This is a genomic window from Variovorax sp. (genome assembly GCF_035634955.1).
Taxonomy (GTDB): domain Bacteria; phylum Pseudomonadota; class Gammaproteobacteria; order Burkholderiales; family Burkholderiaceae_C; genus Variovorax.
Genome location: NZ_DASQBZ010000025.1, coordinates 1 through 222,473 on the forward strand (window position 1 = coordinate 1; position 222,473 = coordinate 222,473).

204 protein-coding genes, 3 tRNA genes, 1 other RNA gene and 1 pseudogene (1 of these 209 running past the window's edge) are annotated in these 222,473 nt (G+C 68.4%); 105 read left to right on the forward strand and 104 right to left on the reverse strand.

The window, feature by feature from the left end:
- Window positions 1-4 precede the first annotated feature (4 nt).
- A complete protein-coding gene (locus tag VES41_RS14285; protein ID WP_324819504.1) occupies window positions 5-559 on the forward strand; it encodes a hypothetical protein in 555 nt (184 codons plus the stop codon).
- Between the two features lie 39 nt (window positions 560-598).
- On the opposite strand, the gene VES41_RS14290 is transcribed toward VES41_RS14285, so the two are convergent.
- From VES41_RS14290 to VES41_RS14305, 4 genes are all read right to left on the reverse strand, one after another.
- Window positions 599-1,258, reverse strand: coding sequence for a CoA pyrophosphatase (locus VES41_RS14290; protein ID WP_324818104.1), 660 nt, complete (start codon window positions 1,256-1,258; stop codon window positions 599-601).
- Between the two features lie 33 nt (window positions 1,259-1,291).
- Window positions 1,292-2,833: an MDR family MFS transporter gene (locus VES41_RS14295; RefSeq protein ID WP_324818107.1), complete on the reverse strand. Its 1,542-nt coding sequence runs from the start codon at window positions 2,831-2,833 to the stop codon at window positions 1,292-1,294.
- A complete protein-coding gene (locus VES41_RS14300; protein ID WP_324818109.1) occupies window positions 2,830-3,288 on the reverse strand; it encodes a MarR family winged helix-turn-helix transcriptional regulator in 459 nt (152 codons plus the stop codon). Before VES41_RS14300 ends, VES41_RS14295 begins: the two co-directional genes overlap by 4 nt.
- Before the next feature lie 79 nt (window positions 3,289-3,367).
- Complete coding sequence (locus tag VES41_RS14305; RefSeq protein ID WP_324819506.1) at window positions 3,368-3,673, reverse strand: DciA family protein; 306 nt, start codon at window positions 3,671-3,673, stop codon at window positions 3,368-3,370.
- A 294-nt stretch (window positions 3,674-3,967) separates the two neighbouring features.
- Here VES41_RS14305 and secA point away from each other — a divergent pair, with 294 nt between their 5' ends.
- The 4 genes from secA (at window position 3,968) to VES41_RS14325 (ending at window position 9,356) form a co-directional block, all read left to right on the forward strand.
- Entirely contained in the window at window positions 3,968-6,748 is a 2,781-nt protein-coding gene (secA, locus tag VES41_RS14310) for a preprotein translocase subunit SecA (protein ID WP_324818112.1), read from the forward strand.
- 73 nt (window positions 6,749-6,821) lie between these two features.
- Window positions 6,822-8,051 (forward strand): bifunctional glutamate N-acetyltransferase/amino-acid acetyltransferase ArgJ, encoded by a 1,230-nt coding sequence (gene argJ / locus VES41_RS14315; protein ID WP_324818114.1) that lies wholly within the window; start codon window positions 6,822-6,824, stop codon window positions 8,049-8,051.
- 10 nt (window positions 8,052-8,061) lie between these two features.
- Window positions 8,062-8,937, forward strand: a complete 876-nt coding sequence (locus tag VES41_RS14320; RefSeq protein ID WP_324818117.1) for an ATP-binding protein — start codon at window positions 8,062-8,064, stop codon at window positions 8,935-8,937.
- Entirely contained in the window at window positions 8,934-9,356 is a 423-nt protein-coding gene (locus VES41_RS14325) for an NUDIX domain-containing protein (protein ID WP_324818119.1), read from the forward strand. The genes VES41_RS14320 and VES41_RS14325 overlap by 4 nt, the downstream gene beginning before the upstream one ends.
- Before the next feature lie 29 nt (window positions 9,357-9,385).
- Here VES41_RS14325 and VES41_RS14330 read toward each other — a convergent pair whose 3' ends face one another.
- The 7 genes from VES41_RS14330 to VES41_RS14360 form a co-directional block, all read right to left on the reverse strand.
- Window positions 9,386-9,598: a DNA gyrase inhibitor YacG gene (locus VES41_RS14330; RefSeq protein WP_324818122.1), complete on the reverse strand. Its 213-nt coding sequence runs from the start codon at window positions 9,596-9,598 to the stop codon at window positions 9,386-9,388.
- Between the two features lie 28 nt (window positions 9,599-9,626).
- Entirely contained in the window at window positions 9,627-10,382 is a 756-nt protein-coding gene (gene zapD, locus VES41_RS14335; RefSeq protein WP_324818125.1) for a cell division protein ZapD, read from the reverse strand.
- Between the two features lie 60 nt (window positions 10,383-10,442).
- Window positions 10,443-11,042 (reverse strand): dephospho-CoA kinase, encoded by a 600-nt coding sequence (gene coaE / locus VES41_RS14340; RefSeq protein ID WP_324818128.1) that lies wholly within the window; start codon window positions 11,040-11,042, stop codon window positions 10,443-10,445.
- 9 nt (window positions 11,043-11,051) lie between these two features.
- Window positions 11,052-12,005: an A24 family peptidase gene (locus VES41_RS14345; protein WP_324818131.1), complete on the reverse strand. Its 954-nt coding sequence runs from the start codon at window positions 12,003-12,005 to the stop codon at window positions 11,052-11,054.
- A complete protein-coding gene (locus VES41_RS14350) occupies window positions 12,005-13,225 on the reverse strand; it encodes a type II secretion system F family protein (protein WP_324818133.1) in 1,221 nt (406 codons plus the stop codon). Before VES41_RS14350 ends, VES41_RS14345 begins: the two co-directional genes overlap by 1 nt.
- Window positions 13,226-13,246: 21 nt before the next feature.
- Window positions 13,247-14,974: a type IV-A pilus assembly ATPase PilB gene (pilB, locus tag VES41_RS14355; RefSeq protein ID WP_324818136.1), complete on the reverse strand. Its 1,728-nt coding sequence runs from the start codon at window positions 14,972-14,974 to the stop codon at window positions 13,247-13,249.
- Between the two features lie 372 nt (window positions 14,975-15,346).
- Window positions 15,347-15,422, reverse strand: a tRNA-Lys gene (locus VES41_RS14360).
- A gap of 305 nt (window positions 15,423-15,727) precedes the next feature.
- Here VES41_RS14360 and VES41_RS14365 point away from each other — a divergent pair.
- The gene (locus VES41_RS14365; protein WP_324818139.1) at window positions 15,728-16,051 is read left to right on the forward strand and encodes a DUF4124 domain-containing protein; all 324 of its coding nucleotides are present in this window, start codon (window positions 15,728-15,730) and stop codon (window positions 16,049-16,051) included.
- Between the two features lie 30 nt (window positions 16,052-16,081).
- Here the strand turns inward: VES41_RS14365 and VES41_RS14370 are convergent, their stop codons facing one another.
- Entirely contained in the window at window positions 16,082-16,525 is a 444-nt protein-coding gene (locus tag VES41_RS14370; protein WP_324818141.1) for a MarR family winged helix-turn-helix transcriptional regulator, read from the reverse strand.
- Between the two features lie 275 nt (window positions 16,526-16,800).
- Here VES41_RS14370 and VES41_RS14375 point away from each other — a divergent pair, with 275 nt between their 5' ends.
- Together VES41_RS14375 and VES41_RS14380 are read left to right on the forward strand one after the other, a co-directional pair.
- The gene (locus VES41_RS14375) at window positions 16,801-17,286 is read left to right on the forward strand and encodes a tripartite tricarboxylate transporter TctB family protein (protein ID WP_324818144.1); all 486 of its coding nucleotides are present in this window, start codon (window positions 16,801-16,803) and stop codon (window positions 17,284-17,286) included.
- A 16-nt stretch (window positions 17,287-17,302) separates the two neighbouring features.
- Window positions 17,303-18,817 (forward strand): tripartite tricarboxylate transporter permease, encoded by a 1,515-nt coding sequence (locus VES41_RS14380; protein WP_324818147.1) that lies wholly within the window; start codon window positions 17,303-17,305, stop codon window positions 18,815-18,817.
- Between the two features lie 90 nt (window positions 18,818-18,907).
- On the opposite strand, the gene VES41_RS14385 is transcribed toward VES41_RS14380, so the two are convergent.
- Window positions 18,908-19,270, reverse strand: coding sequence for an HU family DNA-binding protein (locus VES41_RS14385; RefSeq protein WP_324818149.1), 363 nt, complete (start codon window positions 19,268-19,270; stop codon window positions 18,908-18,910).
- 167 nt (window positions 19,271-19,437) lie between these two features.
- A tRNA-Ala gene (locus tag VES41_RS14390) sits at window positions 19,438-19,513 on the reverse strand.
- A 56-nt stretch (window positions 19,514-19,569) separates the two neighbouring features.
- Here VES41_RS14390 and VES41_RS14395 point away from each other — a divergent pair.
- Window positions 19,570-20,469: an alpha/beta hydrolase gene (locus tag VES41_RS14395; protein WP_324818151.1), complete on the forward strand. Its 900-nt coding sequence runs from the start codon at window positions 19,570-19,572 to the stop codon at window positions 20,467-20,469.
- 16 nt (window positions 20,470-20,485) lie between these two features.
- On the opposite strand, the gene VES41_RS14400 is transcribed toward VES41_RS14395, so the two are convergent.
- Window positions 20,486-21,463: a GMP reductase gene (locus VES41_RS14400; RefSeq protein WP_324818154.1), complete on the reverse strand. Its 978-nt coding sequence runs from the start codon at window positions 21,461-21,463 to the stop codon at window positions 20,486-20,488.
- 254 nt (window positions 21,464-21,717) lie between these two features.
- Between VES41_RS14400 and VES41_RS14405 the strand changes: the two genes are divergently transcribed.
- Complete coding sequence (locus VES41_RS14405; protein WP_324818157.1) at window positions 21,718-24,120, forward strand: UvrD-helicase domain-containing protein; 2,403 nt, start codon at window positions 21,718-21,720, stop codon at window positions 24,118-24,120.
- 36 nt (window positions 24,121-24,156) lie between these two features.
- Here the strand turns inward: VES41_RS14405 and VES41_RS14410 are convergent, their stop codons facing one another.
- Genes VES41_RS14410 through VES41_RS14420 form a run of 3 tightly spaced genes read right to left on the reverse strand, consistent with a single transcriptional unit; the run spans window position 24,157 to window position 26,408 of the window.
- A complete protein-coding gene (locus tag VES41_RS14410) occupies window positions 24,157-24,960 on the reverse strand; it encodes a BPSS1780 family membrane protein (protein ID WP_324818160.1) in 804 nt (267 codons plus the stop codon).
- Window positions 24,961-24,964: 4 nt separating this feature from the next.
- Complete coding sequence (locus VES41_RS14415; RefSeq protein ID WP_324818163.1) at window positions 24,965-26,026, reverse strand: homoserine kinase; 1,062 nt, start codon at window positions 26,024-26,026, stop codon at window positions 24,965-24,967.
- A gap of 7 nt (window positions 26,027-26,033) precedes the next feature.
- Window positions 26,034-26,408, reverse strand: coding sequence for a hypothetical protein (locus tag VES41_RS14420; protein ID WP_324818166.1), 375 nt, complete (start codon window positions 26,406-26,408; stop codon window positions 26,034-26,036).
- A gap of 89 nt (window positions 26,409-26,497) precedes the next feature.
- Here VES41_RS14420 and polA point away from each other — a divergent pair, with 89 nt between their 5' ends.
- Window positions 26,498-29,299 (forward strand): DNA polymerase I, encoded by a 2,802-nt coding sequence (gene polA, locus VES41_RS14425; protein ID WP_324818168.1) that lies wholly within the window; start codon window positions 26,498-26,500, stop codon window positions 29,297-29,299.
- A gap of 12 nt (window positions 29,300-29,311) precedes the next feature.
- On the opposite strand, the gene VES41_RS14430 is transcribed toward polA, so the two are convergent.
- Window positions 29,312-30,094 carry an exodeoxyribonuclease III gene (locus tag VES41_RS14430; RefSeq protein WP_324818171.1) on the reverse strand — a complete coding sequence of 261 codons (783 nt, stop codon included), beginning with the start codon at window positions 30,092-30,094 and terminating at the stop codon, window positions 29,312-29,314.
- A gap of 97 nt (window positions 30,095-30,191) precedes the next feature.
- Here VES41_RS14430 and VES41_RS14435 point away from each other — a divergent pair, with 97 nt between their 5' ends.
- On the forward strand, window positions 30,192-30,347 hold the full coding sequence (locus VES41_RS14435; RefSeq protein WP_324818174.1) for a hypothetical protein: 156 nt from the start codon (window positions 30,192-30,194) through the stop codon (window positions 30,345-30,347).
- Here the strand turns inward: VES41_RS14435 and VES41_RS14440 are convergent.
- Complete coding sequence (locus VES41_RS14440; RefSeq protein WP_324818177.1) at window positions 30,344-31,639, reverse strand: D-amino acid dehydrogenase; 1,296 nt, start codon at window positions 31,637-31,639, stop codon at window positions 30,344-30,346. The two genes, VES41_RS14435 and VES41_RS14440, sit on opposite strands and share 4 nt — an antisense overlap.
- A 176-nt stretch (window positions 31,640-31,815) precedes the next feature.
- Here VES41_RS14440 and VES41_RS14445 point away from each other — a divergent pair, with 176 nt between their 5' ends.
- Window positions 31,816-32,724 carry a ZIP family metal transporter gene (locus VES41_RS14445; protein WP_324818180.1) on the forward strand — a complete coding sequence of 303 codons (909 nt, stop codon included), beginning with the start codon at window positions 31,816-31,818 and terminating at the stop codon, window positions 32,722-32,724.
- A gap of 84 nt (window positions 32,725-32,808) precedes the next feature.
- Window positions 32,809-33,045, forward strand: coding sequence for a hypothetical protein (locus VES41_RS14450; protein ID WP_324818182.1), 237 nt, complete (start codon window positions 32,809-32,811; stop codon window positions 33,043-33,045).
- 6 nt (window positions 33,046-33,051) lie between these two features.
- On the opposite strand, the gene VES41_RS14455 is transcribed toward VES41_RS14450, so the two are convergent.
- From VES41_RS14455 to VES41_RS14465, 3 genes are all read right to left on the reverse strand, one after another.
- Entirely contained in the window at window positions 33,052-33,972 is a 921-nt protein-coding gene (locus VES41_RS14455) for a sulfurtransferase (protein WP_324818185.1), read from the reverse strand.
- Between the two features lie 32 nt (window positions 33,973-34,004).
- Window positions 34,005-34,928 (reverse strand): DMT family transporter, encoded by a 924-nt coding sequence (locus VES41_RS14460; protein WP_324818188.1) that lies wholly within the window; start codon window positions 34,926-34,928, stop codon window positions 34,005-34,007.
- A gap of 66 nt (window positions 34,929-34,994) precedes the next feature.
- On the reverse strand, window positions 34,995-36,143 hold the full coding sequence (locus VES41_RS14465; RefSeq protein WP_324818190.1) for an aromatic ring-hydroxylating dioxygenase subunit alpha: 1,149 nt from the start codon (window positions 36,141-36,143) through the stop codon (window positions 34,995-34,997).
- Between the two features lie 188 nt (window positions 36,144-36,331).
- On the opposite strand from VES41_RS14465, the gene xseB reads away from it, so the two are divergent.
- From xseB to VES41_RS14485, 4 genes are all read left to right on the forward strand, one after another.
- Window positions 36,332-36,622, forward strand: a complete 291-nt coding sequence (xseB, locus tag VES41_RS14470) for an exodeoxyribonuclease VII small subunit (protein WP_324818193.1) — start codon at window positions 36,332-36,334, stop codon at window positions 36,620-36,622.
- Window positions 36,619-37,539: a farnesyl diphosphate synthase gene (locus VES41_RS14475; protein ID WP_324818196.1), complete on the forward strand. Its 921-nt coding sequence runs from the start codon at window positions 36,619-36,621 to the stop codon at window positions 37,537-37,539. Before xseB ends, VES41_RS14475 begins: the two co-directional genes overlap by 4 nt.
- Before the next feature lie 14 nt (window positions 37,540-37,553).
- Window positions 37,554-39,449 (forward strand): 1-deoxy-D-xylulose-5-phosphate synthase, encoded by a 1,896-nt coding sequence (gene dxs / locus VES41_RS14480; protein ID WP_324818199.1) that lies wholly within the window; start codon window positions 37,554-37,556, stop codon window positions 39,447-39,449.
- A gap of 86 nt (window positions 39,450-39,535) precedes the next feature.
- Window positions 39,536-40,627: a TRAP transporter substrate-binding protein DctP gene (locus VES41_RS14485; RefSeq protein ID WP_324818201.1), complete on the forward strand. Its 1,092-nt coding sequence runs from the start codon at window positions 39,536-39,538 to the stop codon at window positions 40,625-40,627.
- Window positions 40,628-40,714: 87 nt separating this feature from the next.
- Here the strand turns inward: VES41_RS14485 and VES41_RS14490 are convergent, their stop codons facing one another.
- Window positions 40,715-42,568 carry a TRAP transporter large permease subunit gene (locus tag VES41_RS14490; RefSeq protein WP_324818204.1) on the reverse strand — a complete coding sequence of 618 codons (1,854 nt, stop codon included), beginning with the start codon at window positions 42,566-42,568 and terminating at the stop codon, window positions 40,715-40,717.
- A 16-nt stretch (window positions 42,569-42,584) separates the two neighbouring features.
- The gene (locus tag VES41_RS14495) at window positions 42,585-43,199 is read right to left on the reverse strand and encodes a TRAP transporter small permease subunit (RefSeq protein WP_324818205.1); all 615 of its coding nucleotides are present in this window, start codon (window positions 43,197-43,199) and stop codon (window positions 42,585-42,587) included.
- Between the two features lie 192 nt (window positions 43,200-43,391).
- Between VES41_RS14495 and VES41_RS14500 the strand changes: the two genes are divergently transcribed.
- Window positions 43,392-44,696, forward strand: coding sequence for an SUMF1/EgtB/PvdO family nonheme iron enzyme (locus VES41_RS14500; RefSeq protein ID WP_324818207.1), 1,305 nt, complete (start codon window positions 43,392-43,394; stop codon window positions 44,694-44,696).
- Window positions 44,697-44,720: 24 nt separating this feature from the next.
- Here VES41_RS14500 and VES41_RS14505 read toward each other — a convergent pair whose 3' ends face one another.
- On the reverse strand, window positions 44,721-45,821 hold the full coding sequence (locus VES41_RS14505; RefSeq protein WP_324818209.1) for a substrate-binding domain-containing protein: 1,101 nt from the start codon (window positions 45,819-45,821) through the stop codon (window positions 44,721-44,723).
- A gap of 109 nt (window positions 45,822-45,930) precedes the next feature.
- Here VES41_RS14505 and VES41_RS14510 point away from each other — a divergent pair, with 109 nt between their 5' ends.
- The 4 genes from VES41_RS14510 (at window position 45,931) to VES41_RS14525 (ending at window position 48,756) form a co-directional block, all read left to right on the forward strand.
- On the forward strand, window positions 45,931-46,668 hold the full coding sequence (locus tag VES41_RS14510; protein ID WP_324818211.1) for an ABC transporter permease: 738 nt from the start codon (window positions 45,931-45,933) through the stop codon (window positions 46,666-46,668).
- Window positions 46,665-47,369: an ATP-binding cassette domain-containing protein gene (locus VES41_RS14515; RefSeq protein WP_324818213.1), complete on the forward strand. Its 705-nt coding sequence runs from the start codon at window positions 46,665-46,667 to the stop codon at window positions 47,367-47,369. Before VES41_RS14510 ends, VES41_RS14515 begins: the two co-directional genes overlap by 4 nt.
- Window positions 47,366-48,235, forward strand: coding sequence for a substrate-binding domain-containing protein (locus VES41_RS14520; protein ID WP_324818215.1), 870 nt, complete (start codon window positions 47,366-47,368; stop codon window positions 48,233-48,235). The genes VES41_RS14515 and VES41_RS14520 overlap by 4 nt, the downstream gene beginning before the upstream one ends.
- Before the next feature lie 137 nt (window positions 48,236-48,372).
- The gene (locus VES41_RS14525) at window positions 48,373-48,756 is read left to right on the forward strand and encodes a nuclear transport factor 2 family protein (protein WP_324818217.1); all 384 of its coding nucleotides are present in this window, start codon (window positions 48,373-48,375) and stop codon (window positions 48,754-48,756) included.
- 30 nt (window positions 48,757-48,786) lie between these two features.
- Here VES41_RS14525 and VES41_RS14530 read toward each other — a convergent pair whose 3' ends face one another.
- From VES41_RS14530 to modA, 3 genes are read right to left on the reverse strand one after another with little or no spacing between them, the layout of a single operon-like run.
- Window positions 48,787-49,476 (reverse strand): ABC transporter ATP-binding protein, encoded by a 690-nt coding sequence (locus tag VES41_RS14530; protein WP_324818220.1) that lies wholly within the window; start codon window positions 49,474-49,476, stop codon window positions 48,787-48,789.
- 5 nt (window positions 49,477-49,481) lie between these two features.
- Entirely contained in the window at window positions 49,482-50,162 is a 681-nt protein-coding gene (modB, locus tag VES41_RS14535) for a molybdate ABC transporter permease subunit (protein ID WP_414719133.1), read from the reverse strand.
- 2 nt (window positions 50,163-50,164) lie between these two features.
- Window positions 50,165-50,917 (reverse strand): molybdate ABC transporter substrate-binding protein, encoded by a 753-nt coding sequence (gene modA, locus VES41_RS14540; protein ID WP_324818222.1) that lies wholly within the window; start codon window positions 50,915-50,917, stop codon window positions 50,165-50,167.
- 71 nt (window positions 50,918-50,988) lie between these two features.
- On the opposite strand from modA, the gene VES41_RS14545 reads away from it, so the two are divergent.
- Window positions 50,989-51,774 (forward strand): TOBE domain-containing protein, encoded by a 786-nt coding sequence (locus VES41_RS14545; protein ID WP_324818225.1) that lies wholly within the window; start codon window positions 50,989-50,991, stop codon window positions 51,772-51,774.
- A gap of 3 nt (window positions 51,775-51,777) precedes the next feature.
- On the opposite strand, the gene VES41_RS14550 is transcribed toward VES41_RS14545, so the two are convergent.
- Window positions 51,778-52,917, reverse strand: coding sequence for a helix-turn-helix domain-containing protein (locus tag VES41_RS14550; protein ID WP_324818228.1), 1,140 nt, complete (start codon window positions 52,915-52,917; stop codon window positions 51,778-51,780).
- A 206-nt stretch (window positions 52,918-53,123) separates the two neighbouring features.
- Between VES41_RS14550 and VES41_RS14555 the strand changes: the two genes are divergently transcribed.
- The 7 genes from VES41_RS14555 to VES41_RS14585 are packed head-to-tail and all read left to right on the forward strand — an operon-like array spanning window position 53,124 to window position 60,718.
- Window positions 53,124-53,594: a (2Fe-2S)-binding protein gene (locus tag VES41_RS14555; protein ID WP_324818231.1), complete on the forward strand. Its 471-nt coding sequence runs from the start codon at window positions 53,124-53,126 to the stop codon at window positions 53,592-53,594.
- Window positions 53,595-53,625: 31 nt separating this feature from the next.
- Complete coding sequence (locus VES41_RS14560; RefSeq protein ID WP_324818234.1) at window positions 53,626-56,010, forward strand: xanthine dehydrogenase family protein molybdopterin-binding subunit; 2,385 nt, start codon at window positions 53,626-53,628, stop codon at window positions 56,008-56,010.
- A 46-nt stretch (window positions 56,011-56,056) separates the two neighbouring features.
- Window positions 56,057-56,848 (forward strand): xanthine dehydrogenase family protein subunit M, encoded by a 792-nt coding sequence (locus VES41_RS14565; RefSeq protein WP_324818237.1) that lies wholly within the window; start codon window positions 56,057-56,059, stop codon window positions 56,846-56,848.
- A gap of 10 nt (window positions 56,849-56,858) precedes the next feature.
- Window positions 56,859-57,794 (forward strand): MoxR family ATPase, encoded by a 936-nt coding sequence (locus VES41_RS14570; protein ID WP_324818240.1) that lies wholly within the window; start codon window positions 56,859-56,861, stop codon window positions 57,792-57,794.
- Window positions 57,795-57,830: 36 nt separating this feature from the next.
- A complete protein-coding gene (locus VES41_RS14575) occupies window positions 57,831-59,084 on the forward strand; it encodes a vWA domain-containing protein (protein WP_414719135.1) in 1,254 nt (417 codons plus the stop codon).
- Window positions 59,085-59,125: 41 nt separating this feature from the next.
- Window positions 59,126-59,677 (forward strand): carbon monoxide dehydrogenase subunit G, encoded by a 552-nt coding sequence (locus VES41_RS14580; protein WP_324818244.1) that lies wholly within the window; start codon window positions 59,126-59,128, stop codon window positions 59,675-59,677.
- A gap of 33 nt (window positions 59,678-59,710) precedes the next feature.
- Complete coding sequence (locus tag VES41_RS14585) at window positions 59,711-60,718, forward strand: XdhC family protein (protein WP_324818246.1); 1,008 nt, start codon at window positions 59,711-59,713, stop codon at window positions 60,716-60,718.
- 41 nt (window positions 60,719-60,759) lie between these two features.
- On the opposite strand, the gene VES41_RS14590 is transcribed toward VES41_RS14585, so the two are convergent.
- The 21 genes from VES41_RS14590 to gyrA all read right to left on the reverse strand — a co-directional run bounded on the left by VES41_RS14590 (window position 60,760) and on the right by gyrA (window position 83,575).
- Complete coding sequence (locus VES41_RS14590; RefSeq protein WP_324818249.1) at window positions 60,760-61,671, reverse strand: LysR family transcriptional regulator; 912 nt, start codon at window positions 61,669-61,671, stop codon at window positions 60,760-60,762.
- 25 nt (window positions 61,672-61,696) lie between these two features.
- A complete protein-coding gene (gene mnhG, locus VES41_RS14595) occupies window positions 61,697-62,080 on the reverse strand; it encodes a monovalent cation/H(+) antiporter subunit G (protein WP_324818251.1) in 384 nt (127 codons plus the stop codon).
- The gene (locus tag VES41_RS14600) at window positions 62,077-62,355 is read right to left on the reverse strand and encodes a K+/H+ antiporter subunit F (RefSeq protein ID WP_324818253.1); all 279 of its coding nucleotides are present in this window, start codon (window positions 62,353-62,355) and stop codon (window positions 62,077-62,079) included. Before VES41_RS14600 ends, mnhG begins: the two co-directional genes overlap by 4 nt.
- Window positions 62,352-62,843, reverse strand: a complete 492-nt coding sequence (locus VES41_RS14605; RefSeq protein ID WP_324818255.1) for a Na+/H+ antiporter subunit E — start codon at window positions 62,841-62,843, stop codon at window positions 62,352-62,354. The genes VES41_RS14600 and VES41_RS14605 overlap by 4 nt, the downstream gene beginning before the upstream one ends.
- Window positions 62,840-64,528, reverse strand: coding sequence for a monovalent cation/H+ antiporter subunit D (locus VES41_RS14610; protein WP_324818258.1), 1,689 nt, complete (start codon window positions 64,526-64,528; stop codon window positions 62,840-62,842). Before VES41_RS14610 ends, VES41_RS14605 begins: the two co-directional genes overlap by 4 nt.
- The gene (locus VES41_RS14615) at window positions 64,525-64,887 is read right to left on the reverse strand and encodes a Na+/H+ antiporter subunit C (RefSeq protein WP_324818261.1); all 363 of its coding nucleotides are present in this window, start codon (window positions 64,885-64,887) and stop codon (window positions 64,525-64,527) included. The genes VES41_RS14610 and VES41_RS14615 overlap by 4 nt, the downstream gene beginning before the upstream one ends.
- Entirely contained in the window at window positions 64,887-67,841 is a 2,955-nt protein-coding gene (locus VES41_RS14620; protein ID WP_324818263.1) for a monovalent cation/H+ antiporter subunit A, read from the reverse strand. Before VES41_RS14620 ends, VES41_RS14615 begins: the two co-directional genes overlap by 1 nt.
- Window positions 67,842-67,943: 102 nt before the next feature.
- Entirely contained in the window at window positions 67,944-69,245 is a 1,302-nt protein-coding gene (locus VES41_RS14625) for a TRAP transporter large permease subunit (RefSeq protein ID WP_324818266.1), read from the reverse strand.
- Window positions 69,238-69,744 carry a TRAP transporter small permease gene (locus tag VES41_RS14630; RefSeq protein WP_324818268.1) on the reverse strand — a complete coding sequence of 169 codons (507 nt, stop codon included), beginning with the start codon at window positions 69,742-69,744 and terminating at the stop codon, window positions 69,238-69,240. Before VES41_RS14630 ends, VES41_RS14625 begins: the two co-directional genes overlap by 8 nt.
- Before the next feature lie 11 nt (window positions 69,745-69,755).
- Window positions 69,756-70,724 (reverse strand): TRAP transporter substrate-binding protein, encoded by a 969-nt coding sequence (locus VES41_RS14635; RefSeq protein ID WP_324818270.1) that lies wholly within the window; start codon window positions 70,722-70,724, stop codon window positions 69,756-69,758.
- 187 nt (window positions 70,725-70,911) lie between these two features.
- Window positions 70,912-71,247, reverse strand: a complete 336-nt coding sequence (locus VES41_RS14640) for a helix-hairpin-helix domain-containing protein (RefSeq protein WP_324818273.1) — start codon at window positions 71,245-71,247, stop codon at window positions 70,912-70,914.
- Between the two features lie 129 nt (window positions 71,248-71,376).
- Window positions 71,377-72,552: a lipopolysaccharide assembly protein LapB gene (gene lapB, locus VES41_RS14645; RefSeq protein ID WP_324818275.1), complete on the reverse strand. Its 1,176-nt coding sequence runs from the start codon at window positions 72,550-72,552 to the stop codon at window positions 71,377-71,379.
- A complete protein-coding gene (locus VES41_RS14650) occupies window positions 72,542-72,862 on the reverse strand; it encodes a LapA family protein (RefSeq protein ID WP_324818278.1) in 321 nt (106 codons plus the stop codon). Before VES41_RS14650 ends, lapB begins: the two co-directional genes overlap by 11 nt.
- A gap of 29 nt (window positions 72,863-72,891) precedes the next feature.
- Entirely contained in the window at window positions 72,892-73,203 is a 312-nt protein-coding gene (locus VES41_RS14655; RefSeq protein WP_324818281.1) for an integration host factor subunit beta, read from the reverse strand.
- Between the two features lie 100 nt (window positions 73,204-73,303).
- Entirely contained in the window at window positions 73,304-75,010 is a 1,707-nt protein-coding gene (rpsA, locus tag VES41_RS14660; protein WP_324818285.1) for a 30S ribosomal protein S1, read from the reverse strand.
- A 176-nt stretch (window positions 75,011-75,186) separates the two neighbouring features.
- Entirely contained in the window at window positions 75,187-77,199 is a 2,013-nt protein-coding gene (locus VES41_RS14665) for a bifunctional 3-phosphoshikimate 1-carboxyvinyltransferase/cytidylate kinase (RefSeq protein ID WP_324818288.1), read from the reverse strand.
- Between the two features lie 2 nt (window positions 77,200-77,201).
- Window positions 77,202-78,083, reverse strand: coding sequence for a prephenate dehydrogenase (locus VES41_RS14670; RefSeq protein WP_324818290.1), 882 nt, complete (start codon window positions 78,081-78,083; stop codon window positions 77,202-77,204).
- A 7-nt stretch (window positions 78,084-78,090) separates the two neighbouring features.
- Window positions 78,091-79,212: a prephenate dehydratase gene (pheA, locus tag VES41_RS14675; RefSeq protein WP_324818293.1), complete on the reverse strand. Its 1,122-nt coding sequence runs from the start codon at window positions 79,210-79,212 to the stop codon at window positions 78,091-78,093.
- Window positions 79,213-79,217: 5 nt separating this feature from the next.
- Entirely contained in the window at window positions 79,218-80,285 is a 1,068-nt protein-coding gene (serC, locus tag VES41_RS14680) for a 3-phosphoserine/phosphohydroxythreonine transaminase (protein WP_324819512.1), read from the reverse strand.
- Window positions 80,286-80,335: 50 nt separating this feature from the next.
- Window positions 80,336-80,932, reverse strand: coding sequence for a DUF2059 domain-containing protein (locus VES41_RS14685; protein WP_324818296.1), 597 nt, complete (start codon window positions 80,930-80,932; stop codon window positions 80,336-80,338).
- A complete protein-coding gene (gene gyrA / locus VES41_RS14690; protein WP_324818299.1) occupies window positions 80,933-83,575 on the reverse strand; it encodes a DNA gyrase subunit A in 2,643 nt (880 codons plus the stop codon).
- A gap of 229 nt (window positions 83,576-83,804) precedes the next feature.
- On the opposite strand from gyrA, the gene ompA reads away from it, so the two are divergent.
- From ompA to ssrA, 4 genes are all read left to right on the forward strand, one after another.
- Window positions 83,805-84,437: an outer membrane protein OmpA gene (gene ompA, locus VES41_RS14695; protein WP_324818302.1), complete on the forward strand. Its 633-nt coding sequence runs from the start codon at window positions 83,805-83,807 to the stop codon at window positions 84,435-84,437.
- 122 nt (window positions 84,438-84,559) lie between these two features.
- On the forward strand, window positions 84,560-85,279 hold the full coding sequence (ubiG, locus tag VES41_RS14700) for a bifunctional 2-polyprenyl-6-hydroxyphenol methylase/3-demethylubiquinol 3-O-methyltransferase UbiG (RefSeq protein ID WP_324818305.1): 720 nt from the start codon (window positions 84,560-84,562) through the stop codon (window positions 85,277-85,279).
- Window positions 85,279-85,968 carry an HAD-IA family hydrolase gene (locus VES41_RS14705; protein WP_414719163.1) on the forward strand — a complete coding sequence of 230 codons (690 nt, stop codon included), beginning with the start codon at window positions 85,279-85,281 and terminating at the stop codon, window positions 85,966-85,968. Before ubiG ends, VES41_RS14705 begins: the two co-directional genes overlap by 1 nt.
- Window positions 85,969-86,001: 33 nt before the next feature.
- Window positions 86,002-86,378, forward strand: a transfer-messenger RNA (tmRNA) gene (gene ssrA, locus VES41_RS14710).
- 43 nt (window positions 86,379-86,421) lie between these two features.
- Here ssrA and VES41_RS24240 read toward each other — a convergent pair.
- Window positions 86,422-86,850: a hypothetical protein gene (locus VES41_RS24240; RefSeq protein ID WP_414719136.1), complete on the reverse strand. Its 429-nt coding sequence runs from the start codon at window positions 86,848-86,850 to the stop codon at window positions 86,422-86,424.
- An 80-nt stretch (window positions 86,851-86,930) separates the two neighbouring features.
- Window positions 86,931-87,665, reverse strand: a pseudogene (gene istA, locus VES41_RS14720) (IS21 family transposase); the annotation flags it as partial.
- Window positions 87,666-87,930: 265 nt separating this feature from the next.
- Between istA and VES41_RS14725 the strand changes: the two are divergent.
- From VES41_RS14725 to VES41_RS14735, 3 genes are all read left to right on the forward strand, one after another.
- The gene (locus VES41_RS14725; RefSeq protein WP_324818310.1) at window positions 87,931-88,347 is read left to right on the forward strand and encodes a hypothetical protein; all 417 of its coding nucleotides are present in this window, start codon (window positions 87,931-87,933) and stop codon (window positions 88,345-88,347) included.
- A gap of 414 nt (window positions 88,348-88,761) precedes the next feature.
- On the forward strand, window positions 88,762-89,151 hold the full coding sequence (locus VES41_RS14730) for a hypothetical protein (RefSeq protein WP_324818312.1): 390 nt from the start codon (window positions 88,762-88,764) through the stop codon (window positions 89,149-89,151).
- A gap of 586 nt (window positions 89,152-89,737) precedes the next feature.
- Window positions 89,738-91,048: an APC family permease gene (locus VES41_RS14735; RefSeq protein WP_324818315.1), complete on the forward strand. Its 1,311-nt coding sequence runs from the start codon at window positions 89,738-89,740 to the stop codon at window positions 91,046-91,048.
- 316 nt (window positions 91,049-91,364) lie between these two features.
- Here VES41_RS14735 and VES41_RS14740 read toward each other — a convergent pair whose 3' ends face one another.
- A complete protein-coding gene (locus VES41_RS14740) occupies window positions 91,365-91,691 on the reverse strand; it encodes a YnfA family protein (protein WP_324818318.1) in 327 nt (108 codons plus the stop codon).
- A gap of 128 nt (window positions 91,692-91,819) precedes the next feature.
- On the opposite strand from VES41_RS14740, the gene VES41_RS14745 reads away from it, so the two are divergent.
- The 12 genes from VES41_RS14745 (at window position 91,820) to ntrC (ending at window position 105,627) form a co-directional block, all read left to right on the forward strand.
- Entirely contained in the window at window positions 91,820-93,478 is a 1,659-nt protein-coding gene (locus VES41_RS14745; RefSeq protein ID WP_324818321.1) for a class I SAM-dependent methyltransferase, read from the forward strand.
- Window positions 93,479-93,530: 52 nt separating this feature from the next.
- Window positions 93,531-95,261, forward strand: a complete 1,731-nt coding sequence (gene ggt, locus VES41_RS14750; RefSeq protein ID WP_324818323.1) for a gamma-glutamyltransferase — start codon at window positions 93,531-93,533, stop codon at window positions 95,259-95,261.
- 16 nt (window positions 95,262-95,277) lie between these two features.
- The gene (locus VES41_RS14755; RefSeq protein WP_324819514.1) at window positions 95,278-96,009 is read left to right on the forward strand and encodes a 16S rRNA pseudouridine(516) synthase; all 732 of its coding nucleotides are present in this window, start codon (window positions 95,278-95,280) and stop codon (window positions 96,007-96,009) included.
- Window positions 96,010-96,142: 133 nt separating this feature from the next.
- The gene (locus VES41_RS14760) at window positions 96,143-97,096 is read left to right on the forward strand and encodes a YncE family protein (RefSeq protein WP_324819516.1); all 954 of its coding nucleotides are present in this window, start codon (window positions 96,143-96,145) and stop codon (window positions 97,094-97,096) included.
- Window positions 97,083-97,928, forward strand: coding sequence for a polysaccharide deacetylase family protein (locus VES41_RS14765; protein WP_324818326.1), 846 nt, complete (start codon window positions 97,083-97,085; stop codon window positions 97,926-97,928). The genes VES41_RS14760 and VES41_RS14765 overlap by 14 nt, the downstream gene beginning before the upstream one ends.
- Window positions 97,929-97,962: 34 nt before the next feature.
- A complete protein-coding gene (locus VES41_RS14770; RefSeq protein WP_324819518.1) occupies window positions 97,963-98,961 on the forward strand; it encodes a sterol desaturase family protein in 999 nt (332 codons plus the stop codon).
- Between the two features lie 33 nt (window positions 98,962-98,994).
- Window positions 98,995-99,873: an EI24 domain-containing protein gene (locus VES41_RS14775; protein WP_324818329.1), complete on the forward strand. Its 879-nt coding sequence runs from the start codon at window positions 98,995-98,997 to the stop codon at window positions 99,871-99,873.
- The gene (locus VES41_RS14780; RefSeq protein WP_324818332.1) at window positions 99,870-100,670 is read left to right on the forward strand and encodes a competence/damage-inducible protein A; all 801 of its coding nucleotides are present in this window, start codon (window positions 99,870-99,872) and stop codon (window positions 100,668-100,670) included. Before VES41_RS14775 ends, VES41_RS14780 begins: the two co-directional genes overlap by 4 nt.
- A 151-nt stretch (window positions 100,671-100,821) precedes the next feature.
- Complete coding sequence (gene glnA / locus VES41_RS14785) at window positions 100,822-102,237, forward strand: type I glutamate--ammonia ligase (RefSeq protein WP_324818335.1); 1,416 nt, start codon at window positions 100,822-100,824, stop codon at window positions 102,235-102,237.
- Between the two features lie 159 nt (window positions 102,238-102,396).
- A complete protein-coding gene (locus tag VES41_RS14790; RefSeq protein ID WP_324818338.1) occupies window positions 102,397-102,921 on the forward strand; it encodes a hypothetical protein in 525 nt (174 codons plus the stop codon).
- A gap of 41 nt (window positions 102,922-102,962) precedes the next feature.
- Entirely contained in the window at window positions 102,963-104,039 is a 1,077-nt protein-coding gene (glnL, locus tag VES41_RS14795) for a nitrogen regulation protein NR(II) (RefSeq protein WP_324818340.1), read from the forward strand.
- A 22-nt stretch (window positions 104,040-104,061) separates the two neighbouring features.
- The gene (gene ntrC, locus VES41_RS14800; RefSeq protein ID WP_324818342.1) at window positions 104,062-105,627 is read left to right on the forward strand and encodes a nitrogen regulation protein NR(I); all 1,566 of its coding nucleotides are present in this window, start codon (window positions 104,062-104,064) and stop codon (window positions 105,625-105,627) included.
- A gap of 30 nt (window positions 105,628-105,657) precedes the next feature.
- Here ntrC and VES41_RS14805 read toward each other — a convergent pair whose 3' ends face one another.
- From VES41_RS14805 to VES41_RS14820, 4 genes are all read right to left on the reverse strand, one after another.
- Window positions 105,658-106,149: a hypothetical protein gene (locus VES41_RS14805; protein WP_324818345.1), complete on the reverse strand. Its 492-nt coding sequence runs from the start codon at window positions 106,147-106,149 to the stop codon at window positions 105,658-105,660.
- A 100-nt stretch (window positions 106,150-106,249) separates the two neighbouring features.
- Window positions 106,250-107,023 (reverse strand): exodeoxyribonuclease III, encoded by a 774-nt coding sequence (xth, locus tag VES41_RS14810; protein WP_324818347.1) that lies wholly within the window; start codon window positions 107,021-107,023, stop codon window positions 106,250-106,252.
- Between the two features lie 7 nt (window positions 107,024-107,030).
- On the reverse strand, window positions 107,031-108,005 hold the full coding sequence (locus VES41_RS14815; RefSeq protein WP_324818350.1) for a nitronate monooxygenase: 975 nt from the start codon (window positions 108,003-108,005) through the stop codon (window positions 107,031-107,033).
- Between the two features lie 130 nt (window positions 108,006-108,135).
- Entirely contained in the window at window positions 108,136-109,167 is a 1,032-nt protein-coding gene (locus VES41_RS14820; RefSeq protein WP_324818352.1) for a LacI family DNA-binding transcriptional regulator, read from the reverse strand.
- Window positions 109,168-109,328: 161 nt separating this feature from the next.
- Here VES41_RS14820 and VES41_RS14825 point away from each other — a divergent pair, with 161 nt between their 5' ends.
- From VES41_RS14825 to VES41_RS14840, 4 genes are all read left to right on the forward strand, one after another.
- Window positions 109,329-110,732 carry a nucleobase:cation symporter-2 family protein gene (locus tag VES41_RS14825; RefSeq protein ID WP_324818355.1) on the forward strand — a complete coding sequence of 468 codons (1,404 nt, stop codon included), beginning with the start codon at window positions 109,329-109,331 and terminating at the stop codon, window positions 110,730-110,732.
- A complete protein-coding gene (locus VES41_RS14830) occupies window positions 110,729-112,177 on the forward strand; it encodes an amidohydrolase family protein (RefSeq protein WP_324818358.1) in 1,449 nt (482 codons plus the stop codon). Before VES41_RS14825 ends, VES41_RS14830 begins: the two co-directional genes overlap by 4 nt.
- Window positions 112,174-112,887 carry a sulfite exporter TauE/SafE family protein gene (locus VES41_RS14835; protein WP_324818362.1) on the forward strand — a complete coding sequence of 238 codons (714 nt, stop codon included), beginning with the start codon at window positions 112,174-112,176 and terminating at the stop codon, window positions 112,885-112,887. The genes VES41_RS14830 and VES41_RS14835 overlap by 4 nt, the downstream gene beginning before the upstream one ends.
- A 163-nt stretch (window positions 112,888-113,050) precedes the next feature.
- Window positions 113,051-114,019, forward strand: coding sequence for a fasciclin domain-containing protein (locus tag VES41_RS14840; protein ID WP_324818365.1), 969 nt, complete (start codon window positions 113,051-113,053; stop codon window positions 114,017-114,019).
- A 143-nt stretch (window positions 114,020-114,162) separates the two neighbouring features.
- Here the strand turns inward: VES41_RS14840 and VES41_RS14845 are convergent, their stop codons facing one another.
- Window positions 114,163-115,071 (reverse strand): LysR family transcriptional regulator, encoded by a 909-nt coding sequence (locus VES41_RS14845; RefSeq protein WP_324819520.1) that lies wholly within the window; start codon window positions 115,069-115,071, stop codon window positions 114,163-114,165.
- Between the two features lie 118 nt (window positions 115,072-115,189).
- Here VES41_RS14845 and VES41_RS14850 point away from each other — a divergent pair, with 118 nt between their 5' ends.
- The 5 genes from VES41_RS14850 to VES41_RS14870 are packed head-to-tail and all read left to right on the forward strand — an operon-like array spanning window position 115,190 to window position 118,622.
- A complete protein-coding gene (locus tag VES41_RS14850) occupies window positions 115,190-116,467 on the forward strand; it encodes an aromatic ring-hydroxylating dioxygenase subunit alpha (RefSeq protein WP_414719138.1) in 1,278 nt (425 codons plus the stop codon).
- 4 nt (window positions 116,468-116,471) lie between these two features.
- Entirely contained in the window at window positions 116,472-116,945 is a 474-nt protein-coding gene (locus VES41_RS14855; RefSeq protein WP_324818367.1) for an aromatic-ring-hydroxylating dioxygenase subunit beta, read from the forward strand.
- A gap of 1 nt (window position 116,946) precedes the next feature.
- Window positions 116,947-117,315: a chorismate mutase gene (locus VES41_RS14860; protein WP_324818370.1), complete on the forward strand. Its 369-nt coding sequence runs from the start codon at window positions 116,947-116,949 to the stop codon at window positions 117,313-117,315.
- The gene (locus VES41_RS14865) at window positions 117,312-118,280 is read left to right on the forward strand and encodes a tripartite tricarboxylate transporter substrate binding protein (RefSeq protein WP_324818373.1); all 969 of its coding nucleotides are present in this window, start codon (window positions 117,312-117,314) and stop codon (window positions 118,278-118,280) included. Before VES41_RS14860 ends, VES41_RS14865 begins: the two co-directional genes overlap by 4 nt.
- Window positions 118,281-118,301: 21 nt before the next feature.
- Window positions 118,302-118,622 carry a non-heme iron oxygenase ferredoxin subunit gene (locus tag VES41_RS14870; protein WP_324818375.1) on the forward strand — a complete coding sequence of 107 codons (321 nt, stop codon included), beginning with the start codon at window positions 118,302-118,304 and terminating at the stop codon, window positions 118,620-118,622.
- A gap of 6 nt (window positions 118,623-118,628) precedes the next feature.
- On the opposite strand, the gene VES41_RS14875 is transcribed toward VES41_RS14870, so the two are convergent.
- Together VES41_RS14875 and VES41_RS14880 are read right to left on the reverse strand one after the other, a co-directional pair.
- Window positions 118,629-119,783, reverse strand: a complete 1,155-nt coding sequence (locus VES41_RS14875; RefSeq protein ID WP_324818378.1) for a phosphatidate phosphatase App1 family protein — start codon at window positions 119,781-119,783, stop codon at window positions 118,629-118,631.
- The gene (locus VES41_RS14880) at window positions 119,752-120,291 is read right to left on the reverse strand and encodes a dihydrofolate reductase (RefSeq protein ID WP_324818381.1); all 540 of its coding nucleotides are present in this window, start codon (window positions 120,289-120,291) and stop codon (window positions 119,752-119,754) included. Before VES41_RS14880 ends, VES41_RS14875 begins: the two co-directional genes overlap by 32 nt.
- 136 nt (window positions 120,292-120,427) lie before the next feature.
- Between VES41_RS14880 and crcB the strand changes: the two genes are divergently transcribed.
- From crcB to VES41_RS14895, 3 genes are all read left to right on the forward strand, one after another.
- Window positions 120,428-120,817 (forward strand): fluoride efflux transporter CrcB, encoded by a 390-nt coding sequence (crcB, locus tag VES41_RS14885; RefSeq protein ID WP_324818384.1) that lies wholly within the window; start codon window positions 120,428-120,430, stop codon window positions 120,815-120,817.
- Window positions 120,818-120,850: 33 nt separating this feature from the next.
- A complete protein-coding gene (locus VES41_RS14890; RefSeq protein ID WP_324818387.1) occupies window positions 120,851-122,095 on the forward strand; it encodes an anion transporter in 1,245 nt (414 codons plus the stop codon).
- A 117-nt stretch (window positions 122,096-122,212) separates the two neighbouring features.
- Window positions 122,213-123,199 (forward strand): thymidylate synthase, encoded by a 987-nt coding sequence (locus tag VES41_RS14895; RefSeq protein WP_324818390.1) that lies wholly within the window; start codon window positions 122,213-122,215, stop codon window positions 123,197-123,199.
- 16 nt (window positions 123,200-123,215) lie between these two features.
- Here the strand turns inward: VES41_RS14895 and VES41_RS14900 are convergent, their stop codons facing one another.
- Entirely contained in the window at window positions 123,216-123,653 is a 438-nt protein-coding gene (locus tag VES41_RS14900) for a PPC domain-containing DNA-binding protein (RefSeq protein WP_324818392.1), read from the reverse strand.
- Between the two features lie 157 nt (window positions 123,654-123,810).
- Here VES41_RS14900 and VES41_RS14905 point away from each other — a divergent pair, with 157 nt between their 5' ends.
- Window positions 123,811-124,476, forward strand: coding sequence for an NAD-dependent epimerase/dehydratase family protein (locus VES41_RS14905; protein ID WP_324818395.1), 666 nt, complete (start codon window positions 123,811-123,813; stop codon window positions 124,474-124,476).
- 10 nt (window positions 124,477-124,486) lie between these two features.
- Here VES41_RS14905 and VES41_RS14910 read toward each other — a convergent pair whose 3' ends face one another.
- Complete coding sequence (locus tag VES41_RS14910) at window positions 124,487-125,842, reverse strand: aspartate aminotransferase family protein (RefSeq protein ID WP_324818398.1); 1,356 nt, start codon at window positions 125,840-125,842, stop codon at window positions 124,487-124,489.
- A gap of 105 nt (window positions 125,843-125,947) precedes the next feature.
- Between VES41_RS14910 and VES41_RS14915 the strand changes: the two genes are divergently transcribed.
- Window positions 125,948-126,916 (forward strand): LysR family transcriptional regulator, encoded by a 969-nt coding sequence (locus VES41_RS14915; RefSeq protein ID WP_324818401.1) that lies wholly within the window; start codon window positions 125,948-125,950, stop codon window positions 126,914-126,916.
- A 47-nt stretch (window positions 126,917-126,963) separates the two neighbouring features.
- Here VES41_RS14915 and VES41_RS14920 read toward each other — a convergent pair whose 3' ends face one another.
- Window positions 126,964-128,394, reverse strand: a complete 1,431-nt coding sequence (locus VES41_RS14920) for an FAD-binding oxidoreductase (protein WP_324818404.1) — start codon at window positions 128,392-128,394, stop codon at window positions 126,964-126,966.
- Window positions 128,391-128,822, reverse strand: a complete 432-nt coding sequence (locus VES41_RS14925) for a DUF2069 domain-containing protein (protein ID WP_324818407.1) — start codon at window positions 128,820-128,822, stop codon at window positions 128,391-128,393. The genes VES41_RS14920 and VES41_RS14925 overlap by 4 nt, the downstream gene beginning before the upstream one ends.
- Before the next feature lie 34 nt (window positions 128,823-128,856).
- On the opposite strand from VES41_RS14925, the gene VES41_RS14930 reads away from it, so the two are divergent.
- Together VES41_RS14930 and VES41_RS14935 are read left to right on the forward strand one after the other, a co-directional pair.
- A complete protein-coding gene (locus VES41_RS14930; RefSeq protein WP_324818410.1) occupies window positions 128,857-130,110 on the forward strand; it encodes a YihY family inner membrane protein in 1,254 nt (417 codons plus the stop codon).
- 114 nt (window positions 130,111-130,224) lie between these two features.
- A complete protein-coding gene (locus VES41_RS14935) occupies window positions 130,225-130,614 on the forward strand; it encodes a thioredoxin family protein (protein WP_324818413.1) in 390 nt (129 codons plus the stop codon).
- Window positions 130,615-130,621: 7 nt separating this feature from the next.
- On the opposite strand, the gene VES41_RS14940 is transcribed toward VES41_RS14935, so the two are convergent.
- The 3 genes from VES41_RS14940 to VES41_RS14950 are packed head-to-tail and all read right to left on the reverse strand — an operon-like array spanning window position 130,622 to window position 133,341.
- Window positions 130,622-131,137: a DUF1697 domain-containing protein gene (locus VES41_RS14940; RefSeq protein ID WP_324818415.1), complete on the reverse strand. Its 516-nt coding sequence runs from the start codon at window positions 131,135-131,137 to the stop codon at window positions 130,622-130,624.
- Window positions 131,138-131,190: 53 nt separating this feature from the next.
- Window positions 131,191-132,000 (reverse strand): alpha/beta hydrolase, encoded by an 810-nt coding sequence (locus tag VES41_RS14945; protein WP_324818418.1) that lies wholly within the window; start codon window positions 131,998-132,000, stop codon window positions 131,191-131,193.
- Between the two features lie 24 nt (window positions 132,001-132,024).
- Window positions 132,025-133,341, reverse strand: coding sequence for an O-acetylhomoserine aminocarboxypropyltransferase (locus VES41_RS14950; protein WP_324818421.1), 1,317 nt, complete (start codon window positions 133,339-133,341; stop codon window positions 132,025-132,027).
- A 143-nt stretch (window positions 133,342-133,484) separates the two neighbouring features.
- Here VES41_RS14950 and VES41_RS14955 point away from each other — a divergent pair, with 143 nt between their 5' ends.
- Window positions 133,485-133,940 carry a CBS domain-containing protein gene (locus VES41_RS14955; RefSeq protein ID WP_324818423.1) on the forward strand — a complete coding sequence of 152 codons (456 nt, stop codon included), beginning with the start codon at window positions 133,485-133,487 and terminating at the stop codon, window positions 133,938-133,940.
- Window positions 133,941-133,959: 19 nt separating this feature from the next.
- Here VES41_RS14955 and VES41_RS14960 read toward each other — a convergent pair whose 3' ends face one another.
- The gene (locus tag VES41_RS14960) at window positions 133,960-135,246 is read right to left on the reverse strand and encodes a polyhydroxyalkanoate depolymerase (protein WP_324818425.1); all 1,287 of its coding nucleotides are present in this window, start codon (window positions 135,244-135,246) and stop codon (window positions 133,960-133,962) included.
- 116 nt (window positions 135,247-135,362) lie between these two features.
- Between VES41_RS14960 and VES41_RS14965 the strand changes: the two genes are divergently transcribed.
- Window positions 135,363-136,019, forward strand: a complete 657-nt coding sequence (locus VES41_RS14965; RefSeq protein WP_324818428.1) for a glutathione S-transferase — start codon at window positions 135,363-135,365, stop codon at window positions 136,017-136,019.
- On the opposite strand, the gene VES41_RS14970 is transcribed toward VES41_RS14965, so the two are convergent.
- Complete coding sequence (locus tag VES41_RS14970) at window positions 136,016-136,387, reverse strand: DOPA 4,5-dioxygenase family protein (RefSeq protein WP_324818430.1); 372 nt, start codon at window positions 136,385-136,387, stop codon at window positions 136,016-136,018. The genes VES41_RS14965 and VES41_RS14970 overlap by 4 nt on opposite strands.
- Window positions 136,388-136,440: 53 nt before the next feature.
- On the opposite strand from VES41_RS14970, the gene VES41_RS14975 reads away from it, so the two are divergent.
- The gene (locus VES41_RS14975) at window positions 136,441-137,538 is read left to right on the forward strand and encodes a PA0069 family radical SAM protein (protein WP_324818433.1); all 1,098 of its coding nucleotides are present in this window, start codon (window positions 136,441-136,443) and stop codon (window positions 137,536-137,538) included.
- 81 nt (window positions 137,539-137,619) lie between these two features.
- A complete protein-coding gene (locus VES41_RS14980; RefSeq protein ID WP_324818436.1) occupies window positions 137,620-139,659 on the forward strand; it encodes an OPT family oligopeptide transporter in 2,040 nt (679 codons plus the stop codon).
- A gap of 1 nt (window position 139,660) precedes the next feature.
- On the opposite strand, the gene VES41_RS14985 is transcribed toward VES41_RS14980, so the two are convergent.
- The 5 genes from VES41_RS14985 to VES41_RS15005 form a co-directional block, all read right to left on the reverse strand.
- Complete coding sequence (locus VES41_RS14985; RefSeq protein ID WP_324819526.1) at window positions 139,661-141,160, reverse strand: efflux transporter outer membrane subunit; 1,500 nt, start codon at window positions 141,158-141,160, stop codon at window positions 139,661-139,663.
- A 2-nt stretch (window positions 141,161-141,162) separates the two neighbouring features.
- Window positions 141,163-142,371, reverse strand: coding sequence for an efflux RND transporter periplasmic adaptor subunit (locus VES41_RS14990; protein WP_324818439.1), 1,209 nt, complete (start codon window positions 142,369-142,371; stop codon window positions 141,163-141,165).
- A gap of 4 nt (window positions 142,372-142,375) precedes the next feature.
- A complete protein-coding gene (locus VES41_RS14995; protein ID WP_324818442.1) occupies window positions 142,376-145,591 on the reverse strand; it encodes an efflux RND transporter permease subunit in 3,216 nt (1,071 codons plus the stop codon).
- A gap of 113 nt (window positions 145,592-145,704) precedes the next feature.
- Window positions 145,705-146,577, reverse strand: coding sequence for an S-formylglutathione hydrolase (gene fghA / locus VES41_RS15000; protein ID WP_324818445.1), 873 nt, complete (start codon window positions 146,575-146,577; stop codon window positions 145,705-145,707).
- Between the two features lie 53 nt (window positions 146,578-146,630).
- The gene (locus VES41_RS15005) at window positions 146,631-147,740 is read right to left on the reverse strand and encodes an S-(hydroxymethyl)glutathione dehydrogenase/class III alcohol dehydrogenase (RefSeq protein WP_324818448.1); all 1,110 of its coding nucleotides are present in this window, start codon (window positions 147,738-147,740) and stop codon (window positions 146,631-146,633) included.
- Window positions 147,741-148,030: 290 nt separating this feature from the next.
- Between VES41_RS15005 and VES41_RS15010 the strand changes: the two genes are divergently transcribed.
- From VES41_RS15010 to aroQ, 3 genes are all read left to right on the forward strand, one after another.
- Window positions 148,031-148,384, forward strand: a complete 354-nt coding sequence (locus VES41_RS15010; protein ID WP_324818450.1) for a hypothetical protein — start codon at window positions 148,031-148,033, stop codon at window positions 148,382-148,384.
- Window positions 148,384-149,190: a hypothetical protein gene (locus VES41_RS15015; protein WP_324818453.1), complete on the forward strand. Its 807-nt coding sequence runs from the start codon at window positions 148,384-148,386 to the stop codon at window positions 149,188-149,190. The genes VES41_RS15010 and VES41_RS15015 overlap by 1 nt, the downstream gene beginning before the upstream one ends.
- A 98-nt stretch (window positions 149,191-149,288) precedes the next feature.
- Window positions 149,289-149,744, forward strand: coding sequence for a type II 3-dehydroquinate dehydratase (gene aroQ, locus VES41_RS15020; protein WP_324818457.1), 456 nt, complete (start codon window positions 149,289-149,291; stop codon window positions 149,742-149,744).
- 20 nt (window positions 149,745-149,764) lie between these two features.
- On the opposite strand, the gene VES41_RS15025 is transcribed toward aroQ, so the two are convergent.
- The 9 genes from VES41_RS15025 to VES41_RS15065 all read right to left on the reverse strand — a co-directional run bounded on the left by VES41_RS15025 (window position 149,765) and on the right by VES41_RS15065 (window position 162,696).
- Window positions 149,765-151,297 (reverse strand): SpoVR family protein, encoded by a 1,533-nt coding sequence (locus VES41_RS15025; protein WP_324818459.1) that lies wholly within the window; start codon window positions 151,295-151,297, stop codon window positions 149,765-149,767.
- A complete protein-coding gene (locus tag VES41_RS15030; RefSeq protein WP_324818461.1) occupies window positions 151,294-152,583 on the reverse strand; it encodes a YeaH/YhbH family protein in 1,290 nt (429 codons plus the stop codon). Before VES41_RS15030 ends, VES41_RS15025 begins: the two co-directional genes overlap by 4 nt.
- Before the next feature lie 48 nt (window positions 152,584-152,631).
- Window positions 152,632-154,554 carry a PrkA family serine protein kinase gene (locus VES41_RS15035; RefSeq protein WP_324818464.1) on the reverse strand — a complete coding sequence of 641 codons (1,923 nt, stop codon included), beginning with the start codon at window positions 154,552-154,554 and terminating at the stop codon, window positions 152,632-152,634.
- Between the two features lie 584 nt (window positions 154,555-155,138).
- Window positions 155,139-156,275, reverse strand: coding sequence for an ABC transporter permease (locus VES41_RS15040; RefSeq protein ID WP_324818465.1), 1,137 nt, complete (start codon window positions 156,273-156,275; stop codon window positions 155,139-155,141).
- Complete coding sequence (locus VES41_RS15045; protein WP_324818468.1) at window positions 156,272-157,471, reverse strand: ABC transporter permease; 1,200 nt, start codon at window positions 157,469-157,471, stop codon at window positions 156,272-156,274. The genes VES41_RS15040 and VES41_RS15045 overlap by 4 nt, the downstream gene beginning before the upstream one ends.
- 37 nt (window positions 157,472-157,508) lie before the next feature.
- The gene (locus VES41_RS15050) at window positions 157,509-158,591 is read right to left on the reverse strand and encodes an HlyD family secretion protein (protein ID WP_324818470.1); all 1,083 of its coding nucleotides are present in this window, start codon (window positions 158,589-158,591) and stop codon (window positions 157,509-157,511) included.
- Window positions 158,588-160,096, reverse strand: a complete 1,509-nt coding sequence (locus tag VES41_RS15055; protein WP_324818472.1) for a TolC family protein — start codon at window positions 160,094-160,096, stop codon at window positions 158,588-158,590. The genes VES41_RS15050 and VES41_RS15055 overlap by 4 nt, the downstream gene beginning before the upstream one ends.
- 81 nt (window positions 160,097-160,177) lie before the next feature.
- Complete coding sequence (locus VES41_RS15060) at window positions 160,178-161,791, reverse strand: hypothetical protein (RefSeq protein WP_324818474.1); 1,614 nt, start codon at window positions 161,789-161,791, stop codon at window positions 160,178-160,180.
- Between the two features lie 92 nt (window positions 161,792-161,883).
- A complete protein-coding gene (locus VES41_RS15065) occupies window positions 161,884-162,696 on the reverse strand; it encodes an IclR family transcriptional regulator (protein ID WP_324818476.1) in 813 nt (270 codons plus the stop codon).
- A 100-nt stretch (window positions 162,697-162,796) separates the two neighbouring features.
- Between VES41_RS15065 and VES41_RS15070 the strand changes: the two genes are divergently transcribed.
- The 4 genes from VES41_RS15070 (at window position 162,797) to VES41_RS15085 (ending at window position 167,584) form a co-directional block, all read left to right on the forward strand.
- Window positions 162,797-164,527, forward strand: a complete 1,731-nt coding sequence (locus VES41_RS15070) for a choline dehydrogenase (RefSeq protein WP_324818479.1) — start codon at window positions 162,797-162,799, stop codon at window positions 164,525-164,527.
- Window position 164,528: 1 nt separating this feature from the next.
- Window positions 164,529-165,644, forward strand: coding sequence for a TRAP transporter substrate-binding protein (locus VES41_RS15075; protein ID WP_324818481.1), 1,116 nt, complete (start codon window positions 164,529-164,531; stop codon window positions 165,642-165,644).
- A 75-nt stretch (window positions 165,645-165,719) separates the two neighbouring features.
- A complete protein-coding gene (locus VES41_RS15080) occupies window positions 165,720-166,277 on the forward strand; it encodes a TRAP transporter small permease subunit (RefSeq protein WP_324818483.1) in 558 nt (185 codons plus the stop codon).
- On the forward strand, window positions 166,274-167,584 hold the full coding sequence (locus tag VES41_RS15085) for a TRAP transporter large permease (RefSeq protein ID WP_324818485.1): 1,311 nt from the start codon (window positions 166,274-166,276) through the stop codon (window positions 167,582-167,584). Before VES41_RS15080 ends, VES41_RS15085 begins: the two co-directional genes overlap by 4 nt.
- Before the next feature lie 51 nt (window positions 167,585-167,635).
- Here VES41_RS15085 and VES41_RS15090 read toward each other — a convergent pair.
- Window positions 167,636-167,720: transfer RNA gene (locus VES41_RS15090), tRNA-Leu, on the reverse strand.
- Window positions 167,721-167,763: 43 nt separating this feature from the next.
- Here VES41_RS15090 and cysM point away from each other — a divergent pair.
- Genes cysM through VES41_RS15110 form a run of 4 tightly spaced genes read left to right on the forward strand, consistent with a single transcriptional unit; the run spans window position 167,764 to window position 170,606 of the window.
- Window positions 167,764-168,666 (forward strand): cysteine synthase CysM, encoded by a 903-nt coding sequence (gene cysM / locus VES41_RS15095; RefSeq protein ID WP_324818488.1) that lies wholly within the window; start codon window positions 167,764-167,766, stop codon window positions 168,664-168,666.
- Window positions 168,667-168,674: 8 nt separating this feature from the next.
- Entirely contained in the window at window positions 168,675-169,223 is a 549-nt protein-coding gene (locus tag VES41_RS15100; RefSeq protein ID WP_324818490.1) for an NUDIX domain-containing protein, read from the forward strand.
- A gap of 28 nt (window positions 169,224-169,251) precedes the next feature.
- Window positions 169,252-169,479 (forward strand): sulfurtransferase TusA family protein, encoded by a 228-nt coding sequence (locus VES41_RS15105; RefSeq protein ID WP_324819528.1) that lies wholly within the window; start codon window positions 169,252-169,254, stop codon window positions 169,477-169,479.
- Window positions 169,480-169,484: 5 nt separating this feature from the next.
- Window positions 169,485-170,606, forward strand: coding sequence for an SGNH/GDSL hydrolase family protein (locus VES41_RS15110; protein WP_324818493.1), 1,122 nt, complete (start codon window positions 169,485-169,487; stop codon window positions 170,604-170,606).
- Here the strand turns inward: VES41_RS15110 and galU are convergent.
- Both galU and VES41_RS15120 read right to left on the reverse strand, forming a co-directional pair.
- The gene (gene galU, locus VES41_RS15115) at window positions 170,587-171,477 is read right to left on the reverse strand and encodes a UTP--glucose-1-phosphate uridylyltransferase GalU (protein ID WP_324818495.1); all 891 of its coding nucleotides are present in this window, start codon (window positions 171,475-171,477) and stop codon (window positions 170,587-170,589) included. The genes VES41_RS15110 and galU overlap by 20 nt on opposite strands.
- Before the next feature lie 68 nt (window positions 171,478-171,545).
- A complete protein-coding gene (locus VES41_RS15120) occupies window positions 171,546-174,416 on the reverse strand; it encodes a valine--tRNA ligase (RefSeq protein WP_324818497.1) in 2,871 nt (956 codons plus the stop codon).
- 179 nt (window positions 174,417-174,595) lie between these two features.
- On the opposite strand from VES41_RS15120, the gene yaaA reads away from it, so the two are divergent.
- From yaaA to VES41_RS15145, 5 genes are all read left to right on the forward strand, one after another.
- Complete coding sequence (yaaA, locus tag VES41_RS15125) at window positions 174,596-175,381, forward strand: peroxide stress protein YaaA (protein WP_324818500.1); 786 nt, start codon at window positions 174,596-174,598, stop codon at window positions 175,379-175,381.
- Window positions 175,378-176,277: a 2OG-Fe(II) oxygenase gene (locus VES41_RS15130; protein WP_324818502.1), complete on the forward strand. Its 900-nt coding sequence runs from the start codon at window positions 175,378-175,380 to the stop codon at window positions 176,275-176,277. Before yaaA ends, VES41_RS15130 begins: the two co-directional genes overlap by 4 nt.
- Window positions 176,274-177,182 carry an alpha/beta hydrolase gene (locus VES41_RS15135; RefSeq protein WP_324818505.1) on the forward strand — a complete coding sequence of 303 codons (909 nt, stop codon included), beginning with the start codon at window positions 176,274-176,276 and terminating at the stop codon, window positions 177,180-177,182. The genes VES41_RS15130 and VES41_RS15135 overlap by 4 nt, the downstream gene beginning before the upstream one ends.
- Window positions 177,179-178,036: an NADPH-dependent 7-cyano-7-deazaguanine reductase QueF gene (gene queF, locus VES41_RS15140; RefSeq protein WP_324818507.1), complete on the forward strand. Its 858-nt coding sequence runs from the start codon at window positions 177,179-177,181 to the stop codon at window positions 178,034-178,036. Before VES41_RS15135 ends, queF begins: the two co-directional genes overlap by 4 nt.
- 84 nt (window positions 178,037-178,120) lie before the next feature.
- Entirely contained in the window at window positions 178,121-178,798 is a 678-nt protein-coding gene (locus tag VES41_RS15145; protein WP_324818509.1) for a hypothetical protein, read from the forward strand.
- A 31-nt stretch (window positions 178,799-178,829) separates the two neighbouring features.
- Here the strand turns inward: VES41_RS15145 and VES41_RS15150 are convergent, their stop codons facing one another.
- Window positions 178,830-180,044 (reverse strand): DNA polymerase IV, encoded by a 1,215-nt coding sequence (locus tag VES41_RS15150; protein ID WP_324819530.1) that lies wholly within the window; start codon window positions 180,042-180,044, stop codon window positions 178,830-178,832.
- A 134-nt stretch (window positions 180,045-180,178) separates the two neighbouring features.
- On the opposite strand from VES41_RS15150, the gene VES41_RS15155 reads away from it, so the two are divergent.
- The gene (locus VES41_RS15155; protein WP_324818512.1) at window positions 180,179-180,739 is read left to right on the forward strand and encodes a putative glycolipid-binding domain-containing protein; all 561 of its coding nucleotides are present in this window, start codon (window positions 180,179-180,181) and stop codon (window positions 180,737-180,739) included.
- 10 nt (window positions 180,740-180,749) lie between these two features.
- Here VES41_RS15155 and VES41_RS15160 read toward each other — a convergent pair whose 3' ends face one another.
- Both VES41_RS15160 and VES41_RS15165 read right to left on the reverse strand, forming a co-directional pair.
- Entirely contained in the window at window positions 180,750-182,087 is a 1,338-nt protein-coding gene (locus tag VES41_RS15160) for a sulfatase family protein (RefSeq protein WP_324818515.1), read from the reverse strand.
- Between the two features lie 9 nt (window positions 182,088-182,096).
- On the reverse strand, window positions 182,097-183,089 hold the full coding sequence (locus VES41_RS15165; RefSeq protein ID WP_324818517.1) for a tripartite tricarboxylate transporter substrate binding protein: 993 nt from the start codon (window positions 183,087-183,089) through the stop codon (window positions 182,097-182,099).
- Window positions 183,090-183,278: 189 nt separating this feature from the next.
- Between VES41_RS15165 and VES41_RS15170 the strand changes: the two genes are divergently transcribed.
- Window positions 183,279-184,211, forward strand: coding sequence for a LysR substrate-binding domain-containing protein (locus tag VES41_RS15170; RefSeq protein ID WP_324818519.1), 933 nt, complete (start codon window positions 183,279-183,281; stop codon window positions 184,209-184,211).
- Here VES41_RS15170 and VES41_RS15175 read toward each other — a convergent pair whose 3' ends face one another.
- Window positions 184,212-185,540: an MFS family transporter gene (locus VES41_RS15175; RefSeq protein WP_324818522.1), complete on the reverse strand. Its 1,329-nt coding sequence runs from the start codon at window positions 185,538-185,540 to the stop codon at window positions 184,212-184,214.
- Between the two features lie 141 nt (window positions 185,541-185,681).
- Window positions 185,682-186,839, reverse strand: a complete 1,158-nt coding sequence (locus VES41_RS15180) for an alpha-hydroxy acid oxidase (protein ID WP_324818525.1) — start codon at window positions 186,837-186,839, stop codon at window positions 185,682-185,684.
- A gap of 133 nt (window positions 186,840-186,972) precedes the next feature.
- Here VES41_RS15180 and panE point away from each other — a divergent pair, with 133 nt between their 5' ends.
- Window positions 186,973-187,905 (forward strand): 2-dehydropantoate 2-reductase, encoded by a 933-nt coding sequence (gene panE, locus VES41_RS15185; RefSeq protein ID WP_324818527.1) that lies wholly within the window; start codon window positions 186,973-186,975, stop codon window positions 187,903-187,905.
- 2 nt (window positions 187,906-187,907) lie between these two features.
- On the opposite strand, the gene VES41_RS15190 is transcribed toward panE, so the two are convergent.
- Together VES41_RS15190 and VES41_RS15195 are read right to left on the reverse strand one after the other, a co-directional pair.
- Window positions 187,908-188,660 (reverse strand): GntR family transcriptional regulator, encoded by a 753-nt coding sequence (locus VES41_RS15190; RefSeq protein WP_414719141.1) that lies wholly within the window; start codon window positions 188,658-188,660, stop codon window positions 187,908-187,910.
- A 28-nt stretch (window positions 188,661-188,688) separates the two neighbouring features.
- Window positions 188,689-189,606, reverse strand: coding sequence for a polysaccharide deacetylase family protein (locus VES41_RS15195; protein WP_324818530.1), 918 nt, complete (start codon window positions 189,604-189,606; stop codon window positions 188,689-188,691).
- Window positions 189,607-189,806: 200 nt separating this feature from the next.
- Here VES41_RS15195 and VES41_RS15200 point away from each other — a divergent pair, with 200 nt between their 5' ends.
- The 3 genes from VES41_RS15200 (at window position 189,807) to VES41_RS15210 (ending at window position 194,518) form a co-directional block, all read left to right on the forward strand.
- Entirely contained in the window at window positions 189,807-190,985 is a 1,179-nt protein-coding gene (locus tag VES41_RS15200) for an ABC transporter substrate-binding protein (RefSeq protein ID WP_324818532.1), read from the forward strand.
- Window positions 190,986-190,998: 13 nt separating this feature from the next.
- Window positions 190,999-191,877, forward strand: coding sequence for a branched-chain amino acid ABC transporter permease (locus tag VES41_RS15205; protein WP_324818534.1), 879 nt, complete (start codon window positions 190,999-191,001; stop codon window positions 191,875-191,877).
- A 73-nt stretch (window positions 191,878-191,950) separates the two neighbouring features.
- Complete coding sequence (locus tag VES41_RS15210; RefSeq protein ID WP_324818537.1) at window positions 191,951-194,518, forward strand: branched-chain amino acid ABC transporter ATP-binding protein/permease; 2,568 nt, start codon at window positions 191,951-191,953, stop codon at window positions 194,516-194,518.
- A 12-nt stretch (window positions 194,519-194,530) separates the two neighbouring features.
- Here VES41_RS15210 and VES41_RS15215 read toward each other — a convergent pair whose 3' ends face one another.
- The 6 genes from VES41_RS15215 to argH all read right to left on the reverse strand — a co-directional run bounded on the left by VES41_RS15215 (window position 194,531) and on the right by argH (window position 201,333).
- Complete coding sequence (locus tag VES41_RS15215; RefSeq protein WP_324818540.1) at window positions 194,531-194,818, reverse strand: DUF2277 domain-containing protein; 288 nt, start codon at window positions 194,816-194,818, stop codon at window positions 194,531-194,533.
- Window positions 194,819-194,907: 89 nt separating this feature from the next.
- The gene (locus tag VES41_RS15220; RefSeq protein WP_324818543.1) at window positions 194,908-196,410 is read right to left on the reverse strand and encodes a DegQ family serine endoprotease; all 1,503 of its coding nucleotides are present in this window, start codon (window positions 196,408-196,410) and stop codon (window positions 194,908-194,910) included.
- A gap of 61 nt (window positions 196,411-196,471) precedes the next feature.
- Window positions 196,472-197,827: an ATP-binding protein gene (locus tag VES41_RS15225; RefSeq protein ID WP_324818546.1), complete on the reverse strand. Its 1,356-nt coding sequence runs from the start codon at window positions 197,825-197,827 to the stop codon at window positions 196,472-196,474.
- Window positions 197,824-198,483: a response regulator transcription factor gene (locus tag VES41_RS15230; RefSeq protein ID WP_324818549.1), complete on the reverse strand. Its 660-nt coding sequence runs from the start codon at window positions 198,481-198,483 to the stop codon at window positions 197,824-197,826. The genes VES41_RS15225 and VES41_RS15230 overlap by 4 nt, the downstream gene beginning before the upstream one ends.
- Before the next feature lie 120 nt (window positions 198,484-198,603).
- Window positions 198,604-199,866 (reverse strand): glycosyltransferase family 4 protein, encoded by a 1,263-nt coding sequence (locus VES41_RS15235; RefSeq protein WP_324818551.1) that lies wholly within the window; start codon window positions 199,864-199,866, stop codon window positions 198,604-198,606.
- A gap of 69 nt (window positions 199,867-199,935) precedes the next feature.
- Window positions 199,936-201,333, reverse strand: a complete 1,398-nt coding sequence (gene argH, locus VES41_RS15240; RefSeq protein WP_324818554.1) for an argininosuccinate lyase — start codon at window positions 201,331-201,333, stop codon at window positions 199,936-199,938.
- 102 nt (window positions 201,334-201,435) lie between these two features.
- On the opposite strand from argH, the gene VES41_RS15245 reads away from it, so the two are divergent.
- The 7 genes from VES41_RS15245 to VES41_RS15275 all read left to right on the forward strand — a co-directional run bounded on the left by VES41_RS15245 (window position 201,436) and on the right by VES41_RS15275 (window position 208,577).
- Window positions 201,436-202,512, forward strand: a complete 1,077-nt coding sequence (locus VES41_RS15245) for a sensor histidine kinase (protein ID WP_324818556.1) — start codon at window positions 201,436-201,438, stop codon at window positions 202,510-202,512.
- Between the two features lie 38 nt (window positions 202,513-202,550).
- Window positions 202,551-203,300: a LytTR family DNA-binding domain-containing protein gene (locus VES41_RS15250; RefSeq protein WP_324818559.1), complete on the forward strand. Its 750-nt coding sequence runs from the start codon at window positions 202,551-202,553 to the stop codon at window positions 203,298-203,300.
- Window positions 203,300-204,559, forward strand: a complete 1,260-nt coding sequence (locus tag VES41_RS15255) for an AI-2E family transporter (protein WP_324818562.1) — start codon at window positions 203,300-203,302, stop codon at window positions 204,557-204,559. The genes VES41_RS15250 and VES41_RS15255 overlap by 1 nt, the downstream gene beginning before the upstream one ends.
- Before the next feature lie 125 nt (window positions 204,560-204,684).
- Entirely contained in the window at window positions 204,685-205,260 is a 576-nt protein-coding gene (locus tag VES41_RS15260) for a putative colanic acid biosynthesis acetyltransferase (protein ID WP_324818565.1), read from the forward strand.
- Entirely contained in the window at window positions 205,257-206,213 is a 957-nt protein-coding gene (locus tag VES41_RS15265; protein ID WP_324818567.1) for a glycosyltransferase family 2 protein, read from the forward strand. The genes VES41_RS15260 and VES41_RS15265 overlap by 4 nt, the downstream gene beginning before the upstream one ends.
- Entirely contained in the window at window positions 206,213-207,187 is a 975-nt protein-coding gene (locus VES41_RS15270) for a UDP-glucuronic acid decarboxylase family protein (RefSeq protein WP_324818569.1), read from the forward strand. The genes VES41_RS15265 and VES41_RS15270 overlap by 1 nt, the downstream gene beginning before the upstream one ends.
- Before the next feature lie 25 nt (window positions 207,188-207,212).
- On the forward strand, window positions 207,213-208,577 hold the full coding sequence (locus tag VES41_RS15275; RefSeq protein WP_324818571.1) for a UDP-glucose/GDP-mannose dehydrogenase family protein: 1,365 nt from the start codon (window positions 207,213-207,215) through the stop codon (window positions 208,575-208,577).
- Window positions 208,578-208,610: 33 nt separating this feature from the next.
- Here VES41_RS15275 and ppc read toward each other — a convergent pair whose 3' ends face one another.
- A complete protein-coding gene (gene ppc / locus VES41_RS15280) occupies window positions 208,611-211,457 on the reverse strand; it encodes a phosphoenolpyruvate carboxylase (RefSeq protein WP_324819534.1) in 2,847 nt (948 codons plus the stop codon).
- A gap of 116 nt (window positions 211,458-211,573) precedes the next feature.
- Here ppc and hemC point away from each other — a divergent pair, with 116 nt between their 5' ends.
- From hemC to VES41_RS15310, 6 genes are all read left to right on the forward strand, one after another.
- A complete protein-coding gene (gene hemC / locus VES41_RS15285; RefSeq protein WP_324818574.1) occupies window positions 211,574-212,488 on the forward strand; it encodes a hydroxymethylbilane synthase in 915 nt (304 codons plus the stop codon).
- Window positions 212,485-213,267: a uroporphyrinogen-III synthase gene (locus VES41_RS15290; protein WP_414719144.1), complete on the forward strand. Its 783-nt coding sequence runs from the start codon at window positions 212,485-212,487 to the stop codon at window positions 213,265-213,267. Before hemC ends, VES41_RS15290 begins: the two co-directional genes overlap by 4 nt.
- Window positions 213,264-214,328, forward strand: coding sequence for a uroporphyrinogen-III C-methyltransferase (locus tag VES41_RS15295; RefSeq protein ID WP_324818579.1), 1,065 nt, complete (start codon window positions 213,264-213,266; stop codon window positions 214,326-214,328). The genes VES41_RS15290 and VES41_RS15295 overlap by 4 nt, the downstream gene beginning before the upstream one ends.
- A 9-nt stretch (window positions 214,329-214,337) precedes the next feature.
- On the forward strand, window positions 214,338-215,618 hold the full coding sequence (locus VES41_RS15300; RefSeq protein ID WP_324818582.1) for a heme biosynthesis protein HemY: 1,281 nt from the start codon (window positions 214,338-214,340) through the stop codon (window positions 215,616-215,618).
- A gap of 126 nt (window positions 215,619-215,744) precedes the next feature.
- Window positions 215,745-216,896 carry a polysaccharide biosynthesis/export family protein gene (locus VES41_RS15305; RefSeq protein ID WP_414719145.1) on the forward strand — a complete coding sequence of 384 codons (1,152 nt, stop codon included), beginning with the start codon at window positions 215,745-215,747 and terminating at the stop codon, window positions 216,894-216,896.
- A 92-nt stretch (window positions 216,897-216,988) separates the two neighbouring features.
- Window positions 216,989-219,250, forward strand: a complete 2,262-nt coding sequence (locus VES41_RS15310; RefSeq protein ID WP_324818588.1) for a polysaccharide biosynthesis tyrosine autokinase — start codon at window positions 216,989-216,991, stop codon at window positions 219,248-219,250.
- 80 nt (window positions 219,251-219,330) lie between these two features.
- Here the strand turns inward: VES41_RS15310 and VES41_RS15315 are convergent, their stop codons facing one another.
- The 3 genes in view from VES41_RS15315 to VES41_RS15325 are tightly spaced (at most 16 nt apart) and all read right to left on the reverse strand, a layout consistent with a single transcriptional unit that may run on beyond the window.
- A complete protein-coding gene (locus VES41_RS15315; RefSeq protein ID WP_414719146.1) occupies window positions 219,331-220,668 on the reverse strand; it encodes a glycosyltransferase WbuB in 1,338 nt (445 codons plus the stop codon).
- Window positions 220,661-221,863 (reverse strand): glycosyltransferase, encoded by a 1,203-nt coding sequence (locus tag VES41_RS15320; RefSeq protein ID WP_324818590.1) that lies wholly within the window; start codon window positions 221,861-221,863, stop codon window positions 220,661-220,663. Before VES41_RS15320 ends, VES41_RS15315 begins: the two co-directional genes overlap by 8 nt.
- Before the next feature lie 16 nt (window positions 221,864-221,879).
- Window positions 221,880-222,473, reverse strand: partial view of a hypothetical protein gene (locus tag VES41_RS15325; protein WP_324818592.1) — the end only. Its footprint extends 759 nt past the window's final position; 594 of the gene's 1,353 nt are visible here — the last part of the coding sequence; the start codon falls outside the window, past its right edge; it ends in the stop codon at window positions 221,880-221,882.

Sequence of the window (222,473 nt, forward strand, 5' to 3'; positions counted from 1 at the left end):
TGCCATGAAGAATTGGTCACACGGTTGTTCTCTTCTCGGCGGTGCGCTGGCGATGGTGCTCGCCGGCTTCGCCTGGTCTCCTGATGCCGATGCACGGCCGGCGCGCGGTGGTGGCGGTGGTGCGCATGCCGGCGGCGGCGGTGCCCGTGCGGCACATGCCGGCGGAGGCGCACACGCCGGCGGCGCGCGCCCGCAGGTCAACAATGCAAGGGCCGATTCGCGTACCAACAACGTGCGTTCGAACAGCGTCAACAACGTCTCGAACCGCAACGTGAGCGCCAACCGGAACACGAACATCAACAGCAACCGCAACGTCAACGTGAACGTCGACAACCACGGGGGCTGCTGCGGCTGGGACAACGACTACCACCCGGTCGCGACCGCCGCGGCGGTGACGGCCACGGTTGCCGTCACTTCCGCCGTCGTCGGGTCGATGGTCCGTACCGTGCCCGCCGGATGCTCGGCGGTGAACTACGGCGGCATGGTCTATCAACAGTGCGGCACGACCTGGTACCAGCCGCAGGGTTCGCAGTACATCGTCGTCAACCCGCCTTACTGATCGGAGCCCGGTAGCGGCGCGCCTTTGCGCGCGCCGCACTCAGCTTCGCGCGAACAGCGGCTGCTCGAAATGCGCCACGCGGGTGACGCGCCCTTCGATGCAGAGCTCGCGGAATTGATAGAGGAACGCGGCCGTCGGCGCCGCGATCCAGGTGTCCCCGACGGGCATGCGCAACACCGGCTGGTCGCTGTCGTCGATGGCGTCGAGCCATGGGGCGTCTGCGCGCAGGAACTCGGTCACGGGTATGCGGTGAATGCTCGCGACTTCCGCCTCGCGCGGCACCAATTCGCGCGCCGCGCCGGCCCAGACGACGATCGGCGTGATGGCAAAGCCCGAGCGTGTGACGAAGTCGTCCAGGCGGCCCAGGATGGCGTCGTTGCCCAACCGCAGGCCGACTTCCTCGTGCAGTTCGCGCAGGGCCGCCTGTTCCGGCGTCTCGGCGCCGTCGATCTGTCCGCCGGGCAATGCCCACTGGCCGGCATGCTTTCGCAGTTGCGATGATCGGCGGGTGAGCAGCAGCGCGGCGTTGCGGCTCCAGTGGCCGGGCGCCTGGATGCCCGGCAGCGCGGCGCCGCCACCTTCCTCGATCAGCGCGACGGCCACCGCGGCCGCGCGCAGACCGGGCGCGGTCAGGGCGTGCACCTCGAATCGGCGCAGCCGTTCGGCGATCTGGTCACGCAGGCGGTCATCGAGGAGCATGGGTTGACGCATGTTACGCCGGCGTGCAGCGCCTCAGTGCGGCACTTCCACCGCGCCGCCGACCGCCTTGCGCCGCGGGCTGCGGATGAGCAGCAGCAGCGGGATGGCCAGCAGCGTGATCATCATCATGACGGCGAAGTCGTCCAGGTAGCCGATCAGTGCGCCCTGGCGCGTGACCTCGCTGTTGAGCATCGCCAGGCCCAGCATCGAATCGGGGCTGGTGAGCCACGGCAGGTGCAGCAGGCCCTGGTTGCCGGGCCCGACCGTGGCGGCGATCTGCGCATGCGCCTGTCCGGTGCCGCGCGTGAGCAGCGACTGGACGATCGAGATGCCGACGCTGCTGCCGATGTTGCGCAACAGGCTGAACACGGGCGTGCCCTGGTGCCGCAATTCCGGCGCCAGTGTGGCGAAGGTGGCGGCCGACAGGGGCACGAAGGTGAACCCGATGCCGAGGCCCTGGATGAAGCCGGAGACGACGATCAGCGTGCTGTCCATCTGAAGCGTCAGGCGCGTCATCTGCCAGAGCGAAAACGCCGTCAGGCCAAAGCCGACCGCCATGATCGCCCGCACGTCGATGCGCTGCACCAGCCGCCCGACCACGATCATCGCGATCATGGTGCCGATGCCGCGCGGCGCCGTCACCTCGCCGGTATAGACGACCGGATAGCCCATCAAGCCCTGCAGGAAGGTCGGCAGCAGCGCCATGGTGGCGAACAGGATCATGCCGACGATGAAGGCGAACAGCAGGCCGGTGACGAAGTTGCGGTCCTTTAGGAGGCGGCGGTCGAGGAAGGAGACGCCCTGGACGGTCCAGGTGTGCACGGCGAAGAAGGCGAATGCCGCCAGCGCGGCCGCGGCTTCGAGGCGGATCTCCCAGGAATCGAACCAGTCCAGCTGTTCCCCGCGATCGAGGAAAAGCTGCAGCATGCCGATGCCCAGGCTGAGGGTTGCGAACCCGAAGATGTCCAGCTTCTCGCCCTTGGGCCGGCTTTCCGGAAGGTAGCGCGCGATGCCCCACCAGGCCACCACACCCACGGGCAGGTTGATGAAGAACACCCAGCGCCAGTCGAAATTTTCCGTGAGCCAGCCGCCCAGCAGTGGGCCCAGGATCGGGCCGACCATGATGCCGGCGCCCCAGATGGCCATGGCCTGCCCGACCTTCTCGGCCGGGTTGATGTCCAGCAGTACCGCCTGCGACAGTGGCACGAGCGCCGCGCCGAACAGCCCCTGCAACAGCCGCGCCGCGACGATCTGCGGCATGGTCGCGGCCAGGCCGCACAGCGCCGAGGCGATGGTGAAGCCCACCACCGACACGAGAAACACCTTGCGCCGCCCGAACTGGCCGCACAGCCAGCCGGTCAGCGGCAGCGCGATCGCGGAAGCGACGATGTAGGAGGTCAGGACCCAGGTGATCTGGTCCTGCGAGGCCTGCAGGCTGCCCTGCATGTGCGGCAGGGCCACGTTGGCGATGGTGGTGTCCAGCGCCTGCATGATGGTCGCCAGCATGATGGCGATGGTGATCATGCCGCGATGCTGGACGGCTCCGGCGGGGGCTTGCGCGGCGGCGGCGCTCATGCCTGTGCCTCCTTGGCGTCCGTGGCCAACAGCGTGCACCGCACGCGGCCGAGCAGGGCGGTCAACTGGGCGCGCTCCGCCACAGACAGATCGGACAGCGCATGGGCCTGGATCTCGTCGCTGATGAGCATCGCCGCCTCCAGCGCCTTCTCGGCATTGGGCGCGAGCTGGATTTCATAGGCGCGCCTGTCGGTGGCGCTGGGCCGGCGGTCGAGCCAGCCGCCGGCAACGAGCCGGTCGCACAGGCCGCCGACAGCCATCGGCGTGAGGTCCAGGCGATGCGCCAGTTCCGCCTGAGACAGCGGCTCGCCGTGCATGGCGAGCGTTCCCAGCACGCGGCATTGGGCGCGCGACAGGCCGATGCGCTCGCGCGCCTGGCGATCGAACTGGGCGCCGTAGATCCTGGCGACGTCGTTGACCAGGAATCCGAGCCGCTCGCTGAGATCCATTTTCATAACCATGTTTATTATATACATGGTTACTAAATGGCGCCGGCGCTGGCGTTCGCCTCCATGCGGCGCAGGTCCGCCGGCCTCAGCGGCGCGATCGCACCTTGATCCGCAGGGTCGTGACCGGCCAGCCGCGCTGCCGCAGGCGCGTCAGCAGGGTCGGCGTCAGCTGGCGCAGCTTTGCCGCGGCGGCGTTGCCTTGCACCAGCAGGCACCATTCGTCGCCTTCGGCCGGGCCGGGCAGCAGGCCGGCGCGCAGGGGGGGAGGTACCAGGTCCTCGATGGCCTGCAGCCGGGCCGCCGAATCGCGCGCGCGCTCGGCCAGTCCGGCCAGCGTGGGCGAGGCCTGGGCTGCCTGCTCCAGCGTGAAGGAAGTGTTCCGGCGGTTGATCGAGGACAAGGTGCGTAGAATCAGAGAGTTTGCCGGCATTCGGGGCGGTCCGGACCACTGGACGGCCTGTCGCATGCCTGCCTTGGCGCTGGGGCTGGCCGTCTGGCCTGCGCTTGCCCTGCGGCATCGGAGCCTGGCCGCGCCGGTCCACTCGAATCGAGATGGCGGTGTGGTGTTCGGTTCCGCTGCGCAGGACTTGCAATGGTACGCGGCGCGCCCAAGTGTCGATATTGTCAATCCAAGGATCCCGGTCCGGGCCGTCGCCTTCCCAGGCGGCGTTGCCGACCACCACGCATGGCCACCAACTTCCTGACCCAGATCTTCGGCAGTCGCAACGACCGTCTCCTGAAGCAATACCGCAAGACGGTGACGCGCGTCAACGCGCTCGAGGCGCAGTTCGAGAAGCTCGACGACGACGCACTGCGTGCAAAGACCGGCGAATTCAGGGAGCGCCTGGCCAAGGGCGAAACGCTGGATGACCTGCTGCCCGAGGCCTTTGCCGTCGTGCGCGAGGGCTCCAAGCGCGTCATGAAGATGCGCCACTTCGACGTCCAGATGCTCGGCGGGATGGCGCTGCACGACGGCAAGATCGCCGAGATGCGAACCGGCGAGGGCAAGACGCTCACGGCCACGCTGCCGGTCTACCTGAACGCGCTCACCGGCAAGGGCGTGCACGTGGTCACCGTCAACGACTACCTGGCCAACCGCGATGCGCAGTGGATGGGGCGGCTGTACAACTTCCTGGGTCTGACGGTCGGCGTGAACCTGCCGAACATGCCTCGCGAGGAAAAGCAGGCCGCCTACGGTGCCGACATCACCTACGGCACGAACAACGAGTACGGCTTCGACTACCTGCGCGACAACATGGTCTACGAGACCCGCGACCGGGTCCAGCGCAAGCTCAACTACGCCATCGTCGACGAGGTCGATTCGATCCTCATCGACGAGGCCCGCACCCCGCTGATCATCAGCGGCCAGGCCGAAGACCATACCGAGCTGTACCTGGCCATGCGCAAGGTGGTGCCGCTGCTGACCCGCCAGGAAGGCGAGGCCGACCCGCGCACTGGCGAGGGGGTCACCAAGCCCGGCGATTTCACGGTCGACGAGAAGACGCACCAGGTCTATCTCACCGAGGACGGCCACGAGAAGGCCGAGCAACTGCTTTCGCAGTTCCAGCTGCTGCCCGACGGCGCGTCGCTGTACGACCCGGCCAACATCACGCTGATGCACCACCTGAACGCGGCGCTGCGGGCCCAGCACCTGTATCACCGCGACCAGCACTACGTCGTGCAGCAGGGCGAAGTCATCATCGTCGACGAATTCACCGGCCGCCTGATGACCGGCCGCCGCTGGAGCGACGGCCTGCACCAGGCGGTGGAAGCCAAGGAAGGCGTCGAAATCCAGGCCGAGAACCAGACGCTGGCATCGATCACGTTCCAGAACTACTTCCGCCTCTACGCCAAGCTCGCCGGCATGACCGGCACGGCCGACACCGAGGCGTACGAGTTCCAGGAGATCTACGGGCTCGAGACGGTCATCATCCCACCCAACCGCCCGAGCAAGCGCGACGACCAGCTCGACCGTGTCTACAAGACCACGCCCGAGAAGTACCAGGCCGCCATCGACGACATCCGCGAGTGCTACGAGCGCGGCCAGCCGGTGCTGGTGGGTACCTCGTCCATCGAGAACTCGGAGGTCATCTCCGGCCTGCTGAACCAGGCCCAACTGCCGCACCAGGTGCTCAACGCCAAGCAGCACGCGCGCGAAGCCGACATCGTCGCGCAGGCGGGCCGCCCGAAGATGATCACCATCGCCACCAACATGGCCGGCCGCGGGACCGACATCGTGCTGGGCGGCAACGTGGAGAAGCTCATCGAGGCGCTCGAGCAGAACCCCGAGCTCGACGACGCCTCGCGCCGCCAGCAGATCGCCGAACTGCGCGCCCAGTGGGAAAAGGACCACGCCTTCGTCACCGAACAGGGCGGCCTGCGCATCATCGCCACCGAGCGTCACGAGTCGCGCCGCATCGACAACCAGCTGCGTGGCCGCTCCGGACGCCAGGGCGACAAGGGCTCCTCGCGCTTCTACCTGAGCCTGGACGACCAGCTGATGCGCATCTTCGCGGGCGACCGCGTGCGCGCGATCATGGACCGCCTGAAGATGCCCGAGGGCGAGGCGATCGAGGCCGGCATCGTTACCCGCAGCATCGAAAGCGCGCAGCGCAAGGTCGAGGCACGCAACTTCGACGTGCGCAAGCAGCTGCTGGAATACGACGACGTGTCGAACGACCAGCGCAAGGTGATCTACCAGCAGCGCAACGACATCCTCGATGCCACGGACCTGGACGCGCAGATCCGCGGCCTGCGCGAAGGCTGCTTCACCGACCTGGTACGCCAGTACGTGCCGGCCGAATCGGTGGAAGAGCAGTGGGACCTGGAGGGTCTCGAGAAGGCGCTGGCCAACGACTGGGACATCGCGCTGCCGTTGCGGCAGATCGTCGAGCAGGCCAGCGCGATCGGCGACGACGACATCGCCGAGAAGGTGCTGGAGGCCGCCAATGCCGCCTTCGACGCCAAGGTCGCGTTGATCGGGCAGGAGAACTTCACCCAGTTCGAGCGCATGGTGCTGCTGCAAAGCATCGACGTGCACTGGCGCGAACACCTGGCCGCGCTCGACTACCTGCGCCAGGGCATCCACCTGCGCGGCTATGCGCAAAAGCAGCCCAAGCAGGAATACAAGCGCGAAGCCTTCGAACTGTTCGGCCAGTTGCTCGACGCGGTCAAGAACGAAGTCACGCGCCAGCTGATGACGGTGCGGGTGCAATCGGGCGACCAGCTCGACGAGGCCGCGCAGGCCCTGGAAAGCCGCGGCGAGAGCATCTCCAACATCACCTACACCGCGCCGTCGGAGTCGGGCGAGCCCGAATCGCGCCTCGACGAGGACAGCATCCGCCGCGGCGCGGCCGGCGCCGGCCTGTCGGCGGGCGCGTCGGCCTTTGCGCGGGTCGGCCGCAACGACCCCTGCCCCTGCGGCAGCGGCAAGAAGTTCAAGCACTGCCACGGCAAGCTGAGCTGAAAGGCGCGGGGCGGCGGCGCCCTGCCGTCCGGCCCCGAGCACAAGATCCATCGACCTTCAGGAGAGTCGCTCCATGCCTGTGAATCTTTCCGCCCCCGATCCGGCCGCGCTGCACGCCGTGGAGGGCGTTCGTATCGGCGTGGCCGAGGCCGGCATCCGCAAGGCGGGCCGCAAGGACCTGTCCGTGATCCTGCTGGACGAGGGCGCTGCCGTCGGAGGCGTGTTCACCCAGAACCGCTTCTGCGCCGCGCCGGTTCAGGTCTGCCGCGATCACCTCGCGGCCAACTTCGGCATCCGCGCGCTGGTGATCAACACCGGCAACGCCAATGCCGGCACCGGCGAGGACGGCCTGGCGCGCGCCCGCGCCACCTGCATCGCCGCGGCCCAGGCGCTGGACCTGGCGCCCGAGCAGGTCCTGCCGTTTTCCACCGGCGTGATCATGGAGCCGCTTCCGGTCGAGCGCATCCAGGCCGGCCTGCCCGCCGCCCTGGCCGACGCGAGCGCGACGCATTGGGGCCGCCTGGCAGAAGGGATCATGACCACCGACACCGTGCCGAAGGCATTCAGTGCGCAGGTGCAGATCGGCGGGGCCACGGTCAACATCACCGGTGTGAGCAAAGGTGCCGGCATGATCCGGCCCAACATGGCCACGATGCTGGGCTTCCTGGCCACCGACGCCGCGATCGCGCCCGAGCTGATGCAGCCGTTGGCGCGCCAGCTGGCCGAGGGCTCGTTCAACCGCGTCACCGTGGACGGCGACACGTCCACCAACGACTCCTTCATCGTCATCGCCACCGGAAAGGCCGCCCACGGCGTGATCCGCACGCTCGATTCCGAGGAGGGCCAGGCCCTGGTGGACGCGATGCAGCAGGTGGCGCGCTCGCTGGCGCAGGCCATCGTGCGGGACGGCGAGGGCGCCACCAAGTTCATCACGGTGCGGGTCGAGGGCGGCCGCGACGCTGCCGAATGCCGCCAGGTGGCCTACGCGATCGCGCATTCGCCGCTGGTCAAGACGGCCTTCTTCGCGAGCGACCCGAACCTCGGCCGCATCCTGGCGGCCGTCGGGTACGCCGGCATCGCGGACCTGGACCAGACAGGGATCGACCTGTACCTGGACGACGTGCACGTGGCCGTCAATGGCGGGCGCAACCCGGCCTACCGCGAAGAGGACGGCCAGCGCGTCATGGCCGGCAGCGAGATCACCGTGCGCGTGGTCCTGGGCCGTGGCCAGGCCGCCGACACGGTCTGGACCTGTGACTTCAGCCACGAGTACGTGTCCATCAACGCCGACTACAGAAGCTGATGGATCCACGATGAACGAGAAATTCGAGCGACTGATCGAGCGCGCCGAGCAACTCATCGACCGCATCGAGGCGGTGCTGCCCCGGCCTCTGGCCGCGCCGGCCAACTGGGACGCCTCCATCGCCTGGCGTTATCGCCGCCGCAGTTCCGGCCACGGCACGCTCGAGCCGGTGCGCCACGTGGCCGCCATGGCGCTCGACGACCTCAAGGAAATCGACGCGCAGAAGGAAAAGATCGAGCGCAACACCCGGCAGTTCGTGCAGGGCAAGCCGGCCAACAACGTGCTGCTGACCGGCGCTCGCGGCACCGGCAAGTCCTCCCTGATACGCGCCTGCCTGCATGCCTACGCACCGCAGGGCCTGCGCCTGATCGAGGTGGACAAGGCCGAGCTGACCGACCTGCCGGACATCGTCGAGGTGGTCTCCGGGCGGCCCGAGAAGTTCATCATCTTCAGCGACGATCTGAGCTTCGACGAAGGCGAGCCCGGCTACAAGGCGCTCAAGAGCATTCTCGACGGCTCGGTGGCTGCGGCCACGCCCAACGTGCTGATCTACGCGACCAGCAACCGGCGCCACCTGCTGCCCGAGTACATGAAGGAGAACCTCACCTACACCCACACCGAGGACGGCGAGGTGCATCCGGGCGAGGTGATCGAGGAGAAGATCTCGCTGTCCGAGCGATTCGGCCTGTGGGTGAGCTTCTATCCCTTCACCCAGGGCGAGTACCTGGCCATCGTGTCGCAGTGGCTGTCGCACTTCGGCGCCGACGCCAAGACGATCGAGGCCGCCCGTCCCGAGGCACTGGTGTGGGCCCTCGAGCGTGGCTCGAGAAGCGGCCGCGTGGCCTACCAGTTCGCCCGCGACTTCACGGGCCGGGCCGGCGCATGACCGACGCGCCGCGCAAGCACACCGAGGTGGCGGTGGGCATTCTCATCCGCGCTGCAGATGGGGCGCTGCTGCTGTCGACGCGGCCGGAAGGCAAGCCCTACGCCGGCTACTGGGAGTTTCCGGGCGGCAAGATCGAGGCCGGCGAAAGCGTGGAACAGGCGCTGCGGCGCGAGCTGCACGAGGAACTGGGCATCGTCATCGGCGCCGCGCAAGTCTGCAAGACCACCGAGCACGACTATCCCCATGCGCTGGTGCGCCTGCACTGGTGCAAGGTGTACGAGTGGCAGGGCGAGTTCGAGATGCGCGAGGGGCAGGCCATGTGCTGGCAGCAATTGCCGCTGACCGTCTCCCCGGTGCTGCCGGGCGCCGTGCCGGTGCTCGAGTGGATGGCGCAGGAGCGCGGGGACGCCGGCGCGTAGGCGCGGATCTGGCCTGGCGCTGCCCGGCGCTATTGCAGCCGCGGATCGCCGAACGGCTCGTCGTCCGGCGGCGCCTCGGCCGGCAGCTTGAACTCTTCGCTTGCCCACGCACCCAGGTCCACGCCCTTGCAACGGGCGCTGCAGAAGGGCCGGTAGGGGTTCTGCGGGCTGTACAGACTGTCGTTCCCGCAGGCCGGGCAGCGAACCGTGCGGGCGGGAAAATCCTGCTTCTTGTCGGTCATGCGGACGGCCGGGCGAAGGTCGCGCCGCTCAGGCGCACAACGTCAATTCGAAGCTGGCCTCGTCGCTGCTGGCGTGCAGGCGATCGTCGGCACCGTGACGCATCAGGCGCACCGAGACCATCAGGCGATTGCCGCTGATCTCAGGCACGAGGCCCAGGGCGGGATCGATGCTCAGGCGCAACAGCTGGAAGCTGCGGCCTTGCGGCAGCGTCTGCTGGTACTGGCCGTTGGACGCCATCACCTTGTAGGGCACATCGGCTTCGCGCAGCAGCTTGAGCAGCAGGTAGATCGCCTCGGCCATCGGCGCCAGCGTCGAGGCCCAGCGCTCGATGTCCGCGCGGCGTGCGGCCGCCGGGCGTTGCTGCCAGGCGTAGTAGGCCGGCAGGTCGAATTCGCAAGTGCCGCCCGGGATGTTGGCCCGGCTGCGCACGCTCATGAGCCACTCGTTCTCCGTGAGCGACTGGCCGGCCTTGCCGGTGGCGCCGTTGAGCGTGTTGAAGTTGCGCTCGAGCTGGCCGATGACCTGCTCGAGGACCTGCTCGGAAATGGCCGGATTGCCGCGGTAGCTCGTGAACACGCCTTTCTGCTTGTCCAGGTCTCGCATCACGTCGGACTTGAGATCGGCGCGCGCGGACACGTCCATGATCTCGAAGATGGTCACCAGCGCATAGTGGTGCAGCAAGGGCGAGTCGCTCGGCACCAGTTCGCCCAGGCGTCGGAACAGGTGTTCCAGGCGCAGGTAGGTCCGGATGCGCTCGTTGAAGGGGTATTCGTAGAGGATCACGCGGGGGTAGCTTCCTGTCGGGATCGTCGGGTTGCAGGCTCGACCGGGGCCGATGCGTCGTCAGGCGGCCGAGGCCGTCCATTGTTGCCACAAGCCGCGAACTTCGTCTTCGAGTTGTGCAAGGGTCAGATTCTCGTTGCAAATCACCGCGTCGGCTGCGGCGCGCCGCATTGGCCTGGAAGCCTGCTGGGCGATGACGGCACGCACTGCCTCTGGGGCCCAGCCGGATCGTTCGACGACTCGTTGCACTTGATGCGTTTCGCTTGCATCCACGACCAGCACGTAGTCGACTATTTTGCGCCAGCGCTGCGATTCCACAAGCAGGGGCACGTCGAAGATTACGGCCTCCTCGCCGGCGGCGGCGGCCTGGCGCTCGCATTCCTGGCCGATCAGCGGGTGGAGGATGGCCTCCAGCCGGCGCTTGGCCTGCACGTCGGCAAACACGAGTTCGCGCATGCGCGCGCGGTCGAGGCTGCCGTCCGCCGCCACCATGTGCGATCCGAACTCGGCGGAAATACCGGGCATGGCGCCGCCGCCGGGCAGCGTCATGGCGCGCGCAATGGCGTCGGTGTCGACCAGCGTGGCGCCCAGGCCCACCAACATGCGCGCCACGGTGCTCTTGCCGCTTCCGATGCCGCCGGTCAGGCCGATGCGCCGCATGCCGTGTCCTTATCCGAGCGGGAAGGCGAACGGAATCCACTGGCGCACGGTTTCCGGGCCGAGGACCAGGCACACGAGGCCGGCGCCGGCCAGGAACGGGCCGAACGAGATGGGAATGTCTTTGTGCGCCAGTCGGCCGGCCAGCAGCAGTATCGAGCCGAGCAGCGCGCCGACCAGGGACGAGACCAGCACGATGGCGATCAGATAGCCCGAGCCGAGCCACGCGCCCAGCGCGGCGAGCAGCTTGAAGTCGCCGTAGCCCATGCCCTGCTTGCCGGTGGCCAGGCGGTAGGCGTGATAGATCAGCCACAGGCCGAGGTAGCCGAACACGGCGCCCCACACGGCCGAGGCGAGCGGCACGGCGGTGAGGCCGGACGCGGCGCCGATCAGGCCCAGCCAGAGCAATGCGTAGTTGAGCGAGTCCGGCAGGTACTGCGTGTCCAGGTCGATCAGGAACTGGCACACCAGCAGCGCGGCGAAGGCGGCCCACAGCGCGCCGGTCGCGGTCAGGCCGAAGCGCCAGGCGCACAGTGCGAACAGGGCGCCGGTGACGAGTTCGACGATCGGATAGCGCACGCTGATGCGCGTCTTGCAGGCGCCGCAGCGGCCGGCCAGGAACACGTAGCTGAGCACCGGCACGTTCTGGTAGAAGCGGATCGGCGCGCCGCAATGGCCGCAGCGCGAGGCCGGCCGCATCAGGTCGAAGCGCGGCAGCGCATCGACCGCCTCGGCCGCCTCGCCGGCCGCCTTTTCGAGTGCGGGCGGCGTGTTCGTCCCCGCGCCGAAGACCAGGCTCCAGAGCGAGGGAACGCCGTCGACCTTCATCAGGTTGCTGACGGCGTCATTGAGCCACTGGCGATACATCATCACCGGCGTACGGTAGATCACCACGTTCAGGAAGCTGCCGACGAGCAGCCCCAGCACGCCGCCGAGCGCGGCGTCCAGACCCTGCGAACCGAGCATCAGACGACCTGGCCGAGCTTGAAGATGGGCAGGTACATCGACACCACGATGCCGCCGATGATCACGCCCAGGAACACGATGATGATGGGCTCCATCAGGCTGGACAGGCCGGCCACCATGTCGTCGACCTCCTGCTCGTAGAAGTCGGCCGCCTTGCCCAGCATGTGATCGATCGAGCCCGACTCCTCGCCGATGGCGGTCATCTGCACCACCATCGAAGGGAACAGGTTGGCGTTGTTCATGGCGCTGGTCAGGCTGGTGTCGGTCGACACTTCCTGCTGGATCTTGACGGTGGCGTCGGCATACACCGAGTTGCCCGAGGCGCCGCCGACCGAGTCGAGCGCCTCCACCAGCGGCACGCCGGCTGCGAACATGGTGGCCAGCGTGCGCGTCCACCGCGCGATGCACGACTTCTCGATCAGCGCGCCGAAGATCGGCATGCGCAGCAGCAGGCGGTCCATCACCTGCTGCACCCGCTCGTTGCGCTTCCACGCCTGCAGGAAGAAGTACAGGCCGCCGCCGACGACGCCGAAGATCAGCCACCAGTACGAGACGAAGAATTCGCTCATGCCCATGACGAACAGCGTGGGGGCGGGCAGGTCGGCGCCGAACGACGTGAACACCTGCTTGAACGCCGGGATCACGAAGATCATGATGATCGAGACCACCACGAAGGCGACCACCACCACCGACGTCGGGTACATCAGCGCCGACTTGATCTTGCCCTTGATCGCCTCGGTCTTCTCCATGTAGGTGGCCAGGCGATCCAGCAGATCTTCCAGGATACCGGCGGCCTCGCCGGCCTCGACCAGGTTGCAGTAGAGGCTGTCGAAATACTTCGGGTACTTGCGGAACGCCGACGACAGCGAGGTGCCGGTCTCGACGTCGGCGCGGATGTCGTTGAGCAGCTTGCTCACGCTGGCGTTTGCGTTGCCGCGGCCGACGATGTCGAAGGCCTGCAGCAGCGGCACGCCGGCCTTCATCATGGTGGCCAGCTGGCGCGTGAAGATCGCGATGTCCTTGGGCTTGATGGCCTTGCCCGAGTTCATCCGCTTCTTCTTGATCTTGGTCGTCAGCACGCCCTGGCGGCGCAGCGAAGCCATGACCTGGTTCTCGCCGGACGCGCGCATTTCGCCGCGCACGACCTTGCCGTTGCGGTCCTTGCCCTCCCAGTCGTAGATGAATTCCTTGTGGGTGCGGGTCGATGTGGCGGTGGCCATGGGTTCTCCGAAGATCGGCTGTTATTCGTTGGTGACTGCCACCACTTCCTCGAGCGATGTCAGTCCCTGCATCACCTTCTGCAGGCCGGACTGGCGCAGCGTGCGCACGCCCTCGGCCTCGGCCTGCTTCGAGATATCGAGTGCGCTGCCATCGCGCAGGATGATCTCCTGGATCGCCTCGCTGATCGGCATCACCTGGTAGATGCCGACGCGCCCCTTGTAGCCGCCGTTGCAGGCATTGCAGCCGACCGGGCGGTAGGGTTTCCAGTTGCCCAGCTCGCTGGGCTTGAAGCCTGCCTCGAGCAGTGCCTCGCGCGGCACCTCGTGCGGCTCCCGGCACACCATGCACAGGCGCCGCGCCAGCCGCTGCGCGGTGATGAGGATGACGCTCGAGGCGATGTTGAAGGGCGCGATGCCCATGTTGCGCATCCGCGTGAGCGTGGTCGGCGCGTCGTTGGTGTGCAGCGTCGACAGCACCAGGTGGCCGGTCTGGGCCGCCTTGATGGCGATGTCCGCCGTCTCCAGGTCGCGAATTTCGCCGACCATGATGATGTCCGGGTCCTGGCGCAGGAAGGCGCGCAACGCGGTGGCGAAGGTCAGCCCCGCCTTGTCGTTCACGTTGACCTGGTTGACCCCGGGCAGGTTGATTTCGGACGGGTCTTCCGCCGTCGCGATGTTCACGCCCGGCTTGTTCAGCAGGTTCAGGCACGTGTAGAGCGACACCGTCTTGCCCGAGCCGGTCGGGCCCGTGACCAGGACCATGCCATACGGGCGGCCGATGGCGCTGAGCAGCCGCTCCTTCTCCTGCGCGTCGTAGCCCAGCGCGTCGATACCCAGCCGGGCGCTGCTCGGATCCAGGATACGGATCACGATCTTCTCGCCGAACAGCGTGGGCAGGGTGCTGACGCGGAAGTCGATCACGCGCTCCGGCCCCACCTTGAGCTTCATCCGGCCGTCTTGCGGGACGCGCTTTTCCGAGATGTCCAGGCGCGAGATGACCTTGATGCGCGAGGCCAGCTTCTCCTTGATGACCACCGGCGGCGTGGCGACTTCGCGCAATTCGCCGTCGACGCGGAAGCGCACGCGATAGGTGTGCTCGTACGGTTCGAAGTGGATGTCCGAGGCCCGCATGCTGAAGGCGTCCAGCAGCATCTTGTGCAGAAAGCGCACGACCGGCGCGTCCTCGACTTCGGCGGCGACGGCCTGTTCGTTCGATTCGCTCGACTCGGACGGCTCGTCGAACTCGAACTCCACGCCGACGATGCTGTCGATCGTCTCGGACGCGGTGACCGCGGCGGCCTCGACCATCCGGGTGAGCTTGTCGTATTCGGCGATGACCAGGTCCACCCCCAACTGGGAGGCGAACTTGATCTTCTCGACCGCCTGCTGGTCGGACGGATCGGCCGTCGCGACGATCAGGCGGTTGTTGCGCTTGCTCAGGACGACGATGCGGTAGTCCGCACACATCTTCGGATCGAGCAGGTCCTTGGGCAAGCGTTGCTGATCGACGGCGTCGAGGTCGAGAAGCGGGGCGCCGAAGGCGCTGGACAGCGTGTGCGCCAGGTCGGCCGGGGAGACGGCACCGGTGCCGGTCAATTCGGCGATGAAACTGTTGCGCGAAGCCTTCGACTTGCGGTAGATCTCTTCGGCCGTTCTGGCCTGCAACTTGCCGGCCGCAATCAGGGCGCGCGCCAGCCCCGGCAATGCCACCGGCGTGCTGTCTTTCGCGAGCGGTTCAGCAGCAGCCATTCAAAGGTCGTTGAAAGTCGTCACAAATTGATACTTCATCATCGCCGATCGCTGTGGCGCTGTAAATCGCGGCGAACCGTGCGGCCGCGCAGCAATTGGCATTACACGGCAAAAGGCGCTGATGGTCGGAGGTGTCGTTTCCCCTGGGAGAGCCGGCCCGGGGAGGTGCCGCGAAAGGATAGCGCATGGCGCTGGAGCGGGTACTTACGATCATGGCCGCAGACGGCCGGTGTCGATTCCGCGCCACGCCAGCCCTTGCCGGTAATGCCAAGAGATTAGCGCTGGAGTTCTCTGTCGCCAGGCACGGAAAGGGCGCGCGCAAGAAAAAAGCACCTAGGCTTGTGACCTAGGTGCTTGTTTCTTCTTAAATGGTGGTGGGCCCTGAGTGACTCGAACACTCGACCTACGGATTAAGAGTCCGCTGCTCTACCAACTGAGCTAAGAGCCCTGCATCGCCAATCTGGCTCTGGGTGCCCTGACCGACCCGGCGTTTGGCACCGTGCGATTTCAGGCAATCCGAAGATTATAGCCCACTTTTTTGCGACATTTCAAGACGCTGCAGCGGCGAACCGCGGACGCCACCAGGAGCCCGGGTTGTGTAGCCCGAAGGTTCCTGTCCGTCGCGGCATCTGTTGTTACGTTTTGACGCAAAGCTTGCGAAAGCGGGAATAGTTCCGCTTGGCGCGCTGCGCAATCCAGGATCGATGCCGAGCACGGCTAGCATCGTACGCAGACCCAGTGCCTGGAAGCCTCATGCCGCAATCGTCCGCCGCGCGCCACTCGCGCATCGTTGTTCTTCATGCCGCCATGCTGCTGTTTGCCGGGTTGGCACTCGACGCCCATGCGCAGATTCATCGGTGCAAGGACGAGAACGGACAGACGGTGATTTCCGACCGCCCGTGCGAAGGCAATGCGCCGGGACTGGAGCCGCGCCAGGGGTCGGCCGATCGGGTCGCCGCGCGTATCGCGGCGCCTGACATGATCAGCATTCGCGCGGGCCAATCCGAGGCTGCCTACGCATTCATACCGGAGCGCGACCCCCAGTCGGCGCACCGGGACAGGCCCGCCACCAAGTAGGCCGGGGTCCCGTCCGCCTTCCGCCGCCGATCAGGCGTCGTCGGCAATCAGGCTGGCCAGGCGGACTGCCTCGGCAAGTTCCGACAACTGGCTCGCATGCTGCGTCGCAAGGCGCGAGAGCGTCCGCCGACCCTTGGCGGTGAGATGAACTTCGACCGAGCGCCGGTCCGTCTGGCTCGGTCGCCGGCAGACCAGTTGCAGGTCTTCGCAGCGCGTCACCAGCGCCACCACGCCATGCACCTGCGCCTGCAGCCGCTGGGCCAGTTCACTGACCGTCGCCCAGTTGCGGCCTGGAAAGCCCTGGGTGTGGAGCAAGAGTTGGTACTGCAGCGCCGTCACGCCCTGCAGGCGCGCCGCGTCTTCGCTGAAGCGAAGGAATTCTCGCAAGCGGTAGCGAAACTGGGATAGCGCCTCCAGGCGTTGCTTCTCGCTCATGTCGTCCGCCTCGCGCATCTTGGATTCTCTTGCTTCCATGGGGTGCGAACTGTATCAGCGGCGCCGAAAACGAAGAGTCTGTGAACTTTGCGGAGAAAAGTTCCTTTCAAGTTGCGTTCGTTTCTCAGGGATTTTCCTCAAGACGTGACTCAATTTGCTGCATAGCATGATGTAGTTCATTCGCGCCCGCCAGCCGTGGCCGCTCTGGCCTGCACCGGCTCCCGTTCATCTGCTTTCTCGCGCCAGCGCTGCTGCGCAACGCCGAGGAGGAGGGCGCGTTTTCGTTTTCAGCGTCATTCAGTACTGCCTTGCCAATGAAGATCAAAAGACAGAGAGATTTCTACTCGGGACTCATGTTCGCCGTCGCCGGCGCGGCTTTCGCGATCGGTGCGACCAACTACAACATTGGCGACGCTGCCCGCATGGGACCGGGGTACTTCCCGATGCTGCTGGGCGGGATCCTGTGCGTGCTGGGCCTGGTCGTCGCTGCGATCGCGCTGCGCCCTTCCGGCGAGCCGAACCCCGTGGGTTCCATCGCCTGGAAGCCCCTGCTGCTGATCATCGGCGCCAACCTGGTGTTCGGCATCCTGCTGGGCGGCATGCCCACGGTCGGCCTGCCGGCGCTGGGCCTGGTCGTGGCGATCTATGCGTTGGTCGTGGTCGCGGCGATGGCGGGTACCAAGTTCTCGCTCAAGTCGGCACTCGTGTTGGCCACCGTGCTGGCCATCGGCAGCTACCTGACCTTCATCATCGGCCTGAGCCTGCAGTTCCAGGTATGGCCAACCTTCATTTCGGGCTGAACCAGCGAGTGAGCACATGGAACTGATCGAACACCTCGCCCTCGGCTTCGAGCACGCGTTCACGCTGCAGAACCTCATGTACGCCTTCGTCGGCTGCCTTCTGGGCACGCTGATCGGCGTCCTGCCCGGCATCGGGCCCGTGGCCACCATCGCCATGCTGTTGCCGGCCACTTACGCACTGCCGCCCGTGGCGGCGCTCATTGCGCTGGCCGGCATCTACTACGGCTCTCAGTACGGGGGCTCCACCACGGCCATCCTGGTGAACCTGCCGGGAGAGTCGGCCTCGGTGGTCACTACATTGGACGGCCACCAGATGGCCAAGCAGGGCCGCGGCGGCCCGGCGCTGGCGGCGGCGGGCCTCGGCTCGTTCTTCGCCGGTTGCGTCGGCACGCTGATCCTGGCCGCGTTCGCCCCGCCGCTGACCGAACTGGCCTTCAAGTTCGGCCCGGCCGAGTACTTCTCGCTGATGGTGCTGGGCCTCATCGGTGCGGTCGTGCTCGCCTCGGGCTCGTTGCTTAAGGCCATCTGCATGATCTTCCTGGGCCTGCTGATCGGCCTGATCGGCACCGACGTCAACTCCGGCGTGGCCCGCTATTCCTTCGACATTCCTGAACTGACCGACGGCATCAGCTTCATCGCGATCGCCATGGGCATCTTCGGCTACGGGGAGATCATCGCGAACCTGTCCAAGCCCGAAGACGAGCGAGACGTGAGCGTGGCCGCGGTGCACCACCTGTGGCCGACGGCGAAGGACTTCCGTGACATGACGCCGGCGGTCCTGCGCGGCACTGCGCTCGGTTGCACGCTGGGCATCCTGCCCGGCGGCGGATCGCTGCTGTCTTCCTTCGCGTCCTACACGCTCGAGAAGAAGCTGCCGCTGCGTCCGGGCGAGAAGCCGCTTGGAACCGGCAACATCCGCGGCGTGGCCGGCCCGGAGTCGGCCAACAACGCCGGCGCCCAGACATCGTTCATCCCGCTGCTGACCCTTGGCATTCCCGGCAACCCGGTGATGGCGCTGATGGTGGGCGCGATGACCATCCACAACATCCAGCCCGGCCCGCAGGTGATGACCAGCAATCCCGACCTGTTCTGGGGGCTGATCGCGTCGATGTGGATCGGCAACCTGATGCTGATCATCCTGAACCTGCCGTTGATCGGCATCTGGATCAAGCTGCTGACCATTCCGTACCGCTGGCTGTTCCCCGCCATCGTGCTGTTCTGTGCCATCGGCGTCTACTCGACCAACAACAACACCTTCGACGTCTGGATGGTCGGCCTGTTCGGCATCGTCGGCTACATCTTCCACAAGCTGGACTGCGAGCCGGCGCCACTTCTGCTGGGGCTGATCCTCGGCCCGATGATGGAGGAGAACCTGCGGCGGGCACTGCTGCTGTCGCGCGGGGACTGGGGCGTGCTCGTGACGCGGCCGATCTCCGCCGGCCTGCTGGTCGCGGCCGTCCTGCTGCTGATCATCGTGCTCAGCCCGACCGTGCGCTCGAAGCGCGAAGAGGCTTTCGTCGAGGAAGGCTGACCGGCCTGGCCGGTTGCACCGGCCGTGGCCCAAACAAAAAAGGCGAGCCCATGGGCTCGCCTTTCTTCTTGTCGCGAAAGCGGCGTCAGGTCACTTCTTCTTGGCAGGCGCCTTCTTGGCGGCAGCCTTCTTGGCCACGGGCTTGGCCGCAGCCTTCTCGGCCTTGCGCTTGGCAGCCTTCGGGTCGACGGCTGCCTTGAACGCTGCGCCCGGCACGAACTTCGGCACCTTCGCCGCGGCAATCTTGATCTTGGTGCCCGCTTGCGGGTTGAAGCCCGAGCGTGCTGCGCGCGCCACCTGCTTGAAGGTACCGAACCCGATCAGTTGGACCGCGTCGCCCTTCTTCACTGCGTTGACGATGCTCGAAGTCAGCGTTTCCAGGATGCGCGCGGCCTCGGCCTTGCTCACGTTGTGGGTGGTGGCGATCTTCTCGACCAGCTCGATTCGGTTCATTCGGATTCCTTGATGTGATTGAAATTGCGCCGCGTTGCCTGCGGCGTTCCCACGTGCGGGGGCGGCGCGGAGTTTACCGGGTCCGCTGGTGACGCCTGTGCGACGCAACGCGCCATGCGTCGCGCCCAAAGAAAAAGGCCTTGAAGACAAGGCCTTTTCAGATTGGTTGGTGGAGAGGAGGAGGATCGAACTCCCGACCTCCGCATTGCGAACGCGGCGCTCTCCCAGCTGAGCTACCCCCCCAACGCAGGGCGCGAGTGTACTCCGAAATCCGCCGGGGCGCGTGCCATCATTGCGGCATGGACAGACGCAAGAAGAGCCTTCCCAAGCCCCGCCTGCACGACGCCGACTGGCTCGAGCGCATGTACAACAACCGGGCGCTGGTGCCGGACTTCAACGACTACTTCACCCGCTGGACCGAGGAGTCCGAGCGCGTGCGCCAAGCCCAGCCTTGCACCATCGACCTGCCCTACGGCACCGGCGGGGAGGGTGAGCGGCTGGATGTCTTTCCGGCGGACGTCGCGGGCGCGCCGGTGCTGGTATTCATCCATGGTGGCTACTGGCGCGCGCTGGACAAGCACCAGCATTCGTTCATCGCCCCGGCCTTCACGCGGCAGCAGGTCTGCGTGGTGATACCCAACTACGCGCTGTGTCCCGGCACGGACGAGTCGCCGGTGACCATCGCCCATATTGCGATGCAGATGACGCGTGCGCTCGAATGGACTTGGCGGCATGTGGCGGCCTATGGTGGCGATCCCCGCCGCATCACGGTGGCGGGCCATTCCGCCGGCGGGCACCTCGCGGCGATGTTGCTGGCTTGCGACTGGCGCTCGGTGGCACCGGACTTGCCGGAGCGCCTGGTGCGCAACGCGCTGTCGATTTCCGGGCTGTTCGATCTCGAGCCGCTGCGGCGCGCGCCGTCGTTCCAGTCTTCGCTGCATCTGACGCCTGACGAGGTGCCGCGCATCAGCCCGGCACTGTGGCCAGCGCCGGCCGACGGCGTACTGTTCAGCACGGTCGGAGGCGACGAGAGCCCCGAATTCCTGCGCCAGAACCGGCTGATCCGCCGCGCCTGGGGCAAGCGGGCGGTGCCGGTATGTGAAGCGATGCCCGGCCGGCAGCACTTCAGCGTGCTCGACGCGCTGGTCGACCCGGCCCACGCGCTGAATGCGCGGGCGATGGATCTGCTGCGCGCCTGAGCGGCGCGCGCGGGCGCTACATCAACAGGTGTTCGCCGGCGTTGTCGCCGCCCAGGGTCACGTAGTTGACCTTGCGGATGTCCATCAGCTTGAGGCCGCCGGCGTAGCTGATGGAGCTCTGCACGTCCTGCTCCATCTCCACCAGGGTGTCGGCAAGCTTGCCCTTGACCGGCTCCAGGATGCGCTTGCCTTCGACGTGGCGGTACTCGCCCTTGTTGAAGTCGCTGGCCGAGCCGTAGTATTCCTTGAACAACTGCCCGTCCACTTCGACGGTGTTGCCCGGCGATTCCTCGTGGCCGGCGAACAGCGAGCCGATCATCACCATCGACGCGCCGAAGCGGATGCTCTTGGCAATGTCGCCGTGATCGCGGATGCCGCCGTCGGCAATGATCGGCTTGGTCGCCACCCGCGAGCACCACTTCAGGGCCGACAGTTGCCAGCCGCCGGTGCCGAAGCCGGTCTTCAGCCGCGTGATGCACACCTTGCCCGGGCCAATGCCGACCTTGGTCGCGTCGGCACCCCAGTTTTCCAGGTCGATCACGGCCTCGGGCGTGCCCACGTTGCCGGCGATCACGAACGAGGCGGGCAGCTTCTTCTTGATGTAGCCGATCATGTTCTTCACGCTGTCGGCGTGGCCGTGCGCGATGTCGATCGTGATGTACTCGGGCACCAGGCCGGCCTCGGCGAGCTGGTCCACGGTCTGGTAGTCGGGCTGCTTGACGCCCAGCGAAATCGACGCGAACACGCCGTGCGCGTGCATCTCGCGAACGAATTTCACATTGTCGATGTCGAACCGGTGCATCACGTAGAAGTAGCCATTCTTGGCCATCCAGGTGCAGATGTCCTGGTTGACGACGGTCTTCATGTTGGCCGGCACCACCGGAATGCGGAAGCTGCGGCCGCCGAACTCGACGCTGGCGTCGCATTCGGAACGGCTCTCCACGCGGCACTTGCGCGGCAGCAAAAGGATGTTTTCGTAGTCGAAGATCTGCATGACCAGGCTCCTGGAGAGGAAGTCGTTTAAAGCACAAACGGATGAGCGCTTGGCCTGGCCGGTCTTGTGGCGCCGCCGGTTGCTGGAGCCGCTGCTGGAGCGGTAGCACCCGGGTACATCCTTGGTGGATGGGCCACGAAAAACCGGGCGCAAGAATCTTGGGCCCGGTGATTGATTCTACGCCAAGGCCCCGTCCGGCGCAGTCGGCGGGATTTGTATGAGCCTCATACGCCGCGCTTTCTACAATCGAGCCAATGTCCCCCGAATTCCCGCCCGCCGCTGCCGCCACTTCTCCGCTGCTTGCGAACCTCAACCCGGAACAGCGTGCTGCCGTCACCTTGCCCGAAGGGCACGCGCTGATCCTCGCCGGCGCCGGCTCGGGCAAGACGCGCGTGCTGACCACGCGCATCGCATGGTTGCTCCAGACCGGGCAGGTCAGCTCGGGCGGCGTGCTGGCCGTCACCTTCACCAACAAGGCGGCCAAGGAGATGCTCACCCGCCTGCAGGCCATGCTGCCGATCAACGTGCGAGGCATGTGGATCGGCACATTCCACGGCCTGTGCAATCGCTTCCTGCGTGCCCACTGGAAATTGGCCGGCCTGCCGGCGGCCTTCCAGATCCTCGATACCCAGGACCAGCTGTCGGCGATCAAGCGCCTCATGAAGCAGTTCAACGTCGACGACGAGCGCTACCCGGCCAAGGAGACGCAGTGGTTCATCGCCGGCGCCAAGGAAGACGGACTGCGCCCGCGCGACATCGAAATCCGGCGTGAGGAAGACCGCAAGCGGGTGGAGCTCTACCAGCTGTACGAAGAGCAGTGCCAGCGCGAGGGCGTGGTCGACTTCGGCGAGCTGATGCTGCGCAGCTACGAGCTGCTGCGCGACAACGACGCCGTGCGCGAGCACTACCAGCGGCGCTTCCGCTACATCCTGATCGACGAGTTCCAGGACACCAACCGCCTGCAGTACGCCTGGATCAAGATGCTGGCCGGCAACACGGTGGGCGGCCGCTTCGTTTCCGGCCACGGCAGCGTGCTCGCGGTGGGCGACGACGACCAGAGCATCTACGCCTTCCGCGGCGCACGCGTGGGCAACATGGCCGACTTCGTGCGCGAGTTCGAGGTCGAGCACCAGATCAAGCTCGAGCAGAACTACCGCAGCTTCAGCAACATCCTCGATTCGGCCAACCATCTCATCAACCACAACACCCAGCGGCTGGGCAAGAACCTGCGCACCGACCAGGGGCCTGGCGAGCCGGTGCGCGTCTACGAGTCGCCGACCGACTTCGCCGAGGCGCAATGGCTGGTCGAGGAGATGCGCCAGCTGGTGCGCGAAAACGGCATCGAGCGCAAGGAGATCGCGGTGCTCTACCGCAGCAACGCGCAAAGCCGCGTGCTGGAAACCGCGCTGTTCAACGCCGGCGTGCCCTATCGCGTGTATGGCGGCCTGCGCTTCTTCGAGCGGGCCGAGATCAAGCATGCGCTGGCCTACCTGCGGCTGCTCGAGAACAAGGATGACGACACGAGCTTCCTGCGCGTGGTCAATTTTCCGCCGCGCGGCATCGGCGCGCGCACCATCGAGCAGTTGCAGGACGCCGCCCGCGCCGCCGGCAGTTCGCTGCATGCGGCTGTCGGCGCGGTGGCCGGCAAGGCGGGCGCCAACCTCGCGGCCTTCGTCGCCAAGCTGGACGTGCTGCGCGAGCAGACCCAGGGCATCAGCCTGCGCGAGATCATCGACCTGGTGCTGCAGCACAGCGGCCTGATCGAGCACTACCGGGCCGAGCGCGAGGGTGCCGACCGCATCGAGAACCTGGAGGAACTGGTCAACGCCGCCGAGAGCTTCGTCACGCAGGAGGGCTTCGGCCGCGATGCGGTCGCACTGCCCGTCGACGAACTGCGCCAATCCGCCGCCAGCCAGGGCATCGACACCAGCCGCCCGCTGATCGACGAGGCGCTGCCGGCGCCCGATGCCGAAACCGGCGAGACGCTCAGTCCGCTGGCCGCGTTCCTGACCCATGCGGCGCTGGAGTCGGGCGACAACCAGGCCCAGCCGGGGCAGGATGCCGTGCAGCTGATGACGGTGCACGCCGCCAAGGGCCTGGAGTTCGACTGCGTGTTCATCACCGGCCTGGAAGACGGCATCTTCCCGCACGAGAACTCCATGAGCGATCGCGAAAGCCTCGAGGAAGAGCGGCGCCTGATGTACGTGGCCATCACCCGCGCCCGCCAGCGCTTGTACCTGAGCCATTCGCAGACGCGCATGCTGCACGGGCAGACCCGCTACAACCTGCGCAGCCGCTTCTTCGAGGAGCTGCCCGAATCGGCGCTCAAGTGGCTCACACCCAAGCGCCACGGCTTCGGCGCGCCGTCTTCATCGTCGTTCGACCGGGGCAGCTGGGGCGGGCGCGGCGCGAGCGGCGGCGGTGGCTGGACCAACTACGACCGCGACAGCCTGGCCGGCGCCCCGGTGCCGCCGCAGAAGGCCCCCCCAGCGCACGGCTTGCGCTCGGGCATGCAGGTGTTCCACAACAAGTTCGGCGAAGGCACGGTGCTGGCGCTGGAAGGAGCGGGCGACGACGCGCGGGCGCAGGTGAAATTCGCGCGGCACGGCGTCAAGTGGCTGGCGCTGGCCGTGGCCAAGCTCACGCCCATCCCCTGACCGCCCGGCGCGGACGCCGCCGCCCGCGGGCAGCGCTCAGTCGGCGCTGAAGCTGTCGCGAAAGCTGAACCAGACCGAGCTGAAGAACATCGCGGCCAGCACGAGCGCGCCGCCGATCATCACCACGCTGCCGATGGCGCCGACGCCGTCGCCGCCGCCCATCGCGCCCACCGCCATCAACAGCCCGGTGAGCAGGCTGATGCCGATGCCTACCGCGATGAACACGCCCAGCCAGACGACGCCAAATACGGTCAGGGCGCCGATGTTGCGCATGCAGGCCACCAGGCTGAAGAAGATGCTCTTGACCGGCGGTACGCCATGCCAGTGCATCAGGGCCGGTGCATGCCAGAACGCCAGCGACAGCGGGATGTACAGCGCCATCGCGATCCACACCGCCAGCTGGAAGCCGGGTTGCTCGGCAACCTCCTGGGTCAGCGGGCTGCCGAGGAGGTAGACGGCAGCAAACTGACCGCCGTCGGCCAGGGCCGAGATGGCCATCACGACGAGGAAGCCGACTGCGTACATGGCGCCGAGCACCAGCAGCGGGCCGATGTCGCGCTTGACTGCCGCCAGCGCTGCCAGAAACACGCTGCCGGCCGGCGGCTTGCCCTGCGGCGCCTGGGCGGAGTGGGCGGCAGCGGCCATCAATGCCAGCGTCATGGATGGCAGCAGTACCAGCGCCAGCGTGCCGCCGACCATCGGAACCTGCGAGGCGATCGACACCACGGCCATGAAGACGAAGAACAGCGCCACGAACGCCATCGGTTGGCGCATGAAGGTCGACAGCCCCTGTCTGACCCAGAGCGTGCCGGTGCGGGCGGGGACGATTTGCAGCTTCATGGAATCAGGCCGCGCAACTCGCCGCGTTGTCGCGGGCGATCACGTCGTAGGGGTGCAGGGCGAGGGCGCGATGCCGCAGCACGCGCTCGAAGTGGCCTGGGTCGTGCGGCTTGAGCATGGAGGCCTCGCGCGGCAGGTGATAGTCCCACAGCCGCGAGATCCAGAAGCGCAGTGCCGCCGCGCGCAGCATCGCCGGCAGCAGTGCGCGCTCGGCGGCCAGCAGGGGCCGCACGGATTCGTAGGCCTGCAGCAGCGCGGCCGCGCGCTGGGGATGGTCGACGCCGGTGGCCAGGTCGATCGCCCAGTCGTTCAGGCACACGGCCAGGTCGAACAGCCAGTGGTCGGTGCCGGCGAAGTAGAAGTCGAACACGCCGCTCAGGTGGGGCGGGTGGCCGGGCTCGTCCTCGCGAAAGGCGAACATGGCGTTGTCGCGGAAAAGGTCGGCATGCACCGGCCCGCGCGGCAGCGCCGCGTAGGCGGCCGTTTCGGCCACGTGATTCTGGTATGCAAGCTCGCCCGCCAGCAGCGCGGCCTGCCGGTCGTCCAGGTGGGGCATCACGACCGGGGCGGTTTCGTTCCACCAGGCCAGCCCGCGCAGGTTGGGCTGGATGCGCGGGAAGTCGCGGGCCGCCAGGTGCATTCGCGCCACCAGGCGCCCCACCTCGGCGCAGTGCGCCTCGGTCGGCGCGAGTTCGCTGCGGCCGGACAGGCGCTGCACCACGGCCGACGGCTTGCCGGCAACGGTGTGGAGCAGTTCGCACGGAGCATTGGCGGGAATTTCCAGCGCGTGGCCTTCGGCGGGAGCGATGGCCGGATCGGCGAACGGTGCCGGCACCGGGATGCCCTTGTCCGCCAGATGCTTCATCAGGCAAAGGTAGTAAGGGAGCTGCTCGGCGTGAAGACGCTCGAACAGCGTGAGCACGAATTCGCCACGGTCGGTGGTGGCGAAATAGTTCGTGTTCTCGATCCCGCCCTCGATGCCCTTGAGCGCGCACAATTCACCCAGACCCAGGCGCGCCATCAGCGCGCCGGCTTCGTCGAACCCGACTTCGGTAAAGACAGCCACCGGGAAACTAGAACTTCAGGACGTTCCAGAGCGCGGGTCCGGTGCCGCCGCCGGCGTCGCCCTCGCCCTGGTTGTTGGTGCGGGTCTTGTTGCGCGGCACGACCTCGTACTGGGGCATGTTGCCCCTGGGCGTGACGGTGATGTCCTTGGTCTCGCCGCCGACGCGCAGTTCGTCCACCTTGGTGCCGCCGTCGTCGATGTGGATGCGCTCGATCTTCTGGTTGTGGCGGCCGTCCGTGCCCTGCAGGTCCCGGCCGGCCGGCAGGTTCGCATCAGGCGCGGGGGCGGGCGCGGGTGCCTGGGCCAGGACGTAGCCGGCCGATGCCGCACAGGCGAGCGCGATGGCAACGGCGGGGAAGGATGGGAGGGTCGGGCGGGCCATGATTGGGCTATTGTAGGTGTCGCCGTGGCCGCGTGCGCGCCTGTCGAACGCATTGCCGGCGCCCTGTTGGCGGCAGGCACAATGCCCGGATGAGCGACAACAAGACCCTGCTGCTGGTAGATGGATCGAGCTACCTGTACCGCGCCTTCCACGCCATGCCGGACCTGCGCGCCGTGCCCGGCGACCCCAACAGCGCGGCCACCGGCGCCATCCGCGGCATGATCAACATGATGACGGCGCTGCGCCGCGAGGTGCGCGCCGATTTCGCCGCCTGCGTGTTCGACGCGCCGGGCAAGACCTTCCGGGACGAGTGGTATCCGCAGTACAAGGCCAACCGCTCGCCCATGCCCGACGACCTGCGCAGCCAGATCGCGCCGATTCACGAGGTTGTGCGCCTGCTCGGCTGGCCCGTGCTGTGCGTGCCGGACGTCGAGGCGGACGACGTCATCGGCACGATGGCCCACCTGGGCGAGGCGCAGGGTCTGCAGGTGATCGTCTCCAGCGGAGACAAGGACCTGAGCCAGCTGGTGACCGATCGCATCACCATCATCGACACCATGAACGGCAAGAAGCGCGACGTCGCCGGCGTCACCGCGGAGTTCGGCGTGCCGCCTTCGCTCATGGTCGACTATCAGACCCTGGTGGGCGACTCGGTGGACAACGTCCCCGGCGTCGAGAAGGTGGGACCGAAGACGGCGGCGAAGTGGCTGACGCAGTACGGTTCGCTCGACGCGCTGCTGGCGCATGCGGCGGACATCAAGGGTGCCGCCGGCGAGAACCTGCGCAAGGCGCTCGACTGGCTGCCGCAGGGCCGGCGCCTGGTCACCATCCGCACCGATTGCGACCTGGCGCAGCACGTGGCCGGCCTGCCGACGCTGGATGCCATCGCCATCGGGCCGCAGCAGGTCGAGCCGCTCAAGGCGTTCTACGACCGATTCGGGTTCAAGTCGCTGGTCAAGGCGCTGGAGGCGCAGGAGGTGTCGCCGGAGCTGGTCGAAGGCCTGGGCGCCAAGCCTGCGCGAGGCCAGGCGCCGGACGCGCCGGGCCTGTTCGACTCCGTCAGCGACGCGGCCGCCTCGGTCGCGAGCAACCTGCGCTACGACACCATCCTCGATTGGGCCCTGTTCGACCGCTGGCTGGCGCGCGTGCAGTCGGCCGACCTGGTGGCGCTGGACACCGAGACCGACTCGCTCGACGAGATGGTGGCGCAGATCGTGGGCATCTCGTTCTCCGTCGAGCCCGGCGAAGCCGCCTACATTCCGCTGGCGCACAACTATCCCGACGCGCCCGACCAGTTGCCGCGCGACGAGGTGCTTGCGCGCCTCAAGCCGTGGCTGGAGGACGAGAGCCGCAAGAAGCTCGGGCAGCACGTCAAGTACGACCGCCATGTGCTGGCCAACCATGGCATCGAGGTGCGCGGCTTCGCGCACGACACCATGCTGCAGAGCTACGTTCTGGAGGCGCACCGCCCGCACGGCCTGGCGAGCCTGGCCGAGCGCCATGTGGGCCGCAGCGGTATCGATTACGAAGATCTGTGCGGCAAGGGCGCGCACCAGATCCCGTTCTCGCAGGTGGACATTGCCCGCGCCGCCGAATACTCCTGCGAGGATTCCGACCTCACGCTGGACGTGCATCGCGTGCTCTGGCCGCAGATCGAGGCCGACGACAAGCTGCGGTTCGTCTACCAGCTGGAGATGGACAGCAGCGAGGCTCTGTACCGCATGGAGCGCAACGGCGTGCTGATCGACGCCGCGGTGCTGGCGCAGCAGAGCCAGGAGCTGGGCACGCGCATGCTGGCGCTCGAGAAAGAGGCGCACGAACTGGCAGGCCAGCCCTTCAATCTCGGCAGTCCCAAGCAGATCGGCGAGATCTTCTTCGGCAAGCTCGGGCTGCCGGTGGTCAAGAAGACGCCCAGCGGCGTGCCCAGCACCGACGAGGAAGTGCTCGAGAAGCTGGCGCAGGACTATCCGCTGCCGGCGCGCATTCTGGAGCACCGCGGCTTGTCCAAGCTCAAGGGCACCTACACCGACAAGCTGGGCCAGCTGGCATTGCCGCGCACGGGCCGCGTGCACACGCACTATGCGCAGGCGGTGGCCGTGACGGGCCGCCTGTCGAGCAACGACCCCAATCTGCAGAACATCCCGATCCGCACACCCGAGGGGCGCCGCGTGCGCGAGGCCTTCGTCGCCCCGCCGGGCAGCGTGATCGCCAGCGCCGACTACTCGCAGATCGAGTTGCGCATCATGGCCCACATCAGCGGCGACGAGGCCCTGCTGCGCGCCTTCACGGAAGGCATGGACGTGCACCGCGCCACGGCCGGCGAAGTGTTCGGCGTGGCGCCCGAGGCGGTCAGCAGCGAGCAGCGCCGCTACGCCAAGGTGATCAACTTCGGCCTGATCTACGGCATGAGCAGCTTCGGCCTGGCGCGCAACCTGGGCATCGAGAACGCGGCCGCCAGGAACTACATCGACCGCTACTTCGCGCGCTACCCGGGGGTCAAGGCGTACATGGACAACACGCGCCTGTCGGCCAAGTCGAAGGGCTACGTGGAGACCGTGTTCGGCCGCCGGCTTTACCTGCCGGAGATCAATTCGCCGAACGGGCCGCGCCGGGGCGGGGCCGAGCGCGCCGCCATCAATGCGCCCATGCAGGGCACCGCGGCCGACCTGATCAAGCTGAGCATGGTCAAGGTCCAGCAGGTGCTGGACGAGCAGCGCCGCGGCACGCGGATGCTGCTGCAGGTGCATGACGAACTGGTGTTCGAAGTGCCCGAGGACGAGGTCGAATGGGTGCGCGCGGAGGTGCCCCGCCTCATGGCCGGCGTGGCCGACCTCAAGGTCCCGCTGCTGGCCGAGGTGGGCTTCGGCCCCAACTGGGACAAGGCGCACTGAGCTGCGGCCCGGTCAGCCATCGGGCATCGCCAGTTCGATCCAGGCCGGTGCGTGGTCGCTGGCGCCCGGCCTGCCGCGCACGTCGCGGTCCACGCCGGCGCCGCGCAGCATCGGCGCCGCCTCGGCGTTCAGGAGCAGATGGTCGATACGAAGCCCGGCGTCGCGGGCATAGCGGTTGCGCCAGTAGGTCCAGAAGGTGTAGGGCACGCGGTGCGGGTGGCAGGCACGAATGGCGTCGGTCCATCCCTGGTCCAGCAGGTCCGCGAAGGCCGCGCGGCTTTGCGGCTGCAGCAGCGCGTCGTCGCGCCAGGAGGCGGGGTTGTAGATGTCGGCATCCGTCGGCACCACGTTGTAGTCGCCGGCCAGCACGACCGGCAGGCCGCACGCGGCCAGCTCGCGCGCATGCGCGTTGAAGCGCCGGAACCAGTCGAGCTTGTAGTCGAACTTGGGCCCGGGCTGCGGATTGCCGTTGGGCAGGTACAGGCAGCCGATGACCACGCCATCGACCACCGCCTCGATGTAGCGGCTCTGGGGGTCCGCCTCCAGGCCAGGCACGCCGCGTCCTGTCTCGATCGGTTCGCGCCCGCGCGCCAGGATGGCGACGCCGTTCCACGACGGCTGCCCGAAGGCGACGACACCGTAGCCGGCCTTGCGGACTGCATCCAGCGGCAGCCTGGCCTGCGGCGATTTGAGCTCCTGCAGGCAGGCGACGTCCGGCTTCGACTCAGCCAGCCATTCGAGCAGCCGGTCGAGCCTGCTGCCGATGCCATTGATATTGAAGGTGGCGATCTTCATCTTGGCGCGGAGGACGAGAATAGGGGGCGAGGCTGCACCTTACATTGTCCCGGCGCAGCCAGGATGAGCAGCCGCTGCATAAGCAAAGGAGCGTTCCATGCCCAATACCAGGATTCCGTCCGAGGACGATCCGGCGCAGCATCCGGTCGAACCCGAGTTTCCGACCGATCCCGACAAGGACAATCCGCATTCGGACGAGGGCAAGCCCGGCGCCGACGAGAATGCCGCCGGCTTCGTGAAGGAAAAGAACTAGCCCCGGGCGGCAATGCGGCCATGCGGCGAACTGCTGCCTCCGGGTGAGCGGATGCCGTCTCCGGGGGCCTCCAGCAGCTTTGCGATGCGAGTGGCGGAGCCGAAAGCCAGCGTCAGGCCGAGCGCCCCGTGGCCGGTGTTGAAGAGCAGGTTGCCCGGTGCGCCCGGCACCTGCCCGACGATGGGCTGGCCGGTCGGCGTGGCGGGCCGCAAGCCGGCCCACGGGTTCAGGTGCTCGAAACGGCTCGCGCGTGGAAACAGCGCCCGTGCGGCCAGTTCCAGCGTGCGGATGCGGTCGGGTGCGACGCTGCGCTCGTGCCCGACGAGTTCCACCATGCCCGCCACCCGCAGGCGCTGGCCCAGGCGCGCGAACACCACCTTGCGCGCGCTGTCGGTCACGTTCACGCGCGGCGCCGCGTGCGGGCCCGCGCCTTGGTCAACGTCCAGCGTGATGCTGTAGCCCTTGAGGGGGTAGATCGGCAGGTCCACGCCGACCGTTCGGGCCAGCCGTGGCGAATCGCTGCCCAGCGCGAGCACGAATGCGTCGGCCGCGATCTCGCCGGCGCGGGTGCGCAGGGCGGCGACGTCGTGGCGGTCGCGCCGGAAACCGAGCACCTCGTGGTCCAGGTACATGGCCGCTCCATTCTTCGCGAGCGCTGCCGACAGCGCCCGGCACAGCTTCAGGCCGTCGATGGCGCATTCGCTCGGCGTGTGCACGGCGCCGGCGAAGTGATCGCGGTAGCCGGCCAGCGCCGGCTCGACGGCCAGGCACTGTTCGACGTCCAGGACCGCCTGGGCGGCGCCGCCGAACCGATGCTGGAGTTCCACCTGGCGCCGCGCCGCGTCCATTGCCTGCGGGCCCGGCTGCAGTACCAGCTTGCCGGTGCTCGAGAAGTCGCAGTCGGCCTTCAGGTCGGCCAGTGCCAGTTCCAGGGCGGCGCGGCTTTGCGCGGCCAATGCCAGCAACTGTGCCGTCGTCTCGTGCGACTGCGCGCTGTTGCAGGCGCGCAGGAAAGCCAGCGCCCAGCGCCATTGGCGGGGGTCGAGCCGGGGGCGCAGCTTGAGCGGCGAATCCGGTGCCAGCAGCAGCTTGGGCAACTGTGCCCAGATCGACGGATCAGCCAGCGGCTGCACGTAGGAATAGCTCAGCTGTGCGCCATTGCCGCTGCTGGTGCCGCTGCCCGGGGCGGCGCGGTCGACCACGGTGACGCGGTGGCCGGCGCGCTGCAACTGCCAGGCGGTGGCCAGGCCGGCGATGCCGGCGCCGAGCACGCAGACGTGGGATGGAGACATGGCCGGAGCATCGCATGAAGCGGACCATCGGCGCCGGCGCACGCGTCCGATCGGCCTGATGGGGTTGACGTCGTTGCTAAGATCAAAAAAAGCACTGGCCGGGGTCGCCGTGGAGGGCGAATCGCTGCCCGCCACGTCTCTGCGGCCCGGCGTCACGGCCTCTTCCTTCTTCAATCATGCAATTGATCGCAATTCTGCTGGCGACGCTCATCGCCGGCATCGGCAGCGTCTGGATCGCGGCCTTTCTCATCCGCCTGCGCCGCCCCGGCTCGCCCGGTGATGCCGGCGCGCAGTCGCTGCTGAGCCTGGCCGCGGGCGCCCTGCTGGCAACCGCCTTCATGCACCTGCTGCCCGAAGCGTTCGAAGCCGGGGTCGAGCCAGGGGTGCTGTTCGGCGTGCTCCTGGGAGGGCTGGTGCTGTTCTTTCTGCTCGACAAGGCGGAGTTGTGGCATCACGGGCACGAGCACCACCACGGAGGCGATGCCGGCGGCCACGGCCATGCGGGTGACCACGGCGCCGGTCACGACCATCATGGCCACGGCCATCCGGGGCACGGGCACGGCCGGTCCGCCGGCGGCTGGGCGGTGCTGGCCGGCGACAGCGTCCATTGCTTCGGCGACGGCGTGCTCATCGCCTCGGCCTTCATGGCGGACCTGCGGCTGGGGGCGGTGGCGGCGCTGGCGGTGCTGGCGCACGAAGTGCCGCATCACATCGGCGACCTGGTGGTGCTGCGCCAGACCTCGACCGATGCACGGGCGGCCTTGCTGAAGGTATCGCTCGCCGGGACCGTGACGGCGCTGGGCGGGCTGCTCGGGTGGTGGCTGGTCGAGCGCCTGCAGGGCCTGCTGCCGTACTTCCTGGTGCTGGCCGGCAGCAGCTTCATCTACGTGGCGCTGGCCGACCTGATTCCCCAGTTGCAGCGCCGCCTAAGCGCCCGGCAGACGGGCGCCCAGGTGGCGTGGCTGCTTGCCGGCATCGTGCTGGTCACCGTGGTCAGCCGGCTGGTGCATCACGGCGAACACGAGCATGCCCACGGCGACCATGCGCACGAGGCGCACGAAGAGCACGACGGCCACCGCCACTGACGAAAGCGCCGAGGGGGCTGGCGCCGGGCGCCGATCGCGCGCACCATCGGGGGCCGACATTTGAGCGTCGTCAGGAACCCGATCATGAAGCGCCAGCCACGCAAGACCCAGCCACCCGCGGCTGCCAAGGCCGCGCCGGGCAAACAGCTGCCCGAGGCCCATCTTTTCGAGCCGCCGGAAAGCGAGGACGAGGACGAATCCGACGTGCCGGACGAACTGGCCGAGGAGACCGGCCTCGACCTGCATGATGCGAGCGATCTCGACGCCGACAACGTGACGGCCGACGAGGAGTCGGAGCGCGTCCTGCGCGCCCCGGACTGACGCTGGCTAGGGCTGCGGGCCTTGCCGCGTGGGCAGCCCCGGGTTGTTGCTCCACTCGCTCCAGCTGCCGGCGTACAGCGCCGTAGGCGCGAAGCCGGCAATGCGCATGGCCAGAACGTTGGGCACGGCGCTGACGCCGCTGCCGCAGTGGTGCACGACCGTGTCCGGCGCGCGGTCGGCGAGCAGGGCCTCGAACTCCGCGCGCAACTGCTCGGCCGGCTTGAAGCGGCCGTCCGGCCCGATGTTCTCGCCGAACGGGCGGTTGAGCGCGCCGGGAATGTGTCCGGCCACCGGGTCGAGTGGCTCGACCTCGCCGCGGTATCGCGGCGCCGCGCGCGCATCCACCAGCGTCTGTCCCGGCGTGCCGAGCGACGCGGCCACCTGTGCTGTATCCACAAGCCGCTCGAGCGGTGTGCCGGGCACGAAGTTCGACTGGAAGTGCGCCGGCTCGTCGCGGCCCGTGACCGGGTTGCCTGCCGCCTGCCAGGCCTGCAGGCCGCCGTCGAGCACGGCCACCGCCTCGTGGCCCATCCAGCGCAGCATCCACCACAGCCGGCCGCAGTAGTTGCAGCCGTTGCGGTCGTACACCACCGCCTGCATCGCGTTGGTGAAGCCCACGCTGCTGAGCCAGGCGGCAAACCGCTCGCGGCTCGGCAAGGGGTGGCGACCACCCGAGGCGGGCACGCCGGCCTCCTTCTGGGTGATGACGTTGCCGTCCTTGCCCGGCACGCCATGCCTGGCGCTCAAGGCGTTGTCCAGGTCGGCGTGGACGGCGCCGGGAATGTGCGCTTCGCGGTAGGCACGCTCGCCGGCCTCGGGCTGCATCAGGTCGAAGCTGCAGTCGAACACCATCAGTGCGGTGGCATTGTCCGGCCGGGCCTGGAGCTGGCGCAGTTCCTCGGGAGAGATCAGGGTGGTGTAGGCCATGGGACCATTCTCGCGCTTCGCGGGCTCTCCGCTCAATGTTCCTCGGCGGGCGCCTTCGGCACGGTGCGCTGGCGCAGCACGGTGGCGCCGATGCCGCTGGCGATGATCAGGCCGATGCCGGCCCAGGCCGGGCCGTCGATCGGGTCCTTGAATAGCAGCAGGCTGTAGATGGCGGCGAAGACGATGCCCGAATACTGCAGGTTGGCCACCAGGAGCGTCGCTGCGGGCGTGTGCGCGCTCGAATAGGCGCGCGTCATGCACAGCTGCCCTCCCGCTGCCAGCAGGCCGACCGGCAGCAGCCACAGCGCATGCCCCCAATGCCACGGCGACATGCCCGTCAACAGCATGCCCAGGCCGCCGAACACGGCCGAACCCATGGCGAAATAGAACACGGTGCGCGTCTCGGGTTCGCCGATGCGCGCCAGCGCGATCACCTGCATGTAGGCGAAGGCGGCGGTCATGCCCGAGAGCAGGCCCATCAGGCCGGCAAAGGCCTGTTCGCCGCCGATGCTCGGGCGCAGCACCAGCACCACGCCGCCGAAGCCGACCAGCACGGTGAGCACCAGCGGAACCTGCAGCGGCGGCGCCGCCACGCGGCCGTCGCGCCCGCGCAGGGGCACCCAGGCCAGCAAGGCGCCGCCGACCAGGAAGGCGGCGATCCACACGCTGCTCATGTAGTTGAGCGTCATCGCGGTGGCCAGCGGCATGCCTGCGATGGCGTAGAACCAGGCACCGAGCGACGCCACGCCGATCGCGCTGCGCCAGGCGTGCATGCCGGGGTACCGGGTGCGCAGCGTCACGCCCTGGCGGCGCGCCAGCAGCCACAGGAAGAGCATTCCGATCACGCCGCGCCAGAACACCAGTTCGCTCATCGAGAACCAGGCCGATGCGATCTTGACGCACACGCCCATCGAGGCGAACAGCAGTGCGGCCAATATCATCCAGAGCGCTTGCATGCGTGTCCTTGGACAGTAAAAAGCCCCGGCACTGCAAGCAGCTGCCGGGGCGAGGTTGTCGGGGATTCAGTTCAAAGGGGTTGGCCCGAGGGGGGCGATCTGTTCGCGGTACCACTCGTGGAAGTGCTGCATGCCGTCTTCCATGGGGCTCTGGTAGGGGCCGCGTTCGTCATCGCCGCGCTGCATCAGGGCGCGGCGGCCGGCGTCCATGCGCAAGGCGATCTCGTCGTCCTCCACGCAGGTTTCCATGTAGGCGGCGCGTTGCGATTCGACGAAGTCGCGCTCGAAGGCGGCGATCTCCTCCGGGTAATAGAACTCCACCATGTTGAGCGTCTTCTGCGGCGAGATCGGGTGAAGCGTCGACACCGTGAGCACGTGCGGATACCACTCGACCATGATGTGCGGGTAGTAGGTCAGCCAGATCGCGCCGTGCTTGGGCGGCTTGCCCTGGCGGTAGGCCAGCAATTGCTCGTGCCAGCGCTCGTACACGGGGCTGCCGGGCCGGCCCAGCCGGTTGGCGACGCCGACCGTCTGCACCGAGTAGTTGCTGCCGAATTCCCAGCGAAGGTCGTCGCAGGTGACGAAATTGCCCAGCCCGGGGTGGAACGGCCCGACGTGGTAGTCCTCCAGGTAGACCTCGATGAAGGTCTTCCAGTTGTAGTCGCACTCGTGCATCTCGATGTGGTCGAGCACGTAGCCGTCGAAGTCGAGCTCGGCCCGCGGGCCCAGGCGCGCCAGGTCCGCGGCGATGTTGCGCCCGTTGTCCTCGAACAACATCCCGTTCCATTCCGTGAGCGGGTAGTTGCGCAGGTTCAGGCACGGGTCCTGTGCGAAGTGCGGCGCGCCGATGAGCGTGCCGGACGGCCGGGACGGATCGCTCGCCGCGTAGGTCCAGCGGTGGAGCGGACAGATGATGTTGCCCCCCGACTGCGCCGGCAGCGTGCCGCGGCCGCGCAACATGACGGCCTGGCGGTGCCGGCAGACGTTGGACACCAGTTCGACGCCGTTGGGCGTGTTCAGGAGCGCGCGCCCTTCGTTCTCCTGGGGCAGGGCGAAGTAGTCGCCACGCTCGGGCACCGCCAGCCGATGGCCCACGTAGCGGGGGCCCCGGGCAAAGAGAAGCGCCATTTCCTGCGCGAAGAGGGCTTCGTCGAAGTAGGCGGAAACGTGGAGTTGGCTCGTGGCCTGCTGCAGTTGAAGACTTAAATCAGACATGGGTGACCTGACCAAGCTCCCCACAGGGAGGTAGAAACGGGAATTGAAAACAGAAACGCAAAAAAGCACACGACCCAGCCAAGCGCGTGCACGCTTGCTGAGTCGTTGTCGGAGAGCGGCCAATTGTACCCCGGGTACGTGCTGCGGGGGCGCAGCCTAAAATGTCAGGTTTGACGCAACCAAGAGCAATGCCCAAGGCCGCCCCCGCTTCCCCTACCGAAACCCTGTTCCAGGCGGCCGCAGAAGGCGCAGGGGACACGGCTGCCGCGGCCTTGCCCGCCACCTACGAGGCTGCCTTGCAGGAGCTCGAGCAGCTGGTCGCCGCGCTCGAATCCGGCCAGCTTCCGCTCGACGAGCTGCTGGGCAGCTACCGGCGCGGCGCCGAACTGCTGACGTTCTGCCGCGGCAAGCTGCAGGCCGTCGAGGACCAGATCAAGGTGCTGGACGCGGGCAGCCTCAAGGCATGGGCGGTCGAATGACGCACGCCGGGATCGACTGCGAATGGGACGCGGCGCGTCTGGCCGCCTGGAGCCAGCCGCGGCTGGCGCGTGTCGAGGCGGCGCTGTCGCGCTGGGTCGGCGTGGAAGCCCCGGTGCTGCTCGGCGACGCCATGCGCTATGCGGTGCTCGACGGCGGCAAGCGCCTGCGTCCGCTGCTGGTGCTGGCCGCCAGCGAGGCGGTGGGCGGGAACGAGGACGCGGCATTGCGCGCAGCCTGCGCCGCCGAGTTGATCCACGCGTATTCGCTGGTGCATGACGACCTGCCGTGCATGGACAACGACGTGCTGCGCCGCGGCAAGCCCACGGTTCACGTGCAGTACGGCGAAGCCGATGCATTGCTCGCGGGTGACGCGCTGCAGGCATTGGCGTTCGAGCTGCTCACGCCGGAAGGCGCCGGCATCGCACCCGCCGTGCAGGCCCGCCTGTGCCGGCTCCTGGCGCGTGCAGCCGGCAGCGAGGGCATGGCCGGCGGCCAGGCGATCGACCTGGCCAGCGTCGGCCAGGCGCTCGACGAAGCCAGCCTGCGCCAGATGCACCGCCTCAAGACGGGCGCCCTGCTGCAGGGCAGCGTCGAGATGGGCGCAGCCTGCGCCGAGCAGGTGCCGGCCGAGGCGCTGGCCGCGCTGCGAGACTACGGCGCGGCGATGGGGCTGGCCTTCCAGGTGGTGGACGACATCCTCGACGTCACGGCCGATTCCGAGACGCTCGGCAAGACCGCCGGCAAGGACGCCGCCAGCGACAAGCCCACCTACGTTTCGCTGCTCGGGTTGCAGGGCGCGCAGGCCGAGGCCGTGCAACTGCTGCGCGAGGCGCTGGCGGCGCTGGACCGTTGCCCGCTGCCGGAGACCGGTGCGCTGCGCGCGCTGGCCCGCATGGTCGTCGAGCGCGACCGATGAACACAAGGCCCACGATGGTTCCGATTCTCCCTTCCATCTCCGATCCGGCAGACCTGCGCCGGCTCGACCGCGAACAGCTCAAGCAACTGGCCGACGAGGTCCGCGCCTGCGTGCTCGACAACGTCTCGCGCACCGGCGGCCACCTGAGCTCCAACCTTGGCACGGTGGAGCTGACGGTGGCGCTGCACTACGTGTTCAACACGCCTGAGGACCGCATCGTCTGGGACGTCGGCCACCAGACGTACCCGCACAAGATTCTCACCGGGCGGCGCGAACGCATGCCGTCGCTGCGCCAGCTCGGCGGCCTGTCGGGCTTCCCGCAGCGCACCGAAAGCGAATACGACACGTTCGGCACCGCGCATTCGTCGACCAGCATTTCGGCGGCACTCGGCATGGCGCTGGCGGCCCGGCAAAAGGGCGAGGACCGGCGCTGCGTCGCCGTCATCGGCGACGGCGCCCTGACCGCCGGCATGGCCTTCGAGGCACTCAACAACGCGGGCGTGGCCGACTGCAATCTGCTGGTCATCCTGAACGACAACGACATGTCGATCAGCCCGCCAGTGGGTGCGCTCAACCGCTACCTGGCCCAACTGATGAGCGGCAACTTCTACGCCGCGGCCAAGCAGGTCGGCAAGAGCGTGCTGCGCAAGGCGCCGCCGCTTTTCGAACTGGCCAAGCGCCTGGAGGAGCATGCCAAGGGCATGGTGGTGCCGGCCACGCTGTTCGAGCAGTTCGGCTTCAACTACGTCGGCCCGATCGACGGGCACGACCTCGAGTCGCTCGTTCCCACGCTCGAGAACCTCAAGCACCTGGAAGGCCCGCAGTTCCTGCACGTGGTCACCAAGAAGGGCCAGGGCTACAAGCTGGCAGAGGCCGATCCGGTGGCCTATCACGGCCCGGGCAAGTTCGACCCGCTGATCGGCTTGGTCAAGCCCGCCACGGCGCCCAAGACCACCTTCACGCAGGTCTTCGGCCAATGGCTGTGCGACATGGCGGCACAGGATGGGCGGCTGGTCGGCATCACGCCGGCCATGCGGGAAGGCTCCGGGCTGGTGGAATTCGAGCAGCGCTTTCCAGACCGCTACTACGACGTCGGCATCGCCGAGCAGCACGCGGTGACCTTCGCGGCCGGCATGGCTTGCGAGGGACTCAAGCCGGTGGTGGCCATCTACTCGACGTTCCTGCAGCGCGCCTACGACCAGCTGGTACATGACGTCGCCATCCAGAATCTGCCGGTGGTGTTCGCACTCGACCGTGCCGGACTGGTCGGCGCGGACGGTGCCACGCATGCCGGGGCGTATGACATCGTCTACCTGCGCTGCATTCCGAACATGAGCATCGCCTGCCCGGCCGACGAGGCCGAATGCCGGCAGTTGCTGACCACCGCCTACGAGCAGGACCACCCCGTGGCGGTGCGCTATCCGCGCGGTGCCGGCGTGGGCAAGGTGCCCCGGCAGACGCTTGACGCCCTGCCGTTCGGCAAGGGAGAGATCCGCAGCCAGGGCGCCCGCATCGCCATCCTCGCCTTCGGCACGCTGCTCTATCCGGCCTTGGCCGCGGGCGAGGCGGTCGGCGCGACGGTGGCCAACATGCGCTGGGCCAAGCCCCTCGACCGCGACCTGCTCATGGAGATCGCGCGCGGCCACGAGGCGATCGTCACGCTGGAAGAGGGCGCCGTCATGGGCGGCGCCGGCAGCGCCGTGCTGGAGGCGCTGCAGGACGCCGGGCTGGTGCGCCCGGTCCTGCAACTGGGCCTGCCGGATCGCTTCATCGAGCATGGCGATCCGGGCAAGCTGCTGTCCTCCGTCGGCCTGGATGCGCGCGGGATCGAGCAATCGATTCGCGAGCGCTTCGCGGCGCTGCTCGATCAGGGTTTGCCCGCAGGGAAAACCCGGGCCGGCGTTGTGTAAGTGCTTTTTACAATCGTGCGGCTAATCTGCGTCTGATGCGCGGCCACGAGCCGCGCATTTTTTTCCATGCATACGGAGTCAATTTGATGGATCGTCGTTCCCTTATCAAAAATGCCGGCATCGCCGGCATCGCCGGCGTGCTGGCCACCGGCCTCGCCCCTGCCGTCCATGCGCAGGCGGCGGTTCGCTGGCGCCTGGCCTCGAGTTTCCCCAAGTCGCTCGACACCATCTTCGGCAGCGCCGAAATGCTCTCCAAGACGGTCAAGGCCCTGTCGGGCGGCAAGTTCGAGATCTCGGTGCACCCCGCCGGCGAATTGATGCCTGCCTTCGGCGTGGTCGATGCGCTGCAGAACGACAGCCTGGAGATGGCGCAGACGGCTGCGTACTACTTCACCGGCAAGGATCCGATCTTCGCGTTCAGCTGCGCCGTGCCGTTCGGACTGACCGCACGCCAGAACACGTCGTGGAAGGACTACGGCAACGGCCGCAAGCTGCTCGACGCCTTCTTCGAGCAGTACAACTTCCGCACCGCCAGCGCCGGCAACACCGGCACCCAGATGGGCGGCTGGTATCGCAAGGAAATCAAGTCCGCCGAAGACCTCAAGGGCCTGAAGATGCGCATGGGCGGCGGCGTGTTCGGCGAGTCGATGGCCAAGCTCGGCGTCATCTCGCAGAACATGCCCGCCGGTGACGTCTACCAGGCGCTGGAAAAGGGTACGCTGGACGCGGCCGAATTCGTCGGCCCGCACGACGACCTGAAGCTGGGCTTCAACAAGGTCGCGCCCTACTACTACTACCCCGGCTGGTGGGAAGGCGGCGCCGACCTCGAGTTCTTCATCAACAACAAGGCATTCGCCAAGCTGTCGGACGAGAACAAGGCCATCCTGGATGCGGCCTGCAAGGTCGCCGCGACCGACATGACGGCGAAGTACGACGCCTACAACCCGGTGGCGCTGAAGAAGCTGGTCGCCGACAAGACGCAGCTCAAGCCGTTCCCGAAGTCGGTGATGGACGCGGGCTTCAAGTCCGCCATGGAAGTGTTCGCCGAACACGAAGCGAAGTCGCCGGACTTCAAGAAGATCCACCAGGACATGCGCGCCTTCCAGCGCGACCAGATCCTGTGGAACCGCTTCTCGGAGTTCCCGTTCAACCAGTACATGAACGGTGTGAAGATCTGACGCATGCGGCCGCCTCTGGCGGCTGTCCAATGAAAAAGCCGCGCATTGCGCGGCTTTTTCATTGTTGCGGCGCTGCGGCGCGCCGGGCTACTTCTGCTGCGGCTGCATCGAGTTCTGCAGGTCCTTGAGCGGGTCGTCGGCCGGCGCCTCCGGCGCGGCCTCCGGCGTCGCGCCCGGTGCGGGCGCCGCCGGCGCGGCCTCCGGCGCCGCGGGTTCGGCTGGCGCGGCCGGCGCGGGCTCGGTGCCGGCACCATAGCCGCCGTCGGAGCCGTAGCCGCCGCCACTGCCGCCGCCTTGCAACTGGTCGCGCAACTGGTCGCCGATCTGTTGCAGGTCGACCTTCTGGGCCTTGTCCAGGTTGCCCGTGACCAGGCCCGGGAAGGCAATCAGCACGCCCACCATGAATATCTGGATCAACACGAACGGAACCACGCCGCGGTAGATCTGCATGCTCGTCACCGGCTGCGTCAGCTTCTGCGTCACCCGGTCGATGTAGGGCTTCTCGGGCGCGACCGAGCGCAGATAGAACAGCGCGAAGCCGAACGGCGGGTGCATGAACGAGGTCTGCATGTTCACCGCCAGCAGGACGCCGAACCAGATCAGGTCGATGCCCAGCTTGTCGGCCACCGGCCCGAGCAGCGGCACGACGATGAACGACAGCTCGAAGTAGTCCAGGAAGAACGCCAGGAAGAAGATCAGCACGTTCACCAGCACCAGGAAGCCGACCTGGCCCCCCGGCAGGTCGGTGAGCAGGTGCTCCACCCAGATCGGGCCGGCCGCGGCCTGGAACACCAGGCTGAACATGGTCGCGCCGATCAGGATGAACATCACGAAGCTGCTGAGCTTGGTGGTGGTGGCCAGCGCCTGGCGCAGCAGATTCATGTCGAGCCGGCGGCGCACCACGCCCATGATCAGCGCCCCCATGGCGCCCATGGCGCCGCCCTCGGTGGGCGAGGCCACGCCCAGGAAGATGGTGCCCAGCACCAGGAAGATCAGCAGCAGCGGCGGGATCAGCACGAAGGTGACCCGCTCCGCCAGGCGCGACAGCAGGTTCAGTCCGCTGAACTTGTTGATGACCGCGATCAGGAACGCGACGAACGTGCCGCCGCACATGGACACCACCACCTTCTCGTCGGTGGCCACGAAGGTGACCGGGTGGCCCTTCCACCAGCTGTGGATGTCGTTCATGTGGTGCGCCATGAACAGCCCCACCGCCGTCGAGATGGCCATGACCACCACCAGCGAGGCATAGCCGCCGCTGCCGTTGGGCTCGCGGTAGATGCGTGCTTCGGTCGGCAGCGCCGGCACCATGGTCGGGCGGAAGATCGCCAGGAAGATCACGTAGAGGGTGTAGATGCCCACCAGCACGAAGGCCGGAATGAACGCGCCCTTGTACATGTCGCCCACGCTGCGGCCGAGCTGGTCGGCCATGATGATCAGCACCAGCGATGGCGGGATGATCTGGGCCAGCGTGCCGGATGCGGCAATCACGCCCGAAGCCAGCCGCCGGTCGTAGCCGTAGCGCAGCATGATGGGCAGCGAGATCAGGCCCATCGAGATCACGGAGGCGGCGACCACGCCGGTGGTGGCTGCCAGCAGCGCGCCGACGAACACCACCGCAAGGGCCAGGCCGCCGCGCATCGGGCCGAACACCTGCCCGACGGTGTCGAGCAGATCCTCGGCCATGCCGCTGCGCTCGAGTATGAGCCCCATCAACGTGAAGAACGGCACCGCGAGCAGCGTGTCGTTGGCCATGATGCCGATCAGCCGCTGCGACAGCCAGGACATCACCGAGGCCTGGAACACGCCGAGCTCGACGCCGAGGAAGGCAAAGAACAGCCCGGCGGCGCCGAGGCTGAATGCCACCGGGAAGCCCAGCAGCAGGAAAAGGATCAGCCCCGCGAACATGATCGGGGCGAAGTTGGTGACAATGAAGTCCATGATGGCTAGCGAGTGATCAGCGGTTCTGCGCCAGCGGCGAGGCGGGCGTGGCATCGGCGCGCAGCGCCAGTTCCTCGGCCAGTAGCTCTTCGGCGGACTTCTCGCCGCCCTTGATGGTCGGGTCCGGCCCCTCGCCACGCAGGAACGCGACGCGCTTGATCAGTTCGGACCAGCCCTGCAGCATCAGCAGCGTGATGCCGGCCGGCAGTGCCACCCACACCGGCCAGCGCACCAGGCCCCCGGTGTTGCCGGACATCTCGCCGGACTGGTATTTCTGAATGAGCTCCGGGATGCTGAAGTACAGGATGACCAGGCACATCGGCGTGAGGAAGAGCGCGAAGCCGAAGATGTCGATCCAGATCTGCTTGCGCTTGGACAGGCGGCTGCTGAGCACGTCGATGCGCACGTGCTCGCGGTGCAGCAGCGTCACGCCCGCGGCAATCAGGAAGGACCAGGCGAAGAGATACCACTGGATCTCGAGATAGGCATTGGAGCTGGTGTCGAAGATCTTCCGGACAACCGCGTTGATGGCACTGATCGCGGTGGACGCGAAGATGAGCCATATCGCGTATTTGCCCACCTGGGTATTGAGCCAGTCGATGGCGCGAGACAGGGAGAGTAGGAAACGCATGTCTGTTCCAGTTTTTTGAATGGATGCCCGTCCCGATGTCATCGACGAATAGGCGCGGCGCAGCGCGAGCCGCATCGTGAGCGGCCCGCGCGCGTGCGTTGGGCAACCGCGCATTTTATCTGGGCCAGGGCCGTCGACCCGGCGCCAGCGGCAGGTGTAATCCCTGAGAGACCCCCGTCGCCATAATCGCCCATGGCCGCAGACTCCGGATTTCCCGCCTCCCAGGCGCGCGCCGATGCGCTTCCGACTTCGATCGATTCGCCGGACATGCGGCGCGCCGGGCGCGACCTGTTGTCACTGGCGCTGATCGACGCGCGCAACCACACGCTGCACCTGCTCAACCTGTATGGCCAGGCCCTGGAAAAGGCGGGCCTGGAGGGCCTGCCGCAGGTGCCGCAGGTGGTGCCGCCGGGCTGGCTGGCCGGACACATCGGCTGGTTCGCCGAATGGTGGATCGCGCGCAACACGCAGCGGGCCTACGGCATCGCATGTCCGGTCCGGCCGACGCGGCTGGCCTCGATCGAGCCGCGCGCCGACGCCTGGTGGAACCCCGCCCAGCGGCCCGAAGCCCAGTACTGGGCGGCCGACCTGCCCGATCTGGACCTGACCCGGTCCTACCTGCTCGAAACGCTGGAATGCACGCTCGAGCTGCTGGAGCGGGCCGCGCCGACGGATGCCGGCCTGTACTTCTATCGCCTCGCGCTGTTCCACGAGGACCTGCGCGGCGAGCAGCTGGTGGTCATGGCGCAGACGCTGGGCTTGCCCATCGGCGCCGAACTGCCGCCGCCGGCGACCTCGCTGGCCCCCGTGCTGTTGCCGGCCACGCGCTGGCGCCTGGGCCTGGGCGATGCCGAAGGCTGCGGCTTTGCGTTCGCGCAGGAGTGCGGGAGCGAGCCCTTGTCGGTGCCCGAGTTCGAGATCGACGCGCAGCCGGTCACGTGGCAGCAGTTCGTCGAGTTCGTCGACGACGGCGGCTATGACCGGCAGGAATGCTGGTCGCCGCAAGGCTGGGCCTGGGTACAGGCGAACGGCCGGCGTGCGCCGCGCCATGTCGAGCAGATCGGAGCGGCGCGCGGGCACGGCGGCGGTGGATCGGTGCTTCAGCGCCGATTCGGGGCCACCGTGCGCGTATCGGGGCATCAGAGCGCCATGCACGTCAGCTGGTGGGAAGCCGATGCCTGGGCGCGCTGGGCCGGCCGGCGCCTGGCGACGGAGGCGGAGTGGGAGATCGCCGCGCTCGGCGCCGGGCGACGCGGCTTTCGATGGGGCGAGGTGCAGGAGTGGACGGCGGGCACCTTGCGTCCCTGGCCGGGCTTTCGCGCCGACCCATGGAGCGCCGGCTCCGAGTTCGAAGCGCAGCCGGCCTTCGGCCATGCCCGCGTGCTGCGTGGCGCCTCCTTTGCCACGCGGGCGCGCCTGCGGGCACCGCGCTGGCGCGGCTTCGCGCTGCCAGGGCGCGACGATTTCTTCGCCGGCTTCCGCACCTGCGCGCAATAGCGGGCAAGCAGGTGTGCGCGGGTCTCAGGCGCCCTTGGCGCTCTTGAAGGTCCACCAAGGCAGCAGCGCGCGAAGCGACTGCACCTGCCCGCTGTCGGCGCCTTCGTAGCCCACCAGCGTGCCCAGCTGGTGCCGCCAGGCCGCGCTGCGAAGGACTTTCAGCAACGCCTGCGTGGCCGGCTGGTCGAGATAGGAGCGCAGGCACACCAGGTGATAGCGCTCCTGCACCAGTGCAACGAAATCCAGCCCGGCGCCGCGCGCCGCCGATTCCAGCCCCAGTCCGGCGTCGGCCTGGCCCGCCCGGATGGCATGCGCCACGGCCGCATGCGACGGCTCGGCGCGGTCGTGACCATCGATGGCCTGTGGCGCCAGCCCGGCCTCGGCAAGCAGCTCCTCGTACAGGACGCGGGTGCCGGTGCCCAGACCCCGGTTGACGTAGCGCGCCCTGGTTCGGGCGACCGCGGCCAGCGAGTCCAGCCCCAGCGGATTGCCCGGCGCCACCATCAATCCTTGCGTGCGCCGTGCAAAACCGATCACCTTGTGCTGGCCCGGCTTGAGCAGCGGCTTGTAGGTGCGTTGCGACAGCGAACCGGCGGGCGGCCGCTCGCGCGTGTGGAAGCCGGCCATGACGCAGCGGCCCTGGTTCAAGGCCTGGATGGCATCCACGCTGCCGCTGAACTGGATGTCCAGATGCACCTGCGCCGTGGCCGCCGCGTGCGCGCGCAGCGCCACCAGCGCGTCGTCATGGCTGGCATGCAGGCTCAGCACATGGGTGCTGTCGTCGAAGGCGAGCGCGAACACGCGCTCCAGATCGGCATGCAGCGCCTCGATCTGCGCGGCCAGACGCGCCTGGGCCTGCCGCTCGGCCCACAGCAGCTTGTCGCCGAACTCCGACAACTGCGCCGCACGCCCGGCGTCGCCGGTCACCAGCCGATGGCCCAGCAGGCCTTCCCAGCGCTTGATCTCGCCCCAGACGTGCCGGTACGACAGGTCGAGCGCGCGCGCCGCACCGGAGATCGAGCCGCTGTCGCGCACGGCTTGCAGCAGTTCCATCAGCGCATTGCGGATGCGCCGCGAACCGGTGCCGCCGGCGGCAATGGCGTAGGAGAGTTCGATCTGTTGCACGCGCCGGATTATGGCCGGCGTGCCGGACCTATGAACTGCATTGCATAGGTAGTCAGTTGCATGGGTTACATACTCGCCACCTTTCGTTCGCCGCCATTCGACGATCGCAATGAACACGTTTTCCGAGAGTGCCCTGGCCGCCGGCCGGATGCTGGTGTCGGCCGACCCGGTCCTGTGGGCCATCGTGGGTCGCTCGCTCTGGGTGAGCGCCTGTTCCTGCGTGGCGGCCTGCGGTTTCGGCCTGCTGGCGGGCGCCTGGATCGGTGTCTCTCGCTTTCCCGGCCGGTCGGTGGTGCTGACGTTGCTCAACACCTTGCTGGCATTGCCCTCGGTGGTGGTCGGGCTGGTCGTCTACCTGCTGCTGTCGAATTCCGGGCCGCTCGGATTCCTCGGCTGGCTCTTTTCCTTCAAGGCCATGGTCATCGCGCAGGCGCTGCTGGTGCTGCCGGTGGTGACCGCCCTGACGCGGCAGGTGGTGGAGGATGCCGAGCGCGCCCATGGCGAGCAGTTGCGCTCGCTCGGCGCCACGCCGTTGCGGCGCGCGCTGCTGCTGATGTGGGACGAGCGCTATTCGCTCTTCACCGTCCTCATCGCGGCCTTCGGTCGCGCCGTGTCGGAAGTCGGCGCCGTGATGGTGGTGGGCGGCAACATCGACGGCTTCACCCGCGTCATGACCACCGCCATTGCGCTGGAGACCAGCAAGGGCGACCTGCCGCTGGCGCTGGCGCTCGGTGGGCTGCTGCTGCTGGTGGTGCTCGCGCTGAACCTGGCAATCGCGCTGCTGCGCGGCTGGCGCGAGCGCGTCGACGGCGCTGCCACGCCGGCCCTGGCCTCCAGGCTTGCATGACGCGCCGCAACGACACGCCGCTGTTTCGCCTGCACGACGCCGGCGTGCGCTTCGGCGACGTGCAGGCCCTGCGGGACGTCACGCTCGACATCCACGCGGGCGAGCGCGTCGCGCTGGTGGGCGCCAACGGCAGCGGCAAGAGCACGCTGCTGCGCCTGCTGCACGGGTTGCTGCCGGCGGCGCAGGGCAGCCTCACCAGCCTGGCGCCCGCGCGGACGCAGGCAATGCTGTTCCAGCGTCCGCACATGATCCGCGCCAGTGCGTTGTCGAACGTGGCGCTGGGCCTGTGGCTGCGCGGCATGCGCTGGCGCGACGCGAAGGCCCACGCGCTGGACGCGCTGGCACGGGTCGGCCTGGACCAGGTGGCCCGCCGCAACGCGCGCACGCTGTCGGGCGGCCAGCAGCAGCGCCTGGCGCTGGCGCGCGCCTGGGCCCTGTCGCCCGCCGTGCTGCTGCTGGACGAACCCACCGCCAGCCTGGATCCGCATGCCAAGCGCGACGTCGAGGCGCTGATCGGCGACGTGGCCGACGGGCGCACGCTGGTGTTCGCCAGCCACAACCTGGGCCAGGTCAAGCGCCTGGCCACCCGCGTGATCTACCTGGAATACGGCCGCGTGCTGGCCGACCTGCCGGTGCGCGACTTTTTTGAGGGGGCCTTGCCCAAGGAGGCCATGTTGTTCGTGAAAGGAGAACTCGCATGACGATGAAGACAATCCAATCGGCCTGGCGCGCGAAGCGCCGGGCTCCCGCGCTGCTTCTGGCTGGCGCATTGTTGGCGGTGCCGGCGCTGCAGGCCCGGGCCGAGACCATCACCATGGCCTCTACCACTTCGACCGAGCAGTCCGGGCTGTTCTCGGCGCTGCTGCCGGACTTCAAGAAGGCGACCGACATCGACGTCAAGGTGGTCGCCGTCGGCACCGGCCAGGCCATCGACATGGGCCGTCGTGGCGACGCGGACGTGCTGTTCGTGCACGACACCAAGGCAGAGGAAAAGTTCGTGGCCGACGGTTTCGCCACCCGGCGCGATCCGGTCATGTACAACGACTTCGTGCTGATCGGCCCCAAGGCCGACCCGGCCGGCGTCAAGGGCGGCGACATCGTGGCGGCGCTCAAGAAGATCGCCGCGGGCAATGCGGCCTTCGTCTCGCGCGGCGACAAGAGCGGCACCGATGCGGCCGAGCGGCGCCTGTGGGCGCAGACCGGCCTGGGCGGCGCGGGCGAGCCGTTGCCCAACGAGAAGAAGGGCTCGGGTTACAAGGAATGCGGCTGCGGCATGGGGCCGGCGCTCAACATCGCGGCGTCGAGCAACGCCTATGTTCTGTCCGACCGCGGCACCTGGCTGAGCTTCAAGAACAAGGCCGACCTGGCGGTGGTCGTCGAAGGCGACAAGCGCCTGTTCAACCAGTACGGCGTGATGGTGGTGAACCCGGCCAAGTTCCCGCAGCGCAACACGGCGGGTGCGCAGAAGTTCGTCGACTGGGTGATCTCGCCGGCGGGCCAGGCCAGCATCGCGGCCTACAAGATCGACGGCCAGCAATTGTTCTTCCCCAACGCCGGCAGCAAGTAGCGCCGGACGTCCTTTCCGTTTCGGGCCGCGCGGCTGCATGACCTGCGGGGTCATGGCCGCGCGGCTTGCATTTGGCGACCATGCGTCCACGCCTTCCAACCGGCAGGCGGTTCGAAACGCCAGGAAAGGACTTCATCATGAACACCGCAAATTCCATCGATGCCGGCCGCGTCGCCGCCGGCTACATTGCCTTGTGGAACGAGCCCGATCCGCAACGCCGCCTGTCGCTGCTCGACGCGGGCTGGACCGCCGACGCGCACTACGTCGACCCGCTTGCCCAGGCCAGCGGCCATGAAGGCATCAGCACGCTGATCGGCGCCGTGCAGTCCCGCTTTCCCGGCTTCCGGTTCAGGCTGCTCGGCCGTCCGGATGCGCACGGCGAGCACCTGCGGTTCTCGTGGACGCTCGGCCCCGAGGCGACGCACGACATGATCCAGGGCACCGACTTCGCCAGGCTGGCCGATGGCCGGTTGAGCGTGGTCACGGGCTTCCTGGACAAGGTGCCGGCGGCGGCTGCCTGACGCCGGGCGGCGCGCGCCGTCCGCGGCTTGTCAGGCCGGCGCCGGCGCGGTCGCGCTGCCGACCACGCGGCCGTGCTCGATGCGGATCACCGATTGCGCGAGCGCGCGCACGTCGGCCAGGTCGTGGCTGACCAGCAGGGTCGGCATCTGCACGCGGTCGAGCATCTGCGCCAGTTCGTCGCGCAGGCGGGTGCGCAATTCGGGGTCGAGTGCGGACAAGGGTTCGTCGAGCAACAACAGGCGCGGCTGCGGCGCCAGGGCGCGGGCCAGCGCCACGCGCTGGCGCTGGCCGCCCGACAGGTGGCGCGGCAGCGCTTTGCGTACTCCGTCCAGGCCGAACTGCGCCAGCAGCGCGTCGACCCGTTCCTGCGCCTGGGCCGGCAGCGGCCGCCCCAGCCGGCGCAGGCCGTACTGCAGGTTCTGCTCGACGCTCAGATGCGGGAACAACGCGTAGTCCTGGAACACCAGGCCCACACGCCGCTCGCGCGCCGGCAGGTCGATGCCGCGTGCGCTGTCGAGCAAGGTGGTGCCGTCCACGCGCACGTGGCCGTGCACGCCGGGCAGCAATCCGGCAATGGCCTGAAGCACGGTCGACTTGCCGGCGCCGGAAGGGCCGAGCAGGGCAGTGCGCGCGCTGCTCGACCGCAGCGCCACGTCAACCTCGAAACGCCGGTCGGGCGAGTTCAGCGCCAGGGCCACCTGGATGTCGATGGTGCTCATCGCGCTCATCCCTGTCGGTGTCGCAGCAGCCGGTTGGCCATGACCAGCAGCAGGATGCACAGCGCCGAGACGATCAGCGTGAGCGTCAGCGCCAGCGGGTCGTCGCCGGCCTGCACCGCGCTGTAGATCGCGACCGAGAGCGTCTGGGTGCGGCCGGGCAGGTTGCCCGCCACCATCAGCGTCGCGCCGAACTCGCCCATGCAGCGGGCGAAGGTCAATGCCAGCCCGGCGCCGATGCCGCGCCGCGCCAGCGGCAGCGACAGGCGCCAGAACACCTCGCGCTCGCTCGACCCCAGCGTGCGGGCGGCCTGCGCGAAGCGCGGATCGACGTCCTCGAACGCGGCGCGCGCAGCCTTGTAGACCAGCGGAAAGCCCACCACGGTGGACGCGAGCACCGCGCCTTGCCAGGTGAACAGCAGGCGGATGCCGAACACGGCCTCGAGCCAGGGGCCCAGCGGGCCATTGCGACCGACCAGCACGATCAGGTAGTAGCCCAGCACGGTGGGCGGCAAGACCATCGGCAGCACCAGCACCGCGTCGAGAACGTCCTGGCCGGCAAAGCGGCGCCGCGCCATCCAGTGCCCCATGCCGATGCCGAACACGCCGGCGATCAGCGTGGCCAGCAGCGCCACCTGCAGCGTCAGCAGGAGCGGCTGCAGCATGGCCGGCGTCAGCGGACCGGGCATGTTCAGGGCGACGAGAATCCGAACCGCTGCAGGATCGCCTGGCCCTGCGCGCCGCGCACGAAGGCGACGAAGCTGGCACCGGCGGCGGCGTTGCGGCTGCCCGCCACCTGGGCGATCGGGTAGCTTACCGGCGCGGTCGTCGGCACGGTGAACGCGATGCGGACCTTGTCGGGTTCGATCAGTGCGTCGGTACGGTAGACGAAGCCGGCATCGACCTCGCCGCGCGCCACGTAGTTGAGCACCTGGCGCACGCTTTCCCCGAAGATCCAGCGCGCCTGCAGCGCGTCCGCCAGGCCGGCGTGGGCGACGGCATCGGCGGTGTACTTGCCGGCGGGCACCGACGCCGGGGTTCCGGCCGCGATGCGTGCGAACGCCGGGTCCGCCAGGTCGGCCAGGCTTTGCGGCTTGTGCGCGCTGGCGGCCGGCAACACAGCCACCAGGGTATTGCGGGCGAAGTCGGCGCGCGAGCCCGCGGCCAGCACCTTCGCTGCGGCTGCGCGGTCCATGGTGGCCTGGTCGGCGGAGGCGAAGACGTCCACCGGCGCGCCCTGCTGCAACTGCGACAGCAGCGCGCCCGAGGCCGCGAAGTTGAATGTCACCTTCTGGCCGGGGTGTGCCGTCTCGTAGGCCTTGCCGACCGCCTGGAAGGCCTGCGTCAGGCTGGCAGCGGCCGAGACCACCAGCTCCTGCGCATGCGCGGGCAGGCTCAAGGCCAGGGCGGCCAGGGGTGCAAGAAGCAGGCGCGGGATTTTCATGCAGGATCCTTTCGCTATTCATGAATGGAATAGCGCAAGTGTAGCGCCCGGCCCGCCTCACAATCGCGTCCATGGTTCAACCTCGCTACAGCGACGCTCTCGGCCACAGCCTGAGCGACAAGCGCATCGACATCCTGCGCGGCATCGGGCGCACCGGCAGCATCTCGCAGGCCGCGCGCGATGCGGCGGTGAGCTACAAGGCCGCCTGGCAGGCCATCGACACGCTGAGCAACCTGGCCGGGGTGGCGCTGGTCGAGCGCGCCGTCGGCGGTGCAGGCGGCGGCGGTGCGCGGCTGACCGCGCAGGGGAGCGAGCTGTTGGCGCTGGCCGACGAGCTGGAAGCGGCGCGGCGGCAGGTCCATGCGCGGCGCGCCGGCGCAGGTTCTGCCGCGGGCTCCGCGGCGGCGCTCGGCCATGCCCTGGCCGGGCTGTTCGGCCTGGCGCTGCGCACCAGCATGCGCAATCAGCTGCCGGCGCGCGTGCTGTCGCTCGAAGGCAGCGGCCACATCGTGCGGGTTGCGCTGGCGGTCGGCGAGGGCCGCATGGCGGCCCGCATCACCCGCGAGAGTGCCCAGTTGCTCGGGCTGGCGCCGGACATGCCGGTGATTGCGCTGTGCAAGGCCACCGCGGTACGGGTGATCCGCGACGGCGCCGGCGCGCCAGCCAGCCAGGGCAACTGGCTGGCCGGCAGCGTGAGCCGGGTGGCGCGCGGCGACAGCGGCGACGAGGTGAGCATGTCGCTGGCCCCGGGCCTGCAACTGGTGGGCTTCGCCGAGGGTGCCAGCGGCTTGCGAACCCGCCAGCGCGTGACGGCGGCGGTCGACGAATCTGCCGTCGTGGTGGCGCTGGGCGCCTGAGCGTCAGGCCGGCGGCGTCCGCCGCGTGTGCCACAGCTTCCGGTAGACGGTCGCCCGGCTGATGCCCAAGGCGCGCGCGGCCTGGGCCACGTTGCCGCGCGCCTCATCCACGGCGCGCCGGATCATCTCGCCCTCCATTTCGCGCAGGCGGGGCTTGACGCCTTCGGCGCCGGGCGCGGGCGCGCCACGGCCGCCGTGCTGCACGCGGGCACGCACGCGCAGGCCGGACCACAGCGGCACCTCGATCGACACGTCATCGCGCCGGGCTGCGTCGAACAGCATCGACAAGGGCAGGGCGAACAGATCGCCCGCATGCAGCGGCCCCTGTCCGCCCAGCAGCGGGCGATGCAGCATCTGGCGCGCGCAGGCGTTGCTGCCGGTCACGTAGCCCTGCGGGTCCAGGCCGAGCAGACCCATGGCCTCGGGGCCGACGCTGTAGCCCGGCCAGGCCAGATGCACGAGCAGGGCGCAGGCATGCTGCTGAACCAGTGTGTTCTCGATGGCGCGTGCGGACATGGACGCCAGGTGGACCAGTTCCGGCCGCTCCTGCTCGTTCACCCCGGTCAGGTCGAGCATGCCCACGCAGTCGCCTTGAGGGCTGAACAACGGAGCGCCGGCGCAGCTGTAGACGCCGGTGGCGTCGAAGAAGTGCTCGCCGCGATGCAGCCACACCGGCTGCTGGTCGGCCAGCGCGGCACCGATGGCGGATGTGCCGACCGCCGGCTCGGACAGGTCGACGCCGATGCGCGCCAGGTCGAGCGCGCGCCGCTCCTTGTTCTCGCTCAGGCTGGGCATGCTGCCCACCTCGACCACCACGCCCCGGGCGTCGGTCAGGATCGGGAAGTAGCGGGTATCGGCCAGGGCGCGCGAGAGGTGCGCCAGCACCGGGCGCGCCGCCATCACCAGTTGCCGGTTGCGCTCGGACACCTCGCTCAACCGCGCGCGGGAAACCGGCTCGAAGCTGACCGCCTGGTGCGGGCGCTGGCCGGCCTCCAGGCAACGTCGCCAGGATCGCGTGATCCACGGCTCGATCGGCGCGGCCGATGTGCCGCGCGGGCGCTCGCCGTCGATCCATTCGCGGCGCGCTTGTGCGATGAGTGCGCCGCGCTCTTCGCGCGGCGTGGGCAGGACGGAGGTGAGCATTTGCTTTGAAGGAGGCCGGGCGGCACGTCGTCAGGGGCGGGTTGCGACGCCGCGAACGCCGGGCGCCGTGTCCGCACGCCCATGTTTCATTTTGAGAATTTCCGGTTGGGGCTGCAATCCGTCTAGGGTTTTGCCTAGCACCTGCCAAGAGTACCGCGTCCAATATGCCTTCGCCCATCAGCCATCCCCCTCATGGAGAGAGCCACATGCAGGTATCCCTGAAAGTCAACGGTCAGGCGACCACGGTCGACGCCCCCCCCAACACGCTGCTGGTCCAGGCCATTCGCGAGCACCTTCGCCTCACCGGCACGCACGTGGGTTGCGACACGGCCCAGTGCGGCGCCTGTACCGTGCACGTGAACGGCCGGGCCGTGAAGTCCTGCAACATGCTGCTGGCGCAGGCCGAGGGCGCCGAGGTCACCACCATCGAAGGCATCGCCGCCCAGGACGGCACGCTGCATCCGATGCAGGCGGCCTTCAAGGAGTGCCATGGCCTGCAGTGCGGCTTCTGCACGCCGGGCATGGTCATGAGTGCCATCGACCTGTGCAAGACCCACCCCGGCGCGAGCGAAGCCGAGGTGCGCGAGCTGCTCGACGGCAACCTGTGCCGCTGCACCGGCTACCAGAACATCGTCAAGGCGGTGATGCTGGGCGGCAAGAACATGGCTTCGGCCTGAAGCGCCCAGGCGCGGCACAAGGAGACAGCAAATGGGTGCATCCGATTTCGCCAGCCTGCCGCACATCGGCGAGGCCTACAAGCGCAAGGAAGACTACCGGTTCGTCACCGGCAGCGGGCAGTACACCGCCGACGTGGTGCTGGAGCGGCAGGCGCATGCCGTGTTCGTGCGCTCGCCCCACGCGCACGCCAGGATCAATTCGGTGGATGTCGCCGCCGCCCGGGCCATGCCGGGCGTGATCGGCGTGTTCTCCGGCAAGGACATCGAGGGCAAGATGGGCGGGCTGCCTTGCGGCTGGCTGATCAACAACCCCGACGGCACGCCCATGAAGGAGCCGCCGCACCCGATCCTGGCCATCTCCAAGGCACGCTACGTGGGCGACCACGTCGCGATGGTGGTGGCCGAGACGCTGGAGCAGGCGCGCGACGCGGCCGAGGCCGTGCAGGTCGACTACGAAGTGCTGCCGGCGCTGGTCAGTGTCGCTGACGCCGCGAAGAAGCAGGGCACCATCACCCTTCATGACGAGGCACCGGACAACCAGTGCTACAAGTGGGCGCTGGGCGACAAGGCGGCTGTGGACGCCGCCTTCGCCGGCGCCGCCCACGTCACCCGGCTCGACCTGGTCAACAACCGGCTGGTGCCCAATGCCATCGAGCCGCGCGTGGCCGTGGCCAGCTACAGCCGGGCGACCGAGGACTACGTGCTCTACGTGGCCAACCAGAATCCGCACGTCGAGCGGCTGCTGATGACCGCCTTCGTGCTGGGCCTGCCCGAGCACAAGGTGCGCGTGATCGCGCCGGACGTGGGCGGCGGCTTCGGCTCGAAGATCTTCCTGTACGCGGAAGACGTGGCGCTCACCTGGGCCAGCAAGCAGCTCAACCGCAACATCAAGTGGGTGGCGGACCGGTCCGAGGCATTCCTGTCGGATGCGCACGGCCGCGACCACGTCAGCCACGCCGAGATGGCGATGGACAAGGACGGCAAGTTCCTGGCGCTGCGCGTGCACACCGACGCCAATCTCGGGGCCTACCTGTCGACCTTCTCCACTGCAGTGCCGACCATCCTGTACGCCACCCTGCTGGCCGGCCAGTACACCACGCCGCAGATCTACGTCGAAGTCGATGCCTGGTTCACCAACACCGCGCCGGTGGACGCCTACCGCGGCGCTGGCCGGCCCGAGGCCACCTACCTGCTGGAGCGGCTGGTGACGCGCTGCGCGTGGGACATGAAGCTCGGCCAGGACGAGATCCGCAAGCGCAATTTCATCACCCAGTTCCCCTACCAGACGCCGGTGGCGCTGCAGTACGACACGGGCGACTTCCACGCCGTAATGGACAAGGCCCGCGCGCTCGCCGAGGTCGACAGCTTCGCAGCGCGAAAGGCCGAGAGCGAGAAGAACGGCAAGCTGCGCGGGATCGGCTACTCCAGCTACATCGAGGCCTGCGGACTCGCGCCTTCGAACATCGCCGGTGCCCTGGGCGCGCGCGCCGGCCTGTTCGAGTGCGGCGAGATCCGGGTGCATCCCACCGGCAGCGTGACCGTGTTCACCGGCTCGCACAGCCATGGGCAAGGGCACGAGACCACCTTCGCGCAGGTGGTGGCGGCGCGCCTGGGCATTCCGGTCGAGAACGTCGACGTGGTGCACGGCGACACCGGCCGCGTGCCCTTCGGCATGGGCACCTACGGATCGCGTTCGATCTCGGTGGGCGGCGCCGCCATCATGAAGGCGCTGGACAAGATCGAGACCAAGGCCAAGAAGATTGCGGCGCACCTGATGGAGGCGAGCGACGCCGACGTCGACTTCGCCAACGGCGAGTTCAGCGTCAAGGGCACCGACAAGAAGATCCCCTTCGGCCAGGTGGCGTTGACGGCCTACGTGCCGCACAACTACCCGCTCGACAAGCTCGAGCCCGGCCTGAACGAGACCGCGTTCTACGACCCGACCAACTTCACCTTCCCCGGGGGCACCTACATCTGCGAGGTGGAGGTGGACACCGCCACCGGCGAGGTCAAGGTCGACCGGTTCACCGCGGTGGACGACTTCGGCACCCTCATCAATCCGATGATCGTGGAGGGGCAGGTGCAGGGCGGCATCGTGCAGGGCATCGGCCAGGCGCTGCTGGAGAACTGCGTGTACGACAACGAGAGCGGTCAGTTGCTCACCGGCAGCTTCATGGACTACGCCATGCCGCGCGCCCGCGACTTCCCGCAGTTCAAGCTCGACACGGTCTGCACGCCGTGCACGCACAATCCGCTGGGCACCAAGGGCTGCGGCGAGGCCGGCGCGATCGGGTCGCCGCCGGCGGTGATCAATGCCGTGCTCGACGCGCTGGCGCCGCTGGGCGTGCGCGACATCGACATGCCCGTCACGCCCAACCGCGTCTGGGACGCGCTGCACGGCGCCGGCAAGGCCTGAACCCGGCCCTTGCCCGGGCTCGCACATTTCGCGTTGAGGACACACCATGTACGCATTCACCTACGAACGTCCCGCCTCCCTGGCCGATGCCGTCAAGCTGGCGGGTGCCGGCGGCAAGCCGCTGGCGGGCGGCCAGACGCTGCTGGCATCCATGAAGCTGCGCCTGTCGGCGCCCGAGCAACTGGTGGACCTGGGGGCCGTCAAGGAGCTCACCGGCATCCGCCGGGAGGGTGACCGGCTCGTCATTGGCGCGATGTCGCGCCATGCCGAGGTGGCCACCCACGCGGACGTCAAGGACGCCTTTCCGGCGCTGGCCTGGCTGGCCGCGCACATCGGCGACCGGCAGGTGCGGGCCATGGGCACCATCGGCGGGTCCCTGGCCAACAACGACCCGGCAGCCTGCTATCCGAGCGCGGTGCTTGCCACCGGCGCCACGGTGGTGACCAGCAAGCGCGAGATCGCGGCCGACGACTTCTTCCAGGGCCTGTTCGCCACGGCGCTGGACGAGGACGAGCTGATCACTGCCGTGCGGTTCCCGGTGCCCAGGCAGGCGGCCTACGAAAAGCTGATCCAGCGCGCCTCCCACTTCCCGCTGGTCGGCGTGTTCGTCGCGAAGTACGACAGCGGCGTACGCGTGGCGGTCACCGGCGCGGGCAATGGCGTCTTCCGCCATGCGGGCCTGGAGGAGGCGTTCACGAAAAGCTTCACGCCCCAGGCTGCCAGCGGCGTGAAGATCGACGCGGCCGACCTCAACAGCGACCTGCATGGCTCGGCCGCCTACCGTGCCCACCTGATCGGTGTCCTGGCGCAGCGTGCAGTGGCAAAGGCCATCGGCTAACCTCCGGCAAATGACCGCCACGCCTGACACCGCCGCATCCTTGTCTTCGATCGACGCGGTGGGGCAGGCGCTCCAGGGGGTCGGCTACTTTGCCGACCGGCGCCTGGCCACGGCAGTGTTCCTGGCGCTGCGCCTGCAGCGGCCGTTGCTGCTCGAGGGCGAGCCCGGCGTCGGCAAGACCGAACTGGCCAAGGCGTTGGCCCACGCCCTGGGGCGGCAGATGTTGCGGCTGCAGTGCTACGACGGGCTCGAGCAGCGCGAGGCGCTGTACGAATGGAACTACGCGGCGCAACTGCTGCACATGCGCGCGGCCGAGGCGCAGGGCGCGGCCACCGACGTCGAATCCGAGGTCTACCAGCCCCGCTACCTGGTGCGGCGGCCGCTCCTGCAGGCGCTGGAGACCCCGCCGCCGGGCGCGGTGCTGCTGATCGACGAGGTCGATCGCGCGGACGAGCCGTTCGAGGCCTTCCTGCTCGAATACCTGGGCGAGTACCAGGTCAGCATTCCCGAGCTCGGCACGATCAGCGCCTTCGCGCCGCCGGTCACCATCCTGACCAGTAACCGGACGCGCGACCTGAACGATGCCGTCAAGCGACGTTGTCTCTACCACTGGCTCGACTACCCGGAGCGCGAGCGCGAGCTGGCCATCGTGCGGGCCCAGGTGCCGCAGGCGGGCGAGCAACTGTCGCAGCAGGTGGCCGACTTCGTCGCCCGCCTGCGCGGCCTGCCCCAGCCCAGCGCGTTCCAGCGCGTGCCCGGCATCGCCGAAAGCGTGGAATGGGCGCGCGCGCTGGTGGCGCTGGACACGCTGGCGCTCGACCCCGAAGTGGTCGTCGACACCGCAGGCATCCTGTTCAAGCAGCGCGACGACGTCGCCGCGCTGACGCAAACCCTGGCCGACGAGTTGCTGCAGCCGCCCGCCGCGCCAGTCGCCGGCAGTGCCTGACCGGCGCCCGACGGTGCGTCTGGCAGTCTTCATCCCATGCATTCGCCCGACAAGCCGGCCGACGCAGCGCCCCATGCTGCACCGGGCGCGGCGCGCGTGCAGCAGCTGGGCGATGCCCGGCGCGGCAAGATGGCCGGCAACATCGCGGCATTCGGGCGGGCGTTGCGCCGGGCCGGTGTGCGCACCGACGCGGCCCGCATCGCCCTGGCGACTCAGGCCGCCATGCTGGTGAGTGTCGAGCGCAAGCTGGACCTCGGCGCCGCGATCGAGGCGGTGATGGTCAGTCGCGAGCAGGACCGTCTGGTCTTTCGCGAATTGTTCGACGCCTGGTTCCAGGACCCCGACCTGGCGCACAAGATGCTCGCGCAGATGCTGCCCAGCGCCGAAGGCAAGCCGCAGCCCGCGCGCCGGCGCCCGCGCGTGCGCGAGGCACTGATGGCGCCGCGCGTGCCGGCGCCCGACAAGCCGGGCGAACAGGAAGTGCAGTTCGACGCCGCCATGACGGCCAGCGAGCGGCAACGCCTGCACCATGCCGACTTCAATGCCCTGGGCGCCTCCGAATACCGCCTGGTGGAGCGCCTGGCGCGAGACATCGCGCTGCCGGTGCCCACGCTGCCGGCTCGCCGCATGCGCGCCGCCGCCGGCCTGCCCCACTCGCGCATGCATTGGGCCGGGGTCCTGCACGAAGCCGGTCGCACGGGTGGCGAGCTGGTGCGGCTGCCGCGGCTGTCGCGGCGCGAGCAGCCGTTGCCTCTGTTGGTGCTGGTGGATGTCTCCGGTTCGATGGAGCGCTACGCGCGCCTGCTGCTGGCGTTCCTGCATGCCGCCACGCGCCGGGCCGGTCGGCGCGACGTGTTTGCCTTCGGCACCCACCTGACCGACCTCACGCCCGCGTTCCGCCTGGCCGACACCGACGAGATGCTGCTGCGCGCGGGCGCCGCCATCGACGACTTTGCCGGCGGCACCCGCCTGGGCGAATCGCTGGCGCAGCTGCGCCTGCAGCATGCGCGGCGCCTGACCGGGCGCCGCACGCTGGTGCTGCTGGTCAGCGACGGACTGGACACCGGCGAGCCGCGGCAGCTGGAGGACGAGTTGCAATGGCTCCATCGGCATGCGCGCCGGGTGCTGTGGCTCAATCCGCTGCTGCGCTTCGCTGGCTATTCACCCCTGGCGCGTGGGGCGGCGATGCTGCACCGCCATGCAGACGCGATGCTGGCGGTCCACAATCTCGATGCGCTCGAGCAACTCGCGCGCAGCCTGGCTGCACTGATGCGCAGCGCGCGCCGCTGAGAACGGCGGCGGCTCCTCCCACGAACAAGCGAGAAACCACCATGGACATGCAAGGCACAAGGCAACTCGGCATTTCCCAGCAACAGGCTTGGGAAGCCCTGAACGACCCCGAGGTGCTGAAGAAATGCCTGCCCGGCTGCGACCGGTTCGAGAGCACGGGCGAAGGCCAGTACGCCGTGGCGATGGCCGTGAAGGTGGGGCCCGTGTCGGCCAAGTTCACCGGCAAGGTGCTGCTCAGCGACATCCAGCCGCCGTCGAGCTACACCTTGTCGTTCGAAGGGCAGGGCGGGGTGGCCGGCTTCGGCAAGGGGGCCTCCAGCGTCAACCTCACGCCCAACGATGCAGGCTGCGAGCTGGGCTACACGGTGCAGGCGCAGGTGGGCGGCAAGATCGCCCAGCTCGGGCAGCGGCTGATCGACGGCGCCGCCAAGTCGATCGCGGACGACTTCTTCAAGCGCTTCGACAACGAGATGCAGCAGCGCCAGGTGCCGGCGGTGCCGGCTGCCGAAGACGCGGCGGGCGAAGACGGCGCGCCGGCCGACGCCTCCAAGCCGGGCTGGCTGTCGCGCCTGGGCATCGGCCGCAAGGACTGACAAGCTTCGAACGCGACACGGAAGGTTGACGACATGGAAAATCTCGACGTCATGGTGCTGCGGACCCTGCGCGACTGGCGCCTGGCCGGCGAGCGCGCCATGCTGGCGACGGTCGTGCGCACCTGGGGTTCGTCGCCGCGGCCGGTCGGCTCGATCATGGCGCTGGCCGAGAAGGGCGCGGTGGTTGGGTCGGTGTCGGGCGGCTGCATCGAGGACGACCTGATCGCCCGCTACACACGGGCGCATGGGGCGGCGCAGGCCATGCCCGAGGGCACGCCGGCCTTCGTCAAGTACGGCATCACTGCCGACGAGGCGCATCGTTTCGGATTGCCGTGCGGCGGTACGCTGGAGCTGCTGCTGGAGTGGGACCCGGACACCGCATCGCTGCAGGCGCTGGTGTCGCAGCTCGAGCAGGGCCAGCTCATGCAGCGCACCGTGCGACTGGCCGATGGCAGCGTGAGCCTGGCGCCCGCGCAGTCGCCCGCGGCGCTGGTGCTGAACGACCGTGACCTGGTCAACACCTTCGGCCCCGAGTACCGCATGCTGCTCATCGGCGCCGGCCAGATCACCGAGTACCTGGCCACCATGGCCCGGTTCTCCGGCTTTGCCGTCACGGTGTGCGACCCGCGCGCCGAATACCGCACGGCCAGCGACCTGCCTGGCGTGACGCTGAGCACCGAGATGCCCGATGACGCCGTGCTGGCCTTCCGGCCGGACCGGCGCAGCTGTGTGGTCGCGCTCACGCACGATCCCAAGCTGGACGACCTGGCGCTGCTCGAGGCGCTGGGCACGGATGCCTTCTACGTCGGCGCCATCGGGTCGCGCCGCAACGCGCAGGCGCGGCGCGAACGCATGATCGAGCACTTCGAGCAGACCGAGCAGTCGCTCGCGCGGTTGCGCGGGCCGATCGGCATCTACATCGGCAGCAAGACGCCGCCCGAGATCGCGGTCAGCGTGATGGCCGAGATTTTGGCGGTCAAGAACGCGGTGCAGCTGCCGCCGGAGATCGAGGTCGCCCGGGCCAAGTCCAGCCTGGAGTGACCGGCCCGGCACGGGCTGCCGCGCCGCGGGCGCGGGAGACTTCAGGCCAACGCCTCGCCCTGCTCGACGAAGTGGCCGATGAAGGCCACGAAGCTCTGCGCCGCCGGCGACAGCGACCGCGTGCGCGTGCTGTAGATGCAGACTTCCCGATAGAACACCGGCGCCACCAGCGGGCGCAGGGTCAGGCCGTGACCGCGCGCGAGTGGGGCGGCGTACGAGGGAACGGCGGTCACGCCGAGCCCGGCCGCGACCAGTCCCAACGCGGTGGTCATGTATGACACCAGGTGCACCGACGCGATCGCCGGCACGCCGGCGGCCGCCAGTTCGGGTTGCAGGCGTTGCATGAAGTCCAGCGTGGGCGCGATGAACGGCAGGCCGGCCAGTTCCTGCCACCGGACCTGGCGCCGCCGTGCGAGCGCATGGTCCGGCGGACAGACCAGATGGTGCCGGTCCCGCAGCAGCGCGCGGCGCGTCAGCTCGGGCATTGCCGCATCGTCGGCGACATCCGGACCGATGGCCAGTTCGACCTCGGCCGACAGCACCCGCGCCTGCATCTGCTCGGGCAGGGTGTCCACCAGGCGCACCTCGACATCCGGGAACTGCGCGCGATAGGCGGCGATCACGCGCGGCATCAGCGTGCAGGCCATCATCTGCGGGGCGGCCACGCGCAGCAGGCCGCGCTTCTTGTCGCGCAGCTCGCCCACGCTCAGTACCGCGTCCTCCAGTTCGCGCAGCACGCGCTGGGCGTACGGCAGGAAGTCGCGCCCGGCGTCGGACAGTTCCACGCGGCGCGTGTTGCGGTCGAGCAGGCGCACGCCGAGTTCGGCCTCGAGCTCGCGAATCAGCACGCTGACGGCCGCCTGCGTCAGGTGTATCTGGCGCGCCGCCTCGGTGAAGCTGCCGCAGGCGGCGACCGCGGCGAAGGCGCGCAACTGGCGCAGGCTGAGGTTCATGGCTCCCCGGGGCCGGGCAACGTGCTCAGCGCCCGCGTGGAGGGCTGGCGGGCCCGGCGCCCGTGACGTGCGCCTCGGGCCCGGGGCCGCCGCGCGTGCGGAACAGTGCGGCGCGCATCAGGAAGATGGTGGTGACCGGCGCCGTCAGCGCCACGAAGACCGCTATGAGCACCGCGTGCAGGAACAGGCTGTTGCCCTGCACCGAAAAGTACGTGATGGTGGCCAGCATCATCGACCACACACCGACCGTGGCGCCCAGGGTCGGCGCGTGGATGCGCCGGAAGAACGTGGGCAGTCGCACCAGCCCGAACGAGCCGATGGCCGCGAAGGCCGCGCCCACCACCACCAGCAGCGCGGTGACCAGCTCGGCCCACAGCGGCAGCGGCCCGAAGATGAAGTCGTCGGTCACTCGATGACCTCGCCGCGCAGCAGGAACTTGGCCAGTGCCGTGGAGCCGACGAAGCCGAACAGCGCGATCAGCATCGCCGCCTCGAAGTACACGGCGCTGGCGTAGTTGATGCCCAGCACCAGCATCATCAGCATGCCGTTGATGTAGAGGCAGTCGAGCGCCATGATGCGGTCCTGCGCGGCCGGCCCGATCAGCAGGCGCGCCAGCGAACACAGCATGGCCACGGCCAGCAGGAACAGCGCCACCTTCAGCGCCCAGAAGAGCACGGGGGTCATGATTCGAAGATCTCCATCAAGGGCCTCTCGTAGCGCGTCTTCACCATCTCGATGAAGGCCACGTCGTCGGTCAGGTCGAACATGTGCACGCTCAGCTGGCTGCCGTCGCGCGAGAGTTCGGCCCACGCGGTGCCGGGGGTCAGGCAGAAGATCATGGCAAGCACCGCCAGCCCGTTTGGATCGCGCATGTCCAGAGGAACCTGCACGAAATGCGAGTTGATGTCGCGGGTTCGGCGCGTGAGCAGAAGGCGCGAGACGTCGCGCGCGGAAACCAGCAGGTCGTGAAGCACCAGGCCGGTCAGGCGAAGCGCCATCAGGGGCCGGCGCGCGGCCACGTGCGCCGGGCGCAGGCTGCGCGTGAGCAAGGGCACGCCCACCGCGAGCAGCGCTGCCAGCAGCAGCGTACCGGCATGCAGCGACTGGTTGAGCAGCACCCACACGACGAACAGCGCGAGCGAGAGCGTGGGCGACGGCAACCAGCGCTTCATGGCTTCACCTCGATGGCGCTGTCCAGCGCCGGGCGCTGCCGGGCGTTCATCACTGCCTCGCGATAGGCGAAAGGATTGCGCAGGTCCTTCGCGGTGGCGCCGGCATGCGACATCGCCTGGCCGGCTCCGATGGTCAGCGCCAGGCTGGCGCCAAGCAGCATCAGCACCGGAAACACCTCGACCGCGCGCAGCGCCGGCTTGCCACCGTCGGGCGCCGTCCAGAAATGGCGGATGCCGGCGCGGCTGAAGGCCACCAGCATGAAGAAACCGGCCACCAGCATGAGTGCCAGGAAGATCCAGCCCGATGGGTAGACGGCCGGCGCCGCCAGCAGGGCGGACAACATGGCGAACTTTCCGATGAACCCGGACAGCGGCGGCAGGCCGGCCAGCAGCACCGCGCTGGTGAGGAACGCCAGGCCGAGAAACGCCACGCCTGCCGGGATCGCGCGGCCGTAGAGCGCCTGTTCGTCGTCGTCCAGGTTGACGTCGTCCATGGGGCGAAGGTCTTCCGCCAGGAAAGGCGCCGCGTCGGCCGACTCGTAGGCGGCAATGCTGGCGCCCGCGTTGCGCCAGCGCTCGAGCATGTCGATCAGCAGGAAGAACGCCGCCGCGGCCAGCGTGGAACTGAGCATGTAGTACAGCGCGCCGGCCCAGATGCCGGGCTGGCCCAGGCCGATCGCGGCGAGCAGGGTGCCGGCCGAGATCAGCACGCTGAAGCCGGCCAGGTGGGACAGGCGCTGCGTGCCGATCAGGCCCAGCGCCGCGGTGAACAGCGTCGCCAGGCCGAAGGCGGTAAGGACATATTCGCCGAAGCCGTCGGGCGCAAAGAACAGCGACCACAGGCGCAGCACCGTGTAGATGCCCAGCTTGGTCAGCAGCGTGAACACCGCACCCACGGGCGACACCGCCGCGCTGTAGGCGGGCACCAGCCAGAAGTTGAGCGGCCAGGCGCCGGCTTTGGCGAAGAAGGCAACGCCCAGGATGGCGCCGGCCGCCCGCACAAGGCCGCGGTCGCCCGGGCCGAGTTCGGCGATCCGGGTGCTCAGGTCGGCCATGTTGAGGGTGCCGGTCACGCCGTACATGAGCGCCGCGCCGACCAGGAACAGCGCCGACGCCGCCAGGTTGATGGCCACGTAGTGCAGCCCCGCGCGCACCCGATGCTTGCCCGAGCCGTGCAGAAGGAGCCCGTACGAGGCCGCGAGCATGACCTCGAAGAAGACGAACAGGTTGAACAGGTCGCCGGTGAGGAAGGCGCCGTTGAGCCCCATGAGCTGCAACTGCAGCAGCGGATGGAAGTGCACGCCGGCCCGGTCCCAGCGCGAGGTGGAGTAGATGGAGGCGGCGAACGCCACCACGCCGGTGAGCGCCACCATCATGCTGGACAGCCGGTCGGCGACCAGGACGATGCCGAAGGGCGCCGGCCAGTTGCCCGGAAGGTAGACGCCGACCGAGCCGGGGCCGGTGCCGGTGGCCGGGGCGTTGACCCAGCGCAGCAGCGCCAGCGCGACGAGCAGGCCGGCCAGGCCGGACACGACGCTGAGCACCGACTTGAGCCTGCGGTGCCGCTCCTCGAGCATCAGCATGAGCGCCGCCGTGAGCAGCGGCAGCAGGATCGGCGCCGCAATCAGGTGCGGCATGGTGGCCTCGAGGAGGCGGTCGAGCAGTGCCGACAGCTGCGCGATCATCGCTCGTCGTCCTCGCCGTCGGGGCCGTCTTCGCCGTCCACGTGGTCGGTGCCGTGCAAGCCGCGCGAGGCCAGCATGATGACCAGGAAGAGGGCGGTCATGGCAAAGCCGATCACGATCGCCGTGAGCACCAGCGCCTGCGGCATCGGGTCCGCCGTGTTGGCCAGTGTCGCGTTGATCCCCTGGATCAGGACGGGCTCGCTGTCCACCTTCAGCCGCCCCATGCTGAAGATGAACATGTTGACCGCGTAGGACAGCAGCGTCAGGCCGATGATCACCTGGAACGTGCGGGGCCGCAGCAGCAGGTACACGCCGGAAGCGGTGAGCACGCCGATGGCAATGGCGAGCACGGCCTGCATCAGGCGGGCCCTCCCTGTGCCGCTGTCTCCGCCTGGGCCGCCGCTTCGCGCTCGGCGCGTTCGACCTGCTCCTCGGCCCAGCGGTGGCTGCGGATCGACTGGTGGGCCAGCGCGGTCAGGATCAGCATGGTCGAGCCGAGCACCAGCGAGAAAACGCCCAGGTCGAAGAAAAGGGCGCTGGGCACGTGGACTTCGCCGATCACCGGCAGGTCGAGGTGTGCCGTGTGCGTGGTCATGAAGGGAAAGTCCAGCACGATGGCGCCGCCGCCCGTGGCGATGGCCAGCAGCAGGCCGACGGCGATCCAGCGGCGCGGGAAGATGCGCAGGTGCTCTTCGACCCACTCGGCGCCGGACACGATGTACTGCAGCAGCAGCGCGACGGACATCACCAGCCCGGCGACGAAGCCGCCGCCGGGCTGGTTGTGTCCGCGCATGAAGAAGTAGACCGACACCAGCACCGACAGCGGCAGCAAAAGGCGCACCAGCACCGCCGGCACCATGAGGTAGCCCACGGCGGTGTCGCGGGCCAGCCGAGGGCTGACCAGGTCGGTGATGCCGTCGTCCTGCCCGGCGAGCTGTTGGGGCGGCAGGGCCATCGACTCGGCCGCAGGACGGAAGCGGCGCAGCAGGGCGTAGACCGTCAGCGCGACCACGCCCAGCACGCAGATCTCGCCGAACGTGTCGAAGCCGCGGAAGTCCACCAGCATCACGTTGACCACATTGGTGCCGCCGCCTTGCGTCAGAGCGTGCTCCAGGAAGAAGCCCGAGATGCTCTGGGGGAACGGGCGGGACATGACCGTCCATGCCAGCGCCGCCATGCCGGTGCCGGCAGCCAGTGCGATCACCAGGTCGCGCACGCGGCGCCCCAGGCGCCGCCAGGCCGGACCGACCGGCGGCGCAGTCTGCCGCCGCAGCGGCAGCCAGCGCAGGCCGAGCAGGATCAGCACCGTGGTGACGGTCTCTGCGATGAGCTGCGTCAAGGCCAGGTCCGGCGCCGAGAACCAGATGAAGGTGACGCAGCAGACCAGGCCCGCGCCCGACGTGAGCATCACTGCCGCAAGCCGGTGGAACTTGGCCTGCAGCGCCGCCGCCACCGCGCAGGTGCAGCCGATCAGCCACAGCATGGCGAACATGGGCGAGAAGGGCAGCGCGCCGCCTTTCTCGCCGTAGCTCGGCAGGAAGTACAGCGCGGCGACCGGGCCGGCCACGGCCAGCACCGCCATGAGCATGAGCTGCGCCTGCAGTCGCCGCGTGCCGAGCAGCCGGCGGCCGTGCCGGCCGGCCTGGCTCAATCGGGCCAGCGAATTCTCGAAGATGCGCTGGCCGTCGAAGCGGTGCAGCAGCGGTGTCTGTGTCAGACGCCCGCGCGCGCGCAGGGCGCGCTGGGCGAGATACATCAGCGTGCCGCCGATCAGGGCGACGACGCTCATCGCCAGCGGCACGTTCAGCCCGTGCCAGATCGCCAGCGTGTAGTACGGAAGCGTGCCGCCGACGACAGGTGCAGCAGCAGCGGCCAACAGCGGGCGAACCGACCAGGCCGGCGCGGTGCCCACTACCAGACACAGCAGCACCAGCACCTCGACGGGCACGCGCATCCAGTGGGGCGGCTCGTGCGGCGGCCGCGGCACCTGGCCGTCGCAGGGCGGCCCGAAGAATACGTCGACCACCAGCCGCAGCGAGTAGGCCACGCTGAACATGCCGGCCAGCGTGGCCGCCAGCGGCAGGCCCAGCTCGACCCAGCGCGAGGCCTGCACGAACACGGTTTCCGCGAAGAACATCTCCTTGGACAGAAAGCCGTTGAGCAACGGCACGCCCGCCATCGCGGCGCTGGCGATGATCGCCAGCGTGGCGGTGATCGGCATCGCCCGCGCGAGGCCGCTGAGCTTGTCGATGTCCCGCGTGCCGGTCTCGTGGTCGATGATGCCGGCGGCCATGAACAGCGAGGCCTTGAACGTTGCATGGTTCATCACGTGGAACACCGCGGCGACCGCGGCCAGGTCGCTGTTGAGCCCCAGCAGCAGCACGATCAGCCCGAGATGCGATAACGTCGAATACGCCAGGAGCGCCTTGAGGTCGCGCTGGAACATGGCCGCGAAGCCGCCCAGCAGCAGCGTGGCGAGGCCGGCGCCGCTGACCGCCCAGAACCAGGCTTCGGTACCCGACAGTGCCGGCCACAGGCGGGCCAGCAGGAACACGCCGAGCTTCACCATGGTGGCCGAGTGCAGGTAGGCCGACACCGGCGTCGGGGCCGCCATCGCGCGCGGCAGCCAGAAATGGAACGGAAACTGCGCGCTCTTGGTGAAGGCGCCCAGCAGCACCAGCGCCAGCGCCGGCAGGTAGAGCGCGTCGGCTCGGATCTTGTAGCCGGCGCCGAGCACTGCGTCGAGGTCGTAGCTGCCGACGATGCGCCCGATCAGGAGCACGCCGCCCAGAAGGCAGAGGCCGCCGGCGCCGGTCACCGTGAGCGCCATGCGCGCGCCGCGGCGCGCGTCGCGCCGATGGTGCCAATAGCCGATCAGCAGGAACGAGAACAGGCTGGTGAGTTCCCAGAACACCACCAGCTGGATGAGGTTGCCGGAGAGCACCACGCCCAGCATCGAACCCATGAACGCCAGGAAGAAGCTGAAGAAGCGCGGAACCGGGTCCGACGCCGACATGTAGTAGCGCGCATAGAGCACGACCAGCGCGCCGATGCCCAGCACCAGCACCGAGAACAGCCAGGCGAATCCGTCGAGGCGCAGGTGCAGTCCCAGGCCGAGCGCGGGCACCCAGTCGAACCGCACGTCGATCACCTGGCCGGCCGACACGGCGGGAAAGAGCCATGCCATCTGTATCGTGAGGCCCAGCGCCACCAACCCTGCCAGCGTCGACTCGCGATTGCGCGCGTCGTGCGGCATCAGCGCCGCCAGCACGCTGGCGACGAAGGGAAGGACTATGGTGAGGACCAGCGGCATCGCGACCGATTCTATCGATCGCCCTGCGCACCGATGACCCGCGCCGCGCAGGTTTCCAGGGCTTTTCCCGGCGACCGGTGAACGCCGCTGCCGCCGAAGCGCCTACAGCTTCATGTTCTGCGGCAGCCAGGTGACGATGGCCGGCACGAAATAGATGATGAGCACGGCGGCGACCATCAGCAGGAACATGGGCAAGGTGGCGCGAGCGATGTAGGTCAGTTCGCGCCCGGTCATGCCCTGCAGCACGAACAGGTTGAAGCCCACCGGCGGCGTGATCTGGGCCATCTCAACGACCAGCACGATGAAGATGCCGAACCACAGCGGATCGATGCCGGCCGAGGTGACCGTGGGCATGATCACGCCCATCGTGAGCACCACCATCGAGATGCCGTCGAGGAAGCAGCCGAGCACGACGTAGAACACGGCCAGCATGACGATCAGCTGGAACCGGCTCAGGCCGAGCGAGCCGATCCATTCGGCCAGGTGGCGCGGCAGGCCGATGTAGCCCATGGCCAGCGTGAGGAACGCAGCGCCGGCCAGAATGAGCGCCATCATGCAGTACAGCCGCGTGGCGCCCAGCAGCGATTCCCTGAAGGTCTGCCAGTTGAGCGAGCCCTGGGCCGCCGAGATGACCAGCGCGCCGACGACGCCGACGGCAGCCGCTTCGGTGGCGGTGGCGACGCCGGCGTAGATCGAGCCGAGCACCGCCAGGATGAGCAGCGTGACCGGGATGAGGCTGCGCGAGTCGGCCAGCTTCTGGCCGAAGCTGCGGCGCGCATCGGCCGGGGGCACGAGTTCGGGGTGGCGCAGCGCCCACAGCGCGATGTAGCCGGAGAACAGCAGTGCCAGCAGAATGCCCGGCAGGATGCCGGCGATGAACAGCCGCGCGATCGAGACGTCGGCGCTCACACCGTAGACGATCATGATGATCGATGGCGGAATGAGCAGCCCCAGCGTGCCGGCCCCGGCAAGAGTGCCCACCACCATCTTCTCGGGATAGCCGCGGCCGGTCAGCTCCGGCAGCGTCATCTTGCCGATGGTGGCGCAGGTGGCTGCGCTCGAGCCCGACACCGCCGCGAAGATGGCGCACCCGACCACATTGGTGTGCAGCAGCCGCCCGGGCAGTGCCTGCATCCACGGCGCGAGGCCCTTGAACATGTCCTGCGACAGCCGCGTGCGAAAGAGGATCTCGCCCATCCAGACGAACAGCGGCAAGGCGGTGAGCGTCCAGCTCGATGCCGAGCCCCAGATGGTCACGGCCATGGCGTCACCGGCCGGCCGCGACGAGAACAGCTCCATGCCGATCCAGGCGACGCCCGAGAGGGTCAGCCCGATCCAGACGCCGCTGCCGAGCATCAGGAACAGCACCAGGATCAGCATGCCGGCAACGGCCAGGTCACTCATGGCGCGCTGCCTCCGACGGGCGGGCCTCGGCCCGGCCGCGCCATTCGAGCACGAATTCGTCGACGGTCGCGATCGCCAGCACCACCGTGCCGACGGCCATCGCCAGTTGCGGGATCCACAGCGGCGTCGCGTCGTTGCCGGTGGAGATGTCGTGGTATTCGAGCGACTGGAACACGAGCCGCACGCTGAACCAGGCGAACAGCAGCGCCAGCAGCATGGCGGCCCCGGTTGCCCAGCGCTCGAGCCAGCGCCTTCCGCCGGCGGGCAGGCGCGAGAGGATCAGCGTGACGCGGATGTGCTCGCCGCGCTTGAGCGTGTGCGCCAGCGCCAGGAACCCGGCGCCTGCCATGAGGTATCCGGCATAGGCGTCGGTGCCTGGAACGTTGAAATGCAATTGCCGCCCGGCGATCGACAGCAGCACCATCACCAGCAGGCCGACCATGCAAAGCGCCGCCAGGGCGGCGGCGCTGCCGTAGATCGCGTCGAGAAGCCTTCGCATCCGTGCCGGCCCTACATCTTGCGGTAGGCGTCGACCACGGCCTGACCCTCGGGGCCGGCCTTCTCGAGGTATTCCTTGAGCATGGTGTCGCCGATCTTCTTCATGTCGGCCTTGAGTTGCGTTGACGGCACGTGGACGGTCATGCCGTTCTTCTTGAGCAGTTCAAGGTACTCGGCGGTCTTCTTGCGCGAGACTTCCCAGCCGCGCTTCTCGGCTTCGGCGCCGGCCTTCAGCAGCGCGTCCTGCTCCGGCTTGGACAGCGCGTCGAATGCCTTCTTGTTGACCAGCACCGCGTTCTTCGGCAGCCAGGCCTGGGTGTCGTAGAAGTTCTTGATGTACTCGTACGTCTTGGTGTCGTAGCCGGTGGAGCCGGAAGACATGTACGACTCGATCACGCCGGTGGCCATGGCCTGCGACAACTCGGCCTGCTGCACGGTGACCGGCTGCGCGCCCACCAGTTCGCCGATGCGGGCGGTGGCCGGGCTGTAGGCGCGCCACTTGACGCCCTTGAGGTCGGCGGCGGAGTTGATCTCCTTCTTGACGAAGATGCCCTGCGGCGGCCAGGCCACGGTGTAGAGCAGCATCATGCCCTGCTCGGCGAGCTTCTTCTCGAGTGCCGGCTTCTGGGCTTGGTAGAGCTTCCAGGCGCTGTCGTAGCTGTCGGCCAGGAAGGGCTGGCCATCGAGGCCGAACAGCGGCCATTCGTTCTGGAAGTTGACCAGCAGCACCTCGCCGGCCTGCGCCTGCCCGCCTTGCACGGCGCGCTTGATCTCGGGCGCCTTGAAGAGCGAGGCGTTCGAGTGCACGGTGATCTTGAGCTTGCCGCCCGTGGCCTTGTCGACATCTGCCGCGAACTGGGTGATGTTCTCGGTGTGGAAGTTGCTGGGCGGGTATGCGGTGGGGAGGTCCCATTTGGTCTGGGCCGCCGCGGCCGCACTGAATGCCAGGACGGCGAGAGCAACGCTGAGCTTGCGGTTCATGTGTTCTCCGGGATTCGACAATGAAGATGAACAGGCGAGCTTACGTGCAAATATTGGACCAGCCGTGAGGATTTCCCTGCATGCGCCGCATGGTCCGGGCATTCCCGGGGGCCGAGTTCGTCTGCGTGCGACAGCGCGGCGGCGCGTCGCGCGCCGCCGCCCTGTGGTCATTCCCCGTGGCGGGGCTCTACTTGGCTGCGTTGGCGGGCTTGGCCGCCTTCATGTCCTTGGCCGCGGTCGCACCGGCCGCCGCGGCAGGCTTGAACGGCTGGCCGTTGATCGTCAGGCCTTCGGCCGAGAGACGCTCGGCCATCTTTTCCTTGACGCCCTTGACGCGCGCGATGAAGTCGTCCCAGCTCTTGAACTCACCTTGCTTGCGCGCCTCGAGGATGCTTTCGGACATCGAGGGTCCCACACCCTTGATCGCATCGAGCTCGGCCGGCGTTGCCTTGTTGACGTCCACGGCGGCGAAGCAGGTGGCAGCCGCCAGCATGGCCCAGCTGGCCACAATTTTCTTGAACATAGTTTTCTCCCTGTGATGCTTGAATCAGACGTCGCCTTGCGCGACGCTGCCGACGCTTGATGTGCGTCGGGAATCATTAGACAACAGGGGAACGGCCGCAATGCGCGCGTGCGGCGCACAGTTGTGAATTCAGAGTTCCTCGACGCGGCGCGGTGGGTAGCTGTCCCATGCCTGGCAGCCGGGGCAGTGCCAGAAGTACTGGTGCGCCTCGAAGCCGCATGCCGCGCACCGATAGCGCATCAGGGGACGAACGGCCTGGTCGACGGCGCGCTGGACGGGCGGATGCAGCGCCTCGCGTTCGAAGCGTTCGCCGGCCAGCCAGCGGCTGGCCGCGATCAGCGAGGGCTGGTGCTGGAGGTGGGCGATGTAGCTGTCGCGCGGACAGGCCGGGGCGGCCTGGTTTTCGTCGTCGAGTTGCGTGGTACCGCCCAACGCCACGATGGCGTCGAGCACGTCGATGGATGGCGACGCGGCGTAGCGGCGCTGCAGCAGGGCCAGCGCCTCGCCGGAGTGCTGCGAAGCGGCCGCGGCCTGCTGCATCAGCGAGGCATACAGCGGCAGCGCCAGCGGCGCGGTGTCGGCCAGCGCGACCAGTGTCGCGAAGGCTTGCGCCGGATTGCCCTGGCGCAGTTCGAGCGTGGCCATGTCGATCGCGGGCCGCGGCGCGGCGGGGGCGACCTGCGCGGCCTGCTGCAGCAGGGGCAGCGCGCCGTCGACATCCCCGCGCATCGCCAGCTCGGCCGCCTGTTCCGCAAGGTAGTGTGCGCGCCGGGTGCCGTAGCTGGCCTGGTCGGACTCGTCGAGCTTGCGGGCGACGCCTTCGGCCTGGGCCCATTCGCGCGAGCGTTCGTAGATCGCCAGCAGCGACAGGCGGGCCTCGTTCTCGTAGCGGGTGCCTTCGAGCTTTTGCAAGGCGGCCTCGGCGCGATCGAGCAGGCCGGCGCGCAGGAAGTCCTGCGCCAGTGCGTGCTGCGCCCGGTCGCGGTCGGCGCGGCTGAGGTCGCCGCGCGAGAGCAGGTGTTCGTGCACCCGCACGGCGCGTTGATACTCGCCGCGCCGGCGGAACAGGTTGCCCAGGGCGAAGTGCAGTTCCTGGGTGTCGGGGTCGTTCTGGACCGCCTCGATGAAGGCGTCGATGGCCTGGTCCTGCTGCTCGTTGAGCAGGAAGTTCAGCCCGCGAAAGTAGGCCTTCGGAGCCTGGCGGTTCTCCAGTCGAAGCTGCCGCAGGTCGAAGCGCGACGCGAGCCAGCCGAGGACGAAAGCCAGTGGCAGGCCCAACAGGACCCAGCTGAGATCAAAGTCCATGGTGGCGGGCGATCGGCAGGTCGTTGCTGGACGGCGATGCGGCCGGGCCGAGCGACGGCACGACGGGCGCGGCGGATTCGGGCGGCGGCGGGGCCGTGGCCTTCTGGCGGTGGCGCCACCAGCCCGGCAGCATGCCCAGGGCGCCGACGACCATGCCACCGGCGAAGGCCACCAGCACCACCAGCACCAGTGGCGCGCGCCAGTAGGTGCCGAAGAAGAAGTTGACGGTAGCGTCGTGCTGATTGTTCAGCGCGAAGGCGAAGAGCGTAAAAAAAATGGCTGCCTTGAGCAGCCACAGGAGGTATTTCATGTTCGCTTTCCGACTGGGCCGGAAAGATTCTACGTTTGGGACGCGGCGTTGCCGTCGGCGCCTCGCTCATCCACGGCTTCGCGCAAGGCCTTGCCCGGCTTGAAGTGCGGCACGCGCTTCTCCGGCACCTGCACCCGTTCGCCCGAGCGCGGATTGCGCCCGATGCGCGGCGGCCGGCGACTGACCGAGAAGCTGCCGAAGCCGCGGATCTCGATGCGGTTGCCGCGCACCAGCGCGTCGCTCATCGCGTCCAGGATGGTCTTGACGGCGGATTCCGCGTCGCGATGCGTGAGCTGCGCGAATCGGGCGGCGAGTTCTTCGACGATGTCGGAGCGGGTCATGTCACGAAGTGATGAACGTGGAGGTCCATGTCGTCAGCATACAAAGAAAAGCGGGACAGGGCGCCCCCCGTGGGCCGACCCTGTCCCGCGTCCTGGCGGCTTACTTGTCGCTGCTGCCGTCCAGCTTGGCGCGCAGCAGGGCGCCCAGGCTGGTGGTGCCGGCGTTCTCGCGGGCCGATTGCTGGGCCAGGTTGGCCATGGCGCCTTGCTCGTCGACCATGTCCTTCTGCTTGACGGACAGCTGGATGTTGCGGCTCTTGCGGTCGACGTTGATCACGACGGCGGTGACTTCGTCGCCTTCCTTGAGCACGTTGCGGGCGTCCTCCACGCGGTCACGCGAGATCTCGCTGGCGCGCAGGTAGCCGATCACGTCGTTGCCCAGGTCGATCTCGGCGCCACGCGCATCGACGGTCTTGACCTTGCCGGTCACGATCTGGCCCTTGTCGTTCACCGTCGTGAAGGTGGTGAACGGGTCGCCGTCGAGCTGCTTGATGCCCAGGCTGATGCGCTCGCGGTCGACGTCGACGGCCAGCACGAGTGCCTCGACTTCCTGGCCCTTCTTGTAGCTGCGCACGGCAGTTTCGCCGGGCTCGGACCACGACAGGTCGGACAGGTGCACCAGGCCGTCGATGCCGGCGGCCAGGCCGACGAACACGCCGAAGTCGGTGATCGACTTGATCGGGCCCTTGACGCGGTCGCCGCGCTTGGTGTTCTGCGCGAATTCCTGCCACGGGTTGGCCTTGCACTGCTTCATGCCCAGGCTGATGCGGCGCTTGTCTTCGTCGATCTCGAGGACCATGACTTCGACTTCGTCACCCAGCGAGACGATCTTGTTGGGCGCGACGTTCTTGTTGGTCCAGTCCATCTCGGACACGTGCACCAGGCCTTCGATGCCCGGCTCGAGCTCGACGAAGGCGCCGTAGTCGGCGATGTTGGTGACGCGGCCGAACAGGCGCGTGCCTTGCGGGTAGCGGCGCGAGACGCCGAGCCACGGGTCGTCGCCCATCTGCTTGAGACCCAGCGAGACGCGGTTCTTCTCGGTGTCGAACTTGAGGATCTTGGCGGTGATTTCCTGGCCGGCCTGAACGACTTCGCTCGGGTGGCGGACACGGCGCCAGGCCATGTCGGTGATGTGCAGCAGGCCGTCGATGCCGCCGAGGTCGACGAACGCACCGTACTCGGTGATGTTCTTGACCACGCCGCGCACGATGGCGCCTTCCTTCAGGGTCTCCATCAGCTTGGCGCGCTCTTCGCCCATGCTGGCCTCGACCACGGCGCGGCGGCTCAGCACCACGTTGTTGCGCTTGCGGTCGAGCTTGATGACCTTGAATTCCAGGGTCTTGTTCTCGTACGGGGCCAGGTCCTTGACCGGGCGCGTGTCGATCAGCGAGCCGGGCAGGAAGGCGCGGATGCCGTTGACCAGCACCGTCAGGCCACCCTTGACCTTGCCGCTGGTGGTGCCGGTGACGAATTCGCCGGACTCGAGGGCCTTTTCCAGGGCCATCCAGGAGGCCAGGCGCTTGGCGGTGTCGCGCGAGAGGATGGTGTCGCCGTAGCCGTTCTCGACGGAACCGATGGCCACGGAGACGAAATCGCCGGCCTCGACTTCGATTTCACCCTTGTCGTTCTTGAACTCCTCGATCGGCACGTAGGCTTCGGACTTGAGGCCTGCGTTGACCACCACGTGGTTGTGTTCGACGCGCACGACTTCGGCGGTGATGACCTCACCGGCACGCATTTCGGAGCGCTTCAGGGATTCTTCAAAGAGGGCGGCAAAAGATTCGGACATTGAATTTCCTTCCGTCACGCAGGTTTCCAGCCGCAAATGCAATATCGCGCGCGGCTGTTTCTAGGACTGGAGACGGTGGTTGCTGTTGGGCCAGGGGCCCGGGTTGGTTGAACATCCCACCTGGGCCGATGCGCTGACGCGCGGCGGGGACCCGGTGGACGGTATGTCCCAGGATGGTGCCCGGGACCAGTCTTTCAAGGGGACTCGAAAGGCTGCACTTGCCGCCACCAGTTCAACACCTGATCGACCGACTGCGCGATCGATTGCTCGGAATTGTCCAGGAGGCGGGCGTCGTTCGCTGGCTTCAAGGGCGCCGCGCTGCGCGACGTGTCGCGGGCATCGCGCGCCTCGAGATCCTGGCGAAGACTGTCGAGTGTAACCGAAATCCCCTTTGAAATCAATTGCTTATATCGGCGCTCGGCGCGGTGGGCGGCGCTGGCGGTGAGGAACACCTTGAGGGCGGCGTCGGGGAAGATCACGGTGCCCATGTCGCGTCCGTCGGCGACCAGTCCCGGCAGGCGGCGGAAGGCCTTCTGCAGCTCCACCAGGGCCAGCCGAACGGACGGCAGCGCCGACACGCGCGACGCGTCCATGCCTGCGGCTTCGGTGCGGATGGCGTCGCTGACGTCTTCGCCGGCGAGCAGCACCTTGCCGGGGGCGAAGGACAGGGGCAGCGTGCGGGCGAGAGCGGCAATGGCCGCCTCGTGGGCGGCGGTGGCCTCCAGGCCGGCCCGGCGCATGGCCAGACCGGTCACGCGGTAGAGCGCGCCTGAGTCCAGGTAGTGGTAGCCCAGGATGCGGGCCACCTCGGCGGCCAGCGTGCCCTTGCCGGAGGCGGTCGGCCCGTCGACGCAGACGACCGGCACCTGCCCGGCCTGGCTGACCGAGAACAGGGTCTCGAAGTAGTCCGGGAAGGTCTTGGCCACGCACTTCGGGTCGAGGATGCGCACAGGCACGTGGTCCGGGTTGAAGGCCGCCAGCGAGAAGCACATGGCGACGCGGTGGTCGTCATAGGTGTGGATCGCCGCCGGGCGCCAGCCGCCGGCCGGCAGCGGATGGATGCGGATGAAGTCCGGTCCAGCCTCCACCTGCGCACCCAGCTTGCGCAGTTCGGCGGCCATGGCGTCGATGCGGTCGGTTTCCTTGACGCGCCAGCTGGCGATATTGCGCAAGGTGCTGGGCCCGTCCGCGTACAGCGCCATCACCGCCAGCGTCATGGCGGCATCGGGAATGTGGTTGGCGTCCAGGTCGATGGCGGCCAGCGGCCAGGCGCCGCGCCGGATGTGCAGCCAGTTCGGCCCGCTGTCGATGCGCGCGCCCATGGCCCGGGCCGCGTCGATGAAGCGGATGTCGCCCTGGATGGAGTCGGCGCCGACGCCTTCGATGCGGATGCCATCGGTGCCCTGCGCCGCCGGGGCGATGGCGCCAAGGGCGACGAAATAGCTGGCCGAGGACGCGTCGGCCTCGACATGGATGCTGCCCGGCGAGCGATAGCGACTGCCGGCCGGAATGGTGAATCGGCTCCAGCCGTCTCGCTCGACGGTCACGCCGAACCGAGCCAGCAGGTTGAGCGTGATCTCGACGTACGGCTTGGAGATCAGTTCGCCCATCACCTCGATCGTCACTGCCTGCTGCCGGGCCGCCAGCGGCAGGGCGAGCAGAAGTGCGGTGAGGAACTGGCTGGACACGTCGCCGCGGACCCGGATCGGGGCGCCAAGGCGCAAGCCTTCGTGCGCCACCGGGTGGATGCGCAGCGGGGGGTAGCCGGGGTTGCCCAGGTAATCGATCTCGCAGCCCAGTTGCAGCAGCGCGTCGACCAGGTCGCCGATGGGGCGTTCGTGCATGCGCGGCACGCCGCGCAGTTCGAAGTCGCCGCCCAGCAGGCTGAGGGCTGCCGTGAGCGGGCGCATGGCCGTCCCGGCATTGCCGAGGAACAGCTCGGCGGACCGGGTGCCTGCCAGCGCGCCGCCCAGGCCGGTGATGCGGGTGACGCCGGCGTCCTGCCGGATCCCGCAGCCCAGTTGCGCCAGCGCAGCGAGCATGACGTGCGTGTCGTCCGACGCCAGCAGATCGTGCAGTTCGGTCTCGCCCTCGGCCAGCGCGGCGAGCAGCAGGACGCGGTTGGAAATGCTCTTGGAGCCCGGCAGGGCGGTCGTGCCGCCCGCGGCAACCAGCGCGGGCAGGTCGAGGAACTCGGTGTCGAACATGCTCAGGCGTCCGATTCGGTGCTGCTGCCCAGTTGCCAGCCTGCGCGGGCGCGGCTGACAGTGGCGATGGATTGCTCCAGCGCCTGCGCGTCGCCCTTGATCATCAGCGACTCGAACCGGGCGAGAGCCTGGCGGAACGCGTGCGACTGGCGCAGCACCTGCTCGCTGTTGGCCATGAGCACGTCGCGCCACATCGTCGGATCGGCGGCGGCGATGCGGGTGAAATCGCGAAAGCCGGGCCCGGCCAGCTCGAGGAAGGCCTTGCCTTCGGGCTGGTCGGCCAGGCCGCTCATGAAGGCGAAGGCCAGCAGGTGCGGCAGATGGCTGACTGCCGCGAAGGCGCTGTCGTGCGCCTCGTGCGTCATGGTCGTGACGCGCGCGCCGATGCCGCTCCACACCTGCGAGGCGCGCTGCACGTTCGAGCGCAGCGTCGGCTTGATCGGTGTCAGCACGACCTGGCGGTCGTCGAACAGGCTGGCCTCGGCATGCTCGACACCGGCCACCTCCTTGCCGGCGATCGGGTGCGCCGGCACGAAGCAGCCCAGCTTGCCCTGCAGGCCCATGCGGGCGGCGGCGATCACGTCGCCCTTGGTGGAGCCGACGTCCATCACCAGCGTCGCGGCGCCGATGCCATGGCGGATCGCCTTGAAGGTGGCCTCCGAGGCGGCCACCGGCACGGCCAGCAGTACCAGGTCGGCACCCGAGACGGCCAGCAGGGCTGAAGGCGCGGCAACGTCGATCACCCCCAGTTGCCTGGCGCGCTCGGTGGTCGAAGGCGACTTGCTGTAGCCGACCACGCGCTTGACCAGGCGGGCGCGCTTGAGCGCCAGGGCGAACGACCCTCCGATCAGTCCGCAGCCGATCAGTCCGAGTTGCTCGAACATGACGGGATTAGGCCTTGACCGGGTATGCGCCCAGCACCTTGTAGAAGGCGCACAGCTGGCGCAGCTCGACCAGCGCTGCAGCGACGTTGGGCTGCGACGGGTGGCCGTCCAGGTCGATGTAGAAGTAGTAGTCCCACTGGCCGGTGCGCGCCGGCCGCGATTCGAACCGCGTCATGGACACCTTGTTTGTCTTGAGCGGCACCAGCAGGTCGTGCACCGCCCCGGGCCGGTTGGGTACCGAGACGACCAGGCTGGTGCAGTCGTGGCCTGACGGCGGCGGCATTTCCATCGTCTGCGGCAGCGAGATGATGGCGAAGCGGGTGCGGTTGTAGGCATCGTCCTGGACCGCATGGGCCACGATGTGCAGGCCCCATTGCGACGCCGCGCGCTCGCTGGCCAGGGCGGCCCAGGTGGGGTGTTCGGCCGCCAGCCGGGCGCCTTCCGCATTGCTCGAGACCGCACGCCGCTCGGCATTGGGCAAGTGCTTGGCCAGCCAGGCCTGGCATTGGGCCAGCGCCTGGGGGTGGGCCAGCACGGCTTCGATGCCGGCCAGCGAATTCTCCCGGCGCAGCAGGTTGTGGCGGATGAGCATGCTCACCTCGCCGACCACGTGGGTGGGGGTGTGCAGGAACATGTCCAGCGAACGGGTGACCACGCCCTCGTTGGAATTCTCGACACCGACGACGCCGTACTGGGCGCTGCCGCTGGCGGTGGCGTGGAAGACCTCGTCGAAACTGGCGCAGTAGATCAGGTCGGCGGCCCCGCCGAAGTACTCGATGGCCGCCTGCTCGCAGAAAGTGCCTTCCGGACCGAGTACCGCCACCCTCTGGGTCGACTCGAGCGACAGGCAGGCCGAGGTGATCTCGCGCCAGATGGCGGCGACATGCCCGTCCTTGAGGGGCCCGCCATTGGCCTGCTGCATCTTGGCGATGACCTGGGCGACCCGGTCAGGGCGGAAGAACGGCGACCCCTCGCGCTTCTTGATCTCGCCGACGTGCTCGGCCACGCGCGCGCGCTGGTTGAGCAGTTGCAGCAGTTGCGCGTCCAGCCCGTCGATCTGCGTGCGCAGGTCGGCCAGGCTGGCGGAGGATTCGGATGAAGGTGGGGTGGGGGAGGCGGGAGCGGTCATGCGGTTCAAGCGGAAGAGCGCTCGAATTCTCGCATGTAGTCCACCAGGGCCTGCACACCGGCCAATGGCATCGCGTTGTAGATGCTGGCGCGCATGCCGCCGACGGACTTGTGGCCCTTGAGCTGCAGCAGCCCGGCTTCGCGCGCGCCGGCCAGGAATGCCTCGTTGCGGCTCTCGTCTGCCAGGAAGAACGGCACGTTCATTCGCGAGCGGCAGTCCGGCGCCACCTTGTTGGCATAGAAGGCGGAGTCGTCGATGAAGCCGTACAGCAGCTTCGCCTTGGCAACGTTGCGCGCCTCGATCGCGGCGATGCCGCGCAGGTCGCCCTCGGTCTGGTCGAGCAGCCAGCGGAAGGTCAACCCGGCCATGTAGATGCCCCAGGTGGGGGGCGTGTTGTACATGGAATGGTTGTCTGCCACGGTCTTGTAGTTGAACGCGCTGGGACAGATCTCGAGAGCGTGGCCCAGGAGTTCGTCGCGAACGACCACCAACGTCAGGCCGGCCGGCCCCAGGTTCTTCTGTGCCCCGCCGAAGGCCAGGCCAACGCGCGACCAGTCGACCGGACGCGAAGCCACGTGCGAGGAAAAGTCGATCACCAGCGGCGCGCGGCTGCCCAGCGCAGCCAGATCGGGCAACTGCTGGAACTCGACGCCGTGGATGGTCTCGTTGCTGCACACGTGGACGTAGGCCGCATCGCCGCTGAGCTGCCAGCTGGCAGGGTCGGGCAGGCGGGTGTGGCCGTCGTCGGCGTTGCTGGCAGCCAGGTGGGCGTTGCAGTAGCGCTGCGCCTCCTTGAGCGACTTCTGGCTCCAGCTGCCGCTGACCACGAAATCGACCGTGCCGCCGCGCGAGAGGTTGAGCGGCACGATGGCGTTCTCACCGATGCCGCCGCCCTGCATGAACAGCACGTGGAAGGCCGCGGGAATCTGGAGCAGCTGGCGCAGATCGGCCTCGGCCTGCGCAAGGATGACGCCGAATTCCTTGCCGCGATGGCTCATCTCCATCACGCCCATGCCGCAGCCCTGCCAGTTAAGCATGTCGGCGGCGGCGCGCGCGAGCACCGCTTCCGGCATGGCCGCCGGGCCGGCCGAGAAGTTGTAGGGGCGCTCGCCCGCGGAGGAGCTCACTTCTTCTGCGACTTGCTGCCGGAAGAGGACTTGCCGCTGCCGCCGCTGTTGCCACCCGAGCCGCCGGCCGGGGCGCCCAGCGCCTTGGCCACGTTGGCGTCCAGTGCGCGGATCTTCGGCTCGATGCTCGATCGGGTGTCGGCGACCACCTGCTTCATCAGGGCGCCCTGCATCTGCGGATTGAGTTCCTGGTACTTCTTGGCCAGCGGCGAGCTGATCCAGGCAAGCAGCTGGCGCAACTCTTCCTCGCTGAAGTTGTTTTCCAGGATGGGGCCGATGGCGCCGGGCGCGGCCGAGACGGCCTTGTCGCGTACGTAGGGATAGGCGTCGTCGAAGTACTTCTTGAGTTCGGCGTCGGCCGCCTTGGCCAGCGTTTCGCGCTTTTCCTGCGGCACCTGGGTGCGCAGGTACTCGGAGCCGGCCATGGCGATGGGATCGCTGGCCTGCGTGACCAGACCGCGGGCGAGTGCTTCGATGCCCGGGCGCTGGAAGTCTAGGAACTGCTTGATCAGCGCCTGCTTGCCGTCTTGCGCCCAGACCAGGGAGGTGGCCGCCATGGCCGCGGCGAGCACGGCAAGTTTGATTCGTTTCACTTAGGAGTTCTCCGTTGAGGGTGTTGAGTCGTCGGCATTGCCGTCTTCGGCATCGCCGTTTGCGTCATTTTCGACGATGCGCTGCAGCCCGCTGAGCTTGGCATCGTCGTCCAGTCCGATCAGTGTCACGCCTTGCGTGGCACGACCCAGTTCGCGGATCTCGGACACACGGGTACGCACCAGTACGCCGGTGTCGGTGATCAGCATGATCTCGTCATCGGCATGGACCAGCGTTGCGGCCACGACCTTGCCGTTGCGCTCGCTCTGCTGAATGGCGATCATGCCCTTGGTCCCGCGCCCGTGCCGCGTGTATTCGGTAATCGGAGTGCGTTTTCCGTAACCATTTTCGGTGGCCGTGAGCACGCTCTGCTGCTCGTCCTCGGCCACCAGCATGGCAATCACGCGCTGGCCTTCCTCGAGCGACATGCCCCGCACGCCGCGGGCGTTGCGGCCCATCGGGCGCACGTCGTTCTCGTCGAAGCGCACCGCCTTGCCGCCATCGGAGAACAACATGACGTCGTGCTCGCCGTCGGTCAGCGCCGCGCCGATGAGGTAGTCGCCGGCGTCCAGGTCGACTGCGATGATGCCGGCCTTGCGCGGGTTGCTGAACTCGTCGAGCGCGGTCTTCTTCACCGTGCCCATCGAGGTGCCCATGAAGACGTAGCGGTTGGCCGGGAAGGTGCGCGCCTCGCCGGTGAGCGCCAGCACCACGTTGATCTTCTCGCCTTCCTGCAGCGGGAACATGTTGACGATCGGGCGTCCGCGCGAGTTGCGCGAGCCCGCGGGCACTTCCCAGACCTTGAGCCAGTACAGGCGGCCGCGGTTGGAGAAGCACAGGATGTAGTCGTGCGTGTTGGCAATGAAGAGCTGGTCGATCCAGTCGTCTTCCTTGGTCGCCGTGGCCTGCTTGCCCCGGCCCCCGCGGCGCTGCGCCCGGTACTCGCCCAGCGGCTGGCTCTTGATGTAGCCGCTGTGCGACAGCGTGACCACCATGTCGGTGGGCGTGATCAGGTCCTCGGTGGACAGGTCGAACGCGCTGTGCTCGACCTGGCTGCGGCGCGCGCCGACCTTGCTCTGGCCGAACTCCAGCTTCACCGCCTTCAGTTCGTCCCCGATGATGACCGACACGCGCGCCGGCTTGGCCAGGATGTCGAGCAGGTCCTCGATGTCGGCCATCACTTCCTTGTATTCGGCGACGATCTTGTCCTGTTCCAGGCCGGTCAGGCGTTGCAGGCGCATCTGCAGGATTTCCTGCGCCTGCGTGTCGGACAGGCGGTAGAGCCCGTCGTTGCCCATTCCGTAGGCGCGGTCGAGGCCTTCCGGGCGGTAGTCGTCGGCGTTGACGACGCCGCCGTCGGCGCGGGTGCGCGTGAGCATCTCGCGCACCATCTTGCTGTCCCAGCTGCGCGCCATCAGTTCGGCCTTGGCGACCGGCGGCGTGGGCGCATTGCGGATGATGGCGATGAAGTCGTCGATGTTGGCCAGCGCCACGGCCAGGCCTTCGAGGACGTGGCCGCGGTCGCGGGCCTTGCGCAGGTTGAACACCGTGCGGCGGGTGACCACTTCGCGGCGGTGCTGCAGGAAGACGCGCACCAGGTCCTTGAGGTTGCACAGCTTCGGCTGGCCGTCCACCAGGGCAACCATGTTGATGCCGAAGGTGTCCTGCATCTGCGTCTGCTTGTACAGGTTGTTGAGCACCACCTCCGGCACTTCGCCGCGCTTGAGCTCGATCACCAGGCGCATGCCGGACTTGTCGGATTCGTCCTGGATGTGGCTGATGCCCTCGAGCTTCTTCTCGCGCCACAACTCGGCCATGCGCTCCTGCAGCGTCTTCTTGTTGACCTGGTAGGGCAGTTCGTCGACGACGATGGCCTGGCGCTGTCCGCGGTCGATGTCCTCGAAGTGGACCTTGGCGCGCATGACGACCTTGCCGCGGCCGGTGCGGTAGCCCTCGCGGATGCCGTCGATGCCGTAGATGATTCCGGCGGTGGGGAAGTCCGGCGCCGGCACGATCTCCATGAGTTCGTCGATGGTGGCCTCGGGGTGGGCCAGCAGGTGCAGGCAGGCGTCGATCACCTCGTTGAGGTTGTGCGGCGGGATGTTGGTCGCCATGCCCACCGCAATGCCGCCCGAGCCATTGACCAGCAAATTGGGCAGGCGGCTGGGCAATACCAGGGGTTCTTTTTCGCTGCCGTCGTAATTCGGGCCGAAATCGACTGTTTCCTTGTCGATATCCGCCAGCATTTCGTGCGCGATCTTGGCCAGCCGGATTTCGGTATATCGCATCGCCGCCGCGCTATCGCCGTCGACCGATCCGAAATTGCCCTGGCCGTCGACCAGCATATGGCGCATGGAAAAATCCTGCGCCATGCGAACGATGGTGTCGTAGACCGACTGATCGCCGTGCGGGTGGTATTTACCGATGACGTCGCCGACGATACGCGCCGACTTCTTGTAGGCGCGATTCCAGTCGTTGTTGAGTTCGTGCATCGCGTAGAGCACGCGCCGGTGCACCGGCTTGAGGCCGTCGCGGGCGTCCGGCAGGGCGCGCCCGACGATCACGCTCATGGCGTAATCCAGGTAGCTGCGCCGCATCTCCTCTTCGAGACTGATGGGTAGTGTTTCTTTGGCGAACGAGGTCATGCAGGGGGCCGGCCGGGAGCGAAGCGGTCAATTTTACGCCCTTGGCGGTGTCGCAATGCCGCAACACATAGGGCGGATTCGAGGCTTTGACGGGTGTTTGGGGGGGCGGTTCCGACCTGTTTGCCAAAGTCCCTATGGCACAATCGTCTTCAGCGTTTTGGGTGGTGGTCACTTGAAGCGTCCCCTTGTTTCGCAGCGCGGCTGCGGCTTTTTCCCCAAGAGGAGAACCATGAAGAAACTGAATAAAGTGGCGATGGTGTTTGCGGTCGCTGCGCTCGCCACTGCCGCTGGCGCCCAGACCCGTGTTACCGCTGCCGACGGCGGCCCCGTGATCGACAACTGGCAAAACGGCACCGGCGAACTGGTTTGGAAGAACGGTACGAACGAACTGTGCTGGCGCGATGCCAACTGGACCCCGGCAACCGCAGCAGCTGGTTGCGACGGCGCCCTGGTTCCCGCCGCTGCTCCCACCCCGGCACCCCCGGCTCCGCGTCCCGCTCCCGTCGCTTCGAAGGTGACCTTCGCCGCTGACGCCTTCTTCGACTTCGACAAGTCCGTCCTCAAGCCGGAAGGCCGCGCCAAGCTGGACGACCTGGTCCAGAAGATCCGTGGCATCAACCTCGAAGTGATCATCGCCGTGGGCCACACCGACTCGATCGGTACCGACGCCTACAACCAGAAGCTGTCGGTGCGTCGTGCTGAAGCCGTGAAGGCCTACCTGGTCAGCAAGGGCATCGAGCGCAACCGCGTCTACACCGAAGGCAAGGGCGAGAAGCAGCCTGTGGCTGACAACCGCACCAAGGAAGGCCGCGCCAAGAACCGCCGCGTGGAAATCGAGGTGGTCGGCACCCAAGGCCGCTAATCCTCCCGGATTGCGCCAACACCAACCCCGCTTCGGCGGGGTTTTTTCTTTTCCGGGCCGGGCGTTCGACAAGTTGCGGGCCCCGTCGGCATGCCTGCGCCGGCCCATCGGATAATGTCCGGATGACCGAGCATCTGAATGCGGACGAGGCCGAACTGGCCAAGTTCTCCGAATTGGCCCACCGCTGGTGGGACATGGACAGCGAGTTCCGCCCGCTGCACGAAATCAACCCGTTGCGCCTGGAATGGATCGACGGACTGGCTGCGCTGGCCGGCAAGCGGGCGCTCGATGTCGGCTGCGGCGGCGGCATCCTGGCCGATTCCATGGCACGCAAGGGCGCCGAGGTGATGGGCATCGACCTCGCCGACAAGGCGCTCAAGGTGGCCCAACTCCATGCACTGGAGGCCGGCACGCGCAACATCAGCTACCGCCACGTCAGCGCGGAAGCGCTGGCGGCCGAGCAGCCCGGCAGCTTCGACGTCGTTACCTGCATGGAGATGCTCGAGCACGTGCCCGATCCAGGCTCCGTGGTCCAGGCCTGCGCGACGCTGGCCAAGCCGGGCGGCTGGGTGTTCTTCTCGACCATCCACCGGAACCTCAAGGCCTTCATGCTGGCCATCGTCGGAGCCGAGTACGTGCTGGGCATGCTGCCCAAGGGCACTCACGAATACCGCAAGCTGATCCGGCCGAGCGAACTGGCCGGCTTCTGCCGCGCCGCCGGGCTCGACCTGCAGCAGACGCGCGGGCTCGAATACAACCCGTGGACCCGGCGCTACCGGCTCAGTGACGACACCAGCGTGAACTACCTGTTCGCAACCCGCAAGCCGCAAGCGCAGGCATGATGAGCCGTGACAGCTTCGACGCCGTGCTGTTCGACCTGGACGGCACCCTGATAGACAGCGCGCCCGACCTGGGCGCCGCGGCCGACAAGATGCGAACCGACCGCGGGCTGCCGTCGCTGCCCCTGGAAGACTACCGCTCGATGGCAGGTGCCGGCGCGCGCGGGATGCTCGGCGTGGCTTTCGGCATGCAGCCGGACCATCCCGACTTTCCCGCCTTGCGCGAAGAGTTCTTCATCAACTACGAGCAGGCGATGACGGTGCGCACGGTCGCCTTCGACGGCGTGCCCGAGCTGCTGTCCGAACTGGTACGACTGGAGCTGCCCTGGGGCGTGGTGACCAACAAGTCGGTGCGCTTCGCGGCACCGCTGACGGCCGCGCTCCCGCTGTTTGCCGGTCTGGGCGTGCTCGTGTGCGGCGATACGACGCCGTACTCCAAACCCCATCCCGAGCCGTTGCTCGAGGCCGCGCGCCGCCTGGGCGTGCCTCCGGGCCGCTGCGTCTACGTGGGCGACGACGAGCGCGACATCATCGCCGGCCGGGCGGCGGGCATGCGCACCGTGGCGGCTACTTATGGCTACCTGGGCGCACAGGCCGACACCGTACGTTGGGCCGCCGACGGCAACATCGCGAGCCCGGGAGCGCTGTTGCCCCTGCTGGGGGTGTCGAATATTTCGGGTGCGGCCCTTTAAATCCGGCGCGAGCGCCTAAAATACGCACTCCAAGGGGCTGCATTGGTTTCGACGTGGGTTCGGAATCGCAGTGGGGCATGTCGAGCTGAATGCGCTCGTAAAACAGATTCAAACAAACTAACTGCAAACGACGAACGTTTCGCACTCGCCGCTTAAACACCGGTGAGCCTCGCAACAGTTGGCCGATGGGCTGGGCAAGGGTGCCGTAAGGCGTCCAGGCTGCGAGGGAATTCACATTGGCTGGCTTCGGTCCGGGTGCCTTGGATCGGGGCGAGAAAATAGGGCACTGGCTTCCGGTGTAGCGTGCGACTGCGCGACATCGGCGGCGAGATCCAAATCAGACCGCTAAACATGTAGATCTGCGCGACGAAGGCTTGCGGACGGGGGTTCGAATCCCCCCAGCTCCACCACACAACTTGCAAAGACACTCTCTTTGCATGTCGATCAACCCCGTCAGGCCCCAAGCCTGGCGGGGTTTTTCACTTCTGCTTGCGGACTTCGCCACCCGCCGCGACGCCTGCTTTTGGCGTTCCTGGCCCGTTTTCCTCTCTCTTTCTCTGCTCCCTGCGGACGCGCAACGGCCAAGTCCGCAAGGCTGACTTCTGCAAAATCAACAACTTTCGCACCACGCTGACCACAGATGTTTTTTCGAGCATCGGGCGGCATCTCAAAAACAGCGAGAGAAAGAACCCCGCCAAGTCTGCGCAGCAGGCTATGTTTTGCCCGCACGCACCTTGGAGACGACATCGGTAACACGCTGACGCTGCGCCTGCCAACACAGCGGCGTGTCGATGGCCAGATCGAAGAGCACCACTTCTCGGGCAAAGTCTCGTCGAGGATCGCCGCCTGAATGTCCGGAGCCAAGGTTGTCAGGTTGACCATGCGAGTGACGTAGCTGCGGTCGATCTTTTCTCGATCGGCGATTTCAGCGAGGTTACGGGCTCGCACACCCTCGATCTGACCTGCACGTTCTTCTCCACGCGCGCCTTTCTCCCAGCCCGAGGCCACGTTGCAGAAGTCCGGGTCGTACAGGTAGTGCGCGCACGTCACTGCAAAGCGCGCGTTGACGGTACGGCCTTGCCCTTGTGGGCCTTGTCCACGGCGGTGCGCATGTTGTCGTAAATCCCGCGGCGGGCCACGCCGCCCAGCGCCGCGAACGATCGGGTGTGCGCATCGAACAGCATCTCATGGCCCTGGCTCGGATAGCCCACCAGCCAGAACGCGCGGCTCGCGCACAGCTTCAAATGAGCCACCTGCACGCGGTAGTAGATGCCGCCGACCACCAGGCCTTCCTCGCTCCAGTCGAATTGGACGGCCTCGCCCAGTTGGAAGGTCAGCGGGACATAGGCCGTGACATTGGCCGCCTGACCCTCACCCAGCCGCCAGGCTCGAACGAAGTCGGTGACGGCCGAGTAGCCGCCATAGCCTGCGGCCTTGATTTCGGCATGCAGCGCACGTGCCGTGCGCCGCTCGTGCTTGGGCCGCCTGGCGTCGGCCGTCAGCGCCTGCTTGAGCGCGTCCTCGAAAGGGCTGAGCTTGTTGGGGCGTGGATCTCGCCGGTACTTCGGTGCCTCAGCCAGTGGCGCGTGCAGCCACTTGGAAACCGTGTTGCGAGACAGCCCCGTTCTGCGCGCTATCTCGCGCTCCGACAGCTTGTCCCTCGCGTGCAGCCGTCGGATCTTGCCAATCATGTCCATGGTGATCACTCCTCGAACCCTGCCGCTTAAAAAAGCAGCAGGGTAGGTTGAACACCTGGCTCCGTTTTACTTCGGCACTACCCGCAAAACTGGCTCAAATTTCGGTCGGCGCCAACACAGGATATGCGCAGAGAAGATCAACTACTGTCATGAGAGGCCTTCGTGCGGCAGGTGGCTTGCAGGTGAAAATGTTGTGCGGTGATCGGCCACAATAGAGCCAATTTTGGCTCAACGTCGGCGACGACAGGCATTTGGAGGATATCTGATGGTGACATCTTTGTTAATTGGGTTTGGTTGTGTATTTTTCATATTAGGACATTCAACATTGCTTTTTTTTAAAAGCAAAGAGCTGTCTGTAATGCCAATACAAAAGGCGATTTTCCCGTGGCCAAAGAAAGGAAAGTTCGTTTCTGTTCTTTGTTTGGGTTTGTCCGCTGCAAGCATTTTCTTGATATTTTCACTGCCACCAGACAATCAGTATTTGACACCGTCTTCGGCTTGGAAGATATTGTCCATACTTGCTGTTTTCCCAAGTGTAATTTACATCAGTTATCTGGTTAAGCGAATTCGTAAGCAGCCGGAAGGTTTGTTGTATTTTCCGTCTGATGCAGCCCGTCACGAGTGGTCGCTGCCAATCATTGTTTCGGTATTTATTTCTTTTCTTCTCTGGATTTTTAAATAAATGGAGGCCGTATGGCTGGTGTTAATTGGGGTGGGATCGCGAATTCTGGTTTCGATGCTTTTGGTAACTTCCAAGGAGGCTGGGAGGTTGGGTCTTCCTCTGGGACTGGGTATGAGACATTCACAAATATCTTGAATCTTGCTGGACAGGTTGCGCCAACACTCGGCCTCGCTGGCACTGCATTCGATATCGGACTCAATCAAGCAGCAGCGGTCAATAACACTGTCTCCGCTATTGATATGTACAACAATGGGACTATTCAGCCATCAGATGTGCTGCTTGGCGGCTTGGCCGCTGCGGCAGTCATTCTTGGTGGAAGTGTCCCGATTGGAATCGCCGCAACAATCGCAGCCATCGGGTTGGCGGGCGGCCCATTTGCAAAGGATGCTGTGAATGAAGCCATCAATGCGCTAAATGACCGCGTTAATGGAGGCGGTGGTACCGGTGGCGGTAGTGGTGGGGGAGCCGGAGGCGGAGCGGGTGGCGGTGCCGGGGGCTCAGGTGGTGGCGGTGGTGCTGCTGGTGGCACGGGCGGCGCTGGTTGTGGTGCAGGCGCAGGGAACCACGCCCCCTCGCCGCGACCCGTTGGTTCTTGACCTGGATGGCGACGGCATCGAAACCACTAGCACCCGCGACGGCACAGTCATCCTGTTCGACCACGATGCCGATGGTGTAAAGACGGGCACAGGCTGGGTCAAGTCAGATGACGGCTGGCTGGTGTTGGATCGCAATGGCAACGGCACCATCGCCTCGGGGCGCGAGCTCTTCGGTGTTGACACCCTCAAGGCCACCGGACGGTTTTGACGCAATCAAAGACCTGGATGCCAACAAAGACGACAAGATCGACTCGGCCGACAGCGTCTTTGCTGCGCGATACATGAACTGCTTCGACAACGCGGCGATTGAGAGCAGCGCCGCCGCCTGATCGGCGGCATGTGACCGCCCGACTTCTGGGGGTCAGTTTAAACCCGAGCATGAAGTCACTCCGAAGGCTACTTTGAATCGCCCAAAGTTTCCGCAGTGTATGGACAGCGACCATCAATTGGAGGGCATTTGTTGCAAGAGCGGGCTTAGGTTCACATTTCACCACCATAATGTGAAATCCCAACACTTATCCAGTTGGGATTTTTTTGCCCGCTCCCCCGTGTTGGCGCGGTTTCCAGCCCGTGCCTCTTGAGCACTGCCCTCCGGAAGTCGCCGTTCTAGGCGCGCATTCCGCCGTTATTCTCTCTCTGGTCTCTGCTACCCCCCCTTGAAGCAGGCGGTTTGCTTCTTCGCTTGCCCTAGTAGGGCACGTTCTCGGAAATCAATAGACAACTGAACGCGTATCCGTCGTCGTCACGCCGTCCGACGCGGCGACGAAGTCCGCGCTTGAGGAAAAACTGCGTGAATGCGAGTTCATCCAGCTTTCACCGGCACCCAAAACAGGCAAGCTTACCTTATGCTAAAGAAGAAAATCACACTGATAAGTGGCATAGCCATTGCCATCTCCATGGTTGTTGGCTCTGGTTTGTTCGGTTTGCCGGGGCTGGCCATTAGCGCAACGAATCCGTTGACTGCATTGCTCGGCTGGGGACTAGTCGTACTACTGATGCCTCCATTGATCTATGTTTTCTCTTGGCTCGGAAGGCAACATCCCTCTTCTGAAGGAGTTTCCCTATACGCCAGTATGGGACTCGGACAGTGGAGCCGCCCCGGGATCATGATGATCACATGCGGAACTTTGGCGGTGGGCATGCCGGCATTTTTCCTGGTCGGCGGAAACTATATTGCCGCGCTCCTAGAACTGGATTCGACCCGCTGGTCCATCCCTTGTGCATTGCTGCTCGCTTGCGTGACAACAGCCATCAACTTGCGAGGAGTTGAAAATCTGGGTTTCGTAAACAAACTCGTCGTCGCCCTCGTTCTTGGCGTAGTCGCTTACATCTCGATCCGGACGATGCCATCCATTCCGGCTGCCTTTGCCGGGGTGACCACGAACTCGATTTCAACCATTCCGCTTGCTCAAATCTGGCTGGCGATGTCCATCGTATTCTGGGCGTTTCAGGGTTGGGAAAACATGACCTTCGGTTTTGCGGAGATCGAGAATCCGAAGGTCAATATCCCATTGATCTACTGGATCAGCTTTGCCTTGGTGTCGGTCATCTACGTCGTTTTCGCCTTGGCTATTTTCGCGGGTGCAGAGCAGGGGCTGAACGTTTCTGGCTTAAGCGGTGTTGCGGCCTTGCTGCCCAGTAGCATATGGGGGCGGGTTGCACTAATCGTGATGGTGTTTATCTTGGTTGCCAACGCCAATTCGTGGGTTTTCGGAAGCTCTCGTGCTTTTTTCTCCGCATCGGAGTTGCGTCTGCTGCCCAGCGCTTTGGGTGTTCTAAATAGCAAGGGTATTCCAGCTCGGATGCTCATCGCAGCATTTGTCATGTATTCGCTCATTATCATAGCGATGTGGTATTTCAACATCGACGAACACTATGCCTTCCTGCTGACCACCCAGGGATTCATTATTCTCTACGGGGGCGCAGTATTAGCCTTTATGCGCGGGACAAAACGGTGGTGGCAGTGGCTCATCGGCTTGGTGGCTGGTGCTAGCTGGGTTTTTCTAATGCAGGGTTTCGGCTGGATGATCCTGTATCCAATCGGTTTGATGCTGGCGGGTGTCTTGCTGAGGTCCAGGCACACGCCTGTCGAAAAAGTAGCTTAACAATTTCTAAATTCAAGAAGAGGCATCAACACAAGGTGCGCGAGGAAGGCATCAAACGCTACATCCGATTCCCACATCACATCTGCCTGATCTTCTTTTCTGGCTACATGCGAATCTGTCGTTGAAGAGTGAAACCCTCGTAGTTACCGTTCACCGAGAAAATCACAGCGGGAGTTGATTCGCTTGTGCTTGCGGCCCTCGTTGGCCGTGGTTGCCCTTGATTTCGGCCTTGTTGACCCGTTTTTCTCTCCCTAAATCGTTGCTGGCTATCGCGTGACCCGCAAGTGCCCTTTGGGGCGCGGGCATTCGAGAACATTCAACGCGGCTGCAGCGCGATGATCGCCATGCCGGACAGGGCCACGGCAGCGCCGGCGACATCCCAGCGCGTCAGCGCCACGCCCTCGACGAAGCGCAGCCACAGCAGCGCCACCGCGATGTACATGCCGCCGTAGGCCGCGTAGGTGCGGCCGGCGGCGCTCGGATGCAGCGTCAGCAGCCAAGCGAACGCGGCCAGCGCGGCGGCGGCTGGCAACAGCAGCCAGGCGGTACGCCCTTGCCGCAGCACCAGCCAGGGGACATAGCAGCCGACGATCTCGGCCAGCGCCGTGAGCGCGAACAGCGCTGCGACTTTCACTATTTCCATTCGATCAAAGCCTTTCGGTTGCCTTTGCCCGCGCCGCCGCCAGCGGCGGCGAGAAGATGCGGATACAAGTCGGCGCTGCACAGGGGCGTGCCGGCGCGGGACCACACCTTATAGTGACAGGCCGTCGAATGCTCGCGGCCGAGTCCAGGCAGGCCGGCCGTGCGGGCGACACGCCCACCATCCTGCGCCGCCGCCCCATGCCGGAATCCGTCAACCGCCAGATCAGCCAGTACTACGATGCCAAGCCCTACGACGCGCACCCGTTCGCGCAGACGGCGCCGGAGCACCTCGAGGCGGTGGCCTACGTGTTCGGCATCGACGCCCCAGCGTCCTCCACGGCGCGCGTGCTTGAACTGGGTTGTGCCGGCGGCGGCAACCTGATTCCATTTGCCGCCCGCCATCCGGCGGCGGCCGCCCTCGGCGTGGACATCTCGCCGGTGCATGTGCAGCAGGCGGTGCAGGCGATCCGGCAGGCTGGCCTGGACAACGTCCAGGTGCGCGCGCTCGACATCGCCGAGATCGACGAGAACCTGGGCGAGTTCGACTACATCGTCTGCCACGGCGTCTACAGCTGGGTGCCGGCGGCCGTGCAGGCCGCCATCCTGCGCGTGTGCGCGCGGCACCTGTCGCCGCAGGGCCTGGCCTACATCAGCTACAACGTTCACCCAGGCTGGAAGTCGCGCGAGATCGTGCGCGACGCCATGATGCTGCGCGGCGGCCCGCACGACGCGCCCGACGACAAACTGGCCTATGCGCGCGGCATGCTCGAGTTCCTCGACCAGTCGGCGCGTCCGGATAGCGTGCTCAAGGCAACGCTCGACGAGATGATGCCGATCGTGCGCGGCGCCAGCCCCACGTATCTCCTTCACGAGTTCCTCGAGCCGTGCAACTCGCCGTGCCACTTCAAGGAATTCGTCGAGCGGGCGCAGGCGGCCGGCCTGGCCTACTTGGCGGACGCCGATGCGGCGACCATGTTCGTCCAGAACTACGGCGAGCAGGTCTACCTGCCGCTGCTGCGTGAATGCGGCGGCAGCCAGGTGATGATGGAGCAGTACCTGGACTTCCTGGTCAACCGCAGCTTCCGCCAGACCTTGCTGGTGCACCAGGCGCGCGCGCAGCACATCCGCTACCGGCTCGATCCGGCTCGCCTGCGCCAGCTGTCGTTCGCAGGCGCCTTTCGGGCCGAGGACGGCGGCACCTTCACGCTCGACGCGAACGAGCAACCTTGCGTCGCGCTGCGCAACATCAAGATCGCGCTGCGGCTGCCGGTCCACAAGGCCGTGGTACAGGTGCTCGACGAGCACTATCCGGCCATGTTGACGGTCGACGCGCTGGTGGCAGCCGTTGCGGCGCGGGTGAGCACTTCTCCGGTCGATGCATTCGTGATGGCCATGCTCGAGGAAATGCTGATCCTCGGCGCGGTGCGCGTGCGGCGCACGCCGGTCGGCGCGGCGGCGCACCCGGCCGAGCGGCCGCGCGCCCTGCCGTCGGTGCGCCGGCTGCCCACGCTGGCGCTCAGCGAAGGGCCGCAGGCGCATGCCTGCAACCTGTGGCACGAGTCGGTGGCGCTGTCGCCGCTCGAGCGTTGCCTGCTGCCGCTGCTCGACGGCGAGCATGGGCACGAGGCGCTGGCGCAGTTCCTGGTGGACGAGGCGCGCGCGCAACGTATCCGCTTCATCAAGGATGACGAGCCCCTGACCGACGACGAAGCCCTGCGGGATTTCTCGCGCCAGCAGGTGGCGCTTGCGTTGCGCGACCTGCGGCGCAAGGGCCTGCTCCTGGCCTGAGCGCGGTGCCGGCTCGAACAGATTGCCCACAGAGGAGACGACAATGCGATCGATGCAATTTCTGAGAATCGGACACCTCGGCGGTGCGATCGGCCTGGCATTCGCCTTGTCCGCGCCTGCCGCACATGCCGCGTCTGCTGCGCCGGCGGCTGGTGAAAACGGCATGGTGGTCACCGCCCAGCACCTGGCCACGCAGGTGGGCGTCGACGTGCTCAAGCGCGGCGGCAACGCGGTAGACGCCGCGGTGGCGGTCGGCTATGCGCTGGCGGTCGTCTATCCGGCTGCCGGAAACCTGGGCGGCGGCGGCTTCATGACGCTGCAGCTGGCCGACGGCCGCAAGACCTTCCTGGACTTTCGCGAGAAGGCGCCGCTGGCGGCCACCGCCGACATGTACCTGGACAAGGACGGCAATGTCGTCAAGGGGCTGAGCACGCGCAGCTTCCTGGCGGTGGGCGTGCCGGGCACTGTCTCCGGCCTGGAATACGCCCGCGAGAAATACGGCACCATGAAGCGCGCCGACCTGATCGGGCCGGCGATTTCCCTGGCCGACAAGGGGTTCGCGCTGCAGCAGGGCGATGTCGAACTGCTCAACACCGCCACCGACGACTTCCGCAAGGACCCGGCGTCGGCCGCGATTTTCCTCAGCAAGGACGCGCCCTACGTCGCCGGCCAGCGCCTGGTCCAGAAGGACCTGGCGAAAACCCTGCGCGCCATCGGCCGCAACGGCACCGACGGGTTCTACAAGGGGCCGGTGGCCGCGGCGCTGGTCAAGGCCAGCCAGACGGGCAAGGGCATCATCGTCCAGGCGGACCTCGACCAGTACCGCACGCGCGAGATGGCGCCGGTGGAGTGCGACTACCGGGGCTATCGCATCGTCTCGGCGCCGCCGCCGAGCTCGGGTGGCGTGATCATCTGCGAGATGCTCAACATCCTGGAGGGCTACCCGCTCAAGGACCTTGGCTTCCGCTCGGCGCAATCGGTCCACTACCAGATCGAGGCCATGCGCCATGCGTACGTGGACCGCAACAGCTACCTGGGTGACCCGGACTTCGTCAAGAACCCGGTCGAGCGGCTGACGGACAAGGCGTATGCCGCCCGGATCCGCGCCGCGATCGACCCGAACAAGGCCGGCGTGTCGAAGGACCTCAAGCCCGGCGTGCCGCCGCACGAGGGCATCAACACCACGCACTATTCGATCGTCGACAAGTGGGGCAACGCTGCATCGGTCACCTACACGCTGAACGACTGGTTCGGGGTGCGCCTGACCGTGCCGGGCACCGGCGTGCTGCTGAACAACGAAATGGACGACTTCACCGCCAAGGTCGGCGTGCCGAACCTGTACGGCCTGGTGCAGGGCGAGGCGAACGCGGTGGCGCCGGGCAAGCGGCCGCTGTCCTCCATGAGCCCGACCATCGTGACCCGGGACGGCAAGCCGGTGCTGGTGGTCGGCACGCCCGGCGGCAGCCGCATCATCACGGCGGTGCTGCACACCATCCTGAACGTCGTCGACTACGGCATGACCGTGCAGGAGGCGGTGGATGCCCCGCGCTTCCACCAGCAGTGGCTGCCCGACGTGACCAACGTCGAGGCCTTCGCCCTGAGCCCCGACACGCGCAAGATCCTCGAAGGCATGGGCCACAACCTGGGCGTGCCGCAGCCGGCCAACCACATGGCGGCAATCCTGGTCGGCGCGCCGTCGCTCGGTGGCAAGCCGGTCGGCAAGAACCGGTTCTACGGCGCCAACGACCCGCGCCGCGACACCGGGCTGGCGCTGGGCTACTGAACCGCTCATGGCTTTGCTGCAACTCCAGGACATCCTGTTCAGCCAGGGCTTCGGTACCCGGCGCGTCTGCGCCGGGCTCGTCCAGCAGGGACACGTGCGGGTCAACGGCGAGCCGGTCGACGACGCCGCGGCCGAGTTCGAGGCCGACGGCGACCTGGTCTTCACCGTCCAGGGCCAGGACTGGAGCTACCACCCCAAGGCATATCTCATGCTCAACAAGCCGGCCGGCACCGAATGCTCGCAGAAGCCGTCGGCCTACCCGAGCATCTACACCCTGCTGCCGGCGCCGTTGCGCCAGCGCCCGCAAAAAGGCGGCACGACCGGCGTGCAGGCCATCGGCCGGCTCGACCAGGACACCACCGGCATGCTGTTGCTCACGGACGACGGGCCATTCATCCACCGGATGAATTCCCCCCGCCACCACGTCCCCAAGGTCTACGAAGTCGGCACGCGGCATCCGGTCGATGCGCGCCAGGTCGAGCGGTTGCTCGCCGGCGTGGTGCTCGACGACGACCCGCGCCCGGTACGCGCCGCCGCCTGCGAGGCGACCGGCGAATGCGCACTGCGGCTGACCCTCACCGAAGGCAAATACCACCAGGTCAAGCGGATGGTCGCGGCCGTGGGCAACCGCGTGGAGACGCTGCACCGCTCCCGGATCGGAGGGCTGGCGCTTCCGCCCGACCTGGCGCCGGGGCAATGGCGCTGGCTCACCCAGGACGAGATGGCGGCGTTGCGCGACCCTTCCTAGATAGAAAAATCGCCTGCGCATGTCAGCGCAACGAAGGCCTGGCTCGTTAAGCTTGCTGACCCTCAGGAGCCGCGCGTTGCCTTCCGTTTTCCGTCCAAGCCGCCTTGCGGCATTCTTCCTCTGCACGGCGGCCATGCTGTCCGGCGGTGCCGCCCTTGCCGTGGCGGCCGACGGGCACCTGTCCACGCCCATCTTCGTGCTCAATTCGCTCGACGCCTCGGTCAGCGTGATCGATCCGCACACCTGGGAAGAAAAGGAGCGCATTGCCACCGGCAAGGAGCCGCACCACATCTACCTGACGCCGGACCAGCGGTCGGTCATCGTGGCCAACTCTGCCAGCGACTCGCTCACCTTCCTCGATCCGCGCACCGCCCAGGTCCAGCGGGTGGTCGGCGGCATCATCGACCCGTACCACCTGCGTTTCTCGCCGGACATGAAGTGGTTCGTCACGGCCGGAAACCGGCTCAACCACATCGACATCTATCGCTGGGACGGCCGCGACCTGACGCTGGCCAAGCGCATCGCCTCCGGCAAGACGCCGAGCCACATCTGGATCGACGGCAAGAGCACCACCGCCTACGTCACCATGCAGGACAGCGATGAACTGGTCGCCGTCGACCTGGCCAGCCAGAGCATCCGCTGGCGCATCCCGACCGGGTCCATGCCGGCCGACATCTTCGGCGTCCACCAGGACCGCACGCTTCTGGTCGGCCTGACCGGGGGCGAGGGCGTGCAGGTGTTCGACGTCGCCGGCCCAACGCCGCACGCGGTCGGCATCATCCCCACCGGCAAGGGCGCGCACGCCTTCCGCTCCATGGGCGACGGGCAATCGGTACTGATCAGCAACCGCGTGGCCAACACCATCAGCCGCATCGACGTGAACACGCTCAAGGTGCTGGCCACCTTCCCGGTGCCGGGCGGTCCGGACTGCATGGACGTGTCGGCCGACGGCAAGACCCTGCTGGTGACCTCGCGCTGGGCCAAGAAGCTCAGCGTGGTCGACGTGGCCAGCCTGCAACTGGTGCGGCAGGTCAAGGTGGGCCGCTCCCCGCACGGCGTCTGGACGCTCGACCATGTCACGCGTTAAGCCCGCGCTCACCAGTTGGCTCGGCGGCCTGGCCCTCTTGGCGCTGAGCGTGGCGGCGCCCCTGGCAGGCGCCGAGGAGGCCTGCAACAAGCCGGTCTACCTGACGTTCGACACCGGCACGATGAGCGTGGCGCCGCTGGTGGCGCAGGTGCTCGACCGGCAGCACGTGCGGGTGACCTTCTTCGCCGCGGCCGAGCGCACCATCGAAGGCGGCGACAGCCTGGACAACCACTGGCGCGACTGGTGGCGCGCCCGCGCCGACGCCGGCGACGAGTTCGCCTCGCACACCTACGACCACGTCTACTGGCGCGGCGACGAGAAGAGCGTCGAGCCGCGGTTCCGGGTGCGTCCCAGCGCCGGCGCCCTGGCCGACCGCGAGTTCACCTGGACGGCCGCGCAGTACTGCGCCAACATCGCACAGTCCGAGCAGCGCCTGCTCGACCTGACCGGCAAGAAGCCGCTGCCCCTGTTCCGGGCGCCGGGCGGCAAGATCTCCAACAAGCTCCTGGCCGCGGCCCGCAAGTGCGGCTACGCGCACGTGGGCTGGTCGGCGGCCGGCTTCCTGGGCGACGAACTGCCCAGCGACAAGTACCCGAATGACAAGCTGCTGGCGCAGGCGCTGCGCGACATCCGCCCGGGCGATATCCTGCTGGCCCACCTGGGCATCCGGTCGCGCCAGGACCCGTGGGCGCCGGCGGTGCTGGAGCCCCTGATCACCGGGCTCAAGGAACGGGGCTTCTGCTTCCGCACAATGCGCGAGCACCCCGACTACCAGGGCTGGTTCGCCGCCCGCGCCGACGCGGCGGCAGCGCCGGGCGCGACCGCGCGCTAGGGCGGGCCGACGACCGACCAGGACGCGCGCGATGCTGCTCGACACCCTGTCAGACGCCTTTTCCGCCGGGCAGCTGTGGCTGTTCGAGACCGTCGTCCAGCCGCTGGTGTTCTCGGCCGGGCTCGGCGGCTGGGGCGAGGACGCCTTCGACGCCACCGGCTGGCTGCTGGTCGGCCTGGTTCAACTGGCGGTGCTGCTGGCCGTCATAGGGCCGCTGGAGCGCTGGCGGCCGGTCTTCGCCGTGACCGACCGTTCGGCCGTGCGCACCGACATCTTCTATACCGTGATTCATCGGCTGGGGCTGTTCCGCCTGCTGATGTTCTTCGTGCTGCAGCCTTTCTTCGACGGCGTGGTCGGCCCGCTGCACACCGCCGGCTGGGCCGGCTGGCAGCTCGACGCCATCTGGCCCGGCGTGACCGACCTGGCCTGGGTGTCCTTCGTGCTCTACCTGGTGGTGCTGGATTTCGTCGACTACTGGATCCACCGGGGCCAGCACGGCCTGCGGTGGTGGTGGAGCCTGCACGCCCTGCACCATTCCCAGCAGCAGATGACGATGTGGTCCGACAACCGCAACCACCTGCTGGACGATGCGCTGCGCGACGTGCTGATCGTGCTGGTGGCCCAGGTCATCGGTGTCGCGCCCGGCCAGTTCATCGCGCTGGTGGCGCTGACCCAGCTGAGCGAGAGCCTGCAGCATGCGAACCTGCGGCTCCATTTCGGGCGCGTGGGCGAGCGCCTGTGGGTCAGTCCGCGCTTCCATCGCCTGCACCACAGCGTGGGAAGAGGGCACGAGGCCCCCAAGCGGGCGGGCGCGCCCGCGCCGGCCCGGCCTCTCCTGGGCGGTCACAACTTCGGCGTGCTGCTGCCCTGGTGGGACGTGTTGTTCGGCACCGCCGACTTTTCCAGCCGCTACGACCCGACCGGCATCCGCGACCAGGTCGAGCCCGACGCGAGCGGCCGGCTGCGCGACTACGGCCGGGGCTTCTGGGCGCAGCAGTGGATGGGGCTGAAAAGGCTGGCCGGCCAGGGCTGAGCGGGCCGCCCGGCGCGCTATGCTCGGGGCCCGATGCGACTTCTACTCGATTCCTTCTGGCGCGCCGTCGCCTACTGCCTGCATCCGCGCGTGATCGTGTTGTCGTTGGCGCCGCTGGCGCTGATGGCCATCGGTGGAATCGGTCTGGGCTACTTCTACTGGACGCCGGCGGTGGCCTGGATGCGCGAGGCGCTTGACGCCTGGCCGATCCTGTCGAGCCTGTGGGGCTGGATCGAGAGTGCCGGCGCCGCCGACTTCAAGTCGGTGCTCGCACCGATGCTGGTGATCTTCCTCGCCACGCCGGTGATCGTGGTGATCTCGCTGCTCATCGTCTCCGGCCTGATGGCGCCGGCTCTCACCAGGCTGGTCGCCCAGCGACGCTTCCCGGCATTGCAGCAAAAGCACGGCGCTTCGTTCTTCCTGAGCATGTTCCGTTCGCTCGGCATGACCTTGCTGGCGCTGCTGGCGCTGATCGTCTCGGTGCCGCTGTGGCTGGTGCCGCCCCTGGTGCTGGTGCTGCCGCCCCTGATCTGGGGTTGGCTGACCTACCAGGTGATGAGCTTCGACGCCCTGTCCGAGCACGCGAGCGCCGATGAGCGCCGCGAACTGCTGCGCGCGCACCGCTGGCCGCTGTTCGCCATCGGCGTGCTGTGCGGCTACCTCGGGGCGGCGCCGAGCATCGTCTGGGCCTCGGCCGTAGTCTTTGCTGCGGCGTTCTTCGTGCTCATACCGATCGCCATCTGGATCTACACGCTGGTCTTCGCCTTCTCGGCGCTGTGGTTCGCACACTATTGCCTCGAAGCCCTGACGCAGCAGCGGGCCGTGCGCGCAGCCGCGGCAGCCATACCGGGGCCCGACGCGCCCGCGGTCGAACTGTCGGCCGCGACCAGCCGGCAATGGGAAGCACCATGAGTCAAGACTTCGGCCTCATCGTCATCGGCGACGAGATCCTGTCCGGCAAGCGGCTGGACAAGCACATGCCCAAGGTGATCGAGCTGCTGGCCGCGCGCGGCCTGTCGCTGGCCTGGGCGCAGTACGTCGGCGACGACCCGGTGCGCATCACCGCCGCCTTGCGGCAGGCGTTCGCCAGCGGCGACGTGGTGTTCTCCACCGGCGGCATCGGGGCCACGCCGGACGACCACACCCGGCAATGCGCCGGCGCAGCGCTGGGCGTCCCGCTGGCCCTGCATCCCGAGGCCGAGGCGCTGATCCGCGAGCGCATGCAGGACACGGCGCGCGAGCAGAGCGTTCCCTACGAACCCGACCGCCCCGACAACGTGCACCGCCTCAACATGGGCGTCTTTCCCGAAGGCGCGCGCATCATCGCCAACCCGTACAACAAGATCCCCGGCTTCAGCGTGGGCGACGTCCATTTCGTGCCCGGCTTTCCGGTCATGGCCTGGCCCATGATCGAGAGCGTGCTGGACCGCCAGTACGCGCACCTGTTCGCGACGCGGTCCGTGCGCGAGAAGTCCGTGATCGTGTTCGGCGCCATGGAAGCGACCCTGACGCCAATGATGCTGGCGGTCGAGGCGCGCTTCCCTGGCATCAAGGTGTTCAGCCTGCCCAGCGTCGACCATCCTCAGTACGGGCGCCATATCGAGCTGGGCGTCAAGGGGGCCGCCGACGTGATCGACGCGGCATTCGCCGCGCTGACCGAGGGCCTGCACGAATTTGATGCACGATTGGGCCCTGAATTGGTGCGTTGAACAACTCGTAGCGAAAAAGCGGCGGATTCGCCCAATAATGGTGCAATCCGCCATGCCGATGGCAAGGCGCGGATGCACCCTTGAGTGGCACAGAACCTGCATCCGTGCACCACATACCTTCACAACCACCCCGTCCAAACAGGAGAATTTGATGGCAAAGTCCGTCGCCGATGTACTCAAACTCGTCAAGGAAAACGAGGTCAAGTTCGTCGACTTCCGCTTCACCGACACCCGCGGCAAGGAGCAGCACGTCACGGTGCCCGTCTCGCATTTCGATGAAGACAAGTTCACCGCCGGCCACGCCTTCGATGGCTCCTCGATCGCCGGCTGGAAGGGCATCGAGGCATCGGACATGCTGCTGATGCCGGACCCGAACACGGCCGTCATCGACCCGTTCTACGAGGAAAGCACCCTCAACCTGACCTGCGACGTGCTGGAGCCGGCCGACGGCAAGCCGTACGACCGCGACCCGCGCTCGATCGCCAAGAAGGCCGAGGCCTACCTGAAGGCGTCCGGCCTGGGCGACACCGCCTTCTTCGGTCCCGAGCCCGAATTCTTCATCTTCGACGACGTGCGCTGGAAGAGCGACATGTCGGGCAGCTTCGTCGAGATCGACGTCGACGAAGCCCCCTGGAACACCGGCAAGAAGTACGAGAGCGGCAACTCCGGCCACCGTCCCACCGTCAAGGGCGGCTACTTCCCGGTGCCCCCGGTCGACAGCACGCAGGACATCCGCGCCGAGATCTCGCTGGTGCTGGAAAGCCTGGGCATCCCGGTCGAGGTGTTCCACCACGAAGTCGCCGGCGCCGGCCAGAACGAGATCGGCACCAAGTTCAGCACGCTGGTCGAGCGCGCCGACTGGACGCAGAAGCTCAAGTACGTGATCTGGAACGTCTGCCACGCCTACGGCAAGACCGCCACCTTCATGCCCAAGCCGATCCAGGGCGACAACGGCTCGGGCATGCACGTGCACCAGTCGATCTGGAAGGACGGCAAGAACCTGTTCGCCGGTGACGGCTACGCCGGCCTGTCCGACACCGCCCTGTACTACATCGGCGGCATCATCAAGCACGCCCGCGCGCTCAACGCCATCACCAACCCCGGCACCAACAGCTACAAGCGCCTGGTGCCCGGCTTCGAAGCCCCGGTGAAGCTGGCCTACTCGGCCAAGAACCGCTCGGCCTCGATCCGCATCCCGTTCGTGAGCAACCCGAAGGGGCGCCGCATCGAAGCGCGCTTCCCGGACCCGCTGGCCAACCCGTACCTGTGCTTCTCGGCGCTGCTGATGGCCGGCCTGGACGGCATCGAGAACAAGATCCACCCGGGCGAAGCCGCCACCAAGGACCTGTACCACCTGCCGCCGGAAGAAGACGCGAAGATCCCGACCGTCTGCCACAGCCTGGACCAGGCGCTGGAGTACCTGGACAAGGGCCGCGGCTTCCTGACCAAGGGCGGCGTGTTCACCGACGCCTTCATCGATGCCTACATCGAGCTGAAGATGCAGGAAGTCACCCGCTTCCGCATGGCGCCGCACCCGGTCGAATTCGACATGTACTACTCGCTGTAAGCACGCCTTCGGCCTCACGGTCCTGCGACTTGAGGCCTTTGGTTGCAAATGCGAAGGGACGGCAGGGCCGTCCCTTTTCGTTCGTGGGGAGATGCTGATGGCGTTGACGGCGAATTGCTTCAAAATGCGTCAATCGCCAGCCACTGCCCTTCCATCACCATGAAGCCACGCCACCTCACATGCCTGCTGGCCGTTACCCTGACCGCCTTCGCCCTGCCGGCCGCTGCGCAGCAGCGGGTCTGGCGTTGTGGCAACGAATACACGAACGACGCGGCGTCCGCGCAGAAGCGCAACTGCAAGCCGGTCGAAGGCGGCAACGTGACGGTGGTGCAGTCGCCGCGCTTTGGCGGCGGCTCGTCGACGTCGACGGCCAGTGCCGCGCGCTCGCCGGCCGGCAGTCCGCGCGTGGACGACACGCTGCAGCGCCAGCGCGACAGCGAGGCCCGCACGGTCCTCGAGTCGGAATTGCGCAAGGCCCAGGCGCGGCAGGCCGAGCTGCTCAAGGAATACAACAACGGCGAGCCCGAGAAGCAGGGTTCGGAGGCGCGCAACTACCAGAAATACCTGGACCGCACCGCCGAGATGAAGGCGCAGATCGACCGCAACCAGAGCGACATCGCGGGCATCCAGCGCGAAATCGATCGGCTGCCGCCTGCGGGCGCGGCGGCGCCGGCCGCCAACTGATCACGGCGCGCGCACTTTGTGCGCCGGCCGGGGGTTGAGCCATGGCGTTCGGCAAACCCGCGGTACTCGCCCGTCGATTCCAGGCTTTCGACCTGCTGGCCACTCTCATCGCCATCGTCAAGGCCGACGGAACATTGCTGTTCGCGAACGCGGCGCTCGAGGATGCCCTGGGCAGCTCGCGCCGAACGCTCGAGGGCGTGGACTTCGCCAACGTCTTCTTGGAGCCGCAGGTACTGCACACCGCCATCGACGGTGCGCGAGCCAACGACTTCGCCACCTTGCGCTACGAAGCGCAACTGCGCCGCGCCAGCCACGAGCCGATGCCCGTCCAGGTCACGCTCGCGCTGGCCGACCGGCAGGCGGAGCTGGTCATCGAGATGGTGCCGCTCGAGCAGCAGGTGCGGGCGGACCGGGAAGAGCGCCTGCTCGAGCAGGCACGCGCAAACAAGGAGCTGATCCGCAACCTGGCGCACGAGATCAAGAACCCGCTGGGCGGCATCCGCGGCGCGGCGCAGCTGCTGCAGATGGAAGTGGAATCGCGCGACCTGATCGAATACACGCAGGTCATCATCCACGAGGCCGACCGGCTGCAGACGCTGGTCGACCGGCTGCTGGCGCCGCACCGCCGTCCGCACGTGGTGGGCGACGTCAACATCCATGAAGTGTGCGAGCGCGTGCGGTCGGTGCTGATGGCCGAGTTCCCGCAGGGCCTGAACATCGAGCGCGACTTCGATCCCTCCATCCCCGAGTTTCGAGGCGATCGCGAACAGCTCATCCAGGCGACGCTCAACATCGCGCACAACGCGGCGCAGGCGCTGACCGAGCGCCGGGCCGCGGGCGATGCGTGCATCACCTTCAAGACACGCGTGGTGCGCCAGGTCATCTTCAACAAGCAGTGGTATCGATTGGCACTGGAATTGCATGTCATCGACAATGGACCGGGCGTGCCGGACGCGATCAAGGACCGCATCTTCCTGCCCCTCGTTTCGGGGCGCGAGAGCGGGACCGGACTCGGACTCACGCTGGCGCAGACCTTCGTACAACAGCACCATGGCGTGATCGAGTGCGAAAGCAGACCGGGCCGGACCGATTTCAAGATTTTGATACCGCTGCCCTGAGCAGCAAGCCACAAGGAACTGCATGAAGCCGATCTGGATAGTTGACGACGACCAATCGATCCGCTTCGTACTCGAGAAGGCGCTGCTGCGCGAAGAACTGCCCACGCGCAGCTTCACCAACACCCGCGAGGTACTGACGGCACTCGAGGACGCCGCCGACGACGAAAGCCAGGGCCCGCAGGTGCTGGTGAGCGACATCCGGATGCCCGGTGGCTCGGGCCTGGATCTGCTCGAGAAGATCAAGGAAAAGCTGCCCGGACTGCCGGTCATCATCATGACCGCGTACTCGGACCTGGACAGCGCCGTTTCCGCCTTCCAGGGCGGCGCCTTCGAGTACCTGCCCAAGCCTTTCGACCTGCCGCGCGCGGTCGAGCTCATCCGCCGCGCCGTCGACGAGAGCCAGCGCGAGGAAGTGGCCGAGGAACGCATGGTGGCCGCGCCCGAGATGCTCGGCCAGGCGCCGGCGATGCAGGACGTGTTCCGCGCCATCGGCCGCCTGTCGCAGAGCAACGTCACGGTGCTGATCACCGGCGAGTCGGGCTCCGGCAAGGAGCTGGTGGCACGCGCGCTGCACAAGCATTCGCCGCGCGCCAACGGCCCCTTCGTGGCCATCAACACGGCGGCGATCCCGAAGGACCTGCTCGAGAGCGAACTGTTCGGCCACGAGCGCGGCGCCTTCACCGGCGCGCAGACGATGCGGCGCGGCCGCTTCGAGCAGGCCGAAGGCGGCACGCTGTTCCTCGACGAGATCGGCGACATGCCGTTCGACCTGCAGACGCGGCTGCTGCGCGTGCTCAGCGATGGTCACTTCTACCGCGTGGGTGGGCACAACGCGGTCAAGGCAAACGTGCGCGTGATCGCCGCCACCCACCAGGACCTGGAGCAGCGCGTCAAGCAGGGCAACTTCCGCGAAGACCTGTTCCACCGCCTCAACGTCATCCGCTTGCGGCTGCCGGCGCTGCGCGAACGCCGCGAGGACGTGCCGGCACTGACCCGGCACTTCCTGCAGCAAAGCGCCAAGCAGCTGGGCGTGGATCCCAAGCGCATCTCGGACGCGGCGCTGGGGCAGCTTTCGGCATTCGGCTTTCCGGGCAACGTGCGCCAGCTGGAGAACATCTGCCACTGGCTCACGGTGATGGCACCGGCCCAGCTCATCGAGCCCAAGGACCTGCCGCCCGAAGTGCTGGTTGGCAACGCTGGCGAGTCGGCGCTGCCGGCCTCTGCAGCCGTGCCGCTGACGTCGGCCCTTGGCGAGATGCCGGCCGACCCGTTCGCTGCCGTGCCGGCGCCCGCCGTCTCGGCGATGCCCGATTCGACCGCCGCGCTGGCCGTCCCGTCGCCGGCGTCGAATGCAGGCGGTTCCTGGGAGAGCGGCCTCGAGCAGGAAGCGCAGGCGTTGCTCGCCGCGGGCCGTCATGACGTGTGGGACGCGCTGACCCGTCGCTTCGAGTCGCGCCTGATTCTCACCGCACTGGCCAACACCCGCGGACGCCGCATCGAGGCTGCGCAGAAGCTCGGCATCGGCCGCAACACCATCACGCGCAAGATTGCCGAACTGCACCTCGACCGCGGCGACGGCGAGGAGTAGGCCGCGCGGGCCGCGCCGCCGTGCGGCGGGCTACCTGCTCAGCTGCCCCTTGGTCAGCGTGTCGAGCTGGAAGCGCTCGCTTTTGTCCCACAGCCAGGTGTCGACGTACGTGTGCGCGCCGACATTGCCCGGGTCGGGAAAGGGCGAAGCCTCGCGGATCATCTCGGCGATCTGCGGCGGCACTTCGGGGGCGTGCCCGGGCGTGCGGCTGAAGGCGACGCGCGTCACGTTGCCGTGTGCGTCCAGGTGCGTCTCGACGACCACGACGGCGTACACCAGCGGCGGGATCTTCTTCGGATAGATGCGCTTGGGGTACTTCGCGTAGATGTGCCGCGCCGCTACCTTGCGGTAGGCCTTTATCTGCGGCGTCTGCACGGAGATGGTGTCGAGGGCGGGTTCGTCCGCCTTGGCGGCTTCATCGGGCTTGGACCCGAACGGAGCCTGCGCGCAGGCGCCGAGAAGCAGCGCCAATGCCAGCGGGGCGAGCCGCCAGCCGGGAAGTCGGGGTGAGCTGATGAGCATTCGCGAGGATTCTGCCTGCGCGGGGCTTCAACCGCGCATCGGCCGGTGTCAGCCGAGACCCCGCTGCACCGTCAGCCGGCGCCCTGTTTCACCGCGCCGATCAGATTTCCAGCACCACCGGCGCATGGTCGCTGGGCTTGGGCCACTTGCGCGGTGCGCGGTCGATGATGCAGGCCTTGGCCTCGGGCACGAGGGCCTGGCTGACCAGGATATGGTCGATCCGCAAGCCGCGATTCTTCTGGTAGCCCAGCATGCGATAGTCCCACCACGAATAGCTCTTGTCGGGCTGGTCGAACAGGCGGAAGCTGTCGACCAGGCCCAGCGCCAGCAAGGCCTTGAAGTGGTTGCGCTCCTCGGTCGTGTGGTGGATGGTCTCGCGCAGACCCTCAGGGTCGAAGCTGTCGCGGTCTTCCGGCGTGATGTTGAAGTCGCCCAGCAGCACCAGGCGGGGATTGGTTTCCAGCTCCTTCTGCAGCCAGTCGCGCAGGGCTTCCAGCCAGCGCATCTTGTAGGCGAACTTGTCGGTGCCGGGCGCCTGCCCGTTCACGAAGTAGCCATTGACCAGCCGCAGCGGCCCGGTCGCCGTCTCCAGCGTGGCGCTGATCACGCGCGAATGCTCGTCGGTGAAGCCGACGATGTTGCGCCCCACGTCGCGCACCGGCGCGCGGCTGAGAATCGCCACGCCGTTGTAGGTCTTCTGGCCGAACACCGCCGCCTCGTAGCCGGCCGCGGCCAGCACCTCCAGCGGGAACTTGTCGTCGGTCAGCTTCAGTTCCTGCACGCACAGCACGTCGACCGGATTGGCCGCGAGCCAGTCCAGCACGTGCTGCAGGCGTGCGGTGAGGGAGTTGACGTTCCAGGTGGCGATTTTCATGCGGCTCTCAACCCAGCATTGCGCCCATCCGCTTGCGGATGATCGTCTCGGCCTGCGCCATGATGCCGTCGATCAGTTCCTTGACGGTCGGCACGTCGTGGATCAGGCCCGCGACCATGCCGCAGGACCAGGCGCCGGCTTCCATCTCGCCCTTTTGCATGATGCGCGGATAGACCCCGGCCACTTCGTCGATGATGTCCTCGAACTTGATCGAGGCGCCGAGCTCGCGTTCCTTCTTCAGCAGCCGCTCGACCGCGTCGTTGGTCAGCACGCGCTCGGTGTTGCGCAGCGGACGCATCACCAGCCGCGTGTCGAGCTCGCTGGCGGCGACGATGGCCTTCTTCACGTTCTCGTGCACCGGCGCCTCTCGCGTGGCGATGAAACGCGTGCCCATGTTCATGCCTTCGGCGCCCAGCGCCAGCGCGGCCACGAGGGAGCGGCCGTCGGCCATGCCGCCGGAGGCGACGAAGGGGATCTTGAGCTCTTCGGCGGCGCGCGGCAGCAGGATGAAATTGGGCACGTCGTCCTCGCCGGGGTGGCCGCCGCATTCGAAGCCGTCGACGCTGACGGCGTCGCAGCCGATGGCCTCGGCCTTGAGCGCATGACGCACCGACGTGCACTTGTGGATCACCTTGATGCCGGCTTCCTTGAGCATGGGCATCCACTTCTGAGGGTTGTTGCCGGCCGTCTCGACCGCCTTGACGCCGCCGTCGATGATGGCCTTGATGTAGCCGGGGTAGTCGGGCGAAGTCACTGTCGGCAGGAAGGTGAGGTTCACGCCGAACGGCTTGTCCGTCATCTCGCGGCAGCGCGCGATTTCCCTGGCCAGCAGCTCTGGCGTCTTCTGCGTCAACCCGGTGATGATGCCCAGCCCGCCCGCATTCGAGACGGCCGCGGCCAGGTCGGCCAGGCCGACGAAATGCATGCCGCCCTGGATGATGGGATGTTCGATGCCGAAGAGTTCGGTGATGCGTGTCTTCATGTCGTTGGGTACCTTGTGCAATGCGGGGAGCCCGAAGGCTGCGGGATCTGGCGGCCGGGCGATGCGCGAGCGGGCGAGGGCGCCGCAGCGCGGTCTTGCCGGCCGGCCCCAAGCATAGCGGCGGTCCCGCTCAGCCGAGTCGCGCTGATGACGCGCGCACCACCAGCTGCGCGATCGGGCCGGCCACCTCGCGCGGCGCATCCTCGCCGCGCAGGTGGGCGAAAAGCAGGTCGATCGCCTGGCGCGCCACCTCGTCCAGGTGCAGGTCCACAGCCGTCAGCGGCGGCTCGCACGTGCGCGCGCGGATGCCGTCGTAGCGGGTGACGACCATCACGTCCTGCGGGATGCGCCGCCCGGCGGCGTGCAGGGCGCGCACGGCGCCGACGGCGAAAGCGTCCACCGGCACGCACAGGGCGTCGATGTCCGGATGCGCCGCCAGCAGGGCGGCGGCTGCGGCCTGTCCGGCCGCCTCGCCCAGCGCCTCGTCGGCCTGAACCAGCAGCGGTGCCTGGCCTTGTGCGGCCGCGAAGCGCTCGTACGCGGCGCGCGACTCGACATACGAGTTGCGTGCCTGCGCGCCCAGGATCATGGCCACCCGGCGCGCGCCCTGGGCCTGCAGATGCTCCAGTAGCAATTGCGTGGTGTGTCCGGAGTGGATGTCGACGTGGGGCAGGTCGCCCGGATTGCCGTAGGGTTTGCCGATCGTGACGACGGGCAGCCCGCGCCGCTGCAGGTCCTGCAGATTGGCGTCGCCCGCCGAGGGCTCGATCACCAGGGCGCCATCCACCTCCAGTGTCTCGATCGGCATGCGCCCGGATTCCTTCGGCGGCGCCAGCACCAGCGCCAGTCCCCGGTCCAGGGCGGCCGCCGCGGCCACGGCGGCGATTTCCATCATGAAGCCCAGCCGTGACGGGCCGCCCGCAACGGCGAATGGCATGGACGAGAGCAGCACGATCATGTGCGCCTCGTGCGTGCGAAGGCGCTGCGCGTGCCGGTTGGGCCGGTAGCCCAGGCTGCGGGCGGCCTGCTCGACGCGGGCGCGGGTCTGCGGGTCGACCTGGCCGCGGTCGTTCAGGGCGTGGGACACGGTGGTGGGCGAGACGCCCGCTTCGCGGGCGACGTCCTTGATCGTCGCCTTGCGCCCGCCGCTGTCCGTCGTCATGAACTGTTGACCTTCGCCAAAAACAGTGATTCAATCGCCCAAATCGTTTTGGGCCCCAGGGCTTGGAATGTACTTCACCCGCCTTCCGGCGACGCCGAGGCGGCTTTTTCGGCCCCATGCCCAAATCGATTTGGGCGATCGTCCGGTAGAGGAATCGACCCATGTTCCGTGCCTCCGACGCTTCCGCCGCCACCGCGGCGCCTGCCACTGCCGCCGCCGACCCCGAGTGCGCCGTCGACGCCCTGCTGCCTTGGCCGCAGTTGCTGCTGTTCGGCCTGCAGCACGTGCTGGTAATGGCGGCCGTTCCGATTACCTCGGTCTTCCTCGTTGCCAAGGCGCTGGGACTGTCGGCCGACCTGACGGTGAACCTGATCAGCGCGACCTTCCTGATGTGCGGCCTGGGCACCTTGCTGCAGTCGTTCGGCCCCTGGAAGTTCGGTGCCCGGCTGCCGTTCGTCATGGTGCCCGGCGGCGCCCCGATCGTGATGTTCCTGACCATCGCGCAGCAGCGCGACCTGCAGACCGCGGCCGGCGCGGTGATCATCACGGCGGTGTTCTACTTCCTGGTGCTGCCGGTGTTCTCGCGCTGCCTGCGCTTCTTCCCGAAGATCGTCATCGGTACGCTGCTGATGCTGGTGTCGATCAACCTGGTGAAGGTGTACGGCGGCATCATCGCGGGCAAGCCGGGCACGCCGACCTTCGGCGACCCGGTCAACATCGGCCTGGCGCTGGCCACGATCGCCTTTACCGTCCTGTTCGCGCGCGTGTTCCGCGGCATGCTGGGCCAGTTGTCGGTGCTGCTGGGCCTGGTGGCAGGCACGCTGCTCGCGGCCGCCTGCGGTCTCATGGATTTGGGCGCCGTGGCGCAGGGCCCGGCCTGGAGCGCCCCCACGCTGCTGCCGTTCGGCATGCCGCACTTCGACCTCGTCGCCGCACTGCCGCTGCTCATCTTCAGCGTGATCTCCATGGTCGAGGCCACCGGCCAGACGATCGCGGTGGCCGAGGTCGTGGGCAGGAAGATCGATCCGCGGGACGTGGTGCCGCGCACCATCCGCGGCGATGCCATCGTCTCGCTGGCCGGCGGTCTGTTCGGCACGTCGATGATCATCACCAGCGGCGAGAACATCGGCATCGTGCGTGCCACCAACGTGCGCTCGCGCTACGTCACCGCCGCCGCGGGCGTCATCCTGGTGCTGATCGCGCTGTCGGCGCCGCTGGGCCGCCTGGCCAATGCGATTCCGGCCGCCGTGGTCGGCGGTACGGCGATGGTGGTGTTCGCCATCATCGGCACCATCGGCATCGACATCCTGCGCAAGGTGGACCTGCACGAGCGCAGCAACATGTTCATCCTGGCGTCCGCGTTGACCATGGGCCTGCTGCCCATCGTCGTGCCGGGGCTATACGTCAAGTTCCCGCCCACCCTGCAACTCGTGCTGGGCAACGGGCTCGCGATGGGCGCCCTGACCGCCATCGTCCTCAACATCCTGTTCAACCATCTTTCCCCGGCGCGCAAGGACGTCCGCGGCGACGCCGCCGCGACCGAGCACGCGCCGCTTGCCCGATGACTTCTCCCGCGACTTCTTCCCGACGCCGGCACGATGTGCAGGCCGACGACCTCCAGGCCGGCACGCTCCTGCTGGCCCCCGAACACGTGCTGCTGCCGCAAGGCCCGGTGCGCGGCCATGCAGTGCTGGTGCAGGACGGACGCTTCGCCGACGTCGGTCCGCTCGAGCTGCTGCAGGCGCGCCATCTGCAGCACGCGCCGATCGAATTGCCGGGCCGCCTGCTCATGCCCGGCATGATCGATGCGCACCATCACCTGACGCAGTCGTTCGGCAAGTCGCTCGCCTACGGCGAGCCGTCCGAGATCTTCCGCCGCGTCTGGGTGCCGCTGGAGGCGAGCCTTGACGAGGAGTTCGTCTACATGGTCTCCAAGCTGGCGGCGCTGGAATCCTTGCGCGGCGGCTTCACCACCGTGTGCGACGCCGGCACGCGTGCCAAGGGCGAGATCGGCGCGCTGGCCAGCGCCACCCAGGAAGCGGGCCTGCGCTGCGTGCTGGGGCTGATCTGCAACGACGGCGGCAACGACAGTGCGCCCGATCAGCGGCGCGCCCTCAAGGCCGGCGCCGAGCGGTTCATCGCCCAATGGCAGGGGACGCCGCTGGTGCATCCCTCGCTCGCCATCTCGGTGCCGGAGGCGGCGTCGGACGACATGCTGGCGGCTGTTTCGGCCCAATGCGCCGAGGCGGGCATCATCTTCCAGACGCACGTGAACGAGCACCTGGCGTCGGTCGAGCGCTCCGTCGTGCAACGCGGCCTGCGCCCGCTCGAGCTGCTGGACAGTCTGGGCGCGCTCGGGCCGCAGGTGCTCATCGCGCATGGCACGCTGGTCACGCCGTCCGAGTTGATGGTGCTGCAGCGCACCGACACCGCCGTGAGCTACAACCCGGTGGCCAGCCAGTGGAAGGGCAACGCGGTGGCGCCGGCCACGCTGATGGCGGCCATGGGCATCCGCTTCGGGCTCGGCACGGACGCCACCCGCGCCGACGCCTTCCGTCTGGTGGACGCGGCCGAGGCGGCGCAGAAGCTGGCCTTCGCGCTGGCCATCGGCGACGCTTCAAGCGGCGGCGGGTGGACCTGGATGGACCACGCCACGCATGAAGGCGCGCGCGCCGTGGGCCTGTCGCATCTCGTCGGCGAGATCGCCGTCGGCAAGGCGGCCGACTTCCTGCTGGTCGACGTGGACACGCCCGAGATGTGCACCTCGGTCGACCTGCTGTGGGACCTCGTGCGCCTGGGCAACCGCGACCAGATCGACGCCGTGTTCGTCGACGGCCGCATGCGCCTGTGGCACGGCTGGCCCACCGACTGGGATGCCCGCGCGCTGATGCGCGAAGTGGCGCGCGTGGCCGGCGCCGCCATCGAGCGCGCGCCCATCCAGCGCCTGCACCCGGTGGCGGCTGCGCATCGTCGCCAGGTGCTGGCCGCGCGGGACGGCGCAGCGCGATGAGTGTCGAACAACTGCTGGCAATCTCGGCGGTCGTGCTGTTCGCCGCCTTCGTGCAGGGTTCGACGGGGGTGGGTTTCGCACTGATCGCCGCGCCGGTGATCGGCCTCGTCAAGCCGGAGCTGCTGCCCGTTTGCGTGCTGGTGCTGATGCTGCCGCTCAACCTGTACGTGATCTGGCGCGAACGCAGCGCGGTCGACCGCTTCGGTGCCAGCTGGATCACCGGCGGGCGAGTGCTCGGCACCGCGGGCGGGCTGTGGGTGCTGACCGCGCTCAGCGCCACGCAGCTGGCCTGGTTCGTCGGCCTGTCGACCATCGCGGCCGCGGTGGTCACGCTGATGATGCCGGCCTTCTCGCCGGGACGGCAGGCATTCGTGGCCGCCGGCGTCATCACCGGCGTCACGGAAACCGCCACCGGCATCGGCGGCCCGCCGCTTGCGCTTGTGTACCAGCACCAGCCGCCGGCCACGATGCGTTCGACCATCGCGTTGTGCTTCCTGATCGGGCAACTGATGTCGCTCGCCACGCTCTGGGGCACCGGCCACATCGGACCGGCGCAGATGAAGGCTGCGGGCAGCCTGCTGCCGGCGCTGGTGCTCGGCGCGCTGCTCAGCCGACTGGTGCATCACCGCATCAACGGGCGCTTTCTGCGCATCTTCGTGCAGGTCTTCGCCATCGTCTCCGGCCTGGTGCTGCTCGTCCACGCGAGCTGAGCCGCGCGCACTCGTACCTTCGTGTGCGCCTGTCGGACAAGACCTGCGCCCTCCTTCACGTTGTGGCCCGCGCGTCCTACGCGCGGCCGCGCCACCGGCTTGCCGGTGGACGGCCGGTCGACGATGAAACTTCGGCCACTCATACACAAGAAGGAGCTACCCGATGTCCAGACAAGCCGCACCGCTCAAGCGCCGCCAACTGATCCTGTCCTTTGCCGCCTTCGGCGGCGCCATGCTGCTGCATGGATGCGGCGGTGGCAGCGACGGAGGCACAGACCTCAACGACCGCAGCGACCTGCTGGAACTGGCGGAATCCAAGCCCGAACTGAGCCTTTTCGTCGAGGCGATCGGCGCAGCCGGCCTGCGCGACCGCCTGTCGCAGTCCGGCACCAACACCGCGTTCGCACCGACCAACGACGCCTTCAATGCGCTGTTCGGCGAACTCGGTGTCAGCAAGGACCAGTTGTTCGCCGACACGACGACGCTCAAGGCCACGCTGGAATATCACCTGCTGGGCAAGGTCATGCCGCGCGACGCCATCCCGGAAGGCGAGGCGATCGAGCCGGTCAGCGGTGGCTTCTTCAAGATCGACGACGCCAATGGCGGCCTGCAGTTCAAGGACGGCCGCAACCGCACCGGCAATGTCGTCAGCACCGATTCGGTGGCGGCCAATGGCGTGCTTCATACGCTCGACCGCGTGATGCTGCCGGCCAACAAGAACATCTCGCAGACCATCGCCGTCACGCCCGAACTGACGGTGCTGGGCGCCGCGCTGCTCGCTGCCAACCTGTCGACGACGCTGGAAGGCTCCGGCCCGTTCACCCTGTTTGCCCCGAGCAACGACGCCTTCGCGGCCTTGCTGGTCGAACTCAACACCACCGAGGCCGCGCTGCTGGCCGACACCGCGCAGCTCAACAAGATCCTCAGCTATCACGTGCTGCAATCGCGCCAGCTGAAGAAGGAACTGCTGCACGACAAGGCAAGGGTGACGCTGCAAGGCGGCGTGGTGCGCATCGACGACAACTACGTCCTGACCGACACGCAGGGACGCTCGGCCAACATCACGCAGCCGGATGTGTTCAACACCAATGGTGTGATCCACATCATCGACAAGGTTCTCCTGCCGGCGTAACTGGGCCCACCCCAGGCTACCCTGCTTCGCAGGTCCGCCAACCCCTCAAGGGGCGCCAGCTGCGGCCCGGCAAAGCCGGTTCCGCGCTGGCCACGAAGGGGCTTCGCTTCGCTTGCCGCGATGCCGCCGCTGGAGCGCGGTGATCAGCCTTCCGCGAAGGTGGTGATGAGCAGGTCGCGCAGCCAGCGGTTGCCGGGGTCGCGGTGGAAGCGGGCGTGCCAGAAGGCGTTGATGGCGACCTGCGGGAGTTCGGCCGGGTGCGGGCGCCAGACCAGGTCGAAGGGTTCGGCCAGCGCCTGTGCCAGTTTCTCGGGCACGGTGGCGATCATGGGCTGGGTCTGCAGGATGTGGCCGACGGCCACGAAGTGCGGCACCACGAGCCGCACGCGCCGCACCACACCCTGCGCGGCCAGCAGGTCGTCCACCTGGCCATGGCCAGTACCGGCGGCCTGGATCAGCACGTGGTCGGCGGCGGCGAAATCCTTTCGCGTCAACCGGGACTTGCGCGCCAGCGCATGGCCTGCGCCGAACAGGCAGACGTAGCGCTGCATGAACAGCCGCCGCTGGTAGAAGCCGGCCTTGAGTTGCGGCAGCAGTCCGATCGCAATGTCCACCTGGCCGGCTTCCATCTCGTCACGCAGGTTCACGGCGGTGTTGCGCACGGTGCTGATGCGAACGCCCGGCGCCACCTGCGACAGACGTTCCATCAGGCGCGGGGTGAAATAGACCTCGCCGATATCGGTCATCGCCAGCGTGAAGCTGCGCATGCTGGCGGCCGGCTCGAAGGCGGTGTGCTGGTTCAGCGCGCCGTGCAGGCCGCTCATGGCGGCGGACACCGGCTCGGCCAGCTGCATCGCGAAGGGCGTGGGCTCCATGCCGCGCGCGGTGCGAAGGAACAGCTCGTCACCCAGGATGCGCCGCAACCGCGACAACGCGTTGCTCACCGCCGGTTGCGAAAGGCCCAGGCTCTGCGCGGCGGCCGACACGCGCTTTTCGGCCAGCATGCGGTCGAACACCAGCAGCAGGTTCAGGTCGATGTCGCGCAGTTCCATGACATTCACGTCGGTGATTTTGTGAATTCATAAAATTCTATTGGCAAATGTGTTCGTTCTCCTGATCATCCGCATTGACCCGTCCCACGGGGTCCACCGAAGAACAGGAGACGTCATCATGATGAGCCCGCCGGACACATCGTCCGTGTTTCCGCTCGTGCCGCATTGGGAATCCGACAAGACCAGCCGCATTCCTTTCAAGGTCTACCAGGGCGAGGAGCAGCACCGCAAGGAACTGGAGCGCTTCTTCTACAAGGGGCACTGGTGCTACGTCGGCCTGGAAGCAGAGATTCCCAACCCGGGCGACTTCCAGCGTTCCGCCGTCGGCGAGCGCTCGGTCATCATGGTGCGCGACATGGAAGGGCGGATCCACGTGGTGGAGAACGTCTGCGCGCATCGCGGCATGCGCTTTTGCCGCGAGCGCAGCGGCAACCGCAAGGACTTCACCTGCCCCTATCACCAGTGGAACTACTCGCTGTCGGGCGATCTGCAAGGCGTGCCGTTCCGGCGGGGCGTGAAGCAGGACGGGCAGGTGCACGGTGGCATGCCGGCCGACTTCAAGCTCGAGGAGAACGGCCTGAACAAGCTGAAGGTGGCCTGCCGCGGCGGCGTGGTGTTCGCCTCGTTCGATCATGACGTCGAGCCGCTGGAGGATTTCATCGGGCCGCAGGTGCTGCACTACTTCGACCGCCTGTTCAACGGCCGACGCCTGAAGATCCTGGGCTACAACCGCCAGCGCATCCCGGGCAACTGGAAGCTGATGCAGGAGAACATCAAGGACCCGTACCACCCGGGGCTGCTGCACACCTGGTTCGTCACCTTCGGGCTCTGGCGGGCCGACAACAAGTCGCAGCTGCGCATGGACGCGCATGGCCGCCACGCCGCCATGATTTCCACCCGCGGCACCGGCGGCGGCGCGGCGCAGGCGCAGGCGGTCACGCAGGTGTCCAGCTTCAAGCAGAGCATGCAGCTCAAGGACCCGCGCTTCCTGGACATCGTGCCCGAGCCGTGGTGGGGCGGGCCGACGGCGGTGATGACCACGCTGTTTCCCAGCGTCATCCTGCAGCAGCAGGTCAACAGCGTGTCGACACGGCACATCCAGCCGGTCGGGCCTGACGCGTTCGACTTCGTCTGGACCCACTTCGGCTTCGAGGACGACACCGAAGAGATGACCGAGCGCCGCCTGCGCCAGGCCAACCTGTTCGGCCCGGCAGGCTTCGTCTCGGCCGACGACGGCGAGGTGATCGAGTTCTCTCAGCAGGGCTTCGAGCAGAAGCCGTTTCACCGCGCCATGGCTGAACTGGGCGGGCGCGAGGTGGAGAACACCGAGCACATGGTCACCGAGACGCTGATCCGGGGCATGTACCGCTACTGGCGCCAGGTGATGGAGGACTGACCGCATGCGCTCGGACGAATATCACGAACTGGCGCGCCTGTACGCCGACTACGCACGCGCGGTCGACTCGGGCCATTGGGACGAGTGGCCCGGCTTCTTCACAGAGAAGTGCAGCTACCGGCTGCAGCCGCGCGAGAACCACGAGCGCGGCCTGCCCCTGGCCACCTTGTCGTTCGAAAGCCGCGGCATGCTGGAGGACCGCGTCTACGGCATCCGCGAGACGCTGTTCCATGACCCCTACTACCAGCGCCACGTGGTCGGCCTGCCGCTGGTGCATGGCGTCGACGGCGACGGGACCATTCGCAGCGAGGCCAACTACGCCGTGTTCCGCACCAAGCTGAGCGAGCCCAGCACCGTGTTCAACGTCGGCCGCTACATCGACACCGTGGTGCGCACCGATGCCGGGCTGAAGTTCTCCGCGCGGCTGGCGGTGTACGACACCGAGCTGGTGCCCAACTCCATCATCTATCCCATCTGACATGAGCCGAGAACCCGATCCCCACGGCCCGGCGCTGCGGCGTTTTGCCGACCCGGACTACGTGCCGCTGTTCGACACGCTGGCGCAACTGCGCGATCGCATCGACGCGATCGACCGCGAAGTCGTGGCCCTGCTGGCCGAGCGCGGGCGCTGCGTGAAGGATGCGGCGCGCTTCAAGCGCGACGCCTTCCAGGTCTCGGCGCCGCAGCGCCAGCAGGAGGTGTTCGACAAGGTGCGCCGCCTGGCCGAGGAGAAGGGCGCCTACCCGGAGGTGGTCGAAGCGGCCTACCGCGCGCTGGTGGCCGGATTCATCGCGCGCGAGCAGCAGGACCACCACGACATGATCGACATCGAGGAGACACCGGAATGAAACTGAATCGACTGGGCGTTGCGCTGGGACTGGCCGCCGCGGCCTGCATGGCGGCGGCGCAGCAATGGCCGCAGGGGCCGGTGCGCATCGTCGTGCCGTTCGGCGCGGGCTCGTCGCCCGACATCCTGGCGCGCATCGTCAACGAGAAGCTCGCGCCGCGGCTGGGCCAGCCGGTCATCGTCGAGAACCGCCCGGGGGCCGGCGGCAACAGCGGCACCGACTACGTGTCCAAGGCCGCGCCGGACGGCCGCACCTTCCTGCTGTCGGTCAACGCGCCGCTGGTCTACAACACGGTGCTCTACAACAACCTGCCTTACGACCCGTTCCGAGACTTGGTCCCGGTATCGCTCGCGGCGACCACGCCCAACCTGTGCGTGGCGACGCCGTCGATGAACGTGAAGTCGGTCAAGGCGTGGCTGGACGCTTTGCGCCGGGAGCCGGGCAAGTTCAACTTCGCCTCGACCGGCAACGGGTCCATCTCCCACCTGGGGGTGGAGCTGATCAAGGCGCGCACACAGTCCTATGCCGTGCACATTCCTTTTGCCTCGTCCTCGCAGGCCACGGTCGCGCTGGTGCAGGGCGAGGTGCAGTTCGCCTGCCTGCCACCGGTCTCGGTGATGCCGCAAGTCAAGGCAGGCCGCCTGGTGGCGCTGGCCGTCACCTCGGCCGAGCGCTCGCCGCTGATGCCCGATGTTCCAACCCTGCGCGAATCCGGATTTGCGGACGTCCAGGCGGTGCCCTGGTTCGCCTACATGGCACCCAAGGGCACACCGCCGGACGTGGTGCAGCGCATGAGCCGCGAGATCGCCTCGGTGCTGCAGGATCCGCAGACGCGCGAGCGGCTGCAGACGGCCTATTTCGATCCGGTGGGCAGCACGCCGGCCGAACTCGCGAAGTTCATGACGCAGGAGCTGCAGCTGTGGAAGCCGGTCATCGAGCGCGCCGGTCTGAAGCCGACCGATTGAACCGCACGGAAAGCACGCCACATGAGCAACCACGATTTCTGGGTCGACGCCGCGGCCCTCGACGAACTGCCGGCCGAGGACGTCAAGGGCGTCAACCTCGAAGGGCTGGAACTGGCCCTGTACCGCGTGGGCGGCGAGGTGTTCGCCACCGACGACCTGTGCACCCATGCGCACGCGAGGCTGTGCGAAGGCTTCCTGGAGGGCTACGAGATCGAATGCCCGCTGCACCAGGGCCGCTTCGACGTGCGCAACGGCAAGGCGATGTGCGCGCCGCTGACCGAGGACGTGCGCAGCTATCCGGTGAAGATCGAGAACGGCCGGGTGTTCGTGGCGCTCGACTGAGGCCGCTCACGGCAGCGGCCAGTCGGTGCCGTCGGTGAACAGGTGCCAGCGCGACGGCTCGACGTCGGCAAAGGCCTGCAGGTAGCGTTGCGCATTGCGGTCGGCCCCGCCGACGTCTCGGATCAGTATGGCCTCGACGCGCTGCGGATGGCTGCGTGCCACTTCGCCGTAGATCTCCGGATCGAGCTCGCCGGCGTCGCCGACCAGCAGGAAGCGACGCTCCGGGAAGTCCGCCAGCAGGCGTTGCAGAACGCCTTGCTTGTGCGCGCGCGATTCGCCCTTGTTCGGGATCCAGTTGCGGACCAGCGTGCTCTCGCGCAGGTGCATGCTCCCCGCCGGGAACCGCGCGCGGTTGAGAAACCCCTTGAGAGAGGGCAGCAGTTGCAGCGGGCTGGACGACAGGTAGTGAAAGCGGGCATGCGGCTGACGTGCCAGCTCGCGATAGCGTCGCGCCATGCCCGGCACTGCCTCGAAGGTGCGGGCGAAGGTGTTGAGCATCATGCGGTGCGTGTCCCGCACCTCGGTCTTCTTGATCGTGTCGTCGATGTCGGTGACCACCGACAGGCCCTGGCCCGGCACCAGCAGCGCGCGGCCCTCGACACGCCGCTGCGGTGCATCGGTGACGACCGCATGGAAGCGCAGCCACGGCCTTGCCTGCTCGGCTGCAGCCGCATGCGGCGGCAGCGCCACCACGGTGCGCAGGCCGGTGCGCCCGGCCCTGTCGCTCGGCGGCATGGTCACCGGCGGGCCGTCGGCATCGAACTCGACCAAGAGCACCGTGCCCTGCTCGGACTTCGCGTGGAACAGCTCCGTGCGCCGCCTGAAGCGAAGCTGATCGGTGGGCGACATTTCGCCGGGCTTGAGGCCGAGGTAGCGGGCCAGCCCCGCGTCGAGCAGCCGGCGCCGACCCTTCTCGTGGATCCAGGCCTGCAGGTCGACCTCGACACGCGCGTCGTCGAGTTGGCGCGCGATGCCGGGCAGGAAGAGCACATCTTCGTCGTCCTCGAGTGCCTCCCCGTCATCGGCGCGGGCCGCGCGCGGGATGAAGGCCATGGACGAGAGCAGGCTCGATAGCCCGAAGCCGAGCGGCAGCCGTGCCAGCAGGCGCCGCCGCGGGTGAGGCGGCGAATCAGGCGGCGGGCGACCGGTCGGCACGCTCATAGGTGACGAACGCGAAGGGCAGGCCATTGGCGCCGGCCTGCTGTGCGCTGCGTTGGGTTTCCTGCCAGCCCGCGTCCAGGACCGGGGCGAAGGTGTCGCCTTCGAAGTCGCGCCCGATCTCGGTGACCACGACGCGCCGCGCCAGGGGCAGGGCTTGTGCATAGATCTCGCCGCCGCCGATCACCCACAGGTGTGGCGTGCCGGTGCACAGCGCGATGGCCTGGTCCAGGCCGGATGCGCGCTCGGCCCCGTCGGCGGACCAGTCGGCCTGCCGCGTGATGACGATGTTGCGCCGGCCGGGCAGGGGGCGGAAGCGCGCGGGCAGGGATTCCCAGGTCTTGCGGCCCATCAGAACCGGCGCGCCCTGGGTCTGCCGCTTGAAGTGCGCCAGGTCCTCGGGCAGGTGCCACGGCATCTGCCCGCCCTTGCCGATCACCCCGTTGCGGGCACGCGCGAAGATCAGGTGGACGGCGGGAGCGGCGGTCGAGGGAGCAGACGGGACGGACATGGGCGTTGCGGCAGGAGGGTTCCCCAGTCTAACGAAACGCCCGCCATCGGCCCGCCTCGGACGGCAGGGGTCGCTACACTGGCGCGCCATCGGCCGGCGGCATGCCGCTTGCTTCGACCGGCTCGCCAATACACCCATGAGCGTACTTCCCATTCTTGCCGTCTTTGCAGGCGCCGGCTTCGGTGCCTTGCTCCGCTGGGGGCTCGGCGCCTGGCTCAACCCGGTGTTCCCGTTCATCCCGCTGGGCACCGTGGCCGCCAATCTCGGCGGCGGCTTCCTGATCGGCGTAGCCAGCGGGGTCTTTCTTCAGCAGGCCGGCGTGGCGCCGGAATGGCGCCTGTTCGTGATCACCGGCTTCCTCGGCGGGCTGACCACCTTCTCGACCTTCTCGCTCGAAGTGTTCGGGCTGATCGAACGCCAGCAATACGCCTGGGCGGCGGGTGCTGCCGCGCTGCACCTGGCGGGGTCGCTGTCGCTCACCGCCGTGGGCTTCTTCCTGGCGCGATCGCTGGTCTCGCGCGGCTGAGGCGCCGGGGCGCCGCCGTCACAATCACGGGCCATGAGCGTCACGGTCCTCGTCATCTTCGGGCTGGTCTACCTGGGCATGATCCTGGGCGGCTTGCCCTTCCTGCAACTCGACCGCACCGGCATCGCGCTGCTGGGCGCGATCGCCATGATCGCGACCGAGGCCGTGTCGGTGGAGCAGGCGGCGCAGTCCATCCACCTGCCCACGGTGCTGCTGCTGTTTTCGTTCATGGTGGTGTCCGCGCAGATCCGGCTCGGCGGCTTCTACGACTGGGTGACGCTGCGCCTGGCCAACCTGGGCGTCGGGCCGGCGTGGCTGCTGGGCACGCTGATCCTGGCCGCCGCGCTGCTGTCGGCCGTGTTCTCCAACGACATCGTCTGCCTGGCGATGACGCCGCTGCTGGTGGACGCCTGCCTGCGTCGCCGGCTCGACCCGGTGCCGTTCCTGCTCGGCCTGGCCTGTGCGGCCAACATCGGCTCGGCGGCCACGCTGATCGGCAATCCGCAGAACATGCTGATCGGCCAGACCCTGCGCCTTCCGTTCGCGGGCTACGCGCTGGAAGCTGCGCTGCCGGTGCTCGCCGGGCTGCTGCTCACGTGGGGCATCATCGTGCTCGGATCGCGCGGGCGCTGGCAATTGCCCGATCTGGGCGCGCGGGTGGCGCCGCCGCAACCGGCGCCGATTGCGCTGGATCGCTGGCAGACGGTCAAGGGCCTGGGGGTCGCGCTGCTGATCCTCATGGCCTTCCTGTTCGCGCCGTGGCCGCATGAAGTGGTGGCGCTGACCGGCGCCGGCGTGCTGCTGATGAGCCGCAAGCTCCAGTCCAGCCGCATGCTGGGGCTGGTCGACTGGGAACTCCTGGTGCTGTTCATGGGCCTGTTCGTCGTCAATGCCGCGCTGCAGCGCACCGGGTTGCCGGCGCGCGCGGTACAGGAGATGGCAGCGCTCGGCCTGCACCTGGAGCATCCGGCCACGTTGTTCGGGGCCGCCTTCGTGCTGTCGAACATCGTGTCGAACGTGCCGGCGGTGATGCTGCTGCTGCCTGTCGCCAAGGATCCGCTGGCGGGACCGGTGCTGGCGCTGGCGAGCACGTTCGCCGGCAACCTGTTCATCGTCGGCAGCATCGCGAACCTGATCGTGGTGGATGCCGCCGGCCGGCGCGGCGTGGTGATCGACTGGCGCCGGCACGCCCGCGTCGGCATTCCGGTCACGCTGGCGACGATGGCCGCGACCGGCGTCTACCTGGCCTGGCGCGCGGGCATGCCGGCCGGCGCCTGACGGGTCCCTGGGGTCTGCCGGCGGCCGTCCGGCGGCTGTGCGGCCAGGGTGAGACAATGCCGGCTCGCCTGGCGCCCGCCGCCGCGTCCCGACTCCTTGCCCAGCGTTCTTCCCGCCATGCAGCAATATCTCGACCTCGTCCGCAACGTTTTCGACAACGGCAGCTGGCAGGACAACCGTACCGGCATCCGCACACTGAGCATTCCCGGCGCCATGCTGCGCTTCGACCTGCAGCAGGGCTTTCCGGCGGTGACGACCAAGAAGCTGGCCTTCAAGTCGGCGGTCGGCGAGATGGTGGGGTTCCTGCGCGCCTCGCGCAGCGCCGCCGATTTTCGCGCCCTGGGCTGCAAGGTCTGGGACCAGAACGCCAATGAGAACGCGCAGTGGCTGGCCAACCCCTACCGGCTGCAGGCGGACGACCTGGGTCCGGTGTACGGCGTTCAGTGGCGCGAATGGCCGGCCTACAAGCTGGTCGACCTGGCGGACGGCCAGGCGCAGCGCCAGGTCGAGGATGCGCTGGAGCGCGGCTACCGCCGCATCGGCGAACTGGCCGACGAGCAGGGCGGTGCACCCAAGCTGCTGCTGTACAAGGCGGTCGACCAGCTGCGCCAGTGCCTGGACACCATCATCCGCAACCCGGCCGACCGGCGGATCCTGTTCCACGGCTGGAACTGGGCCCAACTGGAAGAAATGGCGCTGCCTCCGTGCCACCTGCTCTACCAGTTTCTGGTCAACCCCGGCAAGCGCGAGATCTCGCTGTGCCTGTACGTGCGCAGCAACGACATCGGCCTGGGCACGCCCTTCAACCTCACCGAGGGCGCCGCGCTGCTGCACCTGGTGGGCCGCCTGACCGGCTACGCGCCCAGGTGGTTCACCTACTTCATCGGCGATGCCCACATCTACGAGAACCACGTCGACATGCTGCGCGAGCAGCTCACGCGCAAGCCGTTGGCGGCGCCGCGGCTGAAGCTGTCCGACCGCATCCCGGACTACGCCGTCACCGGCCGCTACGAGCCCGAGTGGCTGGAGCAGGTCGAGCCGGGCGACTTCTCGCTCGAAGGCTACGAGCACCATCCGCCGCTGACGGCGCCGATGGCCGTATAGGCAGGCAGGCGTCGGCTCAGGCGCCGATGTCGATCAGGGCCAGGCCGGTCTCGCGATCGCAAGTCTTGCGCAGGTAGCCGGGCGACTCGACCAGCAGCACTTCGAGGGTCGGCCGCACGGTGGCCTCCAGGAGGTGGCCGCCGACGGTGCTGCCGTCGCGCCGTCCCAGTACCGCGTGCGCATGCACCTTGGGCTCGTCTCCGTCCAGGGCGATGTCTCCATTGAGGGAAAGCACTTCGACCTGTTCGTCGACCGGAATGCGCAGATAGTCCTTGCGTTCCCAGTCGAAGTAGCCGAGCACCGCACCGCTCAACGCGCCGATCGCGCTGAATCGGCTTGCGTTCAGGCCTTGCGCCTTGGCGAACTGCTGCAGCAGGGGCACGACGTCGTCGTCCTTGTCGAATATGAGCGCGATGGTGCGCTCCGGGGCTTCGTTGAGAGTCTTCGCTTTCATGGGCTGCTCCATTGCGGATCGGTCCCGGCACGGCCGTTCCGGACAGCGCAGGACGCGCTGACAACCCGACTGTCCGGCCAGCGCGGCCCGGCTGCTGTAGGCGCCTGTCTCACGTGGCCGCAGGGCGCGCGCTTCCGACTCCTGCTAAAAGGGCGCCATGAACATCCTCATCTTCGGCGCCACCGGCATGGTGGGCCAGGGCGTCCTGCGCGAATGCCTGCTGGCGTCCGACGTGGAGCGCGTGGTGGCGGTCGGCCGCAACCCGACCGGGCAGCGCCACCCGAAGCTGCACGACCTGGTGCACAAGGACATGTTCGACTTCGGCGCTATCGAGCCGCAGCTGCAGGGCTTCGACGCCTGCTTCTTCTGCCTGGGCGTGTCCTCGGTGGGCATGAAGGAGCCCGACTACAGGCGCATCACGTACGACATCACGTTGGCGGCGGCAACGGTGTTGGCGCGCCTCAATCCGGGCATGACCTTCACCTACATCACCGGCGCCGGCACCGACAGCACCGAGAAGGGTCCGAGCATGTGGGCGCGGGTCAAGGGTGCGACAGAGAATGCGCTGCTGCGTCTGCCGTTCAAGGCCGCCTACATGTTCCGGCCGGGCATGATCGAGCCGATGCACGGCATCCGCTCGAAGACGGCGCTCTATCAGGCCGGCATCGTGATCCTCGGTCCGCTGCTCGGGCTCGCGCGCCGCATCTGGCCGGACAAGATCACCACCACCGAGAAGGTCGGCCGCGCCATGCTGGCGGTGGCGCGCCACGGCGCGCCCAAGGCCGTGCTGGATCCGGTGGACATCAACGCGCTCGGCGCCTGACGCCTGCGGCTCAGGCCGTTTCCGCGAGCGCGTCGCCGAGCGCGTTGACCAGGCGATCGATCTCGGCCTCCTCCGCGACGAACGGCGGTGCCAGCTGGATGGTGTCGCCGCCGTAGCGCACGTAGAAGCCCTTCTTCCAGCAGTTCATCGCGATCTCGTACGGGCGGCGCGCCGGCTCGCCAGGAAGCGCGGCAATGGTGATGCCGGCTGCCAGGCCGTAGTTGCGGATGTCTGCGACGTGCCTGGCGCCCTTGAGGCTGTGCACGGCGTTCTCGAAATGCGGAGCCAGCGCCTGCACGCGGGCGACCATGCCTTCGTTCTGCAGCACGTCGAGCGCGGCGATGCCGGCCGCGCAGGCCACCGGGTGCGCGCCGTAGGTGTAGCCGTGCGGGAACTCCAGCATGTACTCCGGGCCGCCGGCGGCCATGAATGTGTCGTAGATGTCCTTGCACGCCACCACGGCGCCCAGCGGCTGCGCACCGTTGGTCACCTGCTTGGCGATGTTCATGATGTCGGGGGTGACGCCGAAGGCCTCGGCGCCGGTGAGCGCGCCGCAGCGGCCGAAGCCCGTGATCACCTCGTCGAAGATCAGCAGGATGTTGTTGGCGGTGCAGATGTCGCGCAGCCGCTTGAGATAGCCCTTGGGCGGGATCACCACGCCGGCCGATCCCGAGAAGGGCTCGACGATCACGGCTGCGATGGTCGAGGCGTCGTGCAGGGCGATCAGGTCGAGCAGCCGGTCTGCCAGTTCGGCGCCGGTCTCGGGCATGCCGCGCGTGAAGGCGTTGGCGGCGAGTTGCGTGTGCGGCAGGTGGTCGGCCTCGACGCCCTGGCCGAACACCTTGCGGTTGGCCGCGATGCCGCCGACCGAGATGCCGCCGAAGTTGACGCCGTGGTAGCCCTTCTCGCGGCCGATCAGCCGGGTCTTGCCGGCCTGGCCCTTGGCGCGCCAGTAGGCGCGCGCCATCTTCAGCGAGGTGTCGGCCGCTTCCGAGCCCGACCCGGTGAAGAAGACATAGTCGAGCCCGGCGGGCGTGAGGTCCTTGATCCGGTTGGCCAGCTCGAACGAAAGCGGGTGGCCGAACTGGAAGGCCGGCGAGTAGTCGAGCCTGGCGATCTGCCGGCCCACCGCCTCGGTGATCTCCGGGCGGCCGTGGCCCAGGCCCGAACACCACAGGCCCGACAGGCCGTCGAAGATCTTGCGACCGTCGCTGTCGGTGAAATAGGCGCCCCGGGCCTCCACGATGATCCGCGGATCGGACTTGAAGTTGCGGTTGCCGGTGTAGGGCATCCAGTGCGCTTCGAGCCAGGCGGCGTCGGTACGCGCGGCGGGCGCGGGTTCGATGGCGGGTGCGGCAAGGGTCATGGCGTTTCCCGCACGCTGCGGGCTCCGGGTTGATGGGATTGCGCGATTGTTCGCTGTGGCTTCAGTGTGGAGAATGGCGCGATATCAATGTTCACTTGGCAATTCATGCAAGTAGATCCTCCGGTCCCGCAACGCCCGCCGAATGCCGTCAAAGGCACGCGCAACCGCGCGGTCCTGGGGCAGCTGAGCGACATGGACCTGCGCCTGCTCAAGGTGTTCAAGAGCGTGGCCGACTGCGGCGGCATGGCGGCGGCCGAACTCGAGCTGAACATCGGCACCTCGACCGTGAGCCGTCACGTGAAGGACCTGGAGACGCGGCTCGGGCTGGTGCTTTGCCGGCGCGGCCGGGCGGGATTCGCGCTCACGGCCGAAGGCCAGCGGGTATACGACGAGACGCTGCGGCTGCTGGCCTCGGTCGATGCGTTTCGCGGCAGCATCGACGACATCCACAACCGCATGGGCGGGCAACTCGACGTGGCGCTGTTCGACAAGACCGCGACCAATCCGAAGGCGCACATCGGCGAGGCCATCGCCCGCTTCGCCGAGATCGCACCCGAGATGAACCTGGCGGTGCACGTGGGCTCGATCAACGCCATCGAACAGGGCGTGCTGGACGGGCAATTCCAGATCGGGATCATTCCGTCGCACCGCGTCTCCCGGAGCCTGGTCTACGCCGACCTGTTCGACGAATCGATGCTGCTGTATTGCGGCCGCAAGCACCCGTTGTTCGATCGCCCGCATGCCAGGCTCACCTGGGCGAAACTGCGCGAGCACCATTTCGCGGGACTGGGCTACCACTCGCCCAACATGGAACTGAGCCATCGCGCGCGCCTGTCGCGCAAGGCGACCGGTTTCGACCAGGAGGCCATCGCAACCCTGGTTCTCTCGGGGCGCTTCCTGGGCTTCCTGCCCGACCACTATGCGCAGGTGTTCGAGCAGCGCGGGCTGATGAAGGCGGTGCTGCCCGCGCGCTTCAACTACACATGCCGCTTCGTCAGCCTGCTGCGCCGGTCGCCGAAGCCTTCACGGGCGGTGCTGGCGTTCCAGGCGTGCCTGGAAGGCGCCCATGCCTGAGCGTGTGCATATCCAGTCGCAGCTGCGCCATGGACCGGCTGCAGCAACTAGCGCGGCAGATCGCCCAGCACCCGCCCGGGATTGAGCGTGCCGCGCGGGTCAAGCGCCTGCTTGATGGCGCGCATCATGCCCAGGGCGACCGGCGACTTGTGTTTTTGCAGCTTGTGCGCCTTGAGCGAGCCGATCCCGTGTTCGGCCGAGAATGAGCCGCCGAAGCGTTCCACCTGGTCATAGACCAGCGTGTTGACGCGTTCCTCCTGCTCCTCCAGGAAGCGCCGCGCGTCGCCGCCCTCGGGCGCCTGGACGTTGTAGTGCAGGTTGCCGTCGCCCAGGTGGCCGAAGTTGACCAGCCGCACGCCGTCGATTTCCCTTTGCAGCAGTGCGTCGGTCTCGGCCACGAAGGCGGGGATGCGCGAGACGGCCACCGAGATGTCGTGCTTGATGTTCAGGCCTTCCTCGGCCTGGGCCATCGGGATGCTCTCGCGCACGTGCCACAGCGCCTTGGCCTGGCCGAGGTTCTCGGCCACGACCGCGTCGGTGACGCAGCCTTGCTCGACGGCCTGCTCCAGCAGTGCCTCGAAGCGCTCGCGTGCATGGCTTTCGGATTCGCTGTCGGAGTTCTCCAGCAGCACGCACCAGGGCGTGCCGCCGTCGTCCAGGAACGGCACGCGCTGCTGCGGGAAATGCCGGGCCACCAGCCCGAGGGCAAAACGCCCCATCACCTCGAAGCCGGTCAGTCCGGCGCCCAGGTGGCGGTGCGCCAGGCCGAGCAGCCGGACCGCGTGATCCAGCGACGGAACCGCCGCCCAGGCGGTCAGCTGCGCCGCCGGCAGCGGATACAGCTTCATCGTCGCGGCCGTGATGATGCCCAGCGTGCCTTCGCTGCCGACCAGCAGGTCGCGCAGGTCGTAGCCGGTGTTGTCCTTGCGCAGGCCGCTGGTGCCCTCCCAGATGTCGCCGGCGGCGGTGACCACTTCCACGCCCAGGCACAGCTCCCGCGCATTGCCGTAGCGCAGCACCTGCGTGCCGCCGGCGTTGGTGGCCAGGTTGCCGCCGATGGTGCAACTTCCTTCGGCGGCCAGGCTCAGCGGAAACAGGAAGCCGGCCTGCTCGGCCGCCTCCTGCAGCGTCTGCAGCACGCAGCCGGCCTCCACGGTCATGGTCAGGTTGTCGGGGTCGATCGCGCGGATGGCGTTCATGCGGGCCATGTTGAGCACCACCTGGGTGCCGCTTTCGTCGGGCACCGAGCCGACCGCCAGGCCGGTGTTGCCGCCCTGCGGGACGATCGAGACGCCGGCCGCCGCGCAGGCCTTGACCACTTCGGCCACCTGGCCGGCATCGGCCGGCCGCACGACCGCCAGCGCCTTGCCGCGCGAACGCTTGCGCCAATCCAGCTCGTAGGCAGTGAGGTCGCCCTGGTCCAGCACCTGGGCGTCGCCGACGATGCGGCGCAGTTGGGCGATCAGTGCTTCCTTCATGGCGCGTCGGGGGCTTCCGGTTCGGGCTGGCCGGACCGCGCCAGGCGCGTTCGCACGTGCCAGGCGCAGGCGATGAACAGCAGAAGGCACAGCACGATCTCGAGCCAGGCGCACACGCGGCCGGCCGGCTGCGTGTCGCTCCAGGCGCGCACCACGCCCTCGGTGAAATAGAGCCAGACCAACAGGCTGACCCAGCGGTAGGTGTACATGCGGCGCTTGAGCAGGCCGGCCAGCGGCAGCACCAGCGGCAGCACCTTCAGCGCCATCAGCGAGCCGCCCGGGCGCAGCGGCGCCAGCCACATCTCCCAGGCCAGCCCGAGCACGATCAGGCCTCCGAGGCTGAACACGGCCAGGGCGCGCGTGGCGGCCACCGGATCGGGCGAACGGGAGGCGGTTGCGGGGGGCTGGAGCGGGGAGGTGTTGGACATGGCGCGGGGCGACCCGATGGCATGATAGCGGCCCATGAATCGCCATCCGCTGTGGAGGGAGCTTTCCCATTTTCCCTGGCGCGACACGGCAGCCGTGCTGGGCGAGCGCTTTCGCGAAGACAAGCTCGGCCTGTCGGCCGCAAGCCTGACCTTCACCACGTCGATCGCGCTGGTGCCGCTGGTCACGGTCGCGCTGGCGCTGTTCACCGCGTTTCCCATCTTCTCGCGCATGCAGGCGCGCGTTCAGGGCTGGCTCATCGAGAGCCTGATACCGATGAACATCTCGCGCCAGGTGCTCGGCTACCTGAACCAGTTCGCCAGCAAGGCCAGCGGCCTGGGCGCGCTGGGCCTGCTGGTGGTGCTGCTGACGGCCATCGCGCTGATTCTCACCATCGACCGCACCCTCAACGACATCTGGCGGGTGCGCACCAAGCGCCCGCTGGCGCAGCGCATCCTGATCTACTGGGCCAGCGCCACGCTGGGGCCGCTGCTGCTGGCGCTGAGCCTGAGCACGACTTCCTACGTGTTCTCGAGTTCATCCGGCCTGATCCGTGCCGAAGGGCTCAAGACGTTGTTCGACCTGGTGGAATTCACGTTGCTGGCCGGTGGCATGGCGCTGCTCTACCACTACGTGCCCAATACCGAGGTCAAGTGGCTCCATGCGTGGACCGGCGGGCTGTTCGTCGCCGTCGTGCTGGAGGCGGCCAAGCGCCTGCTGGCGGTGTATTTCAGCCTGGTGCCCACCTACTCGGTGCTGTATGGCGCCTTCGCGACGCTGCCGATCCTGCTGGTGTGGACCTACGTCGCGTGGCTGATCGTGCTGTTCGGCGCGGTGATCGCCGCGTACCTGCCGAGCCTCCTGGCCGGCGTCGCGCGGCGCGGCGGGGCGCCGGGCTGGTCGTTCCAGCTTGCCGTCGAGGTGTTGCAGCACCTGGCCGAGGCCCGCGGCACGCCGTCCAAGGGCCTGGGCCAGGCGGCGCTGGTCGCGCGCATGCGGGTCGACGCGCTGCAGCTGGTGCCGGTCGTCGAGGCGCTGCAGGCGCTGGACTGGGTCGGCCGCCTTTCCGAGGACCGGGACGACGAGGATCCGCGCCTGGTGCTGCTGGCCGACCCGGCGACCACCCTGCTCGAACCGCTGGTGCGGCAACTGCTGCTGCCGCGCGTGCAGGCCCTGGCGGGCGTGTGGTCCAAGGCGCCGCTGCAGTCGCTGTGCCTGGTGGACGTGCTGGCGCCCCCGCAGAAAGCGCGAACACCCGCGCAGGATGTCGCACGGCGCCGGCCCGCGTAGTGCCGCAGTCAAGGGCCCGCGCCGGCGCGGGCCGGGTGTCTTGGCCATAATGGAAACCGCCCGGGCGCAGCCTTGCGCCATCTTCTTCGACCGCTCCTGCCGCCCGACAGACACGTGAGTGCCGTGCCCCGACCCCTGACAAGCCAGAACGCCGACGCCGACGACACGCCGTGGGTGGTGTGCCTGTGCGCCCAGTGGTGCGGCACCTGCCGCGACTACCGTCCGCTGTTCGAGGAGGTTGCGCGGGCCCATCCCGCGCTGCGCTTCGCCTGGGTGGACATCGAGGACCATGCCGACATTGCCGACGACTTCGACGTCGAGACCTTCCCGACGATCCTGGTCGCGTCGCGCGGGCAGGGCACGCGCTTCCTCGGGCCGCTGCTGCCCAATACCCAGACCTTGACCCGCGTCCTGACCGCGCTGGCACCGGGTCATGACGCCGCGCCGGAAGTCGACACGCTGCTGGCGGCGATCGAGCGCGCGCCGGACCAGTTCCAGGTCTGAAGGCCCTTCAGGCGCGGGCGCACCTGGCCACGGTGGCCCAGGTGCGCGTCGTGACCTCGTTGCCGAAGGCCTTTTCGATCAGCTTCATGAACACCGGGCCCTCGGCGCCGGGCAGGTAGGCGCTGTACGCCTCGCGACCCACGGCGCACATCACGGCCGCGCCATCGGTCGCGAGTGGCAGGGGCAATCGCGCCACCAGGTCATGGCGCGCGAAGGTCACCACCCGTTTGGCCTCGGCCGGCACGCCCAGCGGCGTGAGCAGGTCGTTGGCCAGCAGTTCGTGCAGGTGGGACGCACTGCGCACGATGGCCTGGAAGTGGCGGCCCAGCGCGTCCCGCATCGCGGCCTCGGCGCGGCGCTCGATGGCGGCCTCGCTGCCGCTGCGCGCGTCGAACGCCACGTTGCCGCTGGACAGCAGCGTGCGCACCTGCGTGAAGCCAGCCGCCTCGAAGGCGCCCTTGAGCGCCGGCATCTTGCAGTTGAGCGGGCTGACGCCGCGCAGGAAGGCCACATAGCGGGGCATGCGGCCTCCTCAGGCGGCGCCGGGGCGCGCGCGGGTCCCGGTCATGGCCTGCGTCATCGTGCGCCCAGGAACTGCCCGAGGGCGGCGAGCACCGCGTCCGGCGCCTCGGACATGAGCGCGTGGCCGGCGTCGACCGTCACCACCTGGGCGCCCTTGGCGCGCGCGGCCAGGGAGCGGGTGGCGGCCGGCGGCGTCATCTGGTCGGCGCTGCCGAGCAGGAACAGCACCGGGCAGCGCACCGCGTCCATCGCAGCTTCGCCGCCGGCATAGCTGTCGCAGGCCTTGAAGCCGACGTGGAACACGTTCGCCTTCGGGTTGCTCGCCAGCACGCGGCGCATCAGGGCGCGCGAGCTGCCGTGCAGCCAGGTGCCTGGACCGAGCGACGACGGCGGCGGCGCCAGCTTGGAATGCGAGAACACGTTGACCATGTCGATGGCCTTCCGGGGCGCCGCCAGCGACGCCTCGAGCAGTGCCGCCGACACTTTCATCGGGTAGGCCGTGCCCACCAGCGCCAGATGAGAGACGCGCGCCGGAAAGCGCGCCGCCGCCTCCAGCGCGATCAGCGAGCCGAAGCTGTGCCCCACCAGCGCGGCCTGCGCCACGCCCAGGGCATCGAGCAGCGCGGGAACCAGCGCCGCGGCGTCTTCCACGCTCGCCGGCGGCTCGCCGCCGCTACGGCAGTGGCCGGGCAGGTCGATGGCCAGCACGTTCCAGCCATGGTGCGCGAACCAGCGGCTCTGCAGAATCCACACGCTGTGGTCGTTGAGTACGCCGTGGATGAAGACGACGGTGGGCTTGGCTGCGTCGAAGGGCTTGCCGCCGGTGTAGGCGAACAGCGGCTGTCCGTTGACCTGGATGTCCATGTGCATGCGCTCCTGTGTTCGCCTTCAGGCCTTGTCCGCGGCCTTTTCGGCGGCGCGCAGCGCGCGCTTGAGGTCGTCGATCAGGTCGTCGGGGTCTTCCAGGCCGATCGACAGGCGGATCGTGCCGGGCCCGATGCCGGCGCCGGCCAGCGCCTCGTCGCTCATCCGGAAGTGCGTGGTCGAGGCCGGGTGGATGACCAGCGAGCGGCAGTCGCCCACGTTGGCCAGGTGGCTGAACAGGCGCAGCGTCTCGATGAACTTCTTGCCCTGCGCCCGGCTGCCGCGCAGGTCGAAGCTGAACACCGCGCCGGCGCCGCGCGCGCCCAGCCGCAGCAGCCGGTTGGCCAGCGCATGGCTGGGGTGCGTCTCCAGCAGCGGGTGGCCCACGCGCGAGACGAACGGCTGCTCGGCCAGGAAGCGCACCACGCGCTCGGTATTGGCGATGTGGCGCTCCATGCGCAGCGGCAGCGTCTCGATGCCCTGCAGGATCAGCCAGGCGCTGTGCGGGCTCATGCTGGCGCCGAAGTCGCGCAGCCCCTCGCGCCGCGCCCGCAGCATGAAGGCGCCGACGGTGCTTTCTTCCGAGAACACCATGTTGTGGAAGCCGTCGTAGGGCTGCGTCAGTTCGGCGAAGCGGCCGGACGCCTCCCAGTCGAAACTGCCGCCGTCGACCAGCACGCCGCCGATCACCGTGCCGTGGCCGGACAGGAACTTGGTGGCCGAGTGGTAGATGAGATCCGCGCCGTGGTCGAACGGCTTGAGCAGGTACGGCGTGGTGAAGGTGGAGTCGACCAGCAGCGGCACCCCGGCGTCATGCGCGATCTGCGCGACCGCCGGAATGTCCAGCACTTCCAGCCCCGGGTTGCCCAGCGTCTCGCCGAAGAGCAGGCGGGTCTCGGGCCGGATGGCGGCGCGCCAGCCGTCCATGTCGCCCGGCTTGACGAAGGTGGTGTCGATGCCGAAGCGGCGCATCGTGTAGTGAAGAAGGTTCTGCGAACCGCCGTAGAGCGCCGTGCTCGCCACGATGTGGCTGCCCGCGCCCATCAACGTCGCCACCGCCAGGTGCAGCGCCGCCTGGCCGCTGGCGGTGGCGATGGCGCCGATGCCGCCCTCGAGCGCCGCCACCCGCTGCTCCAGCACGGCGTTGGTCGGGTTGCTGATGCGCGAATAGACATGCCCGGCGCGCTCCAGGTTGAACAGCGCCGCGGCGTGGTCGCTCGACTCGAAGACGAAGGACGTGGTCAGGTGGATCGGCACCGCGCGGGCGCCGGTGGCGGGGTCGGGCGCCGCGCCCGCGTGCAGCGCGAGCGTGTCGAAACCGGGGTCGGAATAGCCGGGCATGTAGGCCTTTCGAGTGTTTGGCAAAGACCCGTTACGTCTGCAAGACCGGACGCGTCTCGTGGCCGTGACGGAAGGCGGCCATTGTGTGGGATTTGTGGGCTATATTTGAATCGGCATCAGCCACGACAAGAGAGGAGCCCCCCATGAAAGTCAGCGACATCCTGCGAGTCAAGGGCAATGCGCTCTTCACCATCACGCCCGACCATCCCCTGGCGGATGCGGTCAACGTCATGGCGGAGAAGGACATCGGCTCGCTGGTGGTGATGGAGCATGGCGACCTGGTGGGGATGCTCACTTTCCGCGAGGTCATCGTCGCCATCGTGGCCAATGGCGGCACGGTGGGCAGCACCCTGGTGCGCAAGGCGATGGACGATTCGCCGGTCACCTGCACCCTCGAGACCGACCTGGACGAGATCCGGCGCATCATGCTCGACCGGCATGCCCGCTACATGCCGGTCATGGACAAGCGCATGCTCATGGGCGTCGTGAGCTTCTACGACGTCGCCAAGGCGGTGGTCGACAGCCAGAACTTCGAGAACCGCATGCTCAAGGCATACATCCGGGACTGGCCGGCCGAGGAAGAGGAAGAAAAGCGCTGACCCAGCGCCCGGCGCCCGCTCAGGCCGCCGCCAGCCCCTGCGACGCGACCTCTGCCCGCTGCAGCGGCGTCGGGTCGGCGCGTGTTCCACCGAGCAGTTCGGCCGCCGTATGGATGGTCTCGCGCACGCGCGGGTAGATCTGCTGGTTCCAACGGCTGCCGCTGAACACCCCGTAGTGCCCGACGCCGGGCTGAAGGTGATGGGTCTTCAGGTAAGGGCGGATGCCGGTGCACAGGTCCTGCGCCGCGACGGTCTGTCCGACGGAGCAGATGTCGTCGCGCTCGCCCTCCACGGTCAGCAGCACGGTGCGCCGGATGGCGGCGGGATCGACCCGGCGCCCGCCCACGTCCAGCACGCCGCGCGGCAGGTCGTAGGTCTGGAACACACGCTCGACGGTTTCCAGGTAGAACTCCGCGGGCAGGTCGTTGACCGCGAAGTACTCGTCATAGAAGGTGCGTATGGCCTCGGCCTGCTGCATCTCGCCGTCGACCAGGTGCTGGAACAGCAGCTCGAACTGCTTGCGGTGGCGCTGCGCGTTCATGCTCATGAAGGCGCTCAGCTGCACGAAGCCGGGGTATACCTTGCGCATCATGCCGGCATGCGGCCAGGGCACGCTGCTGATCAGGTTGCGCCGGAACCATTCGATCGGCCGATCGGTCGCCAGCTGGTTGACCAGCGTGGGGTTGACCCGGCAGTCCACCGGTCCGGCCATGAGCGTCAGGCTCAAGGGCGCGGCCGGATCGTCGTCCTCGGCCATCAGCGCCGTGGCCGCCAGCGCCGATACGCATGGCTGGCAGACCGCGACCAGGTGCACGCCGGGGCCGATGGCAGACAGGAACGCTCGCAACTGGTGCGTGTAGTCGTCGAGCCCGAAGGCGCCGTGCCACAGTGGCACGTCGCGGGCGTTGTGCCAGTCGGTGATGTAGACGTCGTGGTCGCTCAGCAGGGTACGCACGGTTTCGCGCAGCAAGGTGGCGAAATGGCCCGATAGTGGTGCGGCCAGCAGGACCGGCGGCTGTATCGCCCGGGTTTCCTTGCGAAAGTGAAGCAGCGTTCCGAACGGGGCGACCAGCGCAGCTTCCTCGTGCACCGCGACTTCCTCGCCCTCGCACATCACGCGGCCTATGCCGTAGGCCGGACGAGAATGGGTCAGGCGCAGGCGCGAGAACACGTCGCACCAGGCCGCCATGCGGCGCGCGGCGCTGCCCTCGGATTTCTCGAACCACAGGGCGTGGCCGAGGAACTGGGCGGCCAGCCGCATCGGCGAGGTGGCATCCATGGAGGATTGGTAGGCCCGATACAGCATTGCAGCGGTGCAGGCAAGTTGCGGGCCAGCATGCGGCGCCGGCGCGGCTCTGGCACAGCGCTTGCAGCGCCCGCAGCGTGTGCCGGCGACCGGCCGGCCTTCTTCTGGAGCAGCGCATGGCCAAACCCGTCCTGACGATCAGCAGCAAGAACTACGGCGCCTGGGCGCTGCGCGGCTGGCTCATGTGCAAGCTGGCCGGGCTGGACTTCAACGAAAAGGTGATCCCGTCCGACGATCCGGCGATGAAGGCCGAGATGCTGCTGCTGTCGTCGTCGCTGCTGGTGCCTTCGCTTCAGCACGGCGGCATCAAGGTATGGGACACGCTCGCCATCGGCGAGTACCTGCACGAGATTTATCCCAAGGCGGGCCTGCTGCCGGCGGACGCCAGGGCAAGGGCCCATTGCCGCGCCATCTGCGGCGAGATGCACTCGGGGTTCTCGGCCCTGCGCAGCTCGCTGCCGATGAACATCAAGGCGCACCTGCGCGGCTTCAAGGTCTGGTCGCGGGCGCAGGCGGACATCGACCGCATCGTCGCCATCTGGCGCGAGTGCCTGGCCGGCTATGGCGGGCCCTACCTCTTCGGCAAGGCGCCCTGCATGGCCGACGCGATGTATGCGCCGGTGGTCACCCGGTTCATGAGCTACGACGTGGCGGTCGACAAGGTCTGCGCCGCGTACTGCAAGCGCATCATGGAACTGCCGGCAATGCAGGAGTGGGTGGCCGCTGCCAAGGAAGAGCCCGACGAGATCGACGAGCTCGACGCGGAGTTCTAGCCCGCCTGCCGACCGGCCGGGGTGAACATGCTCAGGTCGAGCTCGGCGGGGTCGCCCAGCCACATGGCGTGCGCGCTGTGGTCGGCGTAGTCGTCGCCGGTTTCGCCGTGGACCAGGACGTCGAGGCCTTTGCGCTGCGAGGCCAGCCAGCCGACGACGGCGTCGAACCGGGCTGCGTCGAAGGCGACCTGGAAGCTCCAGTGCGGATGCGGGCCGACCGCCTTTTCGTGGAAGCGGCCGACGGCGGTGTCTTCGGGCAGTTCCTCGATCGCCCGCTCGCGCAGAAGGCGTGCCTGGCGGACGGTCTCGGGACCGAAGTACACGTGGGCGTGGTATTGGGCGTAGACGTTCTCGGGACGGCGGACCATGCTGCCATTGTGGCCGGCTAGCAAGACTTCGAATACTGTATGAAAATACAGTCATGTCAGATGACGCGTTCGTCCCCCTGCAGGCCATCAAGGGCCGCGGCGCCGCCAGCCGCCTGGCGCACCGCTTCTCGAAGGACGAGCGCAGCGCCTTCGACGACGGCTGGGGCAGCCTTCAGGCCAAGCAGGGCGAGGACGACGACCTGCCGCCGCTGGCCACCGAGGTGCGCTTCGAGGACGTCAAGTCGGCCCTCACCGGCAACGAATCGCCGGACGTGTATTTCGAGCGCTCTCTCAATCCGTACCGGGGCTGCGAACACGGCTGCATCTATTGCTTTGCGCGGCCCACGCACAGCTATCTGAACCTGTCGCCGGGACTCGATTTCGAGACCCGCCTGATTGCCAAACGCAACATCGCGCAGGTGTTGCGCGCCGAACTGGGCCGGCGCGGCTACCGGCCGGCCGGCTTGGCCATCGGCACCGCCACCGACGCCTACCAGCCGGTCGAACGCGACCTGCGCCTGACGCGTGGCGTGCTCGAGGTGCTGCAGGAATGCCGGCACCCCTTTGGCCTGGTCACCAAGTCGAGCGCGGTCGAGCACGACCTGGACATCATCGCGCCCATGGCGGCGCAGCAGCTGGCCGCGGTGTACGTCACCCTGACCACGCTCGACGGCGAACTGGCCCGCAAGTTGGAGCCGCGTGCCGCCTCGCCCCGGCGCAGGCTGCGCACCATCGCCACGCTGGCGGCGGCCGGCGTGCCGGTGGGCGTGAGCGTTGCACCGCAGATTCCGTTCGTCACCGAAGACATGGAACGGGTGCTCGAGGCCGCCTGGGCGGCCGGTGCGCGCTCTGCCTTCTACACGGTGATCCGCCTGCCCTGGGAGGTGGCGCCGCTGTTCCACCAATGGCTCGAAGTGCACTACCCGCAGCGCGCGGGCCGGGTGATGGCGCGGATCCGCGACATGCGCGGCGGCAAGGACTACGACGCCGACTTCGCCTCGCGCATGAAGGGCAGCGGCCCATGGGCCGACCTGATCGCGCAGCGCTTTGCCAAGGCCACCCAGCGCCTGGGCTTCAACCGGGAGCGACACGTGATGGACCTGGAGGCCTTCAGGCCGCCGGCAGCGCACGGGCAGGGCAGTCTCTTCTAGCGCCGCGCCGCCGCGCGGATTTGGCGCCGGGGCCGCCCCCGTGTACGCTGTCCCGACGAGTCGCCACAAGATCGGGAACCGATGCAAGACCGCATTTCCGACCGGACCAGCCTGCCGGAGCTGACCCTTCGCGGGCTGATCCTCGGCGCCCTCATCACCGTCGTCTTCACCGCGTCCAACGTATACCTGGGACTCAAGGTCGGCCTGACCTTCGCGTCGTCGATTCCGGCGGCGGTCATCTCGATGGCGGTGTTGCGCTACTTCAGCGGGTCCAACATCCTGGAGAACAACATGGTGCAGACGCAGGCTTCGGCCGCCGGCACCCTGTCGTCGATCATCTTCATCCTGCCCGGCCTGCTGATGATCGGCCACTGGAGCGGCTTCCCGTTCTGGCAGACGGCGGCCATCTGCGCCATCGGCGGCATTCTCGGCGTGCTCTACACCATTCCTCTGCGGCGCGTGATGGTGGTGCAGAGCAGCCTGCCCTATCCGGAAGGCGTGGCGGCCGCCGAGATCCTGCGCGTGGGCAGCCACGACGAGGAGGGCGGCCAGCCCGCCGCGGGCGGCGGCAGCAGCCAGGGCCTGCGGGACATCCTCGCAGGCGGTGTAGCCGCTGCGGCATTCAGCCTGCTGAGCAGCGGCTTCAAGCTGCTGGCCGAAGACTTCAACGCCTGGTTGCCGGTGGGCCAGGTGGCGTTCCGGCTGACGACCGGCTTTTCGCTGGCGCTGCTCGGCGCCGGCTACCTCATGGGCATGACGGCCGGCGTCGCCATTCTCGTGGGCGTGGTCATCGCCTGGGGCGCGGTCGTACCGTGGCTGACCGCGCACAGCGTGCTCGCGGCGGGGCAGAGCGTGCCCGAACTCGCCCATGCCCTGTGGCGCGACGACGTGCGCTTCCTCGGCGCCGGCACCATCGGCATCGCCGCGGTCTGGACGCTGGCCACGCTGTTCAAGCCCATGGTCGACGGTGTGCGGCTGTCGCTTGGCGCGGTGCGCCGCGCCGGCGACGCGCCGCAGCGGCGGACCGAGCAGGACTTGCCGCCGGGCGCGATCATCGCCATTGCGCTGGCACTGATGCTCTGCCTGTTCGCGGTGTTCGCCCGCTTTCTCGGCGCGGCGGCGCCGGTGCTGCAGGGGCTGCCGTTCTGGGGCCTGGTGGCCGCGTGCGTGCTGTTCGCCTTCGTCTTCGGCTTCCTGGTCGCGGCTGCCTGCGGCTACATGGCGGGGCTGGTGGGTTCTTCGAGCAGCCCGATATCGGGCATCGGCATCATCGCGGTGATCCTTGTATCGCTGCTGATCCTGGGGGTCGGCGCATTGGAAGCCGGCTTCCTGGACCTGGGCGGCGGCCGCATCGCGATCGCGCTGGCGCTGTTCACCACTTCGGTGGTGCTGGCCATCGCGGCGATCTCCAACGACAACCTGCAGGATCTCAAGACCGGCTACCTGGTGGGCGCCACGCCCTGGCGCCAGCAGGTGGCGCTGATCGTCGGCTGCGCGGTCGGCGCGCTGGTCATTCCGCCAGTGCTCGACTTGCTGTTCCATGCGTACGGGTTCGCCGGCGCCATGCCGCGCGAGGGCATGGACCCGGCTCATGCCCTTGCGGCGCCGCAGGCCACGCTGATGACGGCCATCGCCAGCGGCATTTTCCGCCACACGCTCAACTGGGACATGATCTTCCTCGGCGTCGCCCTTGGCGTCGTGCTGATCCTGGCCGACGTGCTCCTGCGCCGTTCCGGCCGTGGCAGCCTGCCGCCGCTGGCGGTCGGCCTGGGCATCTACCTGCCGCCGGCGGTGAACATGACGCTGGTGTTCGGGGCGCTGCTGTCCTGGGGCGTGGCGCGGGCGCTGCGCCGGCGCACGCCTGCTGCCGGCGCGGACCGGGCCGCCTTCGCCGAAGCTGCACAGCGGCGCGGCGTGCTGCTGGCCTCCGGCCTGATCGTCGGCGAAAGCCTGATGGGCATCGGGCTGGCCGCGCTGATCGGCGCCACCGGCAACGACGCGCCACTGGCACAGGTGGATGAATCCTTTGCGCAGCCGGCGCAATGGCTCGGCCTGCTGGTGTTCGTGGTGTTGTGCGCGCTGTTCTGGCGGCGCGTGCTGTCTCCGGGCGCGCCCGGCTGAATCAGCGCGGGCCCTCGTTGCCGGCCACGCGCTCGGCGCCGCCCGGACAGCCGCCGGACTGCGTCCCGCTGGCGCCCGGCGTGCCGCACCAGTCCCCGCCCAGCGCCTTGACCAGGAACACCGACACGAGCAGTTGCTGGCCGCGCAACTGCGCCGCCTGCCGCTCGGTGTTGAGCAGCGCCTGCTGCGCCGTGATCACGTCCAGGAAATTGGCGGCGCCGCCTTCGTAGCGCGCCGCGGCCATGTCGAGCACGCGGCGCGAGGCCGCCACGGCGCTGTCGGACTGGGCGGTCGCGCGCTGCAGCGCGGCCAGGCCGGAGATGCCGTCCTGTGCCTCCTGCATGGCGCCGAGCACCACGCGCCGGTAGCTGGCCACGGTCGCCTCGTAGCCGGCCTGGGCGAAATCGACGCCGGCGCGCACGCGGCCGCCGTCGAACAGCACCTGCGTGGCCGACACCCCCACCGACCACAGCACGCTGGGCGCGTCGAACAGCAGGGCCATGCGGTTGCTGTCCACGCCGAACGCCACCGGCGACAGCGAGATGCTCGGATAGAAGGCAGCAGTGGCGACGCCGATCTGCGCGTTCGCTGCCGCCATGGCGCGCTCGGCGGCCGCCACGTCGGGCCGGCGCTCCAGCAGGTCGGACGGCACGCCCAGCGGAATCGGCGGCGGCTCGATCGGTCGCAGGTCGACGGCCAGTTCGAACGCCGGCGCCGGCGTGCCCACCAGCGTGGCGATGGCGTCCTGGTACTGGGCGCGCTGGCGCTTGAGCAGGTCGACCTGGGTCAGCGTGTTCTCGACCAGCGCCTGCTGCTGCGCCACATCCAGGCCGGACACGGCGCCCAGGTCGTGACGCGCGGTGACCAGCTCCAGCGCCCGCCGCTGCAGGGCGATGGAACGGTTGACCACGTCCAGCTCGATGTCGGTGGCGCGCAGGTTGAAGTAGGCGTTGGCCAGCTCGGCGGTGACCAGCAGGCGCGTGTTCGCCAGGTCCGCAGCCGACTGTTCGGCCGAGGCGCTGGCGGCTTCCACGCCGCGGCGGACGCGGCCGGCCAGGTCGATCTCGTAGCTGGCATTGAGCGTCAGCTGCATGTCGTTCTGCACGGTCGACTGGTTGACGCTGTTGTAGTTGGTCAGCGGCCGGTTGGCCGAGATGCGCAGTCGCGAGCCTCGTGCCCCCAGGCCCAGTTGCGGGTATTGCGCGGCACCGGCCGAGTCCAGCGTGGCGCGCGCCTGCGCCAGACGCGCGGCGGCCACTGCCAGCGTGGCGTTGTCGGTCATCGCCTTGCGCATCAACGCGTCGAGCTGCGTGTCGCCGTAGCGCTGCCACCAGGCGCCCTTGGCGTCCGTGTCGCGCGGCGTGCCGGTGCGCCAGGGCGCCTCGAGCCGCCAGCTCACCGGCAGTTCGGGCGGTGCCGGCCGCTGGTAGTCCGGCCCGGCGGCGCAGGCCGCCAGCAGCATGCAGGCCGCCAGTGCGCCGGCGGCGCCCGGGCGCAGCATCCTCACGCGGCCCCCTTGACCACCGACACGATGTCGCCGTCGGCCAGCGAATCGGGCGGGTTCAGCACCACGCGGTCACTGGTGCTCACGCCGTCCACGATTTCCACCGATTCGCCCAGGTAGCGGCCGAGCGTGACGCCCTGCAGGCGCACCTTGCCCTGTGCGTCGACCAGCGCCACGCGCGTGCCCTCGGCGCGGAAGATCAGCGCGTTGCCCGGCACGGTCAGGGTACCGCTGGCCGGCAGCGGCAGTTCGACCTGGACGTAGGCGCCGGGCAGCAGCGTGCCGTCCGGATTGGGCAGATTGACTTCGACCTGCATCTGGCGGGACGCAGTGTCGATCGCACCGGCGGTGCGCGCCACCTTGCCTTCGAAGCGCCGGCCGCGCAGTTCGGCCTGCGTGACCGACACGGCCTGGCCCGTGCGGACCAGTTGCGCATAGCTCTGCGGCACGTTGACGTACACGCGCAGCGGATCGGTCTGCGCGAGCGTGAACAGGGCGCGGCCACCGCCGGAGCCGGCATCGATCAGGTCGCCGACGTCCACGTTGCGCCGGGTGATGACGCCCGAGAAGGGCGCCACGATGCGCTTGAAGGCCTCGGTCTGGCGCAGTCGCTGCATGTTGGCGTCGGCGGCGGCCAGGTTGGCGGTGGCGGCGGCCACGGCGCTGCGCCGCTCGTCCAGGTCCTGCTGCGAGACCACGTCCTTCTGGCGCAGCGCTTCCCAGCGCGACGCGGTGCTGCGGGCCAGGGCCAGCGTGGCCTCCGCCTGGCCGCGGGCGGCAATGGCCTGCGACAGCTGCTGGTCGATCTCGGGCGTCTCGATCTCCGCCAGCAGTTCGCCCTTTTGCACCCGGGCGCCGATGTCGTGCGTCCAGCGCTTGAGGTAGCCGCTGGCGCGCGCGGCGATGGGCGATTGGACGAAGCCCTGGAGCGTGCCCGGCAGGGTGAGCGTCTGGGCGCCCTTGGCGGCTTGCGGCGAGGCCACCCGCACGTGCAGCACGGCATGGACGACCGCGTCTTCCTTCAGTGCCTGGGCGTTGGCCATGCGCATCCAGACGATGCGCGCCGACCCCAGTGCGAGCAGCACCAGTGCCACCACCGTGACGATGCGGGCGCGCCGCAGCACCTGGCGGCGCCGCAACAGCTCGACGCCGTCCTCGCCGTCTGCGGCGATCGGGTGGATGCCCAGGGCCTCGTGCCGTTGCGACATGGAATCAACTCTCCTGCGGATGGGGCGTGGCCGGCCCGGACGTGGACTGCGCCGCGCGGCGCCGGGCCAGGGCGCTGTGGATGCCGGCGAACACCGCCGGGACGAACAACAGCGTGGAAAGGGTGGCGAAGATCAGGCCGCCGATGACGGCACGGCCCAGCGGCGCATTCTGCTCCCCGCCTTCGCCCAATCCGAGCGCCATGGGAATCATGCCGATGATCATCGCCAGCGCGGTCATGAGCACCGGGCGGATGCGGGTGGCGCCGGCTTCGAGCGCGGCCGACAGCGGCGGCGCGCCTTCGTGCAGGCGCTCGCGGGCGAACGACACCAGCAGGATGCTGTTGGCCGTGGCCACGCCCATGGTCATGATCGCGCCGGTGAGCGCCGGCACGCTCAGCGTGGTGCCGGTCAGGAACAGCAGCCAGGCGATGCCCGCGAGCGCCGCCGGCAGGGCGGTGATGATGATGGCGGCATCCAGCCACGACTGGTAGGTGACGACGATCAGCAGGTACACCAGCACGATCGCCATCGCCAGGCCGATGCCCAGGCCGACGAACGAGTCCTGCATGGTCTGCACCTGTCCGCGGATGTTCACCTGGTTGCCGCGGGCCAGCTCGGGGCGGATCTCGTCGACGGCCTTGCGCACGCCCGCCGCCACGCTGGCCAGGTCGGTGCCGTGCACGCTCACGTAGACGTCGACGACCGGCTGGATGTTGTAGCGCGAGACGACGGACGGCAGGCGGCCCGCGCTGGCCTCGACCAGGTTGCCCAGCAATTGCGGCTCCCGCCCGCCGGCGCTGGCCGCCGGCGCGCCCACCGGGATGCCGAGCAGCGAATCGAGCGAATCGATGTCGTACTGGGGCGCCTGGATCTGCACGCTGTAGACCACGCCGTTGCGCGGGTTGAGCCAGAAGGCCGGCTGCGTCTGCGAACTGCCCGACAGCGCGATGAGCACGTTCTGCCCGACGTTCTGCGCCGTCAGGCCCATCTGCTGCAGCCGGGTGCGGTCCATCTGCAGATCGACGGCCGGGCCGTCCAGCCGCTGGTGCACATGCACGTCCACCGCGCCGGGAATCTGCTGGATCTTCTTGACCAGCCGGGCGGCCAGCGCCGCGTTGCCTTCCAGGTTGTTGCCCGCGAACTGGACGTCGATCGCTGCGGGCAGGCCGAAATTGAGGATCTGGGTGACGATGTCGGCCGGCTGGAAGAAGAATTCGACGCCCGGAAAGCGCTGCGGCAGTTCGCGCCGCAGCATGGCCACCAGCTCCTCGGTCGGCCGGTGCCCTTCCTTGAGCGACATCAGGAGCTCGCCGTCCAGCGTGCCGATGGTGCCCGCGTTGCTGTACGACAGGTTGATACCGCTGTTGGGCACGCCCAGGTTGTCGAGGATGGTCTCGAGCTCTTCCTTCGGAATCAGCTTGCGGATGGTGGCTTCCACCGCGTCGGCGATGCGCGCGGTTTCCTCGATCCGCGTGCCGGTGGGCGCGCGCATGTGCAGGCGGATCTGGCCGGCGTCGACGGTGGGAAAGAAGTCGCGCCCGAGCACCGGGTAGAGCAGGCACGACAGCAGGCAGAACGCCAGGAAGCCGATGACGAACGGCCCGCGGTGCGCCAGCAGCGAGGACAGCACCAGCGTATAGGCGCGCCGCACGCGCTCGAAGCGCCGGTCGAAGCTGCGGTAGAGGCGCTGCAGCGCGCTCGGCCGCGCATCGGCGGCCGCCGCCTGCGCGCCTTCGCCGTGGCTGCGCCGCATCATCAGCATGACCAGCGTGGGCACCAGCGTGCGCGACAGGATGTACGACGCGATCATGGCGAAGATCACCGCCTCGGCCATCGGCACGAACAGGAAGCGCGCCACGCCCGACAGCAGCAGCATCGGCACGAACACGATGCAGATGCACAGCGTGGCGACGAAGGCGGCCGGGCCGATCTCGCCGGCGCCCACGAGGATGGCATCTTCCAGCGGCTTGCCCATGTGCATGTGCCGCTCGATGTTCTCGATGGTCACGATCGCCTGGTCCACCAGGATGCCCACGGACAGCGCCAGCCCGCCCAGCGTCATCAGGTTGAGCGTCTGCCCCAGCGAGTAGAGCACCAGGATCGAGGCCAGGATCGACAGCGGAATGGTCAGGCCGATGATCAGCGTGCTGCGCCAGTTGCCCAGGAACAGCAGCACCATCGCGGCCGTCAGCGCGGCGGCGATGACGGCTTCCAGCACCACGCCCTTGACGGCCGCCTTGACGAACAGCGATTGGTCGAACAAGGGCGTGATCTTGATGTCCTCCGGCATCGACTGCGCCGCGCGCGGCAACAGGTCGCGGATGTTCGAGACGATGTCCAGCGTCGAGGCACCGCCGTTCTTGAGCACCGAGATCAGCACGCCGCGCACGCCGTCCTGGCGCACGATGTTGGTCTGCGGCGAGAAGCCGTCGCGCACGAAGGCGACGTCGCGCACGTACGTGGTGGCGCCGTTGACCGTGCGGACCGGCAGGTCGTTCAGGGCGCCCAGCTCGTCCGGCGAGCCGTTCATGCGCACGCCGTATTCGAGCCCGCCCAGCTTGGCCGTGCCGGACGGCAGGATCAGGTTCTGCGCGTTGATGGCGTTGACCACGTCGGCCGGAGACAGGCCGCGCGCCTGCATCGCCGGCATGTCGAGGTCGACCGAGATCAGCCGGTTCTTGCCGCCGTAAGGGAAGGGCACCGCCGCGCCGGGCACCGTGATGAGCTGTGGCCGCAACTGGTTGACGGCGGCGTCGAACAGCGAGTTCTCGGCGCGCGTCGGGCTCGACAGGCCCAGCTGGATCACCGGGATGCTCGAGGCCGAATACTTGATGACCAGCGGCGGCGTGATGCCCGGCGGCAGCTGGCGCGTCTGCGTCTGCATGGACGAGACCACCTGAGCCAGTGCCGTCTGGATGTTGGCATTCGGCTGGAAGAAGACCTTGATGATGCTGATGCCCGCCAGCGATTGCGACTCGATGTGCTCGATGTCGCTGACCGTGGTGGTCAGCCCGCGCTCCGACTGGCCGGCGATGCGCTGGCCCATTTCCTGTGCCGGCAGGCCGCCGTAGTTCCAGATGATGCTGATCACCGGAATGTCGATTTCCGGGAAGATGTCGGTCGCCATTCGCATCAGCACGAATGGCGTCGCCAGGACGATCAACATCGCCATGACGATGAAGGTGTACGGACGCCGCAGCGCCAGCTGGACCATGGACACGAAATGTTACCTATCGACTGAGCGCGCCATCATAGGAACAGATGGGCAAGCAAAGTCGATGCCCGTGCAACCTTTACTTATCTTTGTAAAGAATGCCCGGAGAGCCGGGCGAATCACCCGGGCAGCAAACTGCGCGCGTGGTGCGCCAGGTGGTCCCCGACGAAGCTCTGGATGAAGTAATAACCGTGGTCGTAGCCGGCGTGGCGGCGCAGCGTCAGTGGCTGGCCGACCGCCTTGCAGGCGGCTTCCAGTTGCTCCGGAAGCAGCTGGTCGGCCAGGAATTTGTCGGCCAGGCCCTGGTCCACCAGGATGCCCGCCGGGTACGGCGCCGTCTTCTGCGAACGCATCAATGCGCTGGCGTCGTGTGCGAGCCAGGTGACGCGATCGGGTCCCAGGTAGCCGCCGAACGCCTTCTCGCCCCACGCGCACTGGCTGGGCGCGCTGATCGGGGCGAGCGCCGAGAGCGAAGCGAAGCGGCCCGGATGGCGCAGCGCCAGCGTCAGCGCGCCGTGCCCGCCCATGGAGTGGCCGAAGATGCCCATCCGCGTGCCATCGATCGGCATCTGCGCGGTCGCCGCCGGCAGCAGTTCGTTCATCAGCCAGCTCTCCATGCGCCAGTGGGTGGCCCAGGGGGCCTCGGTGGCATCGAGGTAGAAGCCGGCGCCGATGCCGAAGTCCCAACTCGCGGTGGCCCCGGGTACGCCCTCGGCCTCCGGCCCGCGCGGGCTGGTGTCCGGCGCGATGAGGGCCAGCCCCAGTTCGGCGGCCACGCGCTGCGCGCCGGCCTTGATGGGGAAGGTTTCCTCGTTGCAGGTCAGGCCGGCCAGGTAGAGCAGGGCCGGCACCGGGCCCTTTTGCGCCTGCGGCGGCAGGTAGACGGCCGCGCGCATCGGCAGGCCGATCTCGCGGGATTGCTGCTCGAAGAAGCCCTGGACGCCGCCGAAGCAGGCGTGTTCGGACAAGGAACGTAGGGGCGAATGGCTCACGTGCGAAGGCTTTCGGAAAGGACGGGGCATGCCGGCGCGCGCGCCGGCCGGTATCAGTAGTGGACGACGCTGCGGATCGACTTGCCCTCGTGCATCAAGTCGAAGGCTTCGTTGATGTCGGTCAGGCCCATGGTGTGGGTGACGAAGGGGGCGAGCTGGATGCGCCCGGCCATGGCGTCCTCGACCATGCCCGGCAGCTGCGAGCGGCCCTTGACGCCGCCGAAGGCGGTGCCCAGCCAGCGGCGGCCGGTGACCAGCTGGAACGGGCGGGTGGAGATCTCCTGCCCCGCGCCGGCCACGCCGATGATGACCGACTGTCCCCACCCGCGGTGTGCGCACTCGAGCGCGGCGCGCATCACCTGCACGTTGCCGATGCATTCGAAGGAGTGGTCCACGCCCCAGGTCGTCATCTCGACGATGACCTGCTGGATCGGCTTGTCATGGTCCTTCGGGTTGACGCAGTCGGTGGCGCCGAAGGTGCGCGCCAGGTCGAACTTTCCGGGGTTGGTGTCGACGGCGATGATGCGGCCGGCCTTGGCCAGCTTGGCTCCCTGGATCACCGCCAGCCCGATGCCGCCGAGGCCGAACACGGCGACGCTGTCGCCTTCTTGCACCTTTGCCGTGTTCTTGACCGCGCCAAGGCCGGTCGTCACGCCGCAGCCGAGCAGGCAGACCTGTTCCGGGTTGGCCTGCGGGCTCACCTTGGCCAGCGAGACTTCGGCCACCACGGTGTATTCGCTGAAGGTCGAGCAGCCCATGTAGTGGTAGATCGGCTTGCCCTCGTAGGAAAAGCGCGTGGTGCCGTCGGGCATTACGCCCTTGCCCTGTGTGGCGCGCACGGCCACGCACAGGTTGGTCTTGCCCGACTTGCAGAACAGGCACTCGCCGCATTCGGCCGTGTACAGCGGAATGACGTGGTCGCCGGGCTTGACGCTGGTCACGCCTTCGCCGACTTCGACCACCACGCCGGCGCCCTCGTGGCCGAGCACGGCCGGGAAGATGCCTTCCGGGTCGTCCCCGCTGAGCGTGAAGGCGTCGGTGTGGCACACGCCGGTGTGCGTGATCCTGACCAGCACTTCGCCCTTGCGGGGCGGTTCGACATCGATTTCGACGATCTGGAGGGGCTTGCCTGCCTCGAAGGCAACGGCGGCTCTGGATTTCATGGACGGATCCCGGGAACGTTCAGAAGAAAAAGCCGGCGCGCCGGCGGCCACGTGGGGCACCGGCGCGGCGGCATGACGCAATGGTGGGCGTGATCCTGCCACAGGCGGACGGCGCCGCAGCCGCCTCGCCGCTGACCGGCTGGCCGCGCCGGCCGGTTAGCGCATCCTCAAATGTGACGGTTATGCTAATTTGGTTTCCAATTGTGTCGTATTGCACATGGAGTTTCGGGCCGCGCTGGCACCATCAGGAAACGAAATCCTGCACGCGCAGGCGGGCGACTTTGGTGACAATGACTTCTTCTTCCGATCTGGTTTTGCTCGAGCGTGCCCTGATCGCGCTCGACGCGGTGATGGGAAAACGCGACGCGACATTGGGGTGGGGCGTGCCCGTGGGCACCGCCGCCCACGAAAGCGCAACACTGTGCCTGTCGGCGGCCGTCACGCTCGTCGACGTCGCGCAGGCCCTGCTGTCAGAGCCGCAGCACGAGGATCAGGAGGCCTTGATGGGCCATTGGCAGACCATCATCGCCCACACCAAGAACGCCGGCCGGCTGGCGCACCAGGCGGCGCTGCAACTGGCCGGCGAGAGCCACCTGGTGACCGCGCAGGGCGGCATCATCGTCAGGCAGGGCGACCCCTACTGATGGCACTGGTCTGCTCGTCCTGCGGCACGGAAAACCGCCTGGCCGCCAAGTTCTGCATCGAGTGCGTGGCGCCGCTGCCGGTGGTGTTTGCGCCGACCCAGCAGATGCCCTTGCGAGGCGCGGCCGCGCCCGCGGCAGCCGACACCCTGCCGTCGGCCCTGGCGGCATTCGCATCCGGTCCTCCGAGCACGCCCTCGGCACCGACGGCATTCGCGCCCAGGGAAGAAGTGCCCGAACCGGCGCCACCGCGGCGACGCATGCTCACCCACTTCCTCCTGCTGGTTGCCGGGTTCTCGCTGGCCGCGGCCGCCGGCTGGATCGTGGCGTCGAGCGACGGCGATGCGGAGGCCGCGCCAGTTGCCGCTGCGCCGCAGGAGACGCCCGCCCCGGCGCCATTGCCGATCGCCGCAGCGAGCGAGGCGCCGGCGCGCACGGAGGCACCTGCCGGCGACGTGGCGGCCGCGCATCCGGCGGCGCCGCCTGTCGAGCAGACCGTCGCGCCGCCCGCCACGCCCGCTACGCCCGCGATACCGCCACCGCGGCCTGCGCCAGCAGTCGTGTCGCCGGCCCCGGCCGCGCGGACTGCTGCAGCCAGGCCGAAGCCCACCGCCACGCCGGAGGTGCACGCGCCGACGCGGCAGGCCGGATTGCTCGATGCGTGCGAGCCCCTGGGCTTCATCGCGCGCGAGCGCTGCAAGGTCGACCTGTGCAACAACGCGGCCAACCGGCGGCGCGCCGAATGCGCGCCCGTGCTGGCCCAGCAGCGCCTGATTCAGGAAAAGATCAATCCGCAGTTGGCCAACTGAGCGCGGGGACCGGCATCGCGGCGGGGATACAGTACGTTGCCGAGGTTGCCACGCGGCAGCCCGCACGCCCTGTCCCGAACCCATTACCGACGGCAATCATGCAGAAGATCCTCGTCCTCAACGGCCCCAATCTCAACCTCCTCGGCACCCGCGAGCCTGCCACCTATGGCCACGAAACGCTGGCCGACGTCGAGCGCATGTGCCGAGAAACCGGCACCCAGCTCGGGCTGGAGGTGGATTGCCGCCAGTCCAACCACGAAGGCCAGCTGATCGACTGGATCCACGAGGCGGGCCGCGAGCAGGCGGCCGGCAAGCTGCTTGGCGTGGTGATGAATCCGGGCGCCTACACGCACACGTCGATCGCGCTGCACGATGCGATCAAGGGCGCCAGCGTCACCCTGATCGAACTGCACATCTCCAACGTGCATGCGCGCGAGTCGTTCCGCCACCATTCGTACATCTCGCCGGCGGCGCGCGGCATCATCGTCGGCTTCGGCGTCAAGGGCTACCCGTTGGCCATCGAGGCGCTGCTGCGGGTCGGCGGCGGCAACTGAGTCGCCGCCGCGGCGTGGCGTCAGGGGTGTGGCGCCGCCGCCTTGAAATGGGTGGCGTGCCCGCGGCTGTCGACGCTTTCGAGGTGCACGTCGAAACCCCATAGCCGCGCCACGTGCTTGAGCACCTCGGCGGCGGAGTCGTCCAGCGGGCGGTCGTTGTGCTGCGTGTGGCGCAGCGTGAGCGAGCGATCGCCGCGCAGGTTGACGCTCCAGACCTGGATGTTCGGCTCGCGGTGGTTCAGGTCGTACTGGCGCGACAGCGATTCGCGCAATTGCCGGTAGCCGCTGTCGTCGTGGATGGCGGCCACTTCGAGTTCCGGCTCGTCCTCCTCGTCGCGGATGGCGAAGAAGCGGAAGTCGCGCATCAGCTTGGGACTGAGGAACTGGCCGATGAAGCTCTCGTCCTTGAAGTTGCGCATCGCGTAGTCGAGCGTGGTCAGCCAGTCGCTGCCGGCGATGTCGGGGAACCAGCGGCGGTCTTCGTCGGTCGGCTTCTCGCAGATGCGGCGCAGGTCGGTGTACATCGCGAAGCCCAGGGCATAGGGGTTGATGCCGCTGTAGGCGCGGTGCTCGATCGGCGGCTGGAACACCACGTTGGTGTGCGACTGCAGCCACTCCATCATGAAGCCGTCGGCCAGCAGTCCCTTGTCGTACAGCGTGTTGAGCAACGTGTAGTGCCAGAAGGTGGCCCAGCCCTCGTTCATCACCTGGGTCTGGCGCTGCGGATAGAAGTACTGCGCTACCTTGCGCACGATGCGCACGACCTCGCGCTGCCAGGGTTCGAGCAGCGGCGCGTTCTTCTCGATGAAGTAGAGCAGGTTCTCCTGCGGCTCGGGCGGAAAGCGGCGCGCGACCTCTTCGCTGGCGTCCTGGCCGGCGCGGCGGGGCAGGGTCCGCCACAGGTCGTTGACCTGCTGCTGCATGTACGACTCGCGTTCTTCGCGGCGGGCCTGTTCCTGGGCCAGCGACAGCTTCTGCGGCCGGCGGTAGCGGTCGACGCCGTGGTTCATCAGCGCGTGGCACGAATCGAGCACGTCCTCCACCGCCGGCAGGCCATGCTTTTCCTCGCACTCGGCGATGTAGTTGCGGGCGTACACCAGGTAGTCGATGATGGACGAGGCGTCGGTCCACATCTTGAACAGGTAGTTGCCCTTGAAGAAGCTGTTGTGGCCGTAGGCCGCGTGGGCGATCACCAGGGCCTGCATCGCCATGGTGTTCTCTTCCATGAGATAGGAGATGCAGGGGTCCGAGTTGATGACGATCTCGTACGCCAGGCCCATGTGGCCGCGACGATAGTTCTTCTCGGTGGAGATGAACTGCTTGCCGTACGACCAGTGCCGGTAGATGACCGGCATGCCGACCGAGGCGTAGGCGTCCATCATCTGCTCGGCGGTGATGATTTCGAGCTGGTTGGCATAGGTGTCGAGCTTGTAGCCCGCGGCCACCTTGGCGATCTCGGCGTCGTATTGCTGGATCAGCTCGAAGGTCCAGTCGGATGGGCTCGGCAGCGGCTCGCGAGCGCGCTCCGGCACAGGGGTCACGTCCTTTGTCATGCCGGCGTACCCTCCTTCTTGAACAGGTCGCGGAACACCGGGTAGATGTCCGCCGCGTCGGATACCTTGCGCATGGCGAAGTTGGGGTGGTCCTCGCCCAGCTGCGTGTATTCCTCCCACAGGTTCTGCTCCGCCTCGGCCACCTGGACGTAGGCGTAGTAGCGCACCAGCGGCAGGATCTGCTCGTCCAGCATCTTGCGGCACTGGCCGCTGTCCTGGTGCCAGTTGTCGCCGTCGCTGGCCTGCGCCCCGTAGATGTTCCACTCGTTGCTCGGGTAGCGCGCCCGGACGATCTCGTGCATGAGCTTGAGTGCGCTCGAGACGACGGTGCCGCCGGTCTCGGTGGTGTGGAAGAACTCGTCCTCGGTCACCTCGGTGGCCTGGGTGTGGTGGCGGATGAAGACCAGCTCGATCTTCTCGTAGTGCCGCGTCAGGAACAGGTACAGCAGCATGAAGAAGCGCTTGGCCATGTCCTTGCGGCCCTCGTCCATCGAGCCGGAAACGTCCATCAGGCAGAACATCACCGCCTTGGCCGACGGCACCGGCACACGCACGCGGTTGCGGTAGCGCAGGTCGATCGGATCGATGAACGGGATGTGCTTGGCATGCCGGCGCAGCTCCTCGATGCGCAGCTCGGTCTCCTTGATCTCGCGCTGGATGAGCGCATCGCCGGCACGCGGGCTGCGTTGGAGGCGCAGCAGGTGTTCCTCGAGTTCGTGCAACTCGCGACGCGGCGCGCCGCCCAGCGCGATGCGGCGCGCCAGGGCGCCGCGCATCGAGCGCACCACGTGCAGGTTGGCCGGCATACCGTCGGTGACGAAGCCGGCTCGGTGGCTCTTCCATTCGGGCACTTCCGCGAGCTGCGTGCGGATGAGATGGGGCAGGGCGAGGTCCTCGAAGAAGACCCGCATGAACTCTTCCTTGGTCAGGCGGAAGACGAAATCGTCCTCGCCCTCGCCGCTGTCGGAGGCCTGCGACCCGCCGCTGCCCCCGCCGCCGCCCTGGGGCCGCTCGATGCGATCACCCTTGACGTATTCGCGGTTGCCAGGGTGCACGTATTCGCGATTGCCGCCGCTGCCATGGCCGAAGACCGGCTCGGAGACGTCGCGCTTGGGCAGGATGACGTCCTCGCCGCGCTCGAGGTCGCGGATGCCGCGGCCGCTGACGGCGCGCTTGACCGCGTCGCCGATCTGCTCGCGATAGCGGCGCAGGAACCGCTCGCGGTTGCCGATCGACTTGTTCTTTCCCGACAGGCGGCGATCGATGATCTGCTGCAGCACGGACAAGAATCACACTCCTTCGCGGCCTGGCGCGGGCCGCATCACGTTGCGAACTCAGGAACTCTTGCGCACCCTCAGGTACCACTCGCACAGCAGCCGCACCTGCTTGGCGGTGTAGCCCTTCTTGACCATCCGGTTGACGAAGTCCTCGTGCTTCTTCATTTCGTCGGCACTGCTCTTGGCATTGAAGCTGATCACCGGCAGGAGTTCCTCGGTGTTCGAGAACATCTTCTTCTCGATCACCGTGCGCAGCTTCTCGTAGCTGGTCCACTGCGGGTTCTTGCCGTTGTTGCCTGCACGCGCGCGCAGCACGAAGTTGACGATCTCGTTGCGGAAGTCCTTGGGATTGCTGATGCCAGCCGGCTTCTCGATCTTCTCGAGCTCGGTGTTGAGCGAGCCGCGGTCGAACACCTCGCCGGTGTCGGGGTCGCGGTACTCCTGGTCCTGGATCCAGTAGTCGGCGTAGGTCACGTAGCGGTCGAAGATGTTCTGGCCGTACTCCGAGTAGCTCTCGAGATAGGCGGTCTGGATCTCCTTGCCGATGAACTCCGCATAGCGCGGCGCGATCAACTCCTTGATGTAGGAGAGGTACTTCTGCTCCGTCTCCGGCGGGAACTGCTCGCGCTCGATCTGCTGCTCGAGCACGTACATCAGGTGGACCGGATTGGCCGCCACCTCGGAGCTGTCGAAGTTGAAGACCTTCGAGATGATCTTGAAGGCAAAGCGCGTCGACACGCCGGCCATGCCCTCGTCCACCCCCGCGTAGTCGCGGTACTCCTGGATCGACTTGGCCTTGGGGTCGGTGTCCTTGAGGTTCTCGCCGTCGTAGACCTGCATCTTGCTGAAGATGCTGGAGTTCTCCGGCTCCTTCAGGCGGGTGAGCACCGAGAACTGGGACATCATGCGCAGCGTGCCGGGCGCGCAGGGCGCATGCGCCAGCGACGAGTTGCGCACCAGCTTCTCGTAGATCTTGATCTCCTCGGACACGCGCAGGCAGTAGGGCACCTTGACGATGTAGATGCGGTCGAGGAAAGCCTCGTTGTTCTTGTTGTTGCGAAACGCCTTCCACTCGCTCTCGTTGCTGTGCGCCAGCACGATGCCGTCGAACGGAATGGCGCCGAAGCCCTCGGTGCCCTTGTAGTTGCCTTCCTGCGTGGCTGTCAGCAGCGGGTGAAGCACCTTGATCGGCGCCTTGAACATCTCGACGAATTCCAGCAGGCCCTGGTTGGCCAGGCACAGGCCGCCGGAGTAGGCGTAGGCGTCCGGGTCGTTCTGCGCGAAGGTCTCGAGCTTGCGGATGTCGATCTTGCCGACCAGGGACGAGATGTCCTGGTTGTTCTCGTCTCCCGGCTCGGTCTTGGCCACCGCGATCTGCTTGAGTTGCGACGGGTAGCGCTTGACCACCTGGAACTGCCGGATGTCCCCGCCGAACTCCTCCAGGCGCTTGACCGCCCAGGGCGACAGGATGCGCTGCAGGTAGCGCCGCGGAATGCCGTATTCCTTCTCGAGGATCTCGCTGTCCTCCTCGGCGCTGAACAGGCCCAGCGGCGACTCGTTCACGGGCGAATCCTTGATCGCGTAGAACGGCACGTGCTCCATGAGCTGCTTGAGCCGCTCGGCAATGGAACTCTTGCCGCCGCCGACAGGGCCGAGCAGGTAGAGGATCTGCTTCTTCTCTTCCAGGCCCTGCGCCGCGTGGCGGAAGTAAGACACCACCTGCTCGATGGCGTCCTCCATGCCATAGAACTCCTTGAAGGCCGGATACAGCTTGATGACCTTGTTGGAGAAGATGCGCGACAACTGCGGATCGTTGCGCGTGTCGATCAGCGACGGCTCACCGATGGCGGCAAGCATGCGCTCGGCCGCGGTGGCATAGGCCATGGGTTCGCGCTTGCAGACGTCGAGGTACTCCTGCAGCGAAAGGACCTCTTCCCGGGTGCGCTCGAAACGCGCGGCGAAGTTGCTGATGACATCCATATTCACACCTCCTACGACAGTCGATGGCGGGCGGCGCCCGGAGCTTCCGTGTCGCACGCGGGAACAACTGCCGCAAGAACTGTGCTCAGCGTCGTTTGCATGCCTTCGGTAAACCCCTTTTAAGGCTGAAAACCCCTTGTCTGCATCGTAATCAACAAAAGGAAACCATGGAATTGATTTTTCAATTCGGTTGCGGAACTGTTGCTCAAGTTCCCGACAAATGCTCGCGGCCTTATCCTACGATCCGGCAGTAAATGCGAGGCGGCGCGGGCCTTTTCGGGATGTTCCACCGCGTCGGGGCGCTCTTCGCCACAGTTGCCGCCACGCCACGCCCCGGCAACCCGCCTCCCCACCCGGTAGCGCTGCTCATTTCCACAATCTATAAGCAATTGCGGAAACGTTAGGAAAAGCTATTTCCATGGCGTTGAAGGGGAAATAAAGTTCCCGTGTTTGATGCTTTGTTGCATCGAGTTACACCCCGGCGATATCGACACATTCCGAGTATCGATTTGAAGTCGTTGGCGGTAGTTTTGCCGGTTTGATCGGGCATTTGCCGATATGGTGCGGCGCGCCGGCGTGGTGCGTCACCGGGCGGGATTTGCCGACGGGTGCGGCTGCCGCGTCCAGCGCCACCATGCCAGCAGGCCGTAGCCAAGCAGCAATGCCGCCAACTCCAGCAGCTGCGGGGCGACGTCCGCGAGCGCCGCATCCATCTGGTTGACCTTGACCAGCCCTTGAACGCCGGCGGTCGAAGGCAGCAGATGCGTCAGCATGGCCAGCGTGGGCGGCATGGCGTCGAGAGGCCACGGCACGCCGCTGAGGAAGAAGACGAGTGCCGACGAAGCCGCCAGCACCTGTGCCGACCGCTCGCCGCGATCGAAGAAGCTGCCGACGAAAAGCGCAAAGGCCACCGTCGCCCCGACGAAGAGCAGGCTGCTCAGCAGCATGGCTGCGACGCTGCCGCCGCGTGGATAGTCCTGGAACCAGAAGACGAAGCCGAAGTAGAAGAAGGCCGTCATCAGGCCGATGGATGCGAAGGCAAGGCCGGCGCCGGCCAGTTCGGCGCCGCTGCCGAAGCGCAGGCCGCGGCGCCGCCGCTCGCCCATGAGAAGGACCACGCCCATCAGCAGCGTCTGGTGCACGATGACCACCGCCACGCCGGGCACGACGTAGCTGCCGTAGCCTTCGCGCGTGTTGAACAGTGGGTGCACGACCGCCTTCACCGGCACCAGCGTTTGCAGGCCCAAAGCGCGGGCCGGTCCTTCGAGCGCTTCCTGCAGCGCAGCTTGCAGCACCGCTTGCAGGGCGCCGCCGATCGCGCTGGCGCGCACGAGGTAGGCGCCATTGAGGTAGAAGGCCAGTGCATCGGGCCGGCTGCCCGAGAGCAGGCCCCGCTCGAAATCCGGCGGCACCAGCACGATGGCGTCCACCTCGCGCCGCTGCAGCAGGCGGCGCGCCGCCTCGAAGTCGCGCGACACGCCCAGCACATTCACCTGCGGCGCCGCGAGCAGGAACTCGGTGAGGCGGCGGCTCGCGGGGCTCTGGTCGAGGTCGACCACCGCGACCGGCAGCCGCGTGGCGACCTGGTGCTGGTAGGCGGCCGGGTAGTAGAAGCCGTAGAGAAATCCGGCCAGCACCAGGATCATCAGCGCCGGCCGCGTGCGCAGCACCGCCAGCAGCGTCTCGCGCGCGCCGGACCATGCCGCGTCGATGATCTTCACGGCGACCCTGTCACCGGCCTGGAGGCGGGCTGGCGCGCGGGTCGCGTCAACAGTGCGAGGAGCAGCGCGGCCAGCCAGAACATGACGAGCGCCACCGCGGCCATGATGCCGAGCCATGGCAGCGAGACCGCCGCACTCGCGCCCATGAACATCTGCTCCATCTGCAGCTTGACGTAGTGCGAGAAGGGCAGCGCCTGGCTCCAGATGCGCGTGAACAGCGGCGCCCCGATCACCGGGAGCGTTGCATCGGAAAACGTCATGGCCGGTCCCCCGTACAGGGCGACGGCCGACAGGGCCGTGTAGGTGTCGCGCACCACCAGCGCCACCACCGCGGCGACGGCGGCGTAGCTGGCGTACAGCGCCAGCTGGCCGGCCAACAGCATGGCCAGGCTGCCGTGCACGCCCCAGCCGCGCCACCCGCACAGCCAGGCCGTGCCGGCCGCCTGCCACGCCGTGAAGACGATGACGTAGGGGAACAGCTTGCCGGCCAGGGCGCCGGCGGCGCCGGCGAGGCCCGTACCGCGGCACTCGTCAAGCCAGCCGGCCGCGCCCTCGCGGGCCGTCGCGCCGAGCTCCCGGCCCAACGCCACGACCACCGCGCAACTGAGCAGCACGTGCAGGATGCCCGGCTGCAGCAATGCCTCGAGGAACCACTCGTAGCTCAACTGCGGGTTGAACAGCATGGTGGCCTGGATTCGCGGCACCTGGATGCGCAGCGCCGCCGGCAGGTTGCGGGCCCGGGCCAGGTCGGGCAGCACCTGCTGCTGCAGGGCCGACACCGCGGCATCGACGCCGCGCCCTGCCAGCGCACCGACCGAATAGAAGGCGGCGTTCTGGTAGACCAGCACCTGGCCCTGGCGCCCGGCCAGCACCTCGCGCTGCAGGCCTTCGGGAATCAACACCACCGCCCAGACGGTGGTGCGCCGCGCCAGCGTCCAGGCCTCGTCGAGCTGCGCCGGTTCGGCCGCCACCTGCACCTGGGCCGAGGCGCGCAGGTTGCGCGCCAACTGTCGGCTCAGCGGCGAGTGGTCGGCATCGACCACCGCAATGGGCAGTTCGCGCGCGCTGCCTTCGATGAAGATGGCGCCCAGCGCGAGCAAGGCGAGCAAAGGCGCGAGCGTGAGCAGCGCCAGGTCCCAGCGGCTGCGGCTGAGCCAGGCCAGTTCGCGCCGCAGCGCCGCGGTGAAGGGGGTCATCGCGCCGCTCGGCTCGTCGGGCCGCTTTCGCCCGGCATCATGGCTGCGGCCAGTCGAACAGCACGCTCATGCCGGGCCGCAGCTGGGCCACCGGCTCCGCCGGCTTGAGCCTCACCTCGAAGCTGCGTACGTCGAATCCGCTGGACTGGCGGGTGGCGCGCCACGTGGCGAACTCGCCCTGGGCGCCGATGGTGTGCACCTTGAAGCGCACCGCCCGGCCATCCAGCGCCGGCAGGTGGCCGACGAGTTCCTGGCCGGCTTCCAGGCCGTGCAGTTGGTTCTCGCGGACATTGAGCGACACCCAGGGCTCGTCCACCGCGACCAAGGTCAGGATCGGAAAGCCAAGCGCCACCACTTCGCCCGGCCGAACCAGGGCATGGCCGACCTCGCCGGCAGCCGGCGCGTCGAGCCGGGTTTCGCGCTGCAAGGCTTCCACGGCCTTGAGCCCCGCGGCGGCCACTTCCACCTGGGCCGCGGCCGCGTCCTTGTCTTCCTGCGGCAGGCCGCGCGCGGCTCGCAGGTATTGCTGCTGGGTGGCACGGGCCTGGCCCGCCGCGGCGTCACGCGCGGCCAGGGCTTCGTCCAGCCGCTGGGTGGAGACCACGCCTTCACGGTGCAGGTTGCGCGTGCGAACGTAGGTCTTGTCGGCCAGGGCCAGTGCGGCCTGTGCGCTGCCGGCGGTGGCGCGCAGGCTTTCGATGTTCTCGGCCCGCGAGCCGGCAAGGGCGCGTGCCTGCACCGCCTGCGCGCCGGCCAGCGCGCTGGCGGCCTGTTCGCGGCGCGCGTCCAGCTCCGGGCTGCTCAGCACCACCAGCGGCTGCCCTGCCTTGACCCGATCGCCGGCGCCCACGAGGAGGCGTTCGACCCGTGAGATGGGCACTTGGGTGGCCACGGTGTATTCCTCGGCGTCGACCATTCCCTGCAACTGCAGCGGCGCCGGCTTGTAGGCCAGCCACAGGCCGATGGCGATGAAGACGACGAGGGCGACCGCGGCCAGGCCCAGCGCCAGGCGCATGGTCGGCGCCAGGCCCGGTGCAACCTGGGGCGCTGTCTCGGCAAGGGCTGGCGGGGGTGGCGCTGCCGCGTCGCGGCCCGCACTGGGGTGCTCGGGAGTGCTCATGGGAGGGGCATCCGCTGGTCGGCGCGGGCCACGTGCTGGGCGTATTCCTGCATGCGGCCGCTGGCGGCCAGCAACTGGGCCAGCGCGAGGTCGTACTCGTAGGCCGCCGCGGCCCGCTGCGTCCTGGCCACGCTCAGTGCGACCTGTGCGTCGATCAGTTCGGTGGCGTTGGCCTGGCCTTCGCGAAAGCCCAGGTCGTGCACCCGGACGTTTTCCTCGGCGGCCGTCATGTTGGTGGCCAGCAGCATGAATTGCTGGCGGGCGATTTCCACGCCCTGCCAGCTGCGCTCGATGAGCGTGGCCACGTCATCGCCGGCCTGCGACCAGGCCGCTTCGGCCTGCTGCTCGCGCGCACGCGCGGCGCTTTCGGTCGCCTGCCGGTCGACGTTGGAAAACAGCGTGTAGTGCACACCGACTCCGACGATCCAGTCGGGGTCCGGCAGCACGGCGTTGTCGGCGTTGAAGTTGTAAGAGCCGAAGCCGTAGACGCGTGGCAGCGCCAGCGAGCGGGCGGCCTTCACGCCGCTGCTGCTGATGTCGCGCAATGCCGCCAGGCGCATCAGCGCGGGCGAGTTGGCGCGGCCTTCGTCGATGAAGGTCTGCACCGGCGCCAGCGGCTGGGACTGCGCGAACAGCGGCGTGGCCGGCGCGACGGTGCCCTCCTCGCGCAGCAGGCGGGTCAGCACGGCCTGTGCGGTCTGGTACTCGTTGCGGGCGCGCAGCAACTGGCGTTCGGCGGCATTGCGCGCCACCTCGACCTGCAGCCGCTGGGCCCGGCTCAGCATGCCCTGGCGTTCCAGCTTCAGCGCGTTGTCCAGGTGGCGGGCGAAGCGATCGAGGTTCTGCCCGCTGGTGCTGACCACCTGGGCGGCCAGTTGCTGGCCGAAGTACGCGGCGACGAGTTGCAGGCCCAGTGCGTCCGCGGCGGACAACAGCTCTGCCTCGGCCTGGCGCGCCCCGGCCTGTGCCGCGTCTTGCGTGGCGTCCGACATGCCGCCGGTGTAGATCGGCCACAGCAGCGTGAGGGTGGGGCGCCAGATGTTCTGCCGCACCGTGGTGGACAGCGAATCCGGGATGCGGTCGAGCGCGCCGGACACCAGGCCGCCCAGCGCCGGCGGCACGGCGGGCGCGCCCGGCAACGAGGCCAGGAAGCCGTTGATGGAGGACTCGACCAGGTTGCGCGCGGCGCTCAGGGAGACTTCCAGCGTCTTCTGGTAGCGGAAGTACTGTGCGTCGATCGAGAGTACCGGCAGATTCAGGCCGGAAACCGCGCTGGCGGAGCTCTGGGAGGCGTCCACTCCGGCGCGCGCCGCCGTCATGGCGCTGGACGTGGCCATGACCCGGTCCTGCGCCGCGCCGAAGGTGTACGTGCGCTCCGGGCCCGGGACCTGGGCTTGCGCCGGCACCGCCGCCAGCAGCAGGAGCAGCAGGCCCAGCGGGCTGCTCAGCCGCGCCCGGCGGCGATGGCGGGCGGGAAAGAGCAACGGGGAGGGGGCGAACCGCATCGGCCCCCATTCTTCCCCAGGGTCCGCTCGGCGCGCAATCCCGCCAGGCGCGCGACGCAGGGCCAGGCGCCCGGCAATGCGTCAGTCGGCGACGACCTGGAAACCCGCGCGCCGGAACTGCTCGATGACCATTGCCCGGTATTGCGGGGCCAGCATGTAGTCGCGGCCCCTCTCACCGGGGTTGATCATGTGGTGCTTGACGAGAAAGTCCGCGTGCTGCGGGTTCAGCGTGCGCGACGCCCACTTCAGCCTCACGACGTCGTCGGAGCGCTTGATGCCCGAGAAGCCGACATAGTCGTCCGGCCTGCCGCCGAGCATGTCGACCATCAATGCGTGGCCGGTCTTCTCGACGTTCTGCGCGGCGGTGTGCAGGGCGTCGATCGGAAAGGGATGGTCCGGGCCGTTCTTGCCGACCCGGTAGAGCGTGCCCTTGGGCAGGGCCTTTTCGATGTCCGAGCCCGGGTTCCCCAACTGGTTCGAGATAGCCAGGTCGATGCGCCGGTTGCCCACGTTCATGACGCCGGCGAAATGCCGGGTGCTTTCCATCTTCGAGAGGTTGTCGTAGGCCTCCTTCGAGAGGTTCAGGTGCCGGCCAAAGACATTCAGGCGTTCCTCGTGCATGCCGGTCCGCACCGGCGCCGCGTCCTTCGTGGGGGCGCCGCCCTTGAGTCCGTGGTTCGGCGGCGCGGCCGCGAACGGCCTTTGCGCGGCCTCGCCGCCAACGCGCTGCTGCTGCGGCGCGGCGCCAGGCCCCGCCGGATCGTCGTGGCGCACGGCCGGGCGAACATCGACGAACTCGCGCGAGTGCACCGAGTTCTGCCGAAGGCGCTGCAAGGTTCCATCGCTCAGGACCGCCAGGTGGGACGACGAATCGTTCGAGGACCTTGCGGGGTTCCGGTAGATGCTCGGCGAAGGCTCCCGTGTCCGCGGCAGGCCCGCTGCGTCGGCTGTCGGGGCGAGAAGACGGGGCGGGGCCGCACTGCCGTCGTCGTAGGCGAGAAGGCCGCCCCGGAAGGAGTGCAGCTTTGCATCGCCTTCGAGGGTGTAGGTGTTGCGCACGTCGCGCCACGAACCGTCTTCGGCCTTGACGGACAGCGGGATGTGGCTGGCACCGGAAGCCATGCGGATTCGATCGTCCGGCGCCGCTGTCGTGGCCGCGGGTGCCCGTGCCGCGGCAAGCTTTGCCGACGTGTCGGGCGCGCGCGATCTGCCCTGCGCGCCGGGATGCCCTTCCACGCGGCTGCCGGCGCCGCTGACGTGCGCCGGGCGAGAACCTTGCGCAGCCTTCTGGCTGGTCGGCGTGGCGCCGCCTGCCGTGCGTTGCGTTGGCGTTGGCGCCGGCGAGGACTTGAGCTTCGGTTTGAGGATCGAGCCGCCGAACCTTGCCCTGGGCAAGCCGCCGAGGCCGAACGAAAGGCCCTGAAGCGCGGCATGGCCGGGATCGAACTTGCCCGGAATGTCGATGAACGCCCCCGTGCCTTTGGGGCCCCCGAAATTGATCAGGTAGGTCGGCTTTCTGACGACCTCGGCGCGCTTCTCGCGACCGAGGGGCCGCTCGGGGTCTGGCCGCTGCTGCGCAGCCGGCCGCTCGACGAGATGGGGCCGTTGCTGCGATCGCTGCGCGCCGGAACGGGGCGCCGCTGCCGCGGTCGGATTCGCCGGTCTGGGCGCTGGATTCTTGATGGGCTGAACCATGGTGCTTCGCGCAATCTCCGGTAGTTGAACGATGTCCCGGGATTGTGGGGAGCGCGATTTCAGCAAGGTTTCGTCGCCGTTGCGCAACGGGGCTACAGGAGCGGCGTCATGCGCGCGGCGGCGGCCAGCATGTGCCCGATGCGCGATTTTGCGTCGTCCAGGCTCATGCGCGAGGTCGGCGCGTGGATGGCGATGGCTGCTCGCGTGCGGCCTTCGGCATCGAGCACGGGCACGGCCACGGCGATCAGGCCGGCGATGAACTCCTCGCGGTCGCACGAGTAGCCGTCGCGCGCAATGGCATCGCATTCGCGGCGCAGCGCGGCGCGGTCGGTGATCGTGTTGGGCGTCATGCCCGGAAGTGCGAGCGCGCCGATGATCTGCTCGCGCTGGCGTGCGGGGAGCATGGCCAGGAACAGCTTGCCGCTGGCGGTGCAGTGCAGCGGCACGTGCGAGCCGACGTCCAGCGTCAGCCGCAACGGCCAGTGCGCTTCCACGCGGTCGAGGTAGAGCACTTGCGCGCCATCGAGCGTGGTGAAGTTGCAGGTCTCGCCGACCTCGCGCACCAGCGCCGCCAGCACATCGTGCCGCAAGCCGCGCACCACACCGTTGTTGAGCGTGTCGAAAGCCAGCCGATGCAGCGCGGGGCCGATGGCGAAGGCGCGCTCGTCACGATCGCGTGCCACGTGGCCGGTCGCCATGAGTTGCGTGCACAGCCGGTGCACGGTGCCCTTGGGCAATGCCAGGCGCGTTGCCAGGTCGGCCAATGACAGCGGCCTTCCCTCGCTGGCGAGCACCGCCAGCAGGCGCAGGCTGCGTTCGGCCGAAGAGGCCGGCGACGACTTGCCGATGCCGGCTTCTTCTTCCGCGTCGGCGTTGTCGCCGGGTTCGCTTTTTTTCTTGGCCATAGGGTAATTCACTAAAACGGAACATTGCGTTCCAAAAAATGCGCCTCTAGCATAGGGCAAAGACTCCACAGCGGCGAATGCCGCCGCCGAAATCAAAACCATGAGCGACAGGGAATTCGACTACATCGTCGTCGGCGCCGGCTCCGCAGGTTGCGTGCTGGCGGCCCGCCTGAGCGAGGACGCGGCCACGCGGGTGCTGTTGCTGGAAGCGGGCCCGCCCGATCGCTCGCTGTGGATCCACCTGCCCATCGGCTATGGCAAGACGATGTGGAGCCGGACCTACAACTGGTGCTTCGAGACCGATCCGGACCCGAACATGAACGGGCGCCGCATCTACTGGCCGCGCGGCAAGACGCTCGGCGGCAGCAGCTCGATCAACGGCCTGATCTACATCCGCGGCCAGCGCGAGGACTACGACCACTGGGCGGCGCTGGGCAATGCCGGATGGGGCTACGACGACGTGCTGCCGTATTTCATCCGGTCCGAGGGCAACGAGCGTGGCGCCAACGCATTCCACGGGGCCGACGGGCCACTGAAGGTGTCGGACATCCACGGGCGGCACGAGCTGATCGAGGCCTTCATCGCCGGCGCGCAGGAGGTCGGGGTGCCGCGCACCGACGATTTCAACGGAGCGCGGCAGGAGGGCGCCGGCTACTACCAGTTGAACACGCACCGCGGCCTGCGCTGCAGCACGGCCAAGGCGTATCTGACCCCGGACGTCAGGCGGCGTCCGAATCTGCGCATCGAGACCGGCGCGCAGGCCACCGGCCTGTTGCTGCAGGACCGCTTGGCCGCAGGCGTGCGCTGGCGCCAGGACGGCAGGATGCACGAGGCGACGGCGCGGGCCGAGGTGCTGCTGGCCGCCGGGGCGATCCAGTCGCCGCAACTGCTGCAGTTGTCGGGCATCGGGCCTGCGCCACTGCTCGCGTCGTGCGGCGTGCCGGTGGCGCTTGACCTGCCCGGGGTGGGCGAGAACCTGCAGGATCACCTGCAGATCCGGCTGACCTACGAGTGCACCAAGCCGATCACCACCAACGACCAGCTCAACTCGCTGCCGGGGCGCATCGGCCTGGCCATGGACTGGCTGCTGCACCGGCGCGGCGCGCTGGCGGTGGGCATCAACCAGGGCGGCTGTTTCATGCATGCCTTGCGCGACGATGACGGGCGGCCGGCAACGGCGACTCCCGACATCCAGTTCCATGTCGCCACGCTGTCGGCCGACATGGCCGGCGGTGCCGTCCACGACTTCCCCGGCTTCACGCTGTCGGTCTGTCAGCTGCGCCCGCAAGCACGGGGCCACATCCGGATCCGCAGCAGCGATCCGTTCGCCGTGCCGCAGATGCAGCCCAACTACCTTTCCACCGAGCTCGACCGCCGAACCGCGGTGGCGGCGGTGCGCGCCGCGCGCGCCATCGCGCAGACGCCGGCCATGCAGCCCTATGTGAAGCGCGAGCTCAAGCCGGGGCCGAAGGCGGAGGACGACGCGGCCCTGCTCGAGTTCTGCCGCAATGCCGGCGCCACCATCTTCCACCCCAGCGGAACCTGCAGCATGGGACCGGACGGCGATCGCATGGCGGTGCTCGACGAGCGGCTGCGCGTGCGTGGCATCGGTGGTCTGCGCGTCGTCGACTGCTCGGCCATGCCCACGCTGGTATCCGGCAACACCAACGGGCCGGTGGTGATGATGGCCGAGAAGGCGGTCGACATGATCCGCGAGGACGCGCGGCGCGCCTGCGCCGGCAACGAGCGAGCGGCCCGGCGCGAGCCGGGCGCGGCAGGCGGGCGCCAGGCAGCGCCCATTCCAACCCGTGAACCAGACGAGGAGACATGAGATGGAGAGACTGACACGACGAGGCGCGCTCGGCGCCGGGGCGGCAATCGGCGCGGCGGGGCTGGGCGCGCCTTTCGCGGCCAGCGCGCAGAGCACCGTGCGCATCAAGTTCCAGACGGCGGTGCCCACCTCGAGCATCTACTTCGAGCTCATGAAGAACTTCGCCACCCGCTGCGACAAGATGTCCGGTGGCAAGCTCAAGTTCGAGATGCTGCCCGACGGCGCGGTGGTGGCTGCCTTCGAGATGCTCGACGCGGTCGACAAGGGTGTCGTCGACGGGGGCTATTCCTGGGCCCACTACTGGTCTGGAAAGAACTCGGCCACCGGCCTGTTCTCCAATCCGGCCGCCGGAGGCGGGACGGGCATGGACCAGCTGTCGCACGTCGCGTGGCTGTTCCAGGGCGGCGGCATGGCGCTCTACAGGAAGATGTACCAGGAAGTCATGAAGATGAACGTCGAGCCGCTCTTCGTGCAGCCGATGGGACCCGACCCGCTGGGATGGTTCAAGGCGCCGATCAATTCGCTCGACGACATGCGCAAGCTCAAGTACCGGGCCCCGCCCGGGCTGGTGGGTGAGATCTTCAAGGAGATGGGCGTCAATGCCGTGGCCATGCCCGGCGGCGAGATCGTGCCGGCGGCGCAGCGCGGCGTGATCGACGCGGCCGAATGGATCGGCCCGGCCGACGACCTGGCGCTGGGCTTCCACACCGTCTTCAAGCACTACTACCTGCAGGGCCTGCACCAGTCCACCGACATCGGCGAGATCGTCATCAACAAGGGCGTGTGGGACAAGCTCTCGCCCGAGCACAAGGCCATCGTCGAGACTGCCGCCATGGCCACCATGACGGAGACCTACACCTTCAACGTCTACCGCAACGCGCTGGCGATCCAAAAGATGAAGGGCGAGTTCGGCGTGACGGTGCACGACACGCCCAAGGACATCTTTCCCGCCTTCATCAAGGCCACCAACACGGTGTACGACCGCGAAGCGCAGAAGAACGCGCTGTTCAAGGAAGTGCTGGAATCGCAGCGCAAGTTCGCGAAGACGGTGGTGCCCTACTGGAACAAGATCGAAGGGCTCTACTACAACCTGGGCGCCGACTCGCCCTACAAGTAAGCGACGGCAGCGGCGGGCGGGCGCGGCGCCGTGTCGGCGCCCGCGTCGTCGCCCGTTCACGAGACTCCGAAAAAGATGAACGACAACGACTCGAGCCTCGCGCGCCTTGCGCACCGCCTGGACCTGGTGGCCATTGCCTCCGGGCACCTGCTCATCTGGATGCTGCTGCCGATGGTGCTGGCGCTGAGCTGGGAGGTGGCTGCACGCTACCTGTTCAACGCGCCGACCATCTGGGCCTACGACATGACGTTCATGCTGTACGGCAGCTTCTTCATGCTCGGCTGCGCCTACACCTTGCAGCGCAAGGCCCACGTGCGCACCGATTCGTTCTACCAGGATTGGTCGCCGCGCCGCCAGGCCATCACCGACCTGGTGTGCTACGTGCTGATGTTCCTGCCGGTGGTCTGCGTGTTCATGGTCTGGGGCTGGGGCTACTTCTGGAAGGCGTTCCAGACCAACGAGACCTTCGTCAGCAGTTCCTGGCAGCCGGTCACCTGGCCCTTCAAGCTGTCGATGCCGCTGGCCGGTGCGCTGCTGCTGATCCAGGGCGTGAGCGAAAGCCTCAAGTGCGCCTACGCCGTGCGCCACGGCCAATGGCCCGACCCCGTCCAGGCACCGGAGGTGTCCGTATGAGCAACGAGGTCCTGGGCATCTTCGCGTTGGGCGTGCTGTTTGCCGTCATCTTCATCGGCTTTCCGATCTCGTTCACCTTGGCGGCGGTATCGCTGGGCACCGGCTATATGGTGCTGGGGCCGGTCGTGTTCGACCTGGCGGTCCTGCAGACTTACTCGGTCATGCGCGACACGGTGCTCGCTTCCATTCCGTTCTTTCTGCTGATGGGCTTCCTGCTCGAGCAGTCGGGACTCATGGAGCGGCTGTTCCGCGGCATCCAGCAGTTGCTTGCCGGCGTGCGCGGCTCGCTCTACATCGCAGTGCTGGTGACCGCCACCATCTTCGCCGCAGCCACGGGCATCGTCGGCTCCGCGGTGACGCTGCTGGGCGTGATGGCCGGCCCATCGATGATCAAGAGCGGCTACGACGCCAAGCTCAGTGCCGGCGCCATCGCCGCCGGAGGCACGCTCGGCATCCTGATTCCACCGAGCGTGATGCTGATCGTCATGGGTCCTGTTGTCGGCGTTCCGGCCACCGACCTGTTTGCCGCCGCGGTGCTTCCCGGGCTGCTCCTGTCCACCCTGTTCGTCGTGTGGTGCCTGCTGCGCTGCTGGATGAATCCGGCGCTCGGCCCGGCCCTGCCGCCGGAGATGCGCCCGGTGTCGATCTGGCCCGTGATCAAGGACCTGTCGATCGGCGTGCTGCCGGTGGTGGTGGTGATCATGTCGACGCTGGGCGTGATCCTATTCGGCATCGCCACGCCGACCGATGCCGGCGCCGTCGGCTGCTTCGCGACGTTCTTGCTGACGGTGGGCTCCGGGCGCATGACGTGGCGCCAGATCCGCAAGGCCGCACTGCAGACGCTGGAGGTGTCGAGCATGATCCTGCTGCTGGTGGCGGCCAGCAACCTGTTCGGCGCGGTGTTCTCGCGGCTGGGCAGCCCCGAGTACATGGCCGACTGGCTGATCGGCCTGTCGCTGCCGCCCATGGTCATGCTGGCGCTGATCCTGGCGCTGATCTTCGTGCTCGGCTGGCCGCTGGAATGGGTGCCGATCGTGCTGATCGTCGTGCCGGTGGTGCTGCCCATCGTGCAGGCCGCCAACATCGACATTCTCTGGTTCTGCACGCTGGTCGCGGTCACGCTGCAGACCGCATGGCTGTCACCGCCGGTGGCCCTGTCAGCCTACTTCCTCAAGGGCGTGGTGCCCCAGTGGGAACTCAAGCAGATCTACGCGGGCATGGTGCAGTTCATGCTGCTGCAGCTGCTGGCGGTGGGCATCCTGATGTTGTTCCCCAAGCTGGCGACCTGGCTTGCCGGGGTGAACTGACGCGGTGGGGGATAGATCCTGCGCGCAGACCCTGAACACGTCCGCAGGACGTGGTGCCGGAGGCCGGAATCGAACCGGCACGCCTTGCGGCGGGGGATTTTGAGTCCCCTGCGTCTACCAATTTCACCACTCCGGCAGGGTTGGGCGGGAAAGCTCAAAATTATGGCACAGTGAATGCCATGAAGTACCCGACGATCGAAGATGCCATTGGCAAGACGCCATTGGTGGCCCTGCAACGGATCGATGCGCAGGCCAATGCCGAGCGCGGCAACGTGATCCTGGGCAAGCTGGAGGGCAACAATCCAGCCGGTTCGGTCAAGGACCGGCCGGCCCTGTCGATGATCAAGCGCGCCGAGGAGCGCGGCGAGATCAAGCCGGGCGACACGTTGATCGAGGCCACCTCGGGCAACACCGGCATTGCGCTGGCCATGGCCGCTGCCATCCGCGGCTACCGCATGGTGCTGATCATGCCGGAGGACCTGTCCGTCGAGCGTGCGCAGACCATGAAGGCCTTCGGCGCCGAACTGGTGCTCACGCCCAAGAGTGGCGGCATGGAATACGCGCGCGACCTGGCCGACCAGATGGTGGCGCAGGGCAAGGGGCGGGTGCTCGACCAGTTCGCCAATGGCGACAACCCGCGCGTGCACTACGAGACCACCGGCCCCGAGATCTGGGACGCCACTGCGGGCCGGGTGACGCACTTCGTCAGCGCGATGGGTACCACCGGCACGATCACCGGCGTCTCGCGCTTCCTCAAGGAAAAGAACCCGGCGATCCAGATCATCGGTGCGCAGCCCGACGAGGGCTCGCGCATTCCCGGCATCCGCAAGTGGCCGCAGGAGTACCTGCCGAAGATATTCGAGCCGCAGCGCGTGGACCAGGTGGTGAACGTCAGCCAGGACAGCGCCGAGGACATGTGCCGCCGCCTGGCGCGCGAAGAGGGCATCTTCGGCGGGATCTCGGCTGCAGGGGCGCTGTGCGTCGCGCTGCAGATCGCGCAGGGCGTGCGCGACGCCACCATCGTCTTCATCGTCTGCGACCGTGGCGACCGCTACCTGTCGACCGGCGTCTTCCCCGCCTGAGCCGGCCCATGAACGAACCACGCTTCTGTCCCCAATGCGCCGGCGCGCTCGCCTGGCGCGAGCAACTCGAGGACGGCGGACCGAAATCCCGCCTGCGCTGCCCCGAGTGCGACTGGACGCACTGGAACAACCCCACGCCGGTACTGGCGGCCATCGTCGAATACGGCGGCCAGGTACTGCTGGCGCGCAACGCGGCCTGGCCGGCCAAGATGTTCGCGCTGATCACCGGCTTCATGGAGGCCGGCGAGACGCCGCAGGAGGGCATCGCACGCGAGGTCAAGGAAGAGACCAATCTCGACGTGAGCGAGGTGAACATCGTCGGCGCCTACGATTTCAAGCGCATGAACCAGGTCATCATTGCCTACCACGTCGTGGCGCACGGCGAGGTCCGTCTCTCGCCCGAACTGGTCGACTGGCGGCTGTACGACCTGAAGGACCTGAAATGCTGGCCGGCCGGCACGGGCTATGCGCTGGCCGACTGGTTGCGCACCCGCGGCCACGAGCCGGTGTTCTTCACGGCCGAGGAAAACGAAGAGCGCCGTCGCGGCCTGAACTGATCCGGAGAAGCACGCCATGCAAGCCCCCATGACGGTCGACAAGGAAATCGACACGCGCGGCCTGAACTGCCCGCTGCCGATCCTGAAGGCCAAGAAGTCACTCAACGAGATGCAAAGCGGACAGTTGCTGCGCGTCGTATCCACCGATCCGGGGTCGCTGCGCGACTTCCAGGCCTTCGCGCGCCAGACCGGCAACGAACTGGTCGATCAGCAGACGGCCGGCGCCGACTTCATCCACGTCCTTCGCCGGCGCTGAGCGCCATGCGCATGCCGGGCGCGCTCTGGATGGTGTTGGGACTGGCGCTGCTGCTCGGCGCGGGTGTGGCCCTGGCCGTCACTGCGACTGACCCCGGGCCGCCACAGGCAGTACTGCAGCGAGACCGCCCGGCAAATGCCATTGCCCTGGGCGTGCTCGGCGACTCCAACAGCCATTCGTACCACGACCGCCTGGCTTTTCCGCCCGGTTCCGGCGGCAGGGGCGGGGCGCAGATCGCGCGCACCTTCAATTGGCCCGAGGTCCTGGCGCGCCTGCGCGGCGGCGAACTGGATCCCGGACCCTGGCTTGAATGGGGCAGCGCAAACGAAGTCTCCGGTGCACGGCGGGCCGTGGGTCTGCCGGTGGGACGCGTGCCGCGCAAGGAAGACTATCTCTACAACTTCGCCGTCTCGAGCGCCGGCTGCGACGACCTGACGACCGGCCGCCTGAGCCAGGCGCGCCACCTCGCGCTGCTGATGGACAAGGAGCCCGAGCGCTGGCGTCGCGCGGTGGTGGTGATCTACATCGGGCTGGCCGACTGGATACCCCTGCTCGAGTTGCAGGCGCGCGATCCGGATGCACCGCAGTTGCAGCAGACCATCGACCGCTGCGTGGCGCGCCAGGCGGAGGCCATCGCGGTGGTGCGCGAGCGCCACTCCGGGGTCCGGTTCCTGATTGCGGGCCTGGTCAACGAGATCGACGATCCCGGGCAGTTCGAGCACTTCCGCTCGGCCGGGGAATCGCGCAACGTCGACCTGGCGCTGGGCCGATTCAATGCCGCGCTGCGCGGACTGGCCGAGCGAACGCCGGGCGCCGCCTTTTTCGATTCGCACGCCTGGTTCCGCAAGCACTGGGGTTCGCGCGGACCGGATGGCCTGCCCAATGCCTACCGTACGGTGACGATCGGGAGCTTCCAGGTGAGCAATACCGTCGGCGACGAACCGCGCAACGCGCTGGTGGCCGACTATCACGCCGGCACCGTATGGAACGCGCTGTGGGCACAGGCCGTGGTTCAACAGCTCAAGGACGGTCTGGGACTGTCGCTGACGCCGGTGACCGACGCCGAACTGTGGCGCTACCTGCAGCCGCTGGTGGCGCCGGCGGGGCTCAAAGCCCCAGGCTCTTGAGGTAGGCGCGGAAGGACTCGCCCACTTCCGGATGCTGCAGCGCCAGTTCGACGCTGGCTTGCAGGAAGCCCTCCTTGCTGCCGCAGTCGTAGCGCACGCCCTGGTAGGCGTAGGCGTACACGGGCTCCTTGTCGAGCAGGGCGGCGATGCCGTCGGTCAGCTGGATCTCGCCGCCGGCGCCCTTGGGCTGGCGCCGGATCTGCTCGAACACCGAGGGCGACAGGATGTAGCGGCCCGCCACTCCCAGGCGTGAAGGCGCGCTTTCGGGGCTGGGCTTTTCCACCATCTGGCGCACGCGGGTCAGGCCGTTGCCGGCATCCTCGCCAGCCACGATGCCGTAGCGCTTGACGTGCTCGCGCGGCACTTCCTGCACTGCGAGCACGGAGCCGCCGTGCTCGGCGTGGCCCTGGACCATCTGGGCCAGCACGCCCTGGCCACCGGCCGGACCGACCATCAGGTCGTCCGCCAGCAACACGGCGAAGGGTTCGTTGCCGACCAGGTGTTCGGCGCACAGCACGGCATGGCCCAGGCCCAGCATGCGCGGCTGGCGCACGTACGAGCAGGTCATGTCGTCAGGCGTGACCGAGCGCGCGATGTTCAACAGCTCGGCCTTGCCGCTGGCCTCGAGCTGGCTTTCCAACTCATAGGCAGTGTCGAAGTGGTCTTCGATGGCGCGCTTGTTGCGCCCCGTCACGAAGATCATGTCGCGGATGCCGGCGGCATAGGCCTCCTCGACCGCGTACTGGATGAGGGGCTTGTCCACGACCGGCAGCATTTCCTTGGGCTGCGCCTTGGTGGCCGGCAGGAAACGCGTGCCGAAACCGGCGACGGGGAAAACGGCTTTGCGGATGCGAGGCGTGGATGCAGACATGTCGGGCTTCATTCACGGTTGGTAGTGGAATCAGCCCCTATCGTAAACCCCAGCCTGACGCGGGCCTGTCAGCCGAGGCGCCTGATCTGCTCGGCAAGGCGCGCCACGGTCGCGGAGAAGTCCGCCACCCGCTGGCGCTCCTGCTCGATGACGGCCGGCGGCGCCTTGGACACGAACGCCTCGTTGCCCAGCTTGGCGTTGGCCCTGGCCAGTTCTCCTTCGACCCGCGCCAGCTCCTTGGCGATGCGCACCTTCTCGGCCGCCTTGTCGACTTCCATGTGCAGGCACAGGCGGGCGGGTCCGACCACGGCCACCGGTGCGGCCTGCGCGGCAGCCGTCCAGGCCGCCTCGTCGTCGAAGACCTTCACTTCGCTGAGCTTGGCCAGCGTGGCCAGTACCGGCGCGGCGTCGCGCAGGAACTGCGCCTCGCCGGCGCCGTCGGCCAGGGCATAGAGCGGCAGCCGCGTGGCCGGCGAGACCTTCATCTCGCCGCGCAGCGTGCGGCAGCCATCGACCAGCGCCTTCAGCCGGGCGACGTGGGCCTCGGCCGCCTCGTCGATCTTGGCGCTCTGGCTCTGCGGATATTCGGCCACCATGATCGAGTCGCCGCCGCGGCCGGCCACGGGAGCGACCTTCTGCCACAGCTCCTCGGTGATGAAGGGGATGACCGGGTGCGCCAGGCGCAGCAGCGCCTCCAGCGTACGGATCAGGGTGCGGCGGGTGGCGCGCTGCTGAGCGGCGTCGCCGTTCTGGATCTGCACCTTGGCGATCTCCAGGTACCAGTCGCAGAACTCATCCCAGGCGAACTGGTAGATGGCGTTGGCCACGTTGTCCAGCCGGTATTCCTCGAAGCCCCTGGCCACCTCGGCCTCGACGCGCTGCAGCGTGGAGGCGATCCAGCGGTCGGCCTGCGAGAAGCGCAGGTAGCCATGCGCCGGGCCGCCCGGCTCGCACTCGGCCTTGGTGTGCTCGCGCAGGCCGCAGTCGTGGCCCTCGCAGTTCATCAGCACGAAGCGGGTGGCGTTCCAGAGCTTGTTGCAGAAGTTGCGGTAGCCCTCGCAGCGCTTGCTGTCGAAGTTGATGCTGCGCCCCAGCGAGGCGAGCGAGGCGAAGGTGAAGCGCAGCGCATCCGCGCCGAACGCCGGAATGCCTTCGGGGAATTCCTTGCTCGTGTTCTTGCGGACCACCGGCGCCGTCTCGGGCTTGCGCAGGCCCTGCGTGCGCTTGTCCAGCAGCGTCGGCAGGTCGATGCCGTCGATCAGGTCGACCGGGTCGAGCACGTTGCCTTCGGACTTGCTCATCTTGTTGCCGTGCGAATCGCGCACCAGGCCGTGGATGTAGACGTCGCGGAACGGCACCTTGCCGATGAAGTGCTTGGTCATCATGATCATCCGGGCCACCCAGAAGAAGATGATGTCGTAGCCGGTCACCAGCACGCTGGATGGAAGGTACAGCTCGAGGTCCTGCGTCTCCTCGGGCCAGCCCAGGGTGGAGAAAGGCACCAGCGCCGAGGAGTACCAGGTGTCGAGCACGTCTTCGTCGCGGCGCAGCTTGCTGCCGGGCGCCTGGGCCTGCGCCTCGGCCTCGTCATGGGCCACGTAGAGGTTGCCCGCCTCGTCGTACCAGGCGGGAATCTGGTGGCCCCACCACAGCTGGCGCGAGATGGTCCAGTCCTGGATGTTCTCCATCCAGTGGTTATAGGTGTTGACCCAGTTCTCGGGCACGAAGCGCACCTCGCCCGAGCGCACCGCGTCGATGGCCTTCTGGGCGATGGACTGGCCGTCCGGGCCGGCCTTGGTCATGGCCACGAACCACTGGTCGGTGAGCATCGGCTCGACCACCGCGCCGGTGCGCGCGCAGCGCGGCACCATCAGCTTGTGCTTCTTCGTCTCGACCAGCAGGCCCTGGGCCTCGAGGTCGGCCAGCACGGCCTTGCGCGCCTCGAAGCGATCGAGGCCGCGGTACTTCTGCGGGGCCTGGTCGTTGATGGCGGCGTCGAGCGTGAGCACGCCGATGATCGGCAGCCCGTGGCGCTGGCCCACGGCATAGTCGTTCGGGTCGTGCGCCGGCGTGACCTTGACGACGCCGGTGCCGAATTCCTTGTCGACGTATTCATCGGCGATGACCGGGATGAGACGGTCCACCAGCGGCAGGCGCACCTGCTGGCCGATCAGGTGGCGGTAGCGCTCGTCCTCGGGATGGACCATCACGGCGGTGTCGCCCAGCATGGTCTCGGGCCGGGTGGTGGCCACGGTCAGCGAGCCGCCGCCTTCGGCCAGCGGATAGGCGATGTGCCAGAGAAAGCCGTCTTCCTCCTCGCTTTCCACTTCCAGGTCGCTCACGGCGGTCTTGAGCACCGGGTCCCAGTTGACCAGGCGCTTGCCGCGGTAGATCAGGCCTTCCCTGTACAGCTGCACGAAGGTCTGCGTGACCACCTTGGACAGCTTCTCGTCCATGGTGAAGTACTCGCGGCTCCAGTCGACCGTGTCGCCCAGGCGGCGCATCTGCTCGGTGATGGTGTTGCCCGACTTTTCCTTCCACTCCCACACGCGGGCGACGAAGTTCTTGCGGCCCAGGTCGTGGCGGCTGAGGTTCTGCTCCTGCAGCTGGCGCTCCACCACGATCTGGGTGGCAATGCCGGCGTGGTCCGAGCCCGGCAGCCACAGCGTGTTGGCGCCCTTCATGCGGTGGTAACGCGTCAGGCTGTCCATCACCGTCTGGTTGAAGGCGTGGCCCATGTGCAGCGTGCCGGTCACGTTGGGCGGCGGCAGCTGGATGGCGAAGGAGGGTGCGCCTTCCTTAGGGGCCTGCGTGCCGCGCCAACCGGCGCGGGCATAGCCGCGGCGCTCCCACTCGGGCCCCCAATGCGCCTCCAGGGCGGCGGGTTCGAAGGACTTGGACAGGCTGGCAAGGCCGGGCTGGTTCAGGGTGTCGCTCATGGCGGAAGGAGGGGCGAAGGAGTGGGGCCGAGGGCCGGCCGGTGCGCATCGAGTCGGCATCGCGCACAGGCGACGACCGCGATTCGGAATCTCGGGCAATTTTATTCGAGACATGGTCCGGGGGCCTGCCGGCGGCCCGGACCTCCCTGGGGCCAGGCACGCGCCGCGATAATTCCGCGATGCTCTTCCTGCTGTCCCCTGCCAAGTCGCTCGACTACGACACCCCCCTGCCCGAAGACCTGCCGGCCACCACGCCGCATTTCGAAAGCGGCCGCGGCCCTTCGGTAGAGCTGATCCGCGTCCTGCGCCAGAAGTCGCCGCAGGACATCGCCGGGCTGATGAGCCTGTCGGACAAGCTCTCGGCCCTGAACGTGGCGCGCTACGCCGCCTGGCGCGCGCGCAGCACGCCGGAGAATTCGCGGCAGGCGGCCTTCGCCTTCGACGGCGACGTCTACGGCGGCCTCGACGCGCGCACGCTCTCGCGCGACGAACTCGACTGGGCACAGCAGCATCTGGTGATCCTCAGCGGCCTGTACGGCGTGCTGCGCCCACTCGACCGGCTGCAGCCCTACCGGCTGGAAATGGGCACGGCGCTGGCCAACCCGCGCGGCAAGGACCTGTACGCCTTCTGGGGCACGCGGATTTCCGCGTACCTGAACCAGCGCGCGGTCCAGGACGTCACCCCGGTGGTGATCAACCTGGCGTCGCAGGAGTACTTCCGGGCGGTCGACCGCAAGGCGCTCAAGGCCCGTGTGGTCGAATGCGTCTTCGAGGAAGGCCGCGGCGGGCAGTACAAGGTCATCAGCTTCTTCGCCAAGCGGGCGCGCGGCCTGATGGCGCGCTGGGCGGTGCGGCACCGTGCGGCCACGCCCCAGGCACTGGAGCGATTCGACCTGGAAGGCTATTCTTTCGATGCCGCGGCGTCGCAACCGCATCGCATGGTGTTTCGCAGGACGTCCCCATGAGTTCCAGCAACGCAATGAAATCCACCCAGCAGCCCATCAGCGCCGACCTGCGGCGTTGGGTCATCGAGCAACTCGGCGCCGGCCACACGGTGGAGGCGCTGCGCCAGTCGATGCGCCAGTCCGGCTGGCGCGAGGACGCGATCGAGGTCGCGCTGTTCGCCCTTCCCGTCGCCGGCCGCGCCGCCGCACCGGCTTCTGGCGCGCGTGCGGCCGTTGCCGGCGCGCAGGCGCAGCCCGCCGCGCGCCAGCCCGGCCCCGTGCTCGAAGGATCTGCGGCCTTCATCGATGCCGGCGACCGACAGGTGCCGGTGCTCATGACGCTGCAGCATCCGCGCGTGGTGATGTTCGGCGGCCTGCTGTCGGACGAGGAATGCGACGGCCTGATCGCGGCCGCCGGCGAACGCCTGGCGCGCTCGCTCACGGTCGAGACCAAGACCGGCGGCGAGACGCTCAACCAGGACCGCACCAGCGACGGCATGTTCTTCGAGCGCGGCGAGAACGAGATCGTGCGCCGGGTGGAGGCCCGCATCGCCCGCCTCCTGAACTGGCCGGTGGAGTTCGGCGAGGGCCTGCAGGTGCTGCGCTACCGCCCCGGCGCCCAATACCGGCCGCACTACGACTACTTCGATCCGGCCGAGCCGGGCACGCCGACCATCCTGCGGCGCGGCGGCCAGCGCCTGGGCACCTTGCTGATGTACCTGCAGGCGCCCGAGGCAGGCGGCGGCACGATCTTCCCCGACGTCGGCCTGGAAGTCGCGCCGAGCCGCGGCAGCGGCCTGTTCTTCGGCTACGACCGGCCCGACCCCGGCACTCGCAGCCTGCACGGGGGCTCGCCCGTGCTGGCCGGCGAGAAATGGGTTGCCACCAAGTGGCTGCGCGAGCGGGAATTCAAGTGAAGCTTCGCGCCAACGGCATCGACATCGAGGTCGAGGACAGCGGTGCCGACGGCAGCCAGGCCGATCGCCCGGTGGTGTTGCTCATCATGGGCCTGGGCATGCAGCTGATCGGCTGGCCGCCGGACTTCTGGCAGCCGCTGGTCGCGGCCGGATTTCGCGTCGTGCGCCACGACAACCGGGACATCGGCCTGAGCGAGGGTTTCGACCACGCGCCGCGGCGCAACCTGATGTGGCAGGCACTGCGCGCGCGCCTCGGGCTGGCGGTCGACTCGCCCTATACGCTGCAGGACATGGCGAACGACTCGCTCGGCGTGCTCGACGCCCTGGGCATCCGGCAGGCGCACGTCATCGGTGCCTCGATGGGCGGCATGATCGCCCAGCGCGTCGCGGCCAGCGCGCCCGGGCGCGTGCGGTCGCTCACCAGCATCATGAGCTCCAGCGGTGCGCGTGGGCTGCCCGGCCCGCACCCCCAGGTGGCGGCGCGGCTGGTGCGTCCTTTGCCGGCGCGCACCGAGCAGGCGCTGGTCGACTACAGCCTGGGCTTCGTGCGCATGATCGAGAGCCCGGCCTACCCGAGCGAGGAGAGCGTGCTGCGCCAGCGGCTGACCGAAGCGCTGCGCCGTGCCTACCGCCCGTCCGGCCTGATGCGCCAGATGCTGGCCGTTGGCGCGGACGCCGGACGCGCCGAGGTCCTCGCATCCATCCGGTGCCCGACCCTGGTGCTGCACGGCGAGGCCGACCGCCTGGTGCCGATCGCCGCCGGCCGCGATACGGCGCGACGCATCAGCGGCGCGCGCTTCGTCGCCATCCCCGGCATGGGTCACGACCTGCCGCCGGGCGTCAACGCCCTGCTGCTGGACTACATCATTCCCTTTCTGCGTTCTGCCGAGGAGCGCGCTCCATGAACCTGTCCAACACGCCCGAGCAGTCGCCGCTGGGCCACGCCACCGTCTACCCGGACCACTACGATCCGGGCCAGCTCTTTCCGATCGCCCGCGCCGCCCAGCGCGCCGGGCTGGGCATCCGCGACGATGCGTTGCCTTTCTTCGGCGCCGACCTGTGGTCGGCCTTCGAGCTGTCGTGGCTCAATGCGCGCGGCAAGCCGCAACTGGCCATCGCGCACTTCACGATTCCGTGCGAGACGCCCAACATCATCGAGAGCAAGTCGTTCAAGCTCTACCTCAACAGCTTCAACAACGCCGTCTTCCATGACGCCCAGGCGGTGCGCGACCGGCTAGTCGAAGACCTGAGCCTGGCCGTATGGCGCGGCAGCGACCGCACCGGCCGCGTCGGCGTGAAGCTGCTGGCGCCGGAGCTGTTCGACCGCGAACCGGTGCACGAGCTCGACGGCGTCGACCTGGACCGGCTGGACCTGGAATGCACGCACCAGCATCCGGCGCCCGAACTGCTGTCGGCCAACACCGGCGAGCAGCCGGTCACCGAGACGCTGACCAGCCGCCTGCTCAAGAGCAACTGCCCGGTCACCGGCCAGCCGGACTGGGGCAGCGTGCAGATCCGCTACAGCGGCCCGCAGATCGACCAGGCCGGCCTGCTGCGCTACATCGTGAGCTTTCGCGGGCACAACGACTTTCACGAGCATTGCGTCGAGCGCATCTTCAACGACATCCGCCAGCGCTGCCAGCCGACCAGGCTGGCCGTGTACGCGCGCTACACGCGCCGCGGCGGACTGGACATCAACCCCTTCCGCACCAGCTGGCCGCAGCCGCTTCCCGCCAACGTCCGCACCGCGCGCCAGTAGCCGTTCCGTCAGGCCGCGTCGAGCCTTCGAGTAGCCCTGCTCCTACAAGCCCGGGCGTGGCCCGCACCGATACTCCTGCGAATGATGAAATCCTCGCCGGGCGCCCGCAGCTGGATCGCCGCGGGCGTTCGCCACGAAGTACTTTCCCGCGTACTGCCCGCCTTGCGCCACGACATGGTCGCGCCGGTCTCGGTAGTGCGCATGGCGCTGCTGACCCTGCGCCGCCAATTGCAGGCCGAGCCGGTCGACGGCGCCGCCTGCCTGGAGCGGGTGGCGCTGCTGGACGACCAGTTCGGTGAACTCACTCAGCGCGTGCGGGGCCTGCGCGACTGGGACCTGACGCCCACCGGCGAAGGCGTCGCGCGCACGGAACTGGTGCGGGAATGCGTGGAGCTCCTTCGCCCCGCCTTCGACCTGCACGGCGTCGCCCTGCAGGTCGACGAGTCGCTGCAGGAGCAAGCCGACGAGGCGCCCCTGCCGCACGGCGGAGCGCTGCGCTACCTGTTGCTGGGCGCGCTTTGCTATCTCAACGACAGCGGGCACGGGCCGCGCTGCATCCGCATCACCGCGCGCGAACCGCAAAGCGTTCTGCTGTTCATCGGGCCGCGCGAGGGCAGCGCCGACGGACCGGACGGCGCGGTCAACCCCGCCCCGCGCCGCCTGGCGATCGATGCCGTGGCATTGCAGAACCTGGCCGACGACCTCGGTTATGAAGTGGCGGTGGACGATGCCGGACTGCGGCTGGGGCTGATGCCGCGCTAGCGCGCCTCGCGGCCCCGACGGGGCCGCCGCTTCAGAACAGCGAACCCGTGAGCGCGCCGGCGTCGGCGACGCTGCCGCGCCGAGCGGGCAACGACGGCCGCGCCACGGCTTCCTCTGCGGCCGTCGCCTGCGCACTGCCGGCGCGCACCAGGCCGCCCACGCGCACGCCCAGCAGGCGCAGCGGGCGCTCGAGCGGCACGCGCTTGAGACACTGCCCGGCGGCCTGGCGGATGACGCCGCCGTCGTCGGTGAAAAGCGCCAGTGTCTGGTCGCGCGTGGCGATCTTGAAGTTGTCGTAGCGCAGCTTGACGCCGATCGTGCGGCCCACGTAGCCCTTGCGCCGCAGGTCTTCACCCACCTTCTGGCACAGGTGGGTGAAGATGGCGCCGAGCTCGGCCCGGTCGCGCACTGCGTGCAGGTCGCGCTCGAAGGTGGTCTCGCGGCTCATCGACACCGGCTCGCTTTCGGTCACGACCGGCCGGTCGTCGCGGCCCCAGGCCGCCTCGTGCATCCAGGCGCCGGTGCTGCGCCCGAAGGTGGCCATCAGCCACTCGCGCTCGCGCGCGGCCAGTTCGCCCAACGTCTGGATGCCGTGCTGCTGCAGCCTGGCGTCCGCCTTGGGCCCGATGCCGTTGACCTTGCGGCACGGCAGCGGCCAGATGCGGCTGGCCAGGTCTTCCTCGTACACGACCGAGATGCCGTTGGGCTTGTCGAACTCGCTGGCCATCTTGGCGATCAGCTTGTTGGGCGCCACGCCCACCGAACAGGTCAGGCCGGTGGCCTCGAAGATGGCCTTCTGGATCAGCCGCGCCAGCACGCGGCCGCCCTCGCGCTGGCCGCCGGGCACGTCGGTGAAGTCGATGTACACCTCGTCCACCCCGCGGTCCTCCATCACCGGCGCGATGTCGGTGATGATCTTCTTGAAGGTGCGCGAGAAGCGCCGGTATTCGTCGAAATCGACCGGCAGCAGGATCGCCTGCGGGCACAGCCTGGCCGCCTTCATCAGGCCCATCGCCGAGCCGACGCCGAAGGCGCGCGCCGCATAGGTCGCGGTGGTGATGACGCCGCGGCCGACGTAGTCCTTCAGGCGCGGAAATGCCTCGAGCGCGATGTCCGCCAGGGAGCCGCCCTCGGGAATCTGGCGCAGCACCTCGTCCTCGCGCCGGCGCCCGCCGCCGATGACCACCGGCAGGCCCTTGAGCTGCGGATAGCGCAGCAGTTCGACGGACGCGTAGAAGGCGTCCATGTCGAGGTGGGCGATGCGGCGGCGGGCGGGTTCGGTCACGCTGCGGATTGTGCGGTCTGGCGCCGCGGCGGCCGGGGGCGGGGCGCGGATGCCCCCTCTGGTGCGTGTCCCGCTTCAATGCCATCATTCGCGCCATGCAGACCATCGCCACCATCTTCTGGCGCCGGCTCGATGCGCCAGGCCATGACGCCTGTCGCCTGGAACGGCACGGGGAGAGTTGGCAACTCGACGGCGCGGCGGTGTTCCGCCACACCGACGGCCGTCCGGCCCGGCTCGACTACCGGGTCTTCTGCGACAAGGCGTGGCATGCCAAGTGGGGCCGCGTGCGCGGCTGGGTCGGGGAGTCGCCGGTCGACATTTCCGTGGCGCGCAACCCGCGCGGCGACTGGACGCTCAACGACGAGGTCGTGCCCGACCTGGGCCACTGCGTCGACCTCGACCTGGGCTTCACGCCTGCCACAAATCTGGTGCAGTTGCGGCGCATCCACCTGGACAAGGGCGATTCGGCCGAGGTGGCTGCCGCCTGGATCGACCTGGACGGCGAGTCGCTCAGCGCCCTGGTGCAGCACTATCGGCGCCGCGGCGACGGTGCCTATGACTATCACGCCCCGCGCTTCGACTACAAGGACACGCTCAAGGTGGGCGCCGAAGGCTTCGTCACGCACTACCCGGGGCTGTGGGAGACGGTCGCGTAGGTCGCAGGCGCTAGCGCTGCGGCATTTCCTTGTACGAGTAGCCCAGGCTCACGGTCGCGTCCTCGGGGATGGGCGGCATGGACGCGTTCCAGGCTTCCCATTGGTCGCGCATCGCGGCCAGGCGCTGCGGCTCCAGCGGTGCCTTGTTGGCGCGTTCGCGCTCGTCCTGCGGGATGTTGAACAGGTAGTCGTTGCCATCGACCCGCAGGTACTTCCATTCGCCTTGGCGCAGCGCCCGCTGGCCGCGGTGGTTCATGCGCCAGTGCAGCGGACGCTCGAAGGCGTGGCCGGCGTCGCGCAGCACCGGCATCAGGGAGACGCCGTCGAGCGGGTAGTCCGGGTGCGCCGAAGCGCCGGCGGCGTCCAGTATGGTGGCGCTCCAGTCCATCGACATGCACAGCTGGGCGCTGGTGCCGCCCGGCGCGATGGCGGCCGGCCAGTGGGCGATCCAGGGCACGCGGATGCCGCCCTCGGTCAGGTCCATCTTGCCGCCCACCAGCGGCCAGTTGTCCGAGAAGCGCTCGCCGCCGTTGTCGCTGGTGAAGATCACCAGCGTGTCGCGTTCCTGACTCGTCTCGCGCAGCGCCTGCATGATCCAGCCGATGCCCTCGTCCATGTGATGGATCATGCGGCGATAGGTGTGGATGTTGCCGCCCGCCAGGTCGAACAGCTTGTTGTGGATCTTCGCGGGCCGTGCGGCGTCGTCGCGCGTCTCCCAGGGCCAGTGCGGCGCGGTGTAGTGCAGGCTCAGGAAGAAGGGCGCGTCCTCGCCGGCCATGCGTCGGACGTAGTCGGCGGCACGGCGCGAGAGCAGGTCGGTCAGGTAGCCCTCGGTCTTCTGTTCCTCGTCGCCGCACCACAGGTCGTGCTGGCCGGTCGAGTCGCAGTGGGTGAAGTAGTCCACCCCGCCGGACATGGGGCCGAAGAATTCCTCGTAGCCCGAGCGCAGCGGCCCGAAATGCGGCTGCGATCCCAGGTGCCACTTGCCGATCAGGGCCGTGCGGTAGCCCGCCTCGCGCAGCAGCGAGGGCACCGTCGGATGCGAAGGCGGCAGCCCGAGCGTCGCGCTGCCGCGGCTCTTGCTGTTGATCGGCTCCTCTGCCGCGCCGCGCAGGCGGTACTGGTAGCGGGCGGTGATCAGTCCAAAGCGGGTCGGCGAACACACCGGGGAGTTCGCATAGCCCTGGGTCATGCGCAGGCCGTTGGCGGCAAGGCCGTCGAGCACCGGCGAGACGGGACCGAAGGCCGCCTCCCGGCCGCCATAGCAGCCCAGGTCGGCGTAGCCGAGGTCGTCGGCCACGATGAAGATGACGTTGGGGCGCCGCCCCGCATTCGTGCTGCTGCTCATGGGGCGATCCTATTCCGCCTTCATGCCGGTGGCCTTGACGATCTCCCCGTAGCGCCTGCTGCTGTCGGCCAGGTGCCGGGCGGCGGCTTCGCCGGTCTCGCCCAGGGCAACCATGTCGAGACTGGCCAGCCGCTGCTTGAGCTCGGGCGTGGCCAGCGCGGCTGCCAGTGCCTTCTGCAGCTTCTCGACCACCGGCGCCGGCGTGGCGGCCGGCACCATGGTCAGGTAGAGCACCTCGAATTCCATCTTCGGCAGGCCGAGTTCGCCCACCGTGGCAACCTCCGGCAGCAGCGGCGCGCGCTGGCGGCCGGTAACGGCCAGGGGCAGCACCTTGCCGGCCTGGATGTGCGGCAATAGCCCCGGCGTGGCCAGGATGCCGGCCTGGACCTCGCCGGACAGCAGTGCGGTAACTGCCGGCGCATTGCCCTTGTAAGGCACGTGCAGGATCTTCGCGCCGGTGGCGGTGCCGAAGATCTCGGCCGCCAGGTGCCCCGGGCTGCCGTTGCCGGCGGAGCTGAAGGTCATGTCCTGCTTTCTGGCCATCTCGACGAACGCCGGCAGGGTCTTGGCGCCCACCGACGGATTGACGCCGAAGGCCAGACCGGAAGAACTGAAGATCATCAGCGGCTTCAGGTCCTTCTGCGCGAACGGCATCGACGGGTAGACATGCGGGTTGATGGTGAACGGCGTGTCGATCGACAGCAGCACCGTGTAGCCGTCCGCCGGCGCCTTGGCCACCAGGTCGGCGCCGATGTTGCCCCCGGCGCCGGGCCGGTTGTCCACGACGAACGGCTGGCCCAGCGCTGCCTGCAGCGGGATCGCCAGCGCGCGGCCCAGGATGTCGAGCGGACCGCCGGCCGGGAAGTTGGTCAGCAGCTTGACCGGCTTGTCGGGGTAGCCGTCCTGCGCCTGCGCGGCTGCAGGGGCCAGGGCGATCAGCGCGGTGCTGCAGAGGAGGCCGGCCAGCCAGTGCGGGCGGCGGGCGCGGGGTGTGGCGCTCATGGGTGTCTTGTCTCCGAGGTGTGATCGATGCCGCGGCCACGATGTGCTGGCCCGGTGCGGCCACTGTAGGCCGCGGCGAACGCACTCACAACTGAAAGCTCGTCGGCCTGCTATAACCATTGGGAATGGCTGAACGTGTCGCTGGCCTGGGACGCTCGAAGCATTCACGAGCGGGTCGAGCCGCCTTTTATGAATTTTGATCGCCTCAAGTTGCGCCACCTCCGCTGCCTCGCGCTGGTCGGACAGGAGCGCAACCTCGTGCGCGCGGCCCGGGCGCTGGCGTTGACGCAGCCGGCGGTGTCCAAGACCATCGCCGAGCTGGAGGACATCGTCGGACGGCAGTTGCTGGTGCGGCGGCGTCGCGGTGTGGAGCTGACGCCTGCCGGGGAAGTGCTGGTCCGCCATGCCGTGGCCACCTTGCGCGGCTTGCGCGAGGGCCTTGCGCTGGCGCTCGACCAGCCGCAGGGCGAGCACCTGCGCGTGGCGGTCGGGGCCCTGCCCAACATGGCGGCGGGCCTGCTGCCGGACGTGGTCGCGAGTCTCTCGCGCCAGGAGCCGGCCTTGCGCGTGCGCGTCGTCAGCGGTACCAATGCCCAGCTGATGGCCCAGCTGCGCCAGGGTGAGATCGACCTCGTCGTCGGTCGCCTGGCCCAGCCCTCGGCCATGGCCGACCTGAGCTTCGTGCAACTCTACAGCGAGCCGCTCGTGCTGGTGGCACGGCCGGCGCACCCGCTGGCCGGCCGGCGCGCGCCCACGCTGGACGCGTTGTCGGTCCACCCGCTGGTGGTGCCGGTGCACGGCACATTGGTGCGCGACACCGCCGACGCCTATCTCTTCGCACGCGGCAGCATGCTGCCGGCGGCTGTGATCGAGGCCACCGACACCAGCTTCGTCCTGGGGCTGCTGCGGCGCACCGACGCCGTCTGGTTCGCGCCGAAGGGCGCGGCGGACGCGGCGTTGGCCGCTGGCGAGCTGGTGCGGCTGGACTACGACACCGACAGCACCGAGGGACCGGTCGGCATCACGCTGCGCCGCACCGGCGAGCCGGCGGAGGGCGCGCGGCGGCTGATCGAGGTGATCCGCGAGACGGCGCGCCGGCGGGCTCCGGCGGCGCCGCCGTGATCAATGGTCGTGGTGCAGGTAGCTGGCCTGGCGCGGCAGGCGAAGGCTGACCAGGAAGGCAATGACCATCATGACGGTCACGTACCAGTAGAAGCTGGTCTCGTGTCCCTCCGACTTGAGGGCCAGCGCAACATACTCGGCGGAGCCGCCGAAGATGGCGTTGCCCACGGCATAGGCCAGGCCCACGCCCAGTGCGCGCACCTCGGGCGGGAACATCTCGGCCTTCACGATGCCGCTGATCGAGGTGTAGAAGCTCACGATCGCCAGGGCCGCGATGATCAGCACGAAAGCAACATAGGGGCTGGTGACGTGCTGCAGCGCCGTGAGGATCGGGACGGTGAACAACACGCCCAATCCACCGAACAGCAGCATGTTGTTGCGCCGGCCGATGCGGTCGGACAACGCGCCGAACACCGGCTGCATGCACATGTAGACGAACAGCGCGCAGGTCATCACGTAGCTTGCCGTCTTGTTCGGCAGGTGCACCGTGTTGACCAGGAACTTCTGCATGTAGGTGGTGAACGTGTAGAAGATCAGCGAGCCACCGGCGGTATAGCCCAGCACGGTGAAGAACGCGGCCTTGTGATGCTTGAACAGCCCGGCCATGGTGCCGGCTTCCTTGTTCTTCTCGCCCTGGCTGCCGTGCGTCTCGGTCAGCGAGCGGCGCAGGAACATGGCGACCACGGCGGTAATGGCGCCGATGACGAACGGGATGCGCCAGCCCCAGGCGCGCAGTTCATCCTCGGTGAGCAACTGCTCGAGCACCACGATCACCAGGACCGCGAGCAGCTGCCCGCCGATCAGGGTCACGTACTGGAACGACGAGAAGAAGCCGCGCTGGCCGCGCAGCGCCACCTCGCTCATGTAGGTTGCCGTGGTGCCGTACTCTCCGCCGACCGACAGGCCCTGGAACAGCCGCGCCATCAGCAGCAGGAAAGGCGCCCAGGCGCCGATCTGCGCATAGGTGGGCAGGCAGGCGATGACCAGGGAGCCGGCGCACATCATGCTCACCGAGATCAGCATCGAGGTCTTGCGGCCCACGCGGTCCGCGATGCGGCCGAACAGCCAGCCGCCGATCGGGCGCATGAGGAAGCCCGCGGCGAATACGCCGGCGGTGTTGAGCAGCTGCACCGTCGGGTCCGACTTGGGAAAGAACGCACCGGCGAAATACAGTGCCGAGAACGCGTAGACGTAGAAGTCGAACCACTCGACCAGGTTGCCGGACGATGCGCCGACGATGGCGAAGATGCGATGCCGCTTTTCTTCGGCTGTGTACTGGCGGGGTGTGGTGGAGGCTGATTCGCCTGCGGATGGAATGGTGGCACTCATGCGCTGCCTCTTGATGTTGTATGGGCAGCGGGGATTGTGCGGCGCAGCGCGAATTCGCGCTGTCGGCCGTGGCCTTGACCCTGCGGGCCGCTCGGGCGGGTGCCGGCCCCGGGCACGACGGCCCGGGCCGCCGCAACCGGCTCAGCAGTTGGCGGGCAACAGGATGTTGCGGTCCACCGTGTCGATCTGCGTGTGGCCGCAGAACGCCATGGTGATGTCGAGTTCCTTGTGGATGATCTGCAGCGCGCGGGTCACGCCGGCCTCGCCATAGGCACCCAGGCCATACAGGAAGCTGCGGCCGATCAGCGTGCCGCGCGCGCCGAGCGCACGCGCCTTGAGCACGTCCTGGCCGCCGCGGATGCCGCCGTCCATCCAGACCTCGATGCGCGACCCCACCGCGTCGGCGATGGCCGGAAGCGCATCGATCGAGGCCGGCGCGCCGTCGAGCTGGCGTCCGCCATGGTTGGACACGACGATCGCATCGGCGCCTGTGTCCACCGCCAGCCGCGCATCCTGCTCGTCCATGATGCCCTTGAGGATCAGCTTGCCGCCCCACAGCCGCTTGATCCATTCGATGTCGTTCCAGCTCAGCGACGGATCGAACTGCTCGGCGGTCCACGAGGCCAGCGACGACGTGTTGCTGACGTTCCTGGCGTGGCCGACGATGTTGCCGAAGGTCCGCCGCTTCGTTCCCAGCATGCCCAGGCACCAATGCGGCTTGGTCGCCAGGTTGATGAGGTTGGCCAGCGTGGGCTTGGGCGGGGAGGACAGGCCGTTCTTGATGTCCTTGTGGCGCTGGCCCATGACCTGCAGGTCCAGGGTGACCTGCAACGCCGAGCAGTTGGCGGCCTTGGCCCGCTCGATCAGGCGGGCCATGAACTCGCGGTCGCGCATCACGTAGAGCTGGAACCAGAACGGATGGCGGTCGGTGCCTTCGGCGATGTCTTCGAGCGAGCAGATGCTCATGGTCGACAGCGTGAACGGGATGCCGAATGCCTTGGCCGCGCGCGCACCCAGGATCTCGCCGTCGGCATGCTGCATGCCGGTCAGGCCGGTGGGCGCGATCGCCACCGGCATCGCCACCTCCTGGCCGATCATGGTGGTGCGGGTCGAGCGCCCCTCCATGTTCACCGCGACGCGCTGGCGCAGCTTGATCTTCTGGAACGCGGCTTCGTTGTCGCGGTAGGTGCCCTCGGTCCAGGCGCCGGAGTCGGCGTAGTCGTAGAACATGCGCGGCACGCGCCGCTTGGCCACGCGGCGCAGGTCTTCGATGCAGGTCATCTTTGAAAGGTCGGGCACGTCCTGGGTCTCCTGGTCTCGATGCGGTTGCAAAAGTGCGCACATTATCGGGAGACCGCGCCGACGGCTGCGCAGACGCGGCGCGGCGTGCAGAATCGGCCTTTGTTTCCAAGTCAACGCGGGGGAGTAGGACATGCGGATGCTCATGGTCGGCGCCGGTGCGCTGGGCGGATATTTCGGCGCGCGCCTGTTGCAGGCGGGCGAAGACCTGACCTTCCTGGTGCGGCCGCGCCGCGCCCAGCAGTTGCGCCAGACCGGCCTGGTGGTGCGCAGCACGTTCGGCGACGCCGAATTGCCCAATCCTCCGCTGGTGCTGTCCGAACAGATCGCCGCGCCGTACGACGTGGTGATCGTCGGCTGCAAGGCCTACGACCTGGGTCCGACGATGGATTCGTTCGCCGCCGGCGTCGGGCCGGACACCGCCATCCTGCCCGTGCTCAACGGCATGCGCCACCTGGACGAACTCGGCCGGCGCTTCGGTGACGAGCGGGTGCTCGGCGGCCTGTGCATGATCTCGGCCGTGCTGGACGACGCCGGCCGCGTGCAGCACCTGAACGACCTCCACGCCATCAGCTTCGGTGAGCTGGCGGGCGGCCGCTCGCCGCGGGTCGACGCCATCGGTCAGGCCTTCGGGCGCGCCCGGTTCCAGCACACCGCGTCCGAGGACATCCTGCAGGCCATGTGGGAAAAATGGGTCTTCATCGCCTCGCTGGCCGGCATCACCTGCCTGATGCGCGGCACCGTGGGCGACATGGTGCAGGCCGGCGGCAAGGAGATCGCCGCCGCGCTGGTTGACGAATGCGCCGCCATCGCCGCGCACAACGGCCATGCGCCCGGGGCCAGCGCGCTGGCGCGCAACAAGGCGGCGTTGGCCAGCGCCGGTTCACCGATGACGGCATCGATGCTCAAGGACATGGAACGCGGCCTGCGCATCGAGGCCGACCAGATCATCACCGATCTGCTGCGCCGCGCGCCCGGCAATGGCAAGGCATTTCCGGTGCTGCGCGTCGTGCAGGCGCACCTGCTGGCCTACGAGGCGCGGCGCGCTCGCGAAGCGCGGCCCTAGCGCTACGCCATTCCCAGCAGGTGCGCGAGGCTGCGGTCGGCGCCGCGGCGCTCGAGCGAGACGTTGCGTTCGAGCCGCCGCAGGTGCTCGTCCATCTGCTGCACCGCCGCGGCGGCGTCGCCCCGTTCGATGCACGCGACGATGCTCTCGTGCTCGGCATGTTCGCAGGAGGCATTGCCCGGCGGCTCGTGCAGGGCCACGATGAGCGAGCAGCGCGAGACCATCTCCACCAGGTAGCGCTCGAGGATCGGGTTGCGCGCCAGCGCGGCCAGCTGCAGGTGGAACGAACTGGCCAGGCGGGCCCAGGCCGGTTGTTCCAGCCGGTGCATCGCATCATGCTCGGCCGCGAGCTGGCGGCGCAGCTCGGCGATGCCGGCGCTGGTGGCGTTGCGCGTGGCCAGGTTGACGATCACCGATTCCAGCCCGCGCCGGGCCTCGAATACCTGGCGCGTTTCCTCCGGTGTCGGCACGGCGATGATGGCCCCGCGGTTCGGACGCAGCTGCACGATGTGGTCATGCGCCAGGCGCTGGAGCACCTTGCGCACTACCGAGCGCGTGGTGCCGAACAGTTCGCACAGCGCCGCCTCCGGCAGCTTGGTGCCGGGCGTCAGGCGCTGCGTCATGACGCTTTCGAAGACGGTGCGGTACATCCGGGCCTCGACCTCGTCGCCGTCGTCCACGGCGGCCAGCGCGCCGCCGACGCGCGGCGTTTCATCCTGGTCGAGGGCGGGGCGGTCGGTGGCGGATCGGGCCATGGGCGGGCAAAGGCGGATGGAGACGGCGCTAGCTTGCCACAGCCGCGCCGTGAACCTGCGCGGCATGGGCGCAGATGGCGCCCGGCGTGGTCAGCCAGATCTCGCCGCGCTCGCGCAGGGCGGCCAGGTGCGCCAGCGCGCGGCGCAGGTGGCGCAACCGGTAAGGCTGGCCGACGATGTAGGGATGCAGCGCCAGCCCCATCACCAGCGGCTGTGCGCGCGACTGCACCAGCATCTCGTCGCAGTTGTCGATGATCATCTGGGCGAAATCCTTCGCATCCATCTGGCGCGCGATGATCATGGGGATGTCGTTGAGCTCCTGCGGATAGGGCACCGACCAGAGCAGGCCGCCACCGCGCGTGCGCATCGGCACCGGCTGGTCGTCGTGCGCCCAGTTGAGGCTGTATGCATAGCCGGCTTCGGCCAGCAGGTCCGGCGTCAGCCGGCTCTCGGAGATCCATGGCGACAGCCAGCCCTGCGGCGCCACTCCGCTGTGCGCGCGGATGCGCTCGCGGCAGGCGGCCAGCAGGGCGGCCTCCTGGGCTTCTTCCAGATCGGCCTGGCGCAGCGAGTTGCTGTGGCCGTGGCCGACCAGTTCGTGCCCGCGTTCGACGCAGGCGGCGATGAGTTCCGGGCAATGGTCGTACAGCGCGGTGTTGAGCAGCGTCGCCGCGTTCATGCCCAGGCTGTCGAACAGTTCCAGGCAGCGCCAGGCGCCGACGCGGTTGCCGTATTCGCGCCAGGAGTAGTTGAGCACGTCCGGGTGCGGATGGGCCGGGCCGATCATCGCGCCCAGGCCCTCCCCGAATGAGAAGTGCTCCAGGTTGAAACCGAGGTAGACCGCCAGCCGTGCGCCGCCTGGCCACCGGTAGTCGGGCCGGCGCGTGATGGGGAGATAGTCGAAGCGGCTGTGATGCGCCACCGGGGAAAGCGGGTCGTAGGCCATGTCGTAAAGCAATGGATGTTCCAGTCTGGTGCATCGGCGCCGCTCCGAGGTGCATGCGGCGGCGGTCCAGGCAGGCGAGCAAGAGGTGTGCCGATTGTGAACAATCCAATAGCAAGCATGTTGACCAGACATTGTGAACATTGGTGACACTGGCACGCCCCTTGCATTCTTTCGGTTTCCATTCAACCGGAGGAACCGTCATGTCCCGTCTTGCCCGCCGCACCTTGCTTTCCAGCGCGATCGCCCTGGCCGCTGCCGCCCTGTCCGGCACGGCCCTGGCCGCCGACACCATCAAGATCGGCCTGGTCACGGCCTTGTCCGGCCAGTCGGCGCTGGCCGGCGAGGCGATCTCCCGCGGCATGCAGGTGGCGATCGACGAGGTCAACGCCAAGGGCGGCCTGCTGGGCGGGCGCAAGCTCGAACTGGTGCGCCGCGATGACGAGGCCAACCCCGCCAAGGGCGTGGTGGCCGCGCGCGAACTGATCTTCAAGGAGAAGGTGGCGGTGCTCTTCGGCGGCCTGGACACGCCGGTGTCGATGGCCATCGTGCCGCTGGCCAACCAGGAGAAGGTGCCGTTCATGGGGCCGTGGGCGGCCGGCACCGGCATCACCCGCAACAGCGGCAACCCGAACTTCGCGTTCCGGGTGTCGGCCATGGACGAGATCGTCGACGTGGCCATGCTGCAGTACGCGCAGAAGAACTTCAAGACGGCCAAGCCCGGCCTGATCCTGGTCAACAACCCCTGGGGCGAATCCAACGAGAAGGGCCTCAAGGCCGCGCTGGCCGCCAAGGGCGTGGCGCCCGCAGGCGTCGAGAAGTACGAAGGCAACGACCTGGACATGGTGCCGCAGCTCACGCGCCTGAAGGCCGCCGGCGCGGACACGCTGTTCCTGGTGGGCAATGTCGGCCCGTCCGCCCAGGTGGTCAAGTCGCTCGACCGCATGGGCTGGAAGGTGCCGGTGGTCTCGCACTGGGGCCCGGCCGGCGGCCGCTTCACCGAACTGGCGGGCCCGAACGCCCGCGAAGTGCACTTCGTGCAGACCTACAGCTTCTTCGGAAAGGCCACGCCGGTGCGCGAACGGGTGGTCAAGGAGCTCATGGCCAAGTACCCCGCGATCAAGGGCCCGGACGACATCACTCCGGCCGTGGGCGTGGCCAACGCCTACGACGCGACGCACCTGGCCGCGCTGGCCATTGCCGCCGCCGGCTCGACGGAAGGCGACGCGGTGCGCCAGGGCTTCTACAAGATCGGCCGCTACGAAGGCCTGATCAAGACCTACGACAAGCCCTTCACGCCGGACAACCACGACGCGCTGGGCCCGAACGACTACGTCTGGGCGCAGTTCATCGACAACCGCATCGTTCCGGTGGAGAACTGAAGGGCGACCGGCAATGCAATCGATGTCGGCGCTGATCGCGGGCTTCGGCCTGGGCAGCATGTACGGGCTGATGGCGCTGGGCTTCCACGTCACGTACGCGGTGTCCGGAACGGTCAACTTCGCGCAGGGCAGCTCGATGATGCTCGGCGCGGTGCTGACCTTCGCCTTCGCCCAGACGCTCGGCTGGCCGATGCCGCTGGCGGTCGTGCTGGCGCTGGCCCTGTGCGCGCTGTACGGGCTGGTGGTGGAGTTCATGGCGGTGCGACCGTTCGCCAGCCGTGGCTCCAATGCCTGGCTGATCGCCACGGTGGCGCTGGGCATCGTGCTGGACAACCTGGTGCTGTTCACCTTCGGCAAGGAGCCGCGCAGCCTGCCTTCGGCGCTGGCCGTGTCGCCGCTGTCGCTGGGCGGGCAGGGCCTGGGCGTGTACCCGCTGCAGGTGTTGATCCCGCTGGTCGGGCTGGCCCTGGCGGCCGCGCTGCACCTGGCGGCGCGCCGCACGCGCTGGGGCGTGGCCATGCTCGCCGTGGTGCAGAACCGCGACGCGGCGCGGCTGATGGGCATTCCCATCAAGCGCGTGGTGGCGCTGAGCTTTGCCCTGTCGGCCGTGTTCGCCGGCATCGCCGGCGTGTTGATCGCGCCGCTGTTCAACGTCAATGCCGACATGGGCACCCTGTTCGGCCTGAAGGCATTCGCCGTGGCGATCCTGGGCGGCATCGGCAGCGCCTGGGGCGTGATGGCCGCGGGGCTGCTGTTCGGCATGCTCGAGGCCGGCATCACCAGCACGCTGGGCTCGGGCTACACGCAGATCCTGAGTTTCTCGCTGGTCATCGTGGCGCTGGCCCTGCGGCCGAACGGACTGTTCGGACGCGCGGAGGTGAAAAAGGTATGAGTCATCGGGTGGCCGCTTCGAAGCCGGCGTGCACGGCAGTGCGCCGCACGGGGAAATTCCAATGAGCGTCGTGATGCCCGTGACCGCCGCGCCCGCGCAGGTGCCGCGCCCGGCGCCGGTCCGGTTCGGGCTGGGAACGGCGCCGCAGATCGTCGGTGTGCTGCTGCTGCTCGCGGCCGGGCTTGCCGCTGCGGCCACCGTCAACGGCTACTACGTCTTCGTGCTGGCCAACGTGGCGTTGCTGGCGGTGGTTGGCATCGGGCTGAACGTGCTGCAGGGACTGACAGGGCAGATCTCGTTCGGCCACGTGGGCTTCTACGCCATCGGCGCGTACGCGGTCGGCATTCTCACGACCAGGGCGGGCTGGAACTTCTGGGCCGCATGGCCGGCGGCGATGCTGCTGTCGGGGGCGGTGGGTGCCTTGCTGGCGCTGCCAGCATTGCGCGTGAAGGGGCCGTACCTCGCGATGGTGACCATCGCCTTCGGCTTCATCGTGGAGCATGCCACCATCGAGATGGGCGGCCTCACGGGCGGGCAGAACGGCATCATGGGAATCGCCGCGCCGTCGCTGGGCGCGCTGGCCGGCGGCGAGCGCGCGGTGGCCATGCTCGCGGTGCTGTCGGCCGGCGTGGCGCTGGCGCTCTATGCCTGGCTGTCGCGCGGCACCTGGGGCGCCGCGATGCGGGCGGTGCGCGACAGCGAGACGGCCGCCGAGTCGGTCGGCATCCATCCGCTGCAGGTCAAGACGGTGGCCTTCGCGCTGTCGGCGGCGGCCGCGGGCCTGGCCGGCGGCCTGTTCGCGCCGCTGTCGGGCTTCATTGCACCGAGCAGCTTCGGCTTCGGCCAGTCCATCCTGTTCGTGCTGGTGGTGGTGCTCGGCGGTGCCGGCGCGGTGGCCGGTCCGCTGGTCGGCGCACTGGTGGTGGCGCTGCTGCCGGAACTGCTGGCCGGCCTCGAGGAATACCGCCTGCTGTTCTTCGGTGCGCTGCTGCTGGTGGTGCTCTGGGCCACGCCCGACGGCGCGGTCGGCCTGCTGAACCGGCTGCGCCGCCGCGCACCGCGCCGCGCGTACGACGTGGCGCCGTGCGCCGCCGCACCGGCCGATGCGGCGCCATGGCTGGCGCGCGCGACCGGGGCTGCGCTGTCCGCGCAAGGTCTCACCATGGATTTCGGCGGCGTGCGAGCGGTCAGCGGTCTGGGCTTTGCCGCGCCGGCCGGCGCCATCACCAGCCTGATCGGGCCCAACGGCGCCGGCAAGACCACGGCGCTGAACATGCTCAGCGGCTTCTACAAGCCTACGGCCGGCGCCTTCCGGCTGGGGCCGCATGCCCTGCAGGGGCTGGCGGCCCATGACATCGCGCGCCACGGCGTGGCGCGCACCTATCAAAGCTCGCAGTTGTTCGCCAGCCTGGGCGTGGAGGACAACGTGGCGCTCGCGGCCAGCCGCGGCGCGCTCGGGCCGTTGTTCGGCAGGGGGCCGTTCGGCGCAGCCGCGGTGCGCCAGCGGGCGCGGGCACTGCTGGCGTTCTGCGGCTACCGCGGCGCACTCGACATGCCCGCGGCCGACCTGCCGCACGTGGACCGGCGCCTGGTCGAGATCGCCCGCGCGCTGGCCACCGGTCCGCAAGTGCTGCTGCTCGACGAACCGGCTGCCGGTCTGTCGCGCGAGGACAAGGCGCGCCTGGGCGAGCTGCTCCAGCGCATTGCCGATGCCGGAATCGGCGTGCTGGTGGTCGAGCACGACATGGAACTTGTGATGGGCATTTCGCGGCAGGTGGTCGTGCTCGATGCCGGGCAGCACCTGGCCGCCGGCACGCCCGTCGAGGTGCAGGCCGACCCGCGTGTGCGCCAGGCCTACCTGGGCGAGGCGCTGGCCGGCCAGGCGGCGCCGGCTGCCGCCCGCGCGTCGTCCGGCGGCGCCGCCGAGATGCTGGGCGTCGGCGCGCTGGTGACCGGCTACGGCGCCGAGCCGGTGCTGCACGGCATCGACCTGCAAGTGCGGCGCGGCCAGGTGGTGGCCTTGCTGGGGGCCAACGGCAGTGGGAAGTCGACCCTGATGCGTTCGCTGGCCGGCCTGCATCGCCCGGTACGGGGCGGGATCCATCTCGAAGGCAAGGACCTGACCCGGATGTCCGCCGAGCGCATCGTCACGCACGGGCTCGTGCTGGTGCCCGAAGGGCGCCAGGTGTTTCCGGAGCTGAGCGTGATGGACAACATCCGGCTCGGCGCCTTCGCGTCGCCGCAAGGCCGCGAGGCGAGGGCGCGCGAGATGCTGGAGCGATTTCCGCGCCTGGCCGAGCGGCGCCATCACCGCGCCGGCCTGCTGTCGGGCGGCGAGCAGCAGATGCTGGCGATTGCGCGCGGCCTGATGGCGCAGCCGCGCATCCTGCTGCTGGACGAGCCTTCGCTGGGGTTGGCGCCGAAGATCATCGCCGAGCTGTTCGCCGCGCTCGACGCGCTGCGCGCGCAAGGCATGACGATCCTGCTGGTCGACCAGATGGCCGGCCTGGCGCTGGCGCTGGCCGATCGTGCCTACGTCATCGAGGGCGGCCGCATCGTGGCCGAGGGCAGCGCGCAAGAGATCGCGGCGAACGATGCGCTGGCGAAGGCCTACCTCGGCAGCGAGGCGCCGGCGGCCTGAGCCGGCCGCCGCTCAGTGCCCGCCGTGCGGCAGGTGGCCGTGGCGTTCGGCGTTGCGCGCCCGCGCCCGCGCCGCTTCCTCGTCGCGGTCGCGCGGCTCGGCGTGGGTCACCAGCGAATCGATCAGTTGCCGCGCGCTGGCGCTGATCTGCTCGATCGCCAGCTCGAATGCGGCGGCATTGGCCTTGGAGGGCGCGTTGAACCCGCTGAGCTTGCGCACGAACTGCAGCGCGGCGGCACGCACTTCCTCGTCGGTGGCGGGTGGCTCGAAGTTGTAGAGGGTCTTGATGCTGCGGCACATCGGGCAGGTCTCCCACGGAGCTTGAAAAAAGGGTGCGACGGCGCAGTTTGCGCCATCGCACCCGTTTCGCGAAACCGGCCGGTGCTGTCTCAGCCGATGCGCACCGGCACGAAGATCTTGGCATCGCCGCGCTGCACCAGCAGTGCCACCGACTTGTCCGAGTGGGCCACCACCTCGCGCACCTGCGCCACGCTCTTGACCGGCGTGCCGTTGACCGCCAGCAGCAGGTCGCCCGGCTCGATGCCGGCCATGGCGGCTGCACCGTCCACGTCCTCGACGAGCAGGCCCGCCTGGATGCCGGCCTCGCGGCGCTCATTCGGCTGCAGCGGCCGCAGCGCCAGGCCCAGCCGGCCTTGCCCGTCTTCGGCGCCGGCCTTGGCCACCTGCTCGCCCTTGGCATCGGCATTGCCCAGGCGCGCCGTGATGGTCTTGGCGCCGCCGTCGCGCCAGACCTGCAGGGCCACCTTGTCGCCAGGCGAGGACAGGCTGATGGCGGCAGGCAGGTCGCCGGACGAACCCACCGGCTTGTCGTCCAGCTTGAGGATCACGTCGCCGGTCTGCAGGCCGGCCTCGTCGGCCGGGCCGCCCTTCTCGACGCTGGCCACCAGCGCACCCTCGGGGCGCGGCAGCTTGAACGAATCGGCCAGCGTCTGGTTGACCTCCTGCACCACGATGCCCAGCTTGGCGTGTTCGACCTTGCCGTGGGCCACGATCTTGTCCTTGATCTTGTTCGCCAGGTCGATCGGGATGGCAAAGGACACGCCCTGGTATCCGCCGGTGCGGCTGTAGATCTGCGAGTTGATGCCCACCACCTCGCCGCGCGTGTTGAACAGCGGGCCGCCCGAGTTGCCCGGGTTGACGGCCACGTCGGTCTGGATGAACGGCACGGCGCTGTCGTCCGGCAGCGAGCGGCCCTTGGCGCTCACCACGCCGGCGGTGACCGTGTTCTCGAAGCCGAACGGAGAGCCGATGGCCAGCACCCATTCGCCCACGCTCAGCTTGTCGTCGCTGCCGAACTTGACCACCGGCAGGTCCTTGGCGTCGACCTTGAGCACGGCAATGTCGGTCTTGGGGTCCGAGCCCAGCACCTTGGCCTTGAACTCGCGCCGGTCGGTCAGCTTGACCGTCACGTCCTTGGCGTCCTGCACGACGTGCGCGTTGGTCATGATGATGCCGTCCGGGCTGACGATGAAGCCCGAGCCCTGGCCGCGCATCACCGGCGCCGAGCCGCCGCGGCGCTGCTGCGGCATGTTCGGCGCACCGCCGAAGTGGCGGAAGAAGTACTGCGCAAACGGGTCGCCGGCGAACGGGCCGTCTTCGTCGTCGCCGTCGTCCTGGTCCATGGCGGCGCGGCGGTCGTGCGCCTTGCCCACCACGCTGATGTTCACCACCGCCGGGCCGGCCTGGCGGGTGATCTGCGAGAAGTCCGGCAGGGCGACCGGGACGCCGGTGGTGGTGGTCGCGGTGGCCGTGGGCACGGTGTCGGCATGGGCCAGCCGCATGTCGAGCGCGGACACGCCGGCGCCGCCGATGACACCGGCAGCCAGGAGCGCGACGGCGAGTCGCGAGGGAGTCAGGGAATCGAGTCGCATGGCTAAGTCCTATGTGTGAAGGGAACGGCCCGAATGGTGCGGGCCGGTCCTTAGACAGGACTTAATCCGCCGTTGCTCTCGGGGTCATGGCGCCGGCGCCGAAGCGCACGGTGACGCACAGGCCGCCGAGCTCGGGCGCCTCGCCCAGTTGCACGTCGGCCCCCTGGCGCTCGGCGATGGCACGCACGATGGCCAGGCCCAGCCCGCTGCCCTCGGACGCACTGCCGGCCAGGCGGTAGAAGCGGTCGAAGGCGCGTTCCCGCTCGCCGGCAGGTATGCCCGGACCGTCGTCCTGAACGCGCAGCACCGGCGCGCCGTCTTCCAGCTGCAGCGACACGTCCACGCGACCGCCTTCGGGCGCGTACTTGATGGCGTTGTCGATCAGGTTGCCGAGCATGACGCGCAGCGCGGCGCCGTCTGCGCGCACGCTGGCCGGCGTGGTGGCGGTCACGCCCAGGTCGATGCGACGCGCCTGCGCCTGCGTGAGCGAAGCCGCCACGCACTGCGCCAGCACATCGTCCAGCGCCACCGGCGCCGCCAGGGCGTTGGCGGCCGCCTCGCCGGATTCCTGGCGTGCGAGCAACAGCAACTGCGCCACGAGGTGAATGGCCCGCTCGATGCCACCTTGCAGGCGCGCCACGGCGGCCTCGCGGCTGGCCGGGTCGTCGGCGCGGCGCAGTGCCTCGGCCTGCAGCTTGAGCGCGGTCAGCGGCGAGCGCAGTTCGTGGGCGGCGTCGGCGACGAAGTTCTTCTGCGCGGCGAAGGCCGCCTGCACGCGGCCGAACAGGAGGTTCAGTTCGCGCACCAGCGGCTGGACCTCGTCCGGCAGGCCCTCGCGGGGCAGCGGCGACAGGTCGTCGTCGGCGCGCTGCGCGACGTTGCGCCGCATGCGATCGACCGGCGCCAGCGAGCGGGTGATGATCCAGCCCACGGCCAGCATCAGCAGCGGCGCGATCAGCGCCATCGGGATGGTCGCGCGCAGGGCCAGGCCGCGGGCGCGCACTTCGCGTGCGTCCAGGTCCTGCGCGATCTGCACCGTCTGCACCGGCGTCTGCAGCGAGTAGAGGCGAAAGCGCCGGCCGTTGACCGTCGCGTCGGAGAAGCCGAGCACCGCCTGCGGCGGCAGGGCCGAGCGCGCCGAACGGAACACCTGCGTGCCGTCCGGCCCCCAGATCTGGATGAACAGGTCGTAGCCCTCGCGCCCGTCGTCGCTGGAGTCGATGCCCGGCCCCAGCGGCAGCGTGCCGCGCAGCGAGTGGGCCATCTGCTGCAGGTGCAGGTCGAACAGGGCGTCGGCGTCGCGCAGCGCGCTGCGGTAGGCGGTAATGCCCAGCACGGTGGTCGCGAGCAGGATGGACGCCAGCACGAAGCCGAGCAGGCGCCGGCGCAGCGAAAACCCTTTGACCTGGCCGCTCATTCGCGGGGCACCAGGTAGCCCAGGCCGCGCACGGTCTGGATGAAGCCGCTGCCGAGCTTCTTGCGCAGGCCATGGATGTAGACCTCGATGGCGTTGCTGCTGATGTCGTCCTTCCAGCCGTACAGCTTTTCCTCGAGCTGCGCGCGCGACAGCACCACGCCCGGGCGGGCGATCAGCGGCTCGAGCACGGCCCATTCCTTGGCCGACAGCGGCACCGGCTGGCCGTCGAGCGTGGCCTCGCGGGTGGCGGGGTTGAGCGTGACGCCCTGGTGCGAGAAGACCGGTTCGGCCACGCCGGCGCCGCGCCGCACCAGGGCCCGGATCCGCGCCAGCAGCTCGCTCGTGTCGTAGGGTTTGACGACATAGTCGTCAGCACCGGCGTCCAGGCCCGCCACACGGTCGGCGACGGCATCGCGCGCCGTGGCGACCAGCACCGGCGTGCGGTCGCGGCGGGCACGCAGCGCCTGCAGCACTTCGATGCCGTCGCGCTTGGGCAGGCCGAGATCGAGCAGCACGACGTCGTAGTGCTGCGTGCGCAGGGCGGTGTCGGCCATGGCTCCGTCGCGGACCCAGTCCACGGCGTAGTGTTCGGCGCGCAGCAGGTCGAGCAGTGCTTCGCCGATCATGGGATCGTCTTCAACGAGCAGCAGGCGCATGGGTCGGTGGCGGTCGTCGGAAATGCCTGCGGGAACGCACGGCGGGAATGGTGGATCGTCGATTGTCCTGCAGCCGCTTAATCGGGGCTGAAGCCGCCCGCGCGCTTACGCCCATGCCTGTCAGGCCGGGCGTTGCCGTTCGTCCAGCGCGCGCTGCACCGCCTGCGCCAGCTCCTGCCCGTACACCGGCCACGGCCGGCGCCGGGCGCTTTCCATGGCTGCGGCGCCGCATTCGGCGATGGCCTGCGGGCGCAACAGGACCTGCTCGAGCGCGGCCTGCAGCGCGGCCGTGTTCGCCGCCTCGCAGATCCAGCCGTTGCGGCCGTGCTCGATCAGGTCGAGGCCGACCGTGCGCTCGGTGGTGATGACCGGCGTGCCCTGCGACATGGCCTCGGAGATCACCATGCCGAAGCCGTCGAACAGCGATGGGAAGACGAACACGTCGTGTTCGCGCATCAGGGCCAGCACCTCTGGATGGGGCAGGCCGGGAATCCAGCGATGGCGCGCCAGCGCCGCGTTGAGCGCCGCGTTGTCGTGCACCGGACGGCGGCCCACCACCGTCAGCTCGAAGCGCGGGCCGAAGGCCTCGACCGCGGCGAACAGGTCGGCCACGCCCTTGCCCTGCGACAGGTTTCCCACGAAAAGCAGCTTGACCGGCCCGCTGCCGATGTCGCGGTAGTGGCGCTGGCCGGTGACCGGCGGAAAGCCGTAGGGAACGACTTCGATCGGCGCCAGCGGGCCGGGAAAGTCGTCCAGCGTCCTGCGGGTGAAGCTGCTGGCGACGAGGATGCGGTCGGCCATGCGCAGTTCTTCGTCCTTGCGGGCGAGCTTCTGCGGCGAATCGAGAAAGCCGATCATGGTCGAGCCCCATTCGGGCCAGCGCGCCAGCTCGGGCTCGAGCAGGCGCCGCGCGGCGCGCCAGTAGCCGGTGGGCAGGTCGTACACGCAGGCCATGCCCAGCCGGCGGGCGGCTTGAAAGGATGCGTAGGCGCCATCGTCGTAGCCGTAGACGGCTTGCGGCGGCTGGCCGTCGCGGCCGCGCCGATGCAAGGTGCTGGCGACCCGCCGGTCCAGGCTGCGGTAGACCGCGTCGACGGAGAACAGGCCGCTCTCATGTGCGGTGAGCCGGCGCAGCCGGGCCTTAGAGGCCAGCAGCCGGCCCATCTCGCGCCAGGGCCACAGGCGGGTGTGCTCGCGCAGCGCGGGGTCGAAGCGGCGCCGCTGCAGCTCGCCCAGGCCGGGCAGCTGCGCCAGCTGGTCGAGCCAGTCGCCGGGAAAGGCGGCGATGCACGTATGGAAGGCGCTCAGGTGGCCGCTGGCGGCCAGGCCGAGCGCCGCGGCACGCGTGTTCGCGTTGCCGGTGGGGTGGTGCAGAACCAGCATGGGGGCGGCAGGCGCAGGTGGCGATGGCGGGTGGGGATCAGGCCATTGTGCGTTGCACCAGCGCCGGCGTCATCCCAGGCGCGTGCGATGGCGGGCGATCTGCGCCCGCACCTGCGCCGGTGCGGTGCCGCCCAGCGTGCTGCGGGCGTTGAGCGAACCGCGCAGGCTCAGCACGTCGTAGACGTCCTTGCCGATGTTCGGGTTGAACTGCTGCAGCACGGCCAGCGGCAGCTCGGACAGGTCGACCTGGTGCGATATGGCGGCCTTCACGGCATGCGCCACCGTTTCGTGCGCGTCACGGAACGGCAGGCCCTTCTTGACCAGGTAGTCGGCCAGGTCGGTGGCGGTGGCGTAGCCGCGCAGGGCGGCCTTCTCCATGGCCTCGGGCTTGACCGTGATGCCGCCGACCATCTCGGCGAAGATGCGCAGCGTGTCCTTGAGCGTGTCGACGGTGTCGAACAGCGGCTCCTTGTCTTCCTGGTTGTCCTTGTTGTAGGCCAGGGGCTGGCCCTTCATCAGGGTGATCAGGCCCATGAGGTGCCCGACCACGCGGCCGGTCTTGCCGCGCGCCAGTTCCGGCACGTCCGGGTTCTTCTTCTGCGGCATGATCGACGAGCCGGTGCAGAACCGGTCGGCGATGTCGATGAAGCCGAAGCTCTGGCTCATCCACAGCACCAGTTCCTCGCTCAGGCGGCTGACGTGCACCATGGCGATGGAGGCGGCCGCGGTGAACTCGATGGCGAAGTCGCGGTCGCTCACCGCGTCCAGGCTGTTCTGGCAGACGCCGTCCATCCCGAGCGTGCGCGCGACCATTTCGCGGTCGAGCGGGTAGCTGGTGCCGGCCAGCGCGGCGGCGCCCAGCGGCAGGCGGTTGACCCGGGCGCGCACTTCCTGCATGCGTTCGGCGTCGCGGCTGAACATCTCCACGTAGGCCAGCATGTGGTGGCCGAAGCTCACCGGCTGCGCCACCTGCAGGTGCGTGAAGCCGGGCAGGATGGCGTCGGCATTCTTCTCGGCGATGTCCACCAGCGCCTTTTGCAGGTCGACCAGCAGGGCGCCGATCAGATCGATCTCGCCGCGCAGCCACAGCCGCACGTCGGTGGCCACCTGGTCGTTGCGGCTGCGGCCGGTGTGCAGGCGCTTGCCGGCGTCGCCCACCAGCTGCGTCAGGCGCGCCTCGATGTTCAGGTGCACGTCTTCCAGGGCGAGCTTCCACTCGAAGGCGCCGGACTCGATCTCCTCGCGGATCTGTTTCATGCCGCGCTGGATCTCGGCCAGGTCCTGTGCGCCGATGATGTTGCGCGCGGCCAGCATGCCGGCATGCGCCAGCGAGCCTTCGATGTCGGCCAGCGCCAGGCGCTTGTCGAAGAACACGCTCGCGGTGTAGCGCTGGACCAGCTCGCTCATCGGTTCGGAGAAGAGGGCGGACCAGGCTTCGGACTTCTTGTCGAGTTGGTTTTGGGACATGGGAGGCAATAATGGGCCGCCGCACCGGCTCGGCCGCCGCGCCATGAGACTTCATGAGGCCGGCGGACGGGAAGCAGGCGGCGCCACCCCTTTCATTTGTAGATGCGCAACCTGTCGATTTTATCGGCCATACGTCCCGCCAAGGCCACTTCGGGCAAGCTGCCGCAGGCACAACCGGCCGTGCCGGGCGCGGCCTATGACGTTTGCCAGGTCGGCGTGGTGCTGCGCGCCGTGCTTTTCGTCGAGGCCATGCTGGCAGTGCTGGCGCTGTTCTGGGCGGGCGGACTGGCCGAATGGCTGGGCTTGCTGGCCATGCTGACCGGCGGTGCGTTGCCGGCCACCTTGTTGTGGCTGGTGGCGCTGTGCGGGTTGCGCCGCCGCATGCCGGCCTGGCGTCCGGTCTGGCAGCAGGCGGCTGGTGCCGGGCTGGGGGCTGTTGCCGGCCTGTACGGCTGCGGCATGCTGCGCCTGACCGGCGCCGTCGGCAACGCCCCCTGGCTCGCCAGCACCCTGGCCGGCGTGATGTTCGCGCTGGTCGCCATGGCCTGGCTCGCGCTGCGTGCGCGCAGCCACATGCCGGCCGACACGGCGGCGCGGCTGGAGGACCTGCAGTCGCGCATCCGCCCTCATTTCCTGTTCAACACCCTCAATAGCGCCATCGCGCTGGTGCGCGAGGAGCCGGCCAAGGCCGAGACCTTGCTGGAAGACCTGAGCGAGCTGTTCCGCCAGGCGCTGGCGGATCCGCGCGAGTCGGTCACGCTGGCCGACGAGATCGGCCTGGCCGAGCGCTACCTGGCCATCGAGCAGGTGCGCTTCGGCGAGCGGCTGCAGGTGCGCTGGGACCTGGACATCGCCGCCGGCAGCGCGCGGGTGCCGCCGCTGCTGCTGCAGCCGCTGGTGGAGAACGCGGTCAAACACGGCGTGGAACCCAACCCGCAAGGCGGCCGCCTGCGCGTGCGCACGGAGCGGCGTGGCTCGCGGGTGGTGATCGAGGTCACGAACACGCTGGCGCCGCTGGTGTGGGCCGACCGGCCGGTGCCGCGCGGCCATGGCATCGCGCTGGCCAATGTGCGCGACCGGCTGCGGCTGCTGCACGACGTGCAGGCGCAGTTTCGCGCCGGCCCGGATCAGGGGCACTACCGGGTGCGCATCGACATCCCGGCACCGGCGGGCGGGTGATGCCGTCCGGCCCGCCAACCATCACCGCACGTCAAGCCATGAGCCAACCACTACGCGTTCTGATCGTCGACGACGAGTCGCTGGCCCGCGCCAGGCTGCGCACCTTGCTGGGCGACTTCGGCGAGCCCGCTACGGCCGTGATGGGCGAGGCCGCCAACGGGCACGAGGCCTTGCATGCGCTGCACGGCGGCGGCTTCGACGTCGTCCTGCTGGACATCGGCATGCCTGGCCTGGACGGGCTGGAGCTGTCGCGCGCGCTGCGTCTGCTGGCGCATCCGCCGGCGGTGGTGTTCGTCACGGCGCATGCCGAGCACGCCTTGGCCGCCTTCGAGGTGGAAGCGGCCGACTACCTGACCAAGCCGGTGCGCGCCGAGCGGCTGCAGCAGGCCCTGCTTAAGGCGCAGCGCCTGCTTGCCGCCCGCCGCGCCGAACCGGCGCAGGAGGGCCAGGAGCACCTGCTGATCCAGGATCGCGGGCGGGCCGAACGGGTGCCGCTGTCGGAGGTGATCTACCTCAAGTCCGAGCTGAAGTACCTGACGGTGCGCACGGCGCTGCGCAGCCACATCCTCGACGGCGCCCTGAGCGATTTCGAGGAGCGCTACCCGCGCCGGTTCGTGCGGGTGCACCGCAACGCGCTGGTGGCGCGTGAGGCGATCCGTGCGCTGGAGCGGCAGGACGACGCCGGCGACGGCGAAGGCTGGGTGTTGCGGCTGCACGGCATCGCCGAGCCGGTGCTGGTGTCGCGCCGGCAGTTGCCGGCCGTGCGCGACGTGCTCAAGGAACGCTGATGGCCCGCGACCCGGAAGACGACGCACGGCCGGATGACGAGCGGCCGCCACCGGCGCTGGTAACCCTGCCGGCCCCGGCCTCGGCCCCGATGCCGGAAGGCGGCGACCGTGCCGCGCCGGCGGCAGAGCCGCAGCCGGGCAGCCCCCGTCAGCGTGGTCCGGTCGTCGTGCACATGCCGGTGGACGTGCGCAGCGCGGCGCTGGTGTTCCTGGCCGTGCTGGCTGGCGTGTTCACGCTGCGCTGGGCGTCCGCCGTCTTCATTCCGCTGATGCTCAGCCTGCTGCTGACCTATGCGCTGGCGCCGGCCGTGGACTGGCTCGAACGATGGCACGCGCCGCGCTGGCTGGGGGCCGGCGTCATCCTGCTCGGGCTCGGCGGTGCGTTCGGGTGGACCGGCTACTCGCTCTCCGACAGTGCCGCCGAACTGGTGGATGCATTGCCGGCCGCGGCGCAGAAGCTGCGCCTGGCACTGCGCACCAAGTCGACCCGGCCCAGCACCCTGGACACGGTACAGAAAGCCGCCAGCCAGCTCGAGCAGGCCGCGCAGGACGGCCGCAGCCCGGCGCTGACGCCGCGCGGCGTGACGCGGGTGGTGGTGGAGCGGCCGGCCTTCAACATCCGCGACTACCTGGTCAGCGGCACGCTCGGGCTGGTGACGGCGACGGGACAGCTCACGCTAATCGCTTTCCTGACCTACTTCGCGTTGTGTGCCGGCGACACCTTCCGCCGCAAGCTGGTGCGCATGGCCGGGCCCAGCCTGCAGAGCAAGAAGGTGACGGTCAAGATGCTGGACGACATCACCCGCCAGATCGAGCGCTACCTGCTGGTGCAGATCTTCACCAGCGCCGTGGTCGGCGTGACCACCGGCGTGGCGTTCTGGGCGCTGGGGCTTGAGAACGCGGCGGTGTGGGGCATCCTGGCGGCGGTGACCAACCTGATTCCCTATGTCGGCTCGCTCATCGTGATGGTGGCGGCGGCGCTGGTCGCCTTTCTGCAGTTCAACAGCATCCAGATGGCGCTGGCCATCGGCGGGGCCTCGCTGCTCGTGCATACCATCGTCGGCAATCTGCTGACGCCGTGGCTGACCAGCCGGGCCGGCCGCATGAACCCGGTGGCGGTGTTCGTGGCGGTCATCTTCTGGGGCTGGCTGTGGGGCATCTGGGGGCTGCTGCTGGGCGTGCCGCTGCTGATGGTCGTCAAGGCCGTGTGCGACCGGGTCGAGGACCTGCAGCCCATCGGCGAACTGCTGAGCGCCTGATTCGGCGGCGGCCGGGTCGGCCGGAGCCCATGCCGAACGGCGTATGTAAGAAATTGTGTTGACAGAATTGCTGCACTGCGAGACGCTTGGTTCGTCTCATTCAGTTTCACATTTGCAGCGAACCTGTGACGATCCTTGATGCCCGCGAATCGGCGCCTTCGGAGGGCGGTCCGAGCTTTTCCCTCGCCAACCGCCTGACGCGGGTCGCCTGGACGCTGGTCTGGGGCATCGGCGCGTCCTGGACGCCGCGCCAGCTGGCGCCCTGGCGACGGTTCCTGCTGCGCTGCTTCGGCGCCCGGATGGAGCCCGGCAGCGACGTGCGCGCCAGCGCCCGCGTCTGGCTGCCCGCCAATCTGCACCTCGGGCCGCGGGCGGTCATCGGCCCGCAGGTCAACGTCTACAGCATGGGCCCGATCGAGGTGGGCGCAGACGTGCTGGTGTCGCAGGGCGCACACCTGTGCGCCGGCACGCACGACAGCGATTCGCCGGAGTTCCAGCTGGTTGCACGGCCGATCCGTATCGGCGCCCGGGCCTGGATCGCGGCCGAGGCCTTCGTCGGCCCCGGGGCCCAGATCGGAGAAGGCGTGGTGCTCGGCGCGCGCGCCGTGGCATTCGGCGAACTGGCGCCCTGGACCGTGTACTCGGGCAATCCCGCCCGCCCCATCCGCCCACGCCGGCGCACGCCGCGGACCGATCGATGAACTCGCCACATCCCGCCGACGTGCCCGCCGACCCGCCCGCCGGCGACCCGCCCTGCGTGGTGGTGCTGCTGACCTTCAACTCCGCCGGCATCATCCGCGAGACGGCGGCCGCCGCGCTGCGGGTCAGCCCGCACGTGTACGCGGTCGACTCGGGCTCGACCGACGGGACCGATCGCATCCTGCTGGAGATGGGCTGCACCGTCGCGCAGCACCCCTTTTCCAACTACAGCGACCAGCGCAACTGGGCCATCGCGCAGGTCGAGGACCGCTACCGCTGGCAGTTGCACCTGGACGCGGACGAGGTGCTCGACGACCAGGCGGTGCGCGAGATCCGCGCACTGCTCGACGGCGCTGCCACGCACGACGCGTACATGCTGCGCCGGCGCGACTACTTCATGGGACGCATGCTGCGCTTCTCCGGCGTCAATCCGTGGCACCTGCGCCTTTTCCGCAGCGGGGTGGGCCGCTGCGAGGCGCGCCTGTACGACCAGCACTTCATCGCGCCGGCCGCGCAGGGCCGGGTCGGCCGTCTGGCCGGCTACATGCACGACAAGAACGCGCAATCGCTGAGCAACTGGGTGACCAGCCACAACCGCTGGAGCGACGCCGAGGCGCGCGAGAAGTCGCAGCCCGCCCAGGCGCCCGGCGCCGACGTGCTCCAGCCCCGTCTGCTGGGCGACGCACGCGAGCGCACCCGCTTCATCAAGCAGATCTACTACCGGCTGCCCATCGGCGTGCGCGCGTTCGCCTACTTCATCTATCGCTACCTGCTGCGCGGCGGCTTCCTCGACGGCCGCCCGGGCTTCTACTTCGCCTTCTTCCAGGCGCTGTGGTTCCGCATGCTGGTGGACGCCAAGCTGTGGGAGATGTCCCGGCAGCTGCCGCCACCGCCCGCCACCCCGGCCCGACCAGGGCCGGAGCCTTCTTCCACCAAACTGCAAGCGAACTCCTGATGCGCCAATACAACCCGTCCAAACGCATCCTGGTGACCGGCGGCGCCGGCTTCCTGGGCAGCCACCTGTGCGAACGGCTCATCGCCGCGGGCCACGACGTCCTGTGCGTGGACAACTTCTTCACCGGCACGCGGCGCAACGTGGAGCATCTGCTCGGCCATCCGCAGTTCGAGCTGATGCGCCATGACGTGACCTTCCCGCTGTACGTGGAGGTCGACGAGATCTTCAACCTGGCCTGCCCGGCCTCGCCGATCCACTACCAGCACGATCCGGTGCAGACCACCAAGACCAGCGTGCACGGCGCGATCAACATGCTGGGGCTGGCCAAGCGCGTGCGCGCCAAGATCCTGCAGGCCTCCACCAGCGAGGTGTACGGCGACCCGGAGATCCACCCGCAGATCGAGAGCTACTGGGGCCGCGTCAACCCCATCGGCATCCGCAGCTGCTATGACGAGGGCAAGCGCTGCGCAGAGACGCTGTTCTTCGACTACCACCGACAGCACCGGCTGCGCATCAAGGTGGCGCGCATCTTCAACACGTACGGGCCGCGCATGCACGTCAACGACGGGCGCGTGGTGTCGAACTTCATCGTGCAGGCGCTGCGCGGACAGGACATCACCATCTACGGCGACGGCAGCCAGACGCGCAGCTTCTGCTTCGTGGACGACCTGGTCGAGGCGATGCTGCGCCTTATGGCCACCGGCGACGAGATCACCGGCCCGATCAACATCGGCAACCCGGGCGAGTTTTCCATGCTCGAGCTGGCGCGCAAGGTCATCGAACTGACAGGATCGCGCAGCAAGCTGGTGCACATGCCGCTGCCCGCCGACGACCCCCGGCAACGCCGCCCCGACATCTCGATGGCGCGCGAGCACCTGGGCGGCTGGGAGCCGCTGACCCAGCTCGACGCCGGGCTCGGTCGGACGGTGGCATATTTCGACCAACTGCTTTCCACCGGCGGCGCAGCCGCCTGAGCCAACGCTCCACACGGTCCGCGACATGAACATCACCATCATCGGCACCGGCTATGTCGGCCTGGTCACCGGAACCTGCCTGGCAGACCTGGGCAACCATGTCTTCTGCCTGGACATCGATCCGGCCAAGATCGAGATGCTCAAGCGCGGCGAGGTGCCGATCTACGAGCCCGGCCTGGCCGAACTGGTGCAGGCGAACATCGCTGCCGAGCGGCTGGTGTTTTCCACCGACGTCGCGGCGGCGGTCGCGCACGGCGACGTGCAGTTCATCGCGGTGGGCACGCCCGCCGACGAGGACGGCAGCGCCGATCTGCACTACGTGCTGGAGGCGGCGCGCAACATCGGCCGCCACATGACCGGCTTCAAGGTGGTGGTGGACAAGTCGACCGTGCCGGTCGGCACCTCCGACAAGGTAGCCGCCGTGATCCGCGAGGCACTGGCCGCGCGTGGCATGGACGAACAGCGCTTCGCGGTGGTGAGCAACCCCGAGTTCCTCAAGGAAGGCGCGGCGGTGGACGACTTCATGCGCCCCGACCGCATCGTCCTGGGCGTGGGCGAGGACGACGCCGGGCAGGAGGCGCTGTCGGTCATGCGCAAGCTGTATGCGCCGTTCAACCGCAACCACGAGCGCATGCGTGTGATGGACCTGCGCTCGGCCGAGTTCACCAAGTACGCGGCCAACGCCATGCTCGCCACGCGCATCAGCTTCATGAACGAGCTGGCCAACCTGGCCGACCGCGTCGGTGCCGACATCGAGCTGGTGCGCCAGGGCATCGGCTCGGATCCGCGCATCGGCTACAACTTCCTCTACGCCGGCACCGGCTATGGCGGCAGCTGCTTTCCCAAGGACGTGCAGGCGCTGACGCACACGGCCCAGGAGCAGGGCCAGCGCCTGCGCGTGCTGGAGGCGGTGGAGGCGGTGAACGACGAGCAGAAGCAGGTGCTGCTCGAGAAGATCTTCCAGCGTTTCGGGCGCGACCTCACCGGCCGGCGCCTGGCGTTGTGGGGCCTGTCGTTCAAGCCCAATACGGACGACATGCGCGAGGCGCCCAGCCGGGTGCTGATCGGCGCGCTGCTGCGCGCCGGCGCCCGCGTCGTCGCGCACGACCCGGTGGCGGTCACGGAGGCGCGGCGCGTGCTGGCCCTCGACTTCGCCGACGCGCCGCAGTTGCTGGCGGGCATCCACTACGCCAGCAATCCTCTGCAGGCGCTCGAGGGGGCGGACGCCCTGGTCATCGTGACCGAATGGAAGGCCTACAAGAGTCCGCAGCTCGACCGCCTGAAGGCGCTGATGAAGACGCCGCTGATCTTCGACGGCCGCAACCTCTACGAGCCGTGGAACATGCGCGCGGCCGGCGTCGAGTACGTCGGCATCGGCCGGCGCGCCTGAGGCCGCGCGCCGGTTGCCGGCGCCGGCCCGCTTTCAGCCGGTGTTGCGCAGCCCCGCCGCCACCCCGTTGATGGACAGCAGGATGCCGCGCTGCAGGCGCTCGCCGCCGTCGCCTGCGCGGTAGCGCCGCATCAGCTCGACCTGCAGGTGATGCAGCGGGTCGATGTACGGAAAGCGATGGCGCACCGAGCGCTGCATGTCCAGGTTGCCCTCCAGGCGCTGGCGCGCGCCGGTGATCAGGGTCAGCGCTTCCGAGGTGCGGTGCCATTCGGCATCGATCATCGAGAACACCTTCTTGCGCAGCTTGCGGTCTTCGACCAGTTCGGCGTAGCGCGAGGCCAGCGCCAGGTCGCTCTTGGCCAGCACCATGTCCATGTTGGACAGCAGGGTGCGGAAGAACGGCCATTGCGCGTACATGCGCTGCAGCAGCGCGATTCGGCTCTTGCGCTCGGCAGCGGTCCCGGCGCTTTCCAGGAAGGATTGGACGCCGGAGCCGAAGCCGTACCAGCCCGGCAGCGTGAGGCGGCACTGGCCCCAGCTGAAGCTCCAGGGCACGGCGCGCAGGTCGTCGATCTTGTGGCTCGGGTTGCGCGACGCCGGACGCGAGCCGATGTTCAGTTCCGCGATCTCGCGGATCGGCGTGGCGCTGAAGAAGTAGTCGCCGAAGCCCGGCGTGCCGTACACCAGTTCGCGGTAGGCGGCCATGCTGGCGGTGGACAGGTCGTCGGCGGCCGACAGGAACTCGGCCGGCGCCGCCTTGGTCGGCGGCAGCAGCGTGGCCTCGAGCGTGGCGGCGACCAGCGTCTCGAGGTTGCGCCGGCCGATCTCGCGATTGGCGTACTTGGAGCCGATCACCTCGCCTTGCTCGGTCAGGCGGATCTGGCCGCGCACCGTACCCGGCGGCTGCGCCAGGATGGCCTGGTAGCTGGGGCCACCGCCGCGCCCGACCGTGCCCCCGCGGCCATGGAACATGCGCAGGCGCACCGCCTGGCCGTCGGGAGCGGCGCGCGCCATCTCGTCGAACAACCGCACCAGTGCGCCGCCGGTGCGGTAGAGCTCCCAGTTGCTGGTGAAGATGCCGCCGTCCTTGTTGCTGTCCGAATAGCCGAGCATCACGTCCTGCTCGCCGCCGGAGCGGCGCACCAGCGCGGCGATGCCCGGCAATTCGTAGAAGGCGCGCACGATGGGCGCGGCGTTGCGCAGGTCCTCGATGGTCTCGAACAGCGGCACCACGATCAGGTCGCAGACCGCGTCGCTGTCGAGCGTGCCGCGCATCAGGCCGACCTCCTTCTGCAGCACCAGCACCTCCAGCAGGTCGCTCACCGTCTCGGTGTGGCTGATGATGTAGTGCCGGATCGCCTCCTGGCCGTAGGCCGCCCGGACACGGCGCGCCTCCGTGAAGATGGCCAGTTCGCTGCGCGCGAGCGGCGAGTACTCGGCGTCGGGCACGCGCAGCGGGCGGGTCTCGTCGAGCAGGCGCAGCAGCAGCGTCTGCTTGGCTTCTTCCGCGAGCGTGGCGTATTCGGGCTCCACCCGCGCCTTGGCCAGGAGCTCGGCCAGCACCGCCTCGTGCTTGTCGGAGCTCTGCCGCAGGTCGACGGTGGCCAGGTGGAAGCCGAACACCTGCACGGCGCGGATCAGCGGCGCGAGCCGGTGCGCCACCAGCGCGCCGCCATGCTTTTCCTGCAGCGATTCCTCGATGGTGCGCAGGTCGGCCAGGAATTCGGATGCAAGCATGTAGGGGTTCTGCGGCGCCACCGCGTGGCGGGCCGCCTGGCCGCCGGTCAGGCCCTGCAATGTCGCGGCCAGCCGGGCGTACATGCCGGTGAGTGCCCGGCGATACGGCTCGTCGCGGCGGTGCTCGCTGGTATCGGGCGAGCGCTCGGCCAGCGCCTGCATCTCGGAGGTGATGTCCACCAGCGAGGCCGACAGCGACAGCTCGCCGCCCAGGTAATGCACCTCCGTCAGGTAGAAGCGCAGCACCATTTCGGCCTGCCGCCGCATCGCGTAGACGAGCGTCTCGGCCGTCACGTTGGGATTGCCGTCGCGGTCGCCGCCGATCCACTGGCCCATGCGCAGGAACGACGCCACGTTCTGCGTGCCCAGCGCCTGCTCCAGGTCGGCGTAGACGTGCGGGATCTCGCGCAGGAAGGTGGCTTCGTAGTAGCTCAGCGCGTTCTCGATCTCGTCGGCCACCGTCAGGCGGATGAAGCGCAGCAGCCTCGTCTGCCAAAGCTGCGTGACGCGGATGCGCAGTTGCTGCTCGTTCTGCGCCAGTTCGATCGGCGTGAGCGCGTCGGCTTTGCCTTCGCTCTGGGCGGCCCAGGCACGCCGGCGCAGCAGGATGTCGTCCCGCGCGGCCAGCAACTGGCTGATGCCGCGCTCGGCGTCGAGGATGCTCTTGCGCTGCACCTCGGTCGGGTGGGCGGTGAGCACCGGCGAGACGTAGCTGCCGGCGAGCGTCTGGACCACGGCGGCTGTGGACACGCCGGCCTTGCGGATGCGCGCCAGGGCTACCGCCAGGCTGCTCTCGACCGGCTCGCCGGCGCGCTCGGCCTGGGTGCGTCGGCGGATCTGGTGCCGGTCTTCGGCGAGGTTGGCCAGATGGCTGAAGTAGGTGAAGGCGCGGATCACCCGTACCGTCTGCACGGCACTCAACCCCTTGAGCAGGCTCTTGAGCGCGCGGTCGGCCGAGTGGTCGGCGTCGCGCCGAAAGGCCACCGAAAGGATGCGGATCTTCTCGACCAGGTCGAAGGTGGCGTCGCCCTCCTGCTCGCGGATGACGTCGCCCAGGATGCGGCCCAGGAGCCGGATGTCGGCCACCAGGGTTTCGTCGTCGGACTCCGTTCTCTTCTTCTTGCGGGTCGCGGGGGAGGGCATGGTCCTGGTGTTGTTCACGTCGCTCTTTCCTCGGTCCGGGTGGGCATTGGCAGCGGGTTGCTGCAACGCAGCATGCTAGCATCGAGCGCTGTTTTTCTGAGCGCCGGAGACACGCTTTGACCCCTCTCGTGATCGCCACGCGCGAAAGTCGGCTCGCCCTGTGGCAGGCGCGACACGTCCAGTCCCTGCTCGAGGCGCGCGGCCATGCCGTGTCCCTGCTGGGCATGACCACCCGGGGCGACCAGATCCTGGACCGCACGCTGAGCAAGGTCGGCGGCAAGGGCCTGTTCGTGAAGGAACTCGAACTGGCTCTTGAAGAAGGCCGCGCCGACCTGGCCGTGCATTCGCTCAAGGACGTGCCGATGGACCTGCCGGCCGGCTTCGTCCTGGCCTGCGTGCCGGCGCGCGAGGACCCGCGCGACGCGTTGGTCAGCCCGCATCACGACAGCCTGGCGTCGCTGCCGGCCGGCGCGGTGGTCGGGACGTCCAGCCTGCGCCGCACCGTGCTGCTGCGTGCCTTGCGACCCGACCTGCGCATCGAGCCGCTGCGCGGCAACCTCGACACCCGCCTGCGCAAGCTCGACGAGGGACACTATGCCGCGATCGTGCTGGCCGCTGCCGGCCTCAAGCGGCTCGGCCTGGAAGATCGCATCCGGGCCGTGTTCGAGCCCGATGTGATGCTGCCGTCCGCCGGCCAGGGTGCGCTGGGCATCGAGGTGCGTGCGGACCGCGCCGACCTGCTGCAGGCGCTCGCCCCGCTCGCCAGTGCCGCCGACACCTTGGCCACCGGCGCCGAGCGTGCGGTCAGCCGCGCCATGGGCGGCAGTTGCTCGATGCCCCTTGCGGCCCATGCGCGCTGGCAGGACGACGGCGCGCTGCGGGTGGACGCCGCATGGGGCGATCCCTCCGGCGCGCCTGGCGTGGTGAAGGTCCAGGTCGTCGCCCCAGTGTCGACCCCGGAACAGGCCCAGGCGCTGGGCCAGGAAGCCGCGCGCGCCTTGCGCGAGGGCGGCGCCGCCGTGCCGGCGTGACCGCCGTGGCCACTGCACGCCGGGTGCTGGTGACGCGGCCGTCGCAGGAGGCCGGACGCTGGTTGGAGGGCCTGCGCGCGCGCGGGTTCGATGCGCAGTGGCTGCCGCTGATCTGCATCGAGCCGTTGCAGGACGACGCGGCGCTGCGCGCGGCCCGTGCGGCGGCGGCGCGCTACCAGGCCTGGATGTTCGTCAGTGCCGCGGCCGCCCGGCATTTCCTCGGCGACGAAGCCCTGGCTGCGTCTGCCGGGGTGCGCTGCTGGGCCACCGGCCCGGGCACCGTTGCTGCCCTGCGCGATGCAGGCGTGCCGCTGCAGCGCATCGATGCGCCGGGCGACGACGCCGAGCGCTTCGATTCGGAGGCGCTGTGGGTGCGGGTGCGGGAACAGGTCGGCGCCGGCACGCGGGTGCTGCTCGTGCGCGGTGCCCAGGCCGACGGCCAGGAAGCGGGGCGCGACTGGCTGGCGCAACAGGTCGCCGCCGCGGGTGGACTTGTCGACACCGTGGCCGCCTACCGCCGGGTGGCGCCGCGCTGGGACCCGGCGCAAGGCGCACTCGCGCAGGCGGCGGCTCGCGACGGCAGCATCTGGCTGCTGAGCAGTTCGCAGGCCGTGGCCAACCTGGGCCTGGTGCTGCCGGGCTCGGACTGGTCGGCTGCATCCGCGGTCTGCACCCACCCGCGCATCGCGCAGGCGGCGCGGGCGGCGGGTTTCGGGCGGGTCGCGGTGTCGAACCCGCCGATCGAGGCGCTGGCCGCGTCGATAGAATCCTTGCAATGAGCCTTGCCCCCGCGACCGACGAAGCCCTGGCAGTGCCCGGCGATCGGGCCGCCGCCGGGCATGCCCCGCAGCCCGGCGCAGCCGGGACGATGCGCATCGTGGTGGCGGTGGTGGCGATCGTCGCCGTCGTGGCGCTGCTGATGGCCTTCTCGCTCTGGCAGAAGGTCAACGGCATGCAGGAGCAACTGGCCCGCCAGAGCGCCGACGCCCTGGCGCAGGCGGCCGAGGCGCGCACGCTGGCGCGGCAGGCCAGCGAAGTCGTGCGCGACGCGGCAGCCAAGGTCGCCCTCAACGAAAGCCGCATCGCCGAGCTGAACCTGCAGCGCGCGCAACTCGACGAGCTCATGCAGAACCTCTCGCGTTCGCACGACGAGAGCATGGTGGTCGACATCGAGGCTGCCGTGCAACTGGGCATGCAGCGCGCCCAGACCACCGGCAACGCCGAGCCGCTGCTGGCGGCCCTGAAGGCCAGCGAGCAGCGCGTCGCGCGGGCGGGACAGCCGCGCCTGGCCCCGTTGCAGCGGGCGCTGGCCCGCGATGCCGACCAGATCCAGGCCGTCGCCGCCGGCGGCGCCACTGATTCGCTGCACAAGCTGGACGACCTGATCCGGCTGGTCGACGACCTGCCGGTCGTCAACGACGTCGCCCGGACCGGCGGTGCCAGCCTGTGGGCGCCGGACCCGCTGCCGGCCGACGCCTACTGGTGGCAGCGCGTGTGGGCTGCCGTCCAGCAGGAAATCCGTGCGCTGGTGCGGGTCGGCCGGGTCGACCGGCCCGAGGCCGTGCTGGTCTCCCCCGACCAGGTCTTCTTCCTGCGCGAGAACCTCAAGCTCAAGTTGCTCGGCGTGCGCCTGTCGGTGCTGTCGCGGCAACTCGACAGTGCCCGCTTCGAGCTGGCTGCCGTCACCACGGCGTTGAACCGCTATTTCGATCCGCGTTCGCGCCGCACGCAGCAGGCGGCCACCCTGTTGCTGCAGTTGCAGTCGCAGCTCAAGGACGCGCCGGCGCTGAACATCAACGCGACGCTGACGGCGCTGTCGGCCGCTGCGGCCGGACGCTGAGGTCCGGGCATGCGCGCGGCACTGTGGCTCCTGGCGCTGTTCGGCATCGCTGCCGCGGTGGCGTTGTTCGCGGGCAGCAACCAGGGCACGGTGACGGTGTTCTGGCCGCCGTGGCGGGTCGACCTCTCGCTCAACCTGGTGCTCCTGCTGCTGCTGGCGCTGTTCGTCGTCCTGCACTTTGCGCTGCGCGGCATGGCCGCGTTGTTCTCGCTGCCGGCGCAGGCGCGCCAATGGCGCATGCAGCAGAAGGAGCGCGCCCTGTATGCCGCGCTGCTGGATGCGGTCTCGCAGTTGCTGGCCGGCCGCTTTTCGCGCGCCACCAAGGCGGCGCAGTCGGCGCTGGCGCAGGAACGCATGCTCGCGGGACTCGATGCGCGTCTGCCGCTGGCCAGGCAGGTGCGCGTGCTGTCGCATCTGCTGGGCGCCGAGAGCGCGCATGCCCTCCAGGACCGGCCGGCGCGGGATGCGCACCTGCAGCATGCACTCAATGAAAGCGGCGATGGCGACCTGAGCCTCGAGACCCGCGAAGGCGTCCAGTTGCGCGCAGCGCGGTGGGCGCTGCACGACCGCGACGCCCAAGGTGCGCTGGCGCGGCTGCACGAACTGCCGCACGGCGCCCAGCGCCGCACGCTCGCCCTGCGCCTGTCGCTCAAGGCCGCGCGCCTGGACGGCCGCACGCTCGAAGCCCTGGAAACCGCGCGCCTGCTGGCCAAGCACCGCGCGTTTTCCGAAGCGGCGGCGCACAGCATCGTGCGCGGCCTGGCGATCGACCTGCTGAGCGAGGCGCACGATCCTGCCCAATTGCGTGGCGCATGGTCGCGCCTCGAGCCCGCCGAGCGCGAAATGCCCGAGGTGGCGCTGCATGCCGCGCAGCGACAGGTGTTGCTGCGCGGCGACCTGTCGCTGGCCCGCGCCTGGCTGCTGCCGGTGTGGGACGGCATGACCGCCGGCTCGCTGTCTCTTGACGACAGCCTGCGGGTCAAGCTGATCCGGGTGCTCGAGGCCGGGCTCGATTCGGTCGACACCGACTGGCTCCTGCGCATCGAGACGGCGCAGCGCAACGATCCGCGCGATCCCAATCTCCAGTACCTCGCTGGCATGGCGTGCCTGAAGCGGCAGCTGTGGGGCAAGGCACAGCAATTGCTCACGCAAGCTGGCCTGGGCCTGAAGGACGCCGTCCTGCACCGGCAGGCCTGGCAGGCGCTGGCGCGCCTTGCCGAAGAGCGTGGCGACAGCGAACAGGCCGCCGCGGCCTGGAAGCGCGCGGCCGAGAGCGACGCTTTCCGCTAGGCTGCCGTCTGGCTCGCAATCGCATCCACCGATCGGGATAGCCCGGAAGAGGGCTGGTACGGCACGACAAATGTGAAGTACATTCGGTAACGATTGCGAAAGTATTAATTCTTTTCGCTTCTGGAGGTGAATTTGAGGTCTTCGGTGTTACTGGCGTGGCTGCTGCTTCCGCTTGCGATCCTCTCCGGCTGTGCGGTGGTCCCGGGCTACAGCTCGCCGCGCAACGACAAGTCCACGGCGCCCGCGCTCCCGCCCCGGGCCGATGGCAGTGTCTCGCCTACCGATCTGCCGCCCGACGGGGCGATCACCGAAATCACGCCCGACCTGAATGCGCGCATGCGGGCGGCGCTGGCCGACGGCATCTCGCCGCAGGTGCAGGCGCTGATCGGTGAGCCAGGGCCCTACCGAATCGGCGTAGGCGACTCGATCGGCGTGCTGGTGTTCGACCACCCCGAACTCGTCTTCAGCAGCACCCCGGCCACCACCGTGGCCGATCCGGCCAGCGTCTCGCCGGCTCCGGGTTTCCTGGTCTCGACCAACGGGACGCTCACCTTTCCGTACGCCGGGCCGATCCAGGCCGCCGGCATGACGATCCAGGAGCTGACGGATACGCTGGTGTCCCGCCTGAGCCGGGTGTTCCGCAACCCGCAGATCCAGGTGCGCGTCGAGGCCTTCCGCAGCAAGCGCGCCTACCTCGAAGGGGAGGTCGCCAGCCCGGGGCTGCAGGTCTTCACCGATATTCCGATGACGCTCCCGGAGGCGATCAACCGGGCCGGCGGCATCACGGCGACGGGTGACCGCTCGAACGTGACGCTGTCGCGCAAGGGCGTGACGACCACCATCGACATGATGCGCCTGGCCGAGGCCGGGGTGGACCCGTCGCGCATTCCGCTGCAGAACGGCGATGTGATCTTCGTGCGCAACCGCGACGAGCGCAAAGTGTTCGTGATGGGCGAACTGGTTGCTGCGCAGGCGATGCTGATGCGCAACGGCCGCCTGACGCTCAACGATGCGCTTGGCGAGGCCGGTGGCATCAACATGGGCACGGCCAACCCGCGCCAGATCTTCGTGATCCGCAACCAGCCGGAAGGCGGACGGACCATCTTCCACCTCGATGCGGACACGCCGACGGCGCTGGCCCTGGCCGACGGATTCCCGCTGCAGCCGCGTGACGTGGTCTACGTCGATCCGGTGCCGCTGGTCCTCTGGAGCCGCGTGGCCAACCTGATCCTGCCGTCGAGTTCCGCCTACACCTCGGTACGCAACATTCCCAGATAGGCCCCCTATGGTTCATCTCGTGCCCGATACATCGCGTATGTCAGCCCCGCCGGGGCGCTCAATGCCCCTCGGGCGGTCGGGTGGGCACTGAGATGAGCGCCAAGCTGACCCATTCGGGCCTGGGGCCCATGAATTCCGCGTCGCCTTTCGACACCCCGGAGGCAGAGGTCGACGTCAGCCGCTACGTCGAGGCTCTGGTCTCGCACAAGTGGATGATCGTCGCCATCACGGTGACCGTCACGCTGCTGGGCGTCGTCTACGCGCTGCTGCAGCGTCCCGTATACGAAGCGACCATGCTGGTGCAGGTCGAGGATTCGGAAGGCGCGAGCCGCAACGTGCTCGGCGAGGCCAGCACGTTGTTGGACGCGAAGACGCCGGCGGCGGCGGAGATCGAGATCATTCGTTCGCGCTCGGTCATCGGCGCTGCGGCGGATGCCACGCAGGCCTATGTCTCGGCGATGCCGCGCTACGCGCCGTACGTGGGCGGCTGGCTGGCGCGGCGGGCGTCGGGCCTGTCCGAGCCCGGATTCCTGGGCATGCCGGGCTATGTCACGGGTACGGAACGCATCGCCGTCGAGCGACTGGAAACCGGACGAAGCCTCGAGGGCGTCCAGATGACCATCACGGCGCAGGGCGGCGGCCGCTTCGAACTGACGGCGCCGAATTGGCCCAGGCCGATCGAGGGCGAGGTCGGCTCGATGCTCAAGACAGACACGCCCAACGGCCCGATCGAACTCAAGGTGTCGGTGCTCGATGGCCGCCCGGGCGCGCAGTTCCTGGTTTCGCGGGGTTCGCGGCAGGCGACCATCGATGCGATCCAGGGCAGCCTGTCCATCTACGAGCGCAGCAAGCAGTCGGGCATCGTCGCTGTCTCGCTTCAGGATGGCAGTCCACCGCGGCTGGTCCAGTTGCTCAACGTCATCGGCGCCCAGTACGTTCAGCAGAACATCAACCGGCGCGCGGCCGAGGCGCAGAAGTCGCTGGCCTTCCTGGATGTGCAGCTGCCGGCGTTCAAGCGCCAGCTCGAACAGTCCGAAGAAGCCTTTAACCGCTTTCGCAATCTCAACGGGTCGGTCTCGATCGACGATGAAGGTACGCAGGCGCTGGGCCTGGTGGTGGAGCGGCAATCGAAGTTGTTCGAGGCTCAGCAGCGCCGCACCGAGCTCGCGCAACGATTCACCTCGGCGCATCCGGTCGTGCAGACGCTGGACGCCCAGATCGCCGCGCTGAAATCCAGCCTGTCCGAGGTTCAGGCCCGCATCCGGGCGTTCCCGCAATTGCAGCAGGAGGCCGTGCGCCTCGAGCGCGACGTGCGCGTCAATTCCGAGCTCTACCGGTCGCTTTTGAACAACGCGATGCAGCTGCGGCTGGTCAAGGAGGGCAAGGTGGGCAACGTGCGCGTGCTCGACGAGGCGGTCGAGCCGATGCTCCCCATCAAGCCGCGGCGCACGACCATCGTGGCTGCCGCCCTGGCGCTCGGTCTGTTCCTCGGCGTGATGGCGGCGCTGCTGCGCAACATGCTCGTCGAGCACCGGATTCGCGACGCCTATGAAGTGGAAGCGGGCACGGGCATGGCCGTTTTCTCCGCCATTCCCTTCAGCACGCGCCAGGCGACCATCGCCCAGCGGCGCCTGACCGGACCCACCGGCGTGCGCCTGCTTGCAGTCGAAAACCCCGATGATTCCACCGTCGAAAGCCTTCGCAGCATGCGCACGGCGCTGCAGTTCGCCATGCTCGAAGCGCCCAGCAACCGGGTGATGATCACCGGGCCGACCCCGGGTGTCGGCAAGAGTTTCGTCACTGCCAATTTCGCGGCGCTGCTGGCGGCGTCGGGCAAGAAGACCCTGCTCATCGACGCCGACCTGCGTCGCGGCCGCCTGCACCAGTACCTGGGCTTGCAGCGCCACGGCGGGTTGTCCGAACTGATCGCCGGCAGCCTGACCATCCAGCAGACCGTCCACAAGCAGGTCACGCAGAACCTGGATTTCCTGGCCACCGGGCAGTTGCCCCCCAACCCGGGCGAACTGCTGACGTCCGACTCCTTCGCCAACGTCATGAAGCGGCTGTCGGAGCAGTACGACATCGTGGTGATCGACACGCCGCCGGTGCTGGTCGCGTCGGACGCCTCGTCGACTGCCGTCCATGCCGGTACCGTGCTCATGGTGGCCAAGTCGGACATGTCCACGATGGGTGAGATCAAGGAATCGATGCGGCGGCTGTCGCTGGGCGGCAAGACCGCCGCCGGCGTGCTGCTCAACGGCGTCGACAACCGCCGCCGGTCCTACGGCAACAGGATGGGCCGCTACAGCCACGCGGACTACGGCTACGAGAGCATCCTGCCGGAACACCAGTAGCGGCGCGGGGTGCGGTGCGCGAACGCACCCGCCCATCCATCCCTTCCCTCCTTCGGCTGCGGGCGCTGAGCCCCTGGTGGTCAGTCGCGCCCGCGCGGGGCCGCCATGCAGGCGTGCAGGTCGGCCTCGAGGCGATGGAGCACGCTGTCGCGCGCCAGGGTTTCTTCGGCAATCGTGCGCGCGCGCAAGCCGAGTTCGCGCCGCAGATCCGGCGCGGCCGCCAGCGTGCGCACGGCTGCGGCGAAGGAATCGGCGTCCTGAGGAATCGCCAGCAGGCCGCATTGGGCCACCACGTGGCCCAGTTCCGTTTCCGGCCGGGCGCCGGCCACTACCGGGCGTCCGCTGCTGAGCATGCCGGTGAGCTTGGATGGCATGACCAGATCCGCGGCGTCCGCTTTCTGCGGCAGCAGGTGGATGTCGGCCAGGCCGAGCAGGTCGGGCAGGCGCTCGAGCGGCTGGAGATCGAGGAAGCGGACATTCGGCAATGCCGCGCACGCCTGGACGAGGGCCGCGCGTGCCGCCCCTTCGCCGCAATAGACGAAATGAATGTCGGTCCGGTCCTGGAGCCTTTCGGCCAGCCCGGACAGCACCTCCAGGCCCTGCTTGGCTCCCATGTTCCCCGAATAGAGCGCGACCACATCCGTCTGCGCAATGCCGAGTTCGGCGCGGTAGCGGCTGGGCTCGGTCAGTGGCCGCACCGCCGAGACGTCGACCCAGTTGGGCAGGGCGCGCAGGCGCGCCGGGTCGACGCCCTTGTCGCGGGCGCGCTCGAGCATCCGGGCGGAGATCGTCGAGACGCGGTCGAAGCGTTGCAGCAGCCAGCGCTCCGCTGCGCAGGCGACGCGGCGCAGACGGTCGCCCTTGAGCAGTCCGAGTTCGAAGGCCGCATCCACTTCGTAGTCCTGGATGTGGAGCCATGCCGCGGCTCCGCTCATGCGGGCCAGTGCGAGGGCACCGGGCGCGCAGGCGAAAGCGGGCGCCACCATCCAGACCACGTCCGGCTTCCAGCGCCATTGAGCCAGCAGCATGGGCAGGCTGGTCAGGGCGAAGGCGCCCAGGTGCAGCAGGCGCCGCAGGCCCGTGGGCTTGGCGGGAACCCATAGCGGGCAGCGCATGACCTGCACGCCCTGCCATTGCTCACGGCCATAGCGGCCCGCGCGATAGCCCGGCCAGACCGACCAGGCGGGGTAGTACGGCGGCGCGGTCACGACGCGCACGTCGTGGCCCTGCGCTGCCAGCCACTGGGCCATCTCCCCGGTGTACTTGCCGATGCCGGTGAGCTCGGGTGCGAAATTGATCCCGTAGAGCAGCAGCTTCATGCGGCCGGCGCCGCTGGCCCGGGCATGCGGCTGCGGCGGCGCCTCGTGCGCCGGCGCGAGCGGCCCGGCCGGCAATGCCTGGCGTTGCGTTTCAGACATGGGCGCTGCGCCCGTCCAGCCGGCCTGCGCGATCGGGATGATCGGGATGCGACTCGAGCACGACGCCCACCAGCGCCCGTGCGACCTGCTCCATCCGGAAATTCTGGTCGAAGCAGTCGCGTGCGGCCTGGCGCATCTTCCGCCATCGTTCGTCGGGCGTGGCCAGCCAGCGCCCGAGCGCGGCGCTGGTGCCTTCCGCCGTATCCGGTGCCACGTAGCCGGCGCCTGCATGCTCGATCTCGCGCCAGATGTTGACCTTGTCGCTGATGAGCACGGGGCAGCCGCAAGCCAGTGATTCGACCACCGCGACACCGAAGTTCTCCTGGTGCGAGGGCAGGCAGAAGGCGTCGGCAGTGCGCAGGGCGCCCCACTTGACCGCGCCTTGCAGCATGCCGGCCCAGAGGATCCGGTCGCTGACGCCAAGCCGTCGGGCCTGCTGCTCCAGTTGCGCCTGCCACTGCGGCTGGGCGGGGCCGGCCATGACCAGGTGCACGTCGGGCGCACCGGCGCAGGTACGGGCGAAGGCCTCGATCAGCAGGTCGCAGCCCTTCTTCGGATGGATCCGGCCCAGGAACAGGAGCACGCGCTTGCCGCGCAGTTGAGGAAACGCCGAACCGAATGCCTGCCGCGAAGCCTGCGGATCGTCGTCGGGCGGTGCGGTGCCGAATGACACGATCGCCTCCTTGCACCGATACAGCCAGAAGGCCTGCCGTGCCAGCAGGCGCTCTTCCTCGCAGGTGAAGAGAACCCGGCGCGCATCGCGCAGGACGCGGTACTCCGCCCACGGCCAGTACAGCCACTTCTTGAGGTGCTTGAGCGGGTGGCGGTGCTTGAACCAGGGGTCCAGCATGCCGTGCGGAAAGACGAAGTAGGGCGTTTGTGAATGAGCCAGGGCCTGGCGTGCGGCCAGGCCGATGTACTGCCACAAGCCGTTGACGATGACGGCATCGAAGCGGTGTGCATGCGCATCGAGCCACGGCCGCAGGCGTGCGCTGTAGCCGAACCGGCCGCGGCCAGGGCCGAGGGCATGCAGCGGCGCATCGAAACCCGCAGCGCAGGGCGCGTCCGCGGCATCGAGCGAGACGAACTCGCCGTCGTGGCCCAACTTGGCCAATGCGCGGTGCAGTTGCGTGGCACCCTCGATGGGACCGCCGCCGGCCGGATCGACCGAGGCGATGAGATGCAGGAATCGCATGCCGGTTCGCACCCTCTCAATCGAAGAAGCGCAACCGTGGATAGCGCAACGTCAGCAGGCCGAGCGCCAGCAGGATGCCGATCAGCCCATGGGCCGTCAGCTGGCCGATCACCGGCCAGGTGGTCAGCGCCAGCCCAAGGGTCAGCCACACCAGCACGGGGAAGATCGCCCGCGTGCGCAAGCTTTGCCTGATGCTCACGGATACGCCGATGCCTATGGCGATCAGCTTGAGCACGATGAACAATGCGCCGAGGAGGCCGCCCTCGATCAACGATCGACCCTGCTCGGTCTCGCCGAACGTGAATACTGCGCGGCTGCTGAAGCGGGCGAACCCGGCCAGGTTGGATCCGATGCCGATGCCCGCGCCCAACCAGTCGGCGCGGTCATAGGTGGAAGCCTCGCCCACCAGGGTAGTGACCAGGCGCTCGGCAATGCCCTCGGTCTGCGCCGCGCTTTCAAAGCGTTCCTGGGTGGTCCTGAGCGCGTCGCTGAAGACGAAGGCCAGCGCGCCGATCAGGCAGATGGCGACCACCGCCGCGATCATGGCGCGGCCCTTCTGACGCATCGGCGAGAAGGCCAGGTTGCCCACCAGGTAGAGAAAGAGCAGCCC

What these genes read in the sequence shown, in the direction of transcription:
- VES41_RS14285 (WP_324819504.1), top strand. Translation starts at nt 5, where the DNA reads ATGAAGAATTGGTCACACGGTTGTTCTCTTCTCGGCGGTGCGCTGGCG.
- VES41_RS14290 (WP_324818104.1), bottom strand. Translation starts at nt 1,258, where the DNA reads ATGCTCCTCGATGACCGCCTGCGTGACCAGATCGCCGAACGGCTGCGC.
- VES41_RS14295 (WP_324818107.1), bottom strand. Translation starts at nt 2,833, where the DNA reads ATGAGCGCCGCCGCCGCGCAAGCCCCCGCCGGAGCCGTCCAGCATCGC.
- VES41_RS14300 (WP_324818109.1), bottom strand. Translation starts at nt 3,288, where the DNA reads ATGAAAATGGATCTCAGCGAGCGGCTCGGATTCCTGGTCAACGACGTC.
- secA (WP_324818112.1), top strand. Translation starts at nt 3,968, where the DNA reads ATGGCCACCAACTTCCTGACCCAGATCTTCGGCAGTCGCAACGACCGT.
- argJ (WP_324818114.1), top strand. Translation starts at nt 6,822, where the DNA reads ATGCCTGTGAATCTTTCCGCCCCCGATCCGGCCGCGCTGCACGCCGTG.
- VES41_RS14320 (WP_324818117.1), top strand. Translation starts at nt 8,062, where the DNA reads ATGAACGAGAAATTCGAGCGACTGATCGAGCGCGCCGAGCAACTCATC.
- VES41_RS14325 (WP_324818119.1), top strand. Translation starts at nt 8,934, where the DNA reads ATGACCGACGCGCCGCGCAAGCACACCGAGGTGGCGGTGGGCATTCTC.
- VES41_RS14330 (WP_324818122.1), bottom strand. Translation starts at nt 9,598, where the DNA reads ATGACCGACAAGAAGCAGGATTTTCCCGCCCGCACGGTTCGCTGCCCG.
- coaE (WP_324818128.1), bottom strand. Translation starts at nt 11,042, where the DNA reads ATGCGGCGCATCGGCCTGACCGGCGGCATCGGAAGCGGCAAGAGCACC.
- VES41_RS14345 (WP_324818131.1), bottom strand. Translation starts at nt 12,005, where the DNA reads ATGCTCGGTTCGCAGGGTCTGGACGCCGCGCTCGGCGGCGTGCTGGGG.
- VES41_RS14350 (WP_324818133.1), bottom strand. Translation starts at nt 13,225, where the DNA reads ATGGCCACCGCCACATCGACCCGCACCCACAAGGAATTCATCTACGAC.
- pilB (WP_324818136.1), bottom strand. Translation starts at nt 14,974, where the DNA reads ATGGCTGCTGCTGAACCGCTCGCGAAAGACAGCACGCCGGTGGCATTG.
- VES41_RS14365 (WP_324818139.1), top strand. Translation starts at nt 15,728, where the DNA reads ATGCCGCAATCGTCCGCCGCGCGCCACTCGCGCATCGTTGTTCTTCAT.
- VES41_RS14370 (WP_324818141.1), bottom strand. Translation starts at nt 16,525, where the DNA reads ATGGAAGCAAGAGAATCCAAGATGCGCGAGGCGGACGACATGAGCGAG.
- VES41_RS14375 (WP_324818144.1), top strand. Translation starts at nt 16,801, where the DNA reads ATGAAGATCAAAAGACAGAGAGATTTCTACTCGGGACTCATGTTCGCC.
- VES41_RS14380 (WP_324818147.1), top strand. Translation starts at nt 17,303, where the DNA reads ATGGAACTGATCGAACACCTCGCCCTCGGCTTCGAGCACGCGTTCACG.
- VES41_RS14385 (WP_324818149.1), bottom strand. Translation starts at nt 19,270, where the DNA reads ATGAACCGAATCGAGCTGGTCGAGAAGATCGCCACCACCCACAACGTG.
- VES41_RS14395 (WP_324818151.1), top strand. Translation starts at nt 19,570, where the DNA reads ATGGACAGACGCAAGAAGAGCCTTCCCAAGCCCCGCCTGCACGACGCC.
- VES41_RS14400 (WP_324818154.1), bottom strand. Translation starts at nt 21,463, where the DNA reads ATGCAGATCTTCGACTACGAAAACATCCTTTTGCTGCCGCGCAAGTGC.
- VES41_RS14405 (WP_324818157.1), top strand. Translation starts at nt 21,718, where the DNA reads ATGTCCCCCGAATTCCCGCCCGCCGCTGCCGCCACTTCTCCGCTGCTT.
- VES41_RS14410 (WP_324818160.1), bottom strand. Translation starts at nt 24,960, where the DNA reads ATGAAGCTGCAAATCGTCCCCGCCCGCACCGGCACGCTCTGGGTCAGA.
- VES41_RS14420 (WP_324818166.1), bottom strand. Translation starts at nt 26,408, where the DNA reads ATGGCCCGCCCGACCCTCCCATCCTTCCCCGCCGTTGCCATCGCGCTC.
- polA (WP_324818168.1), top strand. Translation starts at nt 26,498, where the DNA reads ATGAGCGACAACAAGACCCTGCTGCTGGTAGATGGATCGAGCTACCTG.
- VES41_RS14430 (WP_324818171.1), bottom strand. Translation starts at nt 30,094, where the DNA reads ATGAAGATCGCCACCTTCAATATCAATGGCATCGGCAGCAGGCTCGAC.
- VES41_RS14435 (WP_324818174.1), top strand. Translation starts at nt 30,192, where the DNA reads ATGCCCAATACCAGGATTCCGTCCGAGGACGATCCGGCGCAGCATCCG.
- VES41_RS14440 (WP_324818177.1), bottom strand. Translation starts at nt 31,639, where the DNA reads ATGTCTCCATCCCACGTCTGCGTGCTCGGCGCCGGCATCGCCGGCCTG.
- VES41_RS14445 (WP_324818180.1), top strand. Translation starts at nt 31,816, where the DNA reads ATGCAATTGATCGCAATTCTGCTGGCGACGCTCATCGCCGGCATCGGC.
- VES41_RS14450 (WP_324818182.1), top strand. Translation starts at nt 32,809, where the DNA reads ATGAAGCGCCAGCCACGCAAGACCCAGCCACCCGCGGCTGCCAAGGCC.
- VES41_RS14455 (WP_324818185.1), bottom strand. Translation starts at nt 33,972, where the DNA reads ATGGCCTACACCACCCTGATCTCTCCCGAGGAACTGCGCCAGCTCCAG.
- VES41_RS14460 (WP_324818188.1), bottom strand. Translation starts at nt 34,928, where the DNA reads ATGCAAGCGCTCTGGATGATATTGGCCGCACTGCTGTTCGCCTCGATG.
- VES41_RS14465 (WP_324818190.1), bottom strand. Translation starts at nt 36,143, where the DNA reads ATGTCTGATTTAAGTCTTCAACTGCAGCAGGCCACGAGCCAACTCCAC.
- xseB (WP_324818193.1), top strand. Translation starts at nt 36,332, where the DNA reads ATGCCCAAGGCCGCCCCCGCTTCCCCTACCGAAACCCTGTTCCAGGCG.
- VES41_RS14475 (WP_324818196.1), top strand. Translation starts at nt 36,619, where the DNA reads ATGACGCACGCCGGGATCGACTGCGAATGGGACGCGGCGCGTCTGGCC.
- dxs (WP_324818199.1), top strand. Translation starts at nt 37,554, where the DNA reads ATGGTTCCGATTCTCCCTTCCATCTCCGATCCGGCAGACCTGCGCCGG.
- VES41_RS14485 (WP_324818201.1), top strand. Translation starts at nt 39,536, where the DNA reads ATGGATCGTCGTTCCCTTATCAAAAATGCCGGCATCGCCGGCATCGCC.
- VES41_RS14490 (WP_324818204.1), bottom strand. Translation starts at nt 42,568, where the DNA reads ATGGACTTCATTGTCACCAACTTCGCCCCGATCATGTTCGCGGGGCTG.
- VES41_RS14495 (WP_324818205.1), bottom strand. Translation starts at nt 43,199, where the DNA reads ATGCGTTTCCTACTCTCCCTGTCTCGCGCCATCGACTGGCTCAATACC.
- VES41_RS14500 (WP_324818207.1), top strand. Translation starts at nt 43,392, where the DNA reads ATGGCCGCAGACTCCGGATTTCCCGCCTCCCAGGCGCGCGCCGATGCG.
- VES41_RS14510 (WP_324818211.1), top strand. Translation starts at nt 45,931, where the DNA reads ATGAACACGTTTTCCGAGAGTGCCCTGGCCGCCGGCCGGATGCTGGTG.
- VES41_RS14515 (WP_324818213.1), top strand. Translation starts at nt 46,665, where the DNA reads ATGACGCGCCGCAACGACACGCCGCTGTTTCGCCTGCACGACGCCGGC.
- VES41_RS14520 (WP_324818215.1), top strand. Translation starts at nt 47,366, where the DNA reads ATGACGATGAAGACAATCCAATCGGCCTGGCGCGCGAAGCGCCGGGCT.
- VES41_RS14525 (WP_324818217.1), top strand. Translation starts at nt 48,373, where the DNA reads ATGAACACCGCAAATTCCATCGATGCCGGCCGCGTCGCCGCCGGCTAC.
- VES41_RS14530 (WP_324818220.1), bottom strand. Translation starts at nt 49,476, where the DNA reads ATGAGCACCATCGACATCCAGGTGGCCCTGGCGCTGAACTCGCCCGAC.
- modB (WP_414719133.1), bottom strand. Translation starts at nt 50,162, where the DNA reads ATGCCCGGTCCGCTGACGCCGGCCATGCTGCAGCCGCTCCTGCTGACG.
- modA (WP_324818222.1), bottom strand. Translation starts at nt 50,917, where the DNA reads ATGAAAATCCCGCGCCTGCTTCTTGCACCCCTGGCCGCCCTGGCCTTG.
- VES41_RS14545 (WP_324818225.1), top strand. Translation starts at nt 50,989, where the DNA reads ATGGTTCAACCTCGCTACAGCGACGCTCTCGGCCACAGCCTGAGCGAC.
- VES41_RS14550 (WP_324818228.1), bottom strand. Translation starts at nt 52,917, where the DNA reads ATGCTCACCTCCGTCCTGCCCACGCCGCGCGAAGAGCGCGGCGCACTC.
- VES41_RS14555 (WP_324818231.1), top strand. Translation starts at nt 53,124, where the DNA reads ATGCAGGTATCCCTGAAAGTCAACGGTCAGGCGACCACGGTCGACGCC.
- VES41_RS14560 (WP_324818234.1), top strand. Translation starts at nt 53,626, where the DNA reads ATGGGTGCATCCGATTTCGCCAGCCTGCCGCACATCGGCGAGGCCTAC.
- VES41_RS14565 (WP_324818237.1), top strand. Translation starts at nt 56,057, where the DNA reads ATGTACGCATTCACCTACGAACGTCCCGCCTCCCTGGCCGATGCCGTC.
- VES41_RS14570 (WP_324818240.1), top strand. Translation starts at nt 56,859, where the DNA reads ATGACCGCCACGCCTGACACCGCCGCATCCTTGTCTTCGATCGACGCG.
- VES41_RS14575 (WP_414719135.1), top strand. Translation starts at nt 57,831, where the DNA reads ATGCATTCGCCCGACAAGCCGGCCGACGCAGCGCCCCATGCTGCACCG.
- VES41_RS14580 (WP_324818244.1), top strand. Translation starts at nt 59,126, where the DNA reads ATGGACATGCAAGGCACAAGGCAACTCGGCATTTCCCAGCAACAGGCT.
- VES41_RS14585 (WP_324818246.1), top strand. Translation starts at nt 59,711, where the DNA reads ATGGAAAATCTCGACGTCATGGTGCTGCGGACCCTGCGCGACTGGCGC.
- VES41_RS14590 (WP_324818249.1), bottom strand. Translation starts at nt 61,671, where the DNA reads ATGAACCTCAGCCTGCGCCAGTTGCGCGCCTTCGCCGCGGTCGCCGCC.
- VES41_RS14600 (WP_324818253.1), bottom strand. Translation starts at nt 62,355, where the DNA reads ATGACCCCCGTGCTCTTCTGGGCGCTGAAGGTGGCGCTGTTCCTGCTG.
- VES41_RS14605 (WP_324818255.1), bottom strand. Translation starts at nt 62,843, where the DNA reads ATGAAGCGCTGGTTGCCGTCGCCCACGCTCTCGCTCGCGCTGTTCGTC.
- VES41_RS14610 (WP_324818258.1), bottom strand. Translation starts at nt 64,528, where the DNA reads ATGATCGCGCAGCTGTCGGCACTGCTCGACCGCCTCCTCGAGGCCACC.
- VES41_RS14615 (WP_324818261.1), bottom strand. Translation starts at nt 64,887, where the DNA reads ATGCAGGCCGTGCTCGCCATTGCCATCGGCGTGCTCACCGCTTCCGGC.
- VES41_RS14620 (WP_324818263.1), bottom strand. Translation starts at nt 67,841, where the DNA reads ATGCCGCTGGTCCTCACCATAGTCCTTCCCTTCGTCGCCAGCGTGCTG.
- VES41_RS14625 (WP_324818266.1), bottom strand. Translation starts at nt 69,245, where the DNA reads ATGAGTGACCTGGCCGTTGCCGGCATGCTGATCCTGGTGCTGTTCCTG.
- VES41_RS14630 (WP_324818268.1), bottom strand. Translation starts at nt 69,744, where the DNA reads ATGCGAAGGCTTCTCGACGCGATCTACGGCAGCGCCGCCGCCCTGGCG.
- VES41_RS14635 (WP_324818270.1), bottom strand. Translation starts at nt 70,724, where the DNA reads ATGAACCGCAAGCTCAGCGTTGCTCTCGCCGTCCTGGCATTCAGTGCG.
- VES41_RS14640 (WP_324818273.1), bottom strand. Translation starts at nt 71,247, where the DNA reads ATGTTCAAGAAAATTGTGGCCAGCTGGGCCATGCTGGCGGCTGCCACC.
- lapB (WP_324818275.1), bottom strand. Translation starts at nt 72,552, where the DNA reads ATGGACTTTGATCTCAGCTGGGTCCTGTTGGGCCTGCCACTGGCTTTC.
- VES41_RS14650 (WP_324818278.1), bottom strand. Translation starts at nt 72,862, where the DNA reads ATGAAATACCTCCTGTGGCTGCTCAAGGCAGCCATTTTTTTTACGCTC.
- VES41_RS14655 (WP_324818281.1), bottom strand. Translation starts at nt 73,203, where the DNA reads ATGACCCGCTCCGACATCGTCGAAGAACTCGCCGCCCGATTCGCGCAG.
- VES41_RS14665 (WP_324818288.1), bottom strand. Translation starts at nt 77,199, where the DNA reads ATGTTCGACACCGAGTTCCTCGACCTGCCCGCGCTGGTTGCCGCGGGC.
- VES41_RS14670 (WP_324818290.1), bottom strand. Translation starts at nt 78,083, where the DNA reads ATGTTCGAGCAACTCGGACTGATCGGCTGCGGACTGATCGGAGGGTCG.
- pheA (WP_324818293.1), bottom strand. Translation starts at nt 79,212, where the DNA reads ATGACCGCTCCCGCCTCCCCCACCCCACCTTCATCCGAATCCTCCGCC.
- serC (WP_324819512.1), bottom strand. Translation starts at nt 80,285, where the DNA reads ATGCCGGAAGCGGTGCTCGCGCGCGCCGCCGCCGACATGCTTAACTGG.
- gyrA (WP_324818299.1), bottom strand. Translation starts at nt 83,575, where the DNA reads ATGACCTCGTTCGCCAAAGAAACACTACCCATCAGTCTCGAAGAGGAG.
- ompA (WP_324818302.1), top strand. Translation starts at nt 83,805, where the DNA reads ATGAAGAAACTGAATAAAGTGGCGATGGTGTTTGCGGTCGCTGCGCTC.
- ubiG (WP_324818305.1), top strand. Translation starts at nt 84,560, where the DNA reads ATGACCGAGCATCTGAATGCGGACGAGGCCGAACTGGCCAAGTTCTCC.
- VES41_RS14705 (WP_414719163.1), top strand. Translation starts at nt 85,279, where the DNA reads ATGAGCCGTGACAGCTTCGACGCCGTGCTGTTCGACCTGGACGGCACC.
- VES41_RS24240 (WP_414719136.1), bottom strand. Translation starts at nt 86,850, where the DNA reads ATGGTCAACCTGACAACCTTGGCTCCGGACATTCAGGCGGCGATCCTC.
- VES41_RS14725 (WP_324818310.1), top strand. Translation starts at nt 87,931, where the DNA reads ATGGTGACATCTTTGTTAATTGGGTTTGGTTGTGTATTTTTCATATTA.
- VES41_RS14730 (WP_324818312.1), top strand. Translation starts at nt 88,762, where the DNA reads ATGACCGCGTTAATGGAGGCGGTGGTACCGGTGGCGGTAGTGGTGGGG.
- VES41_RS14735 (WP_324818315.1), top strand. Translation starts at nt 89,738, where the DNA reads ATGCGAGTTCATCCAGCTTTCACCGGCACCCAAAACAGGCAAGCTTAC.
- VES41_RS14740 (WP_324818318.1), bottom strand. Translation starts at nt 91,691, where the DNA reads ATGGAAATAGTGAAAGTCGCAGCGCTGTTCGCGCTCACGGCGCTGGCC.
- VES41_RS14745 (WP_324818321.1), top strand. Translation starts at nt 91,820, where the DNA reads ATGCTCGCGGCCGAGTCCAGGCAGGCCGGCCGTGCGGGCGACACGCCC.
- ggt (WP_324818323.1), top strand. Translation starts at nt 93,531, where the DNA reads ATGCAATTTCTGAGAATCGGACACCTCGGCGGTGCGATCGGCCTGGCA.
- VES41_RS14760 (WP_324819516.1), top strand. Translation starts at nt 96,143, where the DNA reads ATGCTGTCCGGCGGTGCCGCCCTTGCCGTGGCGGCCGACGGGCACCTG.
- VES41_RS14765 (WP_324818326.1), top strand. Translation starts at nt 97,083, where the DNA reads ATGTCACGCGTTAAGCCCGCGCTCACCAGTTGGCTCGGCGGCCTGGCC.
- VES41_RS14775 (WP_324818329.1), top strand. Translation starts at nt 98,995, where the DNA reads ATGCGACTTCTACTCGATTCCTTCTGGCGCGCCGTCGCCTACTGCCTG.
- VES41_RS14780 (WP_324818332.1), top strand. Translation starts at nt 99,870, where the DNA reads ATGAGTCAAGACTTCGGCCTCATCGTCATCGGCGACGAGATCCTGTCC.
- glnA (WP_324818335.1), top strand. Translation starts at nt 100,822, where the DNA reads ATGGCAAAGTCCGTCGCCGATGTACTCAAACTCGTCAAGGAAAACGAG.
- VES41_RS14790 (WP_324818338.1), top strand. Translation starts at nt 102,397, where the DNA reads ATGAAGCCACGCCACCTCACATGCCTGCTGGCCGTTACCCTGACCGCC.
- glnL (WP_324818340.1), top strand. Translation starts at nt 102,963, where the DNA reads ATGGCGTTCGGCAAACCCGCGGTACTCGCCCGTCGATTCCAGGCTTTC.
- ntrC (WP_324818342.1), top strand. Translation starts at nt 104,062, where the DNA reads ATGAAGCCGATCTGGATAGTTGACGACGACCAATCGATCCGCTTCGTA.
- VES41_RS14805 (WP_324818345.1), bottom strand. Translation starts at nt 106,149, where the DNA reads ATGCTCATCAGCTCACCCCGACTTCCCGGCTGGCGGCTCGCCCCGCTG.
- xth (WP_324818347.1), bottom strand. Translation starts at nt 107,023, where the DNA reads ATGAAAATCGCCACCTGGAACGTCAACTCCCTCACCGCACGCCTGCAG.
- VES41_RS14815 (WP_324818350.1), bottom strand. Translation starts at nt 108,005, where the DNA reads ATGAAGACACGCATCACCGAACTCTTCGGCATCGAACATCCCATCATC.
- VES41_RS14820 (WP_324818352.1), bottom strand. Translation starts at nt 109,167, where the DNA reads ATGACGACGGACAGCGGCGGGCGCAAGGCGACGATCAAGGACGTCGCC.
- VES41_RS14825 (WP_324818355.1), top strand. Translation starts at nt 109,329, where the DNA reads ATGTTCCGTGCCTCCGACGCTTCCGCCGCCACCGCGGCGCCTGCCACT.
- VES41_RS14830 (WP_324818358.1), top strand. Translation starts at nt 110,729, where the DNA reads ATGACTTCTCCCGCGACTTCTTCCCGACGCCGGCACGATGTGCAGGCC.
- VES41_RS14835 (WP_324818362.1), top strand. Translation starts at nt 112,174, where the DNA reads ATGAGTGTCGAACAACTGCTGGCAATCTCGGCGGTCGTGCTGTTCGCC.
- VES41_RS14840 (WP_324818365.1), top strand. Translation starts at nt 113,051, where the DNA reads ATGTCCAGACAAGCCGCACCGCTCAAGCGCCGCCAACTGATCCTGTCC.
- VES41_RS14845 (WP_324819520.1), bottom strand. Translation starts at nt 115,071, where the DNA reads ATGGAACTGCGCGACATCGACCTGAACCTGCTGCTGGTGTTCGACCGC.
- VES41_RS14850 (WP_414719138.1), top strand. Translation starts at nt 115,190, where the DNA reads ATGATGAGCCCGCCGGACACATCGTCCGTGTTTCCGCTCGTGCCGCAT.
- VES41_RS14855 (WP_324818367.1), top strand. Translation starts at nt 116,472, where the DNA reads ATGCGCTCGGACGAATATCACGAACTGGCGCGCCTGTACGCCGACTAC.
- VES41_RS14860 (WP_324818370.1), top strand. Translation starts at nt 116,947, where the DNA reads ATGAGCCGAGAACCCGATCCCCACGGCCCGGCGCTGCGGCGTTTTGCC.
- VES41_RS14865 (WP_324818373.1), top strand. Translation starts at nt 117,312, where the DNA reads ATGAAACTGAATCGACTGGGCGTTGCGCTGGGACTGGCCGCCGCGGCC.
- VES41_RS14870 (WP_324818375.1), top strand. Translation starts at nt 118,302, where the DNA reads ATGAGCAACCACGATTTCTGGGTCGACGCCGCGGCCCTCGACGAACTG.
- VES41_RS14875 (WP_324818378.1), bottom strand. Translation starts at nt 119,783, where the DNA reads ATGAGCGTGCCGACCGGTCGCCCGCCGCCTGATTCGCCGCCTCACCCG.
- VES41_RS14880 (WP_324818381.1), bottom strand. Translation starts at nt 120,291, where the DNA reads ATGTCCGTCCCGTCTGCTCCCTCGACCGCCGCTCCCGCCGTCCACCTG.
- crcB (WP_324818384.1), top strand. Translation starts at nt 120,428, where the DNA reads ATGAGCGTACTTCCCATTCTTGCCGTCTTTGCAGGCGCCGGCTTCGGT.
- VES41_RS14890 (WP_324818387.1), top strand. Translation starts at nt 120,851, where the DNA reads ATGAGCGTCACGGTCCTCGTCATCTTCGGGCTGGTCTACCTGGGCATG.
- VES41_RS14895 (WP_324818390.1), top strand. Translation starts at nt 122,213, where the DNA reads ATGCAGCAATATCTCGACCTCGTCCGCAACGTTTTCGACAACGGCAGC.
- VES41_RS14900 (WP_324818392.1), bottom strand. Translation starts at nt 123,653, where the DNA reads ATGAAAGCGAAGACTCTCAACGAAGCCCCGGAGCGCACCATCGCGCTC.
- VES41_RS14905 (WP_324818395.1), top strand. Translation starts at nt 123,811, where the DNA reads ATGAACATCCTCATCTTCGGCGCCACCGGCATGGTGGGCCAGGGCGTC.
- VES41_RS14910 (WP_324818398.1), bottom strand. Translation starts at nt 125,842, where the DNA reads ATGACCCTTGCCGCACCCGCCATCGAACCCGCGCCCGCCGCGCGTACC.
- VES41_RS14915 (WP_324818401.1), top strand. Translation starts at nt 125,948, where the DNA reads ATGCAAGTAGATCCTCCGGTCCCGCAACGCCCGCCGAATGCCGTCAAA.
- VES41_RS14920 (WP_324818404.1), bottom strand. Translation starts at nt 128,394, where the DNA reads ATGAAGGAAGCACTGATCGCCCAACTGCGCCGCATCGTCGGCGACGCC.
- VES41_RS14925 (WP_324818407.1), bottom strand. Translation starts at nt 128,822, where the DNA reads ATGTCCAACACCTCCCCGCTCCAGCCCCCCGCAACCGCCTCCCGTTCG.
- VES41_RS14930 (WP_324818410.1), top strand. Translation starts at nt 128,857, where the DNA reads ATGAATCGCCATCCGCTGTGGAGGGAGCTTTCCCATTTTCCCTGGCGC.
- VES41_RS14940 (WP_324818415.1), bottom strand. Translation starts at nt 131,137, where the DNA reads ATGCCCCGCTATGTGGCCTTCCTGCGCGGCGTCAGCCCGCTCAACTGC.
- VES41_RS14945 (WP_324818418.1), bottom strand. Translation starts at nt 132,000, where the DNA reads ATGGACATCCAGGTCAACGGACAGCCGCTGTTCGCCTACACCGGCGGC.
- VES41_RS14950 (WP_324818421.1), bottom strand. Translation starts at nt 133,341, where the DNA reads ATGCCCGGCTATTCCGACCCCGGTTTCGACACGCTCGCGCTGCACGCG.
- VES41_RS14955 (WP_324818423.1), top strand. Translation starts at nt 133,485, where the DNA reads ATGAAAGTCAGCGACATCCTGCGAGTCAAGGGCAATGCGCTCTTCACC.
- VES41_RS14960 (WP_324818425.1), bottom strand. Translation starts at nt 135,246, where the DNA reads ATGCTGTATCGGGCCTACCAATCCTCCATGGATGCCACCTCGCCGATG.
- VES41_RS14965 (WP_324818428.1), top strand. Translation starts at nt 135,363, where the DNA reads ATGGCCAAACCCGTCCTGACGATCAGCAGCAAGAACTACGGCGCCTGG.
- VES41_RS14970 (WP_324818430.1), bottom strand. Translation starts at nt 136,387, where the DNA reads ATGGTCCGCCGTCCCGAGAACGTCTACGCCCAATACCACGCCCACGTG.
- VES41_RS14975 (WP_324818433.1), top strand. Translation starts at nt 136,441, where the DNA reads ATGTCAGATGACGCGTTCGTCCCCCTGCAGGCCATCAAGGGCCGCGGC.
- VES41_RS14980 (WP_324818436.1), top strand. Translation starts at nt 137,620, where the DNA reads ATGCAAGACCGCATTTCCGACCGGACCAGCCTGCCGGAGCTGACCCTT.
- VES41_RS14985 (WP_324819526.1), bottom strand. Translation starts at nt 141,160, where the DNA reads ATGCTGCGCCCGGGCGCCGCCGGCGCACTGGCGGCCTGCATGCTGCTG.
- VES41_RS14990 (WP_324818439.1), bottom strand. Translation starts at nt 142,371, where the DNA reads ATGTCGCAACGGCACGAGGCCCTGGGCATCCACCCGATCGCCGCAGAC.
- VES41_RS15005 (WP_324818448.1), bottom strand. Translation starts at nt 147,740, where the DNA reads ATGAAATCCAGAGCCGCCGTTGCCTTCGAGGCAGGCAAGCCCCTCCAG.
- VES41_RS15010 (WP_324818450.1), top strand. Translation starts at nt 148,031, where the DNA reads ATGACTTCTTCTTCCGATCTGGTTTTGCTCGAGCGTGCCCTGATCGCG.
- VES41_RS15015 (WP_324818453.1), top strand. Translation starts at nt 148,384, where the DNA reads ATGGCACTGGTCTGCTCGTCCTGCGGCACGGAAAACCGCCTGGCCGCC.
- aroQ (WP_324818457.1), top strand. Translation starts at nt 149,289, where the DNA reads ATGCAGAAGATCCTCGTCCTCAACGGCCCCAATCTCAACCTCCTCGGC.
- VES41_RS15025 (WP_324818459.1), bottom strand. Translation starts at nt 151,297, where the DNA reads ATGACAAAGGACGTGACCCCTGTGCCGGAGCGCGCTCGCGAGCCGCTG.
- VES41_RS15035 (WP_324818464.1), bottom strand. Translation starts at nt 154,554, where the DNA reads ATGGATGTCATCAGCAACTTCGCCGCGCGTTTCGAGCGCACCCGGGAA.
- VES41_RS15045 (WP_324818468.1), bottom strand. Translation starts at nt 157,471, where the DNA reads ATGACCCCCTTCACCGCGGCGCTGCGGCGCGAACTGGCCTGGCTCAGC.
- VES41_RS15050 (WP_324818470.1), bottom strand. Translation starts at nt 158,591, where the DNA reads ATGAGCACTCCCGAGCACCCCAGTGCGGGCCGCGACGCGGCAGCGCCA.
- VES41_RS15055 (WP_324818472.1), bottom strand. Translation starts at nt 160,096, where the DNA reads ATGCGGTTCGCCCCCTCCCCGTTGCTCTTTCCCGCCCGCCATCGCCGC.
- VES41_RS15060 (WP_324818474.1), bottom strand. Translation starts at nt 161,791, where the DNA reads ATGGTTCAGCCCATCAAGAATCCAGCGCCCAGACCGGCGAATCCGACC.
- VES41_RS15065 (WP_324818476.1), bottom strand. Translation starts at nt 162,696, where the DNA reads ATGGCCAAGAAAAAAAGCGAACCCGGCGACAACGCCGACGCGGAAGAA.
- VES41_RS15070 (WP_324818479.1), top strand. Translation starts at nt 162,797, where the DNA reads ATGAGCGACAGGGAATTCGACTACATCGTCGTCGGCGCCGGCTCCGCA.
- VES41_RS15075 (WP_324818481.1), top strand. Translation starts at nt 164,529, where the DNA reads ATGGAGAGACTGACACGACGAGGCGCGCTCGGCGCCGGGGCGGCAATC.
- VES41_RS15080 (WP_324818483.1), top strand. Translation starts at nt 165,720, where the DNA reads ATGAACGACAACGACTCGAGCCTCGCGCGCCTTGCGCACCGCCTGGAC.
- VES41_RS15085 (WP_324818485.1), top strand. Translation starts at nt 166,274, where the DNA reads ATGAGCAACGAGGTCCTGGGCATCTTCGCGTTGGGCGTGCTGTTTGCC.
- cysM (WP_324818488.1), top strand. Translation starts at nt 167,764, where the DNA reads ATGAAGTACCCGACGATCGAAGATGCCATTGGCAAGACGCCATTGGTG.
- VES41_RS15100 (WP_324818490.1), top strand. Translation starts at nt 168,675, where the DNA reads ATGAACGAACCACGCTTCTGTCCCCAATGCGCCGGCGCGCTCGCCTGG.
- VES41_RS15105 (WP_324819528.1), top strand. Translation starts at nt 169,252, where the DNA reads ATGACGGTCGACAAGGAAATCGACACGCGCGGCCTGAACTGCCCGCTG.
- VES41_RS15110 (WP_324818493.1), top strand. Translation starts at nt 169,485, where the DNA reads ATGCGCATGCCGGGCGCGCTCTGGATGGTGTTGGGACTGGCGCTGCTG.
- galU (WP_324818495.1), bottom strand. Translation starts at nt 171,477, where the DNA reads ATGTCTGCATCCACGCCTCGCATCCGCAAAGCCGTTTTCCCCGTCGCC.
- VES41_RS15120 (WP_324818497.1), bottom strand. Translation starts at nt 174,416, where the DNA reads ATGAGCGACACCCTGAACCAGCCCGGCCTTGCCAGCCTGTCCAAGTCC.
- yaaA (WP_324818500.1), top strand. Translation starts at nt 174,596, where the DNA reads ATGCTCTTCCTGCTGTCCCCTGCCAAGTCGCTCGACTACGACACCCCC.
- VES41_RS15130 (WP_324818502.1), top strand. Translation starts at nt 175,378, where the DNA reads ATGAGTTCCAGCAACGCAATGAAATCCACCCAGCAGCCCATCAGCGCC.
- queF (WP_324818507.1), top strand. Translation starts at nt 177,179, where the DNA reads ATGAACCTGTCCAACACGCCCGAGCAGTCGCCGCTGGGCCACGCCACC.
- VES41_RS15145 (WP_324818509.1), top strand. Translation starts at nt 178,121, where the DNA reads ATGAAATCCTCGCCGGGCGCCCGCAGCTGGATCGCCGCGGGCGTTCGC.
- VES41_RS15150 (WP_324819530.1), bottom strand. Translation starts at nt 180,044, where the DNA reads ATGGACGCCTTCTACGCGTCCGTCGAACTGCTGCGCTATCCGCAGCTC.
- VES41_RS15155 (WP_324818512.1), top strand. Translation starts at nt 180,179, where the DNA reads ATGCAGACCATCGCCACCATCTTCTGGCGCCGGCTCGATGCGCCAGGC.
- VES41_RS15160 (WP_324818515.1), bottom strand. Translation starts at nt 182,087, where the DNA reads ATGAGCAGCAGCACGAATGCGGGGCGGCGCCCCAACGTCATCTTCATC.
- VES41_RS15165 (WP_324818517.1), bottom strand. Translation starts at nt 183,089, where the DNA reads ATGAGCGCCACACCCCGCGCCCGCCGCCCGCACTGGCTGGCCGGCCTC.
- VES41_RS15170 (WP_324818519.1), top strand. Translation starts at nt 183,279, where the DNA reads ATGAATTTTGATCGCCTCAAGTTGCGCCACCTCCGCTGCCTCGCGCTG.
- VES41_RS15175 (WP_324818522.1), bottom strand. Translation starts at nt 185,540, where the DNA reads ATGAGTGCCACCATTCCATCCGCAGGCGAATCAGCCTCCACCACACCC.
- panE (WP_324818527.1), top strand. Translation starts at nt 186,973, where the DNA reads ATGCGGATGCTCATGGTCGGCGCCGGTGCGCTGGGCGGATATTTCGGC.
- VES41_RS15190 (WP_414719141.1), bottom strand. Translation starts at nt 188,660, where the DNA reads ATGGCCCGATCCGCCACCGACCGCCCCGCCCTCGACCAGGATGAAACG.
- VES41_RS15195 (WP_324818530.1), bottom strand. Translation starts at nt 189,606, where the DNA reads ATGGCCTACGACCCGCTTTCCCCGGTGGCGCATCACAGCCGCTTCGAC.
- VES41_RS15200 (WP_324818532.1), top strand. Translation starts at nt 189,807, where the DNA reads ATGTCCCGTCTTGCCCGCCGCACCTTGCTTTCCAGCGCGATCGCCCTG.
- VES41_RS15205 (WP_324818534.1), top strand. Translation starts at nt 190,999, where the DNA reads ATGCAATCGATGTCGGCGCTGATCGCGGGCTTCGGCCTGGGCAGCATG.
- VES41_RS15210 (WP_324818537.1), top strand. Translation starts at nt 191,951, where the DNA reads ATGCCCGTGACCGCCGCGCCCGCGCAGGTGCCGCGCCCGGCGCCGGTC.
- VES41_RS15215 (WP_324818540.1), bottom strand. Translation starts at nt 194,818, where the DNA reads ATGTGCCGCAGCATCAAGACCCTCTACAACTTCGAGCCACCCGCCACC.
- VES41_RS15220 (WP_324818543.1), bottom strand. Translation starts at nt 196,410, where the DNA reads ATGCGACTCGATTCCCTGACTCCCTCGCGACTCGCCGTCGCGCTCCTG.
- VES41_RS15225 (WP_324818546.1), bottom strand. Translation starts at nt 197,827, where the DNA reads ATGAGCGGCCAGGTCAAAGGGTTTTCGCTGCGCCGGCGCCTGCTCGGC.
- VES41_RS15230 (WP_324818549.1), bottom strand. Translation starts at nt 198,483, where the DNA reads ATGCGCCTGCTGCTCGTTGAAGACGATCCCATGATCGGCGAAGCACTG.
- VES41_RS15235 (WP_324818551.1), bottom strand. Translation starts at nt 199,866, where the DNA reads ATGCTGGTTCTGCACCACCCCACCGGCAACGCGAACACGCGTGCCGCG.
- argH (WP_324818554.1), bottom strand. Translation starts at nt 201,333, where the DNA reads ATGTCCCAAAACCAACTCGACAAGAAGTCCGAAGCCTGGTCCGCCCTC.
- VES41_RS15245 (WP_324818556.1), top strand. Translation starts at nt 201,436, where the DNA reads ATGCGCAACCTGTCGATTTTATCGGCCATACGTCCCGCCAAGGCCACT.
- VES41_RS15250 (WP_324818559.1), top strand. Translation starts at nt 202,551, where the DNA reads ATGAGCCAACCACTACGCGTTCTGATCGTCGACGACGAGTCGCTGGCC.
- VES41_RS15255 (WP_324818562.1), top strand. Translation starts at nt 203,300, where the DNA reads ATGGCCCGCGACCCGGAAGACGACGCACGGCCGGATGACGAGCGGCCG.
- VES41_RS15265 (WP_324818567.1), top strand. Translation starts at nt 205,257, where the DNA reads ATGAACTCGCCACATCCCGCCGACGTGCCCGCCGACCCGCCCGCCGGC.
- VES41_RS15270 (WP_324818569.1), top strand. Translation starts at nt 206,213, where the DNA reads ATGCGCCAATACAACCCGTCCAAACGCATCCTGGTGACCGGCGGCGCC.
- VES41_RS15275 (WP_324818571.1), top strand. Translation starts at nt 207,213, where the DNA reads ATGAACATCACCATCATCGGCACCGGCTATGTCGGCCTGGTCACCGGA.
- ppc (WP_324819534.1), bottom strand. Translation starts at nt 211,457, where the DNA reads ATGCCCTCCCCCGCGACCCGCAAGAAGAAGAGAACGGAGTCCGACGAC.
- VES41_RS15295 (WP_324818579.1), top strand. Translation starts at nt 213,264, where the DNA reads ATGAGCCTTGCCCCCGCGACCGACGAAGCCCTGGCAGTGCCCGGCGAT.
- VES41_RS15300 (WP_324818582.1), top strand. Translation starts at nt 214,338, where the DNA reads ATGCGCGCGGCACTGTGGCTCCTGGCGCTGTTCGGCATCGCTGCCGCG.
- VES41_RS15310 (WP_324818588.1), top strand. Translation starts at nt 216,989, where the DNA reads ATGAGCGCCAAGCTGACCCATTCGGGCCTGGGGCCCATGAATTCCGCG.
- VES41_RS15315 (WP_414719146.1), bottom strand. Translation starts at nt 220,668, where the DNA reads ATGTCTGAAACGCAACGCCAGGCATTGCCGGCCGGGCCGCTCGCGCCG.
- VES41_RS15320 (WP_324818590.1), bottom strand. Translation starts at nt 221,863, where the DNA reads ATGCGATTCCTGCATCTCATCGCCTCGGTCGATCCGGCCGGCGGCGGT.